The organism is Methanonatronarchaeum sp. AMET-Sl (genome assembly GCF_029854155.1).
Lineage (GTDB): Archaea > Halobacteriota > Methanonatronarchaeia > Methanonatronarchaeales > Methanonatronarchaeaceae > Methanonatronarchaeum.
In genome coordinates, this window is the sequence record NZ_CP122958.1 from 1,191,792 (window position 1) to 1,422,477 (window position 230,686).

The 230,686-nt window shown below is 36.2% G+C and carries 240 protein-coding genes, 6 tRNA genes, 2 pseudogenes and 2 CRISPR repeat arrays (2 of these 250 only partly in view); of the genes and pseudogenes, 70 read left to right on the forward strand and 178 right to left on the reverse strand.

What is annotated here, in order from left to right; genetic code table 11:
* A protein-coding gene (locus QEN48_RS06070; RefSeq protein ID WP_280108009.1) for a VWA-like domain-containing protein crosses the window boundary here: on the forward strand, positions 1–968 show its 3' portion. Its footprint begins 283 nt before the window's first position; only the last 968 of its 1,251 coding nucleotides appear in the window; its start codon lies beyond the left edge, outside the window; its stop codon occupies positions 966–968.
* Positions 969–1,012: 44 nt separating this feature from the next.
* Here the strand turns inward: QEN48_RS06070 and QEN48_RS06075 are convergent, their stop codons facing one another.
* Together QEN48_RS06075 and QEN48_RS06080 are read right to left on the reverse strand one after the other, a co-directional pair.
* A complete protein-coding gene (locus QEN48_RS06075) occupies positions 1,013–1,687 on the reverse strand; it encodes a lysoplasmalogenase (RefSeq protein WP_280108010.1) in 675 nt (224 codons plus the stop codon).
* 191 nt (positions 1,688–1,878) lie between these two features.
* Positions 1,879–2,400 (reverse strand): PH domain-containing protein, encoded by a 522-nt coding sequence (locus QEN48_RS06080; RefSeq protein WP_280108011.1) that lies wholly within the window; start codon positions 2,398–2,400, stop codon positions 1,879–1,881.
* A 144-nt stretch (positions 2,401–2,544) separates the two neighbouring features.
* Between QEN48_RS06080 and QEN48_RS06085 the strand changes: the two genes are divergently transcribed.
* Entirely contained in the window at positions 2,545–3,594 is a 1,050-nt protein-coding gene (locus tag QEN48_RS06085; RefSeq protein ID WP_280108012.1) for a hypothetical protein, read from the forward strand.
* A gap of 329 nt (positions 3,595–3,923) precedes the next feature.
* On the opposite strand, the gene QEN48_RS06090 is transcribed toward QEN48_RS06085, so the two are convergent.
* The 3 genes from QEN48_RS06090 to QEN48_RS06100 all read right to left on the reverse strand — a co-directional run bounded on the left by QEN48_RS06090 (position 3,924) and on the right by QEN48_RS06100 (position 5,893).
* Positions 3,924–4,937 (reverse strand): TasA family protein, encoded by a 1,014-nt coding sequence (locus tag QEN48_RS06090; protein WP_280108013.1) that lies wholly within the window; start codon positions 4,935–4,937, stop codon positions 3,924–3,926.
* A 120-nt stretch (positions 4,938–5,057) separates the two neighbouring features.
* The gene (locus QEN48_RS06095) at positions 5,058–5,240 is read right to left on the reverse strand and encodes a hypothetical protein (RefSeq protein ID WP_280108014.1); all 183 of its coding nucleotides are present in this window, start codon (positions 5,238–5,240) and stop codon (positions 5,058–5,060) included.
* A gap of 568 nt (positions 5,241–5,808) precedes the next feature.
* Positions 5,809–5,893: transfer RNA gene (locus QEN48_RS06100), tRNA-Leu, on the reverse strand.
* 230 nt (positions 5,894–6,123) lie between these two features.
* On the opposite strand from QEN48_RS06100, the gene QEN48_RS06105 reads away from it, so the two are divergent.
* The 3 genes from QEN48_RS06105 (at position 6,124) to QEN48_RS06115 (ending at position 8,822) form a co-directional block, all read left to right on the forward strand.
* Positions 6,124–6,417, forward strand: a complete 294-nt coding sequence (locus tag QEN48_RS06105) for a DUF3243 family protein (protein ID WP_280108015.1) — start codon at positions 6,124–6,126, stop codon at positions 6,415–6,417.
* A gap of 523 nt (positions 6,418–6,940) precedes the next feature.
* Entirely contained in the window at positions 6,941–8,155 is a 1,215-nt protein-coding gene (locus tag QEN48_RS06110) for a SipW-dependent-type signal peptide-containing protein (RefSeq protein WP_280108016.1), read from the forward strand.
* Positions 8,156–8,363: 208 nt separating this feature from the next.
* The gene (locus QEN48_RS06115) at positions 8,364–8,822 is read left to right on the forward strand and encodes a type IV pilin N-terminal domain-containing protein (RefSeq protein ID WP_280108017.1); all 459 of its coding nucleotides are present in this window, start codon (positions 8,364–8,366) and stop codon (positions 8,820–8,822) included.
* Between the two features lie 17 nt (positions 8,823–8,839).
* On the opposite strand, the gene thrH is transcribed toward QEN48_RS06115, so the two are convergent.
* The 4 genes from thrH to QEN48_RS06135 form a co-directional block, all read right to left on the reverse strand.
* Positions 8,840–9,442, reverse strand: coding sequence for a bifunctional phosphoserine phosphatase/homoserine phosphotransferase ThrH (thrH, locus tag QEN48_RS06120; protein ID WP_280108018.1), 603 nt, complete (start codon positions 9,440–9,442; stop codon positions 8,840–8,842).
* Between the two features lie 25 nt (positions 9,443–9,467).
* Positions 9,468–10,106, reverse strand: coding sequence for a LysE family transporter (locus QEN48_RS06125; protein WP_280108019.1), 639 nt, complete (start codon positions 10,104–10,106; stop codon positions 9,468–9,470).
* A gap of 22 nt (positions 10,107–10,128) precedes the next feature.
* Positions 10,129–10,380 (reverse strand): hypothetical protein, encoded by a 252-nt coding sequence (locus QEN48_RS06130; RefSeq protein ID WP_280108020.1) that lies wholly within the window; start codon positions 10,378–10,380, stop codon positions 10,129–10,131.
* A 345-nt stretch (positions 10,381–10,725) separates the two neighbouring features.
* Positions 10,726–11,679: a type II CAAX endopeptidase family protein gene (locus tag QEN48_RS06135; RefSeq protein ID WP_280108021.1), complete on the reverse strand. Its 954-nt coding sequence runs from the start codon at positions 11,677–11,679 to the stop codon at positions 10,726–10,728.
* Between the two features lie 278 nt (positions 11,680–11,957).
* Here QEN48_RS06135 and QEN48_RS06140 point away from each other — a divergent pair, with 278 nt between their 5' ends.
* Positions 11,958–12,767, forward strand: a complete 810-nt coding sequence (locus tag QEN48_RS06140) for a F420-dependent methylenetetrahydromethanopterin dehydrogenase (RefSeq protein WP_280108022.1) — start codon at positions 11,958–11,960, stop codon at positions 12,765–12,767.
* 12 nt (positions 12,768–12,779) lie between these two features.
* Here QEN48_RS06140 and QEN48_RS06145 read toward each other — a convergent pair whose 3' ends face one another.
* The 3 genes from QEN48_RS06145 to aroA form a co-directional block, all read right to left on the reverse strand.
* Positions 12,780–12,983 carry a hypothetical protein gene (locus QEN48_RS06145; RefSeq protein WP_280108023.1) on the reverse strand — a complete coding sequence of 68 codons (204 nt, stop codon included), beginning with the start codon at positions 12,981–12,983 and terminating at the stop codon, positions 12,780–12,782.
* Complete coding sequence (locus tag QEN48_RS06150; protein WP_280108024.1) at positions 12,976–14,022, reverse strand: bifunctional phosphoglucose/phosphomannose isomerase; 1,047 nt, start codon at positions 14,020–14,022, stop codon at positions 12,976–12,978. The genes QEN48_RS06145 and QEN48_RS06150 overlap by 8 nt, the downstream gene beginning before the upstream one ends.
* Positions 14,023–14,207: 185 nt before the next feature.
* Positions 14,208–15,482, reverse strand: coding sequence for a 3-phosphoshikimate 1-carboxyvinyltransferase (gene aroA / locus QEN48_RS06155; protein WP_280108025.1), 1,275 nt, complete (start codon positions 15,480–15,482; stop codon positions 14,208–14,210).
* Between the two features lie 40 nt (positions 15,483–15,522).
* Here aroA and QEN48_RS06160 point away from each other — a divergent pair, with 40 nt between their 5' ends.
* Entirely contained in the window at positions 15,523–15,810 is a 288-nt protein-coding gene (locus QEN48_RS06160; protein ID WP_280108026.1) for a winged helix-turn-helix transcriptional regulator, read from the forward strand.
* A 32-nt stretch (positions 15,811–15,842) separates the two neighbouring features.
* The gene (locus QEN48_RS06165) at positions 15,843–15,971 is read left to right on the forward strand and encodes a hypothetical protein (protein ID WP_280108027.1); all 129 of its coding nucleotides are present in this window, start codon (positions 15,843–15,845) and stop codon (positions 15,969–15,971) included.
* Positions 15,972–16,096: 125 nt separating this feature from the next.
* Here QEN48_RS06165 and QEN48_RS06170 read toward each other — a convergent pair whose 3' ends face one another.
* A complete protein-coding gene (locus QEN48_RS06170) occupies positions 16,097–16,849 on the reverse strand; it encodes a 23S rRNA (uridine(2552)-2'-O)-methyltransferase (protein ID WP_280108028.1) in 753 nt (250 codons plus the stop codon).
* 96 nt (positions 16,850–16,945) lie between these two features.
* Here QEN48_RS06170 and QEN48_RS06175 point away from each other — a divergent pair, with 96 nt between their 5' ends.
* Positions 16,946–17,533: a hypothetical protein gene (locus QEN48_RS06175; protein ID WP_280108029.1), complete on the forward strand. Its 588-nt coding sequence runs from the start codon at positions 16,946–16,948 to the stop codon at positions 17,531–17,533.
* A 120-nt stretch (positions 17,534–17,653) separates the two neighbouring features.
* Here QEN48_RS06175 and QEN48_RS06180 read toward each other — a convergent pair whose 3' ends face one another.
* Positions 17,654–18,493, reverse strand: coding sequence for a hypothetical protein (locus tag QEN48_RS06180; RefSeq protein WP_280108030.1), 840 nt, complete (start codon positions 18,491–18,493; stop codon positions 17,654–17,656).
* A 2-nt stretch (positions 18,494–18,495) separates the two neighbouring features.
* Positions 18,496–19,452 carry a hypothetical protein gene (locus QEN48_RS06185; RefSeq protein WP_280108031.1) on the reverse strand — a complete coding sequence of 319 codons (957 nt, stop codon included), beginning with the start codon at positions 19,450–19,452 and terminating at the stop codon, positions 18,496–18,498.
* Between the two features lie 425 nt (positions 19,453–19,877).
* Between QEN48_RS06185 and QEN48_RS06190 the strand changes: the two genes are divergently transcribed.
* The 3 genes from QEN48_RS06190 to QEN48_RS06200 all read left to right on the forward strand — a co-directional run bounded on the left by QEN48_RS06190 (position 19,878) and on the right by QEN48_RS06200 (position 21,467).
* Positions 19,878–20,180: a PRC-barrel domain-containing protein gene (locus QEN48_RS06190; protein WP_280108032.1), complete on the forward strand. Its 303-nt coding sequence runs from the start codon at positions 19,878–19,880 to the stop codon at positions 20,178–20,180.
* Between the two features lie 445 nt (positions 20,181–20,625).
* Positions 20,626–20,904: a DNA-binding protein Alba gene (gene albA, locus QEN48_RS06195; protein WP_086636793.1), complete on the forward strand. Its 279-nt coding sequence runs from the start codon at positions 20,626–20,628 to the stop codon at positions 20,902–20,904.
* A gap of 284 nt (positions 20,905–21,188) precedes the next feature.
* Positions 21,189–21,467 carry an acylphosphatase gene (locus QEN48_RS06200; protein WP_280108033.1) on the forward strand — a complete coding sequence of 93 codons (279 nt, stop codon included), beginning with the start codon at positions 21,189–21,191 and terminating at the stop codon, positions 21,465–21,467.
* Positions 21,468–21,527: 60 nt separating this feature from the next.
* Here the strand turns inward: QEN48_RS06200 and QEN48_RS06205 are convergent, their stop codons facing one another.
* Positions 21,528–22,544, reverse strand: a complete 1,017-nt coding sequence (locus tag QEN48_RS06205; RefSeq protein ID WP_280108034.1) for a DUF362 domain-containing protein — start codon at positions 22,542–22,544, stop codon at positions 21,528–21,530.
* A 357-nt stretch (positions 22,545–22,901) separates the two neighbouring features.
* Between QEN48_RS06205 and QEN48_RS06210 the strand changes: the two genes are divergently transcribed.
* Positions 22,902–23,669: a dihydroorotate dehydrogenase electron transfer subunit gene (locus QEN48_RS06210; RefSeq protein WP_280108035.1), complete on the forward strand. Its 768-nt coding sequence runs from the start codon at positions 22,902–22,904 to the stop codon at positions 23,667–23,669.
* A gap of 538 nt (positions 23,670–24,207) precedes the next feature.
* Here the strand turns inward: QEN48_RS06210 and purE are convergent.
* Positions 24,208–24,591: a 5-(carboxyamino)imidazole ribonucleotide mutase gene (gene purE / locus QEN48_RS06215; RefSeq protein WP_280108036.1), complete on the reverse strand. Its 384-nt coding sequence runs from the start codon at positions 24,589–24,591 to the stop codon at positions 24,208–24,210.
* 185 nt (positions 24,592–24,776) lie between these two features.
* On the opposite strand from purE, the gene QEN48_RS06220 reads away from it, so the two are divergent.
* Positions 24,777–25,160, forward strand: coding sequence for a prefoldin subunit beta (locus QEN48_RS06220; protein ID WP_280108037.1), 384 nt, complete (start codon positions 24,777–24,779; stop codon positions 25,158–25,160).
* A gap of 151 nt (positions 25,161–25,311) precedes the next feature.
* On the opposite strand, the gene QEN48_RS06225 is transcribed toward QEN48_RS06220, so the two are convergent.
* From QEN48_RS06225 to larE, 3 genes are all read right to left on the reverse strand, one after another.
* The gene (locus QEN48_RS06225; protein WP_280108038.1) at positions 25,312–26,811 is read right to left on the reverse strand and encodes a homoserine O-acetyltransferase; all 1,500 of its coding nucleotides are present in this window, start codon (positions 26,809–26,811) and stop codon (positions 25,312–25,314) included.
* Between the two features lies 1 nt (position 26,812).
* A complete protein-coding gene (locus QEN48_RS06230) occupies positions 26,813–28,111 on the reverse strand; it encodes an O-acetylhomoserine aminocarboxypropyltransferase/cysteine synthase (protein WP_280108039.1) in 1,299 nt (432 codons plus the stop codon).
* A 118-nt stretch (positions 28,112–28,229) separates the two neighbouring features.
* Entirely contained in the window at positions 28,230–29,033 is an 804-nt protein-coding gene (gene larE / locus QEN48_RS06235) for an ATP-dependent sacrificial sulfur transferase LarE (protein ID WP_280108040.1), read from the reverse strand.
* Positions 29,034–29,174: 141 nt separating this feature from the next.
* Here larE and QEN48_RS06240 point away from each other — a divergent pair, with 141 nt between their 5' ends.
* The 14 genes from QEN48_RS06240 to QEN48_RS06305 all read left to right on the forward strand — a co-directional run bounded on the left by QEN48_RS06240 (position 29,175) and on the right by QEN48_RS06305 (position 39,523).
* Positions 29,175–29,771, forward strand: a complete 597-nt coding sequence (locus tag QEN48_RS06240) for a molybdenum cofactor guanylyltransferase (protein ID WP_280108041.1) — start codon at positions 29,175–29,177, stop codon at positions 29,769–29,771.
* Positions 29,772–29,879: 108 nt separating this feature from the next.
* Positions 29,880–30,728 carry a diadenylate cyclase gene (locus QEN48_RS06245; protein ID WP_280108042.1) on the forward strand — a complete coding sequence of 283 codons (849 nt, stop codon included), beginning with the start codon at positions 29,880–29,882 and terminating at the stop codon, positions 30,726–30,728.
* Between the two features lie 282 nt (positions 30,729–31,010).
* Complete coding sequence (locus QEN48_RS06250; protein WP_280108043.1) at positions 31,011–32,213, forward strand: methionine adenosyltransferase; 1,203 nt, start codon at positions 31,011–31,013, stop codon at positions 32,211–32,213.
* Positions 32,214–32,353: 140 nt separating this feature from the next.
* Positions 32,354–32,779, forward strand: coding sequence for an NUDIX hydrolase (locus tag QEN48_RS06255; protein ID WP_280108044.1), 426 nt, complete (start codon positions 32,354–32,356; stop codon positions 32,777–32,779).
* A gap of 2 nt (positions 32,780–32,781) precedes the next feature.
* Complete coding sequence (locus QEN48_RS06260) at positions 32,782–33,087, forward strand: transcription factor S (RefSeq protein WP_280108045.1); 306 nt, start codon at positions 32,782–32,784, stop codon at positions 33,085–33,087.
* Between the two features lie 75 nt (positions 33,088–33,162).
* Entirely contained in the window at positions 33,163–33,900 is a 738-nt protein-coding gene (pcn, locus tag QEN48_RS06265) for a proliferating cell nuclear antigen (pcna) (protein WP_280108046.1), read from the forward strand.
* A gap of 90 nt (positions 33,901–33,990) precedes the next feature.
* Positions 33,991–35,022, forward strand: a complete 1,032-nt coding sequence (locus QEN48_RS06270) for a DNA primase large subunit PriL (protein ID WP_280108047.1) — start codon at positions 33,991–33,993, stop codon at positions 35,020–35,022.
* 64 nt (positions 35,023–35,086) lie between these two features.
* On the forward strand, positions 35,087–36,268 hold the full coding sequence (gene priS, locus QEN48_RS06275) for a DNA primase catalytic subunit PriS (protein ID WP_280108048.1): 1,182 nt from the start codon (positions 35,087–35,089) through the stop codon (positions 36,266–36,268).
* On the forward strand, positions 36,262–36,933 hold the full coding sequence (locus QEN48_RS06280; RefSeq protein WP_280108049.1) for a hypothetical protein: 672 nt from the start codon (positions 36,262–36,264) through the stop codon (positions 36,931–36,933). The genes priS and QEN48_RS06280 overlap by 7 nt, the downstream gene beginning before the upstream one ends.
* Positions 36,934–36,939: 6 nt before the next feature.
* A complete protein-coding gene (locus tag QEN48_RS06285; protein ID WP_280108050.1) occupies positions 36,940–37,215 on the forward strand; it encodes a 50S ribosomal protein L44e in 276 nt (91 codons plus the stop codon).
* 1 nt (position 37,216) lies between these two features.
* Positions 37,217–37,390, forward strand: coding sequence for a 30S ribosomal protein S27e (locus QEN48_RS06290; protein ID WP_280108051.1), 174 nt, complete (start codon positions 37,217–37,219; stop codon positions 37,388–37,390).
* On the forward strand, positions 37,383–38,189 hold the full coding sequence (locus QEN48_RS06295) for a translation initiation factor IF-2 subunit alpha (RefSeq protein WP_280108052.1): 807 nt from the start codon (positions 37,383–37,385) through the stop codon (positions 38,187–38,189). The genes QEN48_RS06290 and QEN48_RS06295 overlap by 8 nt, the downstream gene beginning before the upstream one ends.
* Positions 38,190–38,957 (forward strand): proteasome assembly chaperone family protein, encoded by a 768-nt coding sequence (locus tag QEN48_RS06300; protein ID WP_280108053.1) that lies wholly within the window; start codon positions 38,190–38,192, stop codon positions 38,955–38,957. It abuts the gene before it with no gap.
* Between the two features lie 23 nt (positions 38,958–38,980).
* Positions 38,981–39,523, forward strand: coding sequence for a uracil-DNA glycosylase (locus tag QEN48_RS06305; protein WP_280108054.1), 543 nt, complete (start codon positions 38,981–38,983; stop codon positions 39,521–39,523).
* A 218-nt stretch (positions 39,524–39,741) separates the two neighbouring features.
* Here the strand turns inward: QEN48_RS06305 and QEN48_RS06310 are convergent, their stop codons facing one another.
* Positions 39,742–39,939 carry a hypothetical protein gene (locus QEN48_RS06310; RefSeq protein ID WP_280108055.1) on the reverse strand — a complete coding sequence of 66 codons (198 nt, stop codon included), beginning with the start codon at positions 39,937–39,939 and terminating at the stop codon, positions 39,742–39,744.
* Between the two features lie 217 nt (positions 39,940–40,156).
* On the reverse strand, positions 40,157–41,182 hold the full coding sequence (locus QEN48_RS06315) for a type II glyceraldehyde-3-phosphate dehydrogenase (RefSeq protein ID WP_280108056.1): 1,026 nt from the start codon (positions 41,180–41,182) through the stop codon (positions 40,157–40,159).
* Between the two features lie 519 nt (positions 41,183–41,701).
* Between QEN48_RS06315 and QEN48_RS06320 the strand changes: the two genes are divergently transcribed.
* Both QEN48_RS06320 and QEN48_RS06325 read left to right on the forward strand, forming a co-directional pair.
* Positions 41,702–42,865: a cysteine desulfurase gene (locus QEN48_RS06320; RefSeq protein WP_280108057.1), complete on the forward strand. Its 1,164-nt coding sequence runs from the start codon at positions 41,702–41,704 to the stop codon at positions 42,863–42,865.
* An 86-nt stretch (positions 42,866–42,951) separates the two neighbouring features.
* Positions 42,952–43,581, forward strand: a complete 630-nt coding sequence (locus QEN48_RS06325; RefSeq protein ID WP_280108058.1) for a GNAT family N-acetyltransferase — start codon at positions 42,952–42,954, stop codon at positions 43,579–43,581.
* 203 nt (positions 43,582–43,784) lie between these two features.
* Here QEN48_RS06325 and QEN48_RS06330 read toward each other — a convergent pair whose 3' ends face one another.
* From QEN48_RS06330 to QEN48_RS06370, 9 genes are all read right to left on the reverse strand, one after another.
* Positions 43,785–44,624, reverse strand: a complete 840-nt coding sequence (locus QEN48_RS06330; RefSeq protein WP_280108059.1) for a thiamine pyrophosphate-dependent enzyme — start codon at positions 44,622–44,624, stop codon at positions 43,785–43,787.
* On the reverse strand, positions 44,621–46,279 hold the full coding sequence (locus tag QEN48_RS06335) for a 2-oxoacid:acceptor oxidoreductase subunit alpha (RefSeq protein WP_280108060.1): 1,659 nt from the start codon (positions 46,277–46,279) through the stop codon (positions 44,621–44,623). Before QEN48_RS06335 ends, QEN48_RS06330 begins: the two co-directional genes overlap by 4 nt.
* Positions 46,280–46,461: 182 nt before the next feature.
* On the reverse strand, positions 46,462–49,467 hold the full coding sequence (locus tag QEN48_RS06340; RefSeq protein WP_280108061.1) for a TasA family protein: 3,006 nt from the start codon (positions 49,465–49,467) through the stop codon (positions 46,462–46,464).
* 204 nt (positions 49,468–49,671) lie between these two features.
* Positions 49,672–50,196, reverse strand: a complete 525-nt coding sequence (locus tag QEN48_RS06345; RefSeq protein ID WP_280108062.1) for a signal peptidase I — start codon at positions 50,194–50,196, stop codon at positions 49,672–49,674.
* A gap of 230 nt (positions 50,197–50,426) precedes the next feature.
* Positions 50,427–51,605 carry a TasA family protein gene (locus QEN48_RS06350; RefSeq protein ID WP_280108063.1) on the reverse strand — a complete coding sequence of 393 codons (1,179 nt, stop codon included), beginning with the start codon at positions 51,603–51,605 and terminating at the stop codon, positions 50,427–50,429.
* Positions 51,606–51,916: 311 nt separating this feature from the next.
* Positions 51,917–53,335, reverse strand: a complete 1,419-nt coding sequence (locus tag QEN48_RS06355) for a TasA family protein (RefSeq protein WP_280108064.1) — start codon at positions 53,333–53,335, stop codon at positions 51,917–51,919.
* Positions 53,336–53,459: 124 nt separating this feature from the next.
* Positions 53,460–54,203 carry a TasA family protein gene (locus QEN48_RS06360; protein ID WP_280108065.1) on the reverse strand — a complete coding sequence of 248 codons (744 nt, stop codon included), beginning with the start codon at positions 54,201–54,203 and terminating at the stop codon, positions 53,460–53,462.
* Between the two features lie 306 nt (positions 54,204–54,509).
* Positions 54,510–54,764, reverse strand: a complete 255-nt coding sequence (locus QEN48_RS06365) for a winged helix-turn-helix domain-containing protein (protein ID WP_280108066.1) — start codon at positions 54,762–54,764, stop codon at positions 54,510–54,512.
* Between the two features lie 1,160 nt (positions 54,765–55,924).
* The gene (locus QEN48_RS06370) at positions 55,925–56,173 is read right to left on the reverse strand and encodes a winged helix-turn-helix domain-containing protein (protein WP_280108067.1); all 249 of its coding nucleotides are present in this window, start codon (positions 56,171–56,173) and stop codon (positions 55,925–55,927) included.
* Positions 56,174–56,545: 372 nt separating this feature from the next.
* Between QEN48_RS06370 and QEN48_RS06375 the strand changes: the two genes are divergently transcribed.
* Together QEN48_RS06375 and QEN48_RS06380 are read left to right on the forward strand one after the other, a co-directional pair.
* Positions 56,546–56,631: transfer RNA gene (locus QEN48_RS06375), tRNA-Thr, on the forward strand.
* Between the two features lie 241 nt (positions 56,632–56,872).
* A complete protein-coding gene (locus QEN48_RS06380) occupies positions 56,873–58,063 on the forward strand; it encodes a site-specific integrase (protein WP_280108068.1) in 1,191 nt (396 codons plus the stop codon).
* A gap of 13 nt (positions 58,064–58,076) precedes the next feature.
* Here the strand turns inward: QEN48_RS06380 and QEN48_RS06385 are convergent, their stop codons facing one another.
* From QEN48_RS06385 to QEN48_RS06395, 3 genes are all read right to left on the reverse strand, one after another.
* Positions 58,077–58,439 (reverse strand): hypothetical protein, encoded by a 363-nt coding sequence (locus tag QEN48_RS06385; protein WP_280108069.1) that lies wholly within the window; start codon positions 58,437–58,439, stop codon positions 58,077–58,079.
* A 167-nt stretch (positions 58,440–58,606) separates the two neighbouring features.
* Entirely contained in the window at positions 58,607–59,428 is an 822-nt protein-coding gene (locus QEN48_RS06390; RefSeq protein ID WP_280108070.1) for a right-handed parallel beta-helix repeat-containing protein, read from the reverse strand.
* Positions 59,429–59,747: 319 nt separating this feature from the next.
* Entirely contained in the window at positions 59,748–60,503 is a 756-nt protein-coding gene (locus QEN48_RS06395) for a hypothetical protein (RefSeq protein ID WP_280108071.1), read from the reverse strand.
* Positions 60,504–60,666: 163 nt separating this feature from the next.
* On the opposite strand from QEN48_RS06395, the gene QEN48_RS06400 reads away from it, so the two are divergent.
* Positions 60,667–60,798, forward strand: a complete 132-nt coding sequence (locus tag QEN48_RS06400; RefSeq protein ID WP_280108072.1) for a hypothetical protein — start codon at positions 60,667–60,669, stop codon at positions 60,796–60,798.
* Between the two features lie 578 nt (positions 60,799–61,376).
* Here QEN48_RS06400 and QEN48_RS06405 read toward each other — a convergent pair.
* From QEN48_RS06405 to QEN48_RS06470, 14 genes are all read right to left on the reverse strand, one after another.
* A complete protein-coding gene (locus QEN48_RS06405) occupies positions 61,377–61,544 on the reverse strand; it encodes a hypothetical protein (RefSeq protein ID WP_280108073.1) in 168 nt (55 codons plus the stop codon).
* A gap of 577 nt (positions 61,545–62,121) precedes the next feature.
* The gene (locus QEN48_RS06410) at positions 62,122–63,282 is read right to left on the reverse strand and encodes a hypothetical protein (protein WP_280108074.1); all 1,161 of its coding nucleotides are present in this window, start codon (positions 63,280–63,282) and stop codon (positions 62,122–62,124) included.
* Complete coding sequence (locus tag QEN48_RS06415) at positions 63,266–64,015, reverse strand: hypothetical protein (protein WP_280108075.1); 750 nt, start codon at positions 64,013–64,015, stop codon at positions 63,266–63,268. Before QEN48_RS06415 ends, QEN48_RS06410 begins: the two co-directional genes overlap by 17 nt.
* A gap of 122 nt (positions 64,016–64,137) precedes the next feature.
* Positions 64,138–64,395 carry a hypothetical protein gene (locus tag QEN48_RS06420; protein WP_280108076.1) on the reverse strand — a complete coding sequence of 86 codons (258 nt, stop codon included), beginning with the start codon at positions 64,393–64,395 and terminating at the stop codon, positions 64,138–64,140.
* 9 nt (positions 64,396–64,404) lie between these two features.
* Positions 64,405–64,902, reverse strand: coding sequence for a hypothetical protein (locus QEN48_RS06425; RefSeq protein WP_280108077.1), 498 nt, complete (start codon positions 64,900–64,902; stop codon positions 64,405–64,407).
* A 45-nt stretch (positions 64,903–64,947) separates the two neighbouring features.
* Positions 64,948–66,561 carry a hypothetical protein gene (locus QEN48_RS06430; RefSeq protein ID WP_280108078.1) on the reverse strand — a complete coding sequence of 538 codons (1,614 nt, stop codon included), beginning with the start codon at positions 66,559–66,561 and terminating at the stop codon, positions 64,948–64,950.
* A 1-nt stretch (position 66,562) separates the two neighbouring features.
* Positions 66,563–67,153 carry a hypothetical protein gene (locus QEN48_RS06435; RefSeq protein WP_280108079.1) on the reverse strand — a complete coding sequence of 197 codons (591 nt, stop codon included), beginning with the start codon at positions 67,151–67,153 and terminating at the stop codon, positions 66,563–66,565.
* 4 nt (positions 67,154–67,157) lie between these two features.
* Positions 67,158–67,526, reverse strand: coding sequence for a hypothetical protein (locus tag QEN48_RS06440; protein WP_280108080.1), 369 nt, complete (start codon positions 67,524–67,526; stop codon positions 67,158–67,160).
* A gap of 430 nt (positions 67,527–67,956) precedes the next feature.
* Positions 67,957–69,132: a hypothetical protein gene (locus tag QEN48_RS06445; RefSeq protein ID WP_280108081.1), complete on the reverse strand. Its 1,176-nt coding sequence runs from the start codon at positions 69,130–69,132 to the stop codon at positions 67,957–67,959.
* 73 nt (positions 69,133–69,205) lie between these two features.
* Positions 69,206–69,919: a SprT family zinc-dependent metalloprotease gene (locus QEN48_RS06450; RefSeq protein WP_280108082.1), complete on the reverse strand. Its 714-nt coding sequence runs from the start codon at positions 69,917–69,919 to the stop codon at positions 69,206–69,208.
* Entirely contained in the window at positions 69,912–72,875 is a 2,964-nt protein-coding gene (locus QEN48_RS06455) for an HsdR family type I site-specific deoxyribonuclease (protein WP_280108083.1), read from the reverse strand. Before QEN48_RS06455 ends, QEN48_RS06450 begins: the two co-directional genes overlap by 8 nt.
* 148 nt (positions 72,876–73,023) lie before the next feature.
* Positions 73,024–74,427, reverse strand: coding sequence for a restriction endonuclease subunit S (locus QEN48_RS06460; RefSeq protein ID WP_347985107.1), 1,404 nt, complete (start codon positions 74,425–74,427; stop codon positions 73,024–73,026).
* Entirely contained in the window at positions 74,420–75,910 is a 1,491-nt protein-coding gene (locus QEN48_RS06465; RefSeq protein ID WP_280108084.1) for a class I SAM-dependent DNA methyltransferase, read from the reverse strand. The genes QEN48_RS06460 and QEN48_RS06465 overlap by 8 nt, the downstream gene beginning before the upstream one ends.
* 3 nt (positions 75,911–75,913) lie before the next feature.
* Complete coding sequence (locus tag QEN48_RS06470; RefSeq protein WP_280108085.1) at positions 75,914–76,549, reverse strand: helix-turn-helix domain-containing protein; 636 nt, start codon at positions 76,547–76,549, stop codon at positions 75,914–75,916.
* A 765-nt stretch (positions 76,550–77,314) separates the two neighbouring features.
* Here QEN48_RS06470 and QEN48_RS06475 point away from each other — a divergent pair.
* Entirely contained in the window at positions 77,315–77,803 is a 489-nt protein-coding gene (locus QEN48_RS06475; protein ID WP_280108086.1) for a hypothetical protein, read from the forward strand.
* A gap of 448 nt (positions 77,804–78,251) precedes the next feature.
* Here the strand turns inward: QEN48_RS06475 and QEN48_RS06480 are convergent, their stop codons facing one another.
* Positions 78,252–79,163, reverse strand: a complete 912-nt coding sequence (locus tag QEN48_RS06480) for a hypothetical protein (RefSeq protein WP_280108087.1) — start codon at positions 79,161–79,163, stop codon at positions 78,252–78,254.
* Positions 79,164–79,213: 50 nt separating this feature from the next.
* Positions 79,214–79,906, reverse strand: coding sequence for a DUF6884 domain-containing protein (locus QEN48_RS06485; RefSeq protein ID WP_280108088.1), 693 nt, complete (start codon positions 79,904–79,906; stop codon positions 79,214–79,216).
* A gap of 284 nt (positions 79,907–80,190) precedes the next feature.
* Here QEN48_RS06485 and QEN48_RS06490 point away from each other — a divergent pair, with 284 nt between their 5' ends.
* The 5 genes from QEN48_RS06490 (at position 80,191) to QEN48_RS06510 (ending at position 92,129) form a co-directional block, all read left to right on the forward strand.
* The gene (locus QEN48_RS06490; protein ID WP_280108089.1) at positions 80,191–83,274 is read left to right on the forward strand and encodes a hypothetical protein; all 3,084 of its coding nucleotides are present in this window, start codon (positions 80,191–80,193) and stop codon (positions 83,272–83,274) included.
* Entirely contained in the window at positions 83,267–86,653 is a 3,387-nt protein-coding gene (locus QEN48_RS06495; protein WP_280108090.1) for a UvrD-helicase domain-containing protein, read from the forward strand. Before QEN48_RS06490 ends, QEN48_RS06495 begins: the two co-directional genes overlap by 8 nt.
* Before the next feature lie 296 nt (positions 86,654–86,949).
* Positions 86,950–90,018 carry a hypothetical protein gene (locus QEN48_RS06500; RefSeq protein ID WP_280108091.1) on the forward strand — a complete coding sequence of 1,023 codons (3,069 nt, stop codon included), beginning with the start codon at positions 86,950–86,952 and terminating at the stop codon, positions 90,016–90,018.
* Positions 90,019–90,033: 15 nt separating this feature from the next.
* The gene (locus tag QEN48_RS06505; RefSeq protein ID WP_280108092.1) at positions 90,034–91,383 is read left to right on the forward strand and encodes a hypothetical protein; all 1,350 of its coding nucleotides are present in this window, start codon (positions 90,034–90,036) and stop codon (positions 91,381–91,383) included.
* 11 nt (positions 91,384–91,394) lie between these two features.
* A complete protein-coding gene (locus tag QEN48_RS06510) occupies positions 91,395–92,129 on the forward strand; it encodes a hypothetical protein (protein ID WP_280108093.1) in 735 nt (244 codons plus the stop codon).
* Positions 92,130–92,267: 138 nt separating this feature from the next.
* Here the strand turns inward: QEN48_RS06510 and QEN48_RS06515 are convergent, their stop codons facing one another.
* A complete protein-coding gene (locus QEN48_RS06515) occupies positions 92,268–92,501 on the reverse strand; it encodes a hypothetical protein (RefSeq protein ID WP_280108094.1) in 234 nt (77 codons plus the stop codon).
* Between the two features lie 105 nt (positions 92,502–92,606).
* Between QEN48_RS06515 and QEN48_RS06520 the strand changes: the two genes are divergently transcribed.
* Positions 92,607–93,506 carry a DNA adenine methylase gene (locus tag QEN48_RS06520; protein WP_347985134.1) on the forward strand — a complete coding sequence of 300 codons (900 nt, stop codon included), beginning with the start codon at positions 92,607–92,609 and terminating at the stop codon, positions 93,504–93,506.
* Here the strand turns inward: QEN48_RS06520 and QEN48_RS06525 are convergent.
* On the reverse strand, positions 93,492–94,583 hold the full coding sequence (locus tag QEN48_RS06525) for a hypothetical protein (RefSeq protein ID WP_280108096.1): 1,092 nt from the start codon (positions 94,581–94,583) through the stop codon (positions 93,492–93,494). The two genes, QEN48_RS06520 and QEN48_RS06525, sit on opposite strands and share 15 nt — an antisense overlap.
* 147 nt (positions 94,584–94,730) lie before the next feature.
* Between QEN48_RS06525 and QEN48_RS06530 the strand changes: the two genes are divergently transcribed.
* Positions 94,731–95,630 (forward strand): DpnII family type II restriction endonuclease, encoded by a 900-nt coding sequence (locus QEN48_RS06530; RefSeq protein ID WP_280108097.1) that lies wholly within the window; start codon positions 94,731–94,733, stop codon positions 95,628–95,630.
* A 528-nt stretch (positions 95,631–96,158) separates the two neighbouring features.
* Here the strand turns inward: QEN48_RS06530 and QEN48_RS06535 are convergent.
* The 18 genes from QEN48_RS06535 to QEN48_RS06620 all read right to left on the reverse strand — a co-directional run bounded on the left by QEN48_RS06535 (position 96,159) and on the right by QEN48_RS06620 (position 112,956).
* Positions 96,159–96,671 (reverse strand): hypothetical protein, encoded by a 513-nt coding sequence (locus tag QEN48_RS06535; RefSeq protein WP_280108098.1) that lies wholly within the window; start codon positions 96,669–96,671, stop codon positions 96,159–96,161.
* A complete protein-coding gene (locus tag QEN48_RS06540; RefSeq protein ID WP_280108099.1) occupies positions 96,662–97,216 on the reverse strand; it encodes a tyrosine-type recombinase/integrase in 555 nt (184 codons plus the stop codon). Before QEN48_RS06540 ends, QEN48_RS06535 begins: the two co-directional genes overlap by 10 nt.
* Positions 97,217–97,517: 301 nt before the next feature.
* A CRISPR array of direct repeats spans positions 97,518–99,218; the repeat unit is 36 nt; unit sequence GTTTCAATCCTTGTTTTTTTGGATGACTTTTGCAAC.
* A 115-nt stretch (positions 99,219–99,333) separates the two neighbouring features.
* Positions 99,334–99,618 carry a CRISPR-associated endonuclease Cas2 gene (gene cas2 / locus QEN48_RS06545; protein ID WP_280108100.1) on the reverse strand — a complete coding sequence of 95 codons (285 nt, stop codon included), beginning with the start codon at positions 99,616–99,618 and terminating at the stop codon, positions 99,334–99,336.
* Between the two features lie 2 nt (positions 99,619–99,620).
* Complete coding sequence (cas1, locus tag QEN48_RS06550; RefSeq protein WP_280108101.1) at positions 99,621–100,595, reverse strand: CRISPR-associated endonuclease Cas1; 975 nt, start codon at positions 100,593–100,595, stop codon at positions 99,621–99,623.
* A gap of 9 nt (positions 100,596–100,604) precedes the next feature.
* On the reverse strand, positions 100,605–101,276 hold the full coding sequence (locus tag QEN48_RS06555) for a CRISPR-associated endonuclease Cas6 (protein WP_280108102.1): 672 nt from the start codon (positions 101,274–101,276) through the stop codon (positions 100,605–100,607).
* A gap of 6 nt (positions 101,277–101,282) precedes the next feature.
* Positions 101,283–102,506 (reverse strand): TIGR02710 family CRISPR-associated CARF protein, encoded by a 1,224-nt coding sequence (locus QEN48_RS06560; RefSeq protein ID WP_280108103.1) that lies wholly within the window; start codon positions 102,504–102,506, stop codon positions 101,283–101,285.
* A gap of 14 nt (positions 102,507–102,520) precedes the next feature.
* Positions 102,521–103,282 carry a CRISPR-associated ring nuclease gene (locus QEN48_RS06565; protein ID WP_280108104.1) on the reverse strand — a complete coding sequence of 254 codons (762 nt, stop codon included), beginning with the start codon at positions 103,280–103,282 and terminating at the stop codon, positions 102,521–102,523.
* Entirely contained in the window at positions 103,279–104,394 is a 1,116-nt protein-coding gene (gene csm5 / locus QEN48_RS06570) for a type III-A CRISPR-associated RAMP protein Csm5 (protein ID WP_280108105.1), read from the reverse strand. Before csm5 ends, QEN48_RS06565 begins: the two co-directional genes overlap by 4 nt.
* A complete protein-coding gene (gene csm4, locus QEN48_RS06575; protein WP_280108106.1) occupies positions 104,391–105,326 on the reverse strand; it encodes a type III-A CRISPR-associated RAMP protein Csm4 in 936 nt (311 codons plus the stop codon). Before csm4 ends, csm5 begins: the two co-directional genes overlap by 4 nt.
* Positions 105,323–106,084, reverse strand: a complete 762-nt coding sequence (gene csm3 / locus QEN48_RS06580; RefSeq protein ID WP_280108107.1) for a type III-A CRISPR-associated RAMP protein Csm3 — start codon at positions 106,082–106,084, stop codon at positions 105,323–105,325. The genes csm4 and csm3 overlap by 4 nt, the downstream gene beginning before the upstream one ends.
* 5 nt (positions 106,085–106,089) lie before the next feature.
* Positions 106,090–106,512, reverse strand: coding sequence for a type III-A CRISPR-associated protein Csm2 (gene csm2 / locus QEN48_RS06585; protein ID WP_280108108.1), 423 nt, complete (start codon positions 106,510–106,512; stop codon positions 106,090–106,092).
* A gap of 2 nt (positions 106,513–106,514) precedes the next feature.
* Positions 106,515–109,025: a type III-A CRISPR-associated protein Cas10/Csm1 gene (gene cas10, locus QEN48_RS06590; RefSeq protein WP_280108109.1), complete on the reverse strand. Its 2,511-nt coding sequence runs from the start codon at positions 109,023–109,025 to the stop codon at positions 106,515–106,517.
* Positions 109,026–109,200: 175 nt separating this feature from the next.
* Positions 109,201–110,448: a CRISPR direct-repeat array (repeat unit 36 nt; unit sequence GTTTCAATCCTTGTTTTTTTGGATGACTTTTGCAAC).
* Between the two features lie 120 nt (positions 110,449–110,568).
* Positions 110,569–110,790, reverse strand: a complete 222-nt coding sequence (locus QEN48_RS06595) for a hypothetical protein (RefSeq protein ID WP_280108110.1) — start codon at positions 110,788–110,790, stop codon at positions 110,569–110,571.
* 26 nt (positions 110,791–110,816) lie between these two features.
* A complete protein-coding gene (locus tag QEN48_RS06600) occupies positions 110,817–112,001 on the reverse strand; it encodes a winged helix-turn-helix domain-containing protein (RefSeq protein ID WP_280108111.1) in 1,185 nt (394 codons plus the stop codon).
* 163 nt (positions 112,002–112,164) lie between these two features.
* The gene (locus QEN48_RS06605; protein WP_280108112.1) at positions 112,165–112,479 is read right to left on the reverse strand and encodes a hypothetical protein; all 315 of its coding nucleotides are present in this window, start codon (positions 112,477–112,479) and stop codon (positions 112,165–112,167) included.
* Complete coding sequence (locus tag QEN48_RS06610) at positions 112,476–112,613, reverse strand: hypothetical protein (RefSeq protein ID WP_280108113.1); 138 nt, start codon at positions 112,611–112,613, stop codon at positions 112,476–112,478. Before QEN48_RS06610 ends, QEN48_RS06605 begins: the two co-directional genes overlap by 4 nt.
* Positions 112,614–112,615: 2 nt before the next feature.
* A complete protein-coding gene (locus QEN48_RS06615) occupies positions 112,616–112,798 on the reverse strand; it encodes a hypothetical protein (RefSeq protein ID WP_280108114.1) in 183 nt (60 codons plus the stop codon).
* Positions 112,795–112,956, reverse strand: coding sequence for a ribbon-helix-helix domain-containing protein (locus QEN48_RS06620; protein WP_280108115.1), 162 nt, complete (start codon positions 112,954–112,956; stop codon positions 112,795–112,797). The genes QEN48_RS06615 and QEN48_RS06620 overlap by 4 nt, the downstream gene beginning before the upstream one ends.
* A gap of 116 nt (positions 112,957–113,072) precedes the next feature.
* Here QEN48_RS06620 and QEN48_RS06625 point away from each other — a divergent pair, with 116 nt between their 5' ends.
* Complete coding sequence (locus QEN48_RS06625) at positions 113,073–113,255, forward strand: ribbon-helix-helix domain-containing protein (protein WP_280108116.1); 183 nt, start codon at positions 113,073–113,075, stop codon at positions 113,253–113,255.
* A gap of 448 nt (positions 113,256–113,703) precedes the next feature.
* Positions 113,704–114,726, forward strand: a complete 1,023-nt coding sequence (locus QEN48_RS06630; protein WP_280108117.1) for a nuclease-related domain-containing protein — start codon at positions 113,704–113,706, stop codon at positions 114,724–114,726.
* A gap of 326 nt (positions 114,727–115,052) precedes the next feature.
* Here QEN48_RS06630 and QEN48_RS06635 read toward each other — a convergent pair whose 3' ends face one another.
* The 3 genes from QEN48_RS06635 to QEN48_RS06645 all read right to left on the reverse strand — a co-directional run bounded on the left by QEN48_RS06635 (position 115,053) and on the right by QEN48_RS06645 (position 117,798).
* The gene (locus QEN48_RS06635) at positions 115,053–115,469 is read right to left on the reverse strand and encodes a hypothetical protein (protein WP_280108118.1); all 417 of its coding nucleotides are present in this window, start codon (positions 115,467–115,469) and stop codon (positions 115,053–115,055) included.
* A 74-nt stretch (positions 115,470–115,543) separates the two neighbouring features.
* Positions 115,544–116,281 (reverse strand): DUF2270 domain-containing protein, encoded by a 738-nt coding sequence (locus QEN48_RS06640; RefSeq protein ID WP_280108119.1) that lies wholly within the window; start codon positions 116,279–116,281, stop codon positions 115,544–115,546.
* A 1,223-nt stretch (positions 116,282–117,504) separates the two neighbouring features.
* On the reverse strand, positions 117,505–117,798 hold the full coding sequence (locus QEN48_RS06645) for a DUF3243 family protein (protein WP_280108120.1): 294 nt from the start codon (positions 117,796–117,798) through the stop codon (positions 117,505–117,507).
* A gap of 730 nt (positions 117,799–118,528) precedes the next feature.
* Here QEN48_RS06645 and QEN48_RS06650 point away from each other — a divergent pair.
* On the forward strand, positions 118,529–119,167 hold the full coding sequence (locus QEN48_RS06650; RefSeq protein ID WP_280108121.1) for a hypothetical protein: 639 nt from the start codon (positions 118,529–118,531) through the stop codon (positions 119,165–119,167).
* A gap of 80 nt (positions 119,168–119,247) precedes the next feature.
* On the opposite strand, the gene QEN48_RS06655 is transcribed toward QEN48_RS06650, so the two are convergent.
* Positions 119,248–120,471 carry an ABC transporter permease gene (locus QEN48_RS06655; protein ID WP_280108122.1) on the reverse strand — a complete coding sequence of 408 codons (1,224 nt, stop codon included), beginning with the start codon at positions 120,469–120,471 and terminating at the stop codon, positions 119,248–119,250.
* Positions 120,468–121,181, reverse strand: coding sequence for an ABC transporter ATP-binding protein (locus QEN48_RS06660; RefSeq protein WP_280108123.1), 714 nt, complete (start codon positions 121,179–121,181; stop codon positions 120,468–120,470). The genes QEN48_RS06655 and QEN48_RS06660 overlap by 4 nt, the downstream gene beginning before the upstream one ends.
* Before the next feature lie 570 nt (positions 121,182–121,751).
* Between QEN48_RS06660 and QEN48_RS06665 the strand changes: the two genes are divergently transcribed.
* Positions 121,752–122,045: a hypothetical protein gene (locus QEN48_RS06665; RefSeq protein ID WP_280108124.1), complete on the forward strand. Its 294-nt coding sequence runs from the start codon at positions 121,752–121,754 to the stop codon at positions 122,043–122,045.
* 2 nt (positions 122,046–122,047) lie between these two features.
* On the opposite strand, the gene crtI (QEN48_RS06670) is transcribed toward QEN48_RS06665, so the two are convergent.
* The 7 genes from crtI (QEN48_RS06670) to QEN48_RS06700 form a co-directional block, all read right to left on the reverse strand.
* Complete coding sequence (gene crtI, locus QEN48_RS06670) at positions 122,048–123,520, reverse strand: phytoene desaturase family protein (protein WP_280108125.1); 1,473 nt, start codon at positions 123,518–123,520, stop codon at positions 122,048–122,050.
* Positions 123,521–123,536: 16 nt separating this feature from the next.
* Entirely contained in the window at positions 123,537–124,133 is a 597-nt protein-coding gene (locus QEN48_RS06675) for an isoprenylcysteine carboxylmethyltransferase family protein (protein WP_280108126.1), read from the reverse strand.
* Positions 124,130–125,647 (reverse strand): aldehyde dehydrogenase family protein, encoded by a 1,518-nt coding sequence (locus tag QEN48_RS06680; RefSeq protein ID WP_280108127.1) that lies wholly within the window; start codon positions 125,645–125,647, stop codon positions 124,130–124,132. The genes QEN48_RS06675 and QEN48_RS06680 overlap by 4 nt, the downstream gene beginning before the upstream one ends.
* A 44-nt stretch (positions 125,648–125,691) precedes the next feature.
* Positions 125,692–127,176 (reverse strand): phytoene desaturase family protein, encoded by a 1,485-nt coding sequence (crtI, locus tag QEN48_RS06685; RefSeq protein WP_280108128.1) that lies wholly within the window; start codon positions 127,174–127,176, stop codon positions 125,692–125,694.
* 163 nt (positions 127,177–127,339) lie between these two features.
* Entirely contained in the window at positions 127,340–127,909 is a 570-nt protein-coding gene (locus QEN48_RS06690; RefSeq protein WP_280108129.1) for a hypothetical protein, read from the reverse strand.
* 279 nt (positions 127,910–128,188) lie between these two features.
* Positions 128,189–129,112: a ribbon-helix-helix protein, CopG family gene (locus tag QEN48_RS06695; protein ID WP_280109103.1), complete on the reverse strand. Its 924-nt coding sequence runs from the start codon at positions 129,110–129,112 to the stop codon at positions 128,189–128,191.
* A gap of 9 nt (positions 129,113–129,121) precedes the next feature.
* The gene (locus QEN48_RS06700) at positions 129,122–129,721 is read right to left on the reverse strand and encodes a class I SAM-dependent methyltransferase (RefSeq protein ID WP_280108130.1); all 600 of its coding nucleotides are present in this window, start codon (positions 129,719–129,721) and stop codon (positions 129,122–129,124) included.
* Between the two features lie 134 nt (positions 129,722–129,855).
* On the opposite strand from QEN48_RS06700, the gene QEN48_RS06705 reads away from it, so the two are divergent.
* The gene (locus tag QEN48_RS06705) at positions 129,856–131,040 is read left to right on the forward strand and encodes a RuBisCO large subunit C-terminal-like domain-containing protein (protein WP_280108131.1); all 1,185 of its coding nucleotides are present in this window, start codon (positions 129,856–129,858) and stop codon (positions 131,038–131,040) included.
* 195 nt (positions 131,041–131,235) lie between these two features.
* On the opposite strand, the gene purF is transcribed toward QEN48_RS06705, so the two are convergent.
* The 4 genes from purF to QEN48_RS06725 all read right to left on the reverse strand — a co-directional run bounded on the left by purF (position 131,236) and on the right by QEN48_RS06725 (position 133,330).
* On the reverse strand, positions 131,236–132,624 hold the full coding sequence (gene purF / locus QEN48_RS06710; protein WP_280108132.1) for an amidophosphoribosyltransferase: 1,389 nt from the start codon (positions 132,622–132,624) through the stop codon (positions 131,236–131,238).
* Between the two features lie 26 nt (positions 132,625–132,650).
* Positions 132,651–132,812, reverse strand: a complete 162-nt coding sequence (locus tag QEN48_RS06715; RefSeq protein ID WP_280108133.1) for a 50S ribosomal protein L37e — start codon at positions 132,810–132,812, stop codon at positions 132,651–132,653.
* A gap of 16 nt (positions 132,813–132,828) precedes the next feature.
* Entirely contained in the window at positions 132,829–133,047 is a 219-nt protein-coding gene (locus tag QEN48_RS06720) for an LSM domain-containing protein (RefSeq protein ID WP_280108134.1), read from the reverse strand.
* Between the two features lie 142 nt (positions 133,048–133,189).
* Positions 133,190–133,330, reverse strand: coding sequence for a hypothetical protein (locus QEN48_RS06725; protein ID WP_280108135.1), 141 nt, complete (start codon positions 133,328–133,330; stop codon positions 133,190–133,192).
* 256 nt (positions 133,331–133,586) lie between these two features.
* Between QEN48_RS06725 and QEN48_RS06730 the strand changes: the two genes are divergently transcribed.
* Both QEN48_RS06730 and QEN48_RS06735 read left to right on the forward strand, forming a co-directional pair.
* Positions 133,587–134,411 (forward strand): MBL fold metallo-hydrolase, encoded by an 825-nt coding sequence (locus QEN48_RS06730; RefSeq protein ID WP_280108136.1) that lies wholly within the window; start codon positions 133,587–133,589, stop codon positions 134,409–134,411.
* 39 nt (positions 134,412–134,450) lie between these two features.
* Positions 134,451–137,072 (forward strand): valine--tRNA ligase, encoded by a 2,622-nt coding sequence (locus tag QEN48_RS06735; RefSeq protein WP_280108137.1) that lies wholly within the window; start codon positions 134,451–134,453, stop codon positions 137,070–137,072.
* 150 nt (positions 137,073–137,222) lie between these two features.
* Here QEN48_RS06735 and tmk read toward each other — a convergent pair whose 3' ends face one another.
* From tmk to QEN48_RS06775, 8 genes and pseudogenes are all read right to left on the reverse strand, one after another.
* The gene (gene tmk, locus QEN48_RS06740; RefSeq protein ID WP_280108138.1) at positions 137,223–137,831 is read right to left on the reverse strand and encodes a dTMP kinase; all 609 of its coding nucleotides are present in this window, start codon (positions 137,829–137,831) and stop codon (positions 137,223–137,225) included.
* Positions 137,832–138,034: 203 nt separating this feature from the next.
* A complete protein-coding gene (locus QEN48_RS06745; protein ID WP_280108139.1) occupies positions 138,035–138,514 on the reverse strand; it encodes a hydrogenase 3 maturation endopeptidase HyCI in 480 nt (159 codons plus the stop codon).
* A gap of 17 nt (positions 138,515–138,531) precedes the next feature.
* On the reverse strand, positions 138,532–139,659 hold the full coding sequence (argJ, locus tag QEN48_RS06750) for a bifunctional glutamate N-acetyltransferase/amino-acid acetyltransferase ArgJ (protein WP_280108140.1): 1,128 nt from the start codon (positions 139,657–139,659) through the stop codon (positions 138,532–138,534).
* Positions 139,652–140,152, reverse strand: coding sequence for a CBS domain-containing protein (locus QEN48_RS06755; RefSeq protein WP_280108141.1), 501 nt, complete (start codon positions 140,150–140,152; stop codon positions 139,652–139,654). Before QEN48_RS06755 ends, argJ begins: the two co-directional genes overlap by 8 nt.
* A gap of 56 nt (positions 140,153–140,208) precedes the next feature.
* Positions 140,209–141,195, reverse strand: a complete 987-nt coding sequence (gene argC / locus QEN48_RS06760) for an N-acetyl-gamma-glutamyl-phosphate reductase (protein ID WP_280108142.1) — start codon at positions 141,193–141,195, stop codon at positions 140,209–140,211.
* 276 nt (positions 141,196–141,471) lie between these two features.
* Positions 141,472–142,104 carry a cobalamin-dependent protein gene (locus QEN48_RS06765; RefSeq protein WP_280107762.1) on the reverse strand — a complete coding sequence of 211 codons (633 nt, stop codon included), beginning with the start codon at positions 142,102–142,104 and terminating at the stop codon, positions 141,472–141,474.
* Positions 142,105–142,143: 39 nt separating this feature from the next.
* Positions 142,144–143,556 (reverse strand): annotated as a pseudogene (locus QEN48_RS06770) (monomethylamine:corrinoid methyltransferase).
* A 198-nt stretch (positions 143,557–143,754) separates the two neighbouring features.
* Complete coding sequence (locus tag QEN48_RS06775) at positions 143,755–144,558, reverse strand: hypothetical protein (protein WP_280108143.1); 804 nt, start codon at positions 144,556–144,558, stop codon at positions 143,755–143,757.
* A gap of 109 nt (positions 144,559–144,667) precedes the next feature.
* Here QEN48_RS06775 and QEN48_RS06780 point away from each other — a divergent pair, with 109 nt between their 5' ends.
* From QEN48_RS06780 to QEN48_RS06795, 4 genes are all read left to right on the forward strand, one after another.
* Entirely contained in the window at positions 144,668–144,889 is a 222-nt protein-coding gene (locus QEN48_RS06780; RefSeq protein ID WP_280108144.1) for a NifU family protein, read from the forward strand.
* 27 nt (positions 144,890–144,916) lie between these two features.
* Positions 144,917–145,393: a cyclic pyranopterin monophosphate synthase MoaC gene (gene moaC / locus QEN48_RS06785; RefSeq protein WP_280108145.1), complete on the forward strand. Its 477-nt coding sequence runs from the start codon at positions 144,917–144,919 to the stop codon at positions 145,391–145,393.
* Positions 145,386–145,874 (forward strand): MogA/MoaB family molybdenum cofactor biosynthesis protein, encoded by a 489-nt coding sequence (locus QEN48_RS06790; RefSeq protein ID WP_280108146.1) that lies wholly within the window; start codon positions 145,386–145,388, stop codon positions 145,872–145,874. Before moaC ends, QEN48_RS06790 begins: the two co-directional genes overlap by 8 nt.
* 119 nt (positions 145,875–145,993) lie before the next feature.
* Complete coding sequence (locus QEN48_RS06795; protein WP_280108147.1) at positions 145,994–146,434, forward strand: metal-dependent transcriptional regulator; 441 nt, start codon at positions 145,994–145,996, stop codon at positions 146,432–146,434.
* A 23-nt stretch (positions 146,435–146,457) separates the two neighbouring features.
* On the opposite strand, the gene QEN48_RS06800 is transcribed toward QEN48_RS06795, so the two are convergent.
* The 34 genes from QEN48_RS06800 to QEN48_RS06965 all read right to left on the reverse strand — a co-directional run bounded on the left by QEN48_RS06800 (position 146,458) and on the right by QEN48_RS06965 (position 165,199).
* A complete protein-coding gene (locus tag QEN48_RS06800; RefSeq protein ID WP_280108148.1) occupies positions 146,458–146,730 on the reverse strand; it encodes a ubiquitin-like small modifier protein 1 in 273 nt (90 codons plus the stop codon).
* 472 nt (positions 146,731–147,202) lie between these two features.
* The gene (locus QEN48_RS06805; RefSeq protein WP_280108149.1) at positions 147,203–148,936 is read right to left on the reverse strand and encodes an aldehyde ferredoxin oxidoreductase C-terminal domain-containing protein; all 1,734 of its coding nucleotides are present in this window, start codon (positions 148,934–148,936) and stop codon (positions 147,203–147,205) included.
* A gap of 232 nt (positions 148,937–149,168) precedes the next feature.
* On the reverse strand, positions 149,169–149,951 hold the full coding sequence (locus QEN48_RS06810) for a DNA-directed RNA polymerase subunit D (protein ID WP_280108150.1): 783 nt from the start codon (positions 149,949–149,951) through the stop codon (positions 149,169–149,171).
* Between the two features lie 4 nt (positions 149,952–149,955).
* The gene (locus tag QEN48_RS06815) at positions 149,956–150,348 is read right to left on the reverse strand and encodes a 30S ribosomal protein S11 (RefSeq protein ID WP_280108151.1); all 393 of its coding nucleotides are present in this window, start codon (positions 150,346–150,348) and stop codon (positions 149,956–149,958) included.
* Complete coding sequence (locus QEN48_RS06820) at positions 150,349–150,897, reverse strand: 30S ribosomal protein S4 (RefSeq protein ID WP_280108152.1); 549 nt, start codon at positions 150,895–150,897, stop codon at positions 150,349–150,351.
* Positions 150,898–150,912: 15 nt separating this feature from the next.
* The gene (locus QEN48_RS06825; RefSeq protein WP_280108153.1) at positions 150,913–151,389 is read right to left on the reverse strand and encodes a 30S ribosomal protein S13; all 477 of its coding nucleotides are present in this window, start codon (positions 151,387–151,389) and stop codon (positions 150,913–150,915) included.
* A 26-nt stretch (positions 151,390–151,415) separates the two neighbouring features.
* Positions 151,416–151,521, reverse strand: a tRNA-Ser gene (locus QEN48_RS06830).
* 36 nt (positions 151,522–151,557) lie between these two features.
* Positions 151,558–152,088, reverse strand: coding sequence for a (d)CMP kinase (gene cmk, locus QEN48_RS06835; protein WP_280108154.1), 531 nt, complete (start codon positions 152,086–152,088; stop codon positions 151,558–151,560).
* 13 nt (positions 152,089–152,101) lie between these two features.
* Positions 152,102–152,719: an EMC3/TMCO1 family protein gene (locus tag QEN48_RS06840; RefSeq protein WP_280108155.1), complete on the reverse strand. Its 618-nt coding sequence runs from the start codon at positions 152,717–152,719 to the stop codon at positions 152,102–152,104.
* A complete protein-coding gene (locus tag QEN48_RS06845) occupies positions 152,716–153,282 on the reverse strand; it encodes an adenylate kinase (protein ID WP_280108156.1) in 567 nt (188 codons plus the stop codon). The genes QEN48_RS06840 and QEN48_RS06845 overlap by 4 nt, the downstream gene beginning before the upstream one ends.
* Entirely contained in the window at positions 153,279–153,686 is a 408-nt protein-coding gene (locus tag QEN48_RS06850; RefSeq protein WP_280108157.1) for an uL15m family ribosomal protein, read from the reverse strand. Before QEN48_RS06850 ends, QEN48_RS06845 begins: the two co-directional genes overlap by 4 nt.
* 5 nt (positions 153,687–153,691) lie before the next feature.
* A complete protein-coding gene (locus tag QEN48_RS06855; RefSeq protein WP_280108158.1) occupies positions 153,692–154,132 on the reverse strand; it encodes a 50S ribosomal protein L30 in 441 nt (146 codons plus the stop codon).
* Between the two features lie 2 nt (positions 154,133–154,134).
* Entirely contained in the window at positions 154,135–154,764 is a 630-nt protein-coding gene (locus QEN48_RS06860) for a 30S ribosomal protein S5 (RefSeq protein ID WP_280108159.1), read from the reverse strand.
* A gap of 2 nt (positions 154,765–154,766) precedes the next feature.
* A complete protein-coding gene (locus tag QEN48_RS06865) occupies positions 154,767–155,324 on the reverse strand; it encodes a 50S ribosomal protein L18 (protein ID WP_280108160.1) in 558 nt (185 codons plus the stop codon).
* Complete coding sequence (locus QEN48_RS06870) at positions 155,317–155,772, reverse strand: 50S ribosomal protein L19e (protein ID WP_280108161.1); 456 nt, start codon at positions 155,770–155,772, stop codon at positions 155,317–155,319. The genes QEN48_RS06865 and QEN48_RS06870 overlap by 8 nt, the downstream gene beginning before the upstream one ends.
* A gap of 2 nt (positions 155,773–155,774) precedes the next feature.
* Positions 155,775–156,113: a 50S ribosomal protein L32e gene (locus QEN48_RS06875; RefSeq protein ID WP_280108162.1), complete on the reverse strand. Its 339-nt coding sequence runs from the start codon at positions 156,111–156,113 to the stop codon at positions 155,775–155,777.
* Positions 156,114–156,115: 2 nt separating this feature from the next.
* Positions 156,116–156,640 carry a 50S ribosomal protein L6 gene (locus QEN48_RS06880; protein ID WP_280108163.1) on the reverse strand — a complete coding sequence of 175 codons (525 nt, stop codon included), beginning with the start codon at positions 156,638–156,640 and terminating at the stop codon, positions 156,116–156,118.
* A 10-nt stretch (positions 156,641–156,650) separates the two neighbouring features.
* Positions 156,651–157,040 (reverse strand): 30S ribosomal protein S8, encoded by a 390-nt coding sequence (locus tag QEN48_RS06885; RefSeq protein ID WP_280108164.1) that lies wholly within the window; start codon positions 157,038–157,040, stop codon positions 156,651–156,653.
* Positions 157,041–157,053: 13 nt separating this feature from the next.
* Positions 157,054–157,218: a 30S ribosomal protein S14 gene (locus QEN48_RS06890; RefSeq protein WP_347985108.1), complete on the reverse strand. Its 165-nt coding sequence runs from the start codon at positions 157,216–157,218 to the stop codon at positions 157,054–157,056.
* Positions 157,178–157,705, reverse strand: coding sequence for a 50S ribosomal protein L5 (locus tag QEN48_RS06895; protein WP_280108166.1), 528 nt, complete (start codon positions 157,703–157,705; stop codon positions 157,178–157,180). Before QEN48_RS06895 ends, QEN48_RS06890 begins: the two co-directional genes overlap by 41 nt.
* Positions 157,702–158,394, reverse strand: coding sequence for a 30S ribosomal protein S4e (locus QEN48_RS06900; RefSeq protein WP_280108167.1), 693 nt, complete (start codon positions 158,392–158,394; stop codon positions 157,702–157,704). The genes QEN48_RS06895 and QEN48_RS06900 overlap by 4 nt, the downstream gene beginning before the upstream one ends.
* Before the next feature lie 3 nt (positions 158,395–158,397).
* The gene (gene rplX, locus QEN48_RS06905) at positions 158,398–158,745 is read right to left on the reverse strand and encodes a 50S ribosomal protein L24 (protein WP_280108168.1); all 348 of its coding nucleotides are present in this window, start codon (positions 158,743–158,745) and stop codon (positions 158,398–158,400) included.
* 11 nt (positions 158,746–158,756) lie between these two features.
* Positions 158,757–159,155 carry a 50S ribosomal protein L14 gene (locus QEN48_RS06910; RefSeq protein ID WP_280108169.1) on the reverse strand — a complete coding sequence of 133 codons (399 nt, stop codon included), beginning with the start codon at positions 159,153–159,155 and terminating at the stop codon, positions 158,757–158,759.
* Entirely contained in the window at positions 159,152–159,484 is a 333-nt protein-coding gene (locus QEN48_RS06915; protein WP_280108170.1) for a 30S ribosomal protein S17, read from the reverse strand. Before QEN48_RS06915 ends, QEN48_RS06910 begins: the two co-directional genes overlap by 4 nt.
* Before the next feature lie 9 nt (positions 159,485–159,493).
* Positions 159,494–159,748 carry a ribonuclease P protein subunit gene (locus QEN48_RS06920; RefSeq protein WP_280108171.1) on the reverse strand — a complete coding sequence of 85 codons (255 nt, stop codon included), beginning with the start codon at positions 159,746–159,748 and terminating at the stop codon, positions 159,494–159,496.
* Positions 159,732–159,941: a 50S ribosomal protein L29 gene (rpmC, locus tag QEN48_RS06925; RefSeq protein WP_280108172.1), complete on the reverse strand. Its 210-nt coding sequence runs from the start codon at positions 159,939–159,941 to the stop codon at positions 159,732–159,734. The genes QEN48_RS06920 and rpmC overlap by 17 nt, the downstream gene beginning before the upstream one ends.
* Positions 159,942–159,943: 2 nt before the next feature.
* Positions 159,944–160,834, reverse strand: coding sequence for a 30S ribosomal protein S3 (locus tag QEN48_RS06930; protein ID WP_280108173.1), 891 nt, complete (start codon positions 160,832–160,834; stop codon positions 159,944–159,946).
* On the reverse strand, positions 160,834–161,292 hold the full coding sequence (locus tag QEN48_RS06935; protein ID WP_280108174.1) for a 50S ribosomal protein L22: 459 nt from the start codon (positions 161,290–161,292) through the stop codon (positions 160,834–160,836). The genes QEN48_RS06930 and QEN48_RS06935 overlap by 1 nt, the downstream gene beginning before the upstream one ends.
* A gap of 12 nt (positions 161,293–161,304) precedes the next feature.
* Complete coding sequence (locus tag QEN48_RS06940) at positions 161,305–161,703, reverse strand: 30S ribosomal protein S19 (protein WP_280108175.1); 399 nt, start codon at positions 161,701–161,703, stop codon at positions 161,305–161,307.
* Positions 161,704–161,708: 5 nt separating this feature from the next.
* The gene (locus tag QEN48_RS06945; protein ID WP_280108176.1) at positions 161,709–162,413 is read right to left on the reverse strand and encodes a 50S ribosomal protein L2; all 705 of its coding nucleotides are present in this window, start codon (positions 162,411–162,413) and stop codon (positions 161,709–161,711) included.
* Positions 162,414–162,423: 10 nt separating this feature from the next.
* The gene (locus QEN48_RS06950) at positions 162,424–162,672 is read right to left on the reverse strand and encodes a 50S ribosomal protein L23 (protein ID WP_280108177.1); all 249 of its coding nucleotides are present in this window, start codon (positions 162,670–162,672) and stop codon (positions 162,424–162,426) included.
* Positions 162,673–163,401 (reverse strand): 50S ribosomal protein L4, encoded by a 729-nt coding sequence (gene rpl4p, locus QEN48_RS06955; RefSeq protein WP_280108178.1) that lies wholly within the window; start codon positions 163,399–163,401, stop codon positions 162,673–162,675.
* Positions 163,402–163,404: 3 nt separating this feature from the next.
* Positions 163,405–164,352 (reverse strand): 50S ribosomal protein L3, encoded by a 948-nt coding sequence (locus tag QEN48_RS06960; protein WP_280108179.1) that lies wholly within the window; start codon positions 164,350–164,352, stop codon positions 163,405–163,407.
* Between the two features lie 13 nt (positions 164,353–164,365).
* Complete coding sequence (locus tag QEN48_RS06965; RefSeq protein WP_280108180.1) at positions 164,366–165,199, reverse strand: putative RNA uridine N3 methyltransferase; 834 nt, start codon at positions 165,197–165,199, stop codon at positions 164,366–164,368.
* Between the two features lie 172 nt (positions 165,200–165,371).
* Between QEN48_RS06965 and QEN48_RS06970 the strand changes: the two genes are divergently transcribed.
* Positions 165,372–166,223 (forward strand): hypothetical protein, encoded by an 852-nt coding sequence (locus QEN48_RS06970; protein WP_280108181.1) that lies wholly within the window; start codon positions 165,372–165,374, stop codon positions 166,221–166,223.
* Between the two features lie 19 nt (positions 166,224–166,242).
* Here QEN48_RS06970 and QEN48_RS06975 read toward each other — a convergent pair whose 3' ends face one another.
* The 4 genes from QEN48_RS06975 to glyA form a co-directional block, all read right to left on the reverse strand.
* Positions 166,243–167,349 carry a Xaa-Pro peptidase family protein gene (locus QEN48_RS06975; RefSeq protein ID WP_280108182.1) on the reverse strand — a complete coding sequence of 369 codons (1,107 nt, stop codon included), beginning with the start codon at positions 167,347–167,349 and terminating at the stop codon, positions 166,243–166,245.
* 316 nt (positions 167,350–167,665) lie between these two features.
* Positions 167,666–168,544: a coiled-coil protein gene (locus tag QEN48_RS06980; protein ID WP_280108183.1), complete on the reverse strand. Its 879-nt coding sequence runs from the start codon at positions 168,542–168,544 to the stop codon at positions 167,666–167,668.
* The gene (gene serB, locus QEN48_RS06985; protein ID WP_280108184.1) at positions 168,538–169,191 is read right to left on the reverse strand and encodes a phosphoserine phosphatase SerB; all 654 of its coding nucleotides are present in this window, start codon (positions 169,189–169,191) and stop codon (positions 168,538–168,540) included. Before serB ends, QEN48_RS06980 begins: the two co-directional genes overlap by 7 nt.
* A complete protein-coding gene (gene glyA, locus QEN48_RS06990) occupies positions 169,188–170,468 on the reverse strand; it encodes a serine hydroxymethyltransferase (RefSeq protein ID WP_280108185.1) in 1,281 nt (426 codons plus the stop codon). Before glyA ends, serB begins: the two co-directional genes overlap by 4 nt.
* A 548-nt stretch (positions 170,469–171,016) precedes the next feature.
* On the opposite strand from glyA, the gene QEN48_RS06995 reads away from it, so the two are divergent.
* The 3 genes from QEN48_RS06995 to QEN48_RS07005 all read left to right on the forward strand — a co-directional run bounded on the left by QEN48_RS06995 (position 171,017) and on the right by QEN48_RS07005 (position 172,881).
* On the forward strand, positions 171,017–171,268 hold the full coding sequence (locus QEN48_RS06995; protein WP_280108186.1) for a winged helix-turn-helix domain-containing protein: 252 nt from the start codon (positions 171,017–171,019) through the stop codon (positions 171,266–171,268).
* A 144-nt stretch (positions 171,269–171,412) separates the two neighbouring features.
* Entirely contained in the window at positions 171,413–172,285 is an 873-nt protein-coding gene (locus tag QEN48_RS07000; protein ID WP_280108187.1) for an ARMT1-like domain-containing protein, read from the forward strand.
* A gap of 8 nt (positions 172,286–172,293) precedes the next feature.
* Positions 172,294–172,881, forward strand: a complete 588-nt coding sequence (locus QEN48_RS07005) for an HD domain-containing protein (protein WP_280108188.1) — start codon at positions 172,294–172,296, stop codon at positions 172,879–172,881.
* 76 nt (positions 172,882–172,957) lie between these two features.
* Here the strand turns inward: QEN48_RS07005 and QEN48_RS07975 are convergent.
* Positions 172,958–173,068: pseudogene (locus QEN48_RS07975) on the reverse strand (MTH865 family protein); the annotation flags it as partial.
* 239 nt (positions 173,069–173,307) lie between these two features.
* On the opposite strand from QEN48_RS07975, the gene QEN48_RS07010 reads away from it, so the two are divergent.
* A complete protein-coding gene (locus QEN48_RS07010) occupies positions 173,308–174,069 on the forward strand; it encodes an ArsR family transcriptional regulator (protein WP_280108189.1) in 762 nt (253 codons plus the stop codon).
* A 90-nt stretch (positions 174,070–174,159) separates the two neighbouring features.
* On the opposite strand, the gene QEN48_RS07015 is transcribed toward QEN48_RS07010, so the two are convergent.
* On the reverse strand, positions 174,160–174,522 hold the full coding sequence (locus tag QEN48_RS07015) for a CBS domain-containing protein (protein ID WP_280108190.1): 363 nt from the start codon (positions 174,520–174,522) through the stop codon (positions 174,160–174,162).
* A 242-nt stretch (positions 174,523–174,764) separates the two neighbouring features.
* On the reverse strand, positions 174,765–175,640 hold the full coding sequence (gene thyX / locus QEN48_RS07020) for an FAD-dependent thymidylate synthase (protein WP_280108191.1): 876 nt from the start codon (positions 175,638–175,640) through the stop codon (positions 174,765–174,767).
* Positions 175,641–175,860: 220 nt separating this feature from the next.
* On the opposite strand from thyX, the gene nikR reads away from it, so the two are divergent.
* Positions 175,861–176,277 carry a nickel-responsive transcriptional regulator NikR gene (nikR, locus tag QEN48_RS07025; RefSeq protein ID WP_280108192.1) on the forward strand — a complete coding sequence of 139 codons (417 nt, stop codon included), beginning with the start codon at positions 175,861–175,863 and terminating at the stop codon, positions 176,275–176,277.
* Between the two features lie 75 nt (positions 176,278–176,352).
* On the opposite strand, the gene QEN48_RS07030 is transcribed toward nikR, so the two are convergent.
* The 8 genes from QEN48_RS07030 to QEN48_RS07065 all read right to left on the reverse strand — a co-directional run bounded on the left by QEN48_RS07030 (position 176,353) and on the right by QEN48_RS07065 (position 182,855).
* A complete protein-coding gene (locus QEN48_RS07030; protein ID WP_280108193.1) occupies positions 176,353–177,105 on the reverse strand; it encodes an MBL fold metallo-hydrolase in 753 nt (250 codons plus the stop codon).
* A gap of 4 nt (positions 177,106–177,109) precedes the next feature.
* Positions 177,110–178,027: a malate dehydrogenase gene (locus QEN48_RS07035; RefSeq protein WP_280108194.1), complete on the reverse strand. Its 918-nt coding sequence runs from the start codon at positions 178,025–178,027 to the stop codon at positions 177,110–177,112.
* A gap of 31 nt (positions 178,028–178,058) precedes the next feature.
* Entirely contained in the window at positions 178,059–179,036 is a 978-nt protein-coding gene (locus QEN48_RS07040) for a methionine synthase (RefSeq protein ID WP_280108195.1), read from the reverse strand.
* Positions 179,026–179,982, reverse strand: a complete 957-nt coding sequence (locus tag QEN48_RS07045; RefSeq protein ID WP_280108196.1) for a hypothetical protein — start codon at positions 179,980–179,982, stop codon at positions 179,026–179,028. The genes QEN48_RS07040 and QEN48_RS07045 overlap by 11 nt, the downstream gene beginning before the upstream one ends.
* Positions 179,983–180,266: 284 nt before the next feature.
* Positions 180,267–180,668 (reverse strand): toprim domain-containing protein, encoded by a 402-nt coding sequence (locus tag QEN48_RS07050; protein WP_280108197.1) that lies wholly within the window; start codon positions 180,666–180,668, stop codon positions 180,267–180,269.
* Positions 180,622–181,932, reverse strand: a complete 1,311-nt coding sequence (gene pyrC / locus QEN48_RS07055; RefSeq protein ID WP_280108198.1) for a dihydroorotase — start codon at positions 181,930–181,932, stop codon at positions 180,622–180,624. The genes QEN48_RS07050 and pyrC overlap by 47 nt, the downstream gene beginning before the upstream one ends.
* Positions 181,919–182,524, reverse strand: coding sequence for a TIGR00296 family protein (locus tag QEN48_RS07060; protein ID WP_280108199.1), 606 nt, complete (start codon positions 182,522–182,524; stop codon positions 181,919–181,921). Before QEN48_RS07060 ends, pyrC begins: the two co-directional genes overlap by 14 nt.
* A gap of 226 nt (positions 182,525–182,750) precedes the next feature.
* Positions 182,751–182,855 (reverse strand) — tRNA-Met (locus QEN48_RS07065).
* Between the two features lie 252 nt (positions 182,856–183,107).
* Between QEN48_RS07065 and QEN48_RS07070 the strand changes: the two genes are divergently transcribed.
* A complete protein-coding gene (locus QEN48_RS07070; protein WP_280108200.1) occupies positions 183,108–183,263 on the forward strand; it encodes a hypothetical protein in 156 nt (51 codons plus the stop codon).
* 102 nt (positions 183,264–183,365) lie between these two features.
* Here QEN48_RS07070 and pyk read toward each other — a convergent pair whose 3' ends face one another.
* Positions 183,366–184,772 (reverse strand): pyruvate kinase, encoded by a 1,407-nt coding sequence (gene pyk / locus QEN48_RS07075; protein ID WP_280108201.1) that lies wholly within the window; start codon positions 184,770–184,772, stop codon positions 183,366–183,368.
* Between the two features lie 377 nt (positions 184,773–185,149).
* Here pyk and QEN48_RS07080 point away from each other — a divergent pair, with 377 nt between their 5' ends.
* Entirely contained in the window at positions 185,150–185,935 is a 786-nt protein-coding gene (locus QEN48_RS07080) for a twin-arginine translocase subunit TatC (RefSeq protein WP_280108202.1), read from the forward strand.
* A gap of 241 nt (positions 185,936–186,176) precedes the next feature.
* Here QEN48_RS07080 and QEN48_RS07085 read toward each other — a convergent pair whose 3' ends face one another.
* A complete protein-coding gene (locus QEN48_RS07085; protein ID WP_280108203.1) occupies positions 186,177–186,590 on the reverse strand; it encodes a multiprotein bridging factor aMBF1 in 414 nt (137 codons plus the stop codon).
* Positions 186,591–186,661: 71 nt separating this feature from the next.
* On the opposite strand from QEN48_RS07085, the gene QEN48_RS07090 reads away from it, so the two are divergent.
* Positions 186,662–187,894: a proteasome-activating nucleotidase gene (locus tag QEN48_RS07090; RefSeq protein WP_280108204.1), complete on the forward strand. Its 1,233-nt coding sequence runs from the start codon at positions 186,662–186,664 to the stop codon at positions 187,892–187,894.
* A 48-nt stretch (positions 187,895–187,942) separates the two neighbouring features.
* Here the strand turns inward: QEN48_RS07090 and QEN48_RS07095 are convergent, their stop codons facing one another.
* The 16 genes from QEN48_RS07095 to QEN48_RS07170 all read right to left on the reverse strand — a co-directional run bounded on the left by QEN48_RS07095 (position 187,943) and on the right by QEN48_RS07170 (position 204,068).
* A complete protein-coding gene (locus QEN48_RS07095) occupies positions 187,943–189,058 on the reverse strand; it encodes an ATP-grasp domain-containing protein (protein WP_280108205.1) in 1,116 nt (371 codons plus the stop codon).
* Positions 189,059–189,693: 635 nt separating this feature from the next.
* On the reverse strand, positions 189,694–190,449 hold the full coding sequence (locus QEN48_RS07100; RefSeq protein WP_280108206.1) for a ZIP family metal transporter: 756 nt from the start codon (positions 190,447–190,449) through the stop codon (positions 189,694–189,696).
* 188 nt (positions 190,450–190,637) lie between these two features.
* Positions 190,638–190,763, reverse strand: a tRNA-Ser gene (locus QEN48_RS07105).
* A gap of 41 nt (positions 190,764–190,804) precedes the next feature.
* Positions 190,805–191,116, reverse strand: coding sequence for a 30S ribosomal protein S10 (gene rpsJ, locus QEN48_RS07110; RefSeq protein ID WP_280108207.1), 312 nt, complete (start codon positions 191,114–191,116; stop codon positions 190,805–190,807).
* A gap of 18 nt (positions 191,117–191,134) precedes the next feature.
* Positions 191,135–192,406, reverse strand: a complete 1,272-nt coding sequence (tuf, locus tag QEN48_RS07115; protein WP_280108208.1) for a translation elongation factor EF-1 subunit alpha — start codon at positions 192,404–192,406, stop codon at positions 191,135–191,137.
* Positions 192,407–192,443: 37 nt separating this feature from the next.
* Positions 192,444–194,621 carry an elongation factor EF-2 gene (locus tag QEN48_RS07120; RefSeq protein WP_280108209.1) on the reverse strand — a complete coding sequence of 726 codons (2,178 nt, stop codon included), beginning with the start codon at positions 194,619–194,621 and terminating at the stop codon, positions 192,444–192,446.
* A gap of 25 nt (positions 194,622–194,646) precedes the next feature.
* Positions 194,647–195,204, reverse strand: a complete 558-nt coding sequence (locus tag QEN48_RS07125) for a 30S ribosomal protein S7 (RefSeq protein ID WP_280108210.1) — start codon at positions 195,202–195,204, stop codon at positions 194,647–194,649.
* A 5-nt stretch (positions 195,205–195,209) separates the two neighbouring features.
* A complete protein-coding gene (locus QEN48_RS07130) occupies positions 195,210–195,638 on the reverse strand; it encodes a 30S ribosomal protein S12 (RefSeq protein WP_086636985.1) in 429 nt (142 codons plus the stop codon).
* Between the two features lie 213 nt (positions 195,639–195,851).
* Entirely contained in the window at positions 195,852–196,283 is a 432-nt protein-coding gene (locus QEN48_RS07135) for a NusA-like transcription termination signal-binding factor (protein WP_280108211.1), read from the reverse strand.
* On the reverse strand, positions 196,276–196,593 hold the full coding sequence (locus tag QEN48_RS07140; RefSeq protein ID WP_280108212.1) for a 50S ribosomal protein L30e: 318 nt from the start codon (positions 196,591–196,593) through the stop codon (positions 196,276–196,278). The genes QEN48_RS07135 and QEN48_RS07140 overlap by 8 nt, the downstream gene beginning before the upstream one ends.
* A 15-nt stretch (positions 196,594–196,608) precedes the next feature.
* Entirely contained in the window at positions 196,609–197,730 is a 1,122-nt protein-coding gene (gene rpoA2 / locus QEN48_RS07145) for a DNA-directed RNA polymerase subunit A'' (RefSeq protein WP_280108213.1), read from the reverse strand.
* A complete protein-coding gene (locus tag QEN48_RS07150) occupies positions 197,727–200,357 on the reverse strand; it encodes a DNA-directed RNA polymerase subunit A' (RefSeq protein WP_280108214.1) in 2,631 nt (876 codons plus the stop codon). The genes rpoA2 and QEN48_RS07150 overlap by 4 nt, the downstream gene beginning before the upstream one ends.
* 13 nt (positions 200,358–200,370) lie before the next feature.
* Positions 200,371–202,185, reverse strand: coding sequence for a DNA-directed RNA polymerase subunit B (gene rpoB, locus QEN48_RS07155; RefSeq protein WP_280108215.1), 1,815 nt, complete (start codon positions 202,183–202,185; stop codon positions 200,371–200,373).
* Positions 202,186–203,679 (reverse strand): DNA-directed RNA polymerase subunit B'', encoded by a 1,494-nt coding sequence (locus QEN48_RS07160; protein WP_280108216.1) that lies wholly within the window; start codon positions 203,677–203,679, stop codon positions 202,186–202,188. It lies immediately after the preceding gene.
* On the reverse strand, positions 203,676–203,939 hold the full coding sequence (locus QEN48_RS07165) for a DNA-directed RNA polymerase subunit H (RefSeq protein WP_280108217.1): 264 nt from the start codon (positions 203,937–203,939) through the stop codon (positions 203,676–203,678). The genes QEN48_RS07160 and QEN48_RS07165 overlap by 4 nt, the downstream gene beginning before the upstream one ends.
* Before the next feature lie 55 nt (positions 203,940–203,994).
* Positions 203,995–204,068 (reverse strand) — tRNA-Lys (locus tag QEN48_RS07170).
* 360 nt (positions 204,069–204,428) lie between these two features.
* Between QEN48_RS07170 and QEN48_RS07175 the strand changes: the two genes are divergently transcribed.
* From QEN48_RS07175 to hypE, 4 genes are all read left to right on the forward strand, one after another.
* Positions 204,429–204,668: a HypC/HybG/HupF family hydrogenase formation chaperone gene (locus QEN48_RS07175; RefSeq protein ID WP_280108218.1), complete on the forward strand. Its 240-nt coding sequence runs from the start codon at positions 204,429–204,431 to the stop codon at positions 204,666–204,668.
* A gap of 100 nt (positions 204,669–204,768) precedes the next feature.
* On the forward strand, positions 204,769–205,830 hold the full coding sequence (gene hypD / locus QEN48_RS07180; protein WP_280108219.1) for a hydrogenase formation protein HypD: 1,062 nt from the start codon (positions 204,769–204,771) through the stop codon (positions 205,828–205,830).
* A 40-nt stretch (positions 205,831–205,870) separates the two neighbouring features.
* Positions 205,871–206,239 (forward strand): hydrogenase/urease maturation nickel metallochaperone HypA, encoded by a 369-nt coding sequence (locus tag QEN48_RS07185; RefSeq protein WP_280108220.1) that lies wholly within the window; start codon positions 205,871–205,873, stop codon positions 206,237–206,239.
* A gap of 71 nt (positions 206,240–206,310) precedes the next feature.
* The gene (gene hypE / locus QEN48_RS07190) at positions 206,311–207,330 is read left to right on the forward strand and encodes a hydrogenase expression/formation protein HypE (RefSeq protein ID WP_280108221.1); all 1,020 of its coding nucleotides are present in this window, start codon (positions 206,311–206,313) and stop codon (positions 207,328–207,330) included.
* Between the two features lie 113 nt (positions 207,331–207,443).
* Here hypE and dnaG read toward each other — a convergent pair whose 3' ends face one another.
* The 10 genes from dnaG to QEN48_RS07240 form a co-directional block, all read right to left on the reverse strand.
* A complete protein-coding gene (dnaG, locus tag QEN48_RS07195; RefSeq protein WP_280108222.1) occupies positions 207,444–208,898 on the reverse strand; it encodes a DNA primase DnaG in 1,455 nt (484 codons plus the stop codon).
* Positions 208,899–209,308: 410 nt separating this feature from the next.
* Complete coding sequence (locus QEN48_RS07200) at positions 209,309–210,589, reverse strand: zinc ribbon domain-containing protein (protein ID WP_280108223.1); 1,281 nt, start codon at positions 210,587–210,589, stop codon at positions 209,309–209,311.
* Positions 210,574–210,675 carry a transposase gene (locus QEN48_RS07205; protein WP_280108224.1) on the reverse strand — a complete coding sequence of 34 codons (102 nt, stop codon included), beginning with the start codon at positions 210,673–210,675 and terminating at the stop codon, positions 210,574–210,576. The genes QEN48_RS07200 and QEN48_RS07205 overlap by 16 nt, the downstream gene beginning before the upstream one ends.
* Positions 210,665–210,961 (reverse strand): IS200/IS605 family transposase, encoded by a 297-nt coding sequence (gene tnpA, locus QEN48_RS07210; protein ID WP_280108225.1) that lies wholly within the window; start codon positions 210,959–210,961, stop codon positions 210,665–210,667. The genes QEN48_RS07205 and tnpA overlap by 11 nt, the downstream gene beginning before the upstream one ends.
* A 195-nt stretch (positions 210,962–211,156) precedes the next feature.
* Positions 211,157–211,633 (reverse strand): hydrogenase maturation protease, encoded by a 477-nt coding sequence (locus QEN48_RS07215; protein WP_280108226.1) that lies wholly within the window; start codon positions 211,631–211,633, stop codon positions 211,157–211,159.
* A gap of 254 nt (positions 211,634–211,887) precedes the next feature.
* Positions 211,888–212,628, reverse strand: a complete 741-nt coding sequence (locus tag QEN48_RS07220; protein WP_280108227.1) for a cytochrome b/b6 domain-containing protein — start codon at positions 212,626–212,628, stop codon at positions 211,888–211,890.
* Positions 212,629–214,359 carry a nickel-dependent hydrogenase large subunit gene (locus QEN48_RS07225; RefSeq protein WP_280108228.1) on the reverse strand — a complete coding sequence of 577 codons (1,731 nt, stop codon included), beginning with the start codon at positions 214,357–214,359 and terminating at the stop codon, positions 212,629–212,631.
* A gap of 3 nt (positions 214,360–214,362) precedes the next feature.
* A complete protein-coding gene (locus QEN48_RS07230) occupies positions 214,363–215,574 on the reverse strand; it encodes a hydrogenase small subunit (protein ID WP_280108229.1) in 1,212 nt (403 codons plus the stop codon).
* Positions 215,575–216,095: 521 nt separating this feature from the next.
* Entirely contained in the window at positions 216,096–217,523 is a 1,428-nt protein-coding gene (gene proS, locus QEN48_RS07235; RefSeq protein WP_280108230.1) for a proline--tRNA ligase, read from the reverse strand.
* Between the two features lie 172 nt (positions 217,524–217,695).
* The gene (locus QEN48_RS07240; protein ID WP_280108231.1) at positions 217,696–218,544 is read right to left on the reverse strand and encodes a DUF63 family protein; all 849 of its coding nucleotides are present in this window, start codon (positions 218,542–218,544) and stop codon (positions 217,696–217,698) included.
* Positions 218,545–218,604: 60 nt separating this feature from the next.
* Here QEN48_RS07240 and QEN48_RS07245 point away from each other — a divergent pair, with 60 nt between their 5' ends.
* The 4 genes from QEN48_RS07245 to cyaB all read left to right on the forward strand — a co-directional run bounded on the left by QEN48_RS07245 (position 218,605) and on the right by cyaB (position 221,659).
* Complete coding sequence (locus tag QEN48_RS07245) at positions 218,605–219,663, forward strand: NAD(P)-dependent glycerol-1-phosphate dehydrogenase (protein ID WP_280108232.1); 1,059 nt, start codon at positions 218,605–218,607, stop codon at positions 219,661–219,663.
* A complete protein-coding gene (locus QEN48_RS07250; protein WP_280109104.1) occupies positions 219,664–220,131 on the forward strand; it encodes a UPF0179 family protein in 468 nt (155 codons plus the stop codon).
* Positions 220,132–220,231: 100 nt separating this feature from the next.
* Positions 220,232–220,987: a peptidylprolyl isomerase gene (locus QEN48_RS07255; protein WP_280108233.1), complete on the forward strand. Its 756-nt coding sequence runs from the start codon at positions 220,232–220,234 to the stop codon at positions 220,985–220,987.
* 129 nt (positions 220,988–221,116) lie between these two features.
* Complete coding sequence (cyaB, locus tag QEN48_RS07260; protein ID WP_280108234.1) at positions 221,117–221,659, forward strand: class IV adenylate cyclase; 543 nt, start codon at positions 221,117–221,119, stop codon at positions 221,657–221,659.
* 52 nt (positions 221,660–221,711) lie between these two features.
* Here cyaB and QEN48_RS07265 read toward each other — a convergent pair whose 3' ends face one another.
* From QEN48_RS07265 to QEN48_RS07275, 3 genes are all read right to left on the reverse strand, one after another.
* Positions 221,712–222,350 (reverse strand): metallophosphoesterase, encoded by a 639-nt coding sequence (locus tag QEN48_RS07265; protein WP_280109105.1) that lies wholly within the window; start codon positions 222,348–222,350, stop codon positions 221,712–221,714.
* A gap of 114 nt (positions 222,351–222,464) precedes the next feature.
* On the reverse strand, positions 222,465–223,256 hold the full coding sequence (locus QEN48_RS07270; protein WP_280108235.1) for a helix-turn-helix domain-containing protein: 792 nt from the start codon (positions 223,254–223,256) through the stop codon (positions 222,465–222,467).
* A gap of 16 nt (positions 223,257–223,272) precedes the next feature.
* A complete protein-coding gene (locus QEN48_RS07275) occupies positions 223,273–226,986 on the reverse strand; it encodes an MMPL family transporter (protein WP_280108236.1) in 3,714 nt (1,237 codons plus the stop codon).
* A 138-nt stretch (positions 226,987–227,124) separates the two neighbouring features.
* On the opposite strand from QEN48_RS07275, the gene QEN48_RS07280 reads away from it, so the two are divergent.
* A complete protein-coding gene (locus tag QEN48_RS07280; protein ID WP_280108237.1) occupies positions 227,125–227,676 on the forward strand; it encodes a GMP synthase subunit A in 552 nt (183 codons plus the stop codon).
* A gap of 361 nt (positions 227,677–228,037) precedes the next feature.
* On the opposite strand, the gene QEN48_RS07285 is transcribed toward QEN48_RS07280, so the two are convergent.
* From QEN48_RS07285 to infB, 4 genes are all read right to left on the reverse strand, one after another.
* Positions 228,038–228,598: a C-GCAxxG-C-C family protein gene (locus QEN48_RS07285; RefSeq protein ID WP_280108238.1), complete on the reverse strand. Its 561-nt coding sequence runs from the start codon at positions 228,596–228,598 to the stop codon at positions 228,038–228,040.
* Positions 228,599–228,709: 111 nt separating this feature from the next.
* Positions 228,710–229,603: a type II methionyl aminopeptidase gene (gene map / locus QEN48_RS07290; protein WP_280108239.1), complete on the reverse strand. Its 894-nt coding sequence runs from the start codon at positions 229,601–229,603 to the stop codon at positions 228,710–228,712.
* 19 nt (positions 229,604–229,622) lie between these two features.
* Positions 229,623–230,024, reverse strand: a complete 402-nt coding sequence (locus tag QEN48_RS07295) for a 30S ribosomal protein S6e (protein WP_280108240.1) — start codon at positions 230,022–230,024, stop codon at positions 229,623–229,625.
* 105 nt (positions 230,025–230,129) lie between these two features.
* Positions 230,130–230,686 carry the 3' end of a translation initiation factor IF-2 gene (infB, locus tag QEN48_RS07300; RefSeq protein WP_280108241.1) on the reverse strand. Its footprint extends 1,210 nt past the window's final position, so the window shows 557 of its 1,767 coding nt (coding positions 1,211–1,767); the start codon falls outside the window, past its right edge; the stop codon is at positions 230,130–230,132.

The window sequence follows — 230,686 nt, forward strand, 5'->3', positions numbered from 1 at the left end:
AAGCAGTAAACCACCTACTAAATGCCAGTGGATTCACCATCCCAAATAAAATTGAACTAAAAGCAAGTTTCAGAGATAAAAGTGCAGAAGAGATATACATAGAACTAAAAAAAGAGATAAAAGAAAAACAAGATACAAGACCAAAAGAAAAACAAAAACAAAATGCAACAGATAACGATAAAAAAACACCAAAAGAAAAAGAAGAAGATAGGGTAAAAGAAAAAATCAATCAATACAAAGGAGCAAGCCTTGAAAACACAATAGATAGCCATGAAAAATGGGAAAAAGCCTCTAAAAAACAACAAAAAAACATACAAGAAGAATGGAAACGCAGAATGACAGAAGCTGTTAATCATGCAAAAAAAGATGGACAACTACCAAATTCAGTTGAAAGAACTGTTAAAAAACTAACTAAACCTAAAGTGAATTGGAGAAACCAATTAAGAAGATACGTTATACAACACGCAAGAGACGACTATAACTGGATGAAACCAAACAGAAGACTCTTACAATACAACATATACTATCCATCCGCTAGAAATGAAAAACTTGAAATAGCAGTCGCAATAGATACAAGCGGAAGTATAAGCCAGAAAGAACTAGAAACATTTCTATCAGAAATGAAAGAAATAATAGGATATACTGACAACTACCGCATAATCCTAATCGCATGTGACGCAGAAATACAAAACTACATGGAAATAAACTCCCAAGAAACAACCAACATAAATAAAACAATCAAAGACTTCGCCAAAAACCTCAAAGGCGGAGGAGGAACCAAATACTCACCAGTACTCAAAAAACTAAAAGGAAAACAAATCCAAGCCCTAATCTACCTAACAGACGGAAAATGTAATGAAAAAATAAAAAAACCAAGATACGACGTTATCTGGGCAATATCAGAACAAGGAACCACCGACAGAATAAACTTTGGAAAAAAAATCTGGATACAAACCAAAAACAACTAAAAAAATATACCTAAAACCTTCAAAAAACCCTAAAATCTAAGAATTCAAGCCAAAACCAAACCAATAACTATAAATAACTGAGCTAAACCGTACAACAAAATAATAAATGGCTCTAAAAACATAGAAAATAAATACCTACTCCAAGCAATCAATAAATCAGAAACCAAAAACAAAAAACCCCCAAAATACGTTAATAAAACCGATATATTAAATAAAGGCTCAGAAGGCAAACGTAAAGCACTAACAAAAACCATTAAAACTAAAATAAACGCATAAATAAACACATAAACACCTTCTTCACTCAAACGACCTCTAAACCTATAAAGGAACAAAAAAACCACAAACAATGGTGGTAAAAACAATATATACCTTAAAGCAGAAACCGCAAACAAACTCGCACCACTTGAAACAACGAAAAAAACAATATAAAACAAATGAGCCATAAAAAAAGAAAACAATCCAAACAAAAAACACCTATCACCACTAAACATCAAAAAAACATCTCCAAATAAAGACAAAAATAACGCCAAAACAACAAGAAAGTCAACAACCCTCAAATCAACAAAAACAATAAAAAAACCAATTAAAGATATCATTAAAAAAGGCTTCAACAACCAACGTAAAAAAACAACACTATCACCTAACAACACAATACCAAATTCTACAAAAAATAAACAAAATACCAAACCCAAATAAACCAATAAAAAACCAAACAACATTCCAATTATATAAATTTCTAATCAAGTAAAATAAAAACTACGTAAAAACAAAAAAACAACAAACAAGCCCCATTAAGTTAAACATCTAATCGTTTATTTCATTTATCTAAATAACCTACCAATCAAACGAACAAAGTAAAATTAATCAAGACATCCAACTTCCACTTAAGTAAAAGGACATATTAGTTTTTTCAAATCCTATCCATCAATTCTTTTTTCTTTTCTTCATATTCCTCATCTGAAATATTACCTTTCTCCCTTTCAGCTCCAATTCTTTCTAGTTGTTCGACCGGATCCTGCTGAATTTTGTCCTGTAGATCACGTATATGCCCAGATATCTTAACACCCCTACCCTCAGTTGTAATCATTTTCATCTTCTGTTCTTTAGTTGTTATCCGCATTATGTCGAAACCTTTCCTTTCTTCCACTTGTATGTCAAGGATATCCTCAAGCCTAATGTCTTCGAATCGCCTTCTTTTTCCAAGCAACTTGGTTTTTTCAGAATTGTATACTATCAATCTTTTGTTAGTTAAAGCTATTATTGATTTGTCTTTATCCTTTATTTTAAAGGTTGACATCATCTGGATTTTTTCGTGTGGACCAAGCTTCTCACTTAAACCAGAATACTCATTGACTCGCGGACCACCAACTTTCTCAATTTTTTCAAACTCCTCTTCTTCATCCTTAGTAGGCTCTTTTTCAAAACAAACCATTAATACCGCCCCAAATCTTCAAATGTACTTTTCATCGTTACACTGAACACTTTAACCATTTAATGGTATAATGTCTTCTACCTTTAAACTTAGCATATTCCTTCATTAAATTATTTATGAACTTCCAACAATATATAAATATCAATGCGCAGTATCTACCGTCTCGTTTATGCATCAACTGCAATACTAATTTTCATTTTCGGTCTCCAACTATTGGGAGAATCAACCCAAATAATAGCTGAGACCATTAAACCATTAGTCGAAGTCTTAATAACTGGAGACCTCTCTTCTTTAGGCGCTGCATGGGGATTGGCATATATTCTCTTAAACGGAGCCACAGCAGCAGCCATCGGAATAGCCTTTTTTGAATCAGGATTAATAGACCTAATCAATACCTACATGATGGTCAGTGGTTCAAGGTTAGGAGCCGCATTCATAGTTATTTTTATTGGAATCCTAGAGTACATCCAAGGAAAAAATGATGACCTTTTAGACTCATCCTCTGTTGGCATACTTCAATTCATTGCAACCTATATCGTTTATACACCTGCTATAATACTTGGATACCTAGCCATAACCTATTTAGACCTAAATTTCCTAGCAATACCTCCACCAGAAATACTAACATACAGCTTAGATCTATTATTCAAACCCTTTATCGACATTCTCTCACGATACTTAACCCATACCATCCTATTTATAACAGCAATTTTATTGATACTATTTAGCTTAAGGATTTTTGACAAAGCGTTCAAAGGAATTAGCGCAGACAAATTTAGATCTAATTATCTAAGATTCCAGTTATCAAACATATGGGTCTCATTTGGATTCGGAAGCTTAATCACCCTTTTAACAACAAGCGTAGCACTATCAGTAGGAATAATTGTCCCACTATACAACAGAGGATACTTCAAAAGAAAAGAACTCATACCCTACTTAATGGGGGCAAACCTAACAACAATGATCAGTTCAGTAATAGCAGCCGCAGTAATGAATTCCCCACTAGGAATGCAAGCAGTACTCACACTAACAATAAGCGTCCTAATCGTAACCATAGTTGCATTGGTATTCTACAACCAAACCTACAAAGCAATACAATATATCTTCGACCACATAATGCTAGAAGACAGATATCTAGCCATATTCATTTTCCTACTCATACTAACACCAATACTATTAATTATCCTATTCTAAAACCAAAAACACACCAATAAACCAAAAAAATCCACATAAAAATTAAATTTCCCAAAAAACCAATCAATCTAAAGAATATCAAAAAAAGTAACACCCTACCCAATAACTAAACTACAAAAATCCAAAACTCATAAAAAAACAATAAAAAATAGATTTAAAACTCAACATCACAAAATAATTAAACTAAGCACAAAACACAAAACTACAACCACAAAACAAAAAAAAATAAAAAAGATAGAGAGTTAAGCTCAAGAACTATAAAGCTCCTAAACCCAAAACCCTCAATATCTACTCTCTTTCAAAGAAATACCTTACGTTGTCAACCACCATTATACAGGCTGACCATTATCATCGACAGGCGTTAAAGTAACTTGCCACTCTCCATTTCCATTGCTTATAATTTCTTCAACCAGTATAAGTTCCCATACACCTTGATCATCACCAAGTGCCCATCCAACAGGTTTACATGGTTCAAGATTATCCCAAGTAGATGACCATCCATTTGCGTATACATTCACTTTGATTGGTTCAAACCCTACGTTATGTAACCACATCCTGTCCCAAAATTCATCAACGTCAACTATATCTCCAACTTCAAGCTCGGTTTCCTTATCTGTATCATATAGCTTTAAAGGGACTTCAGGTTCTGTTAAGTCTACTACTACGTGGTCTTCTAATGTTGTTTCATCGTTTGTTTGTAGTGCTTTGAATGTCATTGTGAAGTTGAATTGGTCTCCTTGGTATTCGTTTCCTGCGTCTGCTGAGAGTTTGTATGTTTGGTTAACCATCATGCTGTCTCCAGGTTCGAGGACTCCGAGGAACATCCAGTTGCAGTCTACATCGCCTACTGTCTCTATATCAAATAGACAGAGCGGTATCTGTTGACCATCGATTGTCAATGTGTATTCTGTTTGGTTGTGTATGTCGTCTATTCGGTTTATATCTACATTGGTTACGTTTCCTTCTTCATCGAATTGTGGGTTTGCTTCTATTGTCCATTCTGGTTCTGATGAGAACATTTCATTAGTTACTGGACATTCAAAACGTTCTAGTCCTGTGTTGTAGTCGGTTACGTCTATATGTTTGTATATTAGTGCTGGGTTTGTTCCAACGTTGGTTAGTTCTACGTTAGCTTCTTCGGTTGTTTTACATGGCTTCATGTCTATCATTTCGAATGATTCCATCCATGGGTTTTGGTCGTTTATTGCTATGTCTATGGTTCCTGCTTGGAACATTCCATCCGCTTGTTCAGTGTCACTGAAATATGCGAATGTTCCTGCACCTGCAGCAACTCCTATTAGGCCGATCAGCAATACGCTGAACAAAGCCTTTTTAGATATCATCTATTTTCACCTTGCATAGAGATATTGATTTAGTGTATATAATGGGGTATGTAGGTTTTTTATGTTTATTAAAGCCTTTATTGAGAGTTATTTTTGTAAAACACTTATTTGTGGTGTTTTTTAGTTATGTGTTTTAGAGATGTTTTTATAAACGACTGTTCTGTAATAACCTGAATGAAGTAGTTTTTTTGTTTGACCGTTCATATGTCCTATCGCGAATGTATGGATTGACGTTGTATGGAAATGAACTCTATTTTGGTGTTGATGGTTTATTTTTTCTTCCTTTAAAGATTCTAAAGACACCAGAAACCCAACTTAAAAGATACAGGTTTTAGACCTTCACTCCAAACAGATGTTAGGCATGTCTAGGCATATCTAACTCTATAGAAATAAACAATAATTTTCAACCATCACCTAAAACCAATAGATAAGCGGTTTACATTCTACCAGAAAAACTAAACCTCTCTAAAGTTCTTGAGAAAACAGTTTTTGAATCAATATATAAAAATTAAAGTAAAAATCCTTACTGATGCCTAGATTTTCTAAGTACAAGATATTTTTAAATAATTAACTATTTTTCTTAGATATTAGGGTTATAAACTTCCTAAACGGGCTAGACGTAAATATTAAGAAAGTTTCTTTTGATATATACTGTGGTCGTTAGAAGGGACGTTGTAAAAAAAGACAGGATTATGGCATTTGCTATACAACTAAGAACTAGGTAAAGTAAATGCCTAAGAAAAAAACACCCGTAAGAATTGACAAAGAACTACACCTATGGGCTATAGAATATGGCTTCAATATCTCTCGGTTCCTAGAACACCATCTTTAACATAACAAATCAAGTTTGGAGATATCTAGGAAAATTGAGTGCGGGGGGCGAGATTCGAACTCGCGAACCCCTACGGGACAGCGCCCTCAACGCTGCGCCTTTGGCCATGCTCGGCAACCCCCGCAAAACAAACAGGAAAAAGACTTCAAATATTGTTTAGACCCTCAAAGAGGAAGTCAAAAAACCTAACCTTACTCTAATATTCCAGTTTATAAACTTCCTTCCATACTTAGGGTCAATTACTTTTATTTGTTTCCCATTAACCAGAATCACTATATATCTAAACAATAACCTAAACAGGAAATAAGTAAATTAGATAGAGATATATAGTTTAATATATAAACTATATATATAATGAAAATTAAAGCTGAAGAAAAAAAATGTGTAAATGCGTTTGATTATACAGGTGATTGGGACTCATGGCTAGACCGACTTCATGGAGGAATGAAAACTGCAGAAAAACTCGGTATGTCCGAAGAAAGAATCCAAAAAATAGGCAAAAGACTAGCAGATCACCTCTCAAAAAGCATTTGTGCTTCAACTCCAGAAGAACAATTAATGAAAGACCTCTGGAACGTCGCAAGTGAAGAAGAACGAAAAACCATGACAGCCGTTTTCTTCAAACTTCTAGATAAAAGAGGGTTGTGAAAAAAACCCATAACTAAAATAGGATCCTAAAACCTGATTTAAGATAAACTATTCTCTCTAATTCGTTCATACCAACTTGTTCTTTGAGGATGATATAACTGATCCGACTGATCTAACCAACGTAACCCAATTTGATATAGTTAGTTCATACACGCCTACAAGACTGGATAGAGAGCTCTTAATGTCTCTACCCAGTCACTTCTCAATATATGTCCCACCATTCTTATTAGCATTATCTTTTAACCAGAACCTACTGCAGAGAACCCAGCATTGACCAAATCGCTCCGTATTCTCTTTTTCACTACCCCACCAACAAATATCTACACCTAAACCTCTATCTCCCCAATAAAAACCAATATATCATAACCCGGGTTTAAAACTACATCTTCATCACTAGAAAAATAAAAACCTCTTTTAAAAACATCATAAAAAATAGTAATAATTTAACAGCCTTTTTTCACCTTATACTGCTCCATACCTGCTTATTATCCAAAAAACCAACCACTATTTAAGTAGATTTGCAATGATACTTAAAAAAACTTTGCTCAGTCTAATATTAATAGGTATAATAAGTTTATCTATAACAGGGGCAACCTATTCTTTTTACTCAGACACAGAAAACTCTGAAAATATAAAACTAACAGCAGGAACAATTGACATATCAGCTGGAATAGACCTCGCAAATCTACAAAACCCACTAGACATAACAATAACAAAAGAAATCAACAATGAAGAAAAAAAATGGATAAACACCACAATTAAAAACATAGGCACAAACACAGCAAACATATACCAAACAACCCAAACCCAAACCACCCCAACACAAGTAATAAACTACTCCTTAAATATAACTAAATACGAAAACAACCAACAAATCAGCCAAAAACAAATAGAAAACAAAACAATCAACGAAATCCTAAACCAAAATAAATACCTCGAAACACTTCAACCAAACCAATACCTAAAAATCAACCATGGATTCACAACAGACACAGAAACAACCAACAACCTAAACAAATTAACACTAGAAATAACCTTTACAGCCAAACAAACAAACACAGAAACAACCAACAAATTCTACGACAACTACAACAAACTCACAATCGAACTAAACCCAACCAACAACACAACAACAAACCAAGAAATAGACAACACAACAACAGAACAACAAATAGACAACACAACAACAAACCAAGAAATAGACAACACAACAACAGAACAAGATAACAACACAACAACAGAACAAGATAACAACACAACCAATAACCAAGATAACCAAGAAATAGACAACACAACAACAGAACAAGATAACAACACAACCAATAACCAAGATAACCAAGAAATAGACAACACAACAACAGAACAAGATAACAACACAACCAATAACCAAGATAACCAAGAAATAGACAACACAACAACAGAACAACAAATAGACAACACAACAACAGAACAACAAATAGACAACACAACCAATAACCAAGATAACCAAGAAATAGACAACACAACAACAGAACAACAAATAGACAACACAACAACAGAACAACAAATAGACAACACAACCAATAACCAAGATAACCAAGAAATAGACAACACAACAACAAACCAAGAAATAGACAACACAACAACAGAACAACAAATAGACAACACAACCAATAACCAAGATAACCAAGAAATAGACAACACAACAACAGAGGGTGAAAAGTGTGAGACTCGAGATGTTGAAATGGCTATATGTTGAAATGGCTTGTAGTGGTCTTATGTGTTTGAGTTGATTGGTTTTTGAGTTTTTGGTGATAGTGCTGTGATCAGTAGGTTGTGAAATGTTGGTTTTTTTGTTTTTATGAATAATTGTTTTTTATTAGTTTTGGTTTTGTTTGGAAAAAACTAAATATGTTTTTGGTTAATTTATTATTGGTTTAGGAAATGTTTTAGGGTGTGTGTTTTATTTGATTTTTGATAGTTTGGTTAGGTTTGTTGGTGATGAAGATGGTGTGAGTCCGGTTATTGGTGAGATTTTGATGGTTGCGATTGTTGTTTTGATGGCTGGAATTGTTGCTGCTTTTGTTTTTGGGGTTGTTAGTGTTCCATCTCTTACTCCCCAGGCATCGATAGTTGTTGATGATGTTTCTTTTGAGAATGAGGATTGTTCTATTACTTTGTTGCATAAAGGTGGTAGTTCTTTAGATGTGGATGATACTAGGGTTATTGTTAGTGATTTAGATGATGGTGAAGTATTGTTTTCTATGTTTTTGGGTGATGTGGATGGTGTGAGTGGTGAATGGTTGGTTGGTGAGAGAATTAGTTTTGTATGTGGTGAAAATGATTTTGAGGGAGAGGTTGAGGTTAGGGTGGTTGATGAGCCTTCTGGTGGTACTATTAGTGTGGATGTTGTTATGATTGATTGATGGGTTTTAGTGGTTTTTTATAGTTCTTTTTTTATTGCTTGTTTTAGTTCTTCGTAGTTTTGTTTTTTTTCTATGTCTTTTACGTTTTGTTTTACGTCTTGTGATGGTTTGTATAGGTATCCTTTGTTTGCTTGTCTTAGCATTGTTAGGTCGTTGAAGCTGTCTCCGACGGCTATTGTGTTTAGGTTGATTTTGTTAAATGTTTTTATTGCGGTTAGTTTTATGTCTATGTTTTTTGGTGGGGTGTATCCGTTTAGGTATCCTTTTTCGTTCCAATGTAGGGTTCGGGCGAATACCATTGGTTTATTGAATTCTTTCATTATTGGGTTTATGAATTCGTAGAAGGAGTCTGTTAATATGGCTACTTGTGCTTTTTGTCTTGCCCATTTGACGAATTCTGGTGCTCCTTCTAGTGGATGTATATTTTGGATTACTTCTTTTATGTATTCGATGTCTATGTCGTTTTCTTTTAATACTTGGTATCTGTGGGCCATTAATTCGTCGTAGTCTTCTATGTCTCTTGTTGTTAATTCTAGTTCTTTGATGTTGGTTTCTTCTGCGACTTCTTCCCAGATTTCTGGGATTAGTATGCTTTCGAGGTCTAGGCATATTATGTTCATATTTATCAACGTTGATTTTGTTTTTTTATATTATGAGGTTTGTTGAGCTGTATAGAAAGATTATTCCGAATGCTAGGAGTGTTATAGCGCTTAGGTATCCGGTTGTTGTTTGGAATTTTTTGCTTTTTTCTGCCCCGATTTTCATTATTGCTGGAAAGGTTGTTATCCAAATTAGTATTCCTATGAAGAATCCTGCTAGTAGTAATAGGCTTCCTGTTTGGAAGTTTATTCCAAGTATGTCTATGTTTCCTGTTTGCAGTATTGTTATTCCTACTGTCAGCCACCATATTATTTGATATGGGTTTGTTAGGGAGAGTGTGAATGTTTTGTATATACCTTTACCTTTGGTGTTTGGGGTTGTGGTTTGTTTTGTGGTTTGTTTGTATGTTCCGTATGCTATGTAGATCATTATTATTCCTCCGAAGGCCATTATTGTTGCTCGGAGGATGTTTGAATTATATATTATTGTTGTTGCGCCTATGAATGCTAGTATTAAGAATAATAGGTCTGCTGATAAGGCACCTAATCCGGCTTTGAATCCAGCGCTCCATCCTTTAAATACACTTTCTTCTGCGATTACTGCGTTTATTGGTCCTGGTGGAGCTGCTAGTGAGAGTCCTAGTAATAACCCTCCTGTTAGGGAGAGTAGTTGGTCTGCTATCATTTTGATGTTTTTTAGAGGTTTTTTATAATTCTTTGTTGTATTTTTCCGCTTCTTTTTTGTTTACTGCGAACATTTCTCCTTCTTCTCCGGTGTATACTAATAGGCTTGTGCATTTTTGTATTACATCTGTTGGTCGGTATTCCTGTATTCGGGGTTCTTCAGGTGGTATTCCTATATAAATCCATGTGCAACAACTTACTGGGTTTTCAAATGGTTTTTCTTCTATCTGACATTCAAGTGATTTACCACAAGTGGGACATCCTACCTCAATCATAGAAATAGGTATATTGTTACAACTACTTCATGTTTTTCTAAGGTTTTTGATCGTTTTTGAGAGAAAGGGATTTTTATTTTGTCTAAACTTTCCAACGTATCAAATGCTCTACATTTGGTGATGAACTTGACGCTGAGTTTAATGCGTTAACAAACGTCGCTGTGAAAAGGGATATCCCAACACGGTGATAAGTTCATTGAGCCGAGATACATTCTGGTAAGATATGGCGGGGGCTACAGATGACATAGCCCGAACTGGAGATGATTTGGAGGTGAAAACCTAATAAGTCTAGAACCTTCTGAATCGGTGAAGAAAACCCAACACTTTCAGGGGTTTGGGAGGATGTCAGATTATGTATATTGCTGTTAGTAGTACTACTAGGTTGTATAGTGTGTGTGCGACTATTGGGCCTATTACGCTGTTTGTTTTTAGGTATAAATATCCTATCAGCAGTCCCATTATGAATGGGCCTATTATTTGTATTATTACTCCGTAACTGGCGTGTACTAATGCGAATAATGCTGCGGCTGGAATTAAACCGATTCTTGTTTGTAGGTATCCTCGGAAGAATATTTCTTCTGATATTCCAGCTGATAGTGATATAATTAGGGCCATTATTGGGCCGAAACCGACTATTTCTTCTAATAAGACGTTTTGTTCTTCGATTCCAAGGAAGTTTATTAGTATTTCGCTTAATAGGAATGCTATTATTAGTGATATTGCAGCGAAAACTATGCCTAAGAGTATGTTTTTGGTTAGTTTTTCCTTGTGTAGGCCGAGATATTTTTTGTAGTTTCCTTGATTTATGAATTTGACCCAAAGTATTGGTATTAAGACGAATGGTATAAACATTAATATTGAATTTAGTATTAGTGATTGGGTTGTGAGATTGAATAGCTCGGTTATTTCCATTCCTACAATGTTTCTTAGTTCAAATGCGAGTATACCGTCTGATATTGAGTTGCCGAATATGAACCATATTGTTAGGGCTAATAGCATTAGCATTACGCCGTCTATGTATTGTGTTAGGTCGAGTTGGGACCATTTTTCTATTTTATCGGTTATTTTGTTGGGTCTTAGAACGAATGCAAATACAAAAAACGCGAATAGTAGGGATATTATTGAGGATGTTATTGCCATGTATGGGAATGAGTAATCTATGTCTGGAAATATCTGTATTTCAAGGAGGTATATACTTAGGAAGTTGAAGAATAAGTATAGAAAGAATAGTCCTAAAACTATTGATATTATGTTCAAAGCGAGGGTCAGCCATTTTGATTTGCCTGTTTCGAACGACATGTTTTTTTCACCTTTGAGGTTCACTGGTTTCTTTTTTTCTTGAAGGTTTTTCGGTTTTTATTTAGTTAAATCTCTTGTTTTTTCTTTGTTTTTAATTATTGTTTTTGGGTTAATTTTAATGATTAATTGATTTATTTTGTTTTTAGGGTTTAGGCTTGCTTCTATTTAGTGAGTGTATATACTTTAGTTTTGAATAATACATAAGTTGGGTGAAAACCAAGTTATGGTTGTAGTGGCGGTTTGTTTGAGAAAGATATATTTAAAATAGGTGTTTTTTTATGTTGGTTGGAATTGGTAAGTTTGGTTTTATTGGGTCTTCGTTTGTTGACGCTTTGTTGGATGAGAGGGCGGATCGTGATGATGTTGATGTTAGGGTTGTTGGGTCGGGCTCTAAGATGCGGGTAGAGGATTGTGTTTCGGTTATGGAGTCTTTGTTGGAGTTTGATTTGGATTTTCTTATTTTGGTTTCGCCTAATCCTGGGATGCCTGGTCCGAGTAGGGCTCGTGAGCTTGCTGTTGGTAGTGGGGTTCCTTGTTTGGTTATTAGTGATCATTTGGGTGTTGGTAGTAAGGATGTTGTTGAAGAGTGTGGTTTTGGTTATATTTATGTTAAGGGGGATCCTTTGATTGGTGCGCGGAGAGAGTTTTTGGATTCTGTTGAGATGGCTGATTTCAATTCTAATGTTTTGAAGATTTTGTCTTTGTGTGGTTCTTTTCGTAAGCTGCAGATTGAGGTTGATAGGTTTTTAGGTTCAGATCCTGGAGATCCATATCTTCCCCGTTGTATTATTACTCCTGAGAAGGCTGTGGAGAATGAGTTTTCTAATCCATATGCTGCTTCTAAAGCTATTGCTGCTTTGGAGATTGCGGATAGGGTTGCTGAGATAAATCATAAGGTTTGTTTTCAAATTGATGATCGTGAGAGGTATGTTCGGTTGGCATCAAGTTCGCATGAGATGTTGAGGAAGGCTGCTTCGCTGGCTGAGGAAGCTAGGGAGATTGAGAAAAATAATAACTCGGTTAGGAGAACTCCGCATCTCTCTAGTGGGGATTGGGTTGAGAAGAAGGGTCTATTTGAAGACCTTTAATTTTTTATTTTTTTAGGCTAGTGTTTTTTCGATTATTTTTGTTGAGCTTAGTATGAGTATTATGGTGATTGTTAGTAGTGCTATGCCATAGATGTCGAATAGCTCCATTATGTTTATTATCGCTGCGTATATAATTGCTATAATTATTGAGAAGGTTAGTGCATATATCCCTATTTTTTTATCTGTTTCTTTATCGATTTCTTTTTCTTTATTCATTTCTTTTTTCCTCCATTTTTTTTAAGTTGTTTTTTATTTGGGTTATTGGTTTTACTGGTGTTGGGTTTACTTTGTTTAGAGTGGCTAGGTATATGCTTACGTAGTCACCGATGTATACTCCGGTTAGCATTCTTGTTAATGGTGTTTCACCAGGGGCTGTTATTTCATTAATTTGTTTGGCATTACTAAATGTATTTTTTGTTGCTTTTATTAGTTTGTTGGCTTTTTTTGGTTCGTTTTGTTCCCGTATTATGCATACTGACATGTTTTTAGTGTTTGGGTCACTCCATCCAACTACTTCGTTGTGGTTTAGTTCTGGAAATCTATTGAATACTGAGAATTTTTTTGAGTTTTCATTTATCTGGCATTTCCATCTGTATGCAACCGGCTCCATGTTTCTATATCCATAGATTACTGGGATTGAGTTGTTGAGGTTTTTAGCTATTTTTTTGGCTGTATTTTTTTTAATTGGGTTTTCTGGCTTGTTTTTTTGTTTTATTTGATTTAATGTGTTTATGGTGTCATCTATTTTGTTTTTTTCAATAAGACCTGAGTTTTGTAGTGTTTTTAGTAAGGGTAGAAATAGGTAGGGGAATGCCGCTCGTGGCTGTAAGCCTTTGGGTGGTTGATAACTCTTGATTTTGTTTTTTTGAGCCATTTTATTTAGTTTTCCATTTGATGTGATGCATAATATTTTACATCCCTTTTTTAAGCCATCTTTGAATGATGAAAGTGTTTCCTTTGTGTTTCCTGAGTAACTAACTGTTAGTAACAAGGTTTCTTTATCGACGAATTTTGGTAAATCGTAATCTCTGTTTATGTGAATCGGTATTGGGGATATGTCTCTTAGTAATTGTTTTAGCATATATCCACCGATTGCAGATCCACCCATACCGGTTACAATGATGTTTTTGGTGTTTGATAGATCTACTTCTAGTTCACAATCTCTGTATGCTTTTAGACACATATCGGGGAACATTTCAAGTTCTTTTAACATGTCTTCACTGTCATACTGCTCTATTTGTTCTCTTGACAACATACCTCGTAAAGATTTGGTAACAAAAGATTTAACTTTTTTGGAAATATCTTGCTCTAAAAAAAGTTTGGTTGACGCACCATATTTGTTGACGTCCTCTTCCTCCCTAGAGAAAGATATCGCTTACTGCTCTCTTAAACTCCCACAAATGGTTTTAAAAAAAGTTGTTTTAGTGGAGGGAGTTTTTTTTATTTTTTGTCGACTTCCACTCCGACTTTTTTTAGGTGGTTAAAGAAATTTGGGTATGATATCTTTATTGATTCAGCTGTGTTTATTGTTGTTTTTCCTTCTGCTTGTGTTGCAGCAATTGATAGGGCCATAACGATTCTGTGGTCGTCGTATCCGTTTAGTTTTGTTCCTTTTAGGCTGGATTCTTTGATTGTTAATCCATCTTGGTGTTCTTTGATTTGGGCTCCCATTTTTTTGAGTTCTGTAGCCATTGCTTTTATTCTATCGGATTCTTTGTATCTTGCATGTTCTACGTTATGTATTTTTGTTTTTCCTTCAGCTTGGGTTCCTATTACTGATAGTATTGGCAGTAGGTCTGGTATGTTTGAGGCATCTATTGTTATTCCAGTTAGAGGTTCTGGCTTGACTTTTACAGTATCTTTTTTATGAATTATTTTGGCTCCGAATCTCTCTAGTATCTCTAATATTTTTTCGTCTCCTTGTTTGCTTGGTGATAGGCCTTTCATCTCTATTTCTTGGTTTGATATTGCTGCTAGGGCTAGTATGTTTGAGGCTGATGAGAAATCTCCTGGTATTTTCATTTCTATTGGTTCGTATTTGTTGTTTCCTTTAACTTTGTATGCCTTACCTTCTTTTGCAATTTTTATTCCGGCTTTCTCCATTACTTCAAGTGTTATGTCTATGTATGGTTTTGATCTTATTTTGGTTGTGACTTTTATTTCAGAGTTTTCTGGAGCTATTGGAGTGTTTATTAAGATCGATGATATGAATTGGCTTGAAATATCTCCTTTTATCTCGACATATCCCCCTTGGAGTCTTCCTTTTATTATGATGGGGGCTGTTCCATTTAGTTTTGTACTATGGATCTCTGCTCCAAGGTCGTTAAGTGCGTTGATCAATGGTTCGTTAGGACGGTTTTTTAGTGAGTTGTCCCCTGTTAATACGGTATATCCTTTTTTTAAGTGAGATGCAACTCCTGTTAGAAATCTCAGTGATGTACCAGAGTTTTTTAAGTCTATTACATCATTAGGTATCTCAGGGTCGGCTCCAAATCCATCTATAACCAGTTCACTATCCTTTCTATCGATATCTGCTCCAAGCGCTTTACATCCATCAACTGTAGCTAAGGTATCTTCCGATAACAATGGGTTTTCAACAATCGATTTACCATTAGATAGCGAGGATATTGTGATAGCCCTATGTGTATAGCTTTTAGATGGAGGAGCAACCAGTCTTTTAGGAGATATTTCTCCGCCTTCAATTTCCACATTCATTAAAAACCTATTTATTCTAAAAATAAAAGTAAATACTGCAATGTTGACTGAGAATCTAGGGAAGGAGGTCGATTTACTTAGACGACACATTAAGGTGTTGAAGGTCGCTTATAAAAAAGGCCCGATCGGTATGGGCCATATCTCTGAGATTACAGGGCTGCCTAAACACAAAGTTAGGTACTCCTTAAGAGTTTTAGAGCGAGAAGGATTGATAGAGCCTTCTACCGAAGGAGCCAAAGTACAGAACATGGAGAAATTCCAAGAAAGATTTAACGAAGATATAGATTGTTGTATACAAGAACTTGAGGAAATAAGAAATCACATTTAGTATTAAAACCTATATATAATTAGGGTAAACCGATGAAATGTAAAAAATGTGGAGAAAAACTTGAAGCAGATGCTAAAGAAAAAGAAATACGGTGTCCTAAATGTGGAGATACGGAGAAAATAGAAGGTAAAGACGATAGATGCCTATTTAAAGTATGGTGAACCAGTTTATACCATTAAATTATAAAATCACTTGCTAAAAACTTGCTCCCTATGACATCCTCACCCACCTAAATCAAAGATTTAAGAAGATGTCTTCTCGGCAAAGAGGATAAATATCTGGGTGTTTATTTTATTACTTCAGATTTGGCGTATCTTTCACCGACTTCATTTATTTTTATCTTAACTTCATCTCCTAACTCGGTGTTTGGTACGAAGATTACAAAGTCCTCAATCTTGGCTATTCCGTCTCCCTGGTTTCCAATATCAACAATCTCAACCTTTAACTCCATATCCACCTCAACCGGGATTGAAATAAAGTTTTTCCCAACGATATATATCTCAGCGCTCTGATCCCTTGATGCATCAGGTGAATGCGCTTTTACAAAACTAAATTCCATATCAATCTCTTTATAGAAATCATCATACATATCTCCCTGGAAAACCTTAACCAAGAAATTTCCTCTAGGCCTTAGAATATCCTTAGCAAAATTTAATGCAGATCTAGCTAGGTCTATTGACCTGCTGTGGTCTATGCTCCAGTTACCAGATAAGTCAGGAGAAGCATCACACAAAACAACATCTGGTTCTCCAATTAAATCACGAACCTCATCCAATGTTGATTCATCTGTTATATCTCCAACAATCGTTTCAACACCATCTATCTCTTTAATTCGATTCAAATCAACACCAACAATCTCTCCATCAGATAGCTCTCTAGCTACCTGTAACCATCCACCAGGAGCTGCTCCAAGATCCACTACAGAGTCATTACCTTGAATCAAATCAAAACGATCATTAATCTGCTTAAGTTTATAAGCACTTCTAGCCCTATACCCCTCTTTCTTAGCTTTCCTCCAATAACGATCTCTATCCTTCATAAAAACACAACAAAAATCAATCCTGTAAACACGAAAAGTTTTCGATTGAAAAATCCATAGACCTTAACAAGATATAAATACAATCCTTTTTTAGATATGAGGCGTTTTGTTTTATATTCAAATACAGGTAAAACCAATGGATGTTTTAATATAAACGACCTACCTGGTGATGGAGGACGGATGGACCTCGTTGCTAGATCTATAATATCAGGTTTATGGATATCTAATGAAATCCGGAAAGATGTTGAGTTTATTATCTGTCTAAATGGACCTCCAAACCCACCGATATCACTAAAGTTAGAGGGAAACATGGTTCAAGGTCTACGTCCTAACGAGAGAAGTATTGGCCATTGGATTAAAAAAGTACTAAACCATCATGAATCATTGGTTGGTGAAGAATGGAGTAATCCAACCTCTTCAAACATAAAAATAAGTCGGAAGGGAATAGAAACAATCTTAGATATAAGTGACCAAAAACCTCATTTGATGACAGATGAAGGCAGAAATATTAGAGAGCTAGAACTAAAAAACCCCTTATTTATTATCGGAGACCACAAAGGAATTCCGCTTAGGGTTGAAGAAAAAATCCATAAACCACAGAAAGTTTCTATAGGACCTATAAAATACTTTTCCTCTCAGACAATAACAATAATAAACAACGAATTAGATACTCGGAAAAAATAATAAAAATATTTAGATGGCCTTGAAACAAAACAAGGCCACTAAACAAAAAATAGGTAACTGTTTTCTGATATCCTCCTCTCCCGAAAGAAAAAGAGGATATTAGCACTGGTTTAAGATAAGTTAACTACCGCTTAAATCCCATTCTTCGATGCCTTTCTCCCCACTATCTTCTTTATCTTCTTTATTTTCCTTCTCTTTCTTTTCACCTGAGATTATTTCTTCTAGAAAATCGTCTTCGTTGTCTTCATCACTTGGTTTCTGGTTTTCTACTTCTTCTTTTGGTTTTTCTTCTTTGGGTTGTTTCTGGGTTTTTGTTTCGAAATCGTTTTCTATTGGTTTCTCGGTTTTTTCTTCAGTTTCTTTAGATTTATCTGGTTTTTTGGGTTTTATTGGTGGTTTTTTTGTTTCTGGCTCTTTTTTTTGTGTGGGTTTTTGGCCAATAGTTATCTCTAGTGCTTCTTGGACTAGTTTTTTGTATTGTTGTTTATCTGGGGTGTAGTGTTCAAGTGTTTTTTGATCGATGTTTTGTAGTCTTTTTAATGTTAATCTTGCTGTTTTTACTATCCAGCGGTCTCTATCGATTTCTTTGCAGTAATTTATGCTTTCTGGCCGTATTGAGGTTATTACTGTTTCTTCATCTGGCCTATATACGTTTGTTTTGCCGTATATTGATACGAATGATGGTACTTCTGCATCTGAAAAGAATTTTGCGGCTTCTGGTTGATATTCTCCAGCGAACACTAGGAATTGGCCTGTTGGGTCGGATATTCTTGCTCTATAGCTTTCATCGTCTCCGACTTTTTCGATTTCTGTTAGAACTCCTGATATATATAGTCTATTACATTTTGCGCCGGTGGGTGTTACAACGTATGATGGTGCGTACTCTGTGTTTCCATCTCTTACAACTAGGTCTGATTCTGCGTACTCTCTTGCAAACACTCTTTTTGCTACTTCTCTCATTATTAAGCCTCCCTGATTTGTTGTAGTATTTCTTCTGCTTTTTCTTCAGGGTCCCAAGAAACTTCTTTATAATCCATTACTAGGAAGTTGTTTCCTATAGCCCTGCCTACTGCAACGATAGATTTTCCAACGACTTCTTTAACTTCTTCATATACAACCGTTTTATCCATTTCTTCTCTAGCCATCTCCATTGCTTCTTCTAGTGTTATTCCAACAAGTTTTTCAACTATTTCTTTTGGCATCGTTGCTTGGATTGCTCCGACTCCATCATCTAAAACGGCTTTAATTCTGAGGTCTGGGACTGTATCGACTTTTCCATGCTCTTGACACTCGCTTGCCATTGTTACTCGATTGCATTCTGGGCAACGCATTATTAAGCCACTTCTTTCCATAACTTCAACGATTTCAGCTTCTATTTCAGCCGTATAAACACGATCTACATTATCCAGGTCTACTTTAACTGGTTTTTTAAGTTCTTCAGCGCTCGGCAACCTATCTTCGCTTGTTTCCTGGATTTCTGCATAATCACCAATCTGTAGTTCAGGTCTGTTTCTGTATTCCTTGATATATGCGTTTTCAATTTCGATTATATCATTTTCGTTATATGGGAACTCTCTCCACGCTGTAAAATCTATTGAACCTGTTTGGTCAGCGATAGTACCCGACCTTATAGATTTTGGTTCTCCATCCACCTCGATCTCCCGATCGACAACGCGAAGTATTCGACCTGTTATTTCAACGCCACTGTCTCCAGCATTAAGTTCTGAGATTTCCTTCTTGCCAACGGTTTTACGTGTAGTTCCAGTATGTTTCCTAAGAATAGTACTAACTGCCTGATCTTTTGGAACTTTATACTTCAAAATTAGATCTTCGACTTCTTTTTTTATCTGAGATTCATCGAAATCACTAAGAGATCCTTTAAGCTCTTCTATAGCTTCTTCTACTTCATTTCTATTCATATATAGGCCCCCTCCTTTGGATTTGGAGGCTTTTCCATTAAACAAAACATATGTTACTGAAATAATAAAGGTATAACGGTAAGATAACTGAAAGTGAAGCCCGTCGATAACAACAAAACATATTACAAAAATCATTTTATCCAAAATGATTGAAGAAAAAATTTAATACATAAACATTAATAAATCATAGTTGTATAGTAGTACTATAAGGTGGCTTCAACGGCCATTACATTGATCGATAAATAGGTACAATCAATTCAATGCCCCCTAAAGTCTGGCATTCATGTTGTATCAAGTTTAGCCCTTCCTTCATGAAAGGAGGATAAAAGCTAAAGTAAATTTAAATAAATAAAGTTGTTTCCAAACTAGATATTAGTTTGGTAAAGTCTTTAAATAAAGTATTAAAAAACTGAGTGGTGGAATTAATGGAATTAGAACTAACTAAATTACTAAATGTCGACGTATACACAAGAGACGGTAGGTTTGTAGGAACTACTGAAGACGCAGTACTAAACATAGAAGAGAGCAAAGTCCAGAAACTATCAATTGGAAACTTAAGTCCATATTTTGAAGAACAACTTGATGGCGCTAACGGAATACTAATGCCATACAGATGGGTCCTAGATTCAAAAGATGTAATGATAGTTAAACCAATACCTACCCAAAAGAAAAAAACCGAAGACGAAGACGAAGAAAATGAAAAAAAAGAGAAAAAACTTCTCCAATAAACATTTTTTAAAAAACAATAAATTAAATAGAAAAGGTTCCACCAAAAACTGGGTGAAAAAACCAAAATATAAACCTAAAAACGCCTTTTTGATAAATTCCTAAAAAAATACAGATAAACACATAAACAAGAAGACAATATGGTTTTTTCAAATAAAACATACAAATCGTTGTACGAAAAGCTTAAGTTATTCGTAAACCAATTAAATTGATACAGCGGTATTTCCCACGGTTTATACTGTGGTTTACCCTAACTATTAATCAACATCCAAACAGGATGTTGATTCCTGGACAGCCTATACCTGTCCAGCAAGAGGCCGCACTGACTCGGCCCAAAACACTCGGCAATGTCCGTAGAACTCCCATAAACAAACTGTATAGGCAACTGGCATCTAAAGCCAGTCTAAATAGATGGGGGAAGTCAGATAACTCAAATGAGGTCGCAAAATGTCAGAAGATAACGTCGTATATGTAGGAAACAAAGAAGTAATGAGCTACGTGCTCGCAGTAACAACTCAATTCAACGAAGGATCTGATGAAGTAGTCATCAAAGCCCGAGGTAGAGCAATATCAACAGCCGTCGACACAGCAGAAGTTGTCAGAAACAGATTCCTTGAAGATGTTGAAGTTGAAGATATAAAAATCTCTACAGAAACACTTGAAAACAAAGAAGGCGGAGAATCTAACGTCTCTTCAATGGAGATTTACTTAAAGAGAGGAAACTAAGTTTCTTTCTCTCTTAAAAACCCATTTTCTATTTTTTTTGTTTACAAACCTATTCAGCACTGTCTACTTTTAACAATTAATTTAAAAATTCACCTTGTCTCAACACTAAAACCACTTTCTACCCAAAAGAAATACAGACCCAAAGTAACCTCTATCTCTCCCTAATCTAAAAAAATAAGCTATAAATATGGTTTTTATTTTATAAGAACCAGTTTTAGAGTTCTCGGAATCTAATCCTTTAAATCAAATTCTATTTAAATCTAACAATTTATTATTTAATTGGTATGTCTGGGAAAAGAGTTCATTTATTTATAGAAGGTAAAGTTCAAGGCGTATATTTTAGAGCTACAACCAAGGAAAAAGCTAATGAAAACAATGTAAAGGGTTGGGTTAAAAACCTACCTGATGGTCGAGTTGAAGCAGTTTTTGAAGGCGAAGAAAACATGGTTGATAAGTTAGTGGAGTTCTGCCACAAAGGCCCTGATCGTGCTAATGTCATAAATATTGATGTAAAAAAAGAGGAATACAAAAATGAATTCAATGAATTCAAAGTTAAATATTAAATGACCACCTCTTTCCTCAAGAAGCGAGTATGTTAGGGGGTGTGAGTAGGGAGGGGTATTTCACAGTTCTATTAATTTGTATTTTCTTTTGCCTAAACCTATTTTTTCAGCATATTTTGTTTGATGTTCAGGGTTTATTCCTTCTGGTATGAAATTTTGGTTGGTTAGGTCTATGCTGGCTTGGTCGATAGCCACAATATCTTTTGATGCTAGTAAACCAATATCTTCTATTACTGGTTCTTGTTTTTTGTTTACGCAGTCACAGAGTTTTGTTATGTTTAGTAATATGTTGATATGGTATGATTTTTTGTTTTTTAGGGCGGCATATGCATATTCAACTATTCTTTCTTGTAGGTCTTTGGATGAGGAGGCGTTCCAGGGTATTTTTACAGCGTCTTCTGGACAACTTCCTATACAGCTTCCACAGCCTATACAGAGTTCTTGATTTATTTTGGCTGTATTTTCGATTGTTATTCCGTTAGAAGGACATATTTCTATACATTTTTCACAGCCTTTACATTGTTCTTGGTCTATCTGTAGGTTGAAGGCTTTATGCATCTCGAGTTTTCCTGGTTTACTTCCTAATCCCATGCCAATGTTTTTTAGGTTTCCACCTATTCCTGTGGCGTCATGGCCTGTAAAGTGTGCAATTGATATTATACCATTGTAGTTGTCTAGTTTCTTCCCGATTCTAGCTTTATCAAAATGGTTTAGATTAATCTTTATCTCTAGTTCATCACTTCCATCTTCACCATCTGCTATTATTATTGGGGCAAAGTCGAAGCCGTTATCGATTGCGACATTTTTATGTGATTGGCCAAAAGAACGATCGCTTTTGTAGAGTACGTTACAGTCCATCAAAACTATTTTGTTAATAAAATTAGAGAGTTCGTTATATAATGATTTTACAAATAATGGGTCTAGATGGGTATCGCTTTCTCGTTCACCAAAGTGAAGTTTAAAGGCTATTTGGTCTGTTGGATCGAATATTTTTTGGATATCTCTGGTTAAGAGGGAGCTTACCTTATCATAATCTATCGAATTGATATCGGTTTTGTATAGATAGACATTGGACATATTAGGACACATATAGAGTCTAACTCGATATCTATTGAATTTTTTTGTATCTAAAATTAGACTATTCTCTTATTGACATCCTCCCCGCTCTAAAGCGCGAGGCTTTTTCTTTGTACTTGATGGTAATGTCTTTCCTCTCCTTATATAAAAAAAGGGGTCTTCGTCTTGGTTAGGGATAATTGTTTTTTGAATTGGTTTGTCCTACTTGTTGATTTTGTTCAGCGTGTTGTTGTTTGTGAAGTACCTCGGGGTCAAGCCCTGAGGCACTCTGCCTGGTTTCTCTGTAGAAAGTGTTCCTTGTTAGATAATGCGGAAAAAGGATTATAATATAGGTCTAATTGGTTTTTGTGGTTCTTGATGGATAGTCCAGTTATATTTGAAATAGCGGATATTATTGATGAAACACCTAATATTAAGACATTTGTTTTAGATGGTGGAATTGATTGTGAGGTTGGCCAGTATTTTATGGTGTGGATTCCTGGTGTGGATGAAATTCCTATTTCTCCGTCTAAGATTACTCCAACTGGTTTAACTGTGCAGAAGGTTGGGCCTGCGACGGAGGAGATGTTTGATCTTAGTGTTGGAGATCAGGTTGGACTTCGGGGTCCTTATGGTAATACTTTCACTATTAGGGGTGGTGAGGTTTTGATTGTTTCTGGGGGTTGTGGTGGAGCGCCTTTGCTTCCTCTTGCTAAAAAAATTAAAGAAGGTGGTTCTGAATTAACTATTGCTGTTGGTGGTCGTAATAAAGAAGAACTGCTTTTTGAAGATCAATTTAATAGGTTAGGTGAAGTTTTTGTTGCTACTGAAGATGGTTCTAAGGGTTATGAGGGCTATATTACTACGCCTGTACTCGATGTTTTAGGGGATTTTGACACTGTCTATTCTTGTGGTCCGGAGCCTATGCTTAAAAAAATTGTTGAGAATACACCTGATGGTACTTATATTGAGGTAAGTCTTCAAAGATATGTTAAGTGTGGTGTTGGTGTATGTGGTTCTTGTTGTATGGATCCAGATGGAACTCGTTTGTGTGTTGAGGGACCTGTTTTTAATAAAGAGGAGTTGGATGGAACTGAGTTTGGTGAGTATCGGAGAAATGCTTCAGGACAGAAAATTCGGTTTTAACTTCGGTTTTTCTGTTTTAAAATCCTTTTTTTTGTGAAATACATAGCCATAGACAACTGCATAGACAACTGGGATGTGCTATTCTCCTCTCTGAAGAGAAAGCTTAGTCCTGAGTTAAGAGAAAAAGAGTTTTTTTATTTAATTTATTTTGAGATTTTCTCTGTTTTTTTAGTTGATGGTTCTAATTGTTGGGTGTTTTTAATTTATGGGTTTAGGTGTTAATGATAGTTGGTGTGTGAAAAGCAACTGAATTGCTGTAGTCATCTTTTGATGTGTTTCTTAGCGATTCAATAACTTTTCATTAATAAATTTCAGCAGGGGTTGGGTAGGTGGGTAGGGAGTTCTGGGTGGTTTGGAAGGCCCTAGCTAATAATGGAGGGTTCGATAGAGACTAAGTTTTTTTCTGTGGTATTTTTTTTGAATCCCCATTCCTTTTTGGGTTGGGGATTCTTTCGTGTGGTTACTTTAATTTTGGTTATCCGGTTTTTTTTATCTTAAAGCAGGCTTTAAGGCGGTTTATCTTTAGGTATAGGTCACTTTACGTGTTTAGTATTTGTTGTGCTAGTATGGCGGCGTTGTCTGCTCGATCTATGCCTACGCATGCTACTGGGACTCCTTTTGGCATTTGTACTATGCTTAGTAATGCGTCTAATCCATCTAGTTTGGCGTTTACTGGGACTCCTATTACTGGTTTGTTTGTGTGGGATGCGATGACTCCTGGTAGTGCTGCGGCGAGGCCTGCTATGGCGATAAATACTTTTGCTTCTGATTTTTCTATGTATTTTTTTAGTTCTTCTGGGTTTCTGTGTGCTGAAATAACTTCTACGTTGTAATCGATTTGTTTTTCATCTAGTATGTTGAATGCTTTTTCTGCTACGGGCATGTCGGATTCTGATCCCATTATAATTGCTATATCGGCCATTTTTTTCTCCTTTTTCCTATTGTTTTTTGTTTAACTTATTTTTTGAGTTTTATTTGGTTTGTTTTTTGGTTTTTTGAGGTTTTTGGTTGTGTTTGTTTTTGTTTTTGTGGTTGTTTTTTGGTTTTTTCCCAAAGTTATAAACAATAAAAAGAAGAAATTCTTGTTAGTTAATTGGTGAATTATTTATGAGTACTGGACAACTACCCCCAGAAGTACAGCAGAAATTGCAGAAAGGTCAACAGCTTCAGCAGAAAGCGGAGAACATTGCTAATCAAAAGAATCAGAGCAATATGAGGCAAAATCAGCTTGAGAATGCTATTGAAGAACTTAAAAACTCTGATGACGATTCAGCTGTTTACAGGACCTATGGTGACGTTATTATTGAGAAAGAGAGTTCTGAAGAGCTTATTAAAGAGCTTGAAGAAGAAAAAGAAGATCTTGAAGTTAGAGTTCAGACTCTAGAGAAACAAGAAGAGAAAATTCAAGAAAAACTCGAAGAGATCCAGAAGGAGCTTCAATCTGAGATTGAAAGTATGAGAGGCGGAGGCCTTCCTGGAGAAGCTGGATAAATTAAGTTGATTTCGGTTAAGTAAGTATATAGTTGGATTTAGTAAATAGAGAACGACTATGTTTATTAGGACCTGTCTTTGGACAGGTCCTTTTTATAAATCTTAGTATATTTTTTAAATCTTGGTATATTTTTTCTTTTTTTGTGGTTTTTTAGAGGTTTTTTGTTCTTGTTGTTGGTGAGTCTTTTGTTATTAGTTGTGATATTACGTCGCTTGAGATTGTGCCGATTACTTTTTGTTTTTTGTCTACGACTGGTAGTGCTGATATGTTGTGTTTTTCGATTTTGTTTATTACGCTTCTGATTGGTTCGTTTGGGTTTGCGGTTACTACGTTGTTGGTCATTACGTCGCTTAGTTCTTTTAGGTCTTCTGAGACTGCTTTTGCTATGTCCCAGGCTGTTATTATTCCGGCTATTTCTCCTTTTTGGTTGGTTACTGGTAGGTGTGTTGAGTTGTTTTCCATCATTGTTTTTGATGCTTTTTTTATTGATGTTTTTTTGTTTATTAGTGGTGTTGTTTCTTGCATTACGTCTTGGACTGTTATTTTTCCTATGAAGCTTGTTATTAGGTGTTTCATTTGTCCGGGTTCTAGTAGGAATGCGTCGTGTCCGTAGGAGGATCTTAGTTCGGAGTAGGATACTTCTATTTCGTTTGCTTCGAGTGCTCTTACTATTTCTTTTGATTGGTATGGTGGGTATAGCCAGTCGCTTGTTATTGCTATTACAAGGAATTTGGTGTTGATGTTTTTGAATGTGTTTATTAGGTTGTTTTCTCCGTTTGTTAGGTCGAAGTAGTCGACTGCTCTTGTTAGGTATAGGTATGAGTTTGCGTCGAATCTTTCGACGAAGGTTTTTCCTTTGTATTTTAGGTAGCTTTCGACTTCGAAGTTTATGTCGAAGTCGTATGTGAATTCTTTTTTGTTTTGTAGTTTTCTTCCGAATTTTTTTTTCATTGATTCGTCGCTTAGGTATGTTATGTGTCCGACCATTCTGGCTAGTGCTAATCCGTTTTTTGGTGGTTCTTGGTTGTAGTAGTTTCCTCCGTTCCAGTTGGGGTCTGACATGATTGCTCTTCGTCCGACTTCGTTGAATGCTATTTGTTGGGGACTTGATTTTGCTGTTGTTGCTATTGGTATGCAATATTTTACTTTGTCTGGGTAGGTTACTGTCCATTGTAGTGCTTGCATTCCTCCGAGTGATCCGCCTGTTACTGCTAGTAGTTTTTTTATTCCTAGGTGTTCTGTGAGTTTTTTCTGGACTTTTACCATGTCTTTGATTGTGACTACTGGGAAGTCTGTTCCGTATGGTTTTCCGGTTTTGGGGTTTGTTGATGGTGGTCCTGTTGTTCCTTTGCATCCTCCGAGTACGTTTGAGCAGATTATGTAGTATTTTTCTGTGTCGAAGGCTTTTCCTGGACCTATCATGTTGTCCCACCAACCTGGTTTGGTGTCGCCGGGGTGGTATCCGGCGGCGTGTGCGTCTCCTGTTAGTGGGTGGCAGATTAGTATGGTGTTTGTTTTTTCTTCGTTTAGTGTTCCGTATGTTTCGTATGATATGTCTATGGGTCCGAATTTTTTGCCGCTTTCTAGTTTTATTTTTTTATTGATTCTGTGGTTTTTTTCTTCGACGATTCCTACTGACCCTTCTTTCATTTTATGCCTCTTTAAGTGCGTTTGATATGTCTTCGATTATGTCGTTTTGGTTTTCTATTCCTATGGATAGTCTGATGAAGTCTTCTGTTACTCCTCCTGCTTTTCTTTGTTCTGGTGTTAGTTGTGAGTGTGTTGTGCTCCAGGGGTGTATTGCTAGTGATTTTGCGTCTCCGACGTTTGCTAGGTGTGAGAATAGTTCTAGTGATTCTATGAATTTTTTACCTGATTCGGCTCCGCCTTTTATTCCGAAACCTATCATTCCTCCGTAACCGTTTTGGAGGTATTTTTTTGCTTGTTTGTGTGTTGGGTGGTTTTTGAGGCCTGGGTATGCTACCCACTCGACTTTTGGGTGGTCTTGTAGGTATTCGGCTGTTGCTTGTGCGTTTTCTGAGTGTCTTTCCATTCTTAGGTGTAGTGTTTCGAGTCCTTGTAGGAGTAGGAATGCGTTGAATGGGCTTATGCAGGATCCGAAGTCTCTTAGGTATCGGCCTTTTAGTTTTGTTATGTATGCTTTTTCTTTGTATTCGTTCCAGAAGTTGAGTCCTCCTCGGTATCCTGGGTCGGTGTCTGTTATTGCTGGGTAGTTTCCTTCTGGCCAGTTGAAGTTTCCGGAGTCTATTACTATTCCTCCTAGTACTGTTCCGTGTCCTCCTATCCATTTGGTTGCTGAGTGTGTTACTATGTGGCTTCCCCAGTCTATTGGTTTGCATAGGTATGGTGTTGCGAATGTGTTGTCTATTATTAGTGGTATGTTGTTTTCTTCGGCTATTTTTGCTGTTTTTTCTATGTCTAGTACGTTTAGTTTGGGGTTTCCGATTGTTTCTGCGAATATTGCTTTTGTGTCTTTGTCGATTTTTTGTTGTATTTTTTGTGGTTCTGGCTCTGTCCATTCGACGTTTATGTTGAATTTTTTGGGGAGTGTTATGTCGAATAGTGTTACGGTTCCTCCGTAGAGTGTGTTTGTTGCTAGTATTTTGTCTCCTGTTTCTAGGAATGTTAGTAGTGATAGTGTGTTTGCGGCCATTCCTGATGCGGTTGATGCTGCTAGTAATCCGTTTTCTAGTTCGGTCATTCTTTGTTCGAATGCTTCGTAGGTTGGGTTTGTGAAGCGGCTGTAGATTTGGCCTGGGAATTCTGGTGGTTTCATTGCGAAGAGGTCGGCTGCTTGTTCTGAGTTTTCGAAGTTGTATGCTACTGTGGGGTGGATTGGTATTGAGGAGGATCTTCCTGGTTGGCTTGCTTCTTTACCTGAGTGGATTGCTTTTGTTTCTATTTGGTATTTTTTTTGTTTTTTGGGCATTTTTTGGTTCTCCTTGTTTAATTTGTGTTTTTTGGGTAGAAAAAAATAAGATTACTCTAACTTATATCTTGTCCATTGCTTTATTACTCTTGATAATTTGTTTTGTTTTAGGCAGAGATCAACGAACCAACTTATCCATACTGCCCGACCGATAGCCAGCCATATCCAAAGTTACGTAATCGAAACCAATCTCCTTCAAACGATCATCGATTTCATCCATAACCTCAACATCAAGTCCACGGTTCTCTCTAGAAACCTCAACCCTAGCTATACCATTATGGTCCCGTACCCTCACTTGTTCAAAACCTATTTCCTTTAAAAAAACCTCCGCCTCCTCAATACGCTCAAGCCGTTCAACATCAATCTCTTCACCATAAGGGATACGAGTGGCAAGACACGACATCGATGGCCTATCACTGTTAGGTAAACCCAGTTCACTCGCAAGAATACGGACCTGATCCTTATTAAGACCCTGGTCAGCAAGCGGGGTGAAAACACCAAACTCCTCAAGGGCTTCTGCACCAGGCCGTTCCTTATCGAAATCAGTTGCAGTAGTTCCATCGGCAACAGATTCAAAACCCAAGTCAGATGCAACCTCAAACAAAACATCCATCATCTCTTTTTTACATAGATAACATCTGTTTACAGGGTTATCACGGAACTCAGGTAGTTCAAGCAGATCTAAATCAATGACTTTATGTTTAATCCCAATCTCTTCAGCTACTTCAACAGCATAATCAATCTCAGATTCAGAAAAAACCTCAGAACGGACTGTGACTGCAACAGAATTACTACCCAACGCCTCATAAGCAAGGCTAGCCACAACCGAACTATCAACACCACCAGAAAAAGCTACGACTACACCACCCCTACCTCGAAACTCACCTAAAATCTCGTCCATAACCATAGATGTATCGAACATAAATAGATATAGTAAGGAATCATCAATAAATCATAGGCAAACAACACAGAAAAACAAACCAAAAAATCAATGAATAAAATCGATGAGAAAGAATAAATAGGCTCTACATAAATTCATATTTATGACTGAGCGGGCGGTTATATGAGGTCTGCAGTAATACTAGCCGGAGGCAACAGCACTAGGTTTGGAAGTGATAAAGCTCTTCATAAACTAAATGATAAGATAATGATAAGACATGTTGCAGAAAAACTATCCAAAATAACAGATAAGATCGTTACAGTCTCCAAAGATGAAGCTCAAGGCGAAATAATTATGACCAAGGTACCTGAAATCGATGAAATCACATACGACCCGATTAAAGACTATGGACCTGTTGCAGGTATATTTGCAGGCCTACAAACAATAGACCACGGTAAAACAGTAATAGTTGGTTGTGATATGCCCTACCTCAACACTGAAGTAATCAAACATCTATATCAAGAAGCGGAAGAATACGATGCCAGTGTTGTTAAAACTATAGATGGACATATAGAGTTCTTACCAACCGTTATCAAGGCAAATCCAGGTCAAAAAGCAACGAAAAAAGCACTTAGAGAAGCGGATCGCCGGATACTTAATGTTTTAGAAAGAATCAAAGTTAACTACATAGATCTAGATATAATCAAGCAGATAGATCCAGATCTTAAGACATTTAAAGACATCAACCAGATTGAAGACATAGAAAAACCGATGTGTTAACCGAAAACGTTTTTTGCGTAAACTAAACTAGAACTATGAAACGGCTGAAGTTCTAAAAAAGGGGTTAGAGTCAACTAACAGTTAATTAATTTTTTTTGGTGGGAGAATATGGAGAAAGAAATTATAGATAAATCAATCGAAATGGCAAATGAACTAGGAGCTTCAGCTTTAATTGTTATAGTTGGAGATCGAGATATAACTGAACTTATAGAGGATGACTACGATTTCTCAGTGTTTATTGTAACCTCCCATGAAAGTAAATACTCTGGAGAACATGAAGAGTTTAAGATAACAACAGAGGGAGGCACTCAGAACTTCTCTAAACAATTAAATGAAGCAGTTGTTCATGCTTACATGAAAGGCAAGATAGAGATCGGTGACACTATCGTGGGTGTTGGCAGTATAAATGAAGATGCAGTAGGAATGCTCGTATACAGGGTTTCAGAACACCCTATTTTCGAAAGTGTTTCACAAGGAACATCAAACATTGATACAGACCTAATTAAAACCGTTATAAACCTAGCTATAAAGATTGGTAATGAAGGACGTGAAGGCAAGGCTATAGGAACAGGTTTTATTGTTGGGGACATCGATAACGTCTTGGAAAAATCACATCAAATTTTAATAAACCCCTATAAATGCCAGAAAAAAGAAGTTAGAGACGTAAGAAACCATGATAACTGGGAAAACATAAAAGAGATATCTCAAGTTGACGGTGTCTTCCTAATAGATGACGAAGGGATGGTAAGGTCTGCTGGCAGATACCTAGATATCCATGGAAAAGAAATCGACCTAAAAAAAGGATTAGGAGCCAGACACATAGCTTGTGCAGGTATAACAAAAGAAACAGACGCAATCGCAATTTCAGTCGCAAAAAGCGGTGGTGTAGTCCGAATGTTCAAAGACGGAGAGATAATAGGAGAGATCGAGCCAACAGTAAGAATATTACCAGTATGACGCCCCCTATCACTAAAGAAAGAACTATATTACCCCCCCCAAACCCCTCATAAAAGTTAAGAATACCCAAAAAAACCACCAAAAAACTATCTATAATAATAAAAAATAACCAACAGTAATCAATTTTTTTTAAATAATTAAAACCTAATATACCAAAGAACCAAATAAATAAACAATTAACCACCAAAATAACCCAATAACCCAAGGTAATTTTTTATCAATCAAAATTATTATTCCTATAACCATTAATCCAAACCTGATTTTAAGATTGGAGGTAATTTGGTGAGCCAGAATAAAAAGAACATCAACGTTGAAAACGTACTTAAAACACCAGTTGAAGACCAAAGAGTTGAATTAGTAGAAAGAAAAGGAATAGGCCATCCCGACACAATAGCAGACGGCCTAGCAGAAACAGTGTCAAGAGCCCTCTCCAAAGAATACATAAAAAGATTTGGAGAAGTAATGCACCACAACACAGATGAAACACAGATCGTGGCAGGCAACTCCTGTCCAAAACTCGGAGCCGGAGAAGTAATAAAACCAATATACATACTACTCGTCGGTAGAGCAACAACCGAAGTTGGAGAAGAACAATTCCCAGCCGAAAACATAGCACTAAAAAGCGCTAGAAAATATCTAGAACAACACTTCAACCACCTCGACGTAAACGGTGACGTAATACTAGACAGCAAACTCGGCCAAAGCTCAACAGAACTTAGAGAAGTATTCGACAGAAAAAACATCCCAAAATCAAACGACACCTCATTCGGAGTAGGATACGCTCCCTTCTCAGAAACCGAAAAACTCGTCTACCAAACCGAAAGATATCTATACAACCTGAGAGACGAAATACCAGCCCTAGGAGAAGACATAAAAGTAATGGGCCTAAGAAACGGAGAAACACTCTCCCTAACAATAGCCCAAGCAACCGTCTCAAGCGAACTCAACGACATAGACGAATACCAAAACATCCTAAACGAAGTAAAAAACAAAGTAAAAGACATGGCGGTTAAAAAAACCGATCTACCCCTTGAAATAGACATAAACAAAGCAGACAACATCGAAAAAGGAAACATATATCAAACCGTTACAGGAACAAGCGCAGAAATGGGAGACGATGGATCTGTAGGGAGAGGAAACCGATCAAACGGATTAATAACCCCAAACCGTCCAATGAGTATAGAAGCAACAAGCGGTAAAAACCCCGTATCCCACATAGGAAAAATATACAACCTTCTTTCAACAGAGATAGCAAACCAAATAAGCGAAGAAATAGAAGAAATACGAGAAGTATACGTTAGACTCTTATCACAGATAGGGCAGCCAATAGACGAACCAAAATGCGTAAGCGTCCAGACAATACCACACGAAAATCAAAACCAAAAGAAAGTTCAACCAACAATAAAAGCAATAGTTGAAGACAACCTCGAAAACATAAACAAAATATCAGAAAAAGTAATCAACGGAGAACTAAAAACATTCTAAACCAAAAAACCTCCAATCACCCAAAAAACCCCTTTCAATAAACAAAAAAACTATAAATTAATTGAAAGGGGCTATTTAACAAAAAATCCAGTAAAGTTAAATTTCTATAAAATTATTAGTTATGAGACTGGTGGCAAGTTTTGATTAAATGTATATGCGATGGCAAACACAGGGTTCCAGCCCTCGCAGTAGACATAATCATAGTTAACTCAAAAAACTTAGTTCTAATCAAGAGAGCTAGTGACCCATATAAAGGAATGTGGGCTCTTCCAGGTGGATTCATAAAAGAAGGAGAAACACTGGAAGAAGCAGCACAACGAGAAGCATTAGAAGAAACAAACCTCAAGGTAGACATAAAAAAAACCATCGATGTATATTCAGACCCCAAACGAGACCCCAGAGGCCATGTATTCTCAATAACGGTAGCGGGAATAACCAGAGGGACACCAAAACCTGATACCGACGCCAAGGAAGCAAGATGGTTCAACATCAACGACCTACCTAAACTAGCTTTCGATCACCAAGAAATAATAAATGATTATTTAAACAAGGAGCGGAGGAATTAATTATGGAGTTTTGTTCAGAATGCGGAAGCATGATGATGCCCGATGATGGGTTATTCAAATGTAGAAGTTGCGATGTAGTTATGGAGATAAAAGAAGACTATAAATACACTGAGAACCAAGAAGACAACGAAATACCGGTGATTGAAGACGGAAACTCAAACGTACTGCCAACAGTTGAAGAAAAATGTCCAGAATGTGGACACAACAAAGCCGGTTGGTGGCTAAGACAACTAAGAAGTGCCGACGAATCAGAAACACGGTTCTTCAGGTGTTTAGAGTGTCAATTCACATGGAGAGAATACGACTAAAAAAACTCTACATCCCAAACCCACCTTCAAGGTTTTAATAAAATTAAATATATTTGAGTATGGCTGGTGTAATTAATGGCATTTAAAGCAAGCATAAAAACAGGGAAACTTAAGGAATCACTTGATGCAGTCGGAAGACTAGTAGATGAAATAAAACTGAACATTGAAGAAGATGGATTGAACTCAAAAGCAGTAGATCCAGCAAACGTCGCTATGTCTATCCTAACCATCCCAAAAAAAGAATTCGAGTCCTACGACCACACCGAAGACATGACAATAGGTATAGACCTAAACAGAATAGACGATATCCTATCACTCGCTTCAAGCGAAGACATACTAGAACTAGAGACCGATGACGGCTCAATGATGAAAATAAAAGTATCCGGGTTCGAATACGACATCTCATTAATAGACCCCTCAACAATAAGAAAAGAACCAAACATACCTGACCTCGACCTCCCAGCAGAGATAGTACTAGACGGCCAGAGAATACAACGAGCAATCAAAGCAACCGAAAAAATAAGCGACTACATAGTAATCTCAACAGAAAACGACTCATTAGTAATAACAGGAGAAGGAGACACAGACAGCGTTCGAATAGCACTAAACGAAGAAGACCTAATAAAAATCGAGTCAACAGAAGACGCAAGATCACTCTTCAGCCTAGACTACCTATCAGATATGAGCAAATCAATACAAAAAGCCCCAGAAGTAACAATGAACCTAGGAACCGACTATCCAATACTATTCAAATTCAACATAACAGGAAGCAACATCGAATACCTACTTGCCCCAAGAATCGAGTCCGAGTAAACCAATCCACCCACACAAAAAATAGGATAGGTTTTTTCTTGAAATATTCTAGATAAAAACCGCTTCAAAAGCGGAGGAAACAAAAAAAAGATGGAGGAAAGGCTAGCAAAATACCCCTTCCTCCCTGAAACCCAAACCTACGTCAGGGAGGCTGGTTTCGACATAAACGAATTAATAGAAAACCCAGCCTACACCAGAGAACGCAAATACGCAGTACAGAGAATAACCAACGCAATCAAAAACAAACAAAACAACAAAACAACAGAACCACACATCGAAATACTTTCATACCCAATCTCCAGACTAATTGTAAGCTGCATAAACGACCACTACCTAAACAACAAAATAGCACTACACGAATCCAAAAAATTCCACCACAGAATGCAAAAAGAAAAACCAGAAACAATCAAACACATAGCCCAAGGACTAAAAATAAACACAACAACACAACACAAACAAAACAAAACACAATACCAAATACACTTCACCGACTACCTCAAACACACCAAAAAAATCAACGAAAAAACCTGGAAACTCATAAACCAAAACATAAAAAACGGAAAAATAACACTCCAAAAACAAGAACTACATAGACTACTACAAGAAGCAATCAAAAACAAAATACTAAACGAACTCCCCCTAGACGTAGCAAAAACAATATGCCAAAAACTCAAAAAACAAACCCAAAAAATCGAAAAAACACTAGAAAAAAAGAAAAACCAACTATCAATAGACAAAAACCTACCCATAAAACAAAAAAGCTTCCCACCCTGCATAAAAACCCTAATAAAACGATCCAACAAAGGCGAAAACCTATCCCACACAGATAGATTCACACTAGTATCATTCCTAATAAACATCGGAATGAATACACAAGAAGTACTAAACGTATTCAAAAAATCCCCAGACTACAACGAAGAAAAAACAAAATACCAAATAAACCACATCGCCGGAAGAGAAAAAACAAAATACACACCACCCTCATGCAAAACCATGAAAACCTACAACATCTGCCAAGAACCAGAAGGAATCTGTCAAAAAGTATCACACCCCCTAGGATACTACAGATGGAAAATAAAAAAAACCCAAACAAACCAAAACCAAACAAAAAACAAAAAATAAACAAAACCAAACAACCACAAACAACCTAAAATAAAACCTATTAAAAAGGAGCAAAAAAAAGAAAATGAGGCTTAGAACAAAAAAATTCCTCAAAGAAAGCTTCCAAAAATATTACTCCAACCCCGACCTACATCTCCCTCCAAAACCAAAACAACGTGAATGGGGATTCATACACATAGACGAAGGATATCCAGAAAAAATCACAATGAAAAGACATAGAGCATTCAACAACCAACAAGGCCTCAAAGAATATCTAAAGTCAATGGCTCCAGCACACACATACTATTCCTCAGCATATTACAAAACACCAAACGCAAAAACAATGGACGAAAAACAATGGACAGGAGCCGACCTCATATTCGATTTAGATGCAGACTACATAGCCAGCTCCAAACTAACATACAAAGAAATGTTACATGAAGTCAAAAAAGAAGCCGACAAACTGATAAACACATATCTAACCAAAGACCTTGGCTTCAACCCCCAAAAAATCCAACTAGTTTTTTCAGGCGGCCGAGGCTACCACATACACGTATACGACAAATCAATAAAGAAATTAGGCAGTGCAGAAAGAAGAGAAATAATAGATTACATATCTGGAAAAGGCCTTTCACCAATAAAAGAAAGAAGCGATAAACAAAACGAAGAAATAATCGAATACCTAGAACTCAAAAACCTCGGAAACAACTGGGATCAAAGAATAACCACATGGATATACCAAGAACTACCAAAAAAACTAGAATCAACAACCAAAGAAAAAGGAATAGAGTTCCTAAAACAACTAGATGGCGTTGGAGAAAAAAAGGCCAAAAGACTACATAAATTCTTCACACACCCAGAAAGAGTCAAAAGAGCAAATAAAACAAGAAACCTAAACATGGTTCGTGGTGTTAAAAAAGACATATGGAGCCAGATAATAGATATGGCAACCGATAAATATGGTATAAACGCCGACGAACCTGTAACAAGCGACATAAAACGATTAATACGACTACCTGGATCACTACACGGAGGAACAGGCCTACAAGTAAAACCAATAAAAATAAACGAAATAAAAGATTTCCATCCACTAAAAGACGCAGTAGTATTCGAAGACAACCCAGTTAAAATAAAAACAAAAAAAGACTACGAAATAACAATAAAAAACACCGAAATCACATTAACCAAACATACCATTAAAGAAATCCCAGAATACGCAGCAGTCTTCCTAGCAGCCAAAGGAATAGTAGAGGTGGAAGGATGGTAGACTTCGACAAACTAAGAGACATACAAAAAGAAGAAAACCGAACAGAAGAACTACTTAAACTAAATAAAAATTTCTACAAAAACGTCGGAGAATACCTAAAAGACCTAGAAGAAGAAATAGAAAGACAAGACGGAAAAGCCAAACTAATACTAAGAGACGAATTCGACAGCTCAATACAAGTCATGGAAAACATATTCCACAGACGAATCGGAAAAATAATCGCATTATCAACAAGACACCTACAAAACGAAAACCCCAACACAGACAAAATGCTACCAATAGAAAAAAAAATATACAAATCACTCTGCAACGACCTCAAAACAGCAAAAAACAAAGTACTAACAAAAATAAACCCCAAAAAACAAAGTACTAACAAAAAACAAACCGAAAACAATGGACAAAAAACAAAAAACAAACCGGAAAAACAAAACAAAACTACTCAAAAAACCAATCAACAAGAAAAAACAACAAAAAAACCGGAGAAAACTTTTAATAATTCACAACACTCATATACTGTAGTTAGAATATTAGATAATTTTCCGAGATTTGTTTCTTCGGACCATAGGACACATCACCTTTCAAAAGAAGACATAGTCTGTATTCCAAATAACGATGCAGAAGTCCTGATGGAACGAAAAATAGCTAAAAAAATTAAGATAAGGTGAATAATTATGAAGATGCCTAGAAGGATTAGAACTCACTGCCCGTTCTGCAACAGCCATGAAGAACATGAAATCGAAAAAGTAAGGAAAGGAAAACCAAGCGAGATGAAGTGGGGGCAAAGACAGTTCAGAAGAGTAACAAGTGGATACCGAGGATATCCAAGACCACTACCAGTCGGAGATAAACCAACCAAAAAAGTCGACCTCCGATACCGATGCACGGAATGCAACAAATCCCATACAAGAGAAGGATTCCGTACATCCAGACTTGAACTAGAGGGATAAAATGAAAACAAGAAGTAAATTTATAAAAGTAAAATGCAAAGACTGTGAAAACCAACAAGTAATCTTTAACAAAGTATCAAACGACGTAGAATGCAGAATCTGTGGCCGAACACTAGCCATACCCACCGGAGGACTTGCCGAACTAAAATCAAAGGTGGTAGAAGAGGTTGACTAACAACCAAAACGATTACCCAGAAGTAGGCGAACTCGTCGTATGCCGAGTATCCAACGTCGTAGACTTCGGAGCATTCGTAGAACTAGAAGAATACGGCAATAAAGAAGGATTAATACACATATCAGAACTCGCCTCCGGCTGGATAAAACACATAAAAGACCACGTACAAGAAGAACAAAAAGTAGTCTGCAAAGTACTCGAAGTAAACCCCAAAAAACAACAAATAAACCTCTCACTCAAAGATGTCAACGAACACCAAAAAAGACAGAAAATACAAGACTGGAAAAACGAACAAAAAGCAGAAAGATGGATCGAGTTCGTAGCAGAAAAAACAGATTCAGATAAAGAAAAAATAAAACAAAAAATAACAAACAAAACAATCGACGACTACGGAGGCCTAATGTACCCAGTGTTCGAAGAAGTAGCACTAGAAGGCACAACCCCATTAACAAAAAGGGGAATAGACCAAGAATTAGCAGAAACCTTCGAAGAAATAGCAAAAGAAAACGTCGAAATACCATACGTCGACATAACCGGATATCTAGAACTAAAAGCCAGAAACTCAAACGGCGTAGAAAAAATCAAAAAATCACTCAAAGAAGGAAACAAAATAGAAAAAGACAACGCAAAAATAAAAATAAGCTACATAGGCGCTCCATACTACCGAGTAAAAATAAACGCACCAGACTACAAAACAGCAGAAACAATACTCGAAGAAGTAACAAACAAAGTACTCAAAAAAATAGAAGAACAAGGCGGAGAAGGCAAATTCCATAGAGAAATAGAGGAGGCAGAATAAATGCAGACACATATAAACTACCTAAACGAAATCAACCTAAACAACCCAATACTAATCGAAGGATTACCAGGAGTCGGACACATCGGAAAACTCGCAGCAGAACACCTAGTAGACGAATTAGAAGCAGAAAAAACAGCAGAAATATTCTCACCCTACCTACCACCCCAAGTAATAGTACAAGACGACGGAATCGCCCGACTCGTCCGAATCGAAATATACACCGCAGAACTCGAAAACAACAAAAACGACGTAATACTAGTAGTAGGAGACCACCAAAGCGTAGAAAACACCGGACACTTCGAAATAACAGAAAAAATACTAGACATAGCAACAGAAAACAACGTCCAAACAATATACACAATAGGAGGACTCGCCACAGGCGAAATGTCCGACACACCAGAAATATACGGCGCAGTAAACGAACACTACCCAAAACAAAAACTAGAAGAAAAAGGCGTCAAATTCGAACAAGGAAAACCAAAAGGCGGAATAATAGGCGCATCAGGACTCCTACTAGGACTAGGAAACCAAAAAGAAATACCAGCAACATGCCTAATGGGAGAAACAAGCGGATACATCGTAGACCCAGCAAGCGCCCAAAAAGTACTACGAATACTCTCCGAAATGCTCGAAATCGAAATAGACACAAAAAAACTCGAAGAAAGAGCAGAAGAAATGGAAGAAGTAGTCTCAAAACTAAAACAAAGATACCAAGAAGAACAACAACAACCACAACCAACAGGCGACGACCTACGATACATCGGATAAAACAAAAAAACTGGGCCTAAAACATGCAGATAAAAAACTGCCAAAAATGCCAGCTATCCAAAAACAGAACAAACATAGTAACCGGCCAAGGCCCCAAAAACGCCGAAATAATGATCATAGGCGAAGCACCAGGAAAACAAGAAGACAAAAAAGGCAAACCATTCGTAGGCAAAGCAGGCAAAATACTAAACCAAACACTCAAAAACACAGGAATACAAAGAAAAAACACCTACATAACCAACATCATCAAATGCCGACCACCCAAAAACAGAGACCCCAAAAAAAAAGAAATGGAAGCCTGCAAACAACACCTAAAAAAACAAATCAAACAAATCAACCCCACATACATAATCTGCCTAGGAAGAATCGCCTCACAAAGAATAACAGGCCAAAAAATAACACTCAAAAACAAACACGGAACATTCCTAAGAACAAAAAAAGAATACGGAAAAAAGAAAACATACATAACATACCACCCAGCAGCAACAATATACAACAAAAACCTAAAACAAACAATCCAAGAAGACCTAAAAAAATTCACCCAAATACAAACACTAGGAAAATAAAAACACCAAAACAGCCATAACAACAAACCCCACAAACCAACATAACACTTATTTTAACTCTAACTACATATTTCCAGAGACAAACCCATCATTTCATCCAAAAATCAAACCCAACACCCCCTCAAGAAGCAAGCACATCAAGACAAACAAGTAACAAAGGATTTATCAAATAACTATAAACCCATAATCACCCTCTAAATCCTCATAAAAACCTTTTTTTAGAAACCGATTGTGATTGCAAAATAGTTTTGTGCTATCAAAATTAAAAAAATAAATCCAACAAATATCTTAAATATATCGTTGACATCCTTAAACAAAAACCCTGACCCCATATACCCAAATACTCCATCTGCAAAAATTAATGCAGAAAACAACAAAGCAACCAATCCACCTACCAGAGACAATAAATCTATCAAAAAACTACCTCCTCAAATATCTCAATCTTTATATACATATTAAATTACCTTGATTTAAACCTATTATTATAGGTATCTATTTAATTAATTGGTATTTATAGTTATCTATAGCCTTTAGATTGATTAAAAAAAATTAGGGTGGTTGAGAAAGCTTTAAAATCTTTCTCAAGAACTCCCACCCTACAAACCATTAGGTTTTGTAGGTGAAGAGGTCAGGTTATAACATTTGGTTTAGGTTTAGTGTTTTGTCGGTTTTTTCTATCGATTTAGTTGAGTCCTTCTCTAGTTCCATCATTGCTCTTATTGCATCGATGTTTTCAGGTACAACATCGGATTCTTGGTGTACAGCCTGGAAGTAATACAATTCATTGTCTTTGATAACTACTGAGTCACGCCAGACAGGTATCTCCCATACATCATTTCTAGGTCTTCCTGCATCTCGGGCAAGCTCGATTATTTGGGCAGTTGACTTAACACCAATATCTTCATCCACAAAAGTAACTCTAGGTGTTTCCTCTAACACCTCAATTATATCATTAGGTTTTACATCGGTTTCGGATAACTCAACGTTTATTGAATGGAAATGCATTATTGTTGTAGGAACTTTAACAGCCGTTGTGTCTATATCTAGATCTGGTATAACTGTCATTACATCTGGGCCATGGTGGCTAGGTACTTTCATTTTTGGTTTGATAGCGTTTATTGGTCCACGTTCATCCTGTTTTGGATCGCCGCCACGACGTATCATTGTCGCTCTTACCTTATCTATACCAAACTCTCTTTTTATTGGGTAGAGTGTTCTGCATAAAGCCGTCGTGTTACAAGAAACAACACGTGTTTCATCTCGTCCATATGCATCTATATAATTCACCAATGAATTGAATGAAAAACCAGCTACCTCATGGTCTTCTCCACCCTGGTATATCGCTTTAACATCCATTTCTTGATATAACTCACTGTTTTTAGCTCCAACACCACCAGGTGTACAATCAACAATTATATCAGATTGTTCTATTAATTCCTCTAAACCGCCCTTGACATCCATACCCTTCTCCCTAAAATTAGGCAACCTCTCAGAAACCGCACAATAAAGAGGATAACCACGATCCAACGCCAACTTACTTTCATAGTTAGGAGAAGTCTTCGAAACACCAACAACCTCCATATCATCTTGAAGGGCTACAGCATCTGCAATTCTCTTACCAATAGTTCCAAAACCATTTATTCCAACTTTACAATTCATAAAAAACCTCCAAAATATAAACAAAAATCATCATCAAAATATCTTTTCTACACCAATTTAACTCTTTATCAAACCAACCTCCCCGACCGTTGAAATAATAAAACATATTTAGATTACCCAGTCCACACTATCTCAATCTAAAAAACTCTCACCATGAATAAATAAAGTTTTATCCCCCCAACCTACTGGGATATAGAATATCTCTATCCTTTTTCAGGCCTTATACACCACTTCTTATTAGGGAGAAGTGAATGTCGCCAACAAAATCTATCAAAATAAAAAATAGTTATATGTTCGGCTTAACTACCATAAAAATTTAATTTATAAATATTTCCGGTTGGAATGGTTAGTTTTTTGTTTTTTTGGCAATTAGTTTTCTTGATGTTATCTTAACTCAGACCCTATAAATCTCCCTCTCTTCAGACTGGAGAAGGGATGTCACATGTATTTAGTTGGGGGATGAGTCTAAATAGTTTAAGAAGTAATTTTCTTTAGAAATACCTGGTTTTGGGTTTAAGTATGAATGATGAGTTTAGAAGTTTATTTCCATTGACGAGTGATGTGGTGTATCTGGATAGTGCTGCAACCAGTTTGACTCCAACCTCTGTTTTAGAGGAGATGAATGATTATTACAATAAATATTGTGCTAATATTGATCGTGGTGTGCATCATCTATCTAAATTGGCTTCACATCGATATGGAGATACGCATAAAAAGATTGGAGAATTGATTGGTTGTAGTGGCAAAGAGGTGGTTCTTACAAAAAACACAACTGAAGCGATAAATCAGGTTGCGTTTGGATTAGATTGGAGTAAAAATGATCATGTTATAACGACAGTTATGGAGCATCATTCAAATTTTGTTCCTTGGTTACGGCTTAGGGAAAAAGGAGTTAAAGTTGACGTTATTGGCATTAAAAATGGCCAGATCGACCTAAATGAATTAAAAAATAAAATAACTTCAGAAACACGTTTGATAGCTATTTGTCATGCATCAAATGTGTTAGGCACCATAAATCCAGTGATAGAAATAGGTAAGATCTGTAGAGAAAACGATATATTATATTTGGTTGATGGAGCCCAATCAACCCCACACCTACCAATAGATGTACAAAAAATAGGCTGCGATTTCTATAGTTTTTCAGGCCACAAAATGTTAGGGCCAACAGGAATTGGAGCTTTATACTGTAAACAAAAACATCAAGAGAAACTCAAACCTTTAATGGTGGGTGGTGGAAATGTATCTAATGTCACAAAAACTGGATACACACTAAAAAAAGGTTACCATAGATTAGAGGCAGGTACACCGAACATAGCTGGCGCCATAGGACTAACAAAAGCAATCCAAATCCTCAACGAAATTGGACTTAAAAACATAAGAAAACATGAAGAAAAACTAAATAAAACATTGATTGACGAACTACGGAACTTAGATGGCTTAAATATACTAAACCCAGATATAGACAGAACAGGTGTAATATCATTCACAATAAAAGGAAAAGACCCTCACAAAATCGCTTTACAACTAGACCAAAAAAACATAATAGTAAGGTCCGGAAACCATTGCTCCCAACCATTAGTAGAACACTACAACTACGACAAAGTAATAAGAACCTCTCACTACATCTACAACACCCAAAAAGAAATAAAAACACTCTGCAAAGAACTAAAAAAACTCATCTAACAAAAACAAAAAAACCATAAAAAAATTTTAATTAAAGATGTTTCAATGTTTTTTAAGGGAACCAAAAATGGTTCTAGTGATATCTAATGACAAACAATAAAAACCGTAGAATAAAGATTCGTGAAGCTGTCCCTAACGATGCTGAAGAAACAGCTCCCTTAATTCTTAATGCATTCGATACCGAAAGAGAGTTATTAGGAAAAAACCATGAAGAACGTATTAAAACACTAAAAAAATTATTTAAAAAAACCAAAAACCGCGTAACATACCAAGATACCTATATTGCTGAAATAAACAATGAAACAGCAGGTGTCTTAATCTCATTCCAAGGAGATAAACTATCTCAAAAAAACCGATACACATTCCTACATCTCATATTAACAAAAAACCCAATCCAATTAATCCGAACAATCTACATATACCTCAAACAGATAAGCCAAATGGCCTCCTTCGAAGAAACAAAAAAAGACGAAATGTATATAGCCTGCCTATCAGTCCACCCAAAACACAGAAGAAAAGGAATTGCAGAAAAACTACTAAAACACCACGAAAAAACAGCAAAACAAAAAGGATACAAAAAATCCAGCCTATGCGTACACGGAAAAAACCATCCAGCAATAAACCTATACCACAAAAAAGGATACAAAGAGAAAAACAAAATCCAAGCAGATGGAATAAAAATAATCAAAATGACAAAAAACATAAAAAACCAATAAAAACCACTAAATACCAAACAAAAAAATAACCCAACCTCCAAACCAAAACCCAGCCATATAAAAAAATAGAACCCTTCAATCGCTAAATAAAATAGGTATTAAAGCCTGAATTAAGATAAAAAACTAATTAGATATACCCTCCATTCCAAAACTAAAGTAAAAAGGGTTTTAAAGGTTGGTATTGGAGAGGGGGTTTTTTGTTTTTATGATAGTTTTTTTAATAGTTTTTTTATGTCTCTTTGTTTTTTGTCTGTTGGTTTTGGGCCTGTGAGGTTTTCGGTAAATGTTTTTCTTTGTTCTTTGTAGAATATGCCGATTGGTATTCTGTCTTCTTGGTAGGTTGCTTCTTTCCAGGCAAGTTGTTTATTTGTTGGGTCGTGGTCTGATTCGGTTAGTTTTACTACTCTATCGTTGTAGTAGTCCCATGTGTTGTAGAAGGCTACGCATGGTTGCAGCATCTCGATTACAGAGAATCCTTTGTGTCTCACTGCTTTTTTAAAGGTCTCTTTAAAGTGTTTTCTTTCTCCTGAATAGCATCTTGCTATGAAGGAGGCGTTGGATCCTATTAGTAGGTGTAGTGGGTTTAACGGTTCTTCAGGAGAGCCTTCTGGCGTGGATTTGCCTTTAAATCCTTTTGGTGATGTGGGGCTAAACTGGCCGGTGGTTAGGGCGTATACACGGTTGTTATGTATTATTATGGTTGCGTCGAGATTTCTTTTTGCAGCATGGATAAGATGGCTAACTCCCTCGTTAAGTATATCGCCATCTCCAGCAAACCCAATTACAGTTAGGTCTGGGTTAGCTATCTTGACACCCATTAAAACTGGTGGGACTCGTCCATGTAATCCATAAAAACCATTTAGATCGAGATAATCAAATATCTTGGCGTGACAACCGATACCAGCTGAAATAACGATGTCTTTTTTCATATAATCTTTATTGAATAGGTCTCCTAAACCTTCTTTAATTCCTCTCAGTACACTAAAATTACCACAGCCTGGACACCAAGTATTGGTTGCATCTGTCTCTAAATCAAAACTCAATCTAAACACCTCTCTTCTATCTCGCTAGCCAATTGATTTGGCCTGAAAGGCCTCATGTCATACTTTAAAAACTTTTCATCGATCTCATTATCTGTTTTATCGGTAAAAAGAGTTGCAAGCTGGCCGGTAGAGTTAGCTTCGACAGATCCTATACAGCTAAAACTACTGCATATCTTGTTTAATTCTTTCTTAGGAAAGGGCTTCATAACTAATGGCTGAACAACAGTTATCTCTTCATCAAGGATACGACGTGCCTCAAGAACGCTTCCTTTGGTACTACCCCAAGTTAAAATTCCTATATCTGAATCTCCATACACATTAACAGCTAATTCACCGGAAAGGTCTTCACGAATTCCTTTATATTTACGAAGCCTTTTATCCTGCATCAAACTAACCATATCAATTTCTTCTGTGGTGATTCCAGATATATCGTGTTCATAGCTAGAGTTTTTCACAACAACATCTTCTTCTCCAGGGAAACGTAGTGGAGAGACACCAGACTCAGTATCTCTATAACGAGAATAACCATTATCCGTTTCACTTAAAACAGCTGGTTCCTCTTCAATAGATTCAAGAGGTAGTTCACAGGTAGCTTTACTCTCACATAACAAACTATCCATCAATAACGTTACCGGTGTCTGATGTCTCCAGGCCAGATTCAATCCAACCCCAGCTAAATAAAAACATTCTTTAAGGTCACCAGGAGCTAAGACAATTCTAGGAAACTCTCCATGGGCCGCATTAACCACAGATAGTAGGTCGGCTTGAGAACTATAAGTCGGTACACCAGTACCAGGTCCAGCCCTCTGACCTTCAACAACTAAGACAGGAGTTTCACTGATACCCGCAAGCGATATTCCTTCATGCATTAAATCAAAACCACCTCCTGAAGTAGCAGCCATAGACCTGGCTCCAGCATAAGAAGCTCCCAAAGCAGCGTTAATCACCCCAATCTCATTCTCTGGCTGAACAACCTCAACCCCTAACCTATCTTTATGCTCACCCAAGAAATGTAAAATAGATGTAGTCGGAGTCATAGGATAACCAATATACAAATCAAGGCCAGCAGAAACAGCTCCTAGAGAAACAGCTTCATTACCACTTAAAAAAGGTCTAGCACCACCAACATCCCTAAAATCAACAAATTTCTCAAAGTTATCTCGACAATAACTGAAAGCCTTATCAGCAATCTCAACATTCACCTCTGCACGATCACCATAAACATCCCTTAAAACACCAACCAACCCATCAAAACCAAACCCAGTAAGATAAGCCAATACACCGACAAAACCAGTGTTAAGCACAATATCAGGAGCATCCAACTCCTCAACCCAACTAGAAACCGGAACCTCTAAACCCTCTAAACCAAAATCACCATCAACAACCACAACACCATCACCAACAGCATCAACATGCTCATCATACGTATTTTCATCAAGACAAACCAATATATCAACATCGCCATAACTACTGTAGACAACATCACTAGAAATTCTTATCTCACAAAAATTATGGCCACCACGAATCAAAGAAGGATAATCATTCCTTATAAACACATCATATCCAGAACGCCCAGCCAGCCGACCATAAATACCAGCGGCAGCCATAACACCCTGACCCGCCTTACCACCCAAAACAACAGACAAATCAACCATAAAAAACAATATATAACAAAACAATAAAAGCCTTACCTAAAAAAATAACATTCAAACCAAAAAAAACAGAAAAGTAGATACAGAAAATTAGATATTTTTTTGTTTTTACAATTGGTTTTAAAGTTTTTATATGGGGGGATGGAGCCCCCACCCTATAAGTGGGGTAGGGGCCTTAAGTAGGCTTATCCCTTAACTTTACGCCTTCTAACTATTCCTAAAACCAATAGGAGAAGTCCTATTAATAATGGTATTGCTAGTATTAAGGCGCTCATTCTATCTTGCTCTATAACTTCAATTTCTATCGATGCTTCGTTGTAGAGAGTTTGCACACCATTGTTGAACTCACCGTCTTTTGAAACATTTATTTGGTATGTTCCAGGCTCATCAAATATTAGTGATGCAGCTCCATCTAGGTTAGTTGTTGCATTATTACCGTTGTTGTATACCAAGGCATCTTGCACTGGCTCTCCATCTATTGTTACATTGAAATTGATTTCTTCACCGACAAACAAACCATCAATTGTATCAACGGTTAGCTCCAGGTCTTTGTTGATCACTTCAAGTTCAATTGAATTGAAGTATCCAACAGATATTCCAGCTAGTATCTCTGACAACTCAGAATCTTTGTTGCCAACATAGATTTCTGCAACTTCATCACCAACATCTGTTGGCATTATCTCTATTAAACCAGTTTGTACATCATTCATTAGACTAGTGGTGGTATATACAGTTTCATCGTTTATCAAGCCGGTTACAACTATCTTCATGTTATCTAAAGCCATGTCTCTCTCGTCAGCAGTAACTAAACTAAACCTTAGTTTGTTAACGACATCATTTATCAAGTCATGACTAAGTTCGCCATCTAAAACAACTGAACTTAAATCTCTTTCTTCATCGATTATCTCTATCCCTGGGTTTTCAGCAACTAAACATGGGTCATCTACTAACACCTTATCACCGTTTTTACTGTTATCATGGCCTATCAACCAACTAACCTCAGTAGGTTGACTTGGTGTAAATACAAACTGCGTTAAACCACTCTCATTCAACTCTAACGCACGTACATCGCTTTGATCACTCCACTCACCAACCATATTATAACTCAATTGTTCGCCAGATTCATCTAAAAGCCATACAGAACCATCTGCAAAAGGCTCTCCATCTTCATCGAAAACAAAAAGAGTTACATAATACTCTCTATCCAACCCAGCAGTTGCAACAAACTCATCAACACAACTAAACTCACCAAACAACTCACCATCCAAATCAAAAACTGCTATACCGAACTCAACACTTAAATTGAAGTCAGCCAAATCAAACTCCCCATCACCAGAATCCACCGGAACACTTGGAGTACTTGGAGTACTTGGAGTACTTGGAGTACTTGGAGTAGTTGGGGTCGATTCTTTATCTTCAGTGTCATTTTCATTTGATTCATCATCATTAGTTTCTTGTTGATCTTGGAAGGCGTGGGTTGCGTTTTTGTTCATTAGTTCGATTGTTAGTGTTTTTGTGTTGTTGAGGTTTTCAGTTAAATCGAAATCTGTTTTGTGTAGTGTGTGTGTTATATTTATGTTTTTGTTCCAATCTTCATTGTGTATGTCTTCTATTGTTGTTTGGTTCTCTTTGGTTCCCCATCCATCTGTGATTGTTATTTTTACTGTTTCATTTTTGTTTATTGGTGTTTCTCTGTTGTGTGTTATCTTGAATTCTATGTTTTCATCAGTTGATTCTGCCTCAAGGATCTCTAGTTTCCATTCTAGCTCGCTGGTTTCATTGTCATCAGTGATGAATTTTATGGTTGAGTTTACACCCATAATCTCGATATCGAGTTTCGATACGTTATCAAGTTGGTTAGGATTTAGTTCAAAAGCGTTACGTGAGATGTTGAATTTGATTTCTTGACCTGTCCATTCATTGCCGTCGTTTATTTCTGCTATTGTTGTTTGATTTGTTTTTTCGAATCCGTTAGTTACTGTTATGTTGACTAATGTTTCTTTTGGTAGTGGTGTTTGTTTATCGTGTTTTAACTCTATGTCGAATCCAAGATCTGTTTTGTTACAATCGATTATAGTTAAGTTCCAATCCGCTGGTTCTCCAGTTGTTTGTTCGAAGTCTGTGTAAGTAATTACTATACCCATTATTTCAACTGTTATCTTGGTTATGTCTGTTGTGAGGTTGTATTCTGAATCGATTGAGAAGTTTTCTTTATAAAGTGTATGGCAAACTGTTTGGTCTATATTTAGGTCTCCATTACCTGTTAAAACCGAGATATTGGTTTGGTGTTCGGCTTCTCCCCATTCTCCTATTACTGTGATGTTTACCAATGCATTATCAGGAATTTGATCTCCAAGATTAGTTAGACAGAGATTTAAGCTATTGTTTGTTAGTTCATCTATTGATAATGTAAAGTTTATTTCAGTTTCAGGGTCTGATGGTATTATTTCTGGGTCTTTCTCCACTACTTCGGCATTCTTTAAATCGATGTAATTTGTTATTGTTTCATTGTCGTTTGTTTGTAAGGCAAGGAACTCTATGTTAAAACTGAATTCATCTCCTTGGTACTCATTACCTGCATCACTAAAGAGTTTGTACGACTGGTCAACATTCATTGTATGACCTGGGTCAAGTGTACCTAAATACATATACACTCCAGATATATCACCAACGGTTACACCGATCGATTCATCACCAACATCCAACAAAGAACCAATGTCTTTCTGTTCACCATCTAATTCAATGGTATACATAGTGACGTTGTGGATATCATCTATTCGATTGATTTCCCAATCTTCAACTATGCCTGTTGTTTCATTATAGAACAACGTTACTTCCTGTTTCCATTCAGCTGATGAAGAGAAATTCTCACCGGAGTATGGACATTGGAAATACATAAGACCTGTATTATAATCGGTTACCTCAACAAACTTAAAGATCTTAGCCGGGTTTGTACCAACATTATTTATCTCTAAATCTGCATATCCAGTTGTCTTACAGGGCTTCATATCACTGAAAGTAAAATTACCAACCCAAGGATTCATGTCATTAACTGCTATGTCTATCGTTCCTGCTTGGAACATTCCATCCGCCTGCTCAGTATCACTGAAATAAGCGAATGTTCCTGTTCCAACAGCTATTCCTATTAGGCCGATCAGCAATACGCTGAACAAAGCCCGTTTTGAAATCATTTTAATAAGCCTACCTAATTACTAATTAGATTAAAAACGTAATAAGGAGATATGAATGGTTATTAGATTAAAAAAACACATATAAAACAATGGTTACACAAAAACTAACCTAAAAAAGATTAATAAAAAACGTTACAAAAACACATAAAAAACCATAAAAAAGACAGAAAAAATAGAGAAATGGGGTTTTTAATCCTTTTGTTTTTACTCCTTTTTAACTTCAACTCCATCATCATTATTCTTTGAACGAACCATATCTCTTATCTCCATACCAACCAAAAGGACAGCTGGAACTATAATAAATAAAACTAAGCCATAAATACTGTTCACATAATACAATAGATATCCATAGAAAGGAATTGAAAACAACATACTACCAATAAGATTTTCCTCAAGAACTGGATTAAGGTCCTCAGAAGTCATAGCATCACCCTTCGTAACAAACAACAATCGTTCCTCAGTCTCCTCAATATCAACAACCCTGTGAGTAACAATCTTATCCTCACCAAAACTAAAAGTAATCACATCACCAATCTCAACACTCTCAGGCGCCACATCCTTTACAACAACAATATCACCACGACTAAGAGTAGGCTCCATACTGTCAGAAAGAACAATAAAAGAATGATCACCAGTCACAACCATAGGAACAGCATAAACAATAGCTGGAGCTAACAAACAAACCAAAATAACTACCGAAAAAACCTTCAATAACTTACTTCTATCCAACAACAAAACCTCCTAACAAAATCTCAAAACCCAAAAAAACCCAAATTAAATTCAACAAAAAAACTCCTAATCTCAATTTCAACAATCTCCTATACATATAAATCCACACAAAAAGCAATAAGACAATATGAACCAAAAAAACCTCACTAAAAAACATCAAACAAACACACCAAACAAAAAAAATAAAAAACACAGGCACTAAGCCTGCGCAAATACATTCTTCAACATCTTCAGTATACCGTTAAGTCTACGTATTCAGAGATTGTTGTGTCATCATTTGTTTGTAGTGCCATAAAGACGACTTCAAAGTTGAATTGGTCTCCTTGGTATTCATTTCCAGCATCAGCTGAAAGCTTGTAATCCTGAATTATCTCCATTGTTTCACCAGGCTCTAAAACACCAAAGTACATCCAATCTCCCTCAATGTCACCAACAGTTACTCCATCACCAAGCTCGTAAATCACATTAACAAAAACACCATCTCCATTACCACCATTCACTGGCACACCGATACACTCACCATAATCAGCTATAAGATCATAGTAATCAATTTTATCAATTCCAGTGAAAGCTTGGTATTGAGGTGATTTTAATGTGTTTTCTGTCCATGGGTAGTTTTCTATAACTCCAACTCCATCATCGACAACTACTACAAGTTCTGTTCCGTTTTGTGAGTAGAAGTTAGTGCCTGCTTTGATTATGTAATCTTGTACAGTATATCCTTCAGATATATTGTCTACAGACCATGCTTCAATTGCACAATACAATCTTTTTGGATCAGATGGATCCTTAATATCTAGATCTTCACCATATTCATCTACTCCATATTCATCGACTTTTATGACTACTTGGTGTCCTGTATCGTTTTCAAGAAGGACTCCAATATGGCTTATAGCATTGGGTATTGGTTCATAGTCATTTACTGGTGGGACTCCGTTCTCAGTTATTATCTTCAGGCTGTAGTCAGTTACGTTGTGTATGTCGTCAACTCGTTCTCCAAGTTCTTTTTCTGCTGTCCATTCAGGTTCTGAAGAGAACTGTTCTCCACACCACCATTCACAATCTACATCACTGTCTTCGCAGTTGTCGCATGTTGGTGCTGTGAAATAATCTAGTCCGGTGTTGTAATCAGTCACTAAAAACATTTTAAAGATTTTAGCTGGATTAGTTCCTACATTCTCTATCGTAGAGTTTATGTACTCTACTTGTTTACATGGTTTCATATCGTCAAAAATAAATGACTCCATCCATGGGTTTTGGTCGTTTATTGCTATGTCTATGGTTCCTGCGGTTAGGGTGTTTCCTTCAGCCATTTCAGTGTCACTGAAATACGCGAAGGTTCCTGCTCCTGCAGCAACTCCTATTAGGCCGATCAGCAATACGCTGAACAAAGCCTTTTTAGATATCATGATATAATCTCCTTAGCTTTAATGTCAGCTATTTAGATAATTAAGGAGATATGAATCACTGAAATAGGTTAAAAAAATGTTTAAAAACATTATTATATTCAAACATATATCAAAGAGTGCTTAATACAATATCGTAATATAACATTAGTTGAAAAATTAGTTGGAAAACATGATTAATGACTAGTTAAAATGATAACTTAAGAATTATTTAATAAATTAGTTGGAAAACATGATTAATGACTAGTTAAAATGATAACTTAAGAATTATTTAATAAAAAAGAGATATGAAGGGCTAAAAACCCTTCATTTAATTATTCTTCTGGTGTTAAGCAGACGTTACCGACAGTCATGTCTCCAAATCCAACTATGAACTCAGCTGAGTATGGGTTTGCTCCGAAGTAAGTATCCAATGCATTGAATTCGCTATCCTCTAAATTAAGGATGTATATTGGTTCCATATGACCTGAAACAACTAGATGTCCGTTACCTGCATCTCTTATAGCCATACCAGAGACTTGTGTTGGTGCGAAATTTTCGATTTCAAAGACTTCTTCTACAACAAGTTCTCCATTGTCAAGGTCTAGTTGGAATACTTTTCCTTGTTCAGCGTTAGTGTAGACATATAGGTTTCCAAGGGCATCGAATACTATATCAGCACCTTGTAAATTTAATGTCACGTCATCCCATGTTATTGTTCCGAGGTTTTCTACAAGTTCTTGTTGGTCTGCATCTACAACAAACACTTCATCTGTATTTTGGCTTGCAAGCCATAGATTTCCGTCTATTGGTGATACAGCAGCTAATACTATAGCTAAATTATTGTTCGATACGTCAGGTATTCCACCTAGATCAGTGAATTCATCTGCGAATATGTCGTATTTTCCTAGTTTTTCGTCATCTTTGTCCCAAAGGTATAGGGTTTGGCCGTCAGTTGTGCAGCCAAGGCTGTCAACTTGGTTAAACCCAGGTGTGGTTACATGTTCTAACAAGTTGAAGTATGCCTTGTTATCTTCTGTGTCTAGTGCTACTTCATATAGCTGTGACCCGTCAACTGGATCTGCACTTGTTCCACTGTGTACTAGATATAGTCTTTCTATGTTGCTGCAGTCGCCACATTTATCTGGAGTGTTTATTTGTTGGGCTATGAATGTAATGTCGAATTCCATTGATTTTCCTTGTGCCCAGTTTGTGGTTTCACTCATCATGTGGTATGTCTGATTAACTAATGCATATCCTCCAGCTGGCACTACACCAAGGTAGTTTTCTTCACCGTCAACACCGAATAGCATTAATCCTGGTACCACTAATCGTTCTTCTATAAGTTGATCATCTTCGTCATATATCTCCACTGTTAGCCAGTACTCTATAGCCGGACTTATCTTGTTCATAACTCCCTCTGGATCCTCATCCCAAGAGGATTCAGGATGCATGGCAGTTGAGTAGTTTGTTATATCAACGACTTTACAAAGCCGTAGTTCATTTGTCCCTACATTATCCACACGGAAGTTAGCCTCTTTCTGATATTCCTCACTTGGCTTCAAATCATCAAGCTGATAACTGGAAGTCCATGGATTTTCTCCATCAACTGCAATGTCTATAGTCCCCGCAATGAATGTATTATCTTCTGCAGTTTCTGCATCGGAAAAATATGCCATTGTACCGAAACCAACAGTTGCTGAAATCAATCCAATGACAAGTACACCGAGCAAAAACCCTTTACTTAAACTCATTTTATATCAATATTTTTTATTTTTCAATAATAGGACTCAGAAAAAACAACAAACAATTGTTGCAATTAAAACCAAGCCCTATTATTTAATCATATTATCTAATCAACAGTCCCCAATCAACCAATTATTCAGGGGTCCCGTTATCTCCATTATCGTTACCGTTATCTCCATTATCGGGTGTTAGGTCGTTGTAATCTTGGATTGTTGTGTTATCGTTTGTTTGTAGTGCCATGAATGTCATGTCAAAAGTGAATTGGTCTCCTTGGTACTCATTTCCAGCATCAGATTGTAAATGGTAGTCTTGGTTTACTGTCATGCTGTCTCCTGGTTCAAGTATTCCTAGATACATCCATTGTCCATCGATATCTCCTACAGTTGTTTCATCACCTATCTCGTAAACAGTGGTTGTTACCTCGTTAACTATTATCTCTAGGCTGTAGTCGGTTACGTTATGGATATCATCCACTCTGTTGAGTATGCGTTCTCCCTCAACTAGTTCTGTTTCTGCATCCCATTCTGGTTCAGAAGAGAACATTTCATTACACTCTGGGTCTGGGCATTCGAATCTTTCTAGTCCGGTGTTGTAGTCGGTTACATCGATTTGTTTGAATATTTTAGCTTCGTTGGTTCCTTCATTTGTTATGGTTACGTTGGCGTATTTAGTTTCTTCACATGGTTTCATGTCATCGAAGTGGAATGTTTCTGTCCATGGGTTTTGGTCGTTTATTGCTATGTCTATGGTTCCTGCGGTTAGGGTGTTTCCTTCAGCCATTTCAGTGTCACTGAAATACGCGAAGGTTCCTGCTCCTGCAGCAACTCCTATTAGGCCGATCAGCAATACGCTGAACAAAGCCTTTTTAGATATCATTATATAATCTCCTTATCCCTATAGTCGGCTATTATTGTTAATAAGAGGATATGAATCACTGAAATGGGTAAAAAAAGTATTTAGTAGTTATGTTTGTTTAAAACTTGTTTATAAAATCTTAAGATAATATCTCGTTTAATAATGTGTTTATAAAATATTTTCTTAAAAATTCATGAAGAAAGTAGTTGGTTGTTTTTATGGTGTGTTTGTTTTTGGTTTGGTTATTAAGAAAAAGAGTATTTAAAGTATTTATTTTTGTGTTTGCTGTGGTTATGTTTGTTTTTTTTTGGTTTTTGTGTGGTTTTTTTAGGTTAGGAGGTTGTTGAGTTTGTTTAGGGTGTTGTGTAGTTTTTTTCCTTCTTGGGTTATTTTGTAGTCCTTGTTGTTTTTTTGTACGAATTTTTTTTGTTCTAGATATTTGAAGTGTTTGTCGAAGGATTTCCAGTTCATGTTTACTTCGTGCATTATGTTGGTTTTATAGATCTCTTCTTCACGTAACTTCATTTTTTTAAGAGTATCTAGTATTTCTAGATATATTTCCCAATCACTTCTTTTTTTCATTTGAATACCTTTCACTTTCTAATTTTTTAATTTGGGTATTATACTCCAGTATTTCTGTTAAACAAAGTGATTAACAAGTTTATATTGTTCTTGTTGATTCTTGAGTTTTCTATTTTTTTTGTTTTTATTGATTCTGTGGTTTGTTCTGTGGTTTTTTATTTTTAAAGTTATAGTTGAATTATTTTATCTATATTTAAATTTCTAATATATTTTAATAAATAGTTATGAAACTGTATTAGGTTATATAAAATTGTTAAAAATAGATATTACTATATAAGGTTTCTTTAAAACCTTTTTTTTAAATAATACTTTAAAGACGTTTATTTAATGAATTGATTTATAACGTTAAAGAAAACCAGATATAGATATATCTCCTCCAACCATATTTAGAGGTATAGAATAGCAATATGAAAGAAAACAATATGAAAAAATGGAAAACACAAATATGGTTTATTATTTAAACCAAAGAATATCTTATAAAAATATCTTATAAAAATATTTATAAGAATTTAATATATATTCTGGATAAATTTATTGTATAATGTAAGTTAAGAGTGCTTAGAGGGGATAAAAATTAGTCTAAAAATTGTTGATGAAATATTATCATTCCTAAATAATCAGGAATGGCATGAATATAGAGAACTGAAAAAAAACATTGAAGTTGAAAACGAAGGCTTCGACAAAGTAATTGAAAACATGGTTGAGATGGGTTTAGTAGAAATTAACGAAGAAGATCGTGAAAAAATACGTTCAACAGAACTTGGAAAAACATCAATACAACCAAAACAAAATAACCAAAATAATAAATAAAGAAATAGAGATGCTTAGAGATGCTATAACTATTAATTTAAATCCAGTTTTACTATAGATAAATAAGAAAAAAGAATGGTTGTAAAGAGACCACTTGCCCATCTATTTCCCTAATTTAATAAATTTCTTAATAAAATTATACTATACCATCTCTTTAAAATTAATTTAGATATTGTATTAAATAGGTTTATTTTAATGGTTAGTAACACGCCAAGCTAAGGACCATAAACAATTAAAATGGAATTAAGATGATTGTCGCTTCCATCTCAAAGGGATTTATGATAAAATTCAACAACTATACAGGTTTCAAATAAATGAGTTAAAGACTTGTTGATTCTGTATATAGGTGTTTACGGGTTTTCAAGTGTCTTTTTAATGCCACGTAGGTTTTTTAGGAGGTTTTTACCTTCTTCTGTTACATGATATTCTTTATTGTTCTCTGTGATAAATTCCTTTTCTGTTAAATAACTGAAATGATTATTAAATGGTTTCCAGCTCATGTTTACATCATGCATTACAGTTGTCTTCTTCATCGACCCATTTTGACTTAACGACTCAAGTATATCCAAGTATATATCCCACTCACTTCTCTTCTTCATCTTCAATCAAACTAAATCTCTTTTTATTCAAAAACAAACACAAACTCAAACAACGAAATCAATTTAAATATAATAAAACGGCTTATACATCAGTTTGGTTATAAATCACCTCGCAAACCTCTCAAATTAAATTTATGGATTCTAACTAATTTAAATTACTACAATTACTAGTTTATCACTGTTACTATTTTAGTATTACTATAACTTGACATCCTTACGCGCCTAAAAACAGGGGTATGCGCTCGACTATGTATCAAGAACATCAATTATGATATAGTAAATTAAAACATACTATCAGTAAATTAAAACATACTATCGATGACTTCTTGTTCAAAAGATTTATTTAGATAACGGTTGAAATCAAACTCCGGTGCCCTGGTGGCTTAGCTTGGCAAAGCGCGTCCTTGGTATTCCAGACAAAAAGGACGAGATCCCGGGTTCGAATCTCGGCCAGGGCTTAATCTTTAAGGTTCATATCCCTCCTTCTATAGCCACAAACCTTATATACCTCCTCAAAAACACCGATTGAAGAAAAAAGCCAACAAAACCACCAAAAACCAGCCAAAAAACAAAGAAACAACAACACTTTCGGACAACTCCCTACAGTAATGTTAGGTTCAAACCATCGATAAAATACAGATGCCTTACAAAAACCACTATCCTTCTATTTTTAACAAATAAAAGGCACCGAGGTTTGAAATGCCAACTAAAAACTTTAAAAGAGACATAAAAAACGAACTAAACAACATCCAAACACACGAAAAACTGACACCACACAACAAAGAACTAATACAAGAATTCTACAGAGACCTACGAATAATGGACTACTCAGAAGCAAGAATCCTAAAACTACTCAACACAACCAAAATAATCGGAGAAATAATGAACACAAACTTCGATGAAGCAACCAAAAACGACATAAAAGACCTAGTAGCAGAAATAAACTCAAAAAACTACGCAGAATCAACCAAAAGAACATACAAAGTAATAATCAGACGATTCTACAAATGGCTCAACAACGAAGAAGACTACCCAGACACAGTCAACTGGATAGAACTAAAATACAACAAAACCAAAAAACTACCAGAAAAAATACTCACAGAACAAGACATCCACAAACTACTAGAAGCAGCAACACACCCCAGAACAAAAGCACTCATAAGCATACTATGGGAAACAGGAGCAAGAATCGGAGAACTAATAGACCTAACAATAGGACACATAGAAGAACACCCCTACGGCAAAAAAATAACAATAGACGGAAAAACAGGCCAAAGAAGACTCCCCCTAATACAAACAGTACCCCACCTAAGAACCTGGATAGATATACACCCAAACCCACAAAACAAACAACCACTCTGGGTAAACATAGGAAACCCACGCCACGGCCAAAAATGCACCTACAGAAACCTATCCAAAAGCCTACAAACAACAAAACAAAAAACAGATATAAACAAACCAGTAAACCCACACCACTTCCGACATTCAAGAGCCACATACCTAGCAAACAAATTCACAGACGCACAAATGTGCGAATGGTTCGGATGGGTACAAGGATCCGACATGCCAGCAAGATACATCCACCTATCCGGAAGAGACATCGACGGAGCATACGCACAAATCCACGGAATCAAAACCAAAAACAACACAGAAAAATCAAAACTAGCACCACAAAAATGCCCAACCTGCACAAACACCAACCCCCACAACGCCAACGCCTGCAACTACTGCGGAAAAGCACTAAACCAAGAAGCACTAAAAAAACTCGAAAAAGCAGAAAAACAACAAAAACAACAAAACAACAAAAACGAACTAATCCAAATGATACAAAACTACGAACAAAACGGAAAAATACACCCAAAACTAATCCAACAACTAACAAAAAAATAAAGAGAGGAAAACCTCAATCCTCTCCCCCACCCTCTCCCTCTCCAGGAAGATAAACAACACCATCCTTCTCATAACCACCATTACTAAAAACCCATTCACGGAAAGACAAAACAACACCCTCCCCACACTCCAACGAATCAAAATACATATTCAAACCCTCCATCTCAACCTCACTACCAAAACGAGCCCTCAAATCACAACACAAACCCCAAAAATACTCCTCAACCTCAAAACCCTCAAAAACCAAATCACAAGTATCCTCCCTATAAACAACCCTAAAATTCGAATCACTCTTCTTCAACTCCCTAACCTCATCCCTAAACACAGAAACAACCTGCAACCTACCACAATACCTACAACAATACATAGATTTCATAATAAAACAACATAACAACCACAACCCATATAAAAACAAACAAGAGAGATACCCGAAACTAATAAAAAAACAAACTTAAAAAAGTAGTGCCTAAAAACCAAAAAAAATAAAAAAGAAAGGAAATAAGGAAACCAAATCAAAGGTCCCCCATACCCCTATACCAATTCTCAGTATTTCTCTATGTCTATCTCAAGTTCGCCGACATCGTTGCCTTCAACAGTAAGGTCTTCAACTACCTCACTTGGTTCATCATCTTCTAAACTGCAAATCCAGATTGCTTCATCTCCAGCATCATTCACAGTGTTGTCAGTTATTTCTATCTCTGAGTCACTATTCTTGTCCTCACTTACATAGAAGCCTATTGCACCTGTAAGCTCGTTGTCGGTTATTGTTATGTCACCACTGAAAAGCTCTGTGCCAAACCATTCACCGATTGCAAGATAGGCATTGTCATCAAAATCTTTGGTTGTTTCTATGATATTATTGTCTATTGTTATGTCTTCTCCTTGTGGTTCAACAACTACAGGAGCGTCAGCTGTTATTGTTAATCCTTCGATTGTTACATCATTTGCTTTTACATCAATGGTTCCTTCAATAGAAGAGACGTGGGTGGTGGCTGCAGTCAATGTAATTTCATCAGTTTCAATACTTACATCCTCTTTGTGTTCACCATAAACAGTAAGCTCATCACCTTCTTCAGCTTCATCTAACGCTTCTTGTATTCCCTCATACTCTTCATCTTGGTCTTCATTCACTACAGATGGTTCTATCTCCACAGTGAAAGGTAAAACTACATCAACATGATCCGGTACGTTTTCAGTTGCGTTCTGGTTTACATTACCTGGATGTTCAGGATCATCAAGCGGATGGCTGTCTGACTGGCCTGGTGCTTCTTTATCCATATCTGGTGTATCTGGTGCCTGGTTATTTTCATTTGCTTGTGAGTTGTCTGCTGGGATTGCAGCAACAGCACCCGCAGAAACAACCATTAAAAACACCAAAAAAACACCAATAACTAAATTTCGTTTCATATACAAAAATAATATAATATCAGATTGAAAAAACTTTGGAACTAAACCTCACTATCTTCAATTAACCCCACATACAAAAACCCAACCATAGAACAAACAAAAACTAAAAAACCCTAAATCAAAAACAAAAAAATAAACTAAGAAATGTAGTAACTAAAAAAAAATATAATAACTTTTTCAATTAATCTGTAGTGCCTAAAACCCAAAAAAAGACTTACAAACTCCCAATAAAAAACAATCATCCAGCTCTAATAATTGAGATAAAAAAATAACTGGGTTATCTCTCTAGCCGTAGTTTATCAAACTCCATCAACAACCTATCCTTGTTCTCATCAACATACCTATGAGCTTCTTCTGGATTATCAAACTTCTTAATTGTCTTGTATCGCCATTCATCCTTTGTTTTTGCTTGCAATTCTACAGGTTCGCCCAAAACCTCCTTCAAACTAAGAGGAGCACCAATCTCCCTAGCCCTCCTCTTAAACCTACGGCCATGTCCACTAACCTCCAAATGTAATGCCTCATGCCTCAACACCAAATCCTGCTGCTCCCCAGACAACCCACCCCAAACCTCCGGATTAATCTCAAGCCAGGTCATACCACCTGAAGACTTGAAGGTAGCGATCTCCGAACCACCCAAAAACTCCTCTTTAACTCCAGTAGCCCTATGAATCTCCTCCACCTCATTCGTATCAAAAACACCCCTAAAATCGGTTGGCTTACCATAAATAAACTCATCAAAAACCCCAAACAACCTCTCCTCAACCTCAACCACATCCAACCCACTTAAACCATGAACCTCCTCTGCACCTTCCTCTGTTTCAGCAGTCCTCTTTTTTGACATATGTTCGGCTTTAGATAAATCGCCTGACTCATACATCTCAACAATCTCCTTTCGCTCCCTTTCATTATAGAGGTCAGCCCGCCCCAAATACTTGATATGAATCTGCCTAACCGATTCACCCTCCCTCACGGATTTAACCAAATACGCATAATCAATACCATGAATCGTTTTAGTTCTAACAAACACCATACACTAGGCACTACACAACAAAAACCAATAAAGAACAAACAAAATTATGCAAAAAATAAACAAACAGAACCAAAAACCACAAAAAACAAGAAAATTAACATAATCGCTAAAATACGCAAGCAAAGACTTAATAGATATAACTAAAGATAAAGAACTAATCAACATGAAAAACAAAACACCTAAAAACTTAAAGATAGGTAAAGACGAACCAGAAACCAAAGAATACCTCCAAATACTCCAAAAAATAAAAGAAAAAACCAACCAAACCACAATAATGAACTGTTTTAACAATTAACCACCAAACAACCAAAACCAACAACACCGTTTACAAAAAAGTAGTGACTAACCCCCAACCAAAAAACAAAAACAAAAATAAACCACCTAAAAACCACTTGTACTCTACACCATCTTAGTCCGAACAAACACCATACATTAGGCACTACACAACAAAACAAACAAAAACCTACCAAAAATTACATAAAAAATAGAGGGTTGTTGGGGTAGTGCCTAAAAAATGCTATAGATAGATTTTGATAAGGCTAAAAAAGGAGAGAGAATAATGCCAGGAATTGAAAAGCTTCTGGAGATCCAGCCAGAAAATCCCTCTCCCCCCTTAAATAACCTATCGATAACTACCTATAACCCAATACTATAAAAACATTCTCATAAAAAATAACATACTATCCTTCACATACATCCAAAAACATACAACAAAAAACAACCAAAAACTCCAAAGAAAATAAAAATTAGGTAGTGTAGTGCCTAAAAATAAAAGAAATTCTTAAAATGAAAGCAATTCTTTTCTTCTTTATTAAAGTTATTTAGAAATCTCTGTTTTGGAAAAAACCTCTCTAAGATGGGGAATAATGTAATTTACTTGTCATTCATCATTCTCATCATATCTGACATATCCATCCCCATCATCTGCATCATCTCCATCATTTCTATATCCTGTTGTTGCATAAGATCCTTACAACAAGGTCTCATCTCCTCCATCATCCACTCCGGTTGGTCAGCAAAAATCTCACACATCGCCGGCATAACAGTCTCCTTTACAAACTCTAACTTCTCTTCCTTCGACAAACCTTCAAACTCCTCCGATAATGACTCCACAAATAACATCCCCCTATATACATAACATTACAAACTACAGATTAATATAACCCATACAAAACCAACAAAATAAAATTCCTCCACAACCACCACGAAGCATCAATCTCCATAGCCCACAACCAAAAACTCCTCCACCAAAACAATTACAACCACAAATTAAAATCCCACAACAACACAAAAAAATATACTAAAAATAACATACTACCCATAACAACTAAAAAATAAACACCTAAACAAAACAACCAAAAAAAGAAATAACAATCCAAATCCCCAAAAAACCTCAGATCCCCCCCTTTTTAACACAAACACTAAAAACCTCATCAAAAAATTGATCTTCATTAACAGCCTGAATTAGATTTCAATTAAAGCATATCATAACAAATATACTAAAAACCACATACAAAAAACAATAACCTATCAATAACAACCCCCACATCACATATATCTAAAAACTTCGTTCACCCCAAATATACACATAAAAACCATATATTTTCACTAAATTTCTTTAGCTGTTAACTCCGTAGATGTCTCTTAAGTCCTCTTGGACAAATTTATAGACTTTTTTGTTGATTTTGTAGTCTTTTATTATCTTGTTTTTTCTGAAGCTTTTGATAGTTCCCTCTTCCATGCCTGGGTGGTAGTTCTTTTTATATCTATTTACGTATTCATCAATCCCTTTCTCCTGGATTTGATGTACTACTTCTTTAGCTCTCTTGATTTCCGGCATGAACTCCGGCTCCAATCTTTCATCAATCTCCGAATCTTTCCATTTCCATTCTGTGTTTTCATAGGTGTTGAATGTATAGTTTGTTTTAGGGATTCCCTGTAACTTGAATCTCTGTCCCCGACCCTTCGCATCAGTTACTGACCTGTAGAAGATTGCTTCCTTTCGCCCTACCTTCAAAATATAATCATTCAGTAAACGCCTGATATCCGGATGCACATCTTTGCCTGTGTGGCCTATTATTATGAGGGATGCTCGGTATTTCCTGAATTTTTTTAGTAGAGTTGAGAACTGTCTTTCCACTTTTGTACTGTCTTTTGAATATCCTGATGCATGAGAAGATGCTTCGTCGAAGATAAAGAGTTTATTGCTTTGTTTTTGTCCTTCTTGTTTGTCTGATTTTAGCCATGTCTCCAGTTCTTGTATCCCACTGCAATACCTATCTTTTTCTTTGAATGATTTGATGTTGCTGGCTACTTTTCCGTTTAGCCATGTGTGGTATAGTTCGGCTAATAGGATGGCGAAATCTGTTTTTCCACTCCCCATATTCCCTGCAATATAACAGATATAAATTTCCTGTCGCAACCTATTTTCCAGTAGTTGTAGGGTTCGTAATCCGCTGAGGTCATTACCTTCTGGAGGATTACCGGCGATGCGTTTTATTACTGGGATGTTGTGGGTTTGTAATGCCTGCCCTACATACCTGCTGGATCGGTTTTTTAGTATTTCTCGGTAGATCCGTAGGTCTTGGTATTGGTGGTTGGTTAGTGTGGGGGTTTCTTTTTGTATGTTGTTATAGTTGTTGGATATGTATTCTAGTAGTTTGTTGTATCGGTCTTTTGGGTTTAGTAGACCGGTGTGGTTGTGTAGGGTTTCGGTGTCTTCATTGATTTTAGTTTGAAGCTCCAGGCTGCTCCAAGCTAAATTATCCTTGCCCGACATTTCCCCGCTCCTTGTTTTCTTTTTTGTTCTCTAATGACCTTTCTTCTGTGTTTTCTGGTTTTATTTCCTCTCTGTTTTGATTTTCTTTGTAGTTTTGTTTTGTTTCTTGGAAGACTTGGTTGATTGTTTTTTCGATTTGTTCTCCTTTGAAGATGGTTTCTTGTTCTATGTCTTGGATGATTTGTCCTAGAATTTTGTTGAGGGATTTTTGGATGATTGATCGGATTCGGACTCTTTGTGTTAAGCCTTTTTGTGCTTCTTCTGTTAATGTTGTTCTTAGTTCTGTGATTGCTTCTTTTGATCTCATTAGTTCGAGGTCATCTAGATAGCCCATCCAAACACCAACTGCCTGATTAGACTCGGGGTCATACTTTCTTGCGAGATAGAGATCTCCGGTTCCACATCGATAACTTGTTAGTTCACCCATAACCTCGATACTCTGGAATTTTTCTCGAGATAATTCATAAACTGCAATACCTGAGGCCTCGGCCTCCAGCACCAACAACGGAACCCTCTTAGAACTATATAAATAATCAACAGCCTCCCGAATCGGGAGGTAACCGACAATCAGGCCAGCCAGAAAAACAAAGTACGCTATCTGGTATTCAACTCCAAACAAGTCAAAACCAAAAAACAGGATACCCAGCCCTAATACGAAAACCAAAATTAACTTAAATAAGTTACCAGATATCCATTCCCCGACACCCAAATTAAATCCAGTTAACCTAGACAAACAAATCACCCCTATAGCTCCATCAAATCGTTCATGCAGCCATTACATAAATAAAAGGAATACGAGAAAGAACCCCTTATCCTACAGCCACAGACTAAACAGATAAACTCAATCAACTAAAATCACCAGGGAGTTAAAGATTCCCAAAACCCAGTCACAAAACCAACAGACAAATCAACAACAAGGTTGATCCAGTAATCCATTGGTTGGAAAACCAGAACATCCAACAACCCCAACTCAAACGATATAACCGTAGCTCCTGCTAAAAAAGGAACCAACCAATAAACCAAAAACAACAAACCCAAATGCCTTGGATCCCGTAGATAACCAGTTATCAGGACCAGGCCTGCCATGACTATGGGCATTATCGGTGGCGCCAAAACAACACCTCAATACCTCTGAAATACTTCTTCATCTTCCTCCCCCTTCTTTCTGTAAGCTAACACTCCTAACAAAACAAGTGTGGATAAAAAACCACTTACCCCAGCAACCTGCACATAACTCCAATCAGCATCTCCATCAAACAACAAAAAACCTGAGTCACCACTAACAACCACCAACGCCCTAGAAGTGGATAGAGAAACAGCAAAATCACCCCTGAACTCAACAACCTCAACCTCAATAACGTTATGGCCACGCTCTAACAAAAAACTCTGCACCGGAACCTGAGTAACACCCTCACCACCAACACCCAACATACTATCAACAACCTTAACACTCTGAGACAAATCACTCTCCAACTCAATAAAAAGCACACCACCACTATACTCATAACCAAGAACCCTAGTTACCTCATCAACCTCAACCACAGACCCCTCCGACACCTCCAACTCCTCTGCTGACACTAATGGAAGGAAGGAAAGGAATAGTAGGGAGATTAAAAACAAAACCCCCACCCAACACCAACCATTTCTGTTCGAAGAAGGCATGTTTTATTCCCGCCTGACTATTATGTCGTTGTCTCCAGAACCACCCCGTCGAATGAAAACGAAAGCTCCGATACCTAAAATTATTAACCAATACGGCACCCCACCTAAATCCCTGTTAAGCCAATCACCTAGATCTCCAACAGTTATGCCATCAACCTGACCATCACCACTATCAGCACTCCAATCGCTAACCAAATCATAGATTTCTGCTATCTGTTTAAGCTCATCCTCAAACTGGCTAGCATTAATTGTGTGGTAGATTGGTTTGTATAACTCGACCTCCTCTAACCTTTCTCCATCAAAACTTATGATTTCGAGAATTTCGAAACTGGTTTCATAAAGCCAGAACAGGCCCTCATCAGTTGCTAGATAAAATGGAGCAGAATAATTCTCCGTGTTATAGGTCCTATCTGTTTCAAGTGTGTTGTTTTCAATTCTTGCATTTGTAAATAACATGCCTTCCCAGGTACTGTTATCTTGCAGAACATTGCTTTCGTGTATTTCGATGATGAATCGGTCGTTTATGGTTGTGTTTATTCCGAGTAAGGCTAGTTCTGCTCCAGCATATCCATAATACCCAGTCTGATTATGCAATGTATTCAAATGCTGCGCCAAAACATATGGATCCACAACCCCGGTTAAGTCAAGTCCGTCGCTATATTCTTGGTAGACTTCATGTACGTAGACTTCCATGTTGTCTTTCATCATTTCATGAGTGGAATATAGATCTTTCCATACGTCTTCCCAGATATCAAGGTCCATTACCTCTCCATCACTACCGACTGGATTGCTCACCAATATTTTTGAATCTCTTGAACTGGCGGCTCCACCACAGACAACGCCATGTTCGTTGTCTGGGTATGGGAAAACATAGAAAACTTTAGATCCATGGTTGTTGGGAACACTTGAAACATCCTTCTGTTCATAATCAAGAACTGAAACACTAGACCCATTCAACAAAACAACATTCCTATCATAAAACTTAGTCAAATTCAAATCCATATACCTTGTATCTGTTTGAGTACTTCCATCCTGCCAACTACTATAATCATAATACCATTCAGCCTCAAACGGATGTGTGGATATAGTTTCAATCTCTGCATTAACCTCCATCAAATGCTCTATAGACATAACTTGGCTGTTGACCTGTTGAAGGATGTTATATTCTATGTTGCTGTAGTATTCGTCTATAACTCTTTGAGTTTTAACCTGCGCTTCCTCCAAACTACTACCATTATTAAGTTCTTTAAGCAACTCAGATTTAGCTAAACTCCAAACAAACGTCTCCGTATTCCCTACCTCATTACTAAAAGCACTGATGATAAAACTATCATCCTTAGACAACTGCATACCATGATCATAAATCATGACACTGTTCAACTCACCATCACCACAATCATCATCACTGCTGAAAAAATCCATTATCCAGGTATATCCAGCACCCAAATAAGTCGTCTCATACCTCTCATGAACCGTCGTCCCCGTAATCAACCGAAAAAAATCACTCAAAAAACCGGTTTCATCCCCTCGATCATCATCAACTGCAGTAACCGAACCACCCACACCCAGAATAAATAGAAAGATTAGGAGGAGGGATAGAAAAAAGGATTTCCGCAACTTAACCATCCCTATTTAAATACATATACCCCCCAACAGCCAACACAACCAACACAACCCAAACAGGAACACCAGAACCACCGACATCACCAGAAAGCCAACCAAAAAACCCAGAACCACCCATAACCACTACCTCCTTAGATTCACCATCAAACTCAATAGACAACACTACATGCGTGTTATTCTCCAACTCCTCAACATAGTAAGCAGTGTTATTGCCTTCTAAAACCACCTCAAGCTCACTAAACTCCATTTCAAGGTCACCAGAAACAACAACATCACCAACACTCACATTACCAAGAACACCACTATCAATGTAAACCGAGACAACGTCAACCAACTCAGAACTGCTGAGCTCTAGAGAAACAGAGTTATTATCCAGGTCGACTGAGCTGTTTAGAACTGTGATTGTGGTTAGATCGGTAATGACCTCACCATCCTCAGTGACCGTGATAAACTCACCGACAGCCAAGACATCATCACAAACAAGGTCTTGATGCGTTTGGCTTCCTGTTTCAGCATACACCGACCCCGAACCTGCAACAATCAACCCGCAGAGTAGGAGGGAGAAGAAAAATAATTTATTTTTCATGTTTTTATCCCTTCCAACTCAAAACCGCATAGGCAATGATAACTATTGCTAGTCCGACTGTACCCCATAACTCACTGCCATAAAACGTATTACCAACCTCCGTGATATATTCCAGGCCGATTAGTAGTAAGCCGGCGACTATGAACAGGCCTTTCTCCCAATCCTCAAAGTGATGCCATTTCCTCTTTTTATTCAACGCATATCCAGCAATCATCAAGGCTATAACAATCCATCCAGCATAAACACCGGATAATGAATAGCCATAGATTTCGAAGTGGCCTAAACCGAAGGCCACCAGTCCACTCACCAAGACAACAGCTAATAAAACTGCTTCCTGCAGACCAATCTTCCTAAACATAGACTCCCCATTCAAAACACCCATAACAACACCAAACAAAAACTAACTAAATAGAGATACACGAGATAAAGATAAATAGGGCTACAAAATTTATGCAAAAAAAAAATAGAAAAAAACAGTGACAAAAAAAGGGATGTATAAAGCTAAAGGAAAAAAATCAAATATGAATTCCGGATTTGATGTATTCATAACTCACGTTGCTAATTAGATATCCGTTTTTTGGATATCTGATAAGATGCCTTAATCCCTCTAACTCTAATAATAATAATTGATGCATGAATTAGATTTATATTTTACTATCATCTTCTTTTGAGATATTTCATTATACAAACTTTGTTTTTACTTGATTTAGAGTCTAAAAATGAATAGGAAAAGAGATATTTTATTTTAAAAATTCAAATTAAAGGACATATAAACTTTGAACATTAATTTATAGCATTAAATGTTATTTTTTCTCTAGCGGTTTTCCAAAAACAAGGATTTCTCCAAGGTTACTTAAAATTGAGTGGATTGTTTTTTTACGATATTCTAAATAACTTGGAGAGTCTTCTAAATCGTAATCTAAATCTTTTTCTAGTTGGATTAAAGTTGGAATGATCTCATTTAGAATTTTAACATTTTGAATCAAAAACCAGGAATGTTCCTTAATTTCCTTTTTATTTAAATTATCCAAAATTTCTGACTCCTTATCTTTAAAAAATTCTTTATATGCGTTATAAAGCGTGTTGTTACTTTCATTGTCATCGATCTTTCTTTCTAATTTGTTGAAAAGAACATAGTCATTATAATTGTCTTTACTACCTAGGTCGAAATGGTTAACATTTATATTGCAGTCTTTGGTTGTCTTACGGGTTTGATATTGCATTTCACGTAAGAATTTCAAATTTGAAGCATTTTTTATAACTTCATCACATTTTTTTGAAATTTTTCCATATTTCTCCTCATTTTCTCTGACGAAATCCTTAAATTCTTCAAATGAGAATTTCTCAAATTCAATTTGAGCTTTAAGAAAATTTGTTATTCTTTTTTGTATTTTATCTTCATGTCGTTTAAGATAATATTGCAGAAAACCAAACATAACTCCTAAAGTCATGATAACTTGTAAAAATAAATTTAAATTATCGAAATGAAGAAATTCAGGGAATAAAAATTCAGATGACAAAATTAAAACTCCTAAAAAAGCGAGCCATGTAAAAAGCAAGGGAAAAACTTTGTAGGATATATTAAAAAAAACTGTACTAATAACGCCAATAACAAATTTAAGAAACAGATTTATAGACCACTCAAAATCATAAAATAATTTTTTTATCGCCTCAATAGAGGTTTTCTCACGATAAAATACCCAAATTAACGCCCAAACTATCAATATACTTAAAGCCACCGCTACCAAGAGATATAATCCTAAAATTCCTTCTATAAAAGCTATAGCTATAGCAAAAAGGAACAAAAATAATAAAAATATAAAATAACTTTGTAAATCCTCTAATAATATAAAAGAAAGAAATGTAAAAACTATAAATATCCCAATTATCCAAATAGGGTCAATAACAAAAAACTGTATAAACAAATATAAAATAACAAAATTAGTTAGAACAAAAGTAAAACTGTTAACAAATCTCAATAATTCTTCTGCGAAATCACTGAACAATTGGTTTAGAAAGATAATTCACCTCGATAATACATTTAATTTTTAATTAAGTTGGTAAATCTGATTTATTCAATATCAAATCAGGACTATTCTGGCTTAACCATTTCCGGCCTTTTTCATAATCAGGATATATCTCTTTCAATCTTTGCCAAAAACTTTCAGAGTGGCCTTTGTCTTCTAGATGAACTAATTCATGAACAACTACATACTCAAAAACTTCCTCTGGAGCTAATAAGACTCTCCAATTAATACTAATATTATTTTTTGAAGAACAACTACCCCATTTCGTCTTCTGATTCCGAATATATAATGTATTAAATTCTCCCTTGATTTTGGAGAGATGTTTATTTATTTTCTCTTCAGCTAATTTCCTAGCCTTATTTCTATAAAGTTTTTCTATTTCTTTTTTAACACTAGATCTCTCGACTCTTTTTTTAGATAATAATATTTCTTCTTCTCTAATTTCTGATTTATTAATTTCTTTGATTTTTATGACGTGGTCTTTTCCGAGATATGGGAATTTACTTCCTTCCTCGAAATTTCTTTCTGGGATTTGCTCCAATTGTTTATCAAATTCTTCTTTCTTCTTTAGAACCCAGTTACTTTTTTCTTTTAACAATTCTTCTGGATCTAACTCCATATTTTCTGGAATTACAACTGTTAAAGAATCGATACCAATGTCTATTCTAGCATTAGAAGCCTTATCACTATTTCTAATATTGTATTCTATCTCTTCACCTGCCAATATTGTTTTAGGCATTGTTTTGACCCTTGTTTCTTACTATGTAATCAACAGATTGCTTTAGGAATTTCTTATTATCAGCTTTAAGGAGCTCTATTTTTCCCATGTCAGCGAGTGTTCTGATAATTTTTTTTCTAATTCTCTTTTTTATTTCTTCTATATTTCCTTCGCTGGAAAAGTCTTCTATTTCAGTTTCAATATTCTTAGTGATTTCAACAGCCTGATCACCATCGTCAACGTAATCGTTGAACTCTTTTGTTAGTAGTTTGTAGATAGCGTATTCTCTATTATTCAAATTAAGGCTTTTTTGCTCTTTTTGAAGATTTTTTTCCTTCTCATCTACTAAATTAATCTCTTCATTTGCCTTTTTAGTTGATACGTCTCCTTTCCTCCAACCTTCGATTATTTTTTTCACTTTCTCACTGAGCTTAGGAATAGCTGGATTTTGCTCTCTTTTTATCTCCAAGTTTCTCTTTTTAGCCATAGCGTTTTTAATAAATCCGTAATCAGGATTCTCCTCGGAATTTTTTATACTAACATCTCTACTAGTTATAGGTACCTTATCAGTTTTTCCATCCTTGATTTTTTCAACTTCTAAATGTTCTTCTAGAATTTTACGAGTCTTTTCACGGACCTCTTTTCCTAGATATTCTTCATTCTCTCCTTTTTCTACTTTTTTATATCTAGAATATATTTGGGTTAGTACTTCCCACTGAGTAGTGGTTGGTTCCTTACCTAGTTCTTTGTGAGGTTCAAGGGATTCATATACATCTTGAGCTTCTTCATAGACTTTCTCAAATTTTTGTGCAAGCTCAGGGTTCTTTTCTAATTTAACAATTGCCTTATGAAACTCTTTAACATCGTTTTCGAATTCGAAATCCTCAAAAATATCGATTAGAACTTCTAATTTGTTTTTAAACTTCTCAACTAATTCATCAGTGGGTATAGCTGCATTTTCAATAACAATATCTTCATATTCTAGGACTCTATCCCAATCTGCAAACACGCCTTGATAATCAACAATCTCGCCATTCGCTTTACCTTTCATAGGTCTATTTGTTCTAGCAATGGCTTGAAGTAGATTATGATTTTTCAAAGTACGATCTAAATATATAGTCTTTAATATTGGTGCGTCAAAACCAGTAAGCAATTTATTACAGACTACAAGGAATTTCGGGTTTTCTTCTTCCTTAAATTCCTTGACAACTTGCTGTTCCTTCCTATCAGGGATATTCATTCTTTGGATGACATCGGGGTCTTCTCCAGTTCCGGAAACTATTACCTTAATTTCTTCTGGATCAAAATATTTCTGTAATTCTTCTCCATAAAGAGCTGCAGCCTTTCTACTAGGCGTTACAACCATACTTTTAAATCCATTAGGCATAACCCTGGATGTATAGTGATCGACAATATCTTTAACAACTTTCTCCAACCTTGGTCTTAATTCAGATATCTCCGATTCATTAACATATTTCTTAATTACTTCTGCTCTTCTCTCTGGAGGTAAATCCGAAAAAGCCTTGTCGTAGTCTTGATCCATAGCTTCCTCGACCATTTCATTAGGAATATTCCATTCAATATTTTTCTCAGTATAAGTTACCGGGGTTATTACACCATCACGTTGTCCATCATCAATAGAATATTTATGAAGATAAGCCTCTCCCTCAGGAGAGAACTCATTAAACGTATTACGATCTTTCTCAGAATCTCCCTCCATCACAGGAGTCCCAGTAAAACCAAAATAAAACCTATCCGTTAATGCAGCCTTCAATTTACTACCAAGCTTCTTCTCCATAAACCTATGAGACTCATCAGCAAACACCACAGTCTCCATATCCACTTCAGAATTAACCTCACCCTCCACATCACCAAACTTATGGATAGTAGTAAGGATTAATTGACTCTTATTCATCGAAAGGAGTTCCTCTAAGTTCTTCTTACTTTCAGCAACCGAGAAGTTAGGGAACTCAATATCATGAAGAATCCCCTCGATCTGGTCATTTAATTTCTCCCTATCCACAATCACCAAATACTGAGCATCATCTATATCAGGAGATTTCTTAGCCTTATAAGCAGAATACAGCATAGTATAAGTTTTACCAGAACCTTGAGTATGCCAAATCAATCCTTTTCTAGGCCTCCCCTTTCGTATTCTGTCAACAATCTTATTAGCGGCCTGATACTGCATATATCTAGGCACAATCTTAGCTTCTTCATTCTCAAAAAACACAAAATACTGAAAGATATCAAGCAAAGTTTCGGGGTTTAAAAGATCCTTTACAGCATCTTCAGGTTCATAAACCCCTTCATCAAAATCCTCTGAATACCAGGGAAAAAAGAATTCTCTAGGAGCCCCAGTAGCCGCATACCTAAACTTCTCACCATCACAAGCCACATTAAAAAGATTAGGAACAAAAAGACGAGGCTCATCCCTCTCATAACTCTTAATATCCTTCACCGCCTCACTAACCTCAGAACCTTGAGCACTAGATTTTAACTCAATATTTACAAAGGGAACACCATTCACAAAAAGAGTAATATCAGGCCGAACTTTCCCCCTCCTACTAACCTGGAACTGAGAAACAGCCAGCAAACTATTATTCTTAGGATTTGGATTGATTAATTCAATATATCTCTCCTCAATTCTATCATCAACCTTAATAGAATGGCTAATACCATTTCTAAGAAGATTATAAAATCTTTTATTCCCCTCTAAAAGATTCTCAGACGAAATTCTTCTCTTCAACTTATTAACTACTTCATTAGCTTCAGATCCAGATAAACCATTAAACTCAATAATCTTCTCTCTAAGAATACCCCAATAAACCACGTTAGAAGAATCACGATCATACTCCAAATCTAATATACTTGAACCCCACTCATTACTCATAGGATCGCCATAAACATCCCAACCAACCTCACTCAACCACTCAAGAAACTTAGCCTCGATTCCAGACTCATCAAACTTCCTCATACTAACCCTCACATACTAAATATTCAATTCATACAATAGCTAATTAACGCTAAAAATAGGGAAACACCCATATAATAAATCCGAATTCACTATACCAAACCATCTAACCAATCCCCTACATCATAATTCCAAACAGCATTACTAACCACTAACACTCACAATCCACAACCTCATCCACAACCTCAACCTCCCTATCCTTAGTCCTGACCTCACCAGTCAACAAATCCTGCATCAAACCCTTCTTCAAACGCTGAAGCTGTTTTTTCCGATTTTCTTCAGCATCGATTTTCTCATCAATCGTCAACAAAGTGTCTGAAATTTTTTCCTGCTCCTCTTTTGAAGGTTGAAAGATTTTGGAACATTTAATAAACCCCATGGGAGCCATATTCTTAATTGCTGAACCTCTTGAGCTGAGTACTAGCTGCCTCTGACCTATATTTGATTGAAGGAAATACTTCATATAAGCAGTAGAAAATATATCTTCGTCAACCGAAAATTTAAGTAGGGCCTGATTAATTACTCCCTTTTCATAGTCCTCTGGAACTCGGGCTATTTTTCCCAGTGTTCCTGAACAACTAATTAAAAGGTCTCCTGCTTCCACACTGAATCTCTTCATTTCGTCAAATTTATCTTTAGTGATATAGTAATCCCCATACTTGAAATCTTCATAGATGGCGTTTTGCTGCTGATATACTTTGTAGCCGGATTCAACGAAAATTTCTTTCTTTAGCATACTGCCGAATGGCCCTCTTCTAAGGCCATTTTCCCCATCTTTAGCTTCTTTGATTGTCTTAATATTCCAATTTGATGGCTTTCTGTATGTAAACGGACCTATTCTAATTTCTTCAAATTCTTTGTGGTTGTAGTATCCTTCTGTGAAGAGGTCTTGCATCAGGCCTTTTTTGACCTGTTTGGTTTGTTCGATGATTTCTTGGGTTTTCTGGATGGCTTGATCTACGTTGTAGAGTACACTAGCGATTTTACGTTGCTCAGAGATTGGGGGGGATGGAATCTTCAGTTTTTGAGCAATAGCTTTGCTGATGGATGGCACTGCCCCTTTTTGTGCGAATGCTTCCATATCGACCATGCATGAAAGATAGTAAAGGAATTCCGGATTGATTTCCTGTGGAATCCAGCCCATTATGTTATTATCGAATGAAGACGGTTCTGTTAACATTCTCCGCTTGTTTGTTAGGAGTGCAGCTCCAACTTTAGGTAGAATGGTTGTATTTTTTGGGTATAGGTCATGATTTAATTCCTTTAGGTTTTCTTTCGAGATTTTGTTATTTACCTTGGAAACGTACTTTTGGTTACCGGGTTTATTCATATCTGAAACTTTATACACAGGGTGTTGGCCTTTCTCCTCATTTTGATATTCTGTGGGTAGTGAGTTGCCGCTCACTATACGAACTACTTCACTTAGTCTTTCAATAGGCCAGTCAGAAGGTGGAATGCCACAAACTGTCTTTCGGGTTAAATCTGATTCTTTCATTTCATTCTTTTCTGAATCATTTTCTACATAATCTTCAAGACTTGAGTCTTGTTTATTCATAGTTTAGTGTCTCCATGTGTTCTTTCATTTTTTCTTCTATTTTTTGGCGTTCTTGTTGGAGTTTTTTCAATTTCTTTAGTTCTTTGCTTACGTTTATTGGTTCTTCTGGTTTTGTTGTGTCTATGTATAGGGCTATGTTTAGGTTGTAGTCGTTTTCTTTGATTTCTTGTAGTTCTACGACTCTGGAGACTTTTTCCTCTGTTTTCCAGTTGCGGTATTTCTTTAAGATTTCTTTGATTCCTTCTTTGGTTAGGCGGTTTTGGTTGCTGAGTTCTTTGTAGTAATCTTCTTCTGCTGCGTGGATGAATTGGACCTGTCCTTTTCGTTCGTCTGGTTTTTCTTTGTTTATTACTAGGATTCCTGATGGGATTGAGTTGTTTTGGAAGAGGTTTTTTGGTAGGCCGATTACTGCTTCTACTAAATCGTTTTCAAGCATTGGTTTTCTAAACTTTGATTCGTGTTTTCTGAAGAGGACTCCGTGTGGGATTACGCATGCCATTTTCCCGTTTTCTTTGAGTGATGCTATCATGTGTTGGATGAATGCGTAGTCTGCTCGGTCTTTTCTTGCCCATCCCCATTCGAATCGGTTGTATTCATCGTCTTTGCATTTATCTTTTTTCCAATTGGATGAAAATGGGGGGTTGGCTAATACGTAGTCGAATTTTTCTAGGTCTCCGTTTTCTGTGAATTGTGGGTTTGCTAATGTGTCTTCTCTTGCTATTTCTCCGTTGAGATTATGTAGGAAGAGGTTCATTCTTGCTATTGGTGCGATTCCTGGGTTGCTTTCTTGTCCTTTTAGTATTAGGTCGGTTTTTGGGTTGTGATTATCTTTGTTTCGGTAATGTTCTGCCATTTCTACTAGCATGCCTGCGGATCCTACTGTTGGGTCATATATTTTTGCTTCTTTTTGAGGGTTTAGTATTTGAACCATTAGGTTTACGATTTCTCTTGGTGTGAAGAATTGTCCTCCGGATTTTCCTTCTTCTTCAGCGAAATCAGATACTAGGTCCATGTAGGCTTCTCCGAGTATATCTGGTGCTACTTTTTCAAGGCTTAGACTTTTTGTGTTGAGGTGTTGGAGTAATTCTTGTAATGTGTCGTGGTCTAGAGAGTCTGATTCTACGTAGCTAACGTTGAATACGTTTCCAAGTTTTTCTGGGTTCTCTTTCTCTAGAGCTCTGAATGCATCGTCTAAGAATTCATCTACATTCTTTGTTTGTTTTAATGCTTCTTCGAAATGATATTTTTCTGGTACTTGGAAATCGTGGTAGGCTTCGTCTTTCGCTAGTTCTTCATCGTTTACTTCTTCCATTGCCTTCTGGAATCTATCTTGCCATGTATCATCTATGGCTTTATAGAAAATAAGTGGTAATATGTAGGTTTTGTAATCAGTAGGATCTACAAGATCTCTAATAATATCAGCACATTCAAACAAATGATCACGTAGCTCATCAACAGTTATAGCTTTTTTATCAGCGGACATATATCATTCAACCTCATCTAAATAATTAATTAAATCTAAAACATCAGAATTAATGTTCACTCTGGATATGGATTCTATTTCAGGAAATATATTGTATGTTGGTTGGAGAATAATTGAAAGCATTATAAGGTATTTTGATTTTTCAGAACTTTTTTGGTTTTTGTACTGAAATTCCCCGAGTTTTTGTATTACTGAGTCAGACCTAAGAAATGCTTCTCTAATGTTTTTTATATTCGCATCTTTTCTTGAATTAATAATTACTTGATATATAATTTCTAAAATCAGTTCTCTAAGTTCTGATTCTATTATTTCATTGATGTTAAGTTTTATCTGAGTTTTTATTTCATTGATTTTATTTATTTGATTTTCGTAGTCTTCTTTTTTCTCAGTTCTGGTTAGATAGTTTTCTATGTGTGTTCGATATAGTTCTAGTAGTTTTTGTTTATTTATATGGTATTCTTTGTCTTCCCTTGATAGCAGGTCTGATTTTGTTAGTTTTTTACAATTGTTTGAAACTGCTCCTTTTGAGATTGGTAGTTCAGTGACAATCTCTTTTTGTTTAGGGAATTTATCTCGGGACTCAAATTCAGCAATTATAGATAGAACCTTGAGCTGGTTTGACCCCTCTCTAATCTCCAACACATTCATTAATTAAGTTTAGTAGTACATACCCTTAAATAATTTACGGATATTAAAGTAAACCCAAATAATTTGTTTAGCAAAACTGACTCATAGATAGGGACTACATTTAAAAAATACAATAACAAAAACCCAAAGTTTAGAATGTCTGAGAAAAAATAATCTAACACTATGTATTTCATTTATAAATTCTCTCTTTTATGGACAATATAAGATATATAAATAAAAAGAGATTTTTCATCTTTACCTTTTTTAGACGATATTTGCCATAAAAATTTTAAACTTTTTTTAAAACAATTAGGGATGTGGCGACTGATTATAAAGAGGTGGTCATCAAGATATTAATTTATTTGTTCTGGAATATTATTGAAGAATTTATTTTTCGGAGCAAAAAATCAGACGATATAACTCTTGAAGAGATAATTGAAGAGAAGATTGTTATGGATTTAGGGGGGTTTTAACGTTTTTAGTGTTATTTGTTTTCTGTCTTTTTCTGCATTATTGTATATTCTCTTGGTTCTTCAAAAGTTCTGGTTCCATCGCTTCATCAGGATTATTAACAGTCTCAAAAACCTTGGAAATAGTATTATATCCTTCAAAAGCAATCCAAGAACATAAAAAACATATAAAAATCATAGACAAAACAATAAAAAAAGTATAACCAATAAAAATAAAAATAGAAAAAAGACATCTCTATCCTGATTTTATTTTGCTAAATTTTAAAAAAATAATGCAAAGGGCAGGAAATATTATTGTGATTATTTTATGTATTTAGTTGAAATAAAACAATCAGCTATTGAGAATAATGAGGATGTAAAAGAGTATGTCTACCAGAACGGAAGGACAATAAGTTTTGATTCAAAAAAAGAAACTGAAGAATTAGTAGATGAATTAACTGAAAACCAGGAAAACATTTGTTTACAAAAATCAGCCCCACAAGATAGAAATAAACTAGATGAATATATAATCCACTTTCCAAAGCAATACAAATATAAACCAAAAAAAGACAGTGGAAATGAATTCGTTTTTGAGTTAACTGGTAACCAGATAGGAGCAATAGGAGAATCAATAGTTTATGGACACTATATATTAGCACCAGCACTTAAACACTACTTATCCAAAAAACATGAATTTGAATATGATACACGAACTATAAGCGCTCCAAAGCTTTTAATCGAAGAATCATTTTATACATCCAAACTTTCCTGGATGCCAGACTTAGCATTCAAACTAACAGAAAAAAAAGGGAAGTAATAGAAGAAAAAAGAGAAGAGAAAAACCTTAACAATATTTGAAGAAACAGAAGACGGCGAAACAATAGAAAAAAAAGAAGTGATGGATATAACCGTCCCTACTAAATAAATAAAAAGGCAGAAGACCACGAAAACAAAACCTATTTATGCGAAATAAAAACAGAAAACGCCTCAATTAGAAGAAAACAACTAGAAGCTATGAAAAAACTATCCAATAAAGGATACAATGTTCTTAAAATAAGGGTAAACATACAAGAACTACCAGATGAATATAAAATGAAAATCGAAGAAGTATAGTAATAATTTCAGAAATATTTGAGAAACTTTGATCCCAAATTAGATGGTGAACTTTCTGAATCAGAGAAAATTTTGAAGTTTTTATTAATTGAATCTTATTAAAAATAACAGATTTTAAATCAATTTATAGAGTGGTTGATTCCAGTCTATAGTTATAGTGTTTTTAAAGTAACTTTATCTCCCTCTATCCTAATTTTGCCATTTATACAGAATTCCTTTGCTTCACATGAATCACTTTTCGGACAATTGCCTGTATTGGTATCTCTTTTTGTGCATCCATATTTAGATAGGTGCCAGAGAGGCTCATCCACATCAAGGGCTACCATAGATCTGTCATCTATTGACAACCCTTCAACGCTTTTAGACCAAGCTTTTCTTACATATTCAAAAATTTCTTCAATTTTGCCACTGAAAGATGCTCTCAAAACACCTGTAGCAAAGGTAGCTCTAGCAACATGCCTATCTACGGGAATCGGGACCTTTTCTAGTTTTTTAATTTTTGTTATACCTACATTATCCCTTAACATTCTGATCCAGAGAGGACCAATTTTTGGTCCTCTAAGATAGGGATAGTCGTTTCTATAGCTAGAACCTGTTTTATGTTTGTCTTTCCTCAAATGTTTCAAAATAGTCCTAGCATCCCATTCATTGCTCTTAAGAAAATTTCTGGGATCTCCTCCCCATTTTTTGTAAAAAGTTACACCTACTGTCCTCCAAATATAAAGATCTTGTTTAGGTCTTTTTGCCAATCCGTGTTTCTGCATATCCTTCTTAATCCTATCTCTCGAAACTTCATGAAGAGATTTTGGCTTGAAAAGATATCGTGTCTCAGGATCCTCATAGGTTTTTCTAGCACTGTCCCATAGCTTGTCAGCGTCACGAAGATAGTCTATCGAAACAGTAAGAGTTATAAAGAGAAGATGCTCAAGAGAGCCTTCTTTTACTTTTTTGGGGACAATATCTTCAGGCATCTCGGTTTTTCCATGAATACCAGTAGTTGAAAAAGCTGAGCAAAGAAGATCAGCAATTTCCTCCCCTCTTTTTTGATCTATTTCAATATTCATTTTCAATAAAAGTGATATAATTTTTGATTAAATACTATTTTTTATTTCATTTACCATTCCATTATAGTAGCGTCTGTTCCTTCAAAAGCATCTTTAGTTTTTCTTTTATATACTTTATTTCCCAACACATATATTTCATGGAAATCCGATAGAGGTTTATTCTCCTCAAATCTTTTTTGGTTTCTAGCTTGTTGTTTCAAAGTTGTTTCTGAAACTGGACCTGAATTTAGATCCCCGAACTTTACATCATAATTTGAGATAGGATGTTCAGGTTCTATAAAACCGTATCGTGCACTTAGAACAACCCATTTAGCATCCCCTTTATTTCCAAGTTTCTTTTTAGCACTTGAAAAAGAACTCCCTCTATAAGCATCTTTTGCGGGAACAAAACGGGGCGCATCCGGCTCTTCATCCCAAATCTTAGTTTTTGTACAGCTAACGATGTAAAGAACATCATCCGAACTTTTTTTAATGTTGGATTCCTTTTCCAATAAATTGCTTACTTCTTTTATTTTATTTCTGGCTTTTTTCTTGAATTCAGACTTTGGATATTGTTCTTCTGCCTCTTTGAAGTAAGAAAAAGCTTTATCTAGTTTACCTTCTTCCATTGCAGCTTTTCCTAAATTAAAAGCTAAGTGTCCATCATTTGGAAAGCTCTCTCGAAGCTCCTTTAAATGTTTATACGGATTATCCTTTTTCCAAGCTTTTTCTATATATTTATTAATTCTATTCCAATTTGGCATAATTAAGCCTTCTATAAAAAGTTTATAATAAATCTTTTTTATTTCAATTAACGCCCTTTGCATCCTTAGTATAATTTTATTGTATAAATCACAAAAAAATCAGAATGACAAAGATAACTCTTAATAGCCAAAGAAAGTATCTATTTGAACAACAAGAAAACAGGTACAGAATAAAACCAAAAAAAGACAAATTAATTTGGATATGGATATTTAATTTTTTTATTAAGATTTATCATTTGAACGAAAGATTTTTCTGGTTTGTTTTATAACTCCTATTTGTTGTCATGAATGGAGACAATTTAGATTTAGTTTTAAATAAAAATCATCCTCAGGATCATTTGTTGGAGTTTGCAGAAAGCTTAGATGGTGATTTAGAGATTGATTTTAAAAATCGTTTTTTGTTTATTCTTCCTGATGGGATTTCGATTAGGAATGCTAGACATTTAGTGTCTAGAGAGTATCCCTCGGCAAATGAAAAAATAAAATATACAACGTTTGAAAGAATGGCTAAGAAGATACTTAGCGAACGTGTTAGTTCGCCTAGTATTCTAGAGGGATATTATCTAAATACTCTTTTAACAAGAGCTATTAATGAACTCTCAGGGGATAATGAGAAAGCTAGGAAAATTAATGACATATTGAAAAACTTTGAAAGGTCTTCTGGTAGACCTCGAGAAAGATGTTCATTAGTTGATAATCTTTCCGCTGAGTTTAATGAATTTTTAAGAGCAGTGTATCCACCTTCAATTCATTCTGGAGACTCTGATTATTTAAGTAGATTAAAAAAGATTAATCAATCGATTGATATAGAGTACGAAAAAAACCAGAATAAAATAGCTCTAGAGTTTTATAAAAAAATAGAGGAAGAAATCAGGAGTAAGGCTGAAGAGACCTTAGGTCAAGACCGCCATTATCTTTCAAGAGCACACTTAGTTTCTGAGGCAAATGAAAAAATTAAATCTGGTGAAATTGATTTAAAAGATGTTTTTCCAAACATAAATGACATAAAGATTTCTGCTATCACTGTTTTTGATACAACCATATTCCAATTTGTTAAAACCCTGTCTAAATATTTCAATTTAGAAATAGTGGTTACTGAAGGAAGTCATGATAGAATTAAAAAAAGGTTTCAAAAAAACGATACTTTAGAACCTAATTTTTTAGATAATGATACTGGAGATGTGAATAAAGAAATCGAGAAGTGGGAGATACCTACCTCTAGGCAGGAGGTGGATTTTGTTGCCTCTTTATTGAGAAGCAGAGAAGACATGGACCCTAAGAACACAATAGTAATCGCTAGAGATACCTCTAAGTATCTTCCCTATGCCCGCAGGATCTTATCTGACTATGGATTTTCCCATCATGTCGAAACAAGAAGAAACTTATCGACCTCTATTCCGTTTAGATTAGTAAATTCTTTGTTTAACATACTTCAGGAAGATGAATGGTCAGTTGAAGATATTTCTAATCCTCTTAGACTTGGGTTCATTATAGAGATGGATAGTGGCAAGAGGCTTTTATCTGATAGGTCCTTTTTAATGGTTGAGTATTGGCTAAACCGAAAAATAGGTCGAAACAAGGAAAAAGAAACACCCCTTGGATGGATGGAGAAGTTTAGAAACAGTTCAAGCATCAGGAAATATATAAATCAATTATATAATTGGAAGAATGAGGTCACACCTGAAAATATTGATGAGAAATTAATAAAAAAACTTGACGAGTTTCAAATTAAAACTACCTACTATAGAAAGCAGCTTGGCGGGAGAAATGGTTTAGATCCAGCAACAAATAGTCGGACAAGAGTAACCGATGAACACTTAAATGCGGATGTCGAGAGAGTAATAGCTTTGATTAGGCGAGCAAATGAATTCTCTCAATACCTAGCAAATCTAGAAGATAGAGACAACAAAACTATATTTGATTTTATAAGAGCATTCTGGATAATTGGAGGAGCATCAACCTACGGTAAAAAAAGAAGAGATAAACAAGCTATAAAGTTTGTTGACGCTGCCAACTCTTACTTTTTACCTCAAGAAAACCGCATTATTTTAGGTATGAATGCCGATACATTCCCTAGAAAACCACCTGAAACATTTCTATTCTCCAAAGATTTCGTAAGAAAAATTAATAATTTCTCTGTTAACAAAGGAAATGGTGACCTATACTTCCAATCTGCTGAAACAGATTTCGAAAACGAAGAAGACTTTTTCAATGCAGCCCTTGGAAGAATAAATGAAAAAATATCAATATACCAGGTTAATCCATACTTAGACGAAAGAGGACATAGAAATAGATGGTCAATATTCTCAGACGAGGATGAAGCCATACACATAAAACCCTCCGATTTTTATTTCGAAAATAATAAAAAATGTGATATCACCCCCAGCTATGCCTACAACCAAAAATCAGCTTGGAGCAAACAAATCTCCAACTACAGATTCTCCAAAAATAATGAAAATTCTACCAGTTTTATTAACAGTCCGTATGAAAAATATAATCCACTTGAAACTCGTTTAGAAAAGTTCAAGAATAGAGTTATCAGTTCAGAAGAAACAATAAATTTGCCTGATATAAACAAAGAAGAATATCTTAAGGAATTCATTCAGGATTTTGAAAATATTAAAAAAGTACCTGCACATGAACTGGATCTTTGGAGAGAATGTGAATTAAAGCATTACTTTTATTATTTCGTTTTTTATCAGAGATATTGGAAGAAAAACCAAAACACAGATATCAAAAACATAAAGATAGGATCTAGATATTTCATACCTAATTTTTGGGATGATTTCCAAATTGGAAAAGTACCTGAGAGGCTAATGCGGTGTTATATATCCACTGATGAATGTAAATTGTTCAAAACATATATAGACAAATTCATCGAAAATGAAAAAATTTCAAATGATGAAGTTTATGATGAAAAGGCTAGAAGAGTTACTAAAAGAAATATAGTTAAACTATTGAAATTCCTAGATAATTCTAATATTGAGGTAGTTGATTTTGAAAACGAATGGACTAAGTCTAACTCTAAGGATTTTGTCAGTCCACCGAGATTAAAAGTTAGTGAAGGAAATGTTAAATACTATAATATTGCTAGATACAATACCTACATCCTGTCAGATTTAGATGAAAACTTAAAGAACTTTAAGACATTTCAACAGGCTAGATATCTTCATCATTTATTAGTTCCATCAGAAAATAACCCTAAAAAAGACACTCCTTTTTACTTTAAATTAAATTTAGATGATCATATTTCAGAATATAAGCAACGTATAAGAGTTGATAAACAGGCAACTGGTTTTAAAGATAGTGATAAATGTAAGAATTGTGTATATAACAGGTTATGTGGGTGGTGGGGTTTTGATGAATAAGGATTTGGAGATTGAACGTTTTTTTAGGGAGAATAATGAGATTAACAAACCTAATGAAGGGCAGATAGAAGTTTTAAACTCTTTATTTAAAAGGGAAAATGGGAAGGTTCTGGTTAGTGCAGGGGCTGGTACTGGAAAAACCCATACTATGGTTTATTGTATACTAGAAGCTATAATCCGTTTAAAAAAGGGAGATAAAAAGGATAAATCAGAAAATCCCTTTGATGAAATACTTGTAGTTACTTTTACTGTTGAAGCTGCTAGGGATTTGAAAACCGAAATCTTAAATGTTATTCAAAAAATTGAAAGAGAAATCAATGATTTTGAAAGTCTGTTCAATTGTAGTGCTAAGAAATTAAAAAGGCAGTTAGAAAACGAATCTTGGATTTCAACAATAGATGCTTTTACGAGGAAAATAATAGAAGGTGAACAAGTAAATGTTGGTTTAGGAGGTATAGATGAAAATCCTGATCAATATGAACTTAATCAAATTCAAGAAAAAATTGTTAATGAAATTAGAGAAGAAGTGAATCCTGAAACAATCAATTATCTTGATGATGTTTTACCAAGCACTAATTTTGAAGACGGTTGGGAAGAGGCAATATGGGAGATATTAAGGAAAGCTAGAGAGCTTAATAAAAATACTAGTGAAATTTTTAAAAAAGCATCAGACACATTGGAAACTGAATTTTTCATTGGGATAGATCCTACCAATAATATTTCTGAAGAGGATATCAGAAAAATTAACAAATATATCACTCCTCATCGAAACGAGTATATTTCTAAAGATGAATTGAAAAACTTTTATTTAGATTATAAGTTTTTTCTTGAGAAATTGAAAGAAGTCTCAATTGAAGCCGCTAAAAAATATGATAGTATAACAAAGCCGAAAGGAAAGTTAACATACGAAGATGCTAGGTATCATATAATAAACCATCTTGAAGAAGGTAACGATTCAGTTAAAGAAGGGTTTGATTATGTTTTCGTTGATGAATTTCAAGATACAAGTTATATCCAATGTGAACTTATAAAACACTTTATAAGTAAAGACACGAGAGTAGCTTTAATTGGCGATGTAAGACAGAGTATATATCAATGGAGAGATGCAGATCCTAGAATATTCTCTCAAATGCTTGGTAAAGAAAAAATAGATAGATTTGGAGTTGGAAACTTTGAAACAAAAAATTTAGAGGTTAATTATAGATCCAACCCAGATATTTTAAAATTTGTAAATAATCTATTTGGAGAACATCCAAATTCAATTTTTAATGCCCCTGCTAAAACAGGAGGAATCTCTCTACCTACAAACGACTTAAAATCGCCCAAAAAACGAAAGAACGAGGAAAAAAAGCTAGATGAATCTAAAATCCATTTATACTGTTCAGAACATACTACTACCGATAACTTCTGTCGAGATTGGGCTAATGAAATAGCAAAAACCTTATTAAAAATCAAAAAAGGAGAATTGGATTTAAAAATATATGAAGGGGGAAAAAGTGAAGGAGAAAGTTCATTTAGAAACGCAGAAATAGGTGACTGCTGGATTTTAATGCCTACGAGAACAAAATGGGATGTTCTAAAAAGAAATCTGAATGATAGAAACATAGAGTATGTTATGGTCAGAGAAGATGGTCTTTTCCAAAAGTCTCCATCTGTAGGCGTAATAATTGATATTTTAAATTGGATTAAAAATCCATATGATTTTCAAGCACTTAGCCGCATATTAAGGTCTCCTTTATTCGCTTTAGAGGATAAAAGCTTACGATTTATTGCCAAAAAAGATTTTAATTTATTTGATGTATGTAGAGAATCTCCTGATTTTCTTAATGAAAGAGATCTTTATGAATTGAACAAACTTATTGAACTTAGAGAAGAACTTAGATGGAGAAGAGAAGGCAGAAAATCAAGATTAATTGAATCAATTTTAGATTTTTCTTTTTTTGATAATGTAATTCAAATTTGGAGAGAGGGAGACCAAGAGATAGCTAATATTAGGCAGTTTCAAGAAATTATAGATGAATGGGAGGATGATAGTCTACTTTCTTACTCCGAATTTTTAGATAGAATTAATTTCTTTAGAGAAGAAGGTGGCGGCTATAACTTCGCATCATTAGCTGATCAAGAAGACAAAGATGCTGTAAAAATCACAACTGTTCATTCATCAAAAGGACTTGGATTCCCTGTGGAGTTCATATATTATCCCGAACGAAATCTGTATTGGTCTATAAGAGCACATGAAAAGTATTCAGAAGGAATCAATATCAAAAACAAGAATAATGAAGATATATTTGCTACATTTTTTATAGATCAATTCACTCCAAGTAATGCAGTGGAGCCTAAACCCAAGGCCGCAATAAGTGGAACTAAAAATGGAATTTTTGATTGGATGGTCTCCGAAGATTTTTCTGAGCAATATAGATTACTATATGTTGCTTTGACTAGAGCAAAAGACCATCTATTCATACCTAAAAAAGATGAATCCACTGATAATTCAGCAAGTTGGGAGAGGGAGTATGGCAATAGATTTGAAGAAGATTATTTCTTTCTTGAAGAGTTAGATATCGAAGAGATATATGAGACAGATGAATACAAAGAAGAAATAGAGCCTAAACTTGAGGATCCTATTAAAGAAAGGCCTAAACTAGAGAATTTCATACCTGAAGGAGTGACAGCAACACACATATATGACCTGGAAATTTGTCCACGGCTTTACCAATTTATAGAGTTAGAAAAAATCCATGGTAAAAGGGATTGTGAAGGGAAGAAAAGGACCGAAGCAACGGTATTTGGTTCATACCTACATTCAGCCCTCGAAATTAACAATTTAAAAAATAAAGAATTAAACCTAAGTTTTTTAGAAACCTACAACCGAAAAGAAGAAATAAAAAAATCTATGAAATCATTTTATAACTCTAAAGTCTATGAAGCCCTAGATATTAAAGATAAAACAATTAAGAAGGAAAAAGAACTACTCTACCCAATAAAAATCGGTGAAGATAAAATATTGGTAGAAGGTAAAGTAGATCTTATAACAGTGGACAATAAAGGAAACATCTCGATTTTTGACTACAAAACAACACCAAATAAAAAAGAATCCTACCACCAAAAACACGAAGAATATCAACTACTTACATACAAATGGCTAATCACTAATCTATATCCAAAAAACAATATAAAAAACCTTGAAATCCTTCGTTATGACTCTGAAAAGGAAAAATGGAATTCCGAAGAAGTAGAAGGAGATGTATCCGAAATTACTAAAACTTTAAAACAAAACATTCCAATCAAGACAGATAAAAATGGATTAAAAGGAAAATTTGGCAAAATAAATCATTGTGAGAAATGTAGATATAAAGGAATTTGTAGAGACCTATCTTAATTCTTTTCTATAAAATTTTATTATTTATCTAGCTATTTTGTATTTCAAAAAAACCATTTAAACCTTTAACGTGAAATAGACCAAATAAAGTAAACTATTTCAAATTTAAAAAAAATAATTATTGTTAAAATACTAATTAGTTGAATTAAATTGATTTAATGTTGATTAAGTTACCTAAATATATTTTTTTAGTATATAACCTTTCAAATAGGTATGAATTTAAATTATTAAATAAAAAGTTATTTAATTAATAGGAATCTTAAGATTTAATGTCTTATTAAATCGAGGTGGAAAGTTTGGTAAAAGACCGAGGAGCAGATCCATGTAAGGAATGGAAAACTTTTGGTATAAAAGAATTTGAAGAAAACAAAAATAAGCTAGAAGAGGAAATAAAGAATTTTATTCATATGGGAAAACAAGATCCAATTGGTATTGTGGGGCCCTACCGTTCTGGCAAGACACAGTTTTTGTATCATGCTTTTAAGAAATCTTGGGAGAATGGAATACCTGCATTCTACGTAGATCATCCTAAAGGGCTTTTAAAAAAATTTAAAAAATCTGAACTCGAGATATATGAATGGATTGACAAAAAAGCTAAAAACCAAATAGATCTTCTTAAAAATGGTAAATTTCAAGAAGTTGAATGGTTTCCAAATTTCTCTGATACTGAACTTAGAAAGTGGGCTGAAAAAAATATATCTGATTTTCCTTGGCAAAAATATAGTAAAAAAAGGGAAGAAAGATATGTTCTTATAATAGATGAGCTAGAACAGTCATATAGTTATTTTTTACAATATATCCCTACCGATGATAATACGCCAACTAGAGTTATTAACGATAAATTAACTAATTCTCTGAATATATGGGGTTTAGGGATGATTTCTGCTTATGAAATGTCAATGAGTGATGCAGAAGTAGGTAGGTTTAATGAGATAAGGATACCTACAGTTAACGCTAAAACAATAAACAAGTTTTTAATTCATGGAAATAGGGAGTATCCACCTATATCTAATCTAATTTGGTGGCTTTCTTGGGGACGAATGGGCTGGATTAATAAACATATAGATGAGGCGCCGACCAGAATTTCAGAAATACCAAAATGGGTTAAAAAAGAATCTAAAAGAGATTTTTCAAGTGGAACAAAATCAGTAAGACCTATTTGGGAAGAAGAATTAGAGCCTAAAGAAAGAGAAAGAGGTATTAGAGCTGTTTCTTTTATAAGGGAAAATGCATATGAAGGTTGGATTATTGAGGATGAGAAAGGAATAAAAATAGAAGACGCTAAGAATATTGTCCTTAGTATTATTGAGGATTATTCAGAGAAAAATAAAATTGATTCTGACCTATTAGATAGATCTGTGAAAAAATTATGTCTAGGTTTTGCAACAGGTCAACATACACACCTTCCTATTAATATACTTAATTCTCCTGAGAATGCTGAAGCATTTATAGAACTACTTAAAAACATAATTATTTCCAACGAACCTAGAACTGAAGAGCGTGCTCAAACAATTGATCAGCTAAAACAAATAAAAGGAAATGAACTTCCAGTACTATGGACACGAAAAACTGGAGATATTAAAGAGATTTCAGAAAATACCTGTTGGACTGTTGACCCATCAATTATTTATAAAACTTTTCCACCAATAGCAATAAACCCAAATAATTTAGTTAAAAAATCACGAGAAAAGCTTAATAAACAAATTGAAAGCGGAATAATAATTGAACCTGATATAGAGATACCACCTTCGATTGATATTAAAGTCAAGTTTTTTACTAACGAGAAATCATTTGAAAAAGAATGTATGCGAATTGAAAACTCCTATGACGTTACTGAATTTACAATTTTGGTGATACCGGAAGATAAAGATTGGGAATTATCAAAGAACCTTAAAGTTACTAAAGAACTTGGTAAAATATCGCTTTACAAAGAAGGAAGCACTATGTTCTGGGATTTTTTAATTAATCTTAAACACTACCTTAAAGAACTAAATGGTGTTAAATCCAATTACATAAACAACGAAACTTTAGATGTCATAAAAGAGTATGAAAAAGATAAAGAAAAATTGAATACGATAATGACTCTTTCTCCACAGGTTCTAGAAAAATCAAAATCATTAATCAAAAACTCAAAAAAACAAATCTTAAAACTATACTCAAGAAAAAATTTCCCTGGTCCTGTATGGCAAGAAGAGAAATTTGATGACTTATTTTGGACATCAGGTGAATATAAAGGTACAATTGTAGCTCTATCATATATGTTTGTTTTCTCACCTTCCCCTTATGATGGCCAATATAAGTACTCAGATTTAAGGAGAATTCTAATTGATGCTTATAAAGACAATATATTTAAACCCAAATCTAAATTTAAGCTAAAAGAATTTTTTGATAAATTGTTTAAACAAAATGGTATGTCGGATCCTTTAAAAAAATATCGTTCATATTATCTAGAAGATGGTGAGCAAAAAAAACCGATTAAAAATCTATCAAATCTATTAGATCATTTATCAAGGAACGAAGAAGATTCAATTATTAAAAAATCGAAAGATTTTGATGTAGAAAATGAGGAAATAGAGTTCTTAAGACAAGGCAATTTTACGAGAAAACATTCAAAATGTATGCTCAGAGGACTTTTTCTAACACAAATAGCACTTAATAAAGATAAGGAATATGAAAAATCTTTAAAAAGTGTATTAGATCATTTAAATAAATTAGAAACTAAAATCGAAGAAAATATAATTAATGAAATCGAAAATTGCTTACAACCCGCTTTAAAAATGCCAGAGAAAGGAAAATCAATCCAAATAAGCTATACAACTGTTGAAACTATTTTAAAACATATTAAAGATGCAAAAGAAGCTACTGAAGATTTACTTGGAAAATGTAAAGTTGATAGAAAACTTAGGCCTGTAGGATATGGATTTAGCATTATTATGGAAAGGTTCAATTGGTTAGTTGAAAACAAGCTTGATGAGATAGAAAATGAAATACATAAAATTAATTTACAAGAGATCGAAAACTTAAAAAATGAGTATTCTTCAATAAAAACCAAAATCGAAGATATGGATAATTTAGAAAAACATTCAGATAGTGATTTCAACATTAATGAAGAATACATTAAATTTAGCAGAGAGAAATTAGATTTACCTGAATATGTAAATGCTGAAGATTTAGAAGTTCCTGACCAAATCGATGAACTTAATCAATTAAATAAAAAGGCTGAATCAATTAACAAAGAGTTCTTTACTAAGTTCTCAAATAAAATAGATGAGATTGAAGAAGAAAAGGAAGAACTAGATGCGAATAGAGAAAAAGTTAAAAACAAACTAGAAAGAGTTTTTGACCAATTTATCGAATCTATGTAGAAAAGGTGAATGAAATTGTCCTCCCAATTATTAAGTAAATTGGAAGATACACGAAAAGATATCATTCAATGTAATAATAAATTAAAAGAAAAAGAAAAATGGATAGAAAATAAAGCGCTTAATAAATGGAAAAAGCTATCTGAAGATGATAAAAACATACTTCTAAAAGAAATTGAAGGTTTTAAAAGAAGAATTGAAAAAGATGATTCTACTGAAAGCATAATCGAGATAATTGACGATTTAAACGATTCTTTTAAAGAACCAATTTTAAAATCGGCTAGGAGAAAATTTAAGGAATTTATAGAATCTATTGATCTTAAGAAAAATGAAAAAGAAATGGATTATTACCGTGAGATGTTATCTCAGCAAAAAAATCTTGAAGAGAATATTAAGTATTATCAAGATAGTAAAAAGATAATAGAAGATTCGTCCGATATTGTTTTTAAGAATGCGAAAAACAAGATTTCTTCAGAAACTAAAAGAGATTGGAATTATTTGCTTGAACCAGAAAAAATTAAAAAAGATATTGAAAAGTTTATAGAAAGAGAACAAGAGCTAGAAGAAATTAAAAAAACATTAAAAAACTTGAAATATGAAAATTATGTCGATAGTTCAGTGCTTGAAGTTGAAGATTTATGGAACCTAGAAATTGAAATAAATTCAGATAAAATTGTTAATGAAAGAATCATTAAATTAGAAGAAAAATCAAATAATATTGGTGAAAAAACAGATTCAAATTTTGATTTGAATAAAATTATTTGTAATTCTATTAGCTCTATTTTAAATCATCCTCCACGACCTTTAAGTAAAGGCTTTGAGGAAGTTTATAATGAATTAAAGACTATAGAAGAAAAAATAGAGTATTTTGACCTTATAAATAACCTGAATAATTTAAAAAAGACTTCAGAAGAAATTGAAAGTTTAATTGACCTAAAAACAAATTCAGGCATAAAAGAAGGGAATATAGATACCAAAGAAACTATCGAAAAATTAAATGAGATGGAAGAAACTTTTGAGGATTTTAAGAGTAATAAAAAGAAAGAATATCATAATAAAAAATTATTGTGCAATAAATATGAATCAACCTGGGGTTTCGAAGTACCTAAAAATCTTTTTTATAGTGCAAATAGTAGTTTTGTCGAGGAAATGGAAAGCAAGCCAAGTAAAGCAATTAGAAAAATTAGAAAAATAGATGAATGGATATCTGATAAAGAGACAGAATTAAGAGAAAAAATAGGAGATGAGACACTAAGATTATGGGAAAAACTCGAGAATGGTGAACATATCCCTTTATCAGAAGTAGATTTCGAAAAATTAAAGAAACTTGACGATGCAGTTCAACTAGAAATACGATTGAAAGAATAATATGAATTAAGATGACAATTGAGATAGATAATGATTTGAACAATTTTTTGAATTCGGATTTCATTGTATTAAAGACTGAGCGTCGTGCTTGGGGAACCGAAAAAGGGGTTCCAGATTTTTTGGTATGGGTTAAATTAAAACATTTTCCAATAGGTCAACTTTTTCCCATTTTAATAGAATTGGAAACGGATTTTAATAATAGTATAAAAGACTATGAAAAATTCTCTAAAAGAAGTGATGCTTTCCAGAATAAAAATAATTATAGACCAAAAATACCTATAATTAGTAAAAAACCTATTCCAAAGGAGTATCAGACTTTCCAAATAAAATCTAAATACGAAATAAACAGCATAAAATTAAAAAGAATAATTAAAAACAGAAAAAATAATGAACGATTTTTATATAGGAAAATAGATGCATTTTATAGAAAGAAAAATAGATGTGATTTAGATATTGAGTCCAAACTAATTTCAGAAGGAATTTTAGCTTACAAATTAAACCTTCAAATTGATTTTTTTAACCGTAAAGTAAATTTTTTATTTCCCATTTTAGTATTAGATTCGGAGAAAAGTAACCCAAATAAAAATATATACCAAATACATAATTTTTTAAAAGAAATTAATTTACCTTGTATTACCGTTATAAAACATGGAAGAATTAAAAATAAATCTATAGAATTAGAAACACGTTTTGAAACTGCTAGAATCTCACATGAAAGCTTAAAAAAACATACGGATTATAATTGAAATTTAATTTCAATTTCTACCTCTATTTCTATTTCCGTTTTCTAAAAAACTTGTAAGATAAATCTATTTAACTGTAATAGATTATTTTTAAATATATTTAATCATAATAAAAGGTTCTTGATAAATTTATTAGTATTTTTATTCTTTGACTTTTGTTTGCCATATAAATGTGTTTCCGATTTTTTGTTTTGTTATTTTTTGGTTTTTTTCTAGTTTTTTTAGTTTTTTGTATGCTGTGTTGTATGAGCAGCCGACTTGTTTGGCTATTTTGTTAGTTGTTGGGTTTTCTGTGTTTTTGATTGCTTTTATGAATTTTTTTGTTGGGTATGTTTGTTTGTATTGGCCTGTTTTTTTGTCTCGTTTTTTGGTCATTGTTATTTGTTGTTTTTTTGTTGGCTTTTGTTTTTGTTGCCTATTAATCCATTAAAGATATATTTAATGGTAAGTTTTATGTGCGTTTGGAATGAATTTTTTGTGATGGCTGTTCCTGTATTAAAGTGGGCTGGTGGTAAAAGAGAAATTCTAGATGACTTAATAGCTAGATTTCCAAATAACTTCAATAGCTATCACGAAGCTTTTTTTGGTGGTGGCGCTGTTTTTTTCGAACTATCCCCTGAGGATGGAACGATCAACGATACCAACACAAGGCTCATGAATTTCTACAGACAGGTCCGTGATAACCCAAAAGAGTTAATCGAGGTTGCTAAGGGGTTTAAGCATCCTCGGTCTGACCCTGACCCTGATAGAGGTTATTCTAGTGCTAAGAATTACTATTATCAGCAGAGGGAGCTTTTTAATCGGAGGCCGAGGGGTGAGGATTTTGATCCTTTGGTTGAGGCTGCTTTATTGCTTTATTTGAATCGGACTTGTTTTAATGGTTTGTTCAGGCAGAACAGTAAGGGTGAGTTTAATGTTCCGATTGGGAGTTATAAGAACCCTGATTGGGTGAGAGAAAAAGAAGTCCTTGAAGCCAGTAAGTCTCTAAAGAACACCAAGATCTATAGCAGGGATTTTAGTTTTGTTGTTGATGTTGTTGAGGCGAGGGATATTGTTTATTTTGATCCTCCGTATGAGCCTGTTAGCGCTACTGCTAATTTTACTGATTATAGTGCGGATGGTTTTGATTTTGATGATCAGGTTCGTTTGATTGATGTTTTGCAGGAGCTTGATGAGATGGATGTGTTTGTGGTTGTTAGTAATAGTGGTGTGATGCGTGATAGGTATGAGGAGGCTGGTTTTTATGTTGATTTGAAGGGGGTTAGTCGTAGTATTAATTGTGATGCTTCTGGCCGGGGTGAGGTTGATGAGGTTATTGCTACTAATGTATCTCCGGGTGAGAGGCGGGGTCGTCGTCAGAAGAAGTTATCGGATATTTAATGTTTCTTGATTGTTGTTTGTTTCTGTGAGTTTGTGTTTTTGTATTTGTTTTTGTGTTTTGGGGGGTAGGTAGTTGTTGAAGGTTTTTGTGTAGTCTTTTGCTAGTATGTGTATTCCGATTTTTTGGGCTTCGTTTCCTAGTCTTTTGTGTAGCCATTTGTGGTATCTTTTTATTTGTTCGGCTGCTTGTTTTCCTGCTTTATCGTTTTTTAGTTCTATGACTGTGTTTGGTATTGTTCCGTCTCTGATTTGTTTTTCTGTGTAGATTGTTATATCGGCTTTATCCATCTGGCTGGGTTTGAATGGGGAGATTGGTGTTTGTCGGCATATTGCTGCGTTTTTGGGTGGTTGTAGTTTGGGTGGTAGTAGTTTTGGGTTTGCAGTTAATGCCGCTTCTAGCTGTGATTCTATTTCTGCTTCACTAGGATTATTTATTGTGTATTCTGTTTTGTAGGGGGTTGGTTTTCCGTTTATTTTTATGTTTTCGTTGTTTTGTGGGTTTCTTTTGTTTGTTGTTGGTTTTTTTAGTAGGTTTAGTAGTGTTTGGGTTTCGCCTGGTGTTATTGTGCAGAATCCCATTCCTTGTATGCTGTTTGAGGGTAGTGGGTAGGGGTATTCTCCTAGTTTGAAGTAGAGTTTGTCTGAGGTTATGTATCGGCCTTTAAGGTTTCGTTTGTCTTTGAACGTGATTATGAATGGCTGGCATCTTTCTTTGTCGTTGACTTTGAATACTCCGGGTTTGTCGGTTTCTTCGTATATTTCTCTTTTTGATTCGTCCCAGACTAGTTCTGCATTGGCTTTTCTCCCCATGGGGCTGTGTTGTCCGTTTATGTTGAACGCTCCTTTTTCTTTGGAGCCTTTTATCTGGCCGCCATAGTAGATCTTTCTTTTTAGAAAGAAGAATACGTGGTCGTTTTCACGACAGCATGCGTAGTCTCCTAAAACCCTGTAGTAGTTGCTGTATGAAGAGGGTTGTCCATCCTCGGGAGGCATATGCTGTCCATAAACTCCTTTATCAAGATATAGGTCTAGTGTTTCCTTGTCATATAGTGTTACGAATATTCCTGATTCAACCATAAACCAATATTAATAGCCTATGCAACATCAATAACCAGTAAACATAACTTTAATGGATATTTATAACAATAGAAAGAAACTAATGGATTTTTGAGTTTAAAGAAAGGGTTTTTTGACTGCTATAGTTATTTATTTATGGTTTTAGTTATGGTTAAATTTGAGCTTATTGGGTTTGACAGTTTCCAGGAGTACTTTGATGGGTTTTTTGATTGTTTGAAGAGCACTAATCATACTTTCTCTTATTTTGTAGATTGGAATAAAATCCAGCGGAAGGCTGAGAAATATGAAGACGAGATTATGTTGTTACAAGTACTGTCAAAAAAGAAAAAAGACGAACGTAAACAAAAACTACATAACTTGATAAAAAAACATCCTAAAATCACAAAAGTTATTCCATTAATTATAGCAGTCCGAGATTACAACATGAAGATTATGGATGAAAGAACCCTGGAAATAACAAGTTATAGCTTCAACGGACCTGATAAATCTAATATAATGGAGATTGTGGATTTCTGTGACAAAACCGGTATAATCGATTTATTTGATCAGATTGATAGTTTGTATGACTATATTTTTGGTTTAGAGGTTGGCTTAGATTCAAACGCCCGTAAAAACAGAAGCGGAAAAATATTCGAAGAAATAATAGAAAACGTATTAGAACAGGAACTAGATAAAGCTGGAAACTATTCATACAAAAAACAAACAACAATCAAAAAAATAGACTCAGATAAAAAATTCGATTTTATAATAAAAGAAAACGGAGAGCCAGTAGTAGCCATAGAAGCAAACTTCTACTCCAGCACAGGCAGCAAACCAATAGAAATAGCAAGATCCTACACAGACCTACACAAAAACCTAAAAAAACAAAACCTAACCCTAATCTGGATTACCGACGGAGACGCCTGGAAAAAAATGAAAAACCCACTCAAAAACTCAATGAAAGAACTAGACTACATACTAAACCTAGAACTCCTACAAAACAATCTTGTCAATATACTGCAAAAAGACCCAGAAATCCAAACAAAACAAAGATCCTTTAAAACCTAAAGATTTTAATAAAAAAATGGTATCTTTTTTAGAAATGAATTTCATATCTCACATAAAGTGTTCCTATGGCTACTAAAATGTAAATGATTAGGTCAATAAAGCCTAATAATTCTGTTTCCAATAGTGTGCCAAGCGACAACAATAACCCGATTATCCAGCCAGCCAAATATCGATACGACCAATATCGTGATTTATCTATCAAAAAAATTAACCCTATAATTGAACCTATATTAAAAATCACAAAATATATTCTCGGAATCAACCCTGATTCTATAAGCACAGTAAAAATCGATGCAATTATTACTGTTTCTATAATAGCAAGAAATCCTCTTTCTAGACCATGCTCAAATTTAGGCATATTACAAAGTATTCATTTAAAAATCAATAAAATCTCTTTAATTACACAATATTTTTAATCCTATATTTTTTCATATTTTGTCCTTATTTCTTTTGCTACTACGTCTAGATGGATTTGGGTTGTGGATAAGTAAGAATGGCCTAATATTTTCTCTGTTTCTTTTAGGTGTTTTAGATTTCTTCAGATTCTATGTATTCAATAATATTATTTAAAATATTTGCAACAGCTTTTTTTTCTTCATCCTGATTTTTAAGTTTCTGAAGGTAACCGTCTTCATGCACTAATTTGTTTCTTTTATCTCTTAGGTTTGCTGTTGGTGTTAGATGTTCTTCATCTATAAGATATAGTCTTTTACACCATTTCCTATATGTTCCTAACCCAGCTTTGTCTAAATCCACCTTTTCAATATTCTCATCAGAGAGGTTTAATTCTTTTTTGATTTTTTCTATGAGAATTCTCTCGACTCTAGTTGAAGCTAGTAATAGAGCAATTGCATACTGGTTTGCGTTTAGAAATTTTTGGATTGTGCTAGTAGAAAATTGCTTTGTCACATCGACAGAATTGGTTATCCTTATTGTTTCTGAAACTACTGTTCGTTCAAAGTTTTTCCCTTCGTTATTTTCTTTTTCTTCGCCCATCTCTAAAACCCTTTTTTTAGGATATTTTTTTACTTTTATCCCCATATCTTGCTATATTCTTTTTGTATATCTTCAGCTACTACATCTAGATATATCTGTGTTGTTGAAAGCGAAGAATGACCCAAAATTTTCTGAAGTGTCCTTAAGTCCATCCCACTTTTCAAGCAGTGGATTGCGAAGCTATGTCGCCATTTATGGGGCTTAGATATAAAATCACATTTTTCAGCGTATTTATAAACTATATTTCTCAGAGTTCTTGAAGATATATCAAATACATACTGGTTTTTGTTTAGGTTGTTGGTCCACATCTTCAATAGGTTCTTGATTTCCTGGGGTACTGGTACCACCCGGTCTTTCCCGCCTTTGCCGTTTCGTATTATTATTCTTTTTTCGTTGAATTCGAGGTCTTTTTTCTTTAGTGATGTTAGTTCGCTGCCTCTTAGGCCTGTGGTCCATAGTATTTTGAGTATTAGGTAGTCTCTTTGGTTTTCTTGGTCGGCTTTTTCTAGCATCTCGTTGATTTCCGTTTCTCTATGGTATTTCGGTAATTTTTGGTGTTGGTTTTGTGTTTTATAGCCCGTTTTACTCATTTTATTCCTCTTTTTCTTCCGTTTTTATGTAAAAACGGAAACAATAGAATCATAGAATTTAATGACATTTATAGTTATCAATATGAAATTCTACCCAAAGGATATCCTTAATCTAATTTCCATTAAATTTTGAAGGATACAAATAAAAAATTGTTTTAAAAACCTCCTTTTATGTGAAAAATATTACTCTTTTTTCTGTTTTTGTAGAAACGGAAATATATGTATACTTTTATTAAAAATGAAATAACCAATTATAAATCTAAACCATAAGTATATTTTGAAGATAGGTATTTATCTTCGTTTTTCAATCCTTGTTTTTTTGGATGACTTTTGCAACTATACACCAAGAGAAATTGTTATCGGATACCCAAACTAGTTTCAATCCTTTTTTTTTGGATTACTTTTGCAACTAGACGGACGCAAAGCCTCCAACAAACTCAAGAAATTAAAATATGGGTTTCAATCCTTGTTTTTTTGGATGACTTTTGCAACGAGGTTTTAGAAATGGTTAAACAACCAAAAACAAGCGAAAGTTTCAATCCTTGTTTTTTTGGATGACTTTTGCAACTGTAAGAACAGTACGATTAGAACTACCTGCTAAGTATTGTTTCAATCATTGTTTTTTTGGATGACTTTTGCAACTTTAGTGAAACGGAAAACTCACTACTGTACGATAGGGAAAAGTTTCAATCCTTGTTTTTTTGGATGACTTTTGCAACTAAATCGATTTAAATCGATTAATAGGTGAAATAAATGAATAGTTTCAATCCTTGTTTTTTTGGATGACTTTTGCAACGTGCAAAATATGAGCAAAAAAACTATACAGATAGATGAGTTTCAATCCTTGTTTTTTTGGATGACTTTTGCAACTTAAATCAAAAATGAGCGAAAAAACAACCATTCAAATGTTTCAATCCTTGTTTTTTTGGATGACTTTTGCAACACGATATAAATTCATTATATCCCTACACGATGTATAAATAGTTTCAATCCTTGTTTTTTTGGATGACTTTTGCAACATTATAAAGAATTATGCGGCTATATCTCCAATTACGACAAAGTTTCAATCCTTGTTTTTTTGGATGACTTTTGCAACTATTTATTTGTGATAATTATGACCGACCTTAAATACAGTTTCAATCCTTGTTTTTTTGGATGACTTTTGCAACGTGAACATGACTTTGAAATGGAAAGGAAACTTGCATGGGTGTTTCAATCCTTGTTTTTTTGGATGACTTTTGCAACGAAAAAAGAAACATATATCTGTAACGTATGTATGGCCGAACAGTTTCAATCCTTGTTTTTTTGGATGACTTTTGCAACTAAAGACCGAGTGAGTGAAAAAACCCGTATGGTAGTTGAATAGTTTCAATCCTTGTTTTTTTGGATGACTTTTGCAACTAAAATATGCTGTTCGCTCGGATAAATCAAGCGAAGAATTTAAGTTTCAATCCTTGTTTTTTTGGATGACTTTTGCAACGAAAAATGGAAATGCCAAATATGTGGTGCTGAAAACGAGTTTCAATCCTTGTTTTTTTGGATGACTTTTGCAACTACGGAAACAAGAAAATAACATTTGCACTAATAGAGGTACAGTTTCAATCCTTGTTTTTTTGGATGACTTTTGCAACTGGAATAAGTTATAGAGACAACGAGAGAGTAGATTTTGAGTTTCAATCCTTGTTTTTTTGGATGACTTTTGCAACGGGAGGAATAATTATGAAAGTTATAGGAGTTAAAGATAAGTTTCAATCCTTGTTTTTTTGGATGACTTTTGCAACTAAGGATGTAAATTTCTTTTATATACCTTTATATAGTTTCAATCCTTGTTTTTTTGGATGACTTTTGCAACGATGGTGAGGAACTCTGGGATGAGATAACTGAAAAGTTGAGTTTCAATCCTTGTTTTTTTGGATGACTTTTGCAACTAGTTAATAGGGAGACCAGGAAATTGGTTCGTTCGACAGTTTCAATCCTTGTTTTTTTGGATGACTTTTGCAACAGTTGTTTTTGTGGAATGGGTGTTTGTTTTTTTGTTGTTCTTTTTATATGTATTTGGTGTTGTAGAGATGTTGGAATTCTCTTTTTATTTAAGTTTTTGGGGTAGTTTCTACAATCTATAATATTTCGTGATGTGGTGTTTTATCTGGTTTTTTCCCTATGATTTCTCTTTTTTCTTTGCATCGTTTGCATTGGTATATGATGTGTATTGAGTCGTTTTCTTTAGTTTTGGTTTTTCTGAGATCTTTTTTTAGGTTTTTTAGGTCTTGATTTGTGAGTTCTCCTTCGAAGACGCTGTATTGGATTCTTTTTAGGCCATAGTATTTTAGGTTTTCTGCTGTTTTTGTTCTTGTTTGGTCTTTTGTGATGTCGTAGCTTATTATGGTTCTTGTTGTTTTCATGGTTATCGGTATTTGAATGCTTTGTATTTTTTGTTTGATTTTATGGTTTCTGCTAGTTCTTGTGCTTGTAGTTCAAATATATCGAGGAATGGTCTTTTTTGTTTTTTATATTTGTATTTTGTTTCCATTCTGTTGTATAATCTGTCTATGAGTTTGTTTTTGCTTTCACCGGTTATTAGGGTGCCGGATTTTGGTGTTTCTTTGAAGTCTTTTTGGTCTATATCTTTTTTATTTATCATTGTTAGTATTGTTCTGTCTACAATTATGTGTCTGAATGGTTCCATTAAGTCGTATGTTAGAGGTGTTTTTTCTCTGTATGATTTATGGTATATACCTAGGTATGGAGTTAGTTTTGCTTTGATTATTGCTTGATGGATTTTTGATTGTAGGATTGTGTATCCGTATGATAGCATTGAGTTTATTGGGTCTGTTGGAGGGTTTTTGTTTCTTTTTTTGAACTCATATTTTTGTGGGATTTTTTCTTTTAGGTTTTTGTAGTAGTAGCGGGTTGCTGTTCCTTCTAAACCAAATATGGTTTCTTTTGAGTTTGACTCCTTGGTTTTTTGGATTAATTTATCAAATTTTTCTAACTTGTTTTTTGGTGTTTTTAGTTGTAGTAATAGTCTTTTTTTGTTGTATATGGCTGAGGTTATAATTTCTTTAGATAGTTTGAGTTTCTTTTGTTTTTTTAGTGTTAGTTGTTTTTTCCATAGTGTTTTTAATGGGTTTTTATTTACGTTAATTATTCTAAAATAGCCTTTCCTTGATAGGATTAAAATATCGACATTTTGTTCTTTTAGATAGATGATTGCATCTGTTGTAATGCTGGATCTGGTTGATATAATTATTTGGTCAAGTGTCTTTGGAGAGTAAGTTTGTTCTGTTTTCTCATCTTTAATGTAAATCAGTTTTCCTTTTTTGCCTATTTTGTATCCTTTTCTGGATAAAATAAGGTTTTTTAAGGTGTTTTTATCCATTGAAAGTTATTAGTTGTTTTTTGGGTTTCTTTTTTTTATTTTTCCGTAGCCTCGGGACACTCCTTTTCCTAAGCCGGTTTTATTTGGTATTTTGAAGTTTGTTTTGAATTTGCCAGTAAATCCTACCATATCTATTCCTTTGTATCGGGTTGTTTTTTCGTAGAGATGTGTGTGGACGTAGATTTTTTTCTCTATTACTTTATTAAGTCCTTTAGCCATTGATAGGATGTTTCCGGTTAATATATTGTTTAATAACTCTTTTTTTTCCTTCCAATCTGAAGTTGATTTATATTTTTCATAGTTTTGGTTATTTAGGGCTAGCCAGGGTGTTATAAATTTATAGTATTGTTGTTCTCTGGTGACGCCGAATTCATGACTTCCAGCTCTTAATGACCATCCTTTGACTTTGTATACGTTGTCTGATAGAGTTAATGCTTGGATTGAGCCTGCCATATCTTTTACACGATTAACTCCTTCTTCGATACCTGTTATTGTTGGAACTCCTTCGAGTACTGCGTATTGTATTTTTGGATAACTATATACAAGGCCGTTTTCGGTGTGGTGATGGGTTAGGATGTCTTTATTGAATTTTTTAGCTATAAATCCTCTTAGTTCTCTCCCAGTTTCTTGAACTTTTTTTTCTGTTTCTATTTTAAGGTTGACTGTGTCTATCTTCTTCATGGTTTATTAATCCAGTTTAATGTGTTTTGATTTTTGTGAGATACTTTCAAATTGAGGTATTTCTTGTCTTAGTAGATTTTCTATTTTTTTTCTGAATTTATTGAATGTGTCTTTTGATACGCTTTTTGATCCGTGGGCTAGAATGGAATGGTTTCGGGCATTTAATATTTTTATGAATCCATGTTTTTTCAGAATTTTCTCATTATTTCCTATTTCCAGCCATTCTATTACTGTCCAGACTTTCTTTAATCCAATTTTAAGTTCTTGGTTTCGTCCCTTCCAGTTTCTTAGTATACTTAGTTGTTTTTCAGTGAAGATTTCTGGGTCAAGTTTCATGTCGGCATGGTTTAGGTTGTGTTCTTTCCATAGTTTGTGCTGACCTAACATCTCGAGGCATCGGTATAATCGGGCTACAGCGTCATCGAATTTGTTGTTTTCGTATCTTCTAAGGGAGTTTGAAAATAAATCTACAACGAGGTTTTCTCCTACTTTCGCTTCAGATTGGATATCTTCATTACATTTTTTTAGATGTTGTATATTGCCTCCAATCCTCTTTTTCCGTGTTTCTGTAAATTCGTTCTCGTTTAAGGTGTTACGTAGGATGTCAATTGATTTTTTATGTTCGAAAAGATCCCAGCAGAGATATCCTTTGGATAAGTCATTAATTTTTTTAGCTTGTTCGCTTGGAGCTCCTTCTCCAACCAGGTTTATTATTTCTTGACAGAGTTCTTGGCTAGATTTATATCTATGGTTATTAAAGTAGTCTTTAGCTTTATCTAGTTTGGTTTCGGCAACCGCTATGTTTGGGTTCATGCTGTAAACGGTTTCACAACCCTTTTTCACTATTCCATCTGAGTCTCTTTCACCAGCGATGTAAGTGAAGTTACCACATTCTTTTGTTACGGCAGCTAGAGCTAATCCAGCTGACATAGGTTTAGTTCCGAGAGTTATATTCAGGTATATTTCTTTGCTGTCATAACCTTTATCTATAATCTTTTCTATGAAATCTAGGGCGTCTTTATAGCACTGCATAATTGAATCCTTGTCAATAAATTCATATCTTTCGAATTCAATTGATTTTGATTTCTCTTCTATCGAGTCGGCCTGTTCTCTGGTGGCGGGAGTAGTCATTATTCCTACAAGATCTGGATTATGCTCCTGAATGCTTCTTAATACTACTCTATCTATTCCTTCCCTTTTTCCGACCGTTGAAATAAGTGCTCTTTTCATATTACTAAGGAATTTTATTTTAATATTTTAGCTATTCTCTCACCCTTTGAGGTTGGATACAGCCAGTTGTCTTTGATTTTAATTAGCCCTTTTTTATGAAGACGGTATAGGTAGTTGTCTGTTAGTTCGACCTCTTTTCTTTTGACTCTGGAGTCTGAGGTTAAAACTTCCTTTAATTCATCTAATGTTGAAGATGGGAATGGTATGGAAGGTATTTCAATTACCTTAAACTCTGATAGGTCGGGGAATAAAATAGGGTCGAATGTTTCTTTGTTTTCTTTATAGTAACTATCTAGATTTTGTGAATGGAAATGTTCATCTATTTTGTCTTTCTGCCTCTCTAGTTGGATGTTAAGTTTTGATATCTGTGGAGATATTACGTGGTATGCTGAATTTACGGGATTAAATTGTGAAAGCAGGTGTAGGCCGACAGCCATAGTTTTCCTACCACCAGCTACATTTAGAAATATTTTATCAGAATCATGTTTTGATTTCTGTTTATAGATTTCATCCCCTACTCTTTCAATAAACTCGAGGTTATTTTCTTCAGACTGTATATCTTTAAAGGGTAGTTCCTCCCAGTGTGAATGTATATTCCATTCAGATGAGTTTAATGCTGATATAACTAGTTCTGCATGTTTTTTAACTTCCTCTTCATCTGTAACAAATATGACCACGTCGCTTATGTATTCCTCCTTGGATTCAATTAGCCATTTAACCATCTCTGTCATTACTGGTGCAGTTGTACCCATAGCTCCAATTAAACTACATTTCATTTTAATCTCTCCAGTTTAACCCATCCAAGTTCTCCCATTGGTTCTTCAGAACCCGTATACAATTTTCTGGTTTTTGGGAAATACCTATTTAAATCTCTCTGCCAATTCCTTCCATAGTTCCCTCTCAATTGTTTCCTAACATCTTTGTCCTTGGCAGCCAGCTGGATTGTAGTTCCAAGTCTTCCTACACCGAAACCTATGTTTATAATGCAAAAATCAGTTTTAGCTTGATTTAAACTCTCCTTAATCTTTTCTAGACTATCAATCACTTTAGAAAGTTCTTTTTTATTTTTCATTGAAGAGAAAAGCTCTAGGTCTCTTTCAATCCGATCTATTGTCATTTTGTTGGAGGCTTCAAAAAGCCTTTCCAATACGTCTTGTTCCGAATAGCCTCCAAGCATTTCTTTAACGTCTCCGTTCCCCCAACGATCTTCCATTTTTCTCAATTTTTCTTCCTCAACCTCTATTTTGAATTCGAAATTTTTGTTTGGAGCTATTGTGAAGTGAAGTTCTTTCCATGGTTTTAAGTTAAAATAACCTCCTCTTTCTATGGTTGAAGTTCTGATAGGAACTATTAGGCCGGCTTTGGAGGGTTTAATCCCGTTGCTATCTGTTACTCTAATTGTTTTTAATATATCCCGTTTAGGGTTGTCTTGACCGAGCCTGAAATGCTTTTCAGGATTTCTTTCTATATTGCCTCTGCTATACCACCAATCAGATGGATTATTTACGTAATATTGGTACAAAAGTCTGGTTCTTAATGCTCCTTTCAAGCTGGATCCAGGTAAGTATACGAGATTGTTTGGTAGTAGTATATGGGGATCGACTTCGTTGTTTCTTTTGAAGATTTCTTTTGTATCTGGGTCTTGGATGGGGACTGAGTATTTCCAGTAGTCTTCATCATTTAGTATTTCATCTGGAACTAATTCTTGTATGCTTTCTTTGCCTAAACGGGATTTTATGTCTTTATAATCGAGTATTTCCCTAAAAATCTTTTTAGTGTTAAGTACAATTAGTTTATAACCAATTATAGCGGAGTTAAATCTATCTATTTCTTGAACTTCTCCTGTTCCTATTTTTACCGGGGATATTGTTTCTAATTCTAGTTTCATTTTATTCCAAATGTAAATGCATATCCGTATTGCTGTACTTCATTCTCTTCTTTGTTGACAATGGGGTTTTTGCCATAGGTATCATTTTTTCCTATCTCCGGTATTATGGAGCCTTCAGTGAGCATAAAAACTGTTTTTTTCCATGGATTGGTTAAGTTGGTGAAAGATTCCTCTACGATCCCTTTCCTCTTCTCGATTCCATAAAATGTCTTATCTTGGTTTTTTTGTAGGTATTTCCATTCTTTTTCAGTTGGAGAATATAAAGACGCTGTATAATGTAATCTGGGGTTTTCTTGAGGTTCTATAACATCGAAATCATCGATATCTTCTATATCAATCTGACCCCATCCTCTAGATACGGCTCCTCCAATCCCTCTGTCTTCTATAAAGTGTAATGCCGGTTTTATTATATCCATTATACCTTGTTCTCTCTCTTTTAATAAGAAATAGAGGCCCACGCCATCAAGATATTCATAAGAATTTCTAAAAAATAATTTACCCTCTGTCCCTTGTGTTAACCTGTTCACCGAGTTACCTACCTGTTCAAAACTCCTGTAAAACTTCTTGCTTTCCGAAGATTCTATAACCTCTTCAAGAGCTCTCTCCTTATTTAAAAAAGAATTTAGGTTTGAGGCCTCTATCCATTCAATCTTTTTTTGGTTTTTTATCTTTATTATGTCTCTAAATGTCTCCGGCTCTTCTGTTTGAATCGGTATTTTCGGTTTCGGAAGATAGTAGGCATCATGCTTCCGAGGGTATATTGAGCTGATAAGGAATGGTGGATTGCCTTCTTTAAACTGGTTTAGTAACTTGATTAACTCATTTTCGCCTTTAGTATACCTGATTCCCCAGCAGATTGCTCCGAATAGAGTGTCGCTACGAATATGAGGCGTGTTAAATTGAGATTTGGGGTTTATGTTTATGGCCTTCATTTGTTACCCAATATATTTTCTGGATTTTCTCTCAACCTCTCAATATCTAGTGATTCAATTTCCCTTAAGCTCCTATTCTCCTGGTAGTCCTTTTTAGATTTGAATTTTGCAGTTTTTTTATCAAAACTTATTTCTCCGTATCCTCTTGTACCGCTTCCACCTAAATAGGAGTCTTCCAATAAATCCATTGCTTCAAATAGGACTGGGATGAATTCAATGTCTTTATTTTCATCAGCGAGATTGTATAATCCAAATACAAATTCTGTTTGGAATTCTGAGTTTTCCGGAACCCGTTCGAAGTCCCTAGGTGTTGCCCTAGAGCTTAACCTATCAATAGTGTTTTCTTTCTTCCATTCTGTATACAGTAAATCTGTATCGATTTCCTTCCACATCTTTATGGTTTCTTCAGTTGGAAATGCATCTCTTACAATCAAGCGTGTTGGACCTATTTTATAGCCCTCATCTGAAGCTGAGCCAAAAACCCTGCATACTGGACATTTTTTAGCTTCATCCTCTCCACTGCAGGCATGTACATCTCCACTATCCATGACAAGGCCTTTTTTCCATTCAACCAGTGTACGCATCTTTCCCTTCAATGAACTTCCTGGAACATAAGGATGGTCGGAAGAGTTACGTATTACAGGCTGATCAATCCCGCCTATCTCCGTTGTCTCTTTGTTACCCCCTATCTGCAGACCTGTTTCACATACTAATTTACTATTAACATGTAGATTTCCTAAAAATTCAATATCACCCATCTTTTTCACCTTCCTGATTTCTCTGTATAATATCTATGATACCCTACAAAAGCTTCAACTAACTTGAAGAAGTTCTGAATGCTATCTTTGTTCGGCTCAACTTTATTGATGATTTTCTCTAAGTTTTCTTTTAAACCAGATAGCTCTTGTTTTCTGGCAGCAGTATATGCAAGTTGAGGTTTGATCATATGGAGTTCATTTATAGTTTCTTCAATTGCTTTTTGTTGTTTATCGGATGATCTCCATTCAACCTGAACCTTTTTTATATCATTATATATACGCCGCACCTGTGTTTTATTGCCTTTATGCCGTTTCCCCATCTTTTCAGCTATATCGTTCATATTCTCTCCGGAAATATCCCCTAGTTTATTTGAAATTATTTCTCTACTCGATTTAGATTCACTATCCCTCTCAGCTCCTCTATTCATACTTATTCTACCTCCATCTCTCTATGTTTATAACTAACAATTGAAACAGGAATACGGGCCCAAGGAACAATCTTAGGTATTTCAGTATCTAATTCTTCAAAAAGAGAGGTTTCAGTATCGATATTTCTAACCAACATCTCTTTAAAATGAGGCAGGTATCTTTTTCTTTTTATAGCTTCATTCAAAGAAACAAAAGAAGGTTCAAGATAGCCATATTCTGCTTCCTTAGAATTTTCCTTTCCTTTTTTTGTTTCTGAGCTTTTTTTGTCTTCCCTATTTCCATATCTTTCAGTGAAAGTCATATCTTTATAATTTAATATAGAATAGATAAAGGACATTGAGATCTTATCTTCTTGTAAAAGACTATATAGCCATTCTCCTTTTTCAAATAGCTCATCAAATGTATAATAAAATTCATTGGATTCTGCACCAAAATTTGACTTAGATTTCCATGGAACGGTTTCTCCAAACACTGTAATCATGTTTTTTGGAGCAATCTCATTTTCTTTAAACTTTACTTTCTTTGAGTATTCGTCTAGATAGTTACCGGATCTTTTAGAGGCTCTACCGATAGGGAATTTTTCTTTTGCGATTGATATTCCTGCTGATATAGTGATGTTCGGGTTTTCAGCAGAAAATTCATTAAACCGGTTTTTAATGTCTAAACTGCATTTCAAAATATCTTTCCAATCACCAACTATAAAGACATCATCTCCACCACTATAGTTAATATAAGCGTTGTGTTTTTTAGCTATAGCGTTCAGATGGCCTACGAAAAATTCATTAAGGTATCTTGATAGGTTGGCAAATCTTGATATCGTGTATTTATTTTTTTCACCTAATCTATCCTTAGAAGAACGCTTCAATCCGGTGGTTACTATTGCTCCAAGGTCATCCACATCCATCCTGAGATACCCGATTCTACCATGACTAGACATTTCATCAAATGATTTAACAGCTTTCTCACCGATTTCTTTAAATGGCGTTGCATTTCCAATAAACTTGAATCCAAATGAAAGCGGTATATCAAGTTTTTCTTGGTGTTCAACCACAGCTTCTTCTAAGAAATCAGTGCTGTTAACCTTAAAAACAAATGCTTCTCCACTAAAACAATTTTCAATCTGATTTAACGTGTTAAATAACTCTTGCTGGTCTTTCAGTAGGTACCAGTGTGTATTAACTTCAGGGAAACTAAGGTCCGGTTCATTATCTATCTCCCCATTTAATTTAAGTAGGTATTCAATTTTAGGTAACTTACCTCCGATTCTTTCTAACCTTTCGCAGCTACTACATTTAACTCCCTCTTTATCCATTCGGTTACCACAGACCTTGCATGGCCCACCTTTACTTCTTTCCAAAACAAAATCAGAAGCATCCAGTGAATCAATAAACTTCTTACTTTTTTTAGCCTCGATGTCATTTGAAACTTCATAAGCCAATTCAGGAAACTCTTCATGAATCTTTTTTTTATCAAACTGTTTAGCAGTTATTATTGAAGAAATATCTCCCTCAAACCTCTCAAGCAACATATTGTTAACGCTCTTTCTACATGCCCGTACTTCATCCTCAATTGAAGCGGGACCTAAAATATAGAAATGTCCACCAGAACACCACAGCTTCGATGCAATACTTAAATCCAACTCATCAACTATATAATCTGCAATAGTGTCATTCAAGATATTGACAAGAAAAGATCTGCCACGAACTCTTTTGGCAAGACCTTTCTGCGTTCCTTCTTCTTCAGGCGATTTCAAATTGTAAATAAAACTCTGTATACCGGATAGGTCCCCACCGATTATTGAAAGATTCTCCCCGTCACCTTTATAAAGACATTCAGATATAGAGCAGGTTGTCCTTAAGTGGTCAAACAAAGATATATCAGGAACGTTATAGTATGCTGCAGAAGGAATTTGAGAAGTATATTTCCTTAATATGTAATATAAAGTATTAAAAAACTGTTTATCTTTATTTGGACTGACTCTACCTAACTCTCCTTGCATAGACCGCCATAATTCTTTATACAAGCCATTTGGAGACCTTTCTAAAAAAGCCTGGTCTTTTACAGTTTTAGGATAATGATACCTGGCAGTTTTCTCAAGCTCCTTATCAACCTCTTCATCCGTTAAAGTATTCACATTACGATAACTAGTTGGAACAAGAGGCTGAAACCTAATATTCTCTTCCGGCACATAACTCTCCTTCTTAGTAACTATAAACGAGAATATAGAGCGAAGAGGCTCTTCAAAAGCATTCTTACCCTCTTCATCCGATTCTCTCTCACTAGCAGAAAGCCGATCAGCCTCAGACACCTTTAAAATCAAATCTTCAAAACCCTCAATACCCGAAGAATGATGCCCTAAAACAGCCTTAGAAACAGATCCATCAAAACCAAGATTCCTAGCAAACTCCTCCCCCAACACCGGATGATTATCCCTAGTTTCAGCTCTCCACTGGAACTTACCAATATCATGCAACAAAGAACCAAACCTTAAATCAGTAATAAACTCAGACATAAATACAGCCTATATTCTCTAAAACATTATACTTAAAATTTTTTACAAAACTAAAACCATGATATAAACTTAAAACCGAATACTAAACAAAACCAATAAAGAAAAAGGATTATTTACACTTATTACCAACTAAAGAGCCTAAAAACTACTTTCAAAAAGTTATAAAAGAAATACCATTTAAATCCTTGTTTTTTTGGATGACTTTTGCAACGAAACAGGATTTAGGGGAGTGTTGGGAGTGTCAAACTCCGTTTCAATCCTTGTTTTTTTGGATGACTTTTGCAACGAGGTGAAGAAAATGAATGTGGAAAACGAAATGGAATATAGTTTCAATCCTTGTTTTTTTGGATGACTTTTGCAACTATACCTTCAAAAAAATATCGGTACATCTCCAGCCAAATAGTTTCAATCCTTGTTTTTTTGGATGACTTTTGCAACGTTGAAGACACTGACTCCAGCGATGGAGCAACCGATATAGAACTGTTTCAATCCTTGTTTTTTTGGATGACTTTTGCAACTATACCAAAAAGATTTTACATGGTATTTGGAAACAAAAGTTTCAATCCTTGTTTTTTTGGATGACTTTTGCAACGGTTAAAAAAGGATGGATGGATACGAATATGAAGAGCTTGTTTCAATCCTTGTTTTTTTGGATGACTTTTGCAACAGGTGTTTTAAATGGAAATAGAATATGATAACGGAATAGTTTCAATCCTTGTTTTTTTGGATGACTTTTGCAACTAAAGACAAAGACAAGAGAACCCAGATAATCCAGAAACTTCAGTTTCAATCCTTGTTTTTTTGGATGACTTTTGCAACAAAATATGTATGTAACCTGTGTCGTAAAGAAAGCGAAACAGTTTCAATCCTTGTTTTTTTGGATGACTTTTGCAACCAGGGACAGCTACGATGACGTTATCAACAAATTAATCGAGTTTCAATCCTTATTTTTTTGGATGACTTTTGCAACTTATAAAGAGTTGGAACAGCATATATCAAACTATGACAAGTTTCAATCCTTGTTTTTTTGGATGACTTTTGCAACACAGCTAGCTTTCGCTAGCTTCAACGACAGTTATTCCGAGTTTCAATCCTTGTTTTTTTGGATGACTTTTGCAACACTTTATAACAGGTTGGTAAAAATGAAAAACTGGAATATCGTTTCAATCCTTGTTTTTTTGGATGACTTTTGCAACACAATCAACACAAATAGTGGGAATATCAGAGAGGTTTTGACGTTTCAATCCTTGTTTTTTTGGATGACTTTTGCAACTTGGTATACGAAAATTCTGTAATAGTGAACACATACCCGTTTCAATCCTTGTTTTTTTGGATGACTTTTGCAACTTTCTTTAGATCTATGCCAGTTCCAAAAGGGAGATAAAAGGTTTCAATCCTTGTTTTTTTGGATGACTTTTGCAACAGTTGTTTTTGTGGAATGGGTGTTTGTTTTTTTGTTGTTCTTTTTATATGTATTTGGTGTTGTAGAGATGTTGGAATTCTCTTTTTATTTAAGTTTTTGGGGTAGTTTCTACAATCTTTATTAGTTTTTTTCTATTAGGTTTAGTTCGACTATCTTTTTTTCTCGGTTTACGTAGATTTCGAGGTTATATTTGTCAGCGATTGATTCGGGGTCTAATCCCAGCATTAAAGATATATATCTGGGGAATGGAGTTCGTGGGTATGTTCGACCTCCCACTTGTACTTTATAAATCTTGTATGGGTTATTCGGTAGTGGAACCCTATCATTACTTATTTTTACCATTTTTTAATCATCTCTTAAATTTTTTTTCAATAATACATCCCATTAAAATCCAAATCTTCATCAACACAAACCTCCTCAACCCCTTCATCACAACTCCTATCATTTAACTGAGTTAATTCTGACATAGCATCATTCAAATCTTTAAGAACCTTAGCAAGATTTTTTTGAGTTTCCTTAAACTCCAAAATCTCTTCTCCCTTATCACGTTGAGAAATAAAATCAAACTGTAACTCCTCAACTAACTCACGTAGTTTAAGGTCAAGTAGTTGTTCAGTTACAATTCCCTGGGAACGTAGCGCCCGAACCAAACCGAGATCTTGAGCCAAAGTCCGAAGACCCTCAACCTCAGCCTTCATTCCTGGTAGTGGTGAGTGATCAAGCCAACCATCCGGCAAATCCTTGAGAGCTAACCTAACACCATTCCGAGTCTTAGAGAGCCGTACTTTGTCTTCTCCATAGTTGAATGCATACTCCCGTTTCTGAGTCCAACCCTCAAAACCAATATTATTTAGGGCTCCGATTTTTAGTTGGCCGTTGGACTCCAACCGCAACCTCTTCAAAAAAGAAACAAACATATTTTTAGTTCGCTCCAACACCCTTTCCTCCTCTTCCTCAAAAGGAAATACTAGGCCCTCATTAGATTCAATTGTGTTGGTGAGGTCTATTGGAGCCCTATACCGATTATCTGGCAATTTCTTAACCAAGCCAGATTTTGTGGTAACCCGGATCTCATATTCACCAAACCTAAATAAATAATCAGTACGATTATAAGGACTATCATCAACCCGATAAAAAAACTTCAGGCCCGGTAATTTATCCCGGCCATCCTCAAGTTGACTATGCAACTGGTTCAAGTTGGAGAATTTGATTAGGGCTCCATGTATCTCCAACAAAGGATTCTCCGCTGTCGCCTGCACCCCCGGTGCAAAACCATTGGTATGCGGTATATTATCGAGTAATATTTTGTATTGTACTGGTTTTGTGTTCCCGGTTCTCTCGATTATTTGGAGTTTTTCCAGTTTCTGTGCACTCCGATAAACACCAGAAATTGTTAAATTCAATTGGTTTGCTATTTGGGTGAGATAATAACCTTGATTTAATAGGTAGAGGAGTTTGCGGTCTGTTTGGTTTAGGTTGTATAGTTGGAGTCTGGTTTGTTTGTTTTGGTTGTTTTTTGTGTGGTTAGGGGGCTGTCTTGACAGGTTTTTCACCCCCAATTCAAGTTAGACCAAAAAACTGTTTTAATAGCTTTTTTGTTTGTTTCTTGGTTTTTGTGGTGTTTTTGTTTCAAGTTAGTGGGGTGTTTTTCTAGGTGTTTTTGGGTGGGGGGTGTCATTGAATTCAAGTTAGGTTTGAAATTTTTTTGTTGTTGGGTCATTTTTCTTGCATTTTTTGTCTGATTTTTTGTTCTTCTTGTTTTCTGTGTTGTTTTGTTTTTGGTGTGGCTGGGTATTTTCCTTGTTGTTGTAGTTTTTGTCTTGTTCTTCTGATGGATTCGAGTGCTGGCATTTCCTGTAATTCTTTTTGGCCGATTGTGATCTGGTAGTAATCATGTGTGTAGTTGTATTTTGCGTATCCGAGTTTTTCTAATACCAGTAATGTTAGGTAGGTGTCGTTGTTTCTGGCTTTTTGGTTGTTTTGGAGTGTTTGTTCGACTGTTGCTCGGACTGTTTGGAGGTCTTGGTTCATTTTTTGTCTCTTTTTTTGTTTCTCATGTTTGGTTCTGTGAGTTTGCGGCCCTCTAATATCTTGGCGATTTTTGGTTGTTCGAGGAGGCATGTGTGTCTTGTTTCTCCGAATGATTGGTAGATTGCTTTTCCCATGTTTAGCCTCGGGTTTTGGTTTTTTGTTTTTGGTTTTTGGTTGGGTTTTTGATTGTTTGTGGTTGGTTGAGTATTTGGTGTTTTTTGTCTTGTGCTTCTGCTAGTAGTAGTGCTGATTTTAGTTTTTTTAGTGTGTCTTGGCCGTGTTTTAGGTAGTGTTTGTGTGCTTCTTGGTCTATTTTCATTTTTTGTCTCCTTGTTGTTCTATGTGTTTTCGGACTGCGTGGCGTATTAGTTCTGATCTGCTTGTGTATTCTGTTTCGATTTGTTGGATTTGTTGTATGAGTTGTTTTGGGAATTTTACGTTGATTTGTTTTGTTTCCATACCTTTTTGTATAACCATATTTATACAACCTCTATAGGTATGGTGTGCCCAAACAATATATAAACATTTCTATACCACTGTTATACAAACATAAATGAAAACCCTTAACCATAGTAAAACCATAGTATAACACAATGACAAAAAACAAAGGACAACAAATCAACGTAAGATTCAACCAATACACAATAGAAAAAATAGAAAAACTAATACAACAAGGAAAATTCCCAAACAAAAGCGAACTAATAAGAACAGCCGTACAACGACTAATAACAGAACAAGAACTACAAACAAAACACCAAAACAAAACAAAAGAATAACACAACAAAAAATAAAGCAAAAATCAAAAAACCTAAATAATTTTTCTAGAAAATTCAATAAACAGTATGGACCTCATAACATCACCTATAATTGGCAACACACTCCAACCATATGATTTAGTAGGTGTGATGCTTTTTTTCATAATATTAATCATAGTTGTAGCATTACTTGTACTCCTTAAAGAACCCCTTCGATGGTTGAAAAATAGATAACACACTAATTTTTTGGGTAAAATCAATTTCTATCTTTTTAAAGAACCACAAAAATAAAAATCTAGAACTAATAAAAAATCCAATTAAAACCCAAATCTGTATGGCTAACCGATATCTAAAATGGAGATTTACCTAAATCCAATGATGTTAGATTTTGTAGGTTCAATCGGTTTTATATGAAAGTTCTCTATCTTTATAGGAACCTATAAACTTGATGAAGTTTTAGTTATTTTTTATGGCTGAGATATATGGAATTCCCGAGAGCGAAAAAGAAATACTTCAAAAATCCCCTAGCTGTGTTGCGAATTTTGAAGATATCGGCCGTATCCATAACCAAGTGAATGAAAAGCTTGAAAAAAGGAAAGAAAAATTTCAAAATAAATTGCCTGAAGAAATAAAGAAAGAGCAAAAAACTTTAAAGGAAATTAAGAAATCCATCGAAAAAACAAGACATGAACATGAAAACAAAATAAGTCAAATCAAAAGCGAAATCAAACAAAAAAAGAACAACAAAAAATGGCTATCCATAATACCAAGCTACATAAAAATAATCCACCAAAAATACATATCAAAACCTCTAAACATTCACAAATACCAAAAATCAATGACTAAACAACGAAAAAAACTCAAAACACTAAAAGAAAACCCCGAACAAATCTTCAAAAAACAAGAAAACAAACTAATTGAAAAAACTAGAGAACTAAAAGAACTTAAAAGCAACCCCTTCTATAAAGGAGCTTATGGCGAAATAAAAACCCTCAAGGAACTATCAAAACTCAACAATAAATATAAGGTTCTATGTGGACTTAACATCGAACTAGACCACTATATAAAATACAACGGAAAACATAACCTAAAATCCGCACAAATGGATTTCGTAGTAGTCTCTCAGAAAGGAATATTCCTAATCGAAGTAAAAAACTGGAGCAACCAATACCTCAACAAAAACAAAGGAATAACCCCTCATGAACAACTTGACAGAGCAGGAAAAACACTGTACATATACCTAAACTCCCAATTAAACCAAAACAACACAAACATAGACACTAAAAAAAATATAGATTTGAATGGAAAAAACCTAACCAAAATACTCGTCCCAATCCAAAACAACATGAACTACAACAAAAACTACAAATACGTATTTGTAAAAAACCTAACACAACTAAACAACTTCATAACAAACAGAAAAACAGTATACAGCCAAAAAGAAACAAAAATAATAACAAACGCCCTAAAAAACCACATAACAAAAAAATAAAGAAAATAAAGGCGAGTTGGATGTTTTATGTAAATTTTACTTTGTTTGGTTCTTAAAATTTACATATCTCAGTTTTTTTGTTTAAAAGAAAAAAATATAAATAGTATTAAATTATAGCTCTTGTTAGTTAGAAATAGAAGAATAAGAACCTGACAAATCGCTCTCGGCCAGGGCTTAAACATTAAGGTTCATATCTCTCATTATATATCCAAAAACGTATATACATCCTAAAGACTACCGAGTAAAAAAAGCTAATAAAACCAGAAAAAAACTTCTATGGATCTACTTTATTTTCATATTTCTTCTCCTTTTTTTCTGTTATCTTTTTATTTTTGATTTATATTTTCATTACTTATCATTATTTTGTAACCAGCGAGCATTAAACCAAAACCGACAATGAGAAGAATTACACTAGCCAACAAATATGCTGTTTGAACAGTTGCAGAGGTAATGCCGCCTATTTCGGTAAAACCGAATATGCCGAAAATTATAAAAAAGATACCTATGATTAAAATAGCTATACCTTTGAATGTTGATTTTATAGCTCCCATAACATTTAAAAATTTCTTAAAAGGACTAGTTATAACTTTCGGAGAAAAGGTTTTTTGGAGTTGTTGTTTTTTATTCCCATATTTTTCTTTGTTTATGGAGGAGATTTTGGATACTGGGTTGTTAGGTTGTTGGTCCATCCAATGGGTTTTTGATTTTTTGGGTTCTGTCGTGTTTTTTGTCGCTTTTTTCATGTAATGTTTCGATAAAATTTTGTAGGGTTTTAGGTGGAGTATGGCTGTGGAGTTTGGGGAATTGATTTTGCCAACTAATTTGATTTTTTCTCTGAACTTTTCTTATCTTTTTCTTGCTGTCCGAACGTTTCTAGGTGATCTTTTGAGGCGAACTTCTCGTTTATTTCTCTTTCTCTTGGTCTTCCTTTGGCTTCTCTTTCGGAGGAGGTGATGAAGAAATAGAGCGTCGAACCGATTACGCTTCCAAGAACAATTCCGAATATGAATACGCCGGCGAGAGGTTCTAGAGGTCCTGCAATTCTCTGGAAAAATTCATTCCAGGTGGTGGCATGTTCAGGGTGGATATAGACCTTACCTATCCAGGCCCCTATGAATACCATTATTAGCCATATGTATATCCTCTTTAGCCTTCTTTTCATAGCTTCTTGCCATGTGATTTTATAGTGTGGGAATCTGAAGTCTTCCGAAAGTGCTTTGGTCCATCTCTCGTCTATGTCATTTTCTCGGTCGAAGAACTTTGAGAGGAACGTCTCCTCTAGCGCTCTGACTCTCCCTCTCCACTTGTCGAAATTTCTGTATCTCCTGGCCTCAGTGAAAAGCATTATGTATATAAGAAAGAGGCCTGCTAGAACGGCCCAGTGTGGGACGTTAGGGTTGGCGAGGGCAAAAGTTATTATACCGGAGGTGATCACTATTGCCCAGTTTGTGGTTTTGTCCATCCGTTGTCTCCAGCTATTGGTTCTTTGGAGCTCTCCACGGTAGACATGCATTATGACGTTCGTGTCCAGAGAATCCAGTTTTTCCCAATCCATCCTTATTTCCTCTTTATCTAAAGAGATAAATTTTTTTGACTGCAGAAACTTCTCTAACACTCTTCATTTTAATGTATTCATATCTTTCTTTTCTCCAGTTCATCTATCTCAACCTATATATCGCCGTAATCCCTTTTTTATTTATTAAACTCGTTTTATTCTCTTTTTTATCCTCTATCTTACCTTTTATTTGTTCTAGATTACTTCCCACATCTTAAATATGTATTAATTTATGGTATTTATTTGTTGTTTTGTCTTGAACATATTCTAGAGTAGTCGCAATATCTACATTTCCATTGGTTTTCTCTATCTACAGGTTTAGGTTTTCTTTCATCTTTCCAATACTATGAAATGAACTCTAAACTCCTTTTTTTCAAATTTGATTTCTTTTTTTATCGATAAGTTCTTCGGATTCCAGATGTATATATCAGATTCTGATTGTTTCAGAGAATGTTGTAAAGAATGTGGCATTAATCGAAAAATAGTTTAACTGGCTCTTCTATTTGGTTAGCTTGGATTTCAAGCGAGGTGTTTTCCCTAAGTTCACTGCAGAAATCACTGGTATCTTCTCTTGGTTAAGGTGATATGAATCAATAATCTATTTGTAACTGAATCTAGTGTTTATTATGTTGCTTAGTACTTTCAATTGACATCCTCCCCGCGCTAAAGCATGGGGATTTCCCCCCCCAAACTTTCTTAATATTGGTTGTATTTTTTTTCGGGTGAGGTATTGAGCTATTTCGGTGTCTATCCCAACTTTTGCTCCTGTTGATTAGATTTTCTGGTCTTTCAGTAGGTTTAGGTTTTGTTTTTTTGGGTAATGTTCAGGTTTATCCATAAGGTTGATTTTTAATGTATTATTCTACCTAAAAAGGCTGTTTATTTACATCAATAGTTAGTTCTTAGTTTGCTTTAGTAAAGTATTGGAGAGGTGAGATGGGTTAGATTGGGGTTTGGTTGGTTTGTTGTTTCTTTATTGGTCAATTGGAGATATTATTTAATTTACTATTTTCTTAAAAAGAGGTTTAGAGTGTATATTTTTTTATTTAAAGTTTTATTTGGAATTTAAATGTTGGTTTATGTTAATGTTTTATATTGTTATAGTAGGGTTGATTGTTTTTTTTTGGTTAGTTGGGTGTTTGATAGTTTTAGGTTTATTTAGAGGTTCTTTATAAGCGAACTATTTTTGTTAAATAATTAAAAAAGGGTTGGAGGAGAGTTTTTTATTTTTCTCTCTCGTCTAGTAGTTTGAAGAATACTGAGGTCATTGCTTCTCTTTCTTCTTCAGATGCAACGTTCCAGAGGTCTTTCATTAATTGTTCTTCTGGAGTGGAGGCACATACGCTTTTTGAAAGGTGGTCTGCAAGTCTTTTACCTACTTTCTGAATTCTTTCTTCGGACATACCGAGTTTTTCAGCTGTTTTAACGCCTTTCCGGAGCCTATCGAGCCAAGCATCCCAATCTTCAGTTAGATCCATAGATTTAATACATGCATCTTCTTCTTTTTTTAAACTCATAGTACTTACAAATTGATAAGTTATAATTTATATAATTAACGTAAATTTCTTAAAATATTTAGTAGTTTTAATTATTTTTTAGTTGGCATTATCTTCTAAATCTTTTTTTTTAAAAAAGTTTGTATGTTTTGAAGTGGTTAAGGAGATTAGGTGTCCTCTAAGGTCTTAGGTCATTGGGTCCCTATCACTTCTTTTATTTTTTTGGTCTCGGTTTATAGATGATGCAGATGGATGTTGTGGGGTCACGGTTTTCTTTTTGTTGTAGGTTTCGAGGTAATTTAAAAATCTTTCTTGAGATAGAAGAGGATGGTGTAATTGTTTAGAGTTTTTAGAACATCTTTTAGTGTTATTAATTCGGATAGAGCCTTTTTTATCGAGATTTGTAGTCCAATGACCCCTTTACTTTATCGTTCTGAGTCTGTTTTTCCGAGCCTTAAGAACTTGGGGGCGTTACTCGAAACTCTGAAAAGACATTTATCGTTATTTATTTTAATAGTTGGATTTATTTTTTTGTGTTTTTTGTTATTTAGTTGTATTTTTGTATTTAGTTGTTTGGTTTTTATAGTTGGTTTATTTTTGTCTAATTGGATAAATATAAGTATTGATGTCTTAATAATTAGTGTTAAAGGGGGAAATTGCTAGAATGTATTTTAATAAAACGAGATTGTTTTCTATTGCAATCACTGCACTACTGGTTTGTGCTGCTTTCGGCGCAATAGGTGGATCAGTGATGGCAGAAAACAATGAAGAAGAACTTGAGTTAGAGTTAGAGATAATAACAGAGAAAGTTGACCGGCTTGTTAATGAAGATATTGATTTTCAGGTGACTGCTGATGATGAAGGTGTTGAAGATGTTACTATTTCTTATAACGATGAGGAAGTTGTTACCGATGCAGGTGGTAATGCAACATTAACATTTGATGAAGCAGGGACTTGGACATTAACTGCAGAGAAAGAAAATTATGTAAATGACTCTGTAGAATTAACGGTCTGGACAAACTCAACCGAAATGGATCTTGATTTAGAAGTGCTTACCGATCAAGATGATTGGGTTGAAGGAGAGGAATTAACTTTCCATGTTACCGCTGATAATGAATCAGTTGAAAACGCAACTGTCTCGTTTAACGATCAACAGGCTGTTACCGATGCAGGTGGTAATGCAACATTAACATTTGATGAAGCAGGAACATTTGAAGTGACAGCGGAGAAAGACGATGAAACGGTGGATAATGAGCTTTTTGTTTATAATGATGCCACGGTTGAAGTAGAAATTGAAGAAACACCTGGATTTACAGTTATCCTTGCATTGATTGCTTTAGTTGGTGCTTTGGCAGCGGTACTGATAGTTAGAAACCGAACGCGAAGTTGAATAAAAAATTAGGTTAAGGTTTAGATGGGTCTTTTTTTATGGGCCCAAAACAACCTTCCTTTATTTTTTTGTTTTCTGGTTTATTCTGTTCTTAGTGCTATTATTGGGTCTACTTTTGCTGCTCTCCATGCTGGATATAGTCCTGAGGCTATTCCAACTGCTATACCTACTATGACTGCTATTGTTATCCAGTCAAGTGGGTATACCATCGGCCATCCCATCAGGTTTGTTCCAAGCCATCCTACTCCAAGGCCTAGTGCTACGCCTACTGCTGCTCCTACTATTCCTAGTATTGTTGATTCAACTAGGAATAATTGAATTATGTCTCTGTTTTTTGCTCCAACTGCTTTCATTATTCCTATTTCTCTTGTTCTTTCTACTACGCTGACTATCATGATGTTGGCGATTCCTATTGCTCCTACTACTAGTGCTATTCCGGCTATTCCTACTACGAATATGGTTACTTGGTCTATTATATCTACAATCTGTGCTATCAAGTCATCTAGTGTCTGTACGACTATTTTTTCGTCTTCGCCTTTTAGTTGGCTTGCATCGGATTCCATTGTTAAGTATTGTGTGACTGAGTCTTTTACAGTTGGTAGTTCTTCTATTGAGGTTGCTCCGATCCATATGAATGGGTATGCCAGGTCGTTTGTTCCTCTTGGGGTTTCAACAGAGATTGAGTAGTGTGGGTCGATTGGTACGTATATGGCTGGTGGAACTCCCATGAAGTCCTCTTCTATTATTCCTGTTATGTTGAGGGTTGTTGTTCCTCTGTCTGTTGTATATGATATTGTGTCTCCTACTTTTATTTCTCCATAGTAGTTGAATAGTTGGTTGTTTATTACGGCTTGGTTGGTTGCTTGTTGGAATGATTCACCTTCGATGAAGTTTTCATATGTGAACATTTCTGGTGTTGTTGCTTGGACCTGTATGGTTCCGGTCATTTTTTTATCGCCATATGAGGTTTGTATTGCCGGTATTATTCCCCATGGGGCTGCGAAATCAACTCCCTGTATTGCTTCTATCTGGTTTATGTCGTGTTCTGTGTATATTGGAGAGGTTCCGTACATTATTCCAAATCCGCCTGGCACTGGAATTTCTGTTTGAACTAGTAATGTTGGTGCATCGCTATATAATTCGTCGAACTCTCCTGTTATGCTGTCTGAGAACCCTCCTCCGAGCACCATAAATGTGATTACGGCTCCGATACCGATTATGACTCCGAGTGATGTTAGGGTTGAACGGAGTTTGTGGGAGCCGATTGTACGGATGCTTATTTTCAATGCTTCTAGAGGTCTCACTTGGCTTCACCTTTCACTTCTATTGACTCAATTTTTCCATCAACCATATGTATGGTTCTTTCAGCGTGTTCTGCGATTTCTTTTTCGTGTGTTACTAATAGTATGGTTCTTCCTTCTTTATGCAGTTCTTTAAATAGGTTCATTATGGAGTTTCCGGTGGTTGTGTCTAGGTTTCCGGTTGGTTCGTCTGCCAGGATTAATGTTGGATCGTTTATTAAGGCTCGAGCTATGGCTACTCTCTGTCTTTGTCCACCTGAAAGTTGGTTTGGCCTGTGGTCTGCTCTTGTTTCTAGTCCAACAGTCTTTAGTAGTTTCTTTATCTTTTTGTCGTTGGTTTTAAGAGGATTTTTTGTGAATTGTGTTGGTAGTGTGATGTTTTCTGCTGCTGTTAGTCTTGGCATCAAGTTGAATGTCTGGAAAACAAAACCGATGTTTTTGCTTCTTATTTTCGATCTTTGTTTAGAGTTGGTTTTACTGATGTCTTCTCCATCTATTATGAGTTCTCCACTGTCAGGTGTATCTAGACATCCTAAAACGTTTAATAGAGTACTTTTTCCAGAACCACTTGGACCCATTACAGCTGTATATGAGCCTTTTGGTAGTTCGAGAGAAACTCCATCAAGTGCATGTACAGGTTCTCCCAGATAATATGTCTTACGTAGGTTATCTGCAGTTACAGCTAATTGTTTTTGTATATTTACCTGATTCATTAAATTCTCCTTTTCAATCTATTGGTTATTGCAAAACGAATCCAACCTATATCCATTCATTATAGAAAACAACTTCTATAAATCTATAAAGACTATTTAAAACAGTTCGAAATCGTTAATTATCTTTATAAATTATTTAAATAACTTAATAAAGAACATTACACTATATGGATTAGTTAAATATAAATATATCGATTATAAGACATTTATAACAATTCAATAAACCTATAAATAAATAAAAATACCTTAAAACCTATATAAAAGAATTTAAATAACTTAATATTAATAAATAATTTATCTAAAAAATAGAATCATTAATTTACAATTAAACTACGTTTTACTTATTCACAATATCTCGTTCCTTTACACACCAAAAAAAAAGGGTTTTGACCTCGATTTTGAATTAAAAAAACAATATTCAAACATAAAACAGATAAACTCTAAAAAAAATAACAATAAATAATTCAGTAATTATTTAATTGGAGTAATTGCTTAGCTTTATATATAAAAATAAGAAACTTAAAATAAGAGATTTAATGTTGTGGTTTATAAAAAAATGGGGTTTTTAGGTTGTGTTTAAAGCATAAATCTGTAGAGGAGTATATCTCTATTTATTGTAGTGAACTTGGGTTGTCTGATAAAATTAAGGGTAGGTGTCTTGAGGTTTATTCTAGTGCAGTTGATGGTGGTTTGTTTGCTTCTACTGGCCCTGCTTGCGTAGCTATCGCTGTTATTTATATGGCGGTAGATGTTTCTGGTTCTGAGTTGAGTTGTCAACGTGTTTTAGAGTTTGGTGTTGATGAAAAGAATATTCCTAGATATAGCATTGAACGGCGTTTGAGTTCTTTAAGGTCTTTGGGTTAGTTTTATTTGGTTTGGTTTATTTTTTTGGGTAGTTTTTGGCCTGATAGTGTTACCATTGGCATTCCTCCTCCTGGGTTTACGCTTCCTCCTACGAAGTATAGGTTTTGGTATTTCTGGCTTTTTTTGGGTGCTTTGAATCCTTTGTTAAGTTTTTTGTCGGATACTACTCCGTAGATTGATCCGTGGTTGGATTTGTATAGTTTTTTTATGTCTCTTGGTGTCCAGTGTTCTTCGTAGACTATGTGTTTCTGTAGGTCTTTGAGTCCCATTCTTTCTAGTTTGTTTAGGATTTTTTTCTTGAGTTGTTGGTATTCTTGGGGTGTTGGTGGGCTTTCTGTTAGGTGTGGTATGTGTGGTAGTATTTTTAGGTTGTCGTGGCCTTTTGGTGCGACTGTTGGGTCGGTTCTTTTAGGTGCTACTAGGTATATTGTGGGGTCGTCTGGTAGTTCTTGTTTTTTGAATACTTGTTGGAAGTGTTTTTCTTGGTTTTTTGAGAAAAAGAAGTTGTGGTGTTGGAGTTCTGGGTATTCTTTGTCGAGTCCTAGGTGTATTACTAAGCCACTGCATGATGCCATATATTTTTTGTCGTGTTGTTCTGCTATTTTTTTGTCTTTTGTTAGGTTTTTGTATGTTGGAACTGTCTCCATGTTTGAGATGAATATGTCTGCGGGTATTTTTTCGGAGTTATCTAGTACTGCATGTGTGATTTTGTTGTTTTTTGTTTTTAATTCCATGACTTCTATGTTTTTATGGAGCTGTATATCCTGTTTTTCTAGGAGTTTTTCTATTGCTTTAGCCAGGTTGTACATTCCTCCATCTATGTAGTGAAGACCGTATTTGTATTGGATGTGGGGTAGCATGTTGAGTACGGCGGGTGCGTGTATTGATGATGACCCTACGTATTTTATGAAGAACCCCATTATGTTTTGTAGGTATGGGTTGTCTATTCTTTTGTTTATTCCTTCTTGCATTGTGTGTAGGTAGTCGAATTTTTTGAGGGCTGTTATTCTTCCGTAATGGTTGGTTACTTCTTTCATTGTGTCGAGGCCGTGTTTGAAGTATCCTTGTTCTGCTGTTTGGTAGAGGTTTTTTGAGTATTCCATGTATTTCTGTAGTTGTTTTATGTCTTTTTGGGTTATCTCTGGGTTTTGATCCATTTTTTTGATTTGGTCGTGTAGGTCGATTGTTGTGTTGTCTTCGAAGAAACATCTCCATTGGGGGTCGAGTCTTGTTGTTGAGATGTGGTCGTATAGGTTTTCACCGGCCTTTTGGAATAGTTCTTCGAAGATCTGTGGCATGGTTAGTATGCTTGGCCCTAAATCGAATTTATATCCGTCGATTGTTTTTTGGTTTAGTTTTCCACCTATGTGGTTGTTTTTTTCATATATCTCTACTTGGTATCCATCTGTTGCGAGGGTGATGGCGGCTGAGAGGCCTCCAAGACCTGCTCCTATCACAAGGGCTTTTTCTTTCATATTAATTGCCTCTTTTTTAGTATATGGGGGGGATTAATCTGTGGCGTTTGTTTTTCCATTCTATATATCTCTGTCCTATCTCTTTTTCCATTGTTTTTTCTTCGTAATCCATTCTCCATTTAATTGTTGTTGTTATCAATATGGCTGTAATTATTAGGCCTGTTATTTGGCCGAGGATTATTGGTATGCTTATGGTTATTAATATGAGGCCTAGGTATGATGGATGTCGGATTTTTTTGTATGGGCCTTTTGTTATCAATTCTTGTTGTCTCTTGACCTTCACGGTTCGGTTGAAGTTTTTGCCTAATGTATGTAGTGACCAATATCTGATTGTTAGGCCGGCCGTGAATAGGGTTATTCCAATGTTTCTTGTTATGTTTAGGGGTTGGCCTGTTATGGTGGTGAACTCTATCATTGTTAGGGTTATTGATGTTATGATTGCGGTTATTATTGCTGTTAGGATTGAGTTGTATGATGCTTTGAATTGTTGTGGTTTTTGGTTGGGTTTTGATGGATATAACTTGAATTCGAGTAACCAAGTTGCGGTTAATATTGTTGTTATGATTGGTTGGGGTGTTGGTGTTAGTAGTTGGTTCAGTGTTGGGTCGATCATGTTTTTTTTATTAATTTTATTAGGTTGGTTATTTTTTTGATTGGGTTTATGTCTCCGTGGAGGGTTTCTATGGCTGTTTTTAATGTTTGTTTTTTGTTTTCTGTGTAGGGGAACCAGTTGAGTTCATTGCCTTTGTTTTTGTTTATCATGATTGATTTTGTGTGGCTGAATGTTTTTAGGCCTTCGGGGCCGTGGTATCTTCCTAATCCACTTTGTTTTACGCCTCCGAAGGGTAGTGTTGGGTTTCCGATGTTTTTCACTGCGTCGTTTATGTAGAGGTTTCCGGTATCTAGTTTACGGGCTATTTTCTGTGCGATGTTTTGGTTTTCTGTCCAGATGCTGGCGTTTAATCCATATTTTGTGTCGTTTGCAAGTTCGATTGCTTCGTTTATTGTGTTGTAGGTCATGATGGGCATTGTTGGTCCGAATGTTTCTTCTTGCATTATTTTCATTTTGTGGTTGGTGTTGGTGAGTATTGTTGGGGTGATGAATTGGTTTTTTCTTTCTCCCCCAACCTTTATTTCGGCGCCTTTTTCTTTTGCGTCCTTTATGTGCTCCATAACTATGTCGGCTTGTTCAGGTTTTGTCATAGGCCCTATATCTGAGTCTGAATCGATGCCTAACCTAAGTTTTTTTGTTTTTTCAATTATTTTATCTATAAACTGGTTTTTTATCTCTCTGTGTAGGTATACTCTTTCAATTGAAACACATATCTGGCCTGTGTTTGAGAAGGCTCCGTATACTGCTGCATTTGAAGCTCGTTCTATATCGGCGTCTTCACATACGATCATTGGGTCCTTGCCTCCTAGCTCTAGGGAGGTTGGGGTTAGGTTTTCTGCAGCGTTTTTTAAAACGGTTTTACCGACCTCTACGCTGCCTGTGAAGAATATTTTATTTGGATTGATTTCAACCAGTTTTTCACCGACCTCTTTACCACCCTGCAGTACGTGGACAAGGTCTTGGTCGATTTTGGATTCCTTTATCAATTTTCTTATTTCTTCTCCAACCAGTGGTGTTACTTCGGATGGTTTCAATAATACTGTGTTACCGGCCGCTAAGGCTGTTATCAATGGTATCATGGATAGTTGGAATGGATAGTTCCAGGGAGCGATAATTGACACAACGCCCATTGGGCTATATTGAACATATGATTTATTTTTACGGAAATGTATGGGGCTTTTTCTTTTCTGTTTTGAAAGAATTTTAGGGGCATTTTTGATATAATATTTATTCAAATCGAGTGTTGGTAATATATCAGCCATCAATGCCTCGTTTTCAGTTTTCCCCGTATCCAATGAGATAGTATCGGTTAAATCATCGGTTTTAGTTACAATTGTGGATTGTATTTTCTTTAATGACTCAACCCTGTCTTCAGGTGATGTCTCTCCCCACCTACCACTTGCCTTACGTGCCTTTTGATAGGCAGTCTCAATCTCTTGAGAACCAGCTGTTTCTACCTCTTTAATCACCTCACCAGTTAAGGGAGATCTTGCCTTTAAAGTCATCCTGTCCATACCTCTAAATTATATAAAACGGTTTTAGAAGATGTTTAGATAGATTATTTTTGGCCATATTTTTTGTTAATTAGGTTTGCCGTTATTCTTCCAGATTCGTATATGGTTGGTAGGCCACTTCCTGGGTTTGTTCCTCCACCAACAAGCCACATCGATTTGTATTCTTCGAAATCATTTCTTGGCCTGAATGAGAGCATCTGTTTCAGATTATGAGCTAGGTTGAATGTCGCTCCATACTCGACATTATATTCTTCCTGCCAGTCTTGGGGTGTTATGATCTTCTCGTACTGTATATGTTCTTCGATATCAAGGAGCCCAGCTTTGTTTTTCAAAAGATCCAATATCAACTCCCTATATCTAGTTTTCTCTTCTTCCCAATCTATATCGGCTTTTAAGTTTGGTATAGGGACCAATACATAAAGGGCTGAATGTCCATCTGGAGCCATTGTAGAATCTGTTTTAGATGGATTTGCAACATAAAAGGAGGGGTCTTTGGGAAGCACTTTCTGGCTTTCTATCTCTCTAAAGTTCTCTTTATAGTCTTCTGTAATGAATATGTTGTGGTGTTCAAGGTCTTCATATAGCTTATCAAGACCTAAATACATCATGTATGTAGAACAAGAGTATTTCATACCATCTATTTTTTTGTCAGTATACTTCATTCGTTCATTATTCGATAACAAGTTTTTCATAGACCAAGCAAAATCTGAATTTAAGATTACTTCATCATGTTTTTTAGTTTCTCCATCCGACAACTCAACACCCTCAACCTCACGGCCCTCAACCAAAACCCTGTCGACCGTGGTGTTCAAATGTATCTTTCCACCCATCTCCTTGAAAGCTTTAGCCATAGCTTTCGATAAATTGCATAACCCACCTTTCACGTGATGTATACCCCAATTATACTCAATATATGGTAGTATAGTAAACATAGAGGGACAGTTAAATGGAGACATCCCGAGATATTTAGATTGAAAAGTAAATGCAACCTTTATCCGATCATCTTCGAAATGTCTACCCAAATCCTCCCATAAACTGGTTGTTGGCCTTAAAACTGGAAGTAAGGACAAAACTTCTTTAGACAAAATAGATAGATGGCTTGGATAGTCCCGTTGAAGCACCGGTAAAACCCTATCCATCTTTTTCTTATTGTCTTCCATGAAACCATCAAACCCATCCCCATCAACAGGACTCATTTCCTCAATCGAATCTCTAAAATCTGTAAAGTCTTTTTGAGGCTTTAAAACATCCCCATTTGCAAAAACCAGTTGATAATATGGATCCAACTCAATTAAATCAACATAATCATGAAGATTTTTATCACACTCACCAAAAATCTCTTCAATAATAAAAGGCATCATAAAAAAGGTGGGTCCAACATCAAACCTATAGCCCTCTTCCTCAATACATGAACTTCTAGACCCAACTCTATCCATCCTTTCATAGATCTCAACATCAAACCCCTTACTAGCTAATAACATACCTGCAGAAAGTCCGCCTGGACCGGCTCCAACAATACCAATATTCATTTTCGTCTAAACCCCCAAAACTATCAATAAAAACAAAACCAAGTTACCTATCATTCTTAATTAGGTATATAAACAATATAAAACTACTGAAGTATAAAAAAACTCAGTTAATAACATACCTATTTAAAAATAAAACGATACAGAAAAATAACTATAGCTTTATTTAAGCGATGAAAGAAAGATATATTGCCAATAATACGACTGCTGCGAACACTACTTTATTCTCCCTATATATTTCTTCTCCATCAAGTCCTGCGAACGGGATCATGTTGAACAAAGCGAGCCATGCATTGATATACTGGCCGTAAGCACCAACCAGGCCTGGAATGAACAAAAAAAACGTTGCCAATCCAAGGTTGCTTAATGGGCCGGATAAACTAATATACATCTGTTGTTTCGATGTCCGGCTTCCTTTTGTATAGACTGCTCCAGGGGCGGCGAAAATAAAGCCTATAAAAGATAAAACGAAAGCAAACACTAAAAAAGATATATCAGCTTTAAAAAAAGCTTGTAGGCCAAACCTAGATGCCACTAATTTGTGTGCTATTTCGTGAACTAAAAAACCAATACCTGCAGTGAACAACGCAATTAAGATAGAAATACTATTTAAGCCACCTAATAGGTTGGCAAATGCAAGACCTAGAACTATCCATGCTATTAATAAATCCCAAAACTCCCCGTAATATGGAACACCAAGACGTTTACCAGTTCTAAAAAGATTGTTGCGAGACAAAAATATAGACCTCTACATCCAGCTATAAAAAATAAGTTATTTAGAATTCAATATCATTTAATAAATACCTTTATTTTTCTTTTTTTTTTTTCATCTTAATGGTTGAGAAGACCTTTTTCTTAATAAACTTAATCAAATAAGGTAGGAATCGCTATATACTTAATCATATGTTTTTTAATCGATGAGAGGGTTAGGTTAGTGTTTTTTTGTTTTTGGTTTTTGTTTGGTTTGGGTGTATTTTTAAAACGGGGTTGAGACCTCTTTTATTCAGAGTAGGGGTTATTTTACTTTTCCTATTTCTGTTATGGGTATTCTTGAGCGTTTTTCTATTTGTTTTTGTTTGAGTTTTGGTTTTGTTATTGCTATTACTGCTGATGTTGGTCCTGCGGATAGGTTTAGGTCGATGTCGGTGTTTTTCCATTGTATTGTGAGTTCTGTGTTTGATAGGTGGTTGTTTATCTCTTTTTTGATTCCTGGATGTCCGACGGGTATTATTTTTTTAATTGATTTGTTTTTTTGTAGTAGTTTTATGTCTTCGATTTGTGGTAGTTTCATGTTGAGTATGTCTTCGCCGACAGATGGATGTCCTATACAGAATACTTTGTCTCCTTTTTTTATTTCAGGTTGTATTAGTTGGTTTGTTTCTAGTAATCCGATTGCAGTGATTGAGACGCCTGTTTGACATGTTTTGATGTTCTCTTCGCTGTGGCCTACTACTACGTTGTTGATTCCAATTTTCTTACATTCTGTATTGACTCCTTGTATTATGTTTCGACCTGTTTCTTCCATTTCGTTGGAGAAATTGAGAAGTACTGTGGTTGGTTCTGCCGATATTGATAACATTTTTATTAATGCTGTTCTAGCTATTATGCTCCCTACAACCTCTCCGTCCACGGATACTTGGTCGTGTATTTTTGGTCCGATTCCGCCTGAGGATGAGTTGGATATTACTATGCTTATGTTAAAAGAATCTAGGTTTATGAAATGGACGTCTCTGATGTTTTCTTGGGTTATTTGGATTTCCTCTTTAGAGAGCTCCCTTATGTTTGTGAGTTTATCAAGGTCCCCTATTATTTTGAAGTATAATGTTAGGGCTTGTCGTATAATCTCCGACCTAGATAGACCGAATTTTTCTGAAAGTTCTTCTATCTGGCTATCCATCTCCATTGGTATCCGGAAATTAATTTGTTTGATAACTATCACCAAGTCTATTTAGATTTTCTTCCCTACCAAGACACCTATCTCGTTATGTATCTTGATTAGGTCTGTAACGGCATAACCAGCTTCTGTAAAGGCAATCACAAGTTCACTTACATAAGCAGGGTTATCGACTTCAGGTTTATGAAATGGATCTTCCATATCGGGTTCACTGAAAAACATTAAATCCCCTAAAACTACCTTTTCTGCCCCTATTTCCTTGAAAATTTCTATCGCTTTATGTTTTTCTTCATCCTCTACGTGATGTAAAGCGAAGTTGGAAACAACTATATCAATAGATCTAACATTAGGGGAATGAAAACTTCCAACACCAAAATCAACGTTATCTATACCCAGTTTTTTAGACTTCTCTATCGCCTTCTCCAGCATTCCCTCACTAATATCACGGCCAAAAACAAAACTAGCTTTACTAGCAAGTTTAACTGCAACCTCACCAGTTCCAGTACCAACATCCAGTACAACATCATTACTCGATGGATCTGCCTTCTCCACAACAGTCTCTAAACACCTTAAATACTCTATTTTCTGGTCATCGTCATATTCATCAGCTATTTCATCAAACCTAGATGCATGTTCTTCAATCTTTTCATTCATAACAAAAACTCCAAAAATACAAAACCAGAAACAAATACTACTAATTAATATCTTTATTCAACCAAAAAACTTCAACCACTAAGTGCTTTAGTAAATTTAGTTTTGACAAGATTGAAATAGTTTGTGCTGTATATATGGTTTATATGAGTTTGTTTGCTAGGTATTTTGTTGAAAGTGATATGTCTTTGTTTGAAGCCGGTGAAAACATCGCGCTTGAGGAGTCGGTTGGCACTTGGACTGAAGTGCATACATCAACCGATTGGATTGAGAAGGAACTTAAGGCAACTGTATCTTCAGTTGATGAAGCTAAAAACGAAGTTGTAGTTGAATTTCCTGATCTTTTGTTTGAATTTGATAATATTCCTCAGATATTAAGTATTGTTGCTGGAAATCTGTTTGGACTATCTGAGATAGATAATGTTAGGCTACAGGATATTACTTTACCTAAAAAACTATTTAAATCGTATGAAGGACCTAAATATACTATAGATGAACTTAAGGAGTTTGTTGGAGCCAAGAACCGGCCATTGGTTGGAACTATAGTTAAACCTAAAGTGGGTTTGTCTCCAACTGAAACTGCTGAAGTTAGTTACGAAGCAGCTGTTGGTGGAGTTGATTTAATCAAAGATGATGAAACACTCACAAACCAAGAGTTCTGTCCTATTGAAGACCGAGTAATAAACGTTATGGAGATGTTGGATAAAGCGAGAGATGAAACGGGTTCTAATACTTTTTATGCAGTCAATATAACTGCTGATTCAAATCAAGTTGTTGAAAGAGCGGTTAAAGCCGTTGAAAATGGAGCTAACATGGTTATGATCGATGTAATTACAACAGGATTCAGTGCATTAAGAATGGTCTCTGAAGCTGTAGATGTACCTGTACACGTCCACCGAACAATGCATGCAGCAATGACCAGGAACCCAAAACATGGAATATCCATGCTACCTATATCAAAATTGGTGCGACTTTGTGGCGGCACCCAACTACATACCGGTAGTTATCACGGAAAAATGCATGGAGATATCAAAGAAATTGATGCCTGCAGAGATGCTTTAAAAGATAATTGGCATGGCCTAAACAACGTCCTCCCAGTAGCTTCAGGCGGAATCCACCCAGAACTCGTAAAAGACAACCTAGATGGATATGGAATGAATTGCCTAGTCCAAGCAGGTGGAGGTATACATGGACATCCCGACGGAACAAAAGCAGGTGCAAAAGCAATGAGACAAGCCATAGATGCCTGGACCAAAGAAATAAACCCAAAAAAATATGCTGAAACCCATAAAGAACTTCAAACCGCATTAAAACACTGGTAACAAACCAAAACACACATAAATAATTAGTTACATAAGTTTATTGAAGTAAAATAATCCGTCCACCAGTCTGTATAGGTAATTGTTAAAGCAGACTGCCTAACCCCCTAAATAGGTACTGAAAACGGTAATGTTGTAGGAAGTGTTATTGGAACTTTAGATAGGTTGAAGAATAATTTATTTTGTTTTATTTTTGTTTTATTTTTGTTTTATTTTTGTTTGTAGTGTTTTGTTGTCTTGTTTTTTTATTGGGTATTTTTCGTTTAGACATCCTAGGCAGAGTTCATTTTGGTTTAAGTTCATTGCGTCTAGCATTTCGTTAATCTTGATGTATTTTAGTGAGTCTGCGCCTATTTTTTGTTTTATTTGTTCTGTTGTTGAGTTGTGGGCGATTAGTTGGTCTTTGTTTGCCATGTCTATTCCTAGGTGGCAGGTTGATATTATTTTGGGGGCTCCGACTCTTAGGTGGACTTTCTTGGCTCCGGCTTTTTTGAGTAGTTTTATTATTCTTTTTGATGTGGTTCCTCTGACTACGCTGTCATCTACTAATACGATTTCTTTGTCTTTTACGTTTGGTTTGACTGCGTTTAGTTTTAGTCTTACTGCGTCTTCTCTCATTCCTTGGTTTGGCATGATGAATGTTCTGCCTACATACCTGTTTTTCATTAGGCTTTCGGCGTATTTGAGGCCTGATGTTTCGGAGTATCCTATTGCGAATGTTATTCCTGAGTCTGGTACTGGGGATACTAGGTCTGCGTCTGGTACTGGGTATTTTTCTCCTAGTTTTTTGCCTATTTGTAGTCGGCATTTGTAGTTGGATTTACCGTCCATTATTGAGTCTGGTCTTGCGAAGTATACGTGTTCGAAGAAGCAGTGTGCTTTTTGTTTTTGTTTGGTTTTATATGATTTGAGGTCTTGGTTTTCTAGTACTATTATTTCTCCTGGCTCTACATCTCCGATTAGTTCTGCTTCGATTGTGTCTAGTGCTGCGCTTTCTGATGCTATTATATAGCCATTTTTGTGTTTTCCATAGCAGAGTGGTTTTATTCCATGTGGATCTCTAAGTCCTATTATCTTATCTTTTATTAGGATTGTTATTGCGTAGGATCCTTTTAATTTTTCTTTTGATCTTTCTAGTGCTGTGACGATGTCGTCTGTTTTTATTAGGTATTTTGAGATTAGGTGTGCCATTATCTCTGTGTCGTTACCGGTCGAGAAAACATGTCCATCCTCTTCGAGTTCTTGACGTATTTCTCTTGAGTTGGTTATGTGTCCGTTGTGTGCTAATGCTAGTCTTCCTTTTTGGTGTGTTACCATTAGGGGTTGACTACTTTCTATCTTAGATTCGCCTGATGTGGAGTATCTTACGTGGCCGATTCCTTTGTTTCCCTCTAGTGAGTTTAAGTCTTCTTCTGTAAAGACTTCTGGGACGAGGCCCATTCCTCTCCGTAGTTTCATTCTGTCGTTATAGGTTGCGATTCCGGCGGATTCTTGTCCTCTGTGTTGGAGTGCATAGAGTGCATAATATATTTTCAGTGGTAGGTTTTCTGTGGATGTAATTCCGACGACACCGCATTCGTCATGCATATAATCAACCAATAATTTATTATTTTTTATTTTTTCTGGCCCTTGTTGCTTCGCATTTTCTTGGATTTGCCGAAGCCACAGGATGCGCAGACTTTTTGACGCACGTGATAGGATTTATTTCCACATCTTCTACATTTTACGTGTACTTTTTTTTGCCTACCACCAAATGATGGTGTTCCTTTTCCCATTTCTTATAAACCTCCTTTATGGTGAGATATAAACAACGTTGTCTCCTCTAACAATCAGTGTATCGTGTTTTTGGGGTTCTTCATTACTGAGTTCTTCTGCATCCTTTAAAACAACGTTCATGTGGACATCGTATCCCTGTAGGGTTCCACGGAATTCCCTATTTCTTTTCAATCTAATTATCACTGGTGATCCAATCGATTCATTTAAAATATCAAGTGGCCTGTTGTCACTCAAAACATTATCCTCCATGTTTAACTAGAATTCGAAAACGTTTTTTGGTTATTTCGAATATGTTAATGATTCTAATCTCCAGTTTACTTATAAATTTCCCAACAAAACACACCAAAAACAAAACCTTAATCATTAATCATAAAAGTTATCTGGGTTTCAACAAACACAAAAAATAGCCAACTAATCTATTTTCACCAAGCTTTATCCCAAACCCTCCACCCACACCACCAAAGAATGAATAATAGATATCTTCAACAAGCTCTCCAAGTTTTTTTAAACAACCCACCCACATCCACCCTATTTCCAGAGTATGTGTTGAAAAGTAGGAGAGGTCTAACCCATCGAATATGCAATATAAAGATTGTAACCAACCAATACTTTCCAATATATACTGGATACCGGTTTTAATGGTTTAGAGGGTTGGGAATTTATGGATTCTACGAATCTTATTTATGCGGGAGGTTCTGTTAACTAGTTTATCATTTGTTTAGGTATGGCAGATTTTAATAACAATGGGGTATTAGTTTTGGTAGGTATTTTTTATGGAGATCAGTTTTTTAGGGACCGGGGGTGGCCGGTTTACAACTTTATTTCAAAAAAGATATACTGGTGGTATCCGGGTTGATGGTTTAGATAATTATATTCATATAGATCCTGGTCCAGGTGCTTTACTGCTCTCTAACAAGACTGGTCTTACTCCTGTTTTACTTAATGCTGTGGTACTTTCACACGCTCACCCTGACCATTATACGGATGTTGAGGCATTGATTGAGGCGATGACTAAGGCTGGGACTCGTGATAGAGGGGTTTTGTTAAGTAGTAGGAGCGGGGTGGAGTGTGTAGATGGTTTTGGACCTGTGATATCTAGATACCACAGGAACATGGCTGGAGATGTAAAAGTTCTTGATGATGATGTAAGTGTTGAATTGAAGAACAATGTACTTATTAAGTCATTTAGGGTGAAGCACTCCGATCCATCAAGTTGTGGAGTTGTGATTGGAACTCCTGACGGTGATATAGGTTATACAGGCGATACAACATATTTTTCAGATCTACCTAATAAACTAAGAGGTGTTCGAGTTCTAATAATGAACGTTACAAGGCCTTTAAATTCAGATATAACTTATCATTTGTCAACCAACGAGGCGATTAGACTTATTTCAAAGGTTGAACCTGAACTCGCAATTATGACTCATTTTGGATACAACATGCTTGAATCAGGTGTTGAGGAACAGGCAAGTGTTGTTGAAGGAGAAACAGGTGTAAATACAATTGCAGCAAGGGATTTCATGAAGGTGAAGGTTGAAGAAGAAATAAGGATAACTAAAAAACAAAGCAAGATACTCGATTTCAAATCTAATCTCTAAATATTATATAATTAATAAAAAAATTGATGAGGCATCCATATGATTCCAAAGGAATATGACCCAGAGACTGCTGAAAATAAATACGATTACTGGATGGATATCGGTGTATATGAATTTAAAGACCAAGGTGGAGATAAGTACATAATCGATACACCACCACCATATCCAACCGGGAATTTCCATGTTGGTAACGCCTTGAATTGGTGTTACATAGATTTTGTTGCAAGATATAAAAGGATGGCTGGTTATGACGTAATGTTCCCACAGGGATGGGACTGCCACGGCCTACCAACCGAAGTAAAGGTAGAGGAAACAAAAGACATCACAAAATCAATGGTTTCTAGGAAAAAATTCCGAGAGTACTGCATGGAGTTAACCAACAAAAACATAGGTAAAATGAAACAAACGATGAAAGACCTTGGTTTCAGTATAGACTGGAACAAGGAGTACATCACAATGAACCCTGATTATTGGGGAAACACCCAACGTTCCTTCATCGAGATGGCGGAAAAAAACTATGTATACAAAAGCGAGCATCCAGTAAACTGGTGCCCCAGATGTGAAACCGCCATAGCGTTTGCTGAAGTCGAACACGTTGATAGAGACACTCAACTAAACTACATGAAGTTCCCAATAAAAAAACAAGATAACCACCTAGAGATAGCAACCACCCGTCCTGAACTACTACCAGCATGCGTTGCAGTAGCCGTTCACCCAGAAGATGAAAGATACCAAGACATTGTTGGTTCAAAAGCAACAGTACCCTTATTCGATAACAAGGTTGAGGTAATAGCAGATGAAAACGTTGACACAGAGTTCGGTTCAGGCGCAGTCATGGTATGTACATTCGGTGACAAACAAGATGTAAGATGGTGGATGAAACACGACCTACCACTAATAAAAGCAATCGATCAAAAAGGAAAACTAACCGAAGCTGCAAACGAATTCCAAGGAATGGATGTAGATAAAGGAAGAAGAAAAATCATAGAGAAACTAAAGAAAAAAGACTACATACTCGATATAGAAGAACTAAGCCAGAGCGTAGGAGTCTGCTGGAGATGTGACACACCAATAGAGATACTCTCAGAAAACCAATGGTTCGTCAAAGTAAATCAAAACAAAATCCTAGAAAAAGCCAGAGAAATAAACTGGATACCCGAACATATGTACCTAAGGCTCAAAGACTGGGTCGAGAAAATGGAGTGGGATTGGTGTGTATCAAGACAAAGAATATTCGGAACCCCAATACCAGCTTGGCAATGCAAAAACTGCAATGAAACAATAATCGCCGAGCCAGAAGAAGTTCCAGTAAACCCAGTAGAAACACAACCCAAAAACCAATGCAGTTGCGACAACCCAGACATAGAACCAGAAAAAGATGTATTAGACACCTGGATGGACTCATCCATATCAAACCTACAGATAATCGGTTGGCCTGACAACAACTACAAAAACTATCACCCAGTACAACTAAGGCCCCAAGGACACGACATAATCCGTACATGGGCTTTCTACACAATACTTAGATCCGAAGCATTAACAGATAGAAAACCATGGGAAGACATATTAATCAACGGAATGGTCTTCGGTGAAGATGGACACAAAATGTCCAAAAGCCTAGGAAACATAGTTGCGCCAGAAGAAGTCATAGAGAAAGAAAGCGCCGACGCATTCAGATTATGGGCCGCAATAGGCGGTGCCCCCGGAAACGACATACAATTCAGATGGAAAGACGTAAAATCATCATCAAGGTTCTTACGTAAAACATGGAACGTGCTCCGATTCACACTAATAAACCTAGAGGCAGATGACCACACCACCCAACCAGAAAACTATCGATTAACAGACAAATGGATTATCAAAAAACTCAACAACACAATAAAAAAAGTAAAAGAATGCATGGATAACTACGAATTCAACACAGCCATAGAAGAAATCCGGTCATTCCTATGGAACGACCTCGCAGACCAATACCTAGAGATGGTTAAATGGCGTTTGTACAGCGAAAAAGACTACACAGCCGAATACACAATGTACCACTCAATAGACGCCGTAATAAAAATGCTAGCACCATTCGCACCCTTCTTCGCTGAAGAAGCATACCAACAATACCAAACAACATCAATACACAACCAAAAATATCCAGAGCCAATAAAAATCGATTTAAACAACCAGATAGAAACACAAGGAGAAAAACTCAAAGACATAATAAGTTCAATAAGAAGATACAAATCCGAAAACGGAATCCCATTAAACGAAGAAATCGATAGAATCGAGATATACAACTCACCAAAATACCTAAAAAACTGCCAAAAAGATATATCCAAAACAGTTTGGGCAAACGAACTCTACATAACAAACCAAAAACCAGATTTCGAGAAAAAACTAGTAGAAATAAAACCAGACATGTCTATAATAGGACCTCGATACAAAGAAAAAGCACCAAAAATAATCAAGGAAATCAAGAAAAAACCACCACAAAAAATCGAAGACAGAATAAAAAACGGAACACTAAAACTCCAAATAAACGGAGAAACCATCGAGATAAATCAAAACGCCCTAGAATTCATTAAAACACCAACATCAGAAGGAAAAGAAATAGACATACTAGAGGTTGACAGCATGACAATCGCTCTAACAAAAGAAACGAAAAACGAATAAACATTTTTCTAACAACTTTCTATCCAGACCCCCATCGGGTTCTGGATAACGATAACTATCATTTAAACTATTTATTCCAACTCAGGGCTAAAAACTCTTCTTAAAAGAAGAATAAGATATCATCAAACTATTCGTTTATTTTTTATTTTTTTATAAATCGAGTTTGTTTTTTATTTTATTGTATGTTTGTTCGGTTATTTGATCTATTTCTTGGTCAGAGTTAACTCTAATGAATCTGTTTTTTTCTTTCTCGGCAATTTGGTTGTATTTTTCAGTAACTTTATTGAGGAATTCTTCGTTTTCAAATTTAATTTGTTCGTGCTTGAGGCGTTTTACAGATGTTTCTGGATCGATGTCTAGGAGGATTGTTGCATCAGGTATTATTGTGAAGTTTTTTCGGAGGTTTTTTAGGTATTCAACTGGTTTTTCAATTTCGTTTTGAAGGGTTGTGCCCTGATATGCATAAAAACTATCGCTATATCTATCTGAAATAATTATTTTGCCTTCATTAAGTGCTGGCTGTATTGTTTCTCTAATATGATGTATGTGGTCTGCAGTGAACAAAAATGCTTCAGATAATGGATCTACCTCTCTATTTAATCCTTCTCGGACCGCATCGCCGAGCCAAGATTCGGTGGGTTCTTTTGTTAAAACAATTTGTCGACTTGTTTCCTGGTTAATGCGTTTTCCTAGTTTTTTTACTAACGAACTTTTTCCTGAACCATCTATTCCTTCAACTGTAATCAATATACCTTTCATATAACTCCCATTCTTAGTTTTTTTTAAATACCTAATTCTCGAAAGCGATAAATCATGATAGGTAGCTATTTCCCAAGGAGATATTAGTTTTTACTGAAGTTTTAATTTTAATAAACTACCTAATATTTGACTCAATTCGTTTGTGACGAGGTTCTTGCAAACAGAGTTAAATACTTTATTTTTTTAGGAAAATAGGTTTAGTGTTATCTATCTGTGTTTATTGTGTTTATTATCTCTATAATGTTTTCTGCTGTTTGTTTCACTGGTTTGGACATTTTTTTTCCTAAAACAATTTGTTGTGGCTGTATTCCAATTAAAATAGTTTCTAGGTTTTTTATTCTTTCATTCAGTATTTCAATAAATATTGGTAATGGCATTCTATGTGATGTTATTGTTGTTTTTTCGATCTCACTAGGTTTTGTTATTACTATGTCGCCTGGTTCTCCACCGAACTTAGTTGAGTCTATTAATAGTAGTAGGTCTGGTTTTTTGGTAACGATTTTTTTAATATGGTTTTCTGGGTTTTTACCACAATCAATTGTTTTGATGCGGTTTGTTTCTTTAACTTGGTTTGTGATGTAGGGGCCGACTGCGTCGTCTCCTTTTATATCGTTTCCTATACCGCATAATATGATTTTTTGTTTGTTTTCGGCTAATTGATGGATTTCGTTTTTGGGATTCATTTTTTTGGTTTGGTTTTTTAGTATTCAGAGTTTATTTCGATGTATTCTGGGGTTAGGTCGCATCCCCATCCAATTATGCTTGAATTTCCATTTTTTAGGTCTATTTTTATTTTGATTGTTTTTTTCTTTAGTTTCTGTATAATTTCTTCGGTAATGTTGGTTATGCTTCCGTTTTTAACCACTGTTTTTCCATCGATTTTTATTATAAAGTCTTTTGGATCGAATTTGGTTTTTGAACGGCCTAATGCAGCTATTATTCGTCCAAAATTAGGGTCTTCTCCATATATGGCGGTTTTAACGAGTGGTGAGTTTAATATTGTTTTTGCGGCTTTTCGGGCTTGGTTTTTGTTTTCAGCTCCATCGATGGTTAGTTCTATTAGTTTAGTAGCTCCTTCTCCGTCTTTTGCTATTTTTTTAGCTAGTTCTTGGCTTACTTTTTCTATATCCTGCCATAACTCTTTTTTAACTGTTTGGTAATCGATGTCGGATTTTTTAGTTGATGTTAGTAGTGCTGTGTCGTTTGTGCTTGTGTCTCCATCGACGACAACCATGTTGAATGTACGGTTTATTATTTGGGGGAATTGATTTTTCATTTCTTCATAAGGTATGTCTATATCTGTGAATATGAAGGCGAGCATTGTAGCCATGTCAGGTTCGATCATGCCTGCGCCTTTGGCCATTCCAGCAACTGTATAGTTGTCACGATTGATAGATATAGATTTTATTTTTGTGTCGGTGGTCATTATTGCTTTAGCGGCATTTAATCCTCCATCAGTTATGTCTAGTTTTTTCTTTGTTTTGTCGATGGCTTTTGAAATCCATTCTTTGTTGAGTTGTGGACCTATCTTGCCTGTTGAACAGACTATGTTATTGCCTGGTAATAGATTAGACATCCATTCTGCATTTTTTAATCCTTTTTCTCCGGTGAAAGCGTTTGCACAACCACTGTTTATTATTATATTATCGATTTCTGGGTTTTTTTCTAATAATTTCTGAGAATGTATGACAGGTGCTGCCTTTACTTTATTATTAGTAAATGTTCCGATACATTTGCCTGGAGCAGAGATAATTGCTAATCCGTTTTTTCCTTCTTTGATTCCATTTGCCTTTACTCCGTTTACATTGCAAATGCTTTCTTCATTCATTCTCTAACTCCTCATCGTATCGATGTTTGACTATTGAATCTATTATGTCTTCTCTCGCGACTATACCAATCAATTTATTGTTTTCGATAACTGGTAGCCTGTTGATTTTGTGTTTAGACATTAAGTTAGCTGCTCGATAAATTTCATCATTTGGATTAACTGTGTATACCTTAGAGGTCATGACCTCTTTAACTAAAATCTCTTTTTTATCCTTCAGGATTTTTTTGTATTTATTCCAGTCAAGAGCCGTTCGGATAGGTATTTCAACTAATTCAAATGGATTCGGGAGCCATAGGTCCCTTGGAAACTCTACATCTTCTTCAAGTGTGCTAAGTATATCTGCTTCACTGAGTATACCTTTAAGTTTTCCCTCTTCATCAACTACAGGCAATCCACTAATCTCTTCAGACTTAAGTTTTAAGGCAGCATCTCTAATCGTATCTTCTTCGTTAATTGTGATAACATCTCTATTCATAACTTCGTCAATTTTCATTCTAAATACACCAACTAAATAATATCTCTAAACCTTAATATACAACTAAGGTTTATTTATGGGGAAAGTGGGGGTGTTTTAAGACCTGTTTCTTCAGCTAGACCCATCATTATATTTGCGTTTTGAATTGCTTGACCTGCTGCTCCCTTCACCAAGTTATCAATTGCTGAAACAATAACAATGCGGTCTCCATCTTCTCTGGCAAAACAACCTATGTCTGCATAATTGGATCCTCTTACAGAACTCAATTTTGGTATATCACTATATACTCTAATAAAATGGTCATCTCTATAATATTCCATATATTTCTGTTCGAGGTCTAAAGTTCCACACCCGAATATATGCGCTGTAGTTAAAATCCCTCTTACTGCTGGTATTACGTGTGGTGTGAAATATATAGATGTTGTCTTACTCCCTAAAATCATTTTCATTTCAGCTTGATGACGATGTTTAGTGACTTTATATGGATTTATATTACCATCTAAGTTAGGAAAATGTGATGCAGAGCTGGGTTGAGCACCAGCACCAGAGATACCAGACTTAGAATCAAAAATAATTTTATCTGCTTCATCTCTAACTGGAAGACAGGATAAAATAGCTCCAGTTGGATAACAACCTGGGTTAGCAACTAAATCAGCTTTCTCTATCTTATTTCTATTAAATTCAGTTAAACCATAAACTGCCTCTCTACCAAAATCAACATGTTCCTTCTCATAAACATTCTCATAAACACCGAAAGGCAGTCTATAGTCAGCACTTAAATCCACAACCCTCATCCCTCTTTCCATCAAAGAAGGAACATAATCCATTGCTTTAGTATGAGGTACAGCAGTGAAAACCAAATCAGCATCCAAAGAAGAATCTGGCGAAACAAACTCACCCTCAATCAAACCTCTAAGACTAGGAATATACTCACCAATCTCAACACCCTCCTTACTCCTAGAAGTCGCAAAAACAACATCAAAACTAGGATGATTCACCAAAAACCTAAGTAACTCCGATCCAGTGTAACCAGTACCACCAATTATACCAACACTAACCATTAAATATCCTCCCAATCTTTAGTACAACCTCTTCAATAAATATTACGGAAAAACAACTAAACATAGTAATTTAAATCAAAAAAAGGTTATTACAAAACTGAATTTTAGAACACAAAAAAATCAAGAAAAAACCCTAAAAAAAGAAAACATGGCATTAATAAAACTTTGAATTCTAGTGAACTTGATTTATTGGGGTTATACATTAAAGAAACAGGTTTTGAGGTTAATAAAAAATAAAAATTGTAAATGAGGGTTTTAATCCTCAGTTACATTGTTTTAGATTATTTCGTCTACGGCTTTTACTGCTGCGGCTGCGTTTGGTGCGTATGCGTCTCCGCCTACGTCTTCGTCTACCCATTCTTGGGTGACGGGTGCTCCGCCGTATATTGTTTTGACTCCGTGTGGTTCTACTGCTTGTTGTATTCGTTTTTGTTCTGGCATTGTTGTTGACATTAGTGCGCTGGCTCCGACTACGTCTGCGTCGTTGTCTTTTACTGCTTGTACGAAGTCGTCTACTGGTATGTCTCTTCCTAGGTCGACTACTTCGTATCCGTTTCCTCGTAGCATGCTTGCTACGACTTTTTTACCTATTTCGTGTATGTCGCCTTCAACTGTTGCTATTACTACGGTTGCTTTCTGTCCACTTTCTTCTCCTGTTTCTTCTAGAACCGGCCGTAGTAACTGCATACATTCTTCCATAGCGTCTGCTGCCATCATAACTTCAGGCAGATAGATCTCTGCTTTCTCGAATTGATCTCCAACTTTCTCCATACCTTGAGCAAGCCCATTCTGAATAATATCTTTAACAGGCATGCCCTCATCAATACCTTTCTGCGTCCACTCCTTCGCCATCTCAATATCCTGAGTCTCAATCGCTTCCTTCAACTTCGCCAAAATCTCATCAGACATAAATAAACTACCTCTTATTTTTTTTACTGTATTCTTTTTTTATAGCATTTCTTTTATTTCGTTCTTTACTGAGTTGTAGACATCCCAGTATTCGTCGGTTGGTGTTAGGTCGTCTAGGTTGTAGCATTCTGATAGTGGTTTTCCGTTTCCTAGTTTTTTGTTGTTGGGGTCTTTTGTTTCGTCTGCTTCAGCGAGGTTTTCTGAGTATTCGTCTACTAATTCGTTTAGCACTTCGTTTACTTTTGATGGTTTCATTCCTGCTACTGCGTTAGCGGCTTCTGCCATGCATCTAGCTTCCATACCTGTTGTGTGGTCTTCGAGTACGCCTTTTGCTGAGGCTGAGCCTGATAGTATGGATCGGCCACTTGCTGTATCTGTCATTGCTTGCGCTGCTACTTCTTTTAGACACATTTCTGTACATGGTCCTGATAATGGGTAGTATTGGTTTCCTATTAATAGGTCTGTGTTTTCGGATATTGCGGCTGCTGTGTGTGCTGCAGTGGCTAGAGTTTCTCTTGAGGTTGTGATACCCCATCTTACGTGGATTGGTCCGTCAAGGTGCCATGAGCCGTTTAGTGTTGTGAAGCTTGCTAGGTGTGATACTGTGTCTACGAGGACTGTTTCTTCTAGTCCTCCTGCGTATCCTCCGAATAATGGCATTTGTTCTACCATTATTGTGTTGTTGTTTTCTACCCATGAAGCGATCATGTTGAGGGCTGCGTCGTCTATTTTTATTTCGTTTAGTTGTGAGACTTCGTGGCTGTCACATTGTCTCATTCCGTTGAATGTGTCTGCTGCTGCTCTTCCTGCCGCTGATAGCGGTGTCTCTGGACCCTATATGCCCATTTCGGGTCTACCGGCTCTTATGCAGGCTTCTCGGACGCTTCTTAATTCAAATAGTGTTCCTTTTATTTCCCAGGGACTTCCTGCTGGTGTTTCTTCTCCTCTTACGCTGTTTGGAACTCCGTCAACTATTGTGTCTACTCTTGGTTCTTGGGCATAGGTTTGATGCATTTTTACAAATAGTTCTTCGGATACAGGTGCTCCTGTTGGTCCTCCTTGTATTAGTGGTGGTCTGCTTGGGTTTCCACCTCTGTTGTACATCCAGACTGAGTCGTTGCCAGCTCCTATTGTTAGTTCTGTTGGAGCTTTTTTGATTCCTTCATGGATTTCGTCTTCGTTGACCTCCATTACTTTCTCTCTATCCATGTTGAAGTATCCCATGTCGCTGAACATGGCGACTGCTGCTTCAAAGATATCTTTTTTAAGTTGTTTATCTTCGGGAATGATCTTTCTCTCATCTATCTCTATGTCGTATTCTTCTACGTATTCTTTGGCTTTCATTGGTAGGATTTTTCGGTCCCACTCGTTTTCTGAGACTTTCTCGCCTTGGCGGAATCTTAGGTCCGCTTCGTAGACGTCTAGTCCACGAGATTTTAGGTTTTTGGACATGTTATCTCCACCCTAGGACTATGTCAACATCTTCTATTTAAAACTTACTTTTTCAGTTAGTTTTTTTAGTTATAGAACTTTTAAATCTGATTGTTTTGATTTTTAAGTGTTAAAACCAAATAAAATCAAATTGAATTTAAATAAATAAATTAGTTTTGTTTTTGGTTGATGTTTTTTCCGGTATATTAAAAATTATTCTTAAGAAAAAGCCATATAAGCAAGTGAACAAGCACCCAACGCTAAAGGATCAAAAAACCCTCTTTCCCCAGGATAAGGTCCAGCAGGAACACCAGGTAAAACATAAAAAACATCACCATCAACCAACTCATCTCGATAACAAATATTAGAGTCTGACGGAGTCGCATCAACAACAACATCAACATCATCAAACACATCTTCACTAACCCGCTCTACAGGATATCTATCCAAACAACTATCAACCCTAATCTCATCAATGTCATGCACATAAAAAGAACCTACAAAATCATCTACAGATAGTTCCGGCCCAAAAAGATATTCAAGCATTCCATCACCAATATTACCAAGCCCAACAAGTAAACAAGAAGACAAACCTTGGCGTTCAATCAACAACCTTAAAAGAATAGAATAAGCCCTTGAGGTCGAGTCTTTATTATAACTAACATTCTGAGAATCTAAATCAATACCAACAAAATACTCATCATCAGCCATTAGAACACCATCAACATCTCCTTCAAACGACCCAGAGATACCTGCAACATCACTCTCAACAACACTAGAATTAAAACCTACAAACCTCAAGACCTCGGAAACAGCTTCAGAAAAAAACGGAATCTCACCCTCACCACAACTCAAAGGAACAACAGAAACAAACTTATCCGATTCAACAAAATCAACATCAAAAAAACCACCACCCCTACAAATCTCCTTAAAAGAAGAACCAGTTAAACGTCTAAGCTCACTATCAAATACATCTAAATCATCAATAACAGACCGAACCAACCGGCCATCAAGCCTAGTCATACCTAATAATAAATATCTAAAAAGATATCAAACCTACCAACAAAAACAACAATACAAAAGAAACAAACTCAAAAGAATTTATTTTAATGTCAAATCAATAAAACCTGTTATGAAAGAAAAGGTAGAAGAACTAATAGAACAAGATATAAGACCCAAACTCCAAATGGATGGCGGAGACATCGAGTTAGTTGACATCAAAGACAAAATAGTTAAAGTTAAGCTAACAGGAGCATGCGCTGGATGCCCAATGTCCCAAATAACACTGAAAAACACAGTAGAACAATACCTAAAATCCGAAATACCTGAAATAGAGTCCGTTGAATCCGTCTAAAAACGGACTCAAAAACCAATTTTCTATATGACTGATTTTTCACACATAAAAGACGGAAAGGCCAGCATGGTCGACATAAGCACGAAAAAAAACGTAGAAAGAACAGCAATAGCTAGTGGTGAAATAAAACTCAAAAAAACAACAATTCAAGCAATCAAAAACAAAAAAATCGAAAAAGGAAACGTACTAAACACAGCAAGAATAGCAGGCATCCAAGCAATAAAAAAAACACCAGAAAACATACCACTGTGCCATCCAATACCAATCACAGGAATAGACATAAGCTTCAAAACAAAAAAGGACAAAATCAAGACAACAATCAAAGTAAAAAGCATAGGAAAAACTGGAGTCGAAATGGAGGCATTGAACGGAGTAACAACAACACTACTAACAATACTCGACATGGTAAAATCCGCAGAAAAAGACCAACACGGAGAATACCCAACCACCAAGATAGAGAACATAAAAATCAACAAAAAAACAAAAACCGATCTAAATGAATAAAACAAAAAACAAACACGATAAATCCGGTAAATTCAAAATAAAAGTAATAACAGTAAGCGACACTAGAACACTCAAAAACGATAAATCCGGAGAAATAATACAAAACGAACTAGAAAGAAAAGGCCACAAAATAACAAGAGAAATCATAAAAGACGAACAAACCAAAATAGCCAAAAGCCTTAAAAATAATGACCATGACGCCTACATATATTGTGGAGGAACAGGTATCTCAAAAAGAGACGTAACAGTAGAAACACTAACCCCCTTATTCGACAAAAAAATACCTGGCTTTGGCGAATACTTTCGGAAAAAAAGTTTTGAAGAAGTAGGAACCCGAGCAATGCTAACAAGAGCAACTGCTGGAATAAAAAACCAAAAACCAATCTTCGCAATACCCGGCTCAAAAAACGCATCAAAACTAGCCTCAAAAATAATTTCAAAAGAAATCGGCCACATAATAAACCACGCAAAAAGACCCTGAACCAAAAAAACTTATTAAAAACCCAACCAACTTTCTTAATAAATTACTTAAACCAAACATTTTTAGGGAACTTTTTTAATTCAATATATTTATTGGTTTAAAGTACATAGGTTGGATTGATGGTAACTGAAGGTGTCGAAGACTATCTTGAAGCTATATCAAAAGCGCTAGAGAATGAAGAAAAAGCACGTACAAACGAAATTGCAGTTCAGCTTGAGGTAAGTGCATCAAGCGTCACTGAAATGCTTCAGAAACTAGATAAACAAGGATATATAAACTATGAAAAATATCAAGGCGTTACATTAACTAGTAAAGGACGTGAAATAGCTGATGATGTTATTGAAACCCATGAAGCTATTCATAGATTATTCATTATGATCGGGGTTTCTCCTGAAAACGCTGAGAAAGACGCTTGCAAAGTCGAACACCATTTAAGTGAAGAAACAATAACCCAACTTAAAAAATTCGTTAAATATATAGAAGAAACGTTTGAAGGCGACTTAAAAACAATTAAAAACATAAAAAAAGAACTAGAACAACTAAAAAACGAAGAAAAATAAACTAAAAAAATAAAAAACTTTTTTTATCCACCTGCTATCGGTGGGAATATCGCTACTCTATCTCCTTTTTCCAATTCGGTATCAAGTTTCTTAAGGAACTCTATATTTTTACCATTAATAAGAATCATGATGTTATCTCTAAGTTCGTTATTTTCGAATAATTGGTCTTCCATCTCTGGATATTCATCAACTAACTTAGATAGCAAACTACCTACTGAATCAACTTCATCAACACCATACTCTAGTTTAGAGTTAACAATATCTCTAAATGTTGCAAAGAGTCTTACTTCAATCATTATATTACATCCTCCCCGACCTAGATAACGGGGCCTTATCCCAAATTTAATATAAAGTTTTTAAGAAGGTAGTTATTAGTTACCTCCTCCATCCACTTAATTTTCAGTTGTGAGGGTAGTTCACATGCCTTCATCCGTACCATCTGGTATTTCGAACTGCTTGATAGAATGTAAAAGGAATGGGGTGTGAGGGATGGAACATCCAGCTATATCGGGTACCACCTATCTCCCAGATGACCCATAGGGGTCAAGGTCTACGTCGGAAATAGGGTATCGATGTTTAGGACAGTTATTTTGTTCCGTACTGTCCTATAAAGCCTACTTTATCAGCTTTGAAAGCCTTAGTGCTCTCTGACAACCTTAAATAACCGGATTCTGTCACATTTACTAAGACTAGCCAATCCATTCCTCACATAACTTTTAGTTAAGAAGGTAGCTTCTTTGGTAAGATGTTAAAAGCTACCTTTTTTATTTATTTTTCGAAGACGCTGTCTAGTTGTTCATTTGATACTTCAAAGGCTACGTTGTGTGGTGGTAGTTTTTCTTCCCTCATAAACTCTGGGATTCTGTCGTCTTGTTTTGTGAATCCGGCTGCTTTATTGAATTCTCTCTCTGTTTTTAGTATGTCTTGTCCATATTCTACAACGTCGTCTATTGTCATATCTGTATCTAAGACGCCATTTACTTCTTCTACTACTCCTTCTAAGGCTTCTTCGATGTCAAGTAATGCAAAGGCTGAGAATAAACAGTGTCCTACTGAGTCTATTGCTGCTGTTGTTGCTTGCATTTCTCTGGAGAGTTCTGGCTTACCATTGATTTCTAGGGGATCTCTTTTTCCTCCTACTCCAAGGACTTCTTGGCATATTGAGTATCCTGCTGTGTGGTCGGCTCCCATTGTTGAGGTTGCATATGTTATTCCAATTCCCTTGACAGCTCTTGGGTCGTATGCTGGCATTGCTTGGTTTTTAACTACTGGGACTCTGTTTACGCCTAGAGCATCTCCAGCGAATTTTGCGCCGTTAAGGATCAGTTTGCTACGTGGAGTGTTTTCTCTTACTTCTTCAAGTAGTTCTAATGCTGCTTCTCCATCTCCAAACTCTAGTAGTTCTCCTTCCATTGCTACAGCTATTGTCGCTCCGGTTTCAATTGTATCCATGCCGAGGTCATTGCATTTTCTATTTAGTTCACCAACTACATCGAGGTCAAATATTCCGCAGTTTGGCCCTAATGCCCAAACAGATTCATATTCTAGAGCTCCAACTGGGTCAGAACCATCTTCTTTTGTCCAAACTTCAGAGCACTGTATGATGCAGCCTGGACTACATGTATGTGGGTTTTCCCCACCTCTTTTTTCAATTTCTTCAACTTTTCTCTCTCCACTCACCTTTTCGGCTTCTTCACTCTGTCCCTTAGAGAAGTTGTAGTGTGGTAACGCACCAACTTCATTTACTATGTTGATAAGAACACTTGTACCGTAATTACTTAATGCGCCATCTGTTTTAGTTACATCATGTTCTTGAAGCCCATCGACAACTTTTTTACGACCTTTTTTAAACAACTCTCTATCTTTTATTTCAACACCCGGTGCATCGTTATCATCTACTACAATGTATTTAAGCCCTCTAGAGGCCATAACTGCTCCAAGCCCACCACGCCCTGCATAACGTGAAGACAAACCTTCAGGGTCGTTGAAAGCTATTCCAGAGTTAAAACCAGACATTTCAGCTGCTATACCCACTCCAGAAATACTTACATCACCAAACTCATCTCTTAATTGATCAAATGCTTCATACAAACCTATTCCAGACCATTCTTCGGCTGGTACTAACTCTACGCCGTCTTTATCTATTTTTAGTAGTTTGTATTCATCTGACTGGCCTTCAACAATAATTCCACGTATTTGAAGTTTCTTTAAGGCTTGGCTAAAGTCAGTACCTACGTTAGACTCTTTGATTCCGCCTGTTAAAGGAGATTTACTTCCTACTGAAAGCCTTCCCGATGAAGGTGCGCTGGTACCTGTAATTATTCCGGATGAAAAAACGAGTTTATTGTTTGGCCCTAGGGGATGGCATTCTGGATCAACCTCATCAGAAATAACATTAGATGTGAATGCTCTACCCGCAAAATGTTCATATTCCTGTGGGATATCTTCAAAAACTACATCTCCACTATCCATATCTACTCTAAGAATCTTTTCATTAGTCATATTACTACTAGTTAATTTACTATCAAATTTATATCTTATTAATTTAGAGTTAAAAAAGAATTAGTTATAAATTAAGGATATAGTTTGTAGGCGATTATGGGTATAGTGACCTGGAGCTCCTGTTGTTTTATTTAGATATGAAAATATAGCTATAAAAAAATTAGAGTAAAAGATTGGTTTGTATGGTTTTGTTGTTGAGGGGGTTTTAGGCCCCCTATATATTTTATTTTTTTTATTCGTTTAGGGTTTCTTTGAATTCCTGTAGTTTATCTGCGATTATTTGGGTGCTTTTTGTTGTGATTTCTTGGGGTGTGAGTGATCCGTCTGTTTCGAAGTTGAATATGAATTTATTTGTGTCGTCGGTTACGGTTATTGCTTCTGCGTGGCATTCTTCGACGCAGAGGCTGCATAGGCTACAGTTTTCTGGATCTGTGATTTCTAGTTGGTTGTTTTTTATTTCGTATACATTTCTTGGGCATATTTCTACGCAGTCTCCACAGTTGTCGCATTCTTCTGTGATTTTTTGTATTGGATATCCTTTGTATCCACATGCTATGACTGGTTGCCATTTTGTGTGTTCTTTTCCTTTACCGAGTGTTGCTTCGGCTTCAAGTATTACTTCTTGGCCTTCGTATAGTTTGACTAATGGTATTTTTTTATCTGGTATTTCTACTCCGTCTTCGGTTTTTAGGTCTCCGGAGTATAGTGTTGTAGGGCCTTCTCCACCCAGTATTAATGTGGTTTTGCATGCGGAGCATCCTTCTCCTCCGCATGTGCATTCTTCTGGTAATACGAATTCATCTATTGATGTTTTTAGAGGGGTTAGTCCTATTCTTAGTGCTAACATTTCGTCGGTCATTACTGATGAGTTTTCGTATATTTTGATGTCTTCTGCGGCGAGTGTGGGTACTTCGGCTATTAGGGCTCTTCGTAGGCTGTTTGCTTTGGCTGGGGTTGCGTCTTCTAGTATGAACTTGATTTTTTGTGGACTGAATTCTCTTACATCAATGTTCATGTTTTTATACTCTCCTACCTCTTTTGCCGCCTGGGGATCGGGTTCCGTCGTGTGGGATAGGTGTTACGTCTTCTATTCGGCCTATTTGGAGTCCTGCTCTTGCGAAGGCTCTTATGCTTGCTCCTGATCCGGGTCCTGGGTTTTTCTGTAGGTTTCCACCTGGTGCTCGTATTTTGACGTGTACGCCGGTGACTCCTTTGTTTTTAGCTTTTTGTGCAGCTTCTTCTGCTGCTTGCATTGCTGCGTATGGTGAGCTTTCGTTTCTATCGGATTTTACAACCATTCCGCCGCTTGATTTTGCTATTGTTTCGCTTCCGCTTATGTCGGTTATTGTGACTAGGGTGTTGTTGAAGCTTGCGTATACGTGGGCTACTGCCCATCTTTTGTTATCGCTCATTTATAATTCCTCCTCTACTTTTTCTATTCTTTCGGGGTGTGCTTCGTTTTTCATTGGTGAGGTATGGCTGTATGATATTTGGTTTTCTTCTGATTTTTTGACTAAATAGCTTGGGACTGTTATTTTACGGCCGTTTACTGCTATGTGGCCGTGGGTGATGAATTGTCTGGCTTGTTTTGGTGTTCTTGCGTATCCTTTTTTGTTTACCAAGCTCTGTAGTCTTCTGTCGAGTATGTCTCTTACTTTGAGTCCTAATACGTCGTCTAGGGTTCCATCTTGCTCGACTAATCCATATCTTTTTAGTTTGTCTAGGAATTGTTGTTTTTCTTGTTTAACGCCTTTTGATGTTTCTGTTGCTCGACCTACTTCTGCTAGTAGTTCTCTTGCTTTTCTTCTGAAGTTTCTTAGGTTGCTTTCTGATTTCCAGATTTCTTTTTTGTTTTTTAGTCCGTATCCTTGTATTAATCTGGATTCGTCTTCCATTCTCAGTTGTTGCCATGGATGTGGTGGTGTTTCGTAGGTTTTTTTGTTTTTCTTAGGGCTTCCCATTTTTGTTTCCTCCGGTTATTCTTCCTCTGCTTTATCTTTTTGTTTTTGTAGTTCGGCTCTCTTTACACCGACTGTGGTTTCTGATCTACCTGTGGATCTTGTTCTCTGGCCCCGTACTTTCTTGCCTTTTTTGTGTCTTACTCCTTTGTAGCAGTTTATTTTTTTCATTCTGTCTAGGTCTTGTCTGTGTGTTACTATTAGGTCTGATCCAGTTACGTGTTTGTTTTCACCGGTTTTGTAGTCTTTTGTTCTGTTTACGAACCAACCTGGTGCTTTTTCTTCAAGTTGGTCGATTGATTGTTCTATTTTTTCGACTTCTTCGTCTGTGATGGTTCCTAGTCTTTTTTCTGGGTTGATTCCGCTTAGTTTGGTGATTGCTTTAGCGGTTCTCTGGCCTATGCCTTTTATTCCTGTTAAAGCGTAATCTACCCTCCTGTCTCCTTCGATGTTCGTATTTTTAATCCTTACTATATGTCTAAAACTATCTGACATTTTAACACTAACCTCTATTTTTTTAACGCCGGGAGAGGGATTTGAACCCTCGAGAGGCGGGAGCCTCACATGCTTTCTTGGGTTTTTTAGAAACCGCTCCAGGCATGCGCCTTACCGCTCGGCCATCCCGGCAGTATTCATTTGGTTGGTCTTAGATTATACTAAATCTTATCCGTGGTTGTAGTTGTTTATTGCTTCGATTATTATGTTGATGACTGATTGTTTGTTCCAGTTTGCTGTGTCGATTATTAGGTCGTATATTGTTAGGTCGTCTATATCGATTTCGTAGTATTCTCTGTATCTTGTTTTTTCAGATTTTTCACGTTCTTTTACTTCGTTTAATGCTTTTTCTAGTTGTATGTCTTCACGTCTTGCAACTCTTCTTGCTCTGAGTTCAAGTGGTGCTTTGAGCCATACTTTTATATCTGCGTTTTGAGCCATCCATCCTGCTAACCTACCTTCTAATAATATGTTGTCTCTGTTTTCTGCTATTTCTTGTTGTCTTTTGTCGATATCGTGGTCTATTTTAGGGTTTTGTTCTGCGTATTCACTGAATTCTTCAAGAGTCATGTCTTTTTCGTTTGCTAGTTGTCGGAATATCTGTCCTGCACATATATGTTTTAGATTTGATTTTTCTGCAACTGATCTTGAGGTTGTGCTTGTTCCAGCTCCTGCTGGCCCGCTTACAGCTACTATCATTTATTATATCTCCTTAGATTCCGACTTTCATTGCTTTACGGGCAACCTGGCTTATTGGTATTGAGCAGATTATGTACCAGACGATCCATGCGGGTATTGTTCCCCATGCTCTTGCTGAGAAATCGATTTCTCCAAGGAATGGTAACAGCATTTGTGGTGCTTCGTATATTCCGCTTGCTGGGTCTGTTACGTAGTATACCCATGCGAAGAATGGTATTGTTATTACTAGGATGTATAGCATTGGTTTGAATTGTTTTGTTAGGTTTCCCATTAGTTCTTGTGTTAGCTCTGTTCTTTCTTGTTCAAGTTTATTGAGTTTTCCTTGGTCTCCAGCCATTCGTGCTTCTTTGATTTTGTTGGATAGTTCTTTCATTTTTTGTTGTCTTTCTTTTTGTTCATCCATGTCCATTCCGTATTTCTGGGCGATGGAGCTTAAGACTCCATTGAATGCAGCTACTGCCATTATTGCTAGTTCTACTGGGAGTGTTGTTAATGGACTTAGGATTGCGTTGTTTGCTATTTCTCCTAAGGTTGGGAAGAATGTTGGGTCGAGAAATATGGCCAGCATCAGACCTATTGCTAAGAAGAGTACGATTTTCTCTACTAGGTCTTTGAGGGCCTCTCGACTCATTTAAGCACCTTTAATAATGATTCTGCGGCCTCTTCAAGGCCTCCATCTGGGTTTTCTATTATTTTAACTGTTGATCCATTTAGTATTGCGCAAGCCATTGCAGCGACTCGATTCATTTCTTGGTGTTCTGAAAGTTGTTTTGAGGTTTCTTTATCTCTTATTCGTTCTCCAGCGTCTTTCTCTCTTCTTGCTATGATTTCTTTTGGTGAGGCTTCGACTACTATTATTGTGTCTGGGTCTAGTGCGTTTAAAACCCATTCTGGGATTCCTGGTAGGTATCCTTGAGGTGTTTTTATTGTGCTGTGTGTATCGACCATTATTGATTGTTTTTCTGACATCTGGGAGATTTTTTCTCCAGCGATTTTTTGTACTTCTTTTTGTTTTTTGGGGTCTAGTTTTCTCATTTGATCTCGGTTTTCGACCCAGCCTCGGTCTTTGGCGACCTCTAGCATTTTGTCTCCGTAGTTAACTGTTTTGAATTCTTTATCTGTTTTTTGAAGTGCTTTTTCTGCTACTGTTGATTTTCCGACTCCTGGTGATCCTGTTAGGACTACTAGTGTCATTGTTTTTCCTCCACTTCTCCACCTGCATCTTCTATTTTCTTTATTGCGGAGTCTGAGAAGTTTTCGGCTATTATTTTTAGGTTTTGGTTTATTTCACCTCTGCCTAATACTTTGTCGATTCCAAGTTCGGTTGTGTCTATGGTTATTGTGTCATCTTCTTTTGTGGCTTGTCCTGTTTCTACGAGGTGTTTTGCTATTTCGTCGATACGGCCTATGTTGATGACTTCGTTTTCTGTGACTAGTTTTGGGGGTCGGTTGAATCCGTATTTTCCGAATTTATGTCCACTGCTTTTTTTGTGTTTGGCTCTACCTGTTTTTCCACGTCCTCCTCGATGTCCTGCGCCTCTATGGCTTTTTCCATGGCCTTTTCCATGTGTTTTGGATCCTCTTCTTTTGTTTCCCATTTTTTTCACCTCATTCTGTATATTAGTTTGTTTATGTCTTCTCCTCTGTATCCGAGGCTTCCGTTTTCGGCATAGGATCGTTTTGTTTTTTTGTATCCTTTTCTTGGGGGATGTAGTCTAATGACTGGTTTCATGTCGAGTTCTTCTGGAGTTATGTCTCCATCTATTATTTTTTGGGATAGTTCTTCTAGGGAGCCGTGTTGTTCGATTTTTTCTTCGAGTTCACCGTTTTTGTAGTCTGCTCTTTTTAGTAGGTGTTTGGCTCCTTCTTGGTTTAATTCTCCCCAGGTTATGTAGTCTTTTGTTTTTTGTAGCATTCCTTCGTTTGTATCGTTTTCTTTTAGTAGTGTACAGTGGTTTGGTCTGTTGAGGTTAATGTGTTCTAGTGCTTTGGTTGTGTTTTTTTGCACTCCTACGGTTCCTCTTACTCTGATTGCTGCATACATCTTTAATCATCTCTTTCTGGCATTTTTACCATAGCTGTTTTTTTGAGTGCATCGAATGTTGCTCTTCCGAAGTTGATTGTTGTTCTTGTTTCTCCTTTGGTTGATGACCATATGTCTTTGATTCCGGCTAGTTCAAGTACTTTTTTTGCGGTTTCTCCGACTGCTAGTCCTATTCCGTTTGGGGCTGGGATTAATGTGACTCTTGTGCTTCCAGCGTTTCCTGTTACTTTTATTGGTATGCTGTGTTGGGTTCCACAACCACATTCCCATGATCCACAGCCTCTTCTTATATCGATTAGGTTTAGTTTTGCGTTTGTTATTGCTTTGCGTATTGCTGGACCTACTTCTTCGTCTTTTGCTTCTGCTATCCCTACGTATCCATTTCGGTTGCCTACTACTACTTGTGTTCTGAATTTGACTCTCCGTCCGGAGTCTGTCATTCTCTGAACCATGTTTACGTCGAGGACTTCTTCTTCTACGTTTATTAGTTGGTCTATTATTTCAACTTCTTTTAGTGGTAGGCCTGAGTTTAATGCTTCTTTTATTGTTGTTATTTCTCCTGAGGCTACGAGTCTTCCGAGCTTTGTTTTAGGTATCCATTCTTCTTTATGTTGTTTCTGAGCTGCTGACATTTTTATTCACCAATTGTTTCCTTTATTTTTTGTTTTACTGTTTCGAAGTGTGTTGGTAGTTCGGCTGGGTCTAACCCTTTTTCTTGGTATTTTGAGAAATCACCTTCTTCTGCGTAGTTTGCTATGTGTTCTCCTCTGATTCTTTCTTCTGATGGAGTTATTTCTTCATCTAAGGGTATGTTTAGTCCAGCGTCCTGGGCTCCTTTTATTGCTGCAAATAGGTTTGATCCTTTGGATATTCGGTTTATACCTATGTCTGGTACTGCGCCTTCTATTTCGTTTTTTTGTGCTTTGAGTCCACATTCGTATCCTGTTAGGTATGCTGCTGGTGTGTTTCCGCCTGATGCTTTCCATCCATATTTTTTTAGGTTTTTGGATTTACATCCGCATATTACGTAGTCGGAGCTTGTTTTGTGGTCGTAATCTGCAATTTGAACTGTGAAGTATTTTTGGCTTCTTCGTACGACCAGTCTCGGTTTGCTTGATTTTAGTAATCCAAGTCTTTGTTTGTAGTCTGTTTTGTCTTTTATTCTTCTTTTAAGTGGTATTCTTTCAGTCATTCTTGACACCTTCTTTTTCTTTTACTAATTTTGTTAGGTGTTTTAGGTCTCGGATTTCTCCGCCTTTTGATTTTTTGTATAGTTTTCTGTATTCTGATTTTGTGATTTCGCCTTCGTCTCTTAGTTGTTTTAGTTTTTTTCTCTGTGCTCTGATTTTGTTCATCCATTTTTCTTTTTTGGAAACTTTGGAGTGTTTTTTTCCTTTTCGTTTTCCATGGCCTTGGCGCCGTCCTTTTTTCTTTTTTTCATCGATTTTTCTTGCTCTTCCTCGGCTTTGTCCTGTTACCTTTTTTTTCTGTATTGCTCCTTCCTCGATTAGTTCTCGTATGTCATCTTTCATTATCGCCATGGATACGTCTTCGACTCTGTTTGGATCAATCCATACTCGTTTTTTTCCTACGTCTAGTATGTCGGCTGCCATTCTTTTCTGGCTTTTTAGGTCGGTCATGTTTAATCACCTGTTTCGGTGGGGTTTAGGATTTTTATATCCTTTTCTCTGGCTTTTTGTTGGATTGCTTCTCTTTTTCGGTTTCCTACTGAACCGCCTATTCTTGCTGCTTCGTTTTCGTTGATTTTTTCTAGGTCTGCTGTGTTGTGTACCAATACTTCTCTGTAGCCTGAGGGATGTATGCCTCGTTCTTCTTCAGGTTTTTTTCGACCTACTTTTGGGAGTGGGGGTTTGCCTTTGATTTCTTTTCTCTGTTTGCTTTGTATCCCTTTGGGTCTTCTCCACTTGTTTTTAACTCTTTTGCGCTTTTGACTTTCTTGACGTCTGAATTTTTTTGCCATTTTTATCCCCTACCTATTACGTACATTCCATCTTGGAAAACTCTGGGGTCTTTGTTTTTTATTTTTGTGCCTTCCTGGATTTTGGCTGCAGTTTGGGAGACTGCTTCTTTGTTTGGACCTCTTACTATGACTTCGTCATCAGATATCTCGACATCTGTGTTTTCTCCAATTAATTCGATTATTCTTGGGTTTTTTTCGCCTAGGAAGTTTTTAATGTATAGTTTGTTTTGTTTTACTTCCATTTTTATTGGGAAGTGTGAATAAACAACTTTAAGTGTGTATTCGAAGTCTTTTTGAGCTCCTTTAATCATGTTGTTTATGTGTGATGTGAATGTACCGAGTTCTGCTCGGTCTTTTTTTCTGTCTGTTGCCGACTCTAGTAGTATTTTGTTTTCTTTTTTCTCGATGTTGATTTTACTGGATTTCAGTTCTCTATGTGTTTCTCCGTTTTCTCCTTTTACGGTGATCTTGTTTTCATTTATTGTTATTTCAATATTTTCTGGGATTTCTATTTCTGTTGATGCCATCTTGATCACCTTAGTATACGTATGCGAGGAGTTTTCCACCGATTCCTTCTTTCTGTGCTTGTCGGTGAGACATTACTCCTTTTGGAGTTGAGATTACTAGTATTCCGAAGTCTTTTCCTGGGAGATATCTTTTTTCCCATTTTTCGAATTCGCTTTTGTCTGTTGAGAAATGTGGTTTTATAGATCCACATCTATTTATGTTTCCTACGAGTTTTACTTTGAATTCTCCGCCCTTGTTGTTTTCTATGTATTCGAATTCACCTATATAGCCATTTTCTTGCATTACGTCGAATACTCTTCCTATTAATTTTGATGCCGGGGATATCTCTGATTTTAGTTTACCGGCTTGCTCTGCGTTGTTAATTGTTGAAAGAGCGTCCGACAATGGATCCATTTTCATTTTAATCACCATTTTAACTATATTTATTAAAGTCCATTTTTTCAGCTACTTCTCGGAAGCATTGTCGGCATAGGTTGATTTCATATCTACTGATTATACCTTGCTTCCTACCACATCTTCTACATTCTATAATTTCTTTACTGCTCATCTTTTTCCACCACTTTGACGTCAAATTCATTTTCTAGATACTGGGCTGTGTCTTTTGGTGTGAGTGCGTGTTCTGGCCCGATAGGGTTGTTTGACTTTGATCTTTTTTTAACTCTGTATCCTGGTCTTTCCATTGTGACTGTTACGTCTAATCCATATATACCGACGTTTGGGTCGTATTCTATTCCTTTGAATCCTGTGTGGTCATCGATTCCGAAAGAAAAGTTTCCATGGTTATCGATTGATTTTTGGGGTATTCTGTTTTCTTTGACTTCTAGGGCTTTTTTGAGGAATTTTCGGGCTTTTTTTCCTCTTAATGTTGTTTTGCATCCTATTGGCTCTCCTTTTCGTATTCCGAAGGTTGGTACGTTTTTTTTGGCTTTTGTTCGTATTGGTTGTTGGTTTGTTAGTTTCTCTATGATTTCTTCTGCATGCATTAGTTCTTCTCCGCCTGAACCTATCCCCATGTTAACAACTACTTTCTCGATCTGAGGTTTTTTCATTTTGTTGGAGTTCATTTCAATGTCACCTCAGGTTCTTTGTCTCCAACTACTATTACGTATTCTTCTATTGTTTTGAACTCTTCTTCTCCTTGTAGTGTTACGTGGTTGGGGTTTGATCCTTGTGAGATTTCATGTGTTTTTATTTCGGCGATTTCGCCTGCGTGTTTTCCACCGATTATGAATGCTATTTTGCCTTCTTCGAATGGTATGTGTTTTTTAATCTCTTTATTTGGGAGAGAGATTTTCACTGTGTCTTTTGTTTTGTAGGTTTCTTGGTCGGTTGTTATGTTGTTTCCATCATGGAGGTTTAGTTGTATTTCACCGTTTTTGGTTGTTTTTTTGTTGTTTATGCGGCATATCTTGGTTTTGGCTTCGTTTTCATCGATTTCTACAAATTTTATTCTATTTTTTGAGTCGATTGTTGTTCTTGTATGGAGGTCTGCTTTGGGTATGCTGATGACATCCATTAGACCGACTCCATGTCTGTAGTTGTTGATTACTTTTCCATCTACGAGGATTCCTCGGTCTTGGATTATTTTTTTAACTTCTCTTGTGCTGTCGATGATTCCGATTACGTCTCTTAATACAACGTTGATGGGTATTGCTCGTTCTCGTGGGTGGGTTGTTTTGGGTGTTGTTGCCCAGTAATCTGTTTTTTTAGGAACTGTCCAACTTCGTGGAACTGCTAATCTTTTTAAATGCATATATTATCTCTCCAATTTTTTTACTCGTTTTCTGTCAGAGGTGTCTAGGTCTATGAGTTTTAGGTTAGATGGATGTATGTAAGCAGGAACTTGTGATTCGTCTGATTTTCTTATTGTGGTTCCTTCTATAGCGATTCTTTCTTGTTTCATATCTACTTCTGTGACCTCGCCTTTTTCTCCGCTGTAGTCTCCTCTAACTACTTCTACCTCGTCTCCTACTCTTACAGGCATTGTTTTTTTGTCAAATTTTTCTTGCATTTTTTCTGAAAGGTTAACTCCCATGTATTTTTGTCTTTTGTGAAGTGGGGCGTTTGATCGGTTTTTCCTCTGTTTTCTTGGTTGTTTTGTCATTATTTTTCACCTCATACAATCATTGTTGCTGTGCTGGCGATTTTGGGAAATCTTTCAGCTGCTTCTTTTGCTATAGGGCCTTTAATCTCTGTTCCTTTTGGTTCTCCGTTTTCATCGACTATGACTGCTGCATTGTCTTCAAAGGTTACTCTTAATCCGTCGGGACGTTTGTATTCTTTTTTCTGCCTAACTATTACGGCGGTTAGTACTTGTTTTCTCATCTCCGGAACTCCTTTTTTGACTGATACCACTACTAAATCACCTACTCCTGCTTTAGGTTGTCTTCTTCGTGTTCCTCTATATCCTTTAGATGATATGAATTCGAGTACTTTTGCCCCTGTGTTATCTGCACATTTTACCTGGGTTTTGCTCTGTATTCCCTTGGTCACACTAGCTTTTATTCCTCTCAATCCCATTCACCCCGCTCGACTATTACGAATGATTTTGTCTTGCTTAATGGCCTGCATTCTGCAACCTTTACTTTATCGCCTATTTTAACTTCTAGGCAGTTTGGTTTGTGTACTGTGGTTGTTGATTTACGTTTTTCGTATCTTTCGTATTTAGGAGCTTCTTTTTTATACTCTCTCTGGATTACTGCGCTTTTGTCATCTACAATAGATACTACTTCTCCCTCCATTACCTGTCCTCTAACTGGCAGTTTGCCATGGAAAGGACAGTTTTCATCACTGCATTCTTTTTCTGGACTCTTAACATTAAGACCAATATCTCTTGCTGTCATTAAAATTCCTCAATTTTTAATACGGTTTTCAGGGGAACCATATATCTTGTTCCCATTAACTTTTACTTTAATGCCTTCAGGAAGATTAAAAATGAATGAACAGCCTTTTTTTGGTATAATCTTACCTGAGATATTAAGTGTTTTTCGAGTTTCATTGAGCACATGGCCCTCCACTCCCTCTTGATATGGGTTTGGGCTGTTTTTCACAGTTGCTTTTAGCCCGATTAATTCATGTTTCTTTAGGTTTTCAGGCGTTATCTTCATTATCTTCCCTCATAACTGTCTTTATCCGGGCTATTGTGCGCCGGATTTCACGGATTCTACCTGGGTTTTCTGGCTGTCCACCTGCGGCTTCTTCCGCTCTCAGGCTAATTAACTCGTTTTCCAGCATCTCTAGTTCCATTTCCCTTTCTTCTTGAGCCATTTCTCTAATTTCACTTGTTTTTAATATCGCCATATTTATTCACCCGGTGTTATGTTAGCGTCTGGATAACTTTCTTTATATTCATCCATATCGATGTCGTGCGTTGCTAGATGGCTCCCAGTAATAGCTTTAAATTCTTCTCCACAGACCTGGCAAACAACTATATTGCTTTTTTCCTCTTCTTCTTTTTCTGACTCGGATTCTGCTTCAATTTCTGGTTCAGGCTCTTCTTTTAGTTCCTCTTCTTGTTCTGTTTCTTGTTCTTTTTCTTGTTCTGTTTCTTTTTCTTGTTCGGTTTCTGTGAGTTCTATTTCTTCTTTGTCTATTTCTCCGGGTTCTATGATTTCTACTTCGTCTGGTAGTGTTGAGCCTTCTTGTATTATTCTGACTGTTACTCCGATTGTTCCTAGTTTCTTTTTGGCTACTGCTTGTCCTTCGTCGACTATTTCTTGTGCTGGTTGTCCGCAGTGTTTTACGTATCCTTCGGTGAATTTTTCGACTCGTGATCTGGATCCTGTTAGTTTTCCTGATAGTACGATTTGTGCTCCCATTGCGCCTGCGTCCATTATGTCTCTGAGTGTTGAGTATCCGGCTCTTCGGAAGTACCATCCTCTTTCTAGTGCGTTTGCGAGTCTTTGGGCTACTACTTGTGCGTTTGTGTTGGGGTTTTCGACTTCTTTGACTTCGATTGATGGGTCTTCGAGGTCGAATTTTTCTTTGAATTTTCGGGTTAGTTTTCGTATTCTTTTTCCGCCTTTACCGATTATCATTCCTGGTTTTTCTGCGTATAGTACTATCTGGGTTCCTGTTGGTGTTCTTTTGATGTCGATTCCACCGTATCCTCCTCTGTCTATTTCTCTTGATAGAAACTCGTCCATTTCAGCTTTTTTTATTCCATCTTTTACGAATTTTTTTTGGATAGCCATTATTGTTCCTCCAATACGACTTCGATGTTGGTTGTTGAGGTGTTGCTTGGTGTTGCTCTTCCGAATGCTCTTGGCATCATTCCTGGTAGTTCTCGGCCTCTGTTTGCTGTTATGTGTGTTATTTTTAATTTTTCGGTGTCTAGTCCTTTGTATTCTGCGTTGCTTTCTGCGTTTTCTATTATTTTTAGTATGCCTGAAGCTGCTTTTTCTGGGTAGCCTCCGGCGTCCCATCCGTGTAGTCCTTTTCTATGTCCTTTGTTAGAGTTGTGTTTTCGATATGGGATTGGTTTCTCTTTTTTGATTGTTTTTTGTAGTGTTTCTTTGGCTTTATCTAGTTTCATTCCGCGTATGTGGTTGCATATTTCAACGGAGTCTTTTGGTGAGATATGTAGTTCTCTTCCGTATGCTTTGGATGTTTTATCGGGGTCGGGGTCAACTGAATAGTCATACTGTGGCATGATTTTTCACCTTTATTTGAGTGGTACGTATTTTGAAGACCTGGTTGCACCGATACCGGGTCCGCCGTGTACGACGTCTTTTCGTGTCATTGCAAACTCGCCTATGAAGTGTCCTATCATCTCTGGTTCCACTCGGAATACTTGGAAGTCGTTTCCGTTGTGGATTCCGAGTTTTAGGTGGACGAATTCTGGGAGAATTATCATGTCTCTTAGATGTGTTTTTATTACTATGTCTTCACTGGAGTCTTGTAGTTCTCGTACTTCTTCGAGTAGTTTCTTTTCTTCTTCGTTTAGGCCTCTCTCTATCTTTCTTCTTGCTCTGGACGGTAATATTTCTTTCAGTTCGTCCAGATTCATTTCCTTTAATTCTTCAAGTGTATATCCTCTATATTTAAACTCTTCACGAACCATTTACATCACCTCTTTCCAGTCCTACTTGAGGCTATGCTACCAGCTTTTCGTCCTGGTGATGCGCCTCTAGCGGAGGACTTGGATCTACCTGGGGTTTGTCTCCGACCGCTACCGAATGGATGGTCAACGGCGTTCATGGCGACTCCCCGTACTGTTGGGTATTTTCCGCCTTTTGATTTCATCTTTTTATATTTGTTACCTGCTTTCACGAATGGTTTTTCAGTTCGGCCACCGCCTGCTACGACTCCGATTGTTGCTTTGCATTTTGGACTAAACCATTTGAGTTCGCCTGATGGTAGTTGTACTATTGCTTTTCCTATGTCGTGTGCGATTAGTATTCCGTATGTTCCGGATGCTCTAATGAACTTGCCTTTGTCTCCTGGTTTTGCTTCGACGTTGCATACTGGTGTTCCTTCTGGTATTTCGGCTAGGTATGTTGTGTTTCCTGGAGCGATCTCTACTTCTGTTCCACATTGGATTGTGTCTCCGGTTGAGATTCCTTCTTGAACTAGGACCAGTCTTTCATCTTCGTTGCTGAATTTTACTCTGGCTATTGGTGCATTTCTGGCTGGGTCATGTTCTATATCTATTACTTCTCCTTCTAGGTCTTCATCTGCAGATGGATGTCCGATTTTGGTTTTATATTTATGTGAGGGGGCTGAGTATAGGTTGCCCCGTCCACTTCTTTGTGATCTTATTCTTTTACCCATAATTGTCACCTCAGAATATTCCTATTCTTCCTGCTATTTCTTCTGCATCATAATCGGAAGAGAGAGTTATGATTGCTTTTTTCTTTCCTTGAGGAGTTATCATAGTGTTTATGTTTTCTATTTCGACGTCGTAGGTGTATTCAAATTTATCGGTTATTTCGTTTTTTGTGGCGTCTGTATCTACGATGAAGGTTAAGGTGTTGTTTTGTTCCATTAATCTTGTTGCTTTTTCAGTTACTACTGGGCTTATTATTGTCATTTAGAAAACCTCCTCGGATTTTTCTAATGCTGATTCTGTCCATATTGTTGGGCGGCCAGCGTCTCCACCAGGTGCGAGTAACTCTATGTTTAGGTTGTTTACGTCGATTATGTCTACGCCAGGTAGGTTTCTTGCTCCTCTGTATATTCCTTTGTCTTCGTCGTATACGATTAAAAGGCTTTTTGGTACTTTTTTCTCGCCGTTTTTCTTTTTAGTTCCGTTTTTTGCTCTTTTTACATCTTCCCATAGTCCTGAGAGCTTTAGGAACTCTGATACTCTTTTTGTTTTCTTGATTTCTTGAAAATCGTCTTCAACTATTACTGGTGATTTCTCAACTTTATGTCCCCTGGATTTAACTAATTCCTGGTCTGCTGTTGCAGCTATAGCGCTTTTGAGGGCAAGTTGTTTTTCTTTTTTGTTGATATCTTTTGAGTAGTCTTTCTGTTTTTTTGGTGGATGTGTTCTTCTCCCACCTACTGCTTGTGGTACAAATGCTGCCCGACGTCCTGTTTTTATTCTTGGCACCATTGCGGCACCTCTTCCGGCTCCCCAAGACTCTGCTGTTGTTCTTTTCCCTGATAGTTCATTAGATCCATATGGCTGTTTTTTGTTAGCTTGAATCGATAGAAAAGCTTTGTTTATTAAATCAGGTCTATATTGTGTTTTAAATACACTTGGGAGTTCTTTTTCTCCTTTTTCTTCTGCATATGTTGAGTAGAGTTTAGTCATCGTTTACACCCCTTGTTTGCTTTCCGTTGAGACATGTTTTAGTTCAACCTGTCCTTCTACACCTTTGGGCCGTATTGCGTCTCGAATTCTAACCATTCTTTTTGTAGGTCCTGGTACACTGCCTTTTAGAAGTATGTATTCGTTTTCTATTTCTCCGTACTGTGTGAACCCTCCATCTGGATTGATTTTAGAGGCATCTTCATCGATCATTAATATTCTTTTGTTAAGCTCAGTTCGCTGGTGATATCCTTTCTGACCTGTCTGAGGTACTTGCCATCTTACGTGTGTTGGGTGCCATGGACCTAGGTTACCGATATGTCTTCCTTTACCTTTTCTCTGCGATTTTCTATCCTGTATTTTAACGCCCCATCTTTTAACCGGGCCTTCTGTTCCTTTTCCTTTTGTAACTGCGGAAACGTCTACGTACACTCCGTTTTCAAATATCTCTGAGACCTTGATTTTTTCTCCGAGTATTTTTTTTGCGTACTCAATTTGACTTTCCAGTGTTCCTCCTAAAGGAATCTCCATCATGTCAGGTTTCTTTTTTGGTATACCTGAGACTAATTCAGGAGAGGTCTTGATTGTCACTCTTAATTCATCAATATTTCCTTCATTACTTTCTTCTTCAATTAAATCGAATTCTTCGGCTTCTGCTTCTACCAAAGGCCTCATTCCGTGTTGAGTGTCTCTATAACCTCTGATTTTGGTCGCTATGACTTCCGGTGTCTCTATTACAGTTGCTGGAACAGATATTTCGGTTCCTTCTGTCATTGAGTTTGGTCTATCATCAACCATAACCACGTCAGTCATACCGGCTTTATAACCTACGAAGCCTAAAAGCCTGTTTTCATCTTTTTCTGGATAGGCCCTGACTCTAGGTACCTCACTCGATGATCTCTTTCTCGGGCTGTAGGCCAGTGACCCTTTTCTCGGTCTATTCTTCTTAACCATTTCTTTAACCACCTTACTTTCTATTCAAGTTCAATATCGTCAATGTGGAGTGGATTGCTTCTTCAGTTCTAACTGTCTTAGTACCTTGATCTGGAATGGTGTTTATCTCCTGGTCAACAAGGTCCATTCTTTCTGTAATATGTCTGACTCCTTTGTCTGGGGATCCAAATATAATGGCGTTTCTGTCTGTTAGATACTTATCGTTGGAGTCTTTTGTAACCACTTCTCCTTTCCTTGAAGTGGATATTATACTCCATCCTTTTTGTTTAAGCATTTGAAGCTCAGTATCTAGGTCACAGATACCTACATCAAATCCCCAATACAAGGGTACTTCATTGGGTGGGACCTTTTCCACCACTATTTTGTCATCGCAGGAAATAGTCCTGACAGTTATGCGCTGATTCTCGCTTACATCACTACAATTAGCGAGAAGGGCTGGTCGATCGAGACCGATATACACCCTTGCGCAGTAATCAGAACCTACTCTCTCATCACCAAACTTTTCTAACACAAATCCCTCTCTTATTTCGCCGACCTTTGTTTCTTTTTCAACGTTATGGCTTGGAATCTGCAGTGGCGGTATCGTACCTACGTATCTAAGGTCGTTATCCAACCCGAAAACCTTTTTCTTCAGGTATGGAGGAGTTTCTGAATATTCAAGGATTTTCTTTATCAATTTTGACTCATCATGAGCCTCATCCCTGTATATCCTTATGCTGTCAACCTTAAAAATCGCTGCAGCCCTAGCAACATACCCGATCTTTACCGTTTTAACCTTCTTGTCCCTTGACTCGACAGTTAGCGAAGAGGGGATTAGTACCCTAATCTCTTGTGCTGTTTTCTTCATCCTTTCTTTCTCCACTTAAATATTTCGTATACAAACAGGAAATAACTCGAAAATCTCTTTTTTTCACAAAAAGAAACACAATTAAATCAAACCTTCAATCAAAATATATCTAAAAACAAATAGTTTTTATGCACAAAACAAACCTAATACTTAAATTAATCCAAAAACCGAGGTGGTTAATTTACACTGCAAAGTATGGGTCCCAGGACATATATCATGTTTCTTTGAGGCATTTATCAATAATTCATTAAATAAAACCGGCTCTACAGGTGCTGGAATAAATCTAGATAAAGGTTTATTCGTCGAAGTTAATATCGAAGAATCCAGTGATACATTAATTAATTGTAGTGGCACAGGAGAGTTAGCTATCAAAAAACTGTTAGAGAGAGAAGACAGGACGTATAAAATTGATGTTAGTTATGAATATGAACTTCCAACCGGCATGGGTTTTGGAATGAGTGGTGCCGAAGCCCTAGGAAGTGTTATAGCCGTTTCAAAAGCAATTAACCTACCCACCACAATAAACAGGTTAGCAAGAACTGCTCATCACGCTGAAGTAGAATTGATGAGTGGTTTAGGAGATGTTGGAGCACAACTACAACAAGGAGTCACAATAAACACCAAGCCTGGCACACCCGGAAAAGGCGGAGCCGACCGTATTATAACTAGAGATAGAGAGATATACATAGCGACATTAGACAGAATAAACACCTCCTCAATATTAAAAGACGAAAAAACACTCGAAAAAATAAACTATTCAGGCCGAAACAAACTTAAAAAACTATTAAAGAAACCAACACTAAACAAGATGACTGAGTTAGGTCGGGATTTCAGTAAGGAAACAGGTATAGCGCCACAAAAAATCGAGAAAATCCTAGACGAATTAAAAAGTGAAGGAGTAAACGCTAGCATGGCGATGATAGGCCAAACAATCTTTGCATTTGAAAAACCGGAATTGATTTCAGAACATGGTGAACTAATAGAAACAAAAATAGCATTAACCGGCCCCAAAATCATTGATTAACAAAAATAATTAACATAAACTAGATATAGAACTCCTTATCAAAGCTGGTTAGGTTTTTAAATGATTTTTCAGTTATTACAACCAGGTCTTCTATCCTGATTCCCCCAAAACTGGGGTCATAGATCCCTGGTTCAATCGTTACAACATGACCTTTTTTTAGTTCAGAACCTCCTTTACCGAGCCTTGGATGTTCATGTAGGTCGAGTCCAACACCATGGCCAGTTGAATGGATAAACCCTGTCTCACCACCGGTCCTAGGCGTATCATAGCCTTTGTTCTCAAAGTATTCACAAACAGCATTATGCACAACTGCACCTGTTACTCCATTCTTCTTTATTTCTTTAAAACCAATTTCCTGAGCCTTTTGTACATCTTGATAGACTTGATATGCTTTTTCGTTTTTAGTTTTAGAAAAAGTTCTCGTAATATCTCCACAATACCTGTTTTCTCTGTTTTTAGGAAATATATCAATTATTATTGGAGTTGGATCTAATACCCCTGAACCAGGTTTATGGGGACTGGCTGTCTCATTACCAGAAGAGACAATTGTATCCATTGAGATACAATTATTCCGCAACAACTCTATATTAATTTTATATCTAATGTAATCGGAAGTTAAAGGCTTATCTTTATAAAATAACTTACCTTCAACTAATTCTGATTCTTTTAAAATCTCTAAAGCTACCTCCATGCCTGATTCAGCCGTTTTCTGAACACCTTCTATATAATCAACCTCCCAGTTATCTTTAACATCTCTTAATTTAGATAGATCGATAGGAAATAAATCAAACTCACTGAGTTTTTTACTTATCTTCACCGGAAACTCATCTGGAACCCCAATTTTATTACAATCATAATCATTCAAAAGTTTTTTAATAGCGCCTAAATACCGATTCTGTTCTTCTCCAAACATCGATAAAGAACATATCTCTATATCACTGTCCTCCCTAGCTCTCTCAACCTCCATACCTGGTACAACAAGACACTCCTTTTCTTTAGTCTTAAAATAAACAAATGGATCGCCACTTAAAAAAGAGGACAGATAATACATATTAGAATTATGATAAGATTCAGAAAAAACTAATAAACAATCTAAATCTTTTTCTTCCAATAAATCCAAAACCATAACTTAAACCACCTTTTTAACATCCAACATTAATCAATATTAGACCACAAGAATATTTAAAAGAAGTTTATATCCAATATAATCGTCATAAATTAAAAACATTATTATAAAAAGGTATTTTGATTTAAATATAGCTCTTTCTATATTGTTAATTCTTTCTTTTTTAGAGATAAAAATTTTTTAGAGATAAAAATAGGTATTTTTAGGGGTTTATTTATTAAAACAAAAAGGTTTGGTCGCATTTGTTCTCCAAGCTAAATGGAGTTTGCGACCTGCAAGGAAAAGGTTACTTTTTTGGTTCAAATGTTCTATATCTTTATACGAGGCCTGCTCTCTGCAGCAACATGATGTCTTCGGTATCGAGTTTTTCGCCTTCTTGGAATTTCTGATATACTTCTTCGGCTTTTTCTTTGACTTCGTTTGTTTTTTTCTGTCTTTTTGTTTGTTGTTTTTGTGCTCTCTTTTTTTGTTTGTTTTTCTTAAGTCCTTTTATGACTTTTTTGAAGTCGTCTAAATCGTTTTTAACTTGTATAAATTGGTTGTGGTAGGAATTTGCTTTTTCCTGGGCTTCTATGAATTTTTGATGGGCTTCGTCGGCTTTGGCTCGTATTTCGTCGGCTTTATCGAAATGTTCGATCATTTTGTTGTGTTTTTCTTGTGCTTCTTCTGCGACTTCTCTAACCTCATCATGTACTACTGACGCTTTTTCTTTCAGTTCATTGAGTTCTTTGGTTTTTTCTTTCAGTTCTTCGTTGTGTTCTATTGATTCTTTTGATTTTTTGTATTGTTTTCTTAGCTCTGATATTTGATCGATGATTTCTTGTTCTCTTTCGTTGCTTAATACCTGTGTTTGCTGTTCGAATTCAAGTTCTTCAATCTGTTTTTTTACTTCTTCGGGTGATTTACCGTTATATTCGATTTCTTTTTTGATTTCATCGATTTCGTTGTGTTTTGCTCTGATTTTTTTGTTCAGTTGCTCTCGCTCTTTCTTTTTTTCCTGAACTTTCTTGTTTAACTCGTCTCTTTTTTCTTTGAATTCCTGTGCTTTTTCAACTTGTTCTCTAGCTTTATCGTTAAGTTCATTTCTTTCAGAAGAGAACTTACTGGCCTTTGAGTTGTACTCATCTCTTTTCTCTTGAAATTCAGTAACCTTTTCATCAAGATTCTCTTTTCTCTCTAACAGTCTCTCTAGCATACATTATCCCTGATTTTTAAAAGAACGTTTCTTAGATCTTTTTCATTTAAGGCTACATCAGCCTTTTTTGTTAATATGGGGCTGCTGTTAAATGCAATTGAATAGCCCGCAACCTTAAACATAGAAAGATCGTTAGCACCATCACCAACTACGATGCTACTACTATTAGTTATCTTAAGTTCACTTAAAAGCTTCTTTAAGACTTTACCTTTGCTATTGCTTTTTGTTACTGGCCCTTCAACCTGGCCCGTTGCACATCCATCTTCATAGACAAGTTCATTGGCTACTACTATGTCTATACCTAGTTTGTTTCCAATGTGTTGGGCGGCGGTTTTAAAGCTTCCAGTGATTATTGCGGTTTTGTAGCCCATTTCTTGAAGTTCTTGTATTGTTTTTTTAGCCCCATCCATTAAAGGAACTTTATCGGCGGTTTCTTTGACGTCTTTTCGGCGAATACCTTCTAGATGTTTAACTCTTTGTCTAAGTGATTCTTCGTAATTAAGCTCGCCTTCCATTGCCTTCCTGGTTATGTCTTCGATTTCTCCCTTTCTACCACATATCTCTCCAAGTTCATCTACTATCTCAGCATCTATTAAAGTGCTATCTAAATCGAAGACAACCAGTCCTTTGATTATAATCACCTTCACCTTTGTAACTCAGAAAATTCGTATGCGCCTAAACGTCCATCATAACAATAATGAACTTCATTGAATTTACCACTAAATTCTTCTACATCCTCTTTAACTTTTTCAGGTTTTTCTCCCTCGACTATAATCCTTGACATTAGTTCAGCAACTACTGACATATCGGTTTCTTTCATTCCTATTCGAGTTAATTCCTGCACTCCTAACCTGATTCCGGATGGTTCTTCAGTATTGTTTACATCGTCCCATGGCAGTATGTTCTTGTTAGCAATTATGTTAGCGTTTTCAAGTTTTTTTGCAACTGTCGCGCCACCACCATTCTCTGAAACATCGACTAACAATTGATGTGATTTAGTATATCCTTTTTCTCTCCCAAGAACGTCACATCCTTGTTTGTATAACTCCTTACCTAGTTTTTTAGCATTCTTAATTATTTGGTTAGCGTAATCTTCACCAAACTCCTTCATTTCTGCTAATGTAATCCCAAGACCAGCCATGTGATGCAGATGATGATTACTGGTCGTGCCCGGAAAAACGGCTCGCCTGATATCTTTGTCAAACTGGTTTTTATGGAGAATTATTCCACCTTGCGGACCTGGAAAAGTTTTGTGAGTACTTGCTGTCACAGCATCAACCCCATCAGCAACCGGGTCTTGAAACCTGTTTCCAGCAATTAAACCCAAAACATGAGCCGCATCATACATTATCCTAGTACCGGTTTCATCTGCTACCTCCCGGGCTTCTTTTACTGGATGAGGAAAAGGTATGACCGATGCCCCTAATATAATAAGCTCCGGCTCTAACTCCTTTATCATTTCACACATCTCTTCACTATCTATATTCAAGTTATCATCATCAAAAGGTATTTCATGTATATCGAACCCCATCAAACCAGCTGCTGAAAACTTAGAATGGGAAATATGTCCACCACTAGGTACAGACAAAGACATAACGGTGTCCCCATAATCCGCAAGCGCATCAAACGCAGCATAATTTGCTAAAACACCAGAAATCGGCCTAACATCAGCAGTTTCAGAGCCAAACACCTCAACCGCAAGTTCCTGAGTTTTTAATTCAATTTCATCTAGATATTTACAACCTTCATAAAACCTCTTACCAGGATCCCCCTCTGCATAACGATGTGAAAGATCAGATGCAGTTGCTTCCCTCGTCAGAGGTGAACTAACATTCTCACTTGCTATCATAGGCAACGAACTATCAAACCAGTTGTGATGCTCCCTAATCTTATTCCTTATAAACTTAATTTCTTCAGATTCCATTAATTATCTCCTCAATTTCAAAGCCTTACAAAAACACCGGCAATGACGACATTTTCGACATAATCCTCCACCCAAAGACGGAGGCACTCTGCCTGACTTTAGAGGGTAAACTTAACCTCCCCAACTTAAAGACAGAGGTATACAGGCTTTTCAAACAATATCATCAATCACCAGTATACACAAACCCCCTATCATTTCTCTCTCAAACCTACTTGAATTTAAAGGATGAAACCAAAAAAATAAAACTGTTCTAAACAAATCCTAAAAACATATCAACTATAAACTAATTAATTTTTGAAAAAAGATTTTTTATTATATACATAAACTTTCTTTTTGAGAAAGTCCATTTATCCCTCTCTCTAATGAGGAGAGAGCTTACTGGTTTTACAAACTTTCACAAATGTAAAACAAAGATATTAATATGTTTTAAAACATATCGCAAAATAGACCAGTAAATAGATCTCTATACTCTACATAAATTCACCATTTGGTTAAATAGCTAAAGCCATACATTATTGATGAAATTTATCTAAAAAATGATGATTAAAATGGAAAAGAATAAAGAAACCATATTACGGGCTCTAAACTACAATGACCTAACATTTCTAGAATTAGAGAAAAGAACGAATCTAAATGAAGAAACCCTAGAAAAAACACTCGATAATTTAGATAAAGAAAATCTTATCGAAAAAGTCAGAGAGGGAAAAGGAAATGAATTCAATCAATTCAAAATCACTGAAAAAGGAAAAAGAGTATATCAAAAATACATGAGGAACCATTTTGATACAGCTGAAGAATAGATAACAATAGAACATAAAGTGAACTAATAAACGGCATTATATTCCCATTAAAAAGTTATTTTCTATAAATAATTGAAATACCTTTTTTTTCATTAGGTGAAAGTTTATTTAGGTTTATTTTCTTTTGAGTTTTGGTGGTTTATTATGAAAATTGAGTTAGATTGTGTTCCCTGTTTGCTGAACAGAGTAAGATATGAGATTGAACTATCTGATGTTAATGAAGAAACCGGTTTTGAAGCAATGTCTAATGCACTTGATATTTTAGAATCCGAGTTAGATCTCGAAATGCCTGGCCATTTGATTTCTTCAGAAGTACATCGTGCAGTATACAAATCGTTGGATGATGGAGATATTTATAGAGAGAAAAAGGACCTAAGTAACCGTGTAGCTAGAAAGGTAATCAACGAACTAGATGAGGTTATAAAAGATAGTTTTGAAAAACTTGTTCTTTCAACTATTGTATCAAACTCATTTGATTTCGGTGTCATGGGTCATGAAGCTGAAGTTGGAGTTGAAGATAGGTTTAAAAAAGAAATTGTAGATGGAAAACTAACTGTTGATGAGACTGATGAAATTCAGGAAGTTGTTAAAGAAAGTGAGAAAATCGCCTACATACTTGACAACTGTGGAGAAGCTCTCTTCGATTCATTATTGATAGAGGAACTAAACAAAATTACTAAGGCTGAAATAATTCTTTTAGTAAGAGGTGAACCTATCTTTAATGACATGACTATCGATGACGCTAGAGAAATTGGTATAGATAAAAAAGTGGATAGAATTTTTGAGCTTGGTGAAAGAGCTGTTGGAGTAAACTTCAATTATCTTTCAGAAAAAACATTTGACATCTTAAATGACGTAGACCTCATCATAAGTAAAGGTATGGCTAATTATGAATCTTTAACCGAAGTTGACGATCAATACACAATCGCATATCTTTTTAAAGTTAAGTGTGAACCTGTATCTAAGTCTATTGGATATCCAGTTGGCTCCAACATAGCTAAACTAAGTAAGAAGTAAAAAAATTAATGGTAAGTATGATCAGAGACATAGATGTTGAATCGATTGAATCTTTAAAAACTATTTTTCAACTAAAAGAAGAAGATAGGGCAGGCTGGGTTTTAAGAGGGATTGAAAAACCTGAATCTGTAGCAGACCATTCTTGGGGTACAGCTATACTCTCATTATTATTCCATAATGATCTTAATTTAGTAAAATGCCTTAAAATGTCATTGGTTCACGATATAATTGAAGCGGAAACCGGCGATATAGCTAGGTCACAGATTAATGACGAAAAAGATTTAAAAAAGAAATTAGAAAAGGAAAAAAAAGCTTTAAAGAAACTTAAAGCTGAATTGGATCCAGAAATAATGGAGATATACATCGAATATAAAGAAAAGAAAACTAAAGAAGCTTTGTTCGTTAAAGACATGGACTTAATAGATATGTGTCTACAGGCCCTTATATACCAAGAGAAAAAAGATTTAGGGAATTCAAATAAACCGATTAATGGTGATTTAGATGAGTTCTTTTCAACCGCCGAATCTGAAATATCTACAAAAACAGGTATAAAACTGTATAAAGAGATAAAGAAAAAATATAATGAACTAAAGTAAGTCTATTATCAATTTCCAAAAAAAATATTTTTTTAATTAATAAAAAATAAATAAAAAATAAAAAATAATTGGTTTGTTAGAGATCTGCAGCGTTTAAAACTGTTTCTGCGACTTTTTCTGCGTTTTCGAACGGGAAGTCTTTTTCTGTTAATAGTTCTCTTGCTTCACCTGCTGTTATTTCAATATTTCCAGCAGCGCATGTTGTTTCAGCTCCTTCAGGAAAGGCATTGAGAAGTTTTTCGGGTGTTTATATAGGAAAATCAACTTTTTTTTAGTGTTCCAACTAATTGTTGCCTTATTTCTTCTTCGATCTTCATTTTAGCACCGAACAAAAAAAAATAGTTATTCATATGAAGTTTATTGTTAAAAAAATTTAGTAAAGTTATTTGTTTTGAAATAAACAAAAATATATTGAGAAGATCTGAAATGAAAACTTCAGATAGAGAACTCGAAACTGAAGGACAGTTGGACAAAATAGAAAAAGAGATTCATGAAATTAAAAACGAAATACAAGCATATAGACAACGAACAAGAAACGATATAAAACAGATCTTCGACGAAATACTATCTGATAGATGCATAAAACCAATAGCTAACAAAAGAAACTGTGAAATAAACCAAATAATAGAACTTAAACTACCTAAAGAATGCGATCTAAGAGAAATGTGCTTAAAAGAATTTTCAGATGCATTTAAAGAACTATACAACGAATTTCAAGAACAAAAAATACAAGAAATCAAGAAATTAACAGAAACAAAGAAAAAAGAACTACAAGAACTTGAAGAAGAAATGCCATACGAAAAATGTGAAAACTGTTTCGATATGGTTATAGATATGGTGGATGAAGAAATCAAATTCATTGAACAATTACACACTGATGAAATAAAAGGAGAAATCAAATACAATGGTGAAGAAATCGAAGATGAAATCGTTGACGAAATATTATCCCCTCTTTCAAATAAAGCAAGACTCAAAATACTTAACACACTCGCCAACGACAGCAAGTCATTCAGCCAACTATCAAAAATAGTCAATCTAGAAGGAGGAAACCTAATGTTCCACCTCAACCAACTGAGAGACAAAGGATTCATAGTTCAAAAACACAGAGGCGGTGAGTACTGGATGACAACAAAAGGGAAAAGAGTAATTTCAGGCCTTAGATTAATTTCAAAAAGCTGTAAAAAATAACAAAACCAAAACAAAAAAAAATAAAAAGCCTAATATATTTAAAGCTATGTTATAGGCTTATATATCAAATCTATAATTATCTTTAATTAATTATTCATTTATATCGCTTATAGACCTTAAAATACTATTTCTAACTATAAGGCCCTTCAGTTCATCTTCTTCAACCACAGGAACTCGCTCAATTTTATACTCCAACATTAATCGAATTACTTCTAGCATAGTGGCGTCAGGGGAAACTGTAACTAAATCTTTTGTCATTATTTCTGAGATTGGAAGTTCTCCCGCACCATAGAAATTTGCGAACATGATGTCTCGCATCGTTACTATTCCAACACATTCATCCCCATCGGTAATCGGAACGCCTCCTATCCCATCCCTAATCATTCTCAGAATTACGGCTGCTACCCTATCACCAGGTCTAGCTGTAATCAAGTTTTTCCTATCAACCATCATATCTTCTGCATTTACTTCACCCTCAAACATCTTTATCACCTAATTAATCATGTTTAAACATATGACAAATAACTTTCCTCTTAGAATTATCTTAAAAAAAGTTGTTTCTTTATCATTACTCAGGGCTAAGACCTCTTTCTCTTCAGGGAGAGGAGGATGTCACGCGAAGCCAACTACCCCACCTCCTACTTAGTTTATCCTTGGTTTTTGTTTGTTGAGGGTGAGGGTTTTTGTTTAGGTTGTTAATTCTTTTGTATTTCTAGTTTTACGTTGAATGAGAGGTTTATGTTATCGATGTTTAATTTTTTTTGTATTTGTTTTTCGGTTTGGGGGTTTGCTTCATATCCAAGTATTTCAGTTAGATCTATTGATATTGATTCGTTGGTTTTTAGTGATTCGAATTTTGGTTTTGTTTTGTTGATTTTGTTTTCTATCTTTTTGATTGTTTCTTTTGCTTGGTTTTTGCATTTTCCTTTACCTCTGCCTTTACATCTTCCGGTTATGCAGTGGGGTCCGGCTTTCTGGAATATTTTGGGGTATATTAGTTTACATGCTGCTAAAAGTGTGTAGGCATTGGCTCTGATTTCCCATTGGGAATCCATGCATGCACGTACGTTGAGGTAATGTAATATTGATTCTACATTCATTGCTGTGGTTAGAAATGTTTTAACTCCTATTGGTAATGCAAAACGTGCATCTTCTGGGGGTATGTCTTTTTTGAGTAGGTTTTTGTATGTTTGAGCGGCGTTTAATTGGTTTTGAATATATTCTTTCGTTTGGTCGACTCCTTTTTTTGTTATTGATGGGGGAGTTATCATGAAGGAAGGGTCTTTTGGGTTTATTTCGGTGTATCTGAGGGATTGTTGCATGTGTGCTGCCATTCTATGTCTGACGTGTTGGTGTGTGAATGAACGTGATACGTCTTTGACTTCGTAGATTATTGTTGGGAAATTGAATACTGATGAAAGCTCCATTTCTCGGCTTATTTCCATAAACTCGTTTACGTCTTTATCTTTGATTTTGTATTGGCTTGGTGGAGTTTCGGTTGTTGTTGCCATCCCACATTTTGTTAAAAGTTCCTCACCGCTGTCTGTATAATTAAGTATTGTCACCTTCATGGAATTCTTGCTCCAAAGTAGTTGTTATGTTTTTGTTTTGTTTTCTAGATATAGGTTTTGTCTGTCTCTTTTAGTTGTTTGTTGTTTTTGCTGGCAATGGGTTTATTTGGCTGTTAATCTACTTTTTGCTCGTTTTTTGGTTAGTTTTTTGTTTGGTTTTTTGTTGTGTGAGATAACTTATTTATTATTATAGAATTTTATTTTAATTGGAGTTGGTAATTTGTCGGATACTATGAGGATTGGGGTTTCAATTGATTCGAAGCTGTTGGAGAAGTTTGATGATAAGATTGAAGAGAAGATGTATGCGAATCGGTCTGAGGCGATTAGGGATTTAATTAGGGATTTTCTTGTTACGGATGAGTTGGAGTATTCCAATGAAGAGGTTATTGGGTCTTTGACATTGGTTTATTCTCATGACACTAGAGGTATATCTGATAAACTTAATCAACTTCAACATGAGGATTTTACAAACGTTCTTTCAAGTGTGCATCTTCATTTAAATGAAGATAATTGTATGGAGATTGTTGCTATACAGGGTAATTCTGATAAGATAAAAGAGATTGCTGATAAATTGATTAGTTCTAAGGGTGTTAAGCATGGTAAGCTTGTTATGACATCTTATAACGAGATAGAGTAAATCTTTTTGGGTTTTGGTTTTGTTAGGGGGTTTTTGGGTCCCTCTAATTATTTTATATGTTTGTTTTTGTGTTTTTTAGATTTTTATTGTGTCTAGGTCTTTTGGTGATTTTATTTTGATTTTTTTGGTGTCTAGTTTTTGTTTGGCTGTTTTGATTTGTTTTTTTATATCTATTTCTGGTTTGTGGTGGATTATTGCTAGTTTTTTGGTTGATGTTTTTATAGCTGTCTTTATTGCGTCTGTTACTGTTGAGTGGCCTGTTTTGTGGGCTTTTTTTTCTTCTCCTGTTGGGAATGTTGCTTCATGTATCAATAGTTCTGTGTTTTGAGCTAGTTTGTTTAGGTTTTCGCATGGTTTTGTGTCTCCTGAGTAGGTTACGTCTTTGTATCGGTAGGCGAGTGCTTGGTTTTTGTGTTTTACTTCTCGGTATTTCACTCCGTTTTCTAGTACTCCTTCGCCTGTTATCTCTTGGTATTCTATTTGGAATGGGAAGTTGAATTGGTGGGCTTTGATTATTTTTTTTATTTTCTGTATCGCTTGTGGCGTGCTGGTTATCTTGATGTTTTGTTTTTGTCCTGATAGCCATGAGGCGTGTAATAGGCCTGGTATGCCATCTATGTGGTCTGTATGTGCGTGGGTGAGTAGTATGTGGTTTATTTTGGTTAGTGGTGTGTTTGTTTTTGTTAGTTTTTGTGCGATGTCTCCTCCGCTGTCTATTAGTATGTTTTTTGGTTGTTGGTTTGTTTTTGTTTGGATGAGGATTGATGTTGATGATCTTGTTTTGGTTGGTATTGCCCATCCTGTTCCAAGAAATGTTATTTTTGTCATTGATTTAGTTTATGTTTTTTGTTGTTTCTTTGATTTCTTTTGCTGTTTGTTGTAGTTTTTGTTGGGTTTGTTTGTTTAGGTGTTTTTTTGGTATTTTTTCTATACCTGATTGCCCTAGGATTACTGGTATGCCGATTGCTGTGTTTTCTATTCCATATTCTCCTTTGAGGACTGTGGAGACGCTCATTAATCTTTTTTCATCTCTTGAGATTGCTTTTATCATTTTGTATATTGCTGCGGATGGGGCGTGGTATGCACTTCCGTTTTGTAGGTGGTTTACGATTCTTTTTCCGCTTATTTTGGTTTCTTTGATTACTTCTTGGATTTGTTTTTCTGTTAGGAATTTGTTTATTGGTATTCCTCTGATTGTTGTGTTTTTGGTTAATGGTATCATTGATTTGTTGTGTGGTCCGATTACGAGTCCATGTACGTCTTCTGGTGATACTCCGGTTTTTTCTGATAATAGTTTTTCGTATCTTGCTGTGTCGAGTTCTCCAGCCATTCCCATGATTCTTGTTCGGGGGAATTCGGTTTCTTTGTATGCTTTCCAGGTCATTGGGTCTAGTGGGTTTGTTACAACTATTATTTTTGAGTTGGGGCTGTATTTGGCTATCTGTTTTGATATTTGGGATATTATTTTTGAGTTTTCTTTGGCTAGGTCGTCTCTTGTCATTCCTTCTTTTCTTGGTTTTCCTGCTGTTATTACTACTATGTCTGAGTTTTTTGTTTCTTTGTAGTTCGTTGTTCCTTTTATTTTGGTTTCTCCATCGATTGGTGTTGTGTGGCGGAGGTCGAGAGCTTTTCCTTTTGCTAGGCCTTCGATTGCGTCTAGCATTATTAGTTCTTTTGCGATTTCTCCGTTAACTATTCGTTGGCATACTGCTGATCCTACGTTTCCTACTCCAACAACTGTTATTTTCATTTTTGGTCCATTATTTATGTAAAAAAGTGTGTTATTTTAGTTCTTTACGAATTTCTTTGGCGGCTTGGTTCATGTTTGCCATTTTTTGGTAGGCTATTTCTCTTGGCAATAGTTTTACACCACAATCTGGGTTTATCCACATCTGTTCTGGTTTGAATACCTCTAATCCTTTTTTTATATTTTGTTTTATTTGCTCGACAGTCTCTATTTCTTGGTTGTGGACATCTATACATCCATATCCAATTTCTTTAGTGAATTCATGTTGACTGAATATCTCTAGTGATTCATAATCGTTGTTTGCAAACTCTAGGGAGAATTGATCTACATCGAATTCAAGGATTTCAGGGTATATTGTTGAGAAATCACCGTAACATGCGTGCATGATTATTTTATCTATGTTAACTCCCTTTGTAACAATTCTAATGGCTTCTTCTATTATTTCTACGTCTTCTGGCCTTGTGGAAAGCGCTGGTTCATCTATCTGTATACATTTAGCACCTGCTTCTTCAAGTAGTTTAATTTCTCGGTTTATTATTTCGGATAATCGATATATTAATTCTTCACGGCTGTATACTTCGTTGAAAGACCATTCTGCGATTGTGTATGGGCTTGTTATCGGGACCTTTATGTAGGAGTTTTCTTTTACTACGTTTTTCATGAACTTGAACTCATCAACCAACATTGGTTCTGGATTTTTTAGTTCTTCTACTACGCTTGGTTTGTTGAAATAGTTGTTGCCCCATACTCTGACAGGTCCATGGAATTTGTAGCCCGGTATCATTTCAGCGAAATATTCTACCATTTCTTCTCTCCGCATCTCACCGTCATTTAATATATCGATTCCTGCTCTTTGATGTTCATTGATTATAAGCCGGCAGGCATCGTCTTCAGCTTCTTTTAAAACTTCTTTAGAAACTTCTCCATCTTTATAGAGGTCGTTAACTCGGTTAAGCCATTTAGGTTTTGGGTAACTACCGATTATTGTTGTAGGTAATAGTTTATCGATCATTAAAGTCACTTCCTAAAAACTTTATTTTCTCAAGCATTATTTTCCATGGAAGGAAATCTAGCCCTGTATCGGTGGTTATGTAGAGTTTTTCTGGAGAGGTATTGGTTAATATCTTGTCGATTTTTTTATCAACAGATTTTTTAGACTCTATTTTAGTGTTTTTTGCAGTTACAATTCCCGCGTTAATGTTCTTATCGACTCCATACTCTGTTATAGCGCTCCAATTTTCGTTATTATCCGTTAAATCCAATCCAATACAATCGCATTTATCTAAAAGACTTGGGTATATGTCTTTTATTCCACCAAAGTACGTGTGGAGCTGTAGTTCAATATCAATTGAATTATAAATTCTTTCTATAGGATTTAGATCAAGTGTTCTATCGGTTGTAGCTATAAATGGCTCATCGATTTGAATTGTTTTGGCTCCAGCCTCCTCCAACCTATGGATTTCATTGATGATGATTTCAGTTATTTTTTCCATCATCTCTTCATCTGAGTCATAGTGCTGGTTTTCCAGTAGGTCACTGAATGTTAAGGGACCTGGTAAGATTGGTTTAACCGGTTTATCTGTTATTTTAACTGTTTTTTTATATTCTTCGGTAACTATATCGCTGGTTTTTAAATCAGATTTTACAGATGGCCTTCTATAAAACCTATTAGTGTTGTAGTATCTGATTAATCCACCCATCTCGATACCCTGTATTTTGGTTGCTGGATATGCGAGTAGGTCGTCCCAGTGGAGCTGGCCTTCAGTTATCAAGTCAGTTTCTGCGTTTTCTTGAATTTCAACAATTTCTTTACGTGCACTTGATATCTCTTCCCTCAATTCTTTCCTGACTTCATCTGCCATACCTTCTTTTTGTAGTCCGCCAGTTTTTTTATAGGCATCGATTAAGTAGTCCGGTCGGGGGAAAAACCCCGAGTTCGTTGTTACTAATTCTGTCAAGTTTTCTCCTCCTTAATAAAACAATATATAGGTTTTTCAAACTACCGTCGTTATCCAGAATATCTAAGTTATATACTATTTTATTCAATTGACATAGTTTCTGGTCACCTTATATAGGCAGTTTGATTTTCAGGGTTAAACAAAAATCCTGTAGGTGCATGACCTCATTATCTCTCAAGAAATATATAGTTAAGTTGGGTTGGGTATTCTATTTTAAAACTTAAAGGAAGACGCATTAGCTCCAGCTCTAGATAATTTGATATTGGTTAGTTGTTTTTTTTTGTTTATTTTAAGTTGTATTGTTTTTTTATGTTGTTTAGGAATTGGTAGAGGGATTCGACGTCGTTTATTTCTTTTAGTAACATTGCTTTCAGTCTTCTTCGATAGATGTCGTTTGGTGTGACTCCATATCTTTCTAATACTTTATGTAGTTGTTTTGAGAGTTTGTCTCCATGTGGGTCCCAATCTGTTAGTATTATTGCTTCGTTATGTTTTCTGGATATTTTTTCTGCGATTGTTGATAATGGTTGGGCGTTTTCTGCGACTGTTATTAATTCGTTGTCAATTTCTAGATTTCTTAGTGATTTACGGTCGTTTTTTCCTTCGACTAATATTACTTTTTTTTCGTTTCGTAGTCTTTTAATTAGTTTTTGTATTCTTTCGGCTTTTTCTATTTCCTTGTTCAATCTCTTCACCTATTTTTTCTCTAAAACCAGATTTTTTATATATTACTTTACCTCTGAGCATTGTTTTTTGTGGGAATATTGCTCTACGTCCGTTATAGGGTGTCCAACCACATTTGCTGTAAAGCATGTTCTTTTTTATTCTTGTAATGTCATTGAAATCCATGAATATTAGGTCTGCGTCCATTCCTTTTTGTATATATCCTTTATCTAAACCAAATATATCGCTTGGTTTTTCACATAAAGTTGTTACGAAACGTTTAAGTGATAAATTTCTTTTTTTAACGTGATAAGCTAGTTGTGGAACCATTGTTTGGACTCCAGGAACTCCTGATGGAGCTTTCCAGAAATCTTGTTCCTTTTCGTTGTAGGTATGTGGGGCGTGGTCTGAAACAATTACATCTATTTTGCCTGAGTTAAGGGCTTGCCATAACTGAGCTCTGTTTTTACGACCTCTAATTGGGGGGTTTGTTTTTACGTAACTCCCTTTAGAGTTGATTTCAGTTTTAGTTAGCAATAGGTGGTGTGGGGTGACTTCGACGGTTGGTTTTTCTGGAATATGTTTTAATGTTCTGGCTGAACTTATGTGGCAGAAATGAAGAGGTGGTTTGTTCTCGTTTTCTCTATATTTTTCTAGAGTTATCTTAACAGCTTTTTCTTCAGCTTTAGGTGGCCTAGAGTCTGGGTAATTTGATTTCCTGGTTTTTTTATATCTCTTTAACCCTTTCTTAACAAGTTCTTCATCCTCTGCGTGGATTGTTAAAACTTTGTCTGTAGTCTCTACTGCTTTTAATAAGCCATCTAGGTCTTCATACCTTACATGTAAGTCGTTTCCACCGGCAAGAAAGGTCTCTCCAAAACCAGAAACTAAATCGGAAAGGCCTGATATATCAGAATGAATTGCTACAGCTCCATTTATACCATAATCTACAAATGAACTTGATTTGGCTTTCTTTTTTTTCTTGATATATGTCTTTTTAGAATCTGTAGGTGGTGATGTGTTGGGTTGTTCAATGACTGTGGTAACGCCTCCGGCTGCTGCGGCTTTGGAGCCTGTTTCCCATGTTTCTTTATCACTTAACTCCATATCCCTAAAATGAACATGTATGTCTATTGCGCCGGGAAGGACAATCATCCCACTAGCGTCTATAAAATCTCCTTTAAGACCTGTTTTCTTTATTTTAGTTATTTTACCTTGTTGTATTCCAATTTCAGCTTCAACTAAACGTCCTTTATAATAAATCTTACCGCCTTTAACAACCTTCATCTATATCTATCTCCTTAACCTCTCCACCAGGCTTATCTTCCATAAAAATCTGTCCCTTGAACTTCTGCACCTTTGTATCTGGATCGAGCCAAGCATCAGGTAATAAACCAGCCTTCATACATGTTTCAGACAAGAACTCCATTGGCCCCCATGAATGTTCCACAGCTACCTGCGGTAATAAAAGACCTCTACGCGCCCCCGAACTAACTATCAAACCATGTTTACCAACCTCTATCTCCCCTAATAAATCCCTACCACTTTTTTCAACCTCAACAGGCCTAGTTAAAAAAGTAATTTCAATCACAGAGTTTTCAAATTCCTCTTTAGACATCTCAGGAAAACGAGGATCATTAAAAGCCGCACCAATAGCAGAATCCAACAAAGCCTGTTTCAACTCCTGTTCCGGATAAGGACGGCCGATACAACCTCTCAAATCACCATCCTTACGAATAGTAACAAAAACACCTCTTTTTTCATTAAAAACAGATGGTATATCTAACTCATCCCAATCAAATTCAGCGTTAACTAACTTTGATTCAATACAACCTCTCACAAGCTTAACTCCAACCTCAGCTTCATCCAAATCTAACATAGAAACTCACTACAAACAAATATATCTTGATTGAATTTGATAACTTTTGCCATACAAAAACCATCCAGGCCCTAAAAAAAATCCTCAAAACACATGTTATAGATTAATACATTCAATTAACCATCGCTTAGTTTTAATAGATTCAATTAAAGGAAAAAGTTATTTGACTTATAATGTGGAAACCTACCATATATTCTGATTGAAGAAATCATGGTAAAAAAGGGTATGCCGGGGACGGGCTTCGAACCCGTGACCTCTGCATGTCTTAGGAAAAACTTGGCCTGTAGTTTCCTTATGAGTGCAGCGCTCTAACCAGCTAAGCCACCCCGGCACAACAACAAGCCATATGAACTGTATTCTTATTTTCCTTCGACCACTAATAACCTTTCGATGGCCATACCATGATTGCTATTCAGTGAGATCTTTAGTGGCCTAAAGAAATAAGGGTATTATATTGCTCTATCAAATTTTTTATAAAAGTTAAGAAGATTATCTGTGAACAAGTTTTTTTAAGTTTTTTACTTTCAGTTATCTCCCTTGGAAAGTGCAATGGTGTTTAGTTGTATATTATATCTTGATTCATATGAAGACTGAAACTTTTGAAAGACTGGCTAGTAGGGCTAGAGAATATCAACAGCCCAATAGAAGCAGTCAGTTTAAAAAGAATGTTCATAACAACAACTCGATTGTTTTTCCTACTGAATTTGGAAATGAACTTGAGATAATAGAGATAAAGTAACAACGGATAATATAAAGAAGTTTATTTAGACTGCTTCAATTAAGGCATGACCCAGATATTTCCTTTTCCCCACTCCCCCATCCCCTCTATATGGTAGGACTTTTATCTTGGGTCATGCCGATTATATTTTCTATTTGTTTTATTTAGTTTTAGTTCGTTTATTTTATGTATTTCGATTATGTTGTCCCCTTCTTGGTCTAAAGGTTTTTTAGAAGTTGATGTAAATAGAACGGTGTCTTCTCTATCGATGTAGCCTTTTTTCTTCAATTCGCCTGCAACATACAAGATTGGGTTTTTTTGGTTAAGGTAGTTTTTTTGTATTGTCTGTACACCGTAAACGATTTTCTGTTTTCTAAATACACTGTGGTATGGGGTGACGGTGATTATTGGTTGTTTTATTCTAAAACGACTTATCATTCTTGAGGTATATCCTGTTTTTGATAAGGCGACTACTTTGTCGATATCCATGTCTTGACATAAACGATATACCGCTTTACTTATAGACTCTGGTATTTTTTTAGATCTAACTCCATTAATTTCTTTTTTTATTGCAGGCTCAATTTCTTTTGAAATTTTTTTAATCATTCTCACAGATTTAACAGGATATTTACCTATAGAGGTTTCACCTGACAACATTATTGCATCGGTTCCATCTAATATAGCGTTTGCAGCATCGCTTACTTCAGCTCGAGTTGGGGTTGGTTTTTCGATCATAGATTCAAGGACCTCGGTTGCAGTGATTACTGGAACGCCATGTTTATTTGATATTTTAATCATTTTTTTCTGAGCTAATGGAACTTTTTCAAGAGAGACCTCAATACCTAAATCCCCTCTTGCAACCATAACACAATCAACTATATCAACAATCTCCTTGAAGTTCTCCAAACCTCTTTTATTCTCAATCTTAGCTATCACTCCAGATTCATTATTCAACATAGATTTAAGTTTAACTATATCCTGTTTATTCCTAGTAAATGAGAGTGCATAATAATCAACACCGAGTTCTAAACCATGTTTTATCAAACTCCGATCTCGCTCTGTAAAAGTAGGTGTTTCAACCTCAAGGTCTGGGAAATTAATACCTTTACCATCATAAACAACGCCTTCTCCCAAACTTTCTAAAATAACTGAATCTATTTTCTTCTCTACAACCTCAGTTTCAATCTCACCATTATCTATATAAACCCTATCACCAACAGAAATCTGATTATAAAAATCATGATTAAAATAAAAACTATAGTCTTTATTGAAACCAACTTCAAACTCACTACCTACAACCAAGTTTTTTGATTTCTCACCATTCAACCTTACCTCAGGACCTTTTAAATCAAAAACAATTGGTGCATCAGTACTCTCCCTCACAACATCATAAATATAGGAATATTCATTTCGGTTGCCATAAGCAGTGTTTACTCTAAAACAATCAACGCCCACATTACATAATGCTTTTATTTTATCCGGCTTATTCGTTGAAGGCCCAACCGTAGCTAATATTTTAGTTTTAGTCAACTGAAACCATCCCATTTATCCAATTTAATCCAAATTAAAGGATCTATCTAAATATCTATCATTAGGTTAATTTAACTTTTTCAGACTAACTCTCAATCCTTAAGGAGCAATACAAAAAGAGAGTCGGCAAGATAAGCAAATTTTTGAGGTAATTTATAACATTAATTACTATTGTTTGCAAAATTTAGTGGTTTAAGTTAAAACTAAGCTTGAAATAGGAGTTAGGTTTTGAATTTAGGTATATAAAACTGGTGGATACTAGTAGGATAGGTTATTATATAAAGAGGATTATTTTGTTCTAAGTTTTCTTTGAAATCTAAATATATTTGTAGTTATAGGAAAATTCTTTAGAAATGGTTTCTGTGAGGTAGTGAAGTTTGTCTGAGGGGTATCAACAGACTCTGGAAGAGATTGATGAAGTTCTTAAGGGCGTTAGGGGTAACCTTCTAAAAATCTTGATAGTTGCTGCTGTAGCTTCCTCTATTGGATACTTACTCACCTATCCTGCTATTTCAATAATTGAAACACAGATGCTTTCTATGGTTGAGAATAACGTTGAAGTTATTTATATCGGGCCTTTGGAACTTGTTGTAGTTCAGATAAAACTTGGTTTCTTATTCGGTTTGATAGTTACTCTTCCATTGATTCTTCATTATATCTATCAAGCTATAGATGAAAGAATCGAGAGAATAAATGTTGGCTTAAACTTTACCAAACGAGAGGTATTCACCCTTGCAATACTTTCAGTGGTCTTATTTGGTATAGGAGCTGCTTATGCATGGTTTTTAATGGCTCCACTAACGTTTGAAGCACTTGTTTTAATGACCGAGATGGTTGACCCCGATATGCGTATAACCTACACAATAAGTAAGTTTATACAACTAGTAGCTCTCCTGGTAATAGGTTTTGGATTAACATTTCAAATGCCTATATTTCTGAACCTCTTGATAAGGTCGGGGTTAATGAGTTATGAATCAATAAAAGCAAAAAGAAAACTCATCTACGTAATAATACTTATACTATCTGCATTCATAACAGGACCAACAATAATAACTCAATTTATGGTTGCCTTACCACTGTTTCTTTTCTTCGAGGTAAGCTTAATTGCAGCTAAATGGGCTGAGAAAAGAAGAACAGCCCGACTATCAAAAACTGTAGACTAGATATCATTCAATAATTAACTTCCAATATTCACCATTTATCCTAAAACAGGGCTAAAAACCCTACCTCCATTCCTTTAGGGAGAAGAGGATGTCAATCTACATAAGTCTACATACTAAGGCAAGTGTTTTTTCTGCCAAAATAGGTAAACCTATGTATATTTTATTGGTTTTTAGTTGATTTTGCGTAAAAACAGCTAACGCTGAATTAAAAAAAATAAAAGGTTTCTTGTTTACCGTTTGTTTATTCTCTTAATTTTATTTCCAGAAAACTTTCAAGTTTTTTTATGACTTTTTCTTCTGGGAGTTTTTTCTCGTTTTCAAGTTTACTGATAATTGAGCTTTTTTCATTTATTTTATCAGCTAGCTCTTCTTGGGTAAGTCCCTTTTCCTCCCTAGCGTTCCTAATTAAACTACCGTATTCAGGGATAATTTGATCCATCTCGTCATAAACACTCTTTCTTTGTGGAGATTTTTCCCTCTTCACGGATATTTTCTGTTTTTTAGTAGTTTTTTTAGTTGTTTTCTTTGGTTTTTCAGGTTTTTTCTTAACTTCTTGACCCAAGGTTTTACAGTTAGAGCAAACCATCATCTCAGATCCCTCTATACGCACCTTCACGGCAGTATCAGCATCTTTTCCACATATTTCACACTGCATTTTAATTGCCACCAGAGAACTGCAACAAAAATATATGTCTGAAAACCTTAAGTTTTCCCCGGGAATCGAAAATGGGGAACGAAGAGAGAAACAAAGAAGACATGGATAACTTCCATAAATATCTGCTTGACAGGGTTCAACAACTTGAAAATAAATATGATGAACTTAAAAACGAGAAAGAAGATGTAGAAAGTCGAATGAAGGATGAAGAAGATAAAAAAATCAAGTTTAAGAGAGAAGTTAGGAAACTTAAAAGCGAGCTTGAACGCATGAAAAAACCACCATTGGTGGTTGGAACTATCCTAGATGTATTAAATGACGATAAAATTGTAGTTAAAAGTACAACTGGACCAAAATTCGTAGTAGACGGGTCCAACATAATCGATGATAATGAAATACAGCCGGGTACAAGAGTTTCATTAAACCAACAATCACTAGGAGTTGTAGAGAGATTACCCTCCTCAAAAGACCCCAGCGTCTATGGAATGGAAGTAATTTCATCACCAGACATAACTTACACAGATGTTGGTGGACTTAAAGAACAATTAATGGAACTTAAAGAAACGGTAGAACTACCCCTCACCTGTCCAGATAAATTCACAAAAATCGGGGTGGAGCCACCAAAAGGAATACTATTATATGGCCCTCCAGGAACCGGTAAAACATTAATGGCTAAAGCAGTCGCTCAGAAAACAGATGCAAGCTTTATAAAAATAGTTGGTAGTGAGTTAGTGCAGAAATACATTGGAGAAGGAGCAAGGCTAGTCAGAGAGGTATTCAAACTCGCTGAAGAAAAAAGCCCAAGCATAATATTCATAGATGAATTAGACGCAATAGGAGCAAAAAGACAACAATCTTCCACCTCAGGAGATAGGGAAGTTCAAAGAACATTAATGCAATTGCTTTCAGAGATGGATGGATTCGATAAACGCGGAGAAACAAAAATAATAGCCGCGACAAACCGACCAGACATACTTGATCCAGCCATATTAAGGCCAGGTCGATTCGATAGATTAATAGAGGTACCACTACCCGAACTTGAAGCAAGAAAACAGATATTCAAAATACACACACGCAACATGAACTTATCTGATGACATAAGTATCGATGAGCTAGCAAGTTTGACAAAAGGAAGTTCAGGCGCCGATATAAAAGCTGTTACAACGGAAGCAGGGATGTTGGCAATAAGAGAAGACAGAGATTACATAAAAATGGAGGACTTCGTAAAAGCAGTCGATAAAGTCAAGGGAAGTGCCCCAAATGACGAGATAAGTGGGTCAACAGAAGGCCTTATGTTTGCTTAAAAACTAATCCCCCCTACCAAAAAAACTGAAGTAGGGGGTTATACCCAATTATTTAACCTTTTTTTTAATTTCTGAATAAAATAAATCTCTTTCATCCATCAATTGATCCATAGTTTCTGAATTAAAGATTACTGTACCAACAGTTTCCCCTGAACTTAATTTACCGAGATATAGTTCTTCACAATAATCAAAATCTTTTTGCCTAAAGTTTTTAGATTTAAGTAGATTTATCTCACCAATATATTTGACATCACTACCAATCTGAAAGTGTTCAAAAACAGTAGGCAAAACTTCAAATTGATTCTTCCCTTGTTTATCTCTAACCCCGATTTTGTTTTCACTACTTGGCTCTATCATCTCTTCTAGCAGATTGATCCCAGTTGCCCAATAAACAGCAATTGGAGTCTGGCTAGGGAACCTTGTATTCACTTCTATAAGATAGGTTTCATCAGTTTCCTTTTCTCTAACTGTCTGAATATCGAATAAGTAATCTATATCTAGCTCTGTAGATAAAGAATGGATAATCTTATTTTGAGCGGATAAAATTTCTTCTTGTATTTCTGGATTACATATTATTCTACAGCAACCGTAGTTATCATCAAACTCCAGAATGGTAGTGAGATACTCATAGATATTTCCATCCTTTGTGATCGCTTCTGTACTGTAATGTTTCCCCTCAATATAGTTCTGAACGATGTAACTTGAACCAAGTTCCTCTACTTTATCTCTATTTCTTATTTTCTTAACACCCTGGCTACCACTACCATAAATGGGTTTTGCAATCCAAGGAGGTTTGGAACTATCGATAGAAGATGGAACTTCTACATATTGAGAAAGAACATCATACATATTTTTTTTATCTGACATCTCTAAAAAACAATCAAAATCAAACAATATCTCCGAATCCAATTTATTTTTATTCCGGTTTAAATGCTTCAATGTTTCTCGATTTTCAGTTGCAGGAATTATATATTCAAACTCCTCTGACAAACTAATAAAATCCTTAAAATCCTTAATAACATCCATTCTAATAAAATCATTTGAAATAGAACGAGCTATAGGATTTGGTTTTTTATCAACTATACATGATTTTCTACCAGATTTATCAGCAAGATAACAGAGTTCAAATCCCTGTAAACCTCCTCCAACTATTAAAACAGACATAACCAACAAATATTTCTAAAACAGTTTTAGTTTTTCGCCAAAAAAACAAACTACATATACCCAAAACTAAAAACTAAAAAAATAACTATTCAATAAGAAATCAAGATAGATGTGACATCTTTCACTCCCTAAAAAGAAGAAGGAGATTACAATCCTCAAACTCATAAAAAGGCTAAAACGATATATCAAATATAGTTTTTCAATTAAATTTTATGCATTAATAAATATTTTCCAATAAAAGTATTTCTCCAAATACTTTTGATACTAAAATAATTGATTTAGATTTGGGGAAGTACGAAAAACACCATAAATATCATGAATACGAACAAAAGAACCAAAAACAAAAAAAATGCAATACTACCGTTATTTGACATTAATATACCACTCCAAACTGGAATAACACTTCTTAATACTTATATATTCCCTAAAAATACTCGATTTAATCATCCATTTAAGTTTCTTTCAAAATCAATCTCTTTAGCTTATCTATCTTTAAATGCACTATAGACACTCAAGTGAAATCCTACTAGACCTAAAGGAAAGGGGGTTAGGCCTGCTTTAAGATAAATATTAAAATGATAAAAAAGAGGTTTAATTTGAACAGGTTTCTATTTGGGGTTTATTGTGGTTTTTGGTTAGTGGAGTAATCCTATGAATGCGATTCCGATTACTATTCCTGATAAAATACCGATTATTGCTGTATGTCCTGTGGCTCTTCGATGTGAATCTGGAACTAGTTCGTCGAATACAATGTATAACATTGCACCTCCAGCGAAACCAAGTCCAAGTGAAAGCGCTATCTCTGACACACCTCCTAATAAACCTCCTAAAAAAGCTCCAATGCCCATTGGAACACCCGCTAAAGCAGTGACAATCAATATTTTAGAGTTTTTTATTCCGCCAACACCCATGGCGGTTGCAGCTGCCATTCCTTCGGGGAAATTATGGATAGCCATTAAAACTGCTAAAGTTACACCGACTTCGAAATTTACAAGAAAAGCTGTACCTATAGCCACTCCTTCAGGCAGGTTATGCATAGCAATACCGATACTAAGAAGCAACCCAGTCTTCAATTGCTTCACTTTCTCTATACCCCCATTAAAATCAAAAGAAAAATGTTTATGAGGGAAATTCAAATCTAAAAACCCTATGATTCCAATACCTAAAACTATCCCTATTAAAGCAGTAAATAACGATCCTTCTTCTATTGATTCAGGAATTAATTCCATGAAGGTTATTGCAACCATCACACCTGCTGAAAAACCCAGTAATATACTTAAACTACGTTCCTCAATTTTCTTAAATAAAACAACAAATAAACCGCCTGAGGCAGTGCCTAAAACGCCGCTTAATAAACCTATAACTGTAATGGTGAGAACATAATCGATCATTATTATTTCAACTTCCCTCTAATTGTTTTTGTTAGACTTATTCTTCCAAAATTATAATAGTTCTAATGTATCTTCGTTTATTTTAGCTTACATAAATCGTTAATTAGAAAATAATAATTCATTAAGCTGAATTAATATACCTGTAAGCATTTTAAAAAATCTATAAAAAAGATTTAGTTTTAGGATAACGCTGGGGAGGGGATTTGAACCCCTGAGTGCCGTTAGGCACACCAGCTTTCTTGATTTTAAGTTCTCAAGGCTGGCGCCTTTGGCCCCCTATTTTCTTGGGTTGGGCCGGACTTGGCTACCCCAGCAGTAAAATGAGAGGGGGGGAGGTATGTAGGTTTGGTTTGGGTTAGTTTTCTATGACTAGTTCTATGTGGACTCCTTCTGGTACTTGGAGTCTCATGAGTTGTCTTAGTGCTCTTTCGTCGCTTTCTATGTCTATTAGTCTTTTGTGTATTCTCATTTCCCAGTGTTCCCATGTTGCTGTGCCTTCGCCGTCCGGTGACTTCCTGACCGGGACTTCGAGGCGTTTGGTTGGTAGTGGGACTGGTCCCTTCATTTCTACCTCTGTTCTTTCTGCGACGTTGTTTATTTCGTCACAGACGTTTTTTATTTTTTCTGTGTTGGTTCCGGTCAGTCGGATTCTGGCGCTCTGTTTCAATGTATCACCGGTTTTTGTTTACTCTTTTTTTGTTAGGTCGATGCACATTCCGGCGGCAATTGTTTGTCCCATGTCTCTGATTGCGAATCTACCTAGTTGGGGTATTTCTTTTACTTTTTCGAGGACCATTGGTCTTTGTGGTTTGACTGTTACTATTGCTGAGTCTCCTGCTTTTATGAAGTCTGGGTTTTCTTCTTTGACTTCTCCTGATTTGGGGTCCATTTTTTTGTCTATGTTTGTTATTGTGCATGCTACTTGTGATGTGTGTGCGTGGAAGACTGGTGTGTATCCTGCTGTTATTGCGCTTGGGTGTTGTAGGACTACTATTTGGGCTTTGAATTCGTCTACGATTGTTGGTGGGTTATCTGAGTGTCCGCATACGTCTCCTCTTCGGATTTCGTCTTTTCCGATTCCTCTTACGTTGAATCCTATGTTGTCGCCTGGTCCTGCTTTTGGTACTTCTTCGTGGTGCATTTCTACGCTTTTTACTTCTCCTGATTTCTGGCTTGGGTTGAATGTTACTTTGTCTCCTGGGTGGATTTCTCCTGTTTCTACTCGGCCTACTGGGACGGTTCCTATTCCGCTTATGCTGTAGACGTCTTGGATTGGTACTCTTAGTGGTAGGTCTACTGGTGATTCTGGTTTGTTTAGGTTGTCTAGTTCTTCGAGTAGTGTTGGGCCGTCGTACCATGGTGTGTTTTCTGATTTTTCGGATATGTTTCCGCCTTCTAGGGCGCTGAGTGGTACGTATTGTACTTCTCCTGGTTTGAATCCTACCATTTTAAGGAGTTTGTCGACTTCTGATTCTATTTTGTTGTAGTCGTCTTCGTTCCAGTCTACTTTGTCCATTTTGTTGACGGCTACGATTAGTTCGCTTATTCCTAGTGTTTTTGCGAGGAATACGTGTTCTTTTGTTTGGGCCATTACTCCTTCGCTTCCGTCTACGACGAGTACGGCTGAGTCTGCTTGTGAGGCTCCTGTTATCATGTTTTTGACGAAGTCTCTGTGGCCTGGGCAGTCAACTATTGTGAAGTAGTATTTGTCTGTGTCGAATTTTTTGTGTGCTATGTCTATTGTTACTCCTCTTTCTCTTTCTTCTGCTAGTGAGTCCATTACCCATGCAAACTCGAATGTTCCTTTTCCTTTTTCTTCTGCTTCTTTTCTGTATTCTTCTATTACGTGGTCTGGTACGTTTCCTGTTTCGTGTAGTAGTCTGCCTACTAACGTGGATTTTCCGTGGTCAACGTGTCCGATGATAGCTAAATTCATATGGGGTTTGTCGCTTGCCATAGTTTTACCTCAATCTTATTTATTTTATTATTAATGTTTATTCAGCATTAGATGCTTGAACTTTTAAACCTTTTCTTTCTCTTATTTCAGTTATTATTTCGTCCTGTAGGTTTGTTGGGACTACTTCATAGTCTGCGGGCTCGGTGCTCCACATTGCCCTGCCTTCTGTTGCTGATCTTAGGTCTCCTGCGAATCCGAACATTTCTGAGACTGGGGCTTGGGCTTCGATTGTTGTTAGGTCTCCTTCGTGTTCCATGTTGATGATTTGGCCTCTTCTTCCTTGGATTTCTCTTGATGCTCCACCCATGACTTCTTGTGGTGTGCTTATATAGACTTTTTGCATTGGTTCTAGTAGTGTGGGTTTTGCGTTTACCATTAGTTGGTGTAGTCCTTTTCTTACTGCTGGTATTACTTGTGCTGGTCCTCGGTGTACTGCGTCTTCGTGGAGTTTTACGTCGGTTAGTTTTACCATTACGCCTCTGCAGGGCTCTCTTGCCATTGGTCCTTCATCCATGGCTTCTTCATATGCTTCTAGGATGAGGTCCATGGCTTCTCTTAGGTACTGCACTCCTTTTGTAGCATCTACAAACATATTATTGTTGTGTAGTGATTTTACTTTCTTTGCGAGGTCCTTGTCGAATCCGGCTTCTATTAGTTTTTCTTTTCGTTTTTTGCCTGGCATGTCCATTGTTATGTTGCCTTCTTTGATTTCTTTGACTATCTCGTCTGGTAGTTGTTCTACTTCGAAGTAGAATTTGTTGTGGCCGTTTGGTGATCTAGCTTCGAATGGGCCTGCGTTTCCCTTTACTGTTTCTCTGTATACTACTATTGGTTCGCTTGTTTCGATTTCTACGCCTTTGTCTCTTTCTATTCGGTGGGATATGACTTCTAGGTGTAGTTCTCCCATTCCGCTTATTAGGTGTTCTCCGGTTTCTTCGTTTATGTTTACTTGGACTGTTGGGTCTTCTTTGCTGACTTGTCTTAGGACTTGTATTAGTTTTGGTAGGTCTCGCATTTTTTGGGCTTCTACGGCTATTGTGACTACTGGCTCACTTATGTGTTTTATGCTTTCGAATGGTGTCATTTCTACTGTTGATACTGTTGATCCTGCGATTGCGTCTTTTAGTCCTGTTACTGCAACGATGTTTCCTGCTGGTACGTTTTCTACGTTGACTCGTTCTGGACCCATGAATATTCCGACTTGTTGTATTCTGTTTTGGCCTGGGACTCCGTTGATTTCAACGTTCATTCCTTCTTCTATGCTGCCTGAGAATAGTCTTCCTGTTGCTACTTCGCCTGCGTGTTCATCGACTGATATGTCTGTTACCATGAAGGCTGCTTCTCCTTGTGGGTTGGCGTTTATCATGTCGCTGCCTATGTCTCTTGTTAGGTCTCCGTCCCATATGTTTGGTATTCTGTATTCTTGTGCTTGAAGTGGGTTGGGTAGGTGTCTTATTACCATGTTTAGGACGACTCGATGTAGGGGTGCTTTTTTGTGGAGTTCTACGTGTTCTTGTTTTTGGGCGTGATGTATTAGGTCTTGGAATGTTATTCCTGTTTCTTCCATGTATGGGAGGCTGAGTGCCCAGTTGTATAGTGCTGATCCGAATGCTACGCTTCCGTCGTTTACGTTTACTTTCCATTCTTTGGCTCTTTCTTCGTCTTCGATCATTCCTGTTATGTGGTCGTTTACTTCTTTTATTACTGAGACGAATTTTTTCTGCATCTCGTCAGCGGATAACTCTAGTTCGTTTATGAGTCTGTCTATTTTGTTTATGAAGAGTGTGGGTTTTACGTTTTCTTTTATTGATTGTCTTAGTACTGTTTCTGTTTGTGGCATGCATCCTTCGACTGCGTCTACGACTACTACTGCTCCGTCTACTGCTCTCATTGCTCTTGTTACGTCTCCACCGAAGTCTACGTGGCCGGGTGTGTCTATTAGGTTTATGAGGTATTCTCCGTCGTCGAAGTCGTGTACCATTGAGACGTTTGCTGCGTCTATTGTGATTCCTCGTTCTTGTTCTTCTTCATCGAAATCCATGAAGAGTTGTTCTCCAGCGAGATCTTCTGATATCATGCCTGCTCCGGCTAGTAGGTTGTCTGTTAGTGTTGTTTTGCCGTGGTCTATGTGGGCGACTATACCTATGTTTCGTATTCTTTCTCGGTTGTCCATTAATCGCTTTACTTTCTCTACCATTTTTTCTTTTCTTCCCATTGTTATCCCTGTTGTTGTTTTTTGTTTATCTGGCTGCTTTTGCGACTCTCTCTTTTTCTTCTTTTTTCTGTACGGCGTAGCTGGACATGTCTTGGTTTGAGGCTTTGATTATTTCGTCTGCTAGTGATGCTGCTATTCCTTGGTCGTTTTTGAATGAGGATTTTTTTGCGCCATCTGCTATTAGGGCGAGTGATACGTTTACTCTTCTTTGTGAGGATACATCTATTGGTTTTTGTATTGATATTCCTCCTTGTTTTAGTCTTACTGTTTCTTCTCTGGGGCCTGCGTTTTCTATTGCTTGTACTAATAGTTGGACTGGGTTTTCTCCTGTTTTGCTGTGTATTTTTTCAAATGCCTCTTTTACGATTTTGAAGGCTTTGTTTTTCTTTCCTGTGTTTTCGTGGCTTCGCATTATTTTGTTTATTAGTTGTTCGACTATTGGTATGTCTGATTTGAATTTGTCGTTTGCTTTTCGTCCTCCGGAGTGTGGTATGACGACGTCATCGAGGTTTATGTATCTTTCGAGTCCATCGTCTGTTACTATTACTTCGCTGAGGTCGTATTTTCCAAATAGCTTTGTCATGTGGTTTACCTCATTGGTTTCTCTTTGTTTCCTCGTACTAGTTCTTCTAGCGAGACTCCGTTGACTTTTATGACTTTGAATCGGACGCCTGGGATGTCTCCCATTGAACGGCCCATTCTTCCGCCTATTCCTTCTATTAGGACTTCGTCGTGTTCGTCTATGAAGGATATTGCGTTGTCTCCTGGACAGAAGGCTGTTAGTTGTCTTCCGTTTTTAACTAGTTGTACTCTTACACATTTTCTTATTGCTGAGTTTGGTTGTTTTGCTTCAATTCCGACTTTTTCTATCACTATGCCGGTTCCCTGTGGAGCTCCTTCTAGGGGGTCTGCTTTTTCGTCAAGGTTTAATACTCTTCTTTGGTAATCTTTATCGCTCCATCTATGTTTCTGTCGATCTTTTTTAAGTTTTCTAGCTGCATACATTCCTTTACCCATATTATCACGTTAGTTTTGTCTAAGGCTCAATCTTAACTTACTGTAGAATCAAGAAAGCTTTTCAGTTATTTGTGATTAGAACCTAAAATATCTTTTGATTCATTCTTGGTTCGGATTCTTTTTGTTTTAGTTTTTTAGAACCAGTTTCTCCAAATGGTTTTTGTTTTCTTTCCTGTGTTTTTGGTTTTTGGAGTTTTTATTTAGTTTTTATTTTTATAGTAGTATTATGTCGTTTATGTTGTAGTGGCGGTCTGCAAGTAGTTTTGCTTTTTCGATGTTTCTTCCGTTTTTTCCGATTACTAGTCCTTTTTTGCTTTCTTTGACTTCGATTTCTGCTTTTTTGCCTTCTTCGCCGTTTACTACTTCTACTTCTTCGATTTCTGCTGGTGATAAGGCGTTTTTGATGAATGGTTCGGGTTCTTCTGCGTATTCAACTACTTCTACTCTTTTTCCTACTGTTTCTCTGAATCTTTTGATGTTTCTTCCGCCTTTGCCTATTGCTAGGCCCATTTCGCCTTGGTTTACTACAAATATTACTCTATCGTTTTCTTCGTCTACATAGCAGTCTCGTGCTCCTGCTCCTGTTAGGCTTTCGAACAGGGCTATGTATCTTATTTCATCTGAAGATAGTTTTACTTCACTCATTTATTTCACCTGTGAGTTCTTTTACTCCTAGTATTCTTGATTTTCCGGGGTCTATTATTGATAATGCGGCTACTGAGTGTGGTCTGCCGCATAATGCCCCTAATTCATAATTTGATGTGTTTAGTTCGATTACTTTTATTCCTTTATCTTTTGCGAGCTGGGTTATTTCTATATCTATGTTTTGTGGGCAGTTGTTTGCCGTTATAACCAGCTCTGCTGTTTCTTCTTCTAGTGTTTTTATTGTTTCGTTTGACCCTATCTTTACTTCTCCTGTGTGTATCGCGTCTTCAATAGCTTTTTCAAAATCCAAAATTTAAGCCTCCATTTATTCCATTTCTAAGTCTACTAAGCCAGTTCCAAGTTCTATTGGCTGGCCAACTATTACATTCTCAGGGATTCCCTTAAGTTCATCTGACTGTCCTTTTTTGCCGGCGTTTAATAGGTGTTTTACGGTGACTTCGAATGCTGCTCTTGCTAGCACGCTTTCTTTGTCTCCGCTTACTCCGTGTCTTCCTATCTGTTTTAGTCGTCCTGTGTTTGTCATTACGTCGGCAACTAACATTATGTGTCTTACGTTTACTTCTAGTCCTTGTTCTCTTAATGTATCCATTGCTTCGTTTATTAAGGCTTGTCTTGCTGCTTCTATTCCTAAAGCGTTGTTTATTTCGTGTACATCGTTTGTTTTTGTTTTTTGTGAGTCTACTCCATCGATTTTTAGGACTTTTTTGAATGCTGATCCTTCTGTGTATACTGTGTATTCGTCGTCTTCTTTTCTTATTATTGCTCTTTTTATGCCGTTGATTCCTGCGACCTTTATTTCTTTTAGTTTTTCGACGTTTCTTAGTAGTTCTCGGTATGATGATTTTTTTGTTCTTATGACTATTTTGTTGTCTTCTTTTGTTATGTCAAGGTTTATTTCTGATTCTATTATGTTGATTACTTGTTCTTCTGTAAGGTCTCTTCTATCTAGCATTGTTTCGTCGAGTTTGAGTAGTATTTTCATTTGGGATGGGTTCGGCTCGATTTCTGCGATGTTTTTGATTTTTGTTTCTTCTATTTTCCAAGCGATTTTACGGGCTTTTTCTCTGTCGTTGGCGATTTCTTTTTCTAGTTTGACGGTCATCATTGGGCTGGATGGTGTTTTTCTTGCGTCGACGATTTCAATTAGTCTTGGTAGTCCGAGTGTTACGTTGATTTCTGCGACACCGGCATAGTGGAATGTTCGCATTGTCATTTGTGTTCCTGGTTCTCCGATTGATTGTGCTGCGACGGTTCCGACTGCTTCTCCGTAGTTTACTTGTTTTTCTTCGTATTGCTGTAGTGATTTTTCTAGGACTTTTTCAAGTTCTTTGTCTGTTAGGTTTTGTTCTTCGGCTTTTTCAATTATTTCGTGTAGTATTTTTGGTGGGAGTTTTCTTTCGTATTTTTCAATTGTTTCTGTGGTCATTTTTCTGCCCCCGTTTTTACTTCGTGTATTATTCCTTCTATGTCGACTGGGTCGCCTCTAAAGCTTTTGCTTGGGTCAACTCCGTCTTCTCCATACTCGAACTGGATTATGTCGTTTGAGGTGTTTCTGACTGTTCCGTCTTCGCTTATTTTGAGGTCTTGTAGTGAGTTTATTAGTCTTCTTTGCATGTATCCTGATTGGGCTGTTCGGACAGCTGTGTCGACAAGTCCTTCTCTTCCTCCCATTGCGTGCATGAAGAATTCCGTTGGTGATAAGCCGTCTTTGTAGCTTGAATATACGAATCCACGTGCTTTTGCTCCAAGGTCGTCTTTTTCGAATGCGGATAATGTTCTTTTTTCGTATCCTCTGTTTATTCGTTCTCCTCTAACTGATTGTTGTCCAACGGATGCTGTCATCTGGGTTAGGTTTAGCATGCTTCCTCTTGCTCCTGATACGGCCATAACTACGCCTGCGTTATCCATTCCTAGGTGTTGTTCGGCTACTTTACCGGTTTTGTCTCTTGCGTTTCCTAGTGTTTGCATGATTTTCATTTCGAGTGTTTCTTTTATTGATCGACCGGGTATTGGTTCTAGTTCTCCTCGTTCATATGTGTCGACGAGTTTTTCAACTTCTTCTTCGGCTTTCTGAACTATTCTCTGGATTTGGTCTTCGGCTTCTTTTGGTAGGTCTTCGTCATCTATTCCTATTGAGAAACCGAATGTTGTTATTGCTCTTATTGCCAGTCTTGTTGCGTCGTTTAGGAATTTGAGAGCTCTATCTGATCCATAATCTCTTACTATTCTGTCTAGTATTACTCCGCTGAAGGCTCCGAATGCTTTTTCGTCTATAACTCCTGATTTTAGTTCTCCGTCCTCGATTTTGATGTATGCTTCGTTTTCACATTCTTCCATGGCGCAGTTTCTACAGTTTTCGCAGAGTTCGCCTCTGTATTCCATGTTAAGGTCGTTTGGTAGTGCTTGGCTAAAGATCTGTTTGCCGGTCCAATATTCTTCTCCGTTTTTGGTGGTGGCTGGTTTTGGGAGGTCGTATATGTTTGCCATTCTAAGTAGTTCTATGGCGTCGTCTTTGTCGAGTAGTGTTCCTTTTCTTGTTAGCATGAATGAACCGGTTATGTGGTCGTGGATTCCTCCTATTATTGGTGCTCCGAATCTTGGGGAGATTAGGTTTTGTTGTACTTCCATTAGTACTTCTGCTTCGGCTCTTGCTTCTTCTCCTTGCAGTACGTGTAGGTTCATTTCGTCGCCATCAAAGTCTGCGTTGTATGGTGGGCAGACACATAGGTTTAGTCTGAATGTTTTTCCGGGCATTACTCGGACTCGGTGTGCCATTATGCTCATTCGATGTAGTGATGGCTGTCTGTTGAATAGCACTATGTCTCCGTCTTTGATGTGTCGATCCACTTTCCAACCTACTTCGAGGTTTTCAGCGACCAGTTCTTTGTTTTCTTCAGTGATTTTTTGTTTTCTTCCGTCGAGTCTTTTTACGTAGTTGGCTCCTGGATGTGTTTCAGACCCGGTTTTTATTATTTCCCTCATTTTTTCGATGTTTCTCTCTGTTACTTCGATGGGTAATGTCATTTCTTTTGCTATTTGGGTTGGAATTCCTAGTTCGTTTACGGATATATTGGGGTCTGGTGATATTACTGTACGGGCACTGAAGTTTACTCGTTTTCCAGATAGGTTGTTTCTGAAGCGGCCTTCTTTTCCTTTTAGTCGTTGGGAAAGTGTTTTTAGTGGTCTTCCGGATCTGTGTCTGGCTGGTGGTATTCCTGATACTTCGTTGTCTATGAAGGTGGTTACGTGGTATTGTATTAGTTCCCAGAGGTCTTCTATAACGAGTTGTGGTGCTCCTGCTTCTCGGTTTTCTTGGAATCTCTGGTTTATTCTTAGTATGTCTACTAATTTGTGTGTTATGTCGTCTTCTGATCTCTGGCCGGATTCTAGTGTTATTGAGGGTCTTATTGTTACTGGGGGTACTGGCAGTACATCTAGGACCATCCATTCTGGTCGAGCGTTTTCTGGATCTATGTCGAGTACTTTAACGTCTTCGTCTGGTATTTTTTCTAGCCATTCTCTTATGTCTGAAGGTGTTAGTTTTTCTCCGTCTTCGTAAAATGTGGTTGGTTTTTCGAATTTTATTTTGTTTTGTTCTCTACCACATTTTTGGCATTCTTTTGTTTTTCGTGCTTCTCTTATTGCTTTGCGCACGATTTTTTTAACCGGCTCGTTCATTTCTTTCATTTGCTTGAGTTCTTGGATTATTGCTTTTTTCTCTTTTTCTGATAAGAGGAGTGTTCCGCATTCACGGCATGTTACTCTTAATAGCCTTCTTAGGTCTCTTGCATATCCACTGTGGATTACAGGTGCGGCAAGTTCTATTCGACCGAAATGGCCTGGACATTCGCCTGGACGGCCTCCACATGTCTTGCATTCTAGGCCTGGGTCTATGACTCCAAGTCTTCGGTCCATAAGCCCCATCTCTATGGGGTATCCATCATCATCGTATGTGTCAGGTGTGATGATTTTGGTTACGCTCATTTTTCTTATTTCTTCAGGGGATAGAATCCCAAAATCAACACTTCTGATACGTTTAAGGGGTGTGTTCATTTAAAAAACTCCTTTATATTTTGTCTTCTAGGTTTAGGCGGGGCATTATGCCCATGCTTTTTATTTCATCTAGTAGGACTTTGAATCCATAGCTGAGTTCTACTTTTGACATTGTTACGTCTTCGCCGCATACTGGGCAGTAAGACATGTTTCTTTTTTTATCGAATACTGCGATTTGTCCACATTCTTCACATACTAACTCGATTACTCTGTCTGATTCATCGAGTAATCTGTCTTTTAGGGCCATGGAGGCTCCATGTCCTATTAAGCAGTCTCTCTCCATCTCTCCGAACCTTAGTCCTCCTTCTCTGGCTCTTCCTTCTGTTGGCTGTCGGGTTAGGACTTGTACTGGACCTCTGGATCTGGCGTGGATCTTTCCAGATACCATGTGGTATAGTTTTTCGTAGAAGATTGCTCCAGTAAATATGTTTGCTTTTATTCTTTTTCCTGTTCGACCATCGTATAATGCTTCTTTTCCGGTGTGGCTGAACCCGTTTTCCATTAGTTGTTCTCTTAGTTTATCTTCTGTTTCACCGCTGAATGCGGTTCCATCGACCTTGTTTCCTCTGAGTGAGGCTACTTTCCCGCCTATCATCTCGAGTACGTGGCCAACTGTCATTCGGCTTGGTATTGCGTGTGGGTTTACTATTAAGTCTGGTACGATTCCTTGTTCGGTGAAGGGCATGTCTTTTTGTGGTACTATTTTCCCGATTACTCCTTTTTGGCCGTGTCTTGACGCGAATTTGTCGCCTAGTTCGGGTATTCTTTCGTCTCTGACTCTGACTTTAGCTAGTCGGAGTCCTTCTTCTGTTTCGGTTAGTATTATTGTGTCGACGACTCCTTTTTCGTTGGATCTCATTGTTTCGCTGGTTTCTTTTCTTTTTTGTGGTGATAGTCCGAGTTCGGTTGGTTCTTCTAGGAATCTTGGGGGGGATGTCATTCCGATTAATACGTCGTTTGGCCCTACTTCTGTTTCAGGGTTGACTAATCCATCTTCGTCTAGGTGTTTGTATGCGTCTTCTCCTCGGGCTCCTCTTACTTCGGGGTCGGGGATTTCGAATTTGTTTCTCTGTCCACCTGGATATCTTCTTTCTTCTCCTTCATACATTCGATAGAAATGGCTTCTTCCAAGGCCTCTTTCTATTGAGTCTTTGTTAAATATGATTGAGTCTTCTATGTTGTATCCACCATATGAAAGTACAGCTACTACGAAGTTTTCTCCTGCTGGTCTGCGGTCGTAATCTATCTGTTCCATTACTCGTGTTTTAACTAATGGCATTTGTGGGTAGCTTAGTAGGTGGGCTCTTGTGTCAGATCTGAGTCTGAAGTTTGATTGTGGTAGGCCTAAGACCTGTTTAACCATTCCTGCTCCCATTGTGTTTCTTGGTGATGCGTTGTATTCTGGGTATGGGACCATTGATGCGGATATTCCCAGTATTAGTGCTGGGTCTATTTCGAGGTGGGTGTGTTTTTCTGTTACTTCTTCAGGTTCTATTGCTACGAGGCAGTCTTCTTCTTCTTCAGCATCTATGTATTCGATTATTCCTTCTTTTATTAGGTCATCCCACTCGTATTCTCCTTCTTTAATTCCTTTTATGTGTTCTTCAGTTATTGCAGGCTCTCCATCTTCGACGACTATTAAAGGCCGTCTTGCCCGTCCTGAATCTGATCTGATTATAATTTCGTTTGTTTCTTCTTGATATGAAGCATTAACTTCTTCTGGAACCTCGTTGTTTCGTCTTTTTTCCCGGAAGTTTTCAACAAACTTCTTTGGTTCATCGTGTGTTCCTACGAGGCTACCGTTTAGAAAAACTTTTGCGCCTTCCATTTAAATCCTCTCTATTCTATTTAATCCTAGATCTGACAGGGCTTTCTGTATTCGTTCCTCAGGTGCCCCGCTTGTAAGTTCTACAGACATTGCATAGTTGTTTACCAATCCACAGTTTGGTCCCTCAGGTGTTTCGTTTGGACATATACGTCCCCAATGTGTTGGATGTAGGTCTCTTGCTTCGAAGTGGGGTTGTGACCTTGAAAGTGGTGAGACAACTCTTCTTAGGTGTGCAAGTGTTGACATATGGTCGGTTCTGTCTAGGAGTTGTGAAACTCCTGTTCTACCTCCAACCCACTCTCCAGTTGCCATTGCGCTTTGTAGTCTTTGAGATAAGACATCGGGTCTTACAGAGGTTTTAACTTTTAGTTCTCGGTTTCTTGTGTTGGCTCTTTCTAACTGGTATTTAACGTCTTTTACAAGACGGTTTAGGCTGACTCTGAATAGGTCTTCCATTAGGTCTCCTGCCAGTTTTAGTTTTTTATTGCTGTGGTGGTCCTTGTCATCTTCATCTCTTCTTCCTAAAGCAAGTTCATAGCATGATTCAGCCATTCTACCAAGGTAATGTGCTTTTAATATCCTGTCTTCAGGTTCTTTACCAAGGTGTGGTAGTAGGTAATGTTCTAACACGTAGTTTGCTCTACGTATTCTGTATTCCTTAGCTTGTCCAGCTGCCACTCTCTTACCTATGACTGATATTGCTTCATCTTTGTCTTCAACATCGGCTTCCTCAAGGTTCTCAAACATGTATTTAATGATTTCTGGGTCATTGGAAACAGCTTGCGCTATCTCTTGATCTGTCTCCATACCAAGGGCTTTCATTAGTGTTATGAAGTTTATTCTGCCTGAAAGACCAGGGAAAGATACTTCAAGTAATTTATCTCGGTTTCTTTCGACAATAATGAGTGCTCGATATCCTTCTTTTTTAGAAAAAGTTTTAGCGACCTCAATTTCATCTCCATATCTATCGTTTTTCTCAACGATAATTCTGTTAGGAGCAAGGTCTTCTAGTGTAACTAATACCCGCTCAGATCCGTTGATTATAAAATAGCCACCTGGATCAAGTGGGTCTTCTCCTTTCTCAATCAACTCATCTTCATTTAATCCATTTAGGTTGCATTTATCGGATCGGAGCATTATTGGCAATGACCCTACTTCAACCCACTCTCCTTTTTTCTCTTCCTCGTTTTCTACAGGAATCATTTCAAGTTTTATTGGGGCAGCGTATGTTATGTTTCGGACTCGGGCTTCAGTTGGAAATAACTTGCTTGTAGAGCCGTCGGCCTCTCTAACAATAGGGTTTTCAACCTTTATTTGACCAAGTTTTACGTTAAAGCAACTTATCTCTTCATCTTCTATATCAGTCTCTATAACTGCTTGTTCATCAATAATTCTCTGAAGTCTGTTTTCAATAAAATCATTAAAAGATTTAATATGATGGCTGGCAATCCCTCTTTCATTAAGATATGATTCAGTTAGTTCTTTATAACTCAAAATACATCTCCCCCTATCTCTTCGTCAACAACAAGTCGATATAAAACAGATTTACCCGCAGTTGGACTATCTCTAGTTACCTTCAGTATGTCACCAGATTTAGCCCCAATCTCCTTAACAACAGGGTCCGATTTAAGAACTTTAGGAAGGTTTTTGGCCTCGATATCGTGTTTTTCCAGAATTTCCTGGGCTTCCTCTTCAGGCACAATCTCATGCTTAGGAACTAGGCTGTGATCCATAACGTTGTATTTTTTACCCATAGTATCCACTCAACTCAAGTTTATTCAATAATAACAATACAAAAAGCAATTTAAGCGGGCTCGAGGGGATTTGAACCCCTGACCGTCTGGTTAAAAGCCAGACGCTCTGCCGAGCTGAGCTACGAGCCCATAAATAACCCTGAACCAACTTACCAAAGAAACAAGATGGCTTTCCAATCAATACATTCAACATAAAACTAGGCCTTAACATGCAACCTCAAACTTTTGTCTTACCCAATATTAAAACTTCCTATATTTCAGTAGCCTAGAGACTTATATATTTATCCCTTATCCACCAATCAATAAAACAAACTCAAATCTGATTGGTTAAAGACATAACCAGTAATTCCTTCTTAAATATAATAATTACGGATAATTACGGATTAAACCAACAAAATACCTACAAAAATATTATGTATACTTAATTCGATACCAAAAAAGATAAAAAAGGTAATCTTACAGGAACAATAAGATGATGTTGATGTCGATATGTGTATAGCTGTACCTGGAAAGGTCGTTGAGATAGATGGGAATGAAGCTATGGTTGAGTTCGAGGGAGTGAAACGTAAAATACGTATAGACTTCCTAGATGATGTTGAAATCGGAGATTATGTTCTCAACCATGTAGGTCAAGCGATCCAAGTGCTCCCGGAAGAAGAGGCTGAAGAAAGGCTTAAAATATTCCGTGAATACCTAGATTCATATGAAGAAAAAGCAAAACAGGAATAAAATCAATCTAACAACTAACTAATACCCAGAAAATAATTTTTTAGAGAAAGAGAAGGGTTTTTATTAATTATACTCTGTTTATTCCACTGGCTTGATAAAAATGGATTCAAAGAAAGGGTTAGCAAAAAAATTTTCCGAAAAAATAGATGAACATTGTCCAGAAAATGGAGTGAAGGCTCTCCATGTATGTGGAACACACGAACAATCAATATTAAAGCATGGCTTAAGATCGATTCTACCAAACCGAGTTAGACTTAAAATGGGGCCTGGATGTCCTGTCTGCGTAACACCCTCAAAAGAGATAGATGAGGCAATATGGCTTGCTGAAAACGGGGTTACCATCGCTACTTTTGGAGATATGCTTAGGGTTCCTGGAACCGAGAAAAGTCTTTTTGACGCAAGGTCAGAAGGAAATGATATTAAAATGGTATACAGTATTGAAGAAGCTCTAGATCTCTCAAAAAAGGTGGATGAATTAGTTTTCTTTGGAATCGGTTTTGAAACCACTGCTCCTTCAAATGCTGCCGCAATACTAAACAACCCACCTGAAAACTTTTCCATACTTTCTTCCCATCGATTGATACCTCCAGCAATGGATGCATTATTAAATATAGATGGCGTCGATTTCGATGGTTTTATAGCTCCCGGACACGTTTCAACAATAATAGGAACGGATGACTACCATGCATATCCAAATCAATACGACATGCCAGTTGTAGTCAGTGGTTTCGAAGCCCTTGACATACTTTACGCAATACTAAAACTCATTGAACAAATAAACCAAAACCAACCCAGCGTTGATAACGCTTATGAAAGAGCAGTTAAAGAAGAAGGGAATCCAAAAGCCCTAGAAATGATGGAAACTGTATTCAAAAAAACGGATGCAGATTGGCGGGGAATCGGAACAATACCAAACTCTGGACTTAGAATCAGAGATGAATACAGTGAATACAACGCAAGAGAGAAATACCACATTGAAGTAGAAAACTCAAGAGACATCCATCCAGGATGTATGTGCCACCTAATATTGACCGCTAGAGGAAAACCAACCGATTGTGGGCTTTTCTCAACCCAATGCACTCCACAAAACCCTAGAGGTCCCTGCATGGTTAGCAGAGAAGGAGAATGCAATATCTGGTACAAATACGGTGGAAAAAAATAAAAACACCCTAACCAGTTTTTAAAAAAAATGAGGTAATTAAATGCATGAATTCAGTGTTGCTGAAGCCATAATTGAAAAAACACTTGAAATCGCAGATCAAAAAGAAGCAAAATCAATCAAAAAAATAACTATAAAAAAAGGAGAGCTAGCCCACATAAACAAAGACCAATTAATTTTCTGTATAAACGTAATCAAAGAAGACATCGAATTACTAAATGAAGTAGAAATAAAAATAAAAAACGTAAACGTCTCCATCAACTGTAGCTGTGGATACAAAGGAGAAGTAGAGCCAAAAGAACATCTAACAGACATAATAATGGCTTTAAACTGCCCAGAATGTGAGAAACCTGACCCAGATATAGAGAAAGGACGAGAAATAACCATAGAAAACATCGAAATCCAAAAATGAAAGATTCAAACAACTAAACCACTAGAGTTAGAAACACTTGTTCTAAAAAATTATTCAATTAGGTATTTAAGATGACTGAAAACAAAAAAAACCGAATCACAATTGAACATGGAGCCGGAGGCGAAGTAATGGATAGCCTCATAAAAAACAGTATACTAAAATGGTCTACAGAAAAACAAGAAGGTATAGGCCTCAACCAACTTGACGATGGAGCAGCCATCCCCCATAATAACGAACATATCGTTATAACTACTGACAGCCATATCGTTAGACCTCTTTTCTTCCCTGGAGGCGACATAGGGCGATTGGCAGTAAGTGGAACAATCAACGACTTATCTGTAATGGGAGCCGAACCACTAGCTTTAACCTCAGCACTAGTAATAGAAGAAGGACTAGAAATCGAGGTTGTTGAAAAAACAATCCAATCTTTATTTAAAACAGCTAAAGAAGCAGGAGTCAACATAGTAACTGGAGACACAAAAGTCATGGAAAGTGGAGAAATCGATGACATAATAATAAATACAACCGGGATAGGTTACACAAAAAACCCAATAAGTGACAAGGGATTAAAACCTGGTGACAAAATAATTATAACAGGCTCGATAGGAAACCACGGCCTTGCCATATTAAGCCATCGAGAAGGATTCAAATTCAAATCCAAACTAAAATCAGACGTAAAACCAATCAACCACATAATAAAGAAAGCATTGAAAATTGGTGGAGTCACAGCAATGAAAGACCCAACAAGAGGCGGATTGGCCAAATCTATAAATGAAATGGCAAAGAAGGCTAAAGTCGATATTGAGTTAAAAGAACAGAAAATACCAATAAAAAAAGAAGTAAAATCAACATCTGAAATCCTTGGAATAGACCCAATGACTGTCGCTAATGAAGGAATAGCAATAATAGCTGCAAAACCAGAAAAAGCAGATAAAATCCTAAATCAACTAAGAAAACTAGAAGGTGCAAAAGATACCGAAATAATCGGAACCGTAGTCGAAGGAAACGGAGAAGTTACACTAGAAACAGCTATAGGCGGAAAAAGATACATAGAACCACCTGCCGGAGACCCAATCCCCCGAGTATGTTAAAATGACAACCTCCTCCATCCTGAAGAGAAAGAGGTCGTAATGCCTGAGTTAAAATAAAAAAATAAGAAAAAAATAAGGAAAAAAGGGATTTAAGGGTTATCAAACCCCATTTTTTATAGATCTTTTTTTGTCAGAGCCATTACATCAGATGGTTTTTTACTTACATTCCCCATTTTAACTCCAACAAGTCTCTTTACTTTTTTGTCTGAACAGATATCTAATAATCTCTGGGTTATAACTCCATCGAATATCACTGTCTTTACCGATCCATTCCCTTCTTTTATATTCTTCGCTAGGTCTCGCACTGCTACTTCAGAAATGATTTGTGAATTCCCATCCAACATCTCTGCTTTTAAAGTTCCTTCTACTGACTTCAGGGTTTCTTCGTATAGTTCTCGAATTGTTTCTGGTTCATATTCAGTTTCATCTGCGTTGTTTTCAGCGATTTGGGTTTCTGATTCAATATATTCTTCTTTTTCCGTCTTTTGGTTTGTCTGTGAATCTTTGGATTTCTTTTCTTTAAGTTTGTTTTTACTTTTCTTTGCTTTTTGAAGGCCTTTTTTAGCTTTTTGAAGTATTTTACTTCTCTTACCATTGTTTTGTTTCGATAGTTTTCTTTTTACCTCTGTTTTAGTTGGTTCTTCCCGCTCTTCTATCTCAGGTTGGCCTACCGGTTCTTCCTGTTGTTCTTGAATCTCATCGTCTTTTGATTTTGTTTTTTGTTTTGGTTTTTTTTCTGTTTTAGCTAGCCTGATTTCTTTTTTTACCTGTGAAACTGGTTTTTTCTTTCTCAAGGCCTCAAGCACTTCATCGTGGTCGAGTTCTTCGACTTGTTTACCTTCAGGAGCTCTGGCTACGTAGTCGATGTTTGCTCGTTGTAATAGTTCCTTTAGGATTAAGTCTCCCCCTCTGTCTCCATCGAGGAAAGCGGTTACTGTTTTATCTTTGCATATATCTTCGATTTGGTCCGGCATATCAGTGCCTTCAATTGCTATTGAGTTCTTTATACCGTAATCAAGTAGGTTTAGAACATCTGATCTTCCTTCAACTATTAATATAGCGTCTGTGGACCTTACGTTTGGGCCTGAACTTAAGCCTTGATACGTAGTAATTCCTGTTTCACCAAACGACCTCTTCACAGTTTTTGCAATCTCTTCATCTTCCATATCTGTTTCTTCAAACATTTTTGAGAGGATTTCTTTAGCCCTGTCTACAATTCTGTCCCTTTTAGTTTCCCTTACGTCCTCGACATCTGTTACTCGTATGTTTGCCTTACATGGACCTATTCTCTCAATTGTTTCAAGCGAGGCTGCAAGTATAGCTGTCTCTATTTTGTTGAGGCTTGAAGGTATCAGGACTTCTCCATTTGACCGACCATCATTCGAACTGATGTCTACTTTTATTCTACCAACTTTACCTCCTTTCTGAAGTTCCCTTAAATCTGAACTATCACCGATTAAACCCTCCGTTTGGCCAAATATTGCTCCAACAACATCTGGCTTCTCTACAACTCCATTTGCTTTGATTTGAGCATGAATTAAATATTTTGCTTCTCCAAAATTTTGCATAAGAATGCCTCCTAATAGTGGGAATTAAGGATAGAATTAATCTATTTCGGTTTTTACTTACCGATTTACAACCTATAAATGAATAATTAATACATTTTTTGATTTGAAACATAACTCCCACAACTGGTTATAGATAACTTCTATAAAAGTATAAAATATTTGTAATATACCCATGCTTAAAGACATAGGAATTTTACCGTATCCTTGTCTACCTAGGTTTAGAGACTATAGATACTATATCATGCTTCATTGAATATTAGAATAGGTCCTGTTGATGAAGAAGATAGAACAATTTCTCATCAGTGTGACATCCTCCCAAACGCCTGAAGGCGTTGGGTTTTCTTCAGCGTTTCAGAAGGTTCTGGACTCATTGGATTTTCGCCTCCAAATCATCTCCAGTTCGGGCTATGTCATCTATTGCCCCTGCCATATCTTGCCAGAATGTATCTCGGCTCAATGGACTTATCGCTGTGTTGGGATATACCCTTCACAGCAATGTTGACTGACGCATTGAACTCAGCGTCAAGTTCATCATCACACGTAGAACATTTGATACGTTGGAAAGAGTCATCATACGGTCTCTTGACCTGTTTATTACATTTATAGTGAAGTCTTGAAGTGTTCCATTCGGTTATCTTCTCACCGACTTTACCTGTCTCATTCAGTTTCAGCACACACTGGTCTATTATCCTGCTGAACGACCAGTGTTGTAGCAGTTTTCTACCCGCTTTATCGCCATTTCCTTTGTACTTGTTGTATCGTATATCTCTTGGATTGCCGAAGAACACTGTTGTACCGTCTGGCAACAGTTCTGCGAACTGTTTAGCCATTTTCCTGTCATAGTCCTCAGCAACTCTCTCACGCTTATTGCGAAGTTTCTTCAAAACTTCGTACTTTTCTTCTCTACGCAGATGACTTATCCTGTCGTCAAGTTCTTTAAGCCGTTCAGACTTATCGTTCTGCAAGATGGTGAACTGTTCTACACCGTTATCATCTATCAGCACGGCTGATAGGTCTCGCTTGATCCCCAAGTCCACTCCACACACAGAACCTGTCCGAACGGTGTCAGATTTATACTTACAAACTATATGAACTATATACTCACATTCTCTTTCAGGATGATGAACAATCTCGAAAGTCTTAATCTCTTCAGCCTCTTCGAGCTGTTCTTTGTGCCAGTCAGATGGATTGAGCAGTATATCTATCGTTTCACCTTTCTTTAGTGTTGATATGTGAGCAACCCACTCTGTCAGGTCAAGTTTATCCGTCTTTTGCACCTCCCCCGTACGATTATCAAAAGGAGTAGGTATCTTTTTCAAAGACTTCTTTGGATCCGGCACAGACGGTTCTCGCTCTTCCAACTTCTTATACCATCTCGTACCTTCCGTAGCATTACTTAACGCCCACTCCCACTTATCATGACTCTTCTTGTATTGCTTGTACATCCATAGAACCTTATCCTCTGCCTGCTGAATGAAACCAGCAGACAACCCCGTCTCCTCACGGACATAATCAGAAAACTCACGCACTCCAGACCTGTATTTTGGAACAATATCATTCTCGTTCAACCTCTCACAGAAGAGTTGAACAGCATAAGTCTGTCTCCCTGTCAGGTTATTAAGATATGATAGTTTCTTATCTGTTGTCAGGTGATGTATCGGTATTTTGACCGTTTTCACGTACTCTGACATTCTTCGATATACCTCCTTATCATTTTATCCGATACCTTTCCAGCAGTACCCACATAGTATGTCCTCGTCCAAAGACTATCCCCCAATTTCCTCTAACTCCTGATGTTCGTTTCGTACCCTTCTTGAAGATGCATATTTAACAGCGTTGATAATCTTTGCTGGAGAATATTTAGGTTTCATAGAAACAAAAAGATGAACGTGGTCTGGCTGTATCTCCAGAGATAATACTTCTCCATTCATCCTATCTATTATCTCTTTTATTATCCTGTCGAGAGATTCTTTTACATCACCTGTTAAAACATCCCGTCTGTATTTAGGTATCCAGACGAAATGGTAGTTTATTTGGTAACGTGAGTACCGTGTTTTCCCCATTATATCACAATAGGTGTATACCCTATCAAATAGTTTACCCTAAAAAACCCCACATTCCTACATCACGACATTCATCCCCCTCCCTGAACGGAGGGGGGGCTTCTGTCTATCCCCATTTAAAATGGATTAAAACATTTTTTTATTCAATCTATTTTTTGGTTTTTATTGGTTTTCTATGTATATGGAGAGTGTTTTTTATGTTTTTTGTTTTTTGTTTTCTATTTCAAGTTCTTGTAAGACCATTTTTATTACTTTGTCTATTGCTGATTCAATTTCAGGGGTTAGTTCCATTGTTACTTCGGTTCTATCTACGTAGCCTACTTCTATTCCATATATGGTTATTTCTGGGACGTTACCAAGTTCGTTACCAACTTTTAAGGCATCTATAAAATCTAAATCATGTGCGGAGATATTGATTTTGCCTATATCTTTTACTTCGTCTATGTTCAGTTTACTGACCTCGCCTTTTTCTCCTCCAAAATTTAATGCATCGATTACTATGAGTTTTTCATATTGATCAAATATGTTAAGAAGGCCGAAACCTGCAGTACCGCCATCTATGACATCAATGTGATCGGGTACCTTGTTTTCAAGTTTTTGTACTGCTCTTATCCCTACTCCATCATCACCGAGAATTAAATTACCTAGGCCTAGTACCGCTATATCTGCCATATATACCAATCCTTAATTTTTAATGTAAATAAAAATATGTTGAGTTTTTTGAGTAGGTTGAGGGAATTTGTTGGTTTAGGTATTCTTTTTGGTTTTTAAGTTATTGATTTAATTAGGTTTGGTTGACATACTGTTTTCGCTAAAGAAGGGGGAGGTCTTATTGTTCTCTTAAATTCTTAGAAAGGTTAATTTTTTATTTAAAAAAGGAGTTGTTTGGGTTATTCCCGTTTTTGGGGGAAATAACCCTTTGTTTTTTATTTTTTTATTTCTGTGTATGAGTTTTTGTTGGGGTCTTCTGTTCCTCTGTAGAACATTGCTTTTACGTATTCCCATGATTTTGGGTCGGCTAGGTTTATCCATGCGTGGTATATTACTTCGAATACGAAGTACCATGCTGCGAGTATGTGGAGTGTTCTTGCAACGCCTAAGGCGGATTGTGTTGGTGCTAAAAACCCTATCACTGTTAGGGTTAGGGCGTCTATCCATTGTATTAGTGGTGTTAGTATTCCGAAATCTGTTATGGTTGGTGCCCACATTGAGATGCCGGTTAGGAATACTATTAGTATGAAGATGGATTCTATCATTATGAATGGTTTCCAGAATGGTGCGTGCATTGTTTCGTGTTTTTTTTCTGATTCATTGTATACGCTGAATGGTTCGTAGTCGGATTTTCCTACGTAGTTGAGTAGGGTTTTTTTCATTCTTCGGATGTCGTCTTTGGTTATTAGGTATGCGTTGATTTTTCCTTCTACTAGGTGGAGTAGTATGTTGTATGCCAATAGGATCCATGCGAATAGTAGTACTACTGCTAGCCATAGATGGAGTTCTCTTACCCATGCTCTACCGAACTCTCCTATCAATGGGTCTAGCCATCCTGCTCCATAGTATATTATGAAGCCGGTTATGATTAGTAGGACGACCGATAGCATGTGGAGCCAGTGTTGAACTATTTCGTTGACTCCATATCGATGTATTAGGTTTCCTTTTTCTGACATTTAGGTCCTCCATACGTCAAATTTGTTTTTATTTCCTTCTGGACCTATTGTGTGTATTGCGCATGCTATGCATGGGTCGAAGGATCTTATTGTATGCATCATCTGTATTGGGTTTTCTGGTATCTCTGTATGTCCTCCCCATTTGTCTGGCCCTATGCTCTGTATGGCTTTTTCGTATGGTCCTTGTAATCCATCTTGGCATCTAGGTGTCATGTTCCAGGTTGTTGGTACTACTGCTTGGTAGTGTTCAACTTCACCATTGCTGTCGGTTCTTATGTAATGTGTTAATGCTCCTCTTGGTGGTTCAAAGAGGCCTAGTGCTTCGCTGTTTTTTCCTTCACTCCAATCTGGTTCTTCGTAGAACTTCCCTTCGGTATCTACTGAGGTTACCCATTCGAGTAGTTTTGGTATTAGTAACACGGTGTTGTGTACACGTGCAACCATTCTTGTGAATGTGTTTACGGGGAAGGCGTCGATTTCTTCCCATTCATCGCTTGTTGCTATTGCTGGTATTAGTCCTGTTGGGTCATCTACTATTAATCTGGCTAATGGACCTACTTCAACTGTTCTCATTTCTCCATTGAGTTCGTATCGAGGTGCTTTGGACCAAGAGTATTTCTCGTCTGGGTCCCAGACTCCGAAGTCTTCGTTTTCTAGGTCGGTTAATGGCTCTGTAAGCCCTTCTGATGGATGTCCGCCTGTGTCATCTTCGTAGAAGGCTCGGCTGACGTCTTCAGTTATTTTATCTGTGTCTATGTCTTGAATTCCAGCATCCATGTCTTGTAGATCGAAAATTCCATCATCAAGCCAGCCGTCATTGTATTCTTCGTATCCTCCGTAACTCATCATTAGGTCATCGGTTACTCCGTATCTATGCATCTTTAGGTTTGTTTCACCATGAAGGTCGTTTAAGGCTCCATACTTTAAGAATAGCGGTACGTCGCCAAGGCCTTCGGTTCCTTTTTGTTGTTCTTGTTGATCTATCCATTCAAGTATATCTGTTAGTGGAGTGTTGCTGTCTCCCCATTCTTGAACTAAGTCAAACCAGTCTTCCCAACTGACTGGGTCGCGAGGTCTTCCTAACGCATAGTTTTCGACAAAGTCTACTACTTGTCCCCATGATGCAGCGATTTTTGATATTGATTGGCTGTCGGGTTTGAATGAAATTCCTCCGGGAGCAAATGTACGTGGATGTGGTGCTATACCATCGATTATTCCTACTACCTGAGCTATGTGTTTTCGTGTTTCAACTGCTTTTAAGTATGAATCTCCTGGTCCGAGTGGGTCGTTTATTGCTGGAAACCTATTTTTCAATTCATTTCTTAGTGTAGGGTCTTCGATTAATCCATTGTCCCCAACATATCTAGGGTTGGCTAGGTCTGGTAGTTGGAGTGCGTAAAAGATTTCTGCGTGGTCTTCTACGTGTTGTGCTCCGTTTGTTATGTCTCTCATTAATGCTCCTTGTTCTGGTGGCTGTACATTATATATTCCTTCTAGTGCTCTGGTAGCTGCTTCTGCGTGTGCTAGGTGGCATACCCCACATATACGGCTCATTATATGTATTGCGTCGACGGGGTCATGGCCTTTTATTATGTTTTCAAATCCTCTGAATAATGTTCCCGCACTGTATGCGGAGTCTTCTACTACGTTTCCATCGTCATCTACTTCGGCTCTGATTTTTAGGTGGCCTTCTATTCTAGTGAATGGATCAACTACAACTTCTTTTGACATATTTTAAACCTCTTTTTTGGGTTGTTCTTGTTCTTTTTCTCCCATTGCAACTCTTCTTATTGCGTGTGCAGCTATACCCACTGCTGTAACTGCTCCACCAATCTTCACAAAATCGTCTAATCCAAAACCAAGCAATGTGGGTAATCTCTGAACTGGTTCTCGGAATGGCATAAACGCTTCTGGGAAATCTGGTTCTGTACAGGCAACACATGGCCCTAATGCTTGCATGCAGTAGGTCGTTCCTCTGTGCCATTTTTCTTTAGGACAGTTTGCATAGGTTACTGGTGCTTTACAACCAATTTTCCATAAACAGCCTTCTTCACCATAGGTTTCTGCGAAAACTCCGTTTCCATAAAAACCTCTCAAGGTACAGTAGTCGTGTTCAATCGTACCAAATATATCAAGTGGCCTGTGATAGTCGTCAACCCATTCACCTATGTTCTCAGGTTCAGGCAACTTGCCTAGTAATGCTGCTACAACCACGGTCATTAACCAATGTGGATGTACTGGACAGCCTGGAACGTTGATTACTGGGTAATCTAATTGGGATGTGTAGTCTTCTCCAAGGAAACCTCCAAGTTCTTTTTTGTCGAATTGTAATCCAGTTGCTCCGGTATTCCCTCCTTCGGCTCCAGGTATGCCGCCCCAACAAGCACAGGCACCAATCGCAATAGATATCTGTGCGTTTTCAGCAACTTCCTCAAGTTTTTCTATAAATGGTTTACCATCGGATCTACAGTAGTTTCCATCCATAGCTTCCTGTACAGATCCTTCTAGTATCAAGATGTAATCTTCTTCCTCTTCTAAAATCTGATCAAGAGCATGATTGGCGTTATAATCCTCAGTAACCGGCTCACCATCTACAGTAACTCCAAATTGATAACCAAGAGTTTCGTGATATCCAAGATCAACTTCATAGTTTCCGATACCCATTATTGCTTGAGCTACAGTTGGTTCTTCAGAATTTAAGAATGATATAGTGCATCCTGTGCAGTCAGCTCCTTGTAACCAAACGACTTTCGGTGTCGATTCATCGTTTATAGCTTTTACTATATCGGTGCTGTAGTGTCCTATGAAGGTTGCCGCTCCTGTTATAGCCGCTAACTTAAGAAACGACCTCCTGCTTATATCCATTAAATCAATGTTTTCTAAATCTATTCCCCCGCTCTCTGAAACTCTGGAGTCCATTAACTCAGAATCAATGTCTTTTTTCATTTTTAGAAATACCTCCCATAATTGATAAACATAATTTCCCGTTACCCTATTATCTAAAATGACATTAAATATCTTATGGTAAATAGAAAAAAGAGATGCATTATATTTAGGGTTAACACAGTTTAATCTGCTTAATTAATCCATAATATAACTTTTTCAATGGATATAACGATTAATTGACCTCTAATCCGCGCTGAAGGGCAGGGATTCCTGAAAGTTGGGGTAATTAAGGTTTCCAGGCTACGTTTATTACCTTGGCTGAAACAGCCCGAGGTTTGGTTAAATACGTAGACTTCTGGCCCTGTTAAATGACCGTTACACCCCACCATATTTTTTTTGAGGAGTCTGAGTTATCTTCCTATAGATATATACCACACTAAACCACTGGGTTTTGCGACTGGTCAACCTATAATACCTAAATTAATAAATAAACTTACTATGAAACTTTTTTTAAATAAAAAAAGGCCTTATATAAAAAAATAAAATAGATTTGGCTGGGTTTAGAGCAGCCTAATTGGTTGTTAATATGTTTTAGCAATCAATATCTTTTTTTCACCTGTTTCTCCACACCCTATGCAAGGGCCTTCAGCTTCACTATCTAGTATTGTTCCTAGTATATCGGCTGATAGTTTTTCTTCGAGTTTTTTTCCACAGGTTTTTGTGCCACACCAATCTGCTGTAACTGCTCCGCCATTAGATAGGGCTTTAACTCCCTCTTCAGGGCTGTTTACTTTATTTGTATTTTTATTGAACTCTTTGTTGGCTTGGTTTGACATTTCTTTTTTAATTTCGTTAAATTCTTTTTCAATTGTATTAACTGGGTTTTCAAGGCTAACTTGTTTTTTATCGCCTGTACTTCTTCTAACAAGTGTCATAACTTCGTTTTCAAGGTCTCTGGGGCCAATCTCTATTCTGAGTGGTGTTCCCTTTAACTCCCATTTATAGAACTTTCTTCCTGGCCTGTCTTCCGATTCATCTATTTCAACTCTTATGCCTTTATTTTCCAGTTGTTTCTTGATGTTTCGGCATGTTTCAAGTATTTCTTCTTCATCTTCATCGCTGAATATTATTGGTATCACTACTATTTGGGTTGGAGCGTATTTTGGTGGGAGCGCTAGACCTGTGTTGTCTCCATGAACACCTATTAATGCGGCTATACTTCTTGCACTGATTCCAAAACAGGTTTGGTGGACGTATTGCTGTTCTCCATCACTGTCTTCATACTGGACTTCAAATGTCTTTGAGAAATTTGTACCGAGGTTGTGTATTGTTCCAATTTGTAGGGCTTTTCCATCCGGCATCAAGGTATCGAACGCTATTGTATATTTTGAGCCTGGGAACTTGTCCCAAGAGGGTCGTTTGGTTATAAAGTACGGTATACCCAGGCTATTGAAAAAATTACTATAGATATCTATTGATTCCTTGATTTGTTCTTCCGTTTCTTCAGGGCCTTTATGAGCGGTATGTGCTTCTTTAAAACTACTGATTTCTCTCTCTCTTATTAATGGGCGTGTGTGTTTTGTTTCATACCTAAAGGTATTGACTACTTGATATATTTTAAATGGAAGGTCGGTGTGTGACCTAATCCACTCTGCAAACAATGGATACATCGCCGTTTCAGAGGTTGGTCTTAGAGCTAGTGGTTCATCAAGCTCGTTTTTACCTGCTCGATCTATCCAGAAAACTTCTTCTTCAAAACTGGCTACGTGTTCGGATTCTTTCTGTAGATTGGTTTTAGGGATTAATAATGGAAACCTAACCTCATCATGACCAGTGTCTTCATGTAGGTCTTTAAGTTCATTATAAACAAGGTTTCTAAGTTTGAATCCAAATGGATGCCAGGTATAAAGCCCTTTAACTGGATATCTAACATCAACTATATTCGCTTTTTTAAGAATCTCGTTATACCACTTGCTGAAATTTGATTTTTTATCGATTTCCCCAGCCATTTTCTCACTCGGTAGGTATTATAGTCAATCAATAAAAAATGATTTGCCAAAAAACACCATAAAAACTCTAAAAAATCCCTATAAAAAACATCAATTTAGAATAAAAAAAATGGTTTTATTAGTTTTACAGTTGTTTGAGGCGAAAGCCCACGGTTTTAGTCGTGGGAGGATGTCAGACCCCTAAGGCGAGTCTCATTGTATTTCTGAGTGCCGGAGCCAATCCAAGCACCAGTATAGCTAACAATACAATCATCTTTAGTTCTGTATCATCTTCCTCGAATACTGAGTCAACTAGCCATAAAACAACAAGTATTACAATTATTTTAAGAGGATACATCACGCCTGCTGTACCGGTTAACTCAATTAGGTAGGCGGGTAATACATGTTTCTCAGTTGCACCAAGCCTCTCAATACCTACAAAGGTTGATGAGGCATCGAACATATGTGAACCGAATATAAAAAGATAGAGATTATCAAGTAACAATTTAAAATCTATCCATTTTGAGATTAAGAAAGCAAGGCCTGTTATTGTTAAGGTAGCAACTATTATTTCAAACGAAACAGAAAGCCTTGTATCAGATAGGCCAATAGATATATAGGATAGGTAAACTGCAAGAAATATAGCCAATACAGATCCAGATATAAAGACCGATTTGTTTTGAGAAACATTATTTAAGCCCTTTCCACGGGAAATAGAAACTAAAACTAAGATTAAAAGCGTTATTAAGGCTACTAAAAAATAAATTAATGGCGTGATTAAAAGATAGTTGTAGGGCTCACCAATAACACCTGTATCTTCAACCACTCTTAATCCAGATCCAATGAAAATAAAGGGAACTAAAGAGTATACAAACCCCTTATCTAGTTTTATATCCAGCTTCTGCAGTATTTTTAAGGAGATGAAGAGAAATATAACTAACAAAACAGCCCAAGTTATGGTGTTGACAGGGTTATACCCTGCATCCTGAACTATCGGCTGGACATAAAACTTGTCAATGAATTCAAGGATTTTATCTATCATTAAATACACCACCGTATATTGTTAATCTATACATATTGTTATTGTGTTGAGTGATATTGGATGTTATTCGAGAAATCAAAGTTAATGAAACTTCCTAGGAACGTTCTTATTGGCCATAAAGTAATAGAGCGTTCCGCAGAGCTATGTAATGATTTAGGGTTAAATGGAGAGGTAATCATAGCTACAGGCCCAACAACCCGAAAAGTGGCTGGACAATTGACAGCCGACACACTTGAAGAAAATGGTTATGAACCAAACTTAATCGAAATCGAAAAAGCTAGCCACAAAGAAGTTGATAGGGTAGTTGAATTAGGTAAGGAACTTGATAATAAATTCATAGTTGGTGTTGGTGGAGGCAAAGTTATAGACGTCGCTAAAGTCGCTTCATCCAAACTCAAAACCCAGTTCATAAGCGTGCCAACAGCAGCCTCACACGATGGAATAGCATCAGGCCGAGCAAGCATTATGGATGGTGAAGACAAAGTTTCAGTAGAGTCAACTCCACCTATAGGGGTTATAGCCGACACATACATACTATCAAAAGCTCCATGGCGCTTAACATGCTCAGGCTGTGCAGATATAATATCAAACTATACAGCAATTAAAGACTGGGAACTAGCAAGAAAACTTAGAAACGATGAATACAGTAATTATTCAGCAGCCCTATCTAAAATGACAGCCGAAGAACTTGCTGAAAACAGAGATTCAATTAAAAAAGGACTAGAAGAATCAGCCTGGATCGTTGTCAAAGGCCTGATTTCATCAGGAGTGGCAATGAGCATAGCAGGTTCATCAAGACCAGCATCTGGAGCTGAACACAAATTTAGCCATATGCTTGACAGAATAGCTCCAAAACCAGCTCTTCATGGAGAACAATGTGGAGTAGGGTCAATACTGATGATGTATCTTCATGGAGGAGACTGGAAAGACCTGAAATACATCCTAAAAGAAATAGGAGCTCCCACCGACGCAGAAACACTCAACATAGATCCCGAAACAATAATAAAAGCATTAACAAACGCACATAAAATACGTCCAGAAAGATACACCATACTGGGCAATGAAGGCTTAACAAAAGAAGCCGCAAGAAAACTAGCAAAAGAAACTGAGGTGATTTAAATTACAGACAAAGTTGAAAGAAAAGTAACATTATCCGGAGCAAGGACATCAAAAATAGGAAATGAATTCGTATTCCTAGGTCCAACACCAGAATGCGATAACTGTGACCTAAAAAACACTTGCATGAACCTAAAAGAAGGAAGAAAATACAGAGTAGTCAAAATAAAAGGAGAAAAAACAAGAAAATGCCCAATACACGATCAAGGAGTAAAAGTCGTAGAAGTAATAGAATCCCCAATAATAATGGCAATAGAAAGCGACAAAGCATTTAAAAGCTCAAAACTAACATACAAACCAATAAACTGCGATAAACTCGAATGCAAGATGTACAAAGTATGCAACCCAGAAGGAATTGAAGAAGGCAAAAAATTCAAAATCAAAGAAATAATCGGAGACCTCCCAGGAAACTGCGAAGAAGAAATCGACCTAAAACTAATAGAAGCAAAAGTACAAGGAAAACAGAAATAACAAACAAAAAACCACAGAAAAACAAAGAACATACCTAAAAAACATTAGATTAAAAATAAATTAAAACTCAATCTTAAAAACATCATTGGAGAGATAAAATATGGAAGAAGGAGATTTTGTAAAAATAAATTACACAGGAAAGATCGATAACGGAATTGTATTTGACACTACATATGAAGAAGTAGCAGAGGAAAACGACCTAGACCTAGATATAACATATGGAGCAAAAACCATAATACTGGGAGCCGGCCACCTAGTCGATGGATTAGAACAAGCCCTATTTGACTCAGAAATCGGAGATGAAGACGAAGTAGAAGTCCCACCAGAACTAGGTTTTGGTGAAAGAAAAGACGAATTAGTAAGAAGCTTCCCAAAAAGAGAATTTGAAAAAAAATACCAACAAAACCCACAGAAAGGAATGCGAGTCGAAATCGAAGGAAGACAAGGAGTAATAATCAGTGTAGTTGGAGGTAAAGTAAGAGTAGACCTAAACCACCCACTAGCCGGAGAAACACTAAACTACGAATACACAATAGAAGACGTAATCCAAGAAGACGAAGAAAAAATAAAATCACTAATATCTCTTTACGTAGACAACCTAACATCAGACGAATTCGACATAAAAATAGATGAAGAAGTCGAAATCAAAGTCCCAAGACACGCCAATTACAACATGATGTGGGTATACTCAAAACCACGCATAGTCGAAAACATAATCGAATACATGGATTTCAACAAAGTACGCCTCATAGAAGAATACACAGAAGAACAAGAAGACATAGAAGAAATAATGCAAGCCAAAGATACAGACGCCGAAATACTAAACAATAAACAAGAAGAAATACCAAAAAAATAAAAAATGAACATGAGAGGGGGGCCAATCCCCTCTCCTCATAAAACCATCAAAAACACATCAACAATGTAAAAAACCAAAACAAAACTATTTCTTTAGTATTTAAATAACATTTTTATTTATTGATTTTTTATGTCTAAGAACATTGAAGTTGAAATCAAAGTTAAAGCCAACAAGCCAGTTAAAGAAATCGAAAACCAACTTAATAAGACAGCCGAATATATCAAAAGTTATAGACAAAGAGACCTTTATTTTAACCACCCATCACGTGATTTTAGCGACACCGATGAAGCCCTACGTATACGTGAAGTTGGCAACCAACATTATCTAACGTATAAAGGCGGTAAAATAGATAAAGTTAGCAAAAGCCGAGAAGAAATAGAGACAAAAATAAATGAAACCGAAAAACACGAAAAAATATTAAAGCGACTAGGATTTAAACCAGTTGAAAAAGTAGAGAAAACCAGAAAAAAATATCAAATCGAAGACTACCAAATTTTAATAGACAAAGTAGATGATTTAGGAACTTTTATTGAAATAGAAACCACATCAAGCCCAAAAGAATATAAAAAAGCCCTAAAAGGCGCAAAAAAACATATCAAACAGTTGGGGTTTGAAGAAAAAGATTTTATACGAAAATCATATCTTGAAATGAAGCTTGAAAAAACAAAATAAATTAATTTAAAGGAAGGCCCAAAAAACCTCCTTCTTCGAAACACTAATTCTTTCAAACATTAATGAATTCTATGTCTATTCCATCCTTCATATCTATAACAGCTGCGTTTCCATCTCTAACAGCACCAGGATTGACAACCAGGGTGTCACCAATGTATGCTGTGCCCTTAGCCTCGTGGATGTGTCCAGAGAGAACAAGTTTTGGTTCATATTTCTCCACAACCTCTCTAACTGATTCACTTCCCGCATGAGTCCCAGAAGTTAGGTCAACTGTTTTTTTAGGTGGAGCATGACTAACTAAAACCACGTCATGACCATCTTCTCCCTCTAAAAGATTAGATAGAACACTAAAAATCTCCTTCTCACCAACCTCGCGTGGAGTATCAAATGGAGTAGGATTACTACCACCTAACCCCACAAAAGTCAATCCATCTATAACCTTTTTATCCTGGTCAATTGAGTTGGCATCTCTCTCTAAAACTTCGTCAATCTCCTTAGGGTCACAATTCCCAGGCACACCAACCACCTGGCCATACCTATCAACCAAAATCCCCAATATCTCCTCAGCCTTTTTTTTAGGTCCAAAATCTGTAATGTCACCAAGAACAACAACCAAACCAACATCACCAGCCTTATCCACAACACGCTTAACCATATTGGCTTTACCATGTATATCCGAAACAACAAGCATCTTCAATATAAATCCTCCTTCAACCCTTTACACACTACTTATACTAACCTACCTATATTTAGGTTAACGGGTCAAATCCAATAAAAAATTAATTTTAAGTTTATCCTATCGATCTTATTTCTGTATCATTTCTTTTAACCAGTTTTCTATCAATTGTACTAAGACCTTTGAGAAACCTGTTTCACGGCTCCAGATGGCAGATTCATACTCAGGATGTTGTATTTCCTTGTTTTCACTTAAGACGCTGAGAAGGGCTGTGTCACCATCTGAAACGACTACTCTACCACCCATATCTTTTCTCTTTAAGCTTTCTGGAGGCTTAATCACTTCGGTATTCGGAATTTCAGTAAGTTCTTGTGATAAATCATCTTGGTGGGAGAGAACATTAATTTCAACGCCTTCATCTGCTTTATTTTTAATTTCATCTAATATTTCATTGCTGAACAAATGTTTTTCACTTATACTAAGTATAATATAATCTTCAGATTCACTTATTATATCTCGAATACGCCTATTGACGGTTTCATATCCATGTATGGTCCATACGTCTTCTTTTTCTTCTGAAGTGTCAAATAATTCAGATTTTACATTTTTAATGTAGGTTAAAGCGCTTTCTTTTTTAGATTCAAAGTCCTCTTGAAGTTTTTTCTCCGCCTCATCCAGTTCAACAGGTCTGAATCTCATTGGTTTAGACCTCTGTATTTCTACGAGTCCTTTCTTATCAAGTTCTTCTGCTGCGCCATATATCTGAGATCTTGGTACATCTGAAACCCTGTATATTTCTCTTGCTGTTCCTCGACCTAGTCTATTGAGGGCTATGAAAGTCCTGGCTTCATAGTTTGAAAGTCCTAGTTCTTCAAGATTGTTTATTGCATCATTTCTATCTATTTTTTTCTTATCTGGCAAATTAATCAACTCCGTTTTAATTTCCTTTATCCGGTTCTTTCTTGGTGGTGAATCTATTTATTAGGTTTTCTGGAGATTCAGATTTTATATATAGGCTCCATATTTTTATTAGGCTTGGTAAGACGATTACGCTTGCGAGAAATGCATATAAAATCGATAATGCTGCTACTAACCCGAATTCCCGTAATGGAGTTATTATTGAAAATATAAGTACTCCGAATCCTGATATAGTTGTTGCTGCACTTCCTAGTAGGGCTCCTCCAGTACCTAAGACTGTTTCATCCAGTGCTTCGTCAACCTCCCGATCTCTATCTATTGTTTCGATGTTAAACCTCTCAGTTATGTGTATACTGTATGCAACTCCAAGACCTATTGTCAGGCTTGTAATTGTACCGGTTATTACATTGAATGGTATATTAAGTAGGTACATTGTACCCAATATCCATGAAACTGCAAGAAGTACTGGTAGGGTTGTGAAAAAACCTAATAAAGCACTGCCTGCAGTCAATCTGTACATAACCATTAGAAATATTAATACAGCGATAAATGCAGCTATCAATCCATCAAGTACAGTTTCAAGAACCTGGTCCTGAATGGTGTACATAACAATAGGTGTGCCTGTTGCAGTAGCATCAACTCCATCAATAACAACAGCACTGGCTAAATCTCGAAATTCTTCAGTTATCTCTCTGTCACTTGCATCGCCTAATACTGAAACCGTAATCAAAAGCGCTTTGTATTCATCGCCAACTTTATGGATAACCTCTGACGCCTGATCCTCTTCTATCTCAAATAACTTATCATATAAAGTAGTTATGTTCTTATTAGGTATCCCGTCACCTGTTGTATCTGCAGCATGGTAAGTTTCGTTAAAGGTTTCATTTTGTTCTTTTACGTCCTGCATCAACTCAAGAGGGCTATCTAAGTCCGGTTCGCCATCAGGCAATATAGCAACTACATCTAGATTACTAAGTTTCTCTTCAGATTTATTTAGCATCAAAAGTGCATCGTCATCTGTGATGTTCCCTTCAAACAAAATCTCTCCATTCAGATCGGTTCTAATAAAGTTCTCATTAATATGTTCTACAGCCTCTCTCGTGTGATAATCATCGGAGTCAAGAACCATAGAGACCCATCCAGAATCATCTTGCGGTAAAAAATCCTCATCCTCAAAGGTAGTGTCTACATATAATGCTCCTACCACTCCGGCTCCTGCTAAGAAGACTGCTAGAACTACAACAACCATATATTTATCTTTTGCAAGTGAAGAACCTAAACCAAGGGCCTTAGATAAAGAACCTCCACCTTTACCGAAAGCTTTTTTAATCCGGTTTTTACCTTTTGATTCCAGGTATGTGTCCAGTTCAATTTTAATTGCCGGTATTAAAGCTCCGAAGATAATTAATGCTGAAAAAACACCGAAGGCGTTGACAACTCCAAACTCACGGACAGGGGGAATATTACTAGTGAGGTTTGCTAAAAAACCAATTGCAGTGGTGATTGTTACCAACGCCAAAGCCAATCCCACTGCAGGTAATGCCATCCTCATTCCCTTTTCACTACCTACATTTTCTCTAAAAAGTTCCTTTAAACCAGGAATTGAAAGTAACAACCGACCTATAAAACTTACATCACGATCTGCCCTCTCCCTCTGCTCCCTATACCTCATGAAAACATGGATAGCGTAATCTATACTAAGACCTATCATTAAAGCAGGTACTGCAACGAACATCTGGTTGAACTTGATTCCAGCGATACCCATAAAACCGTAAGTCCATAAAATAACAAGACCTATACCAAACATTCCAGCAAAAATGTCAAAAAGGTCCCTGTAAACTAAAATAAGTAAGCCTAAAACAAGAAGAATTGCTAGAGGCGCTATAATCGAGAGAGTGTCTTCCATTGCCCTATCAATCTCATCATCAATCAGAGAGGTTGATAACAACAATATATCTTCATCGGTTTCTTCTTCAGCGATATTCTTAATCTCAATCTGGACATCTTCTATCTCATCAAAGCCATAGATATCCTCGACAACATCATCTTTTAATTCAACTAACATCATTCTGGATTCGGCTTCAAGGCTTCCCTCTACATAACCCATAGGAAGTAACTCGTTAACCTGGTCAAACTCACCATTGACCTGCAATACAGAGTCCAAGGTATCCTTGAACTCTTCATCGCTCATGTTCTCTACAATCTCAATCTGCCTTTCAATAGAAGGAGGCTCAAGCTCCATAATCTCTTCTTCAAGCCTCTCAACCTCCTCAATATCATCATCAAGTTCTTCAAGAGCCTCATCAAGTTCATCATTCTCCTCTTTCAACTCCATTTCCTCTTCCTCAATTTCATCCAGCTCTTCAAGAATCTCCTCTATCTTTTCCAGAGTATTAACAAGCTCTGGGATATTCTCATCCAATACTACTTTTATTTCACCTTCAGCAAACTCGAACTCACCTTCCTTAAGTTCATCCCAAAACTCATCGACCAACTCATCCTCCTCAAAATCCCCAACTATAACCTGAGTAACTATAGATTGTATTTCAGATTCCAGCAACTCCGGATCTGGGTCACCAATTTTTATTTCATCAATAGAATCAAGGTCTTCCTCAACTTTACCAGCCAGATCCCGCCATTCATCTTCAATCTCACCATGAATAACCCGAACCTCTTCAATTAAACCATCAATTTCATCAATAGAACTACTGATATTCTCAATTTCATATTCAAACTCAGTTTCATTACCTAGTTCATTAGCTGTTTCATTTATTATTTCTAATTCATCCTCGATTACTGAAAGTTTCTCTTTAGTTTCATCGATTAGTTGTTCGTCTCTCTGTGCAGGGTCTTCAAAGTCCTGGACGTTTTCTTCTATTTCTTGAGTAGTTTCATTTATAATCGCAGTGGAACTAGAAATCGTATTATTTTCAATTTCTTCTTCATAATTTGTTTGATTTATCTTTGTGGAGTTTTCATGAATTTTGTCTAGTTCTTGATTTATCTCGTCAGATTTATCTTGGATTTTGTTTTCTTTTTCAGTTATTTTTGATATGTTATCTACGATGTTTGAAAGAAAGTCAGTTATGTAGTCTTCATCTATTGTTATTTCGATTGGGTCTTCGGCTGTTTCATTTATGTTTAGCTCTTCTATTTCTCTGTATTCTTCTATAGCTTCTTTTGATTCGTTTAGTTCTTTAGTTTGGTTTTCTAGTTTGATATACTGCTTGTATTGTTGGTTTGAAAGTTCTTTTTCCCATTCTTCAAGTTCTTCTGCCCATTTTTCAAGTTCTTCTGATCTGTTTTCTATGTCTTCGGCTTTTTCTTCAAGTTGCTCGGTTTTGTTTTCTGTGATGTGGTATAGTGGTATGAAGTTAGCTATATCTGTTATTCCGTTTTCTTGTAGTGTTTGGTTTATTGCGTAGTTTTCATGTAGTTCTTTCTGGAAGTGGAGTGAGTTTTCAAGTGATTCCCTATCTAGTACGTTATCTCCTTTGAATATCAGTTGAATTATTTCTGTTTGGTCTTCATCAGCTCCGTCTGTGGTGAAGTTTTCTTGTATATACTCCATTTTCTCGGTTTCTATGTTGTCGACTTCAAAATCCTCGAGGTCTGTCGATGTTTCGATATTTAATGCACCAACTGCCATAATGAGGCTGATGATAGCCAGCACTACTATTACTGTTCGTCTGTTTTCTATGATTAAGTCGGTGATGTCTTCTTTTTTGACCATTATTGTATAAACTAGATTTAACCTGTTTGTATATAATTAATTTCATCTCTGTTATTATTATAATAAAAACAAAACTTTTATTTAGTATTGAGATTTATAGAAAAAGCTTTAAAACTAAAGAGGTAAAGGAACTCAATTATGATAGTAATAATCAATAATCATGGCCAGTTCACTCATCTAATTCACCGTTCCCTTAGAGATATAGGTATTGATAATAAGCTTGTTTCAAACACTATTTCCCCATCTGAATTGAATGAATTAAATCCGAATGGAGTTATTTTAAGTGGCGGACCAGATATCGAGAAAACTGGTAACTCCAGAGATATTTTGTTATCCATCGATGTACCTGTGCTAGGAATTTGCCTAGGACATCAAATCATTGCAAAAACCTTCGGTGGTGTCGTCAAACCTGGTAGTTCCGGTGGATATGCAGAGGTTGATGTTGAGATACTAAACAATAATGGCCTCTTCAGAGATTTAGGAGATAAAACAGTTATTTGGGCTTCACATTCTGATGAAGTCTCTGAAGCCCCCTCAGGTTTTAAGATAACAGCAAGATCCAAATTATGTGATGTTGAAGCAATGGCTCATAAAGAAAAACCAATTTTTGGCATCCAAGGACATCCAGAGGTTGCTCACACACCAGAAGGTGAAAAAATACTTAGAAATTTCCTTCAATTATGCGAATAACTCTCCCCGTTACCTCAGTGGTAACTTTAGTCCAAAACTTCCTGTTTAGGTAGTAAAACTTATATATATAACGATGTTAAGTTCATTCGTGTTTTAAATAAAAAATCAAAAAATTAATAATCAATAATGACAAACTGGTGTTGAGGACAAAACAATAAAACAAAATTCAACTGTTTATATTTGTTCGGAGAAGGAGAGGAAATTTATTTTCATTCCCCCTTTCACACCCTCTCCTTCCTCCCAACACATCAAAAACACCGAGAAATAGTTATCTAATCATTACTAATAAGGTTTTTGCAAAACTCTGTAAAAATCTAAAACTCTTGTATTTGAAGTTTTATGTTGAAGTATAGTGTTTATTTTATATTGATTTCTTGAATTCTAGGGATTCGATACCTTTCGTTTCCACTTCTATTATAATGTCTATAACCATGCCTGCGGTTTTAGATGTTATTTTTTGGCATTGCATTATATGGCCTTTGCTATATGTTTTATAGAAATCTTTTGTTAGTTCATAGCATTCTGTTTTATCGAATTGTTTTATGAATCTATGTGGTAGTTGGTTGAATATTTTGTAAATTCCTTTTTCTCCGATACGGTCTTTTTTTGATGGGTTTGCAGGGTTTTTATATCCATATATAATAGATAAAGCCATTGTTCCTCCGCTTATAGCCCCACACATGAGGCCATATTTTCCAACACCTTCCCCGAAACCTGTTGCTATTTTAACTATGTTTTTTGGGTGTTTGGATGTGTAGTTGAACTCTGTTTCTAGTATTTCGATTGTTGTTTCAAAAACAGATTCTGCGCAGTTGTAGCTACGCATATATTTTTTCATGGCTCTTTGTTCTGCTTTCTCTATTATCTTTTCTCTTTGTTTCTGGTTGATTTCCCTAGGTATCTTGAGGTCTGATTCTGTCATTGATAAGTATTTGAAAAGACGTTATTTGTTATTTTTTTGTGTTTAGTTTTTGTGTTTATGGTTTGGTGGTGTTGGTTGTTTTGTAAAAAAAGTTTTTTTGGTTTTTTGGTTTTAGGTTATTTTTTCGGCTTTGTTTTTGTGTATTATTATTGTGTGTTCTGCTTGTGATACTTTGCTGTTTTGTTTGTCGTATAGTGGTGCGTAGCTTCTTAGGGCTCCTTGTTGTGTTAGTTTTTTAAGTGTGTAGTCTAGTTTTTTGTGTTTTTTGTTTTGGAGCCATCTTTTGGCGAATGGTAGTGTTTTGTATTGTTTTTTTATTGTTTTTAGTAGTTTTCGGGCTTTACGGTTTCTGGTTTTTGTTTTTTGGTTTTTTAGGCTGTAGATTTCTGGTTTTCCTTTTTCTTTTACTCTTCCGGATCCGTTGGTGGCGAATGGTTCTATTGCTATTACTTGTCCTTCTTTGAGTTTGTGGTTGTTGTTGGTTTTTATGTTGGGTATCGAGGGGTTTACATGTGTGTTCCATTGGTTTAGTCCATGTCCGGTTAGGTTTACTACTGGTTGGAGGTCTCGTTTTTTTATTTCGTATTCGATGGCGCTGCTTATTTCTTTTATTGGTGTTCCTGCTCCATTGTTTGCTGTTTCTATGGCTTTTTGAAGTGCTTTTTCTGTTGCTTCTACGAGTTTTTGGTTGTTGCCTTGGTCTATTGTGAAGGCGGAGTCTGCTATATAGCCATCTATGTGGACTCCTATATCGATTTTTACGAGGTCGCCTTTCTGTATTTTTGTTTGGTCGTTTTTGGTTGGTGTGTAGTGTGCGGCTAGGTTGTTTATTGATATGTTGCAGGGGAATGCGGGTTTTCCGCCTTTTTGTTTTATTTGGTTTTCTATTTGTTCGGCGATTTCTATTACTGGTGTGTCTATTTTGATTTTGGGTTTTATTTCTTTTTTGACTTCTCTTAGTATTTTGCCGGCTTTTCTGGTTTTTTTGAGGTTGTTGTTTGGCATTTTGTTTCTTTTGGGTTTTTTATTCTTGGGTTTCTTGGGTTTCTGTGGTGAATATTTCTGTTAGTTCTTGGTCGCCTTTTTCTGTTATTTTTAGGTTTATTTGGGTGATTTGATCGCTTATTTGGTTGCCTCTAACTGTTTTTCTTTTTCTTTCTCCATCTCTTGTTGGCTTGAATCCTTGTCCACCGCTTACTAATACTTTTTTTCTTGCGGGTCCTTGTATGTCTTTTCGCATTGGTATTCCGTCTGAGTCGCTTCCGCCTGTTAGTTTGAGTTGGTATCCAGTGAGTCCTAGTTCTTCTCCATCTATTGGTTCGCCTATTTTTTTTCCTATCAATGTGGTTCCTTCATTTCCGCTGATTTCTTTTTGGTATGTCTTTCCGTTTTCGGGGTTTGATATTACGAGTTTAAATTCTACCATTTTATCACCTTTTTTTGTCAGGCTGTATTTTCCTGAAGTTTAAATTTAATTATTTAATTGTTTAGGGAGGGGATTGTTAGTTAAGTTTGTTAAAAGAAATATGTTTTATATTGCCCAGTATCTGTTGTCTTTTCTTTTTATTTCGGTTATTTCTTGGAATGTTTTTTTCTCTGGTTCTGTTAGTTTGTTTTTTAGTTCTTTTTCGATTACTTTGGCGTGTTTCTCGGGTATGTCTACGTATAGTATGTCGCCTTCTTCTATTTGTCTTCCGACGGTTGGTCCGGATATTGAGACTGCTACTTCTTTTCCGGCTTCGGCTTTGTTGACTTGTTCTCCTCGTTCTTGGATTTCTTTTAGTTCTCCGATTGGTTCGCCGTTTTTTTTCATTAATCTGTATCCTGGTCTTATGTTGCTGTGGACTTTGACTCCTACGATTGCTGGGTTGTTTTGTCTGAATGTGTGGTCTGGTAGTATTTCGATTTTTCCTGGCCGTATTATTTTTTCGAGTCTTTGTTTTTCGCGTTTTTGTTTTATTTCTTCGACCCATTCTTGGTATTTTTCTATTAATCTGTAGATTACTTTGCTTGTGAATATTTTTACGCCTTTTTTTTCAGCGTATTTTTTGGCTTCTGGTAATGTGTCAACGTCAAATGATAGTATTA

Coding starts and splice junctions, on each gene's coding strand:
- QEN48_RS06555 (WP_280108102.1), bottom strand. CDS start 101,276: ATGAAGAAGATAGACACAGTCAACCTTAAAATAGAAACAGAAAAAAAA.
- QEN48_RS06615 (WP_280108114.1), bottom strand. CDS start 112,798: ATGAAAATAGACCAAGAAGCACACAAACACTACCTAAAACACGGCCAA.
- QEN48_RS06820 (WP_280108152.1), bottom strand. CDS start 150,897: ATGGGAAGCCCTAAGAAAAACAAAAAAACCTACGAAACACCACCACAT.
- rpl4p (WP_280108178.1), bottom strand. CDS start 163,401: ATGACTAAACTCTACTCAACATATGCAGAAGAAAAAGGAGAAAAAGAA.
- QEN48_RS06355 (WP_280108064.1), bottom strand. CDS start 53,335: ATGAGTTTAAGTAAAGGGTTTTTGCTCGGTGTACTTGTCATTGGATTG.
- QEN48_RS06935 (WP_280108174.1), bottom strand. CDS start 161,292: ATGCCACAGTATGACTATTCAGTTGACCCCGACCCCGATAAAACATCC.
- csm2 (WP_280108108.1), bottom strand. CDS start 106,512: ATGAATAGAGGAGCTGAGAGGGATAGTGAATCTAAATCGAGTAGAGAA.
- QEN48_RS07285 (WP_280108238.1), bottom strand. CDS start 228,598: ATGACAGAATCAGACCTCAAGATACCTAGGGAAATCAACCAGAAACAA.
- purE (WP_280108036.1), bottom strand. CDS start 24,591: ATGGCCGATATAGCAATTATAATGGGATCAGAATCCGACATGCCCGTA.
- QEN48_RS06485 (WP_280108088.1), bottom strand. CDS start 79,906: ATGCCAAATTGGAATAGAATTAATAAATATATAGAAAAAGCTTGGAAA.
- rpmC (WP_280108172.1), bottom strand. CDS start 159,941: ATGGCGATATTAAAAACAAGTGAAATTAGAGAAATGGCTCAAGAAGAA.
- QEN48_RS06620 (WP_280108115.1), bottom strand. CDS start 112,956: ATGGTTATACAAAAAGGTATGGAAACAAAACAAATCAACGTAAAATTC.
- QEN48_RS06475 (WP_280108086.1), top strand. CDS start 77,315: ATGTATTTAGTTGAAATAAAACAATCAGCTATTGAGAATAATGAGGAT.
- QEN48_RS06315 (WP_280108056.1), bottom strand. CDS start 41,182: ATGAATTGTAAAGTTGGAATAAATGGTTTTGGAACTATTGGTAAGAGA.
- QEN48_RS07010 (WP_280108189.1), top strand. CDS start 173,308: ATGAAAACTTCAGATAGAGAACTCGAAACTGAAGGACAGTTGGACAAA.
- QEN48_RS07095 (WP_280108205.1), bottom strand. CDS start 189,058: ATGTCTGTTTTAATAGTTGGAGGAGGTTTACAGGGATTTGAACTCTGT.
- QEN48_RS06480 (WP_280108087.1), bottom strand. CDS start 79,163: ATGAATATTGAAATAGATCAAAAAAGAGGGGAGGAAATTGCTGATCTT.
- QEN48_RS06305 (WP_280108054.1), top strand. CDS start 38,981: ATGCAGATAAAAAACTGCCAAAAATGCCAGCTATCCAAAAACAGAACA.
- QEN48_RS06385 (WP_280108069.1), bottom strand. CDS start 58,439: ATGAAATCTATGTATTGTTGTAGGTATTGTGGTAGGTTGCAGGTTGTT.
- QEN48_RS06565 (WP_280108104.1), bottom strand. CDS start 103,282: ATGAAATGTAGTTTAATTGGAGCTATGGGTACAACTGCACCAGTAATG.
- cmk (WP_280108154.1), bottom strand. CDS start 152,088: ATGATAGTAGCTGTAAGCGGGCCAGCAGGAGCTGGAACAAGCACAACC.
- QEN48_RS06765 (WP_280107762.1), bottom strand. CDS start 142,104: ATGTCTGATGAGATTTTGGCGAAGTTGAAGGAAGCGATTGAGACTCAG.
- QEN48_RS06150 (WP_280108024.1), bottom strand. CDS start 14,022: ATGTTGTCAAGAGAACAAATAGAGCAGTATGACAGTGAAGACATGTTA.
- cas2 (WP_280108100.1), bottom strand. CDS start 99,618: ATGAAAACAACAAGAACCATAATAAGCTACGACATCACAAAAGACCAA.
- QEN48_RS06340 (WP_280108061.1), bottom strand. CDS start 49,467: ATGATTTCAAAACGGGCTTTGTTCAGCGTATTGCTGATCGGCCTAATA.
- QEN48_RS06975 (WP_280108182.1), bottom strand. CDS start 167,349: ATGGTTTTGGATTTATTGGAAGAAAAAGATTTAGATTGTTTATTAGTT.
- dnaG (WP_280108222.1), bottom strand. CDS start 208,898: ATGCAAAATTTTGGAGAAGCAAAATATTTAATTCATGCTCAAATCAAA.
- QEN48_RS06165 (WP_280108027.1), top strand. CDS start 15,843: ATGAAATGTAAAAAATGTGGAGAAAAACTTGAAGCAGATGCTAAAGAA.
- QEN48_RS06660 (WP_280108123.1), bottom strand. CDS start 121,181: ATGAATCAGGTAAATATACAAAAACAATTAGCTGTAACTGCAGATAAC.
- QEN48_RS06535 (WP_280108098.1), bottom strand. CDS start 96,671: ATGGGGATAAAAGTAAAAAAATATCCTAAAAAAAGGGTTTTAGAGATG.
- QEN48_RS06540 (WP_280108099.1), bottom strand. CDS start 97,216: ATGAGTAAAACGGGCTATAAAACACAAAACCAACACCAAAAATTACCG.
- QEN48_RS06850 (WP_280108157.1), bottom strand. CDS start 153,686: ATGGGAAACAAAAGAAGAGGATCCAAAACACATGGAAAAGGCCATGGA.
- cas1 (WP_280108101.1), bottom strand. CDS start 100,595: ATGGATAAAAACACCTTAAAAAACCTTATTTTATCCAGAAAAGGATAC.
- QEN48_RS07280 (WP_280108237.1), top strand. CDS start 227,125: ATGATAGTAATAATCAATAATCATGGCCAGTTCACTCATCTAATTCAC.
- QEN48_RS06435 (WP_280108079.1), bottom strand. CDS start 67,153: ATGAAAAATAAATTATTTTTCTTCTCCCTCCTACTCTGCGGGTTGATT.
- QEN48_RS06085 (WP_280108012.1), top strand. CDS start 2,545: ATGCGCAGTATCTACCGTCTCGTTTATGCATCAACTGCAATACTAATT.
- QEN48_RS06280 (WP_280108049.1), top strand. CDS start 36,262: ATGGTAGACTTCGACAAACTAAGAGACATACAAAAAGAAGAAAACCGA.
- QEN48_RS07225 (WP_280108228.1), bottom strand. CDS start 214,359: ATGTCAAAAGAAGTTGTAGTTGATCCATTCACTAGAATAGAAGGCCAC.
- QEN48_RS07130 (WP_086636985.1), bottom strand. CDS start 195,638: ATGGGTAAAGGAATGTATGCAGCTAGAAAACTTAAAAAAGATCGACAG.
- QEN48_RS06145 (WP_280108023.1), bottom strand. CDS start 12,983: ATGAATAAAGAAAAAGAAATCGATAAAGAAACAGATAAAAAAATAGGG.
- crtI (WP_280108128.1), bottom strand. CDS start 127,176: ATGAATATTGGTATTGTTGGAGCCGGTCCAGGCGGACTTTCTGCAGGT.
- QEN48_RS06490 (WP_280108089.1), top strand. CDS start 80,191: ATGAATGGAGACAATTTAGATTTAGTTTTAAATAAAAATCATCCTCAG.
- QEN48_RS07230 (WP_280108229.1), bottom strand. CDS start 215,574: ATGAAAAAAGACATTGATTCTGAGTTAATGGACTCCAGAGTTTCAGAG.
- QEN48_RS06880 (WP_280108163.1), bottom strand. CDS start 156,640: ATGGCATCAACAGAAATAGAAATCCCAGAAAATATTGAAATAACAATA.
- QEN48_RS07070 (WP_280108200.1), top strand. CDS start 183,108: ATGAAGACTGAAACTTTTGAAAGACTGGCTAGTAGGGCTAGAGAATAT.
- QEN48_RS07200 (WP_280108223.1), bottom strand. CDS start 210,589: ATGTCAGAGTACGTGAAAACGGTCAAAATACCGATACATCACCTGACA.
- QEN48_RS07245 (WP_280108232.1), top strand. CDS start 218,605: ATGTTATTCGAGAAATCAAAGTTAATGAAACTTCCTAGGAACGTTCTT.
- QEN48_RS06495 (WP_280108090.1), top strand. CDS start 83,267: ATGAATAAGGATTTGGAGATTGAACGTTTTTTTAGGGAGAATAATGAG.
- QEN48_RS06790 (WP_280108146.1), top strand. CDS start 145,386: ATGAATAAAACAAAAAACAAACACGATAAATCCGGTAAATTCAAAATA.
- QEN48_RS06110 (WP_280108016.1), top strand. CDS start 6,941: ATGATACTTAAAAAAACTTTGCTCAGTCTAATATTAATAGGTATAATA.
- QEN48_RS06735 (WP_280108137.1), top strand. CDS start 134,451: ATGATTCCAAAGGAATATGACCCAGAGACTGCTGAAAATAAATACGAT.
- QEN48_RS06605 (WP_280108112.1), bottom strand. CDS start 112,479: ATGAACCAAGACCTCCAAACAGTCCGAGCAACAGTCGAACAAACACTC.
- QEN48_RS07175 (WP_280108218.1), top strand. CDS start 204,429: ATGTGTATAGCTGTACCTGGAAAGGTCGTTGAGATAGATGGGAATGAA.
- QEN48_RS07000 (WP_280108187.1), top strand. CDS start 171,413: ATGAAAATTGAGTTAGATTGTGTTCCCTGTTTGCTGAACAGAGTAAGA.
- QEN48_RS07015 (WP_280108190.1), bottom strand. CDS start 174,522: ATGATGGTTGATAGGAAAAACTTGATTACAGCTAGACCTGGTGATAGG.
- QEN48_RS06560 (WP_280108103.1), bottom strand. CDS start 102,506: ATGAAAAGAGCACTTATTTCAACGGTCGGAAAAAGGGAAGGAATAGAT.
- QEN48_RS06840 (WP_280108155.1), bottom strand. CDS start 152,719: ATGAGTCGAGAGGCCCTCAAAGACCTAGTAGAGAAAATCGTACTCTTC.
- QEN48_RS06175 (WP_280108029.1), top strand. CDS start 16,946: ATGAGGCGTTTTGTTTTATATTCAAATACAGGTAAAACCAATGGATGT.
- QEN48_RS06320 (WP_280108057.1), top strand. CDS start 41,702: ATGAATGATGAGTTTAGAAGTTTATTTCCATTGACGAGTGATGTGGTG.
- cyaB (WP_280108234.1), top strand. CDS start 221,117: ATGTCTAAGAACATTGAAGTTGAAATCAAAGTTAAAGCCAACAAGCCA.
- albA (WP_086636793.1), top strand. CDS start 20,626: ATGTCAGAAGATAACGTCGTATATGTAGGAAACAAAGAAGTAATGAGC.
- QEN48_RS06915 (WP_280108170.1), bottom strand. CDS start 159,484: ATGACAGCAAGAGATATTGGTCTTAATGTTAAGAGTCCAGAAAAAGAA.
- QEN48_RS06270 (WP_280108047.1), top strand. CDS start 33,991: ATGGAGGAAAGGCTAGCAAAATACCCCTTCCTCCCTGAAACCCAAACC.
- QEN48_RS07265 (WP_280109105.1), bottom strand. CDS start 222,350: ATGCTTGTTGTTTCGGATATACATGGTAAAGCCAATATGGTTAAGCGT.
- csm4 (WP_280108106.1), bottom strand. CDS start 105,326: ATGAAGGCCATAAACATAAACCCCAAATCTCAATTTAACACGCCTCAT.
- QEN48_RS06875 (WP_280108162.1), bottom strand. CDS start 156,113: ATGGCAAAAAAATTCAGACGTCAAGAAAGTCAAAAGCGCAAAAGAGTT.
- QEN48_RS06135 (WP_280108021.1), bottom strand. CDS start 11,679: ATGTCGTTCGAAACAGGCAAATCAAAATGGCTGACCCTCGCTTTGAAC.
- QEN48_RS06130 (WP_280108020.1), bottom strand. CDS start 10,380: ATGATTGAGGTAGGATGTCCCACTTGTGGTAAATCACTTGAATGTCAG.
- tnpA (WP_280108225.1), bottom strand. CDS start 210,961: ATGGGGAAAACACGGTACTCACGTTACCAAATAAACTACCATTTCGTC.
- QEN48_RS06335 (WP_280108060.1), bottom strand. CDS start 46,279: ATGGTTGATTTGTCTGTTGTTTTGGGTGGTAAGGCGGGTCAGGGTGTT.
- QEN48_RS06960 (WP_280108179.1), bottom strand. CDS start 164,352: ATGGTTAAGAAGAATAGACCGAGAAAAGGGTCACTGGCCTACAGCCCG.
- QEN48_RS06870 (WP_280108161.1), bottom strand. CDS start 155,772: ATGACCGACCTAAAAAGCCAGAAAAGAATGGCAGCCGACATACTAGAC.
- QEN48_RS06285 (WP_280108050.1), top strand. CDS start 36,940: ATGAAGATGCCTAGAAGGATTAGAACTCACTGCCCGTTCTGCAACAGC.
- QEN48_RS06950 (WP_280108177.1), bottom strand. CDS start 162,672: ATGACAATAATAAGCCCAGTAGTAACTGAAAAAGCAACAAGATTAATG.
- hypD (WP_280108219.1), top strand. CDS start 204,769: ATGGATTCAAAGAAAGGGTTAGCAAAAAAATTTTCCGAAAAAATAGAT.
- QEN48_RS06780 (WP_280108144.1), top strand. CDS start 144,668: ATGAAAGAAAAGGTAGAAGAACTAATAGAACAAGATATAAGACCCAAA.
- QEN48_RS06400 (WP_280108072.1), top strand. CDS start 60,667: ATGAAAAACAAAACACCTAAAAACTTAAAGATAGGTAAAGACGAACCA.
- QEN48_RS06745 (WP_280108139.1), bottom strand. CDS start 138,514: ATGAATCCCAAAAACGAAATCCATCAATTAGCCGAAAACAAACAAAAA.
- proS (WP_280108230.1), bottom strand. CDS start 217,523: ATGGCTGGGGAAATCGATAAAAAATCAAATTTCAGCAAGTGGTATAAC.
- QEN48_RS06245 (WP_280108042.1), top strand. CDS start 29,880: ATGGAGAAAGAAATTATAGATAAATCAATCGAAATGGCAAATGAACTA.
- QEN48_RS07120 (WP_280108209.1), bottom strand. CDS start 194,621: ATGGGAAGAAAAGAAAAAATGGTAGAGAAAGTAAAGCGATTAATGGAC.
- QEN48_RS06965 (WP_280108180.1), bottom strand. CDS start 165,199: ATGAAGAAAACAGCACAAGAGATTAGGGTACTAATCCCCTCTTCGCTA.
- QEN48_RS06730 (WP_280108136.1), top strand. CDS start 133,587: ATGGAGATCAGTTTTTTAGGGACCGGGGGTGGCCGGTTTACAACTTTA.
- QEN48_RS06650 (WP_280108121.1), top strand. CDS start 118,529: ATGGCAGAAAACAATGAAGAAGAACTTGAGTTAGAGTTAGAGATAATA.
- QEN48_RS06225 (WP_280108038.1), bottom strand. CDS start 26,811: ATGAAAGAAGGGTCAGTAGGAATCGTCGAAGAAAAAAACCACAGAATC.
- QEN48_RS06900 (WP_280108167.1), bottom strand. CDS start 158,394: ATGCATTTAAAAAGATTAGCAGTTCCACGAAGTTGGACAGTTCCTAAA.
- QEN48_RS06515 (WP_280108094.1), bottom strand. CDS start 92,501: ATGACCAAAAAACGAGACAAAAAAACAGGCCAATACAAACAAACATAC.
- QEN48_RS06775 (WP_280108143.1), bottom strand. CDS start 144,558: ATGACTAGGCTTGATGGCCGGTTGGTTCGGTCTGTTATTGATGATTTA.
- QEN48_RS07215 (WP_280108226.1), bottom strand. CDS start 211,633: ATGGCAGATATAGCGGTACTAGGCCTAGGTAATTTAATTCTCGGTGAT.
- QEN48_RS06860 (WP_280108159.1), bottom strand. CDS start 154,764: ATGTCAGCAGCTCAGAAACAACATAAAGAAGAATGGATACCTAAAACA.
- QEN48_RS07100 (WP_280108206.1), bottom strand. CDS start 190,449: ATGATCGATTATGTTCTCACCATTACAGTTATAGGTTTATTAAGCGGC.
- argJ (WP_280108140.1), bottom strand. CDS start 139,659: ATGAATGAAGAAAGCATTTGCAATGTAAACGGAGTAAAGGCAAATGGA.
- QEN48_RS07185 (WP_280108220.1), top strand. CDS start 205,871: ATGCATGAATTCAGTGTTGCTGAAGCCATAATTGAAAAAACACTTGAA.
- QEN48_RS06125 (WP_280108019.1), bottom strand. CDS start 10,106: ATGATAGCAGACCAACTACTCTCCCTAACAGGAGGGTTATTACTAGGA.
- QEN48_RS06700 (WP_280108130.1), bottom strand. CDS start 129,721: ATGAATGAAAAGATTGAAGAACATGCATCTAGGTTTGATGAAATAGCT.
- QEN48_RS06370 (WP_280108067.1), bottom strand. CDS start 56,173: ATGAAGAAGAGAAGTGAGTGGGATATATACTTGGATATACTTGAGTCG.
- QEN48_RS07220 (WP_280108227.1), bottom strand. CDS start 212,628: ATGTCAGAAAAAGGAAACCTAATACATCGATATGGAGTCAACGAAATA.
- QEN48_RS06635 (WP_280108118.1), bottom strand. CDS start 115,469: ATGAAAAAAGCGACAAAAAACACGACAGAACCCAAAAAATCAAAAACC.
- QEN48_RS06290 (WP_280108051.1), top strand. CDS start 37,217: ATGAAAACAAGAAGTAAATTTATAAAAGTAAAATGCAAAGACTGTGAA.
- QEN48_RS06810 (WP_280108150.1), bottom strand. CDS start 149,951: ATGAACATTGATGTAAGAGAATTCAGTCCACAAAAAATCAAGTTCATA.
- QEN48_RS06450 (WP_280108082.1), bottom strand. CDS start 69,919: ATGCCTAAAACAATATTGGCAGGTGAAGAGATAGAATACAATATTAGA.
- QEN48_RS06230 (WP_280108039.1), bottom strand. CDS start 28,111: ATGCCCAAAAAACAAAAAAAATACCAAATAGAAACAAAAGCAATCCAC.
- QEN48_RS06930 (WP_280108173.1), bottom strand. CDS start 160,834: ATGGCTATCCAAAAAAAATTCGTAAAAGATGGAATAAAAAAAGCTGAA.
- QEN48_RS07150 (WP_280108214.1), bottom strand. CDS start 200,357: ATGAACACACCCCTTAAACGTATCAGAAGTGTTGATTTTGGGATTCTA.
- QEN48_RS06080 (WP_280108011.1), bottom strand. CDS start 2,400: ATGGTTTGTTTTGAAAAAGAGCCTACTAAGGATGAAGAAGAGGAGTTT.
- QEN48_RS07030 (WP_280108193.1), bottom strand. CDS start 177,105: ATGACAAAAATAACATTTCTTGGAACAGGATGGGCAATACCAACCAAA.
- QEN48_RS06405 (WP_280108073.1), bottom strand. CDS start 61,544: ATGCCGGCGATGTGTGAGATTTTTGCTGACCAACCGGAGTGGATGATG.
- QEN48_RS06520 (WP_347985134.1), top strand. CDS start 92,607: ATGGCTGTTCCTGTATTAAAGTGGGCTGGTGGTAAAAGAGAAATTCTA.
- QEN48_RS06680 (WP_280108127.1), bottom strand. CDS start 125,647: ATGGACAGGATGACTTTAAAGGCAAGATCTCCCTTAACTGGTGAGGTG.
- QEN48_RS06220 (WP_280108037.1), top strand. CDS start 24,777: ATGAGTACTGGACAACTACCCCCAGAAGTACAGCAGAAATTGCAGAAA.
- QEN48_RS06360 (WP_280108065.1), bottom strand. CDS start 54,203: ATGATATCTAAAAAGGCTTTGTTCAGCGTATTGCTGATCGGCCTAATA.
- QEN48_RS06825 (WP_280108153.1), bottom strand. CDS start 151,389: ATGTCAGATAGTTTTAGACATATAGTAAGGATTAAAAATACGAACATC.
- QEN48_RS07275 (WP_280108236.1), bottom strand. CDS start 226,986: ATGGTCAAAAAAGAAGACATCACCGACTTAATCATAGAAAACAGACGA.
- QEN48_RS06845 (WP_280108156.1), bottom strand. CDS start 153,282: ATGACACTAGTAGTCCTAACAGGATCACCAGGAGTCGGAAAATCAACA.
- QEN48_RS06410 (WP_280108074.1), bottom strand. CDS start 63,282: ATGTCGGGCAAGGATAATTTAGCTTGGAGCAGCCTGGAGCTTCAAACT.
- QEN48_RS06185 (WP_280108031.1), bottom strand. CDS start 19,452: ATGAATAGAAATGAAGTAGAAGAAGCTATAGAAGAGCTTAAAGGATCT.
- QEN48_RS06140 (WP_280108022.1), top strand. CDS start 11,958: ATGTTGGTTGGAATTGGTAAGTTTGGTTTTATTGGGTCTTCGTTTGTT.
- larE (WP_280108040.1), bottom strand. CDS start 29,033: ATGTTCGATACATCTATGGTTATGGACGAGATTTTAGGTGAGTTTCGA.
- QEN48_RS07090 (WP_280108204.1), top strand. CDS start 186,662: ATGGGGAACGAAGAGAGAAACAAAGAAGACATGGATAACTTCCATAAA.
- csm3 (WP_280108107.1), bottom strand. CDS start 106,084: ATGGGTGATATTGAATTTTTAGGAAATCTACATGTTAATAGTAAATTA.
- thyX (WP_280108191.1), bottom strand. CDS start 175,640: ATGAAGGTGACAATACTTAATTATACAGACAGCGGTGAGGAACTTTTA.
- rpoB (WP_280108215.1), bottom strand. CDS start 202,185: ATGGAAGGCGCAAAAGTTTTTCTAAACGGTAGCCTCGTAGGAACACAC.
- QEN48_RS06380 (WP_280108068.1), top strand. CDS start 56,873: ATGCCAACTAAAAACTTTAAAAGAGACATAAAAAACGAACTAAACAAC.
- QEN48_RS07085 (WP_280108203.1), bottom strand. CDS start 186,590: ATGCAGTGTGAAATATGTGGAAAAGATGCTGATACTGCCGTGAAGGTG.
- purF (WP_280108132.1), bottom strand. CDS start 132,624: ATGCATGACGAATGCGGTGTCGTCGGAATTACATCCACAGAAAACCTA.
- QEN48_RS07035 (WP_280108194.1), bottom strand. CDS start 178,027: ATGAAAATAACAGTTGTTGGAGTAGGAAACGTAGGATCAGCAGTATGC.
- hypE (WP_280108221.1), top strand. CDS start 206,311: ATGACTGAAAACAAAAAAAACCGAATCACAATTGAACATGGAGCCGGA.
- QEN48_RS07165 (WP_280108217.1), bottom strand. CDS start 203,939: ATGGGTAAAAAATACAACGTTATGGATCACAGCCTAGTTCCTAAGCAT.
- QEN48_RS06205 (WP_280108034.1), bottom strand. CDS start 22,544: ATGTCCAATGTCTATCTATACAAAACCGATATCAATTCGATAGATTAT.
- argC (WP_280108142.1), bottom strand. CDS start 141,195: ATGGTTAGTGTTGGTATAATTGGTGGTACTGGTTACACTGGATCGGAG.
- QEN48_RS06595 (WP_280108110.1), bottom strand. CDS start 110,790: ATGGTAAAAATAAGTAATGATAGGGTTCCACTACCGAATAACCCATAC.
- cas10 (WP_280108109.1), bottom strand. CDS start 109,025: ATGTCTGAGTTTATTACTGATTTAAGGTTTGGTTCTTTGTTGCATGAT.
- QEN48_RS06800 (WP_280108148.1), bottom strand. CDS start 146,730: ATGATTGAAGTAAGACTCTTTGCAACATTTAGAGATATTGTTAACTCT.
- QEN48_RS06325 (WP_280108058.1), top strand. CDS start 42,952: ATGACAAACAATAAAAACCGTAGAATAAAGATTCGTGAAGCTGTCCCT.
- QEN48_RS06795 (WP_280108147.1), top strand. CDS start 145,994: ATGGTAACTGAAGGTGTCGAAGACTATCTTGAAGCTATATCAAAAGCG.
- crtI (WP_280108125.1), bottom strand. CDS start 123,520: ATGAAAGAAAAAGCCCTTGTGATAGGAGCAGGTCTTGGAGGCCTCTCA.
- QEN48_RS06895 (WP_280108166.1), bottom strand. CDS start 157,705: ATGAACTCCAACAAAATGAAAAAACCTCAGATCGAGAAAGTAGTTGTT.
- QEN48_RS06075 (WP_280108010.1), bottom strand. CDS start 1,687: ATGTTGTTTGGTTTTTTATTGGTTTATTTGGGTTTGGTATTTTGTTTA.
- pcn (WP_280108046.1), top strand. CDS start 33,163: ATGGCATTTAAAGCAAGCATAAAAACAGGGAAACTTAAGGAATCACTT.
- QEN48_RS06610 (WP_280108113.1), bottom strand. CDS start 112,613: ATGGGAAAAGCAATCTACCAATCATTCGGAGAAACAAGACACACATGC.
- QEN48_RS06170 (WP_280108028.1), bottom strand. CDS start 16,849: ATGAAGGATAGAGATCGTTATTGGAGGAAAGCTAAGAAAGAGGGGTAT.
- QEN48_RS06865 (WP_280108160.1), bottom strand. CDS start 155,324: ATGACTGAAAGAATACCACTTAAAAGAAGAATAAAAGACAAAACAGAC.
- thrH (WP_280108018.1), bottom strand. CDS start 9,442: ATGAACATAATATGCCTAGACCTCGAAAGCATACTAATCCCAGAAATC.
- tmk (WP_280108138.1), bottom strand. CDS start 137,831: ATGAAAGGTATATTGATTACAGTTGAAGGAATAGATGGTTCAGGAAAA.
- QEN48_RS06260 (WP_280108045.1), top strand. CDS start 32,782: ATGGAGTTTTGTTCAGAATGCGGAAGCATGATGATGCCCGATGATGGG.
- QEN48_RS06890 (WP_347985108.1), bottom strand. CDS start 157,218: ATGAATTTGACGTCAAAGTGGTGGAAAAAGATGAGCAGTAAAGAAATT.
- QEN48_RS06525 (WP_280108096.1), bottom strand. CDS start 94,583: ATGGTTGAATCAGGAATATTCGTAACACTATATGACAAGGAAACACTA.
- QEN48_RS06885 (WP_280108164.1), bottom strand. CDS start 157,040: ATGAAAATGGATCCATTGTCGGACGCTCTTTCAACAATTAACAACGCA.
- glyA (WP_280108185.1), bottom strand. CDS start 170,468: ATGGAATCTGAAGAAATTAAGTTTATAAGGAATAAGATTAGGGAGCAT.
- csm5 (WP_280108105.1), bottom strand. CDS start 104,394: ATGAAACTAGAATTAGAAACAATATCCCCGGTAAAAATAGGAACAGGA.
- QEN48_RS07040 (WP_280108195.1), bottom strand. CDS start 179,036: ATGATCGATAAACTATTACCTACAACAATAATCGGTAGTTACCCAAAA.
- QEN48_RS06630 (WP_280108117.1), top strand. CDS start 113,704: ATGGCTGAGATATATGGAATTCCCGAGAGCGAAAAAGAAATACTTCAA.
- QEN48_RS06300 (WP_280108053.1), top strand. CDS start 38,190: ATGCAGACACATATAAACTACCTAAACGAAATCAACCTAAACAACCCA.
- QEN48_RS06645 (WP_280108120.1), bottom strand. CDS start 117,798: ATGAGTTTAAAAAAAGAAGAAGATGCATGTATTAAATCTATGGATCTA.
- QEN48_RS06920 (WP_280108171.1), bottom strand. CDS start 159,748: ATGAAGATAACGCCTGAAAACCTAAAGAAACATGAATTAATCGGGCTA.
- map (WP_280108239.1), bottom strand. CDS start 229,603: ATGCCAAACAACAACCTCAAAAAAACCAGAAAAGCCGGCAAAATACTA.
- QEN48_RS06465 (WP_280108084.1), bottom strand. CDS start 75,910: ATGTCCGCTGATAAAAAAGCTATAACTGTTGATGAGCTACGTGATCAT.
- priS (WP_280108048.1), top strand. CDS start 35,087: ATGAGGCTTAGAACAAAAAAATTCCTCAAAGAAAGCTTCCAAAAATAT.
- QEN48_RS06715 (WP_280108133.1), bottom strand. CDS start 132,812: ATGGGAAAAGGAACACCATCATTTGGTGGTAGGCAAAAAAAAGTACAC.
- aroA (WP_280108025.1), bottom strand. CDS start 15,482: ATGAATGTGGAAATTGAAGGCGGAGAAATATCTCCTAAAAGACTGGTT.
- tuf (WP_280108208.1), bottom strand. CDS start 192,406: ATGGCAAGCGACAAACCCCATATGAATTTAGCTATCATCGGACACGTT.
- QEN48_RS06805 (WP_280108149.1), bottom strand. CDS start 148,936: ATGACTAATGAAAAGATTCTTAGAGTAGATATGGATAGTGGAGATGTA.
- QEN48_RS06460 (WP_347985107.1), bottom strand. CDS start 74,427: ATGAATAAACAAGACTCAAGTCTTGAAGATTATGTAGAAAATGATTCA.
- QEN48_RS07240 (WP_280108231.1), bottom strand. CDS start 218,544: ATGATAGATAAAATCCTTGAATTCATTGACAAGTTTTATGTCCAGCCG.
- rpoA2 (WP_280108213.1), bottom strand. CDS start 197,730: ATGACCACAGAAACAATTGAAAAATACGAAAGAAAACTCCCACCAAAA.
- QEN48_RS07255 (WP_280108233.1), top strand. CDS start 220,232: ATGGAAGAAGGAGATTTTGTAAAAATAAATTACACAGGAAAGATCGAT.
- QEN48_RS06940 (WP_280108175.1), bottom strand. CDS start 161,703: ATGGTTCGTGAAGAGTTTAAATATAGAGGATATACACTTGAAGAATTA.
- QEN48_RS07125 (WP_280108210.1), bottom strand. CDS start 195,204: ATGACAAAGCTATTTGGAAAATACGACCTCAGCGAAGTAATAGTAACA.
- QEN48_RS06755 (WP_280108141.1), bottom strand. CDS start 140,152: ATGAAAATTGACGAAGTTATGAATAGAGATGTTATCACAATTAACGAA.
- QEN48_RS06815 (WP_280108151.1), bottom strand. CDS start 150,348: ATGAGCGATAACAAAAGATGGGCAGTAGCCCACGTATACGCAAGCTTC.
- QEN48_RS06390 (WP_280108070.1), bottom strand. CDS start 59,428: ATGGTTGTTTCTGCGGGTGCTGTTGCTGCAATCCCAGCAGACAACTCA.
- QEN48_RS06855 (WP_280108158.1), bottom strand. CDS start 154,132: ATGTATGCAGCAATCAGAGTAAGAGGAACCGTAGGAGTGCAAAAAAAC.
- QEN48_RS07005 (WP_280108188.1), top strand. CDS start 172,294: ATGGTAAGTATGATCAGAGACATAGATGTTGAATCGATTGAATCTTTA.
- QEN48_RS06210 (WP_280108035.1), top strand. CDS start 22,902: ATGGATAGTCCAGTTATATTTGAAATAGCGGATATTATTGATGAAACA.
- QEN48_RS06705 (WP_280108131.1), top strand. CDS start 129,856: ATGGTTTATATGAGTTTGTTTGCTAGGTATTTTGTTGAAAGTGATATG.
- QEN48_RS06090 (WP_280108013.1), bottom strand. CDS start 4,937: ATGATATCTAAAAAGGCTTTGTTCAGCGTATTGCTGATCGGCCTAATA.
- QEN48_RS06200 (WP_280108033.1), top strand. CDS start 21,189: ATGTCTGGGAAAAGAGTTCATTTATTTATAGAAGGTAAAGTTCAAGGC.
- QEN48_RS06105 (WP_280108015.1), top strand. CDS start 6,124: ATGAAAATTAAAGCTGAAGAAAAAAAATGTGTAAATGCGTTTGATTAT.
- QEN48_RS06190 (WP_280108032.1), top strand. CDS start 19,878: ATGGAATTAGAACTAACTAAATTACTAAATGTCGACGTATACACAAGA.
- pyrC (WP_280108198.1), bottom strand. CDS start 181,932: ATGAAGGTTGTTAAAGGCGGTAAGATTTATTATAAAGGACGTTTAGTT.
- QEN48_RS06530 (WP_280108097.1), top strand. CDS start 94,731: ATGGTTAAATTTGAGCTTATTGGGTTTGACAGTTTCCAGGAGTACTTT.
- QEN48_RS06995 (WP_280108186.1), top strand. CDS start 171,017: ATGGAAAAGAATAAAGAAACCATATTACGGGCTCTAAACTACAATGAC.
- QEN48_RS06180 (WP_280108030.1), bottom strand. CDS start 18,493: ATGAGAGAAGTAGCAAAAAGAGTGTTTGCAAGAGAGTACGCAGAATCA.
- QEN48_RS07135 (WP_280108211.1), bottom strand. CDS start 196,283: ATGAGTGAAGTAAAACTATCTTCAGATGAAATAAGATACATAGCCCTG.
- QEN48_RS06980 (WP_280108183.1), bottom strand. CDS start 168,544: ATGCTAGAGAGACTGTTAGAGAGAAAAGAGAATCTTGATGAAAAGGTT.
- QEN48_RS06365 (WP_280108066.1), bottom strand. CDS start 54,764: ATGAAAAAAAGAAGTGATTGGGAAATATATCTAGAAATACTAGATACT.
- rplX (WP_280108168.1), bottom strand. CDS start 158,745: ATGACAAAACAACCAAGAAAACAGAGGAAAAACCGATCAAACGCCCCA.
- QEN48_RS06455 (WP_280108083.1), bottom strand. CDS start 72,875: ATGAGGAAGTTTGATGAGTCTGGAATCGAGGCTAAGTTTCTTGAGTGG.
- QEN48_RS06510 (WP_280108093.1), top strand. CDS start 91,395: ATGACAATTGAGATAGATAATGATTTGAACAATTTTTTGAATTCGGAT.
- QEN48_RS06240 (WP_280108041.1), top strand. CDS start 29,175: ATGAGGTCTGCAGTAATACTAGCCGGAGGCAACAGCACTAGGTTTGGA.
- QEN48_RS06395 (WP_280108071.1), bottom strand. CDS start 60,503: ATGGTGTTTGTTAGAACTAAAACGATTCATGGTATTGATTATGCGTAT.
- QEN48_RS07295 (WP_280108240.1), bottom strand. CDS start 230,024: ATGGTAGAATTTAAACTCGTAATATCAAACCCCGAAAACGGAAAGACA.
- moaC (WP_280108145.1), top strand. CDS start 144,917: ATGACTGATTTTTCACACATAAAAGACGGAAAGGCCAGCATGGTCGAC.
- QEN48_RS06625 (WP_280108116.1), top strand. CDS start 113,073: ATGACAAAAAACAAAGGACAACAAATCAACGTAAGATTCAACCAATAC.
- QEN48_RS06945 (WP_280108176.1), bottom strand. CDS start 162,413: ATGGGTAAAAGAATAAGATCACAAAGAAGTGGACGGGGCAACCTATAC.
- QEN48_RS06640 (WP_280108119.1), bottom strand. CDS start 116,281: ATGGATTGGGAAAAACTGGATTCTCTGGACACGAACGTCATAATGCAT.
- QEN48_RS06350 (WP_280108063.1), bottom strand. CDS start 51,605: ATGATATCTAAAAAGGCTTTGTTCAGCGTATTGCTGATCGGCCTAATA.
- QEN48_RS06160 (WP_280108026.1), top strand. CDS start 15,523: ATGTTGACTGAGAATCTAGGGAAGGAGGTCGATTTACTTAGACGACAC.
- QEN48_RS07060 (WP_280108199.1), bottom strand. CDS start 182,524: ATGTTAGATTTGGATGAAGCTGAGGTTGGAGTTAAGCTTGTGAGAGGT.
- QEN48_RS06675 (WP_280108126.1), bottom strand. CDS start 124,133: ATGATCGACCCAACACTGAACCAACTACTAACACCAACACCCCAACCA.